Origin of the sequence: Microvirga pudoricolor, from assembly GCF_016892705.1 — a bacterium.
GTDB lineage: Bacteria > Pseudomonadota > Alphaproteobacteria > Rhizobiales > Beijerinckiaceae > Microvirga > Microvirga pudoricolor.
Genome location: NZ_JAFEMB010000001.1, coordinates 614562 through 845247, shown reverse-complemented (window position 1 = coordinate 845247; position 230686 = coordinate 614562). Strand labels below are relative to the sequence as shown.

The window sequence follows — 230686 nt, the reverse complement described above, 5'->3', positions numbered from 1 at the left end:
TGGCGATCTCCGAGGAGTTCGGCGGACTTGAGCTCAATCTCTCGGAGGAGGTGCAGATCGCCTTTCGCCTCGGCGGGACCTCGCCTGCATTCCGCTCGGTGATTGGCACCAACAACGGCATCGGATCGCAGGGCATCGTCATCGACGGAACGCCAGAGCAGAAAGCCTATTATCTGCCGCGCCTCGCGAGCGGTGAGCTGATCGGATCCTTCTGCTTGACCGAACCGGAAGCAGGGTCGGATGCCGGATCGCTTCGCACGTCTGCAAAGCGAGACGGCGACTCGTTTCTCATCACGGGCACCAAGCGCTTCATCACGAACGCGCCGCAGGCCGGCGTCTTTACCGTATTCGCGCGAACCGATCAGGACAGCAAGACCGCTTCGGGCGTCACGGCCTTCATCGTTGATGCTGGTCTGCCCGGCATAACGCTGGGCAAAAAAGACCATAAGATGGGTCAGCAGGGTGCTCATACCTGCGACGTCATCTTCGACAATGTTCGGGTTCCGGCAACGGCGATCATCGGCGGCGAGCGCAACTTGGGCAAGGGGTTCGCCACTGCGATGAAAGTGCTCGACCGAGGCCGCCTGACCATCGCGGCGGTTTGTGTGGGAATCGCCGAGCGGCTGATTGCGGACAGCTTGGCCTACGCAATGGAGCGGAAGCAGTTCGGACAGCCCATCGCGGAGTTTCAACTCGTCCAGGCCATGCTGGCCGACATGCGCACCGAGTGCTTTGCCGCGCAGTGCATGGTGGAGGAGACCGCTCGTCGCTTCGACGATGGAAAGACGATCGCCACGGAAGCGGCCTGCTGCAAGATGTTCGCCTCCGAAATGGTGGGCCGTGTTGCCGACAAGGCCGTGCAGATCCATGGCGGAGCCGGGTATGTCGCGGATTACGGGATAGAGCGGTTCTACCGCGATGTGCGCCTTTTCCGGATCTATGAAGGCACCACGCAGATCCAGCAACTCGTCATCGCGCGCAACATGACGCGCGAGGCTCGGCGGCACTCCGCCGCGAACTGATCGGACTCGGGAAGGCTCGTCATGGTTTCTGTAGAGATTGAGCGCAGGGATGAGGTATCCATCATTTGGATGGACAACCCCCCAGTCAACGCATTGGGCGCTGCGCTGCGTGCAGCCATTCTTCATGCCGTCGAGGCTGCCGTCCAGGACGAGGCGGTGATCGGAATGGTCCTTGCCTCGCGCCACGCCATATTCAGCGCCGGCGCCGACATCAAGGAATTTAACCAAACGCCGGTCAGCCCGTCGCTGCGCGAACTGATCGACGCCATGGACGCTTCTCCCAAGCCGATCGTGGCGGCGATCAACGGTGTTTGCTTCGGCGGCGGGCTCGAACTGGCGCTCGCCTGCGACGCCAGGATCGTTACCTCCACGGCGCGCCTCGCGCTGCCGGAGGTCAAGCTCGGTCTGCTGCCAGGGGCGGGCGGAACCCAGCGCCTGCCAAGGCTCATGAATCCTGCCGATGCCCTGAAGCTTATGGCGACCGGCGCTCCCGCGACGGGAGACCAGGCCGTAACAAGCGGGTTGGCCGATGCCCTCGCGGCTGCCGAGCGGCTGCTGGCCGAAGCCACCGCCAAGGCAAGCTTGCTCGCAAAGAGAACCGTTCGCCAGCGCCTTCGCGACACCGCTGCCGATCAGGGAACGCGAGACGCTTTCGAAAAAGCGGCGGCGACGCTGCTGAAAGCGCATCCGGGGGAGCCTCAGATCGAAGCCCTGATCGAAGCGGTCAGAGGAAGCTACGAGGTTCCTTTCGATGAGGGTATGCGGCAGGAGCGCCGGTCTTTCGAACGATTGCTGGTGGACGATCGTTCGAAGTCTCTCCGGCATGCATTCTTTGCCGAGCGCGAGAGCGGTCAGCTCCCTGGAGATATCGGGTCGCCCGACGTGATCGATGTCAAGACGGTTGGCGTGATCGGCGGTGGCACGATGGGAAGCGGGATCGCCATGGCGTTTGCCGCCAACGGGTTTCCCGTCACTCTCATCGAGACCGATGAGCCCTCGGCACAGCGGGCATACGACCGGATCGCATCCAGCTTGTCGAACTCGGTGCGCAGAGGGAGCCTCTCCGAGACGGCGCGATCCGAAAACCTTGCCCGAATCAAAACCGCCGTCGACTACGCGGAGCTGAGCGCCGCCGATCTCGTCATCGAGGCCGCGTTCGAGGAAATGGACGTCAAGCGCCAGATTTTCGGAAGACTTGCGGACGTCGTGAAGCCGAGCGCGATTCTAGCCACCAACACGTCGTACCTGGACGTGGACGCAATCGCAGAGGCGGGTGGAGATGCCGGGCGTGTGATCGGCATGCACTTCTTCAGTCCCGCCAACATCATGAAGCTGGTCGAGGTGGTACGTGGTCGGAAGACTTCCGCCAGCACGATCGCCACAGTCGTCAAGGTCGCGCAGAAGCTCGGAAAGCTGCCCGTAGTGGTTGGCAACTGCCATGGATTTGTCGGCAATCGGATCCTCGCCCGCCGCAGCGAGCAGTTGGATCGGTTGCTGCTGGAAGGGGCGACTCCCGAGGACGTCGATCGCGCCTTCACCGCATTCGGCTCGAAACTCGGGCCGTGCACCATGGGAGACCTCGCCGGCCTCGACATCAGTTGGCGGATGCGCCGAGCGACGGGTCGGACCGCGCCCGTGGCCGACGCGCTGGTTGAGGCCGGCCGCCTCGGCCAGAAGACGGGCCGGGGATATTATCGATACGCCGAGGATGGGCGCACGCCGATCTCAGACCTCGAGGTGACCACGCTCATCGAGGCGGTATCGAAGAAGCAAGGCGTCAAGCGTCGCACTATCGATCAGGAGGAGATCATCGATCGCCTGATTCTGCCGATGATCAATGAGGGCGCGCGCATCATCGAAGAGGGGGTCGCGGCACGGCCGGGCGACATCGACGTGATCTGGATCCACGGCTACGGTTTTCCTCGCTGGCGGGGAGGTCCCATGTTCTATGCGCAGACCCGAGGCTATCCGAATGTGGTCGCCCGCCTGAAGGAACTCGCCACTCTGACCGGCGACGAGTCCCTCCGTCCGGAGCCTTTGCTGGAACATCTCGCCACGGACGGAAAATCCGTCGCACCACAATAAAACCCGTACGACTGACGAGCGGATATTACTCATGAATGAAGCTGTTATCGTTGCAACCGCCCGCACGCCGATCGGGAGGGCCCAGCGCGGAGCCTTCAACGACACCGCTGGTGTCGACTTGGTGGCGCCCCTTCTGCCCGAGATTCTCAGCCGAGGTGGCGTTGCGGCCGGCGACGTCGAAGAGGTCGTTCTGGGCTGCGGCTATCCCGAGGGAGCGACCGGCGGTAACGTCGCGCGCGCGGCTGCGCTTCGCGCCGGACTGCCCGAGACTTCCGCAGGCCTCATGGTCAGCCGCTTCTGCGCATCGGGCCTTGAGGCGGTAGCATACGCTGCACGCCGCATCAAACTCGACGGAGTTCCCATTTCCATCGCAGGAGGCGTCGAGTCCATCAGTCTCGTCGGCCCTAATGCGAACAAGAGCCGGCTGCGCAACGAATGGCTCGAGCAGAATATCCCGGGCATCTACATGCCAATGATCGAGACCGCCGACAATGTCGCCGCGCGCTATGGGATTTCCCGTGGAAGACAGGATGAGTATGCTCTTGAAAGCCAGCGTCGTACGGCATCCGCGCAGCAGGCCGGTCTCTTCGCCGAGGAAATCGTCCCGACGCGCGCCATCAAGCTTGTGACGGACAAGGCAACCGGCAGTATCACGAAAGAGGACGTGACGCTGACGCAGGATGAAGGAAACAGGCCGGACACGACGCTCGGCGGTCTCTCCAAGCTCAACCCGGTTCGGGAAGGGCATTTCATTACCGCCGGCAACGCAAGTCAGCTTTCGGATGGAGCTTCCCTGAACCTGCTCATGTCGTCGGCCGAAGCTGAGCGGCGGGGTCTGGAAGTCCTGGGGATCTTTCGTGGCTTCGCTTCGGCGGGGTGCGCGCCGGATGAGATGGGCATCGGACCCGTCTTCGCCGTTCCTCGCCTGCTGGAGCGGAATGGAATTCGGATCGAGGATGTCGATCTTTGGGAGCTCAACGAAGCCTTTGCCAGCCAAGTCCTGTATTGCCAGGACCGTCTCGGCATTCCCTCGGAGAAACTCAACGTCAATGGCGGCGCGATCTCGATCGGGCACCCGTTCGGCATGAGCGGATCACGCATGGTTGGCCATGTCGTTCTCGAAGGTCGCCGCCGCAAGGCGAAATTCGGGGTTGTCACGATGTGCGTTGCAGGCGGCATGGGTTGCGCCGCGCTGATCGAGTTTCCCTGATCGTACAAGAGAGAAAAGTCATGCGCGCAGTGAAGTGCAAACAATATGGTCCTGCGGAAACGCTCGTGGTCGAGGAATTCGATCTTCCGCCCCCTGGTCCTGGCCATGCACGGGTGCGGATCGAAGCCGCAGGCGTCAACTTTCCAGACACGCTCATGGTTCAAGGAAAGTATCAGGTCAAGCCCGAATTGCCGTTCGTTCCGGGCGCGGAGCTTGCCGGCATCGTCGAGGCCGTGGGCGACGGTGTCGAGGACCTTCAACCTGGCATGCCGGTGATCGGCATGGTCGGGCAAGGCGCGTTCGCGGATGTCGCCAATGTCAGGACGACGCGACTCATGCATCGCCCTGATACGATGCCGGCTGTCACGGCGGCAGGGTTCTCGATGACCTACGGCACAAGCATGCACGCTCTCAAGCAGCGTGCTCATCTCCAGCCGGGTGAGACCTTGCTGGTCCTCGGGGCCAGCGGCGGCGTTGGCTTGGCCGCCGTGGAACTGGGCAAGGCCATGGGCGCAACGGTCATCGCCGCGGCGAGCAGTGCCGAGAAGCTCGACGTCGCTCGCAAGGCCGGCGCAGACCACGTGGTGAACTATTCGACGGAATCGCTCAAGGAGCGCGTCAAGGAGTTGACCGGTGGCAAAGGCGTCGATGTGGTTTATGACCCGGTTGGCGGCGACCTCCTGGAGGAGGCGGTTCGCGCTACGGCCTGGGAAGGCCGCGTCCTGATCGTCGGCTTCGCATCCGGCACGATTCCGAAAATCCCGGCCAATCTGATGCTGCTCAAGGGATGCTCCCTCGTCGGTGTCTTCTTCGGCACCTTTCGAGACCGGGACCCCGAGTTGAACAGCCGGAACTTCGCCGAAATGTTCCGCTGGTACGAAGAGGGTAAGCTCAAGCCGCTGATCAGCAGTACGTTGGACTTGGCCGAGGTTGCCGAAGCATTCAATATCCTGACCAGTCGGGGCGCGATCGGGAAGGTTGTGCTCACGACATGACCGGCCCTCTGTCATCGACCTATCGCGATGTCGGGCTCTTCGGGCTTCTGGGACTGGAGCTGACGCATTCCCAAGATGGAAGCGTGAGGGGCAGGCTCATTATCGATCCGCGACACCGCAACAGAGCCGGCTATGTGCATGGGGGCGTGTTCTGCACCATGATCGACTTTGCCGCATGTGCCGCTGGGCTCCATAGCGACCCAGGCGAGGCCGCGCGTTACGCTGTCACGTTGTCCCTGACGACCCAGTTCACCAAGGCGGTCGCCGATGGTGTCCTGCAGGTCGAGGGCCGCATCGTTTCCGCGAGTCGAAAGACCTACACGGCTGAGGCTCAGGTTTTTGACGACAGTGGCGTGATCGCCGCTCATGGTATCGGAACGTTTCAGTGGCGACCGGGCAGCGAACCGCACTCGCAGATGCAAGCATGAATGATGATGGATGGTGCCGAAATGTTTGAACTCCGGGAAGACCTGAAGCCCCTGATGAGTGAGCTGACGCGCTTCATGACGGATCATATCTATCCAAATGAAGAGGTGTATGAAAAGCAGTTGCGATCGCAAGCACGGCTGTGGTCGGAACCGCAAGTCATGAAGGATCTCAAAACCCTGGCCAAAAAGCAGGGGCTCTGGAATCTCTTCCTGCCCGCTCATGAGCATGGAGGTAAGCTCAGCAACCTGGACTACGCGCATTTCTGCGAGGTTATGGGACGCTCCTCGATCGCCTCGGAGGTCTTCAACTGCTCCGCCCCCGACACCGGTAACATGGAGACGCTCATTCTCTATGGGACCGACGAGCAGAAGAAGAGGTGGCTCGAGCCTCTCCTAGAGGGCGAGATCCGCTCCTGCTTCTCGATGACAGAGCCCGCGGTTGCCTCCTCCGACGCCACGAACATCCAGACCGAGTTCCGTCGAGACGGTGATCATTACGTAATCAATGGACGGAAATGGTGGAGCACAGGGGCGAACGACGAACGTTGCAGAATTGCGATTGTCATGGGGCGTACGGACCCCGCGGCGCCTAAGCATATGCAGCAATCGATGGTTCTCGTCCCGCTCGACACCCCGGGCGTGACCGTGGAGCGTCCGCTGATGGTATTCGGATACGATGATGCGCCGCATGGTCATGCGGAGATCAGCTTCAGCGACGTTCGCGTTCCTGTTTCCAACATCCTTCTCGGCGAGGGGAGGGGGTTCGAGATCGCTCAGGGGCGTTTAGGACCTGGCCGTATCCACCATTGCATGAGGGCCATCGGCTTAGCGGAGAGAGCCCTTGAGACGATGTGCCGTCGTGTCTCCTCGCGCACGGCGTTCGGCCGGCCCTTGGCAGATCAGGGGCATTTGCGCCAGCTCATTGCCATGTCGCGATGCGAGATCGAGACCGCGCGTCTGCTGACCTTGAAGGCCGCCCATATGATGGACACGGTCGGCAACAAGCAGGCACGTCGTGAGATCGCGATGATCAAGGTGGTTGCTCCAGCGATGGCCTGTAACGTCATCGACAGAGCCATTCAGGCGCATGGGGCGGCGGGCGTGTCGCAGGACACGTTCCTGGCGTTCGCTTACGCGAAGGCCCGCACGCTGAGGATTGTCGACGGTCCGGACGAAGTGCACCGGGAAACAATCGCCAAACTTGAGTTGAAAGCTTACCGCTAGGGGAGAGGGAGCCATGTTCGACATAAGCGGCAAAGTAGCCCTGATTACCGGTGCATCACGCGGCATCGGCAAGGCAACAGCTCTCCAGCTTGCCAAAAGCGGCGCGAAGGTCGTCGTCTCGAGTCGTAAGCAAGCAGCCTGCGACGAGGTTGTACGTGAAATTCGAGCGCTCGGCGGGGAAGCGATCGCCATGGCCTGTCATGTCGGCGATCAAACTCAGCTCAAGGAACTTGTTCTCTTTACGGAGGAAAACTGGGGTCGGATCGATGTGCTCGTTTGCAACGCAGCGACGAATCCAGTCTATGGGCCGATCGGTAATCTGTCGGACGAGGCCTTTGCCAAAGTCATGACGGTCAATGTGCACAGCACGATCTGGCTCAGCAATTTGGTTCTTCCTGGAATGGCCCAGCGCGGCGGTGGATCCGTTATCATGATGTCATCCATTGCGGCGCTGCGTGGAACCGGCACAATCGGCGTCTACGGCATGTCGAAAGCCGCCGAGGCCGCATTGACGCGAAATCTCGCCGTTGAATGGGGCCCGAAGGGAATTCGCGTCAATGCTATCGCGCCGGGCGTGATCAACACCGACTTTGCTCGCGAGCTCATTAACGATCCTGTTCGGCGCGCGCAGATGGAGAGCCGGACCCCGCTGAGGCGGTTCGGCGAACCCGATGATATCGCCGGCATCGTGCATTTTCTGGCCAGTGACGCCTCGGCCTATGTCACAGGCCAGTTGATCGTTGCCGATGGTGGAGAAACGATCGGCTGAACGACCTACCGGCCGCTCCCGACGAGGGTTGATTCCTGTCTTAGATCTCGATGTTCGGGTCCCTGAGGCGGGTCATTTCCGATAGGACGGAGCCCTCAAGGCATGATGAAAGCGAGCTGGTTTCGCACATTGGTGGCGAGCGACTTCAGACGTGGGCCTACTTCCTCCTCAATCTGGTTCGGGCTCAACCGAAACATCGGAACCCGGCAATTCATGGCGAAGCACTCGCCATTCTTATCGCGAAGCAGCGGCACGCCGGCAGAATGGGTGCCTGGAATCCATTCCCCACGGGTCACCGAAAAGCCCTGACTCTTACAATTCGCCACGCCTTTCGCGAAGGACAGATTGTACTTGTCCCAGAGGTCGGGCCGAGTCTGCTTGATCTGCTGGAGCTTGAGTTCATACTCCTGATCCGTCAGCAGCGAGCACAGGGCATGACCGATGGCGGCCGGCACCAGGGGGCCGATCGTGCCGAGGTCGGGGGATGTCCAAATGTTCTCATTGACCCGTGATGTTTCGAGATAAACGAAGTTGGCGCCCTCGATCACCCCGATGGAAACGGTGCCACCCAGATCCTCCGCGAGCTTCTGCATGGAGGGGCGCGCGATGTGGAGGATCTTCAGATCCGCCAGCAGCGGATTCACGAGCATCAACGCTCCCCAGCTGAGCCGGAACTTGGACTTTTCTTGCTTGAGGTATCCAAGCTTCGTTAGGGTATAGGTCAGACGTGCCACCGTGGGGCGGTTAAGGCCCGTATGCGCAGCTATTTCGCCGTTGCTCAACACATTGCGGTCAGGACGGAATGCTTCGAGGACGGCCAGTCCTTTTGCCAGCGTCGTGGCAAAGCCGGCATCACGGTCGGTGTCTTCCAATTGCCGCTCCTTGTCTATCTTAGGGCCCTGAGACTCTGAGGCGGCAACAGCTGTGATCAGCCCAAGCCCGTCTAGCGCCTCATCCGTCACTCTTCGCAGCTGCAATAATTAATACATTCAAATTCGTATTGTCAACATAGTGGACATAATACATTTATTTTGACGATAATATTGACGTGATGTCGTGTGAGTGGTTTCCTTGACGTAGAGAAATGCGCCTCTGGTCACCAAAAGAGGCGCAACAAAGGGAGTTGATGAGAATGACTCGCGTGATCGACATGGAAATCGGGATGCCTGCCAGCGAGGCTAACCCGAATCTTGAGCGGATCGCACGAGGTCGTCCCGGGACACCGTTCCCCCAGCCCCTGGAGAGACCGGAGGGTTATGGTTTCGCCAATTACGGCAAAGTGTTCAAAGCCCGCAATCGCGACGAAGTGCCTGGACACAAGGGCGACGATGGAGGGCTTGATCGGCTCGTCGAGGACATGGACCGGGCGAACATCGCGTGTGGGTTGTTGGTCGGCGCGGAAAACAGCGCAACGGGCAAGATCCATGCCCGCTATCCAGGGCGCTTCTTCACCTTCGTGACATTCGACCCGACCGACGGAATGCGTGCCGTGCGGGAGTTCGAGAGACTGGTCAAGGAGGAGGGGGCTAACGGGCTACGCCTGTCTGCGCTCTACAATGGTGTGCCTGCAAACGACAGGCGCTATTACCCGCTTTACGCCAAGGCTGCGGAACTCGATGTTCCCGTGCGCATCTACACGGCGATGAACTACGCCAACGACCGCCCTTACGATCTCGGTCATCCGCGTTACCTCGACGACGTCGCCGTGGATTTTCCCGAGCTTCGTATCGTGGCGGGTCTTGCGGGATGGCCGTGGGTCAACGAGATGGTCGGGCTTCTGCGCCGTCACCCAAACCTCTATGTTGACACTGCTGCCCATCACCCGCGTTACTTTGCTCAGCCCGGCTCCGGTTGGGAACAGTTCCTGCAATTCGGAAACACTCTGTTGCAGGACAAAGTGATGGTCGGACTGTCGCGGTATCTTTTCGGGACTTCTTTCGAGACGCTAATCGAAGACTACAAAAACCTGCCACTTAAAGACAAGGTTATCGAAAAGTGGCTGTACGGGAACGCAGCTACCTTCCACCGTCTCTGACAGGGAGGGCAGCATCCGATGCTCCGCTATATCTTGCAGCGAGCCCTCTATGCCCTGCCGCTGATGCTCGTCATTATCGTCGTTATGTTTACGCTGCTTCACCTGATCCCGGGTGATCCGGTACAGGCCTTGGTCGGCGATTATCCAGTTCCGCCCGCCTACCGGCAAGCCATCGAAGAAAAGTATCGGCTGAACGATCCATTTTTGACGCAGGTATGGAACTATGTGACGGCAGTGGTGCAGGGAGATTTTGGCTACTCCTACCAGAACCAACGTCCGGTGTTGAGCTTGATCCTAGAGAGGGCTCCGCGCACAATCCTGTTAGCATCGGTCGGCTTTGCATTTGCCATCCCTCTCGGCATGGCGATCGGAGTTATCACTGGCACGACACGAAGCTCGACCACCGACAAGATTTGGACCACCTCAGCCCTGATCGCTTACGCGATTCCCACCTTTTGGCTTGGCCAGCTGCTCGTGATGTTCTTCGCGCTGCGCCTTGGATGGTTCCCAACGCAGGGGATCGGCCCGCTTGTGTCTCGCGCTCACGGCTTCGACTGGATCCTGGAACGGGGGCGCTACCTCGCTCTTCCTGCCTTGGCGTTCGCAATCCATGAAGGAATGCGCTTCGCGCGCATCATGAGAGCGAGTGTCATAGATACCTTGTCTCAGGGGTATATCATTACGGCGCGCTCGAAGGGCCTGACGAGAGGCCAGATCATCAGGAGGCACGTGCTGCGTAACTCGAGCCTGCCATTGGTGACGGTCGCAGGGTATGCATTCGGCTCGGCTCTCAGCGGAGCGGTGTTGCTGGAGACCGTGTTCACTTGGCCAGGTCTAGGACTCCTGATGGTCGACTCGATCCGACTGAGGGACAATCTGACTGTCGTCGGTGTCGTCATATTCTCAGCGGTCGCTGTCGTCCTCATGAATCTGCTGGTCGACATCCTCTACGCGATGCTCGATCCGCGGATTCGGACAGGGGGTTAATGGCGCTATGACAGATCAAACGTCTTTCACTGCCTCTGGCCGCCTCAAGTCCGTTTCCGATTGGGGGATCTCCCAGGTCGGGAACATGATGAGTACTCGCCATGGGGCGATCGGCTCAATCATCCTTCTGCTGCTCGCTTTCACAGCTATTGTCGCTCCGCTGATTGCACCGTACCACCCACTTCAGCAGACGGCTGCCAGCCTTGCACCACCGTCCGGAGATTTCTACTTCGGAACGGACAACATTGGACGCGACGTCTTCTCGCTCATTCTTTACGGCGCGCGCTCATCCCTCATGGTTGGATTTGGGGCGGCGCTCGCGGCTCTCTTGGTCGGCGGAACCATAGGCATCGTCGCTGGATATTTTCGTGGACCCGTCGAGATGGTTCTCATGCGGGTCATCGAGCTCTTCCAGACGCTTCCGGTAATCATGCTGGTGCTCTGTGCGGTCGCCTTGTTTGGATCAAACTTCTGGCTCCTGATCGCGGCTGTCGCTCTCGCCATCTGGCCGATGGAAGCACGTCTGGTCTATGGTCAGTATATAAAGCTGCGTGAGCGAGATTTCATTTCCGCCGCTAGAGTTGCCGATTTCTCGACGTCCCACATTATTTTTCGGGAGATCCTGCCCAACGCGGTTCAGCCAGTCATCGTACAGGTTGCACTAGACGCGAGTATTGCAATTCTGATCGAAGCTGGCCTTGGATTTCTTGGATTGTCGGATCCGTCGATGGTGAGTTGGGGGCAGTTGTTGTTCGTTGCCCAGGACTATATGGACACGGCTTGGTGGATGAGTGTCTTTCCCGGCGCAGCCATCTGCATTGCGATCATCGGCCTCAACCTGTTTGCTGATGGCCTCAACGAGATCGTCGATCCCCGTAGCGCACGTGGAATGGGGGGATTGCAATGACCGCCTCGCAGTCACGTCGTCCCGGCCTCACCGAGCGTCTCCTCGACGTTCACAATCTGAAGGTTCATTTCCAGGTCTCTGATCGGACCATACGTGCCGTCGATGGCGTCGACTTTCACGTGAGGCCAGCCGAGTGCGTTGGAATTGTCGGAGAGTCAGGATCAGGGAAAAGCACCTTGGTTCGCGCTGTCTCACGCCTGATGCCGAATCTGCGTATCAACGAGCTAAGCGGCGACCTCCGTTTCGAAGGGCGCCATATCCTTGAGATGAGCGAGCGAGATCTCCGGGCCTTGCGGCGATCACACGGTTTCTCGATGATCTTTCAGGACCCGCTCGGATACTTAAATCCGACACATCGTGTTGGTCGACAGATCGCCGAGGCCTTGTCTCCGCAAGGTAAGGGAAGACCCGACGGGCAGCGCGTTCACAGCCTGCTGCAAGAGGTTGGATTCTCGGACCCGAAAAGTGTTGCGCACAGCTTCCCTCATGAGCTTTCAGGCGGCATGCGCCAACGCGTTATGATCGCAATCGCGCTCGCCAGTGACCCGAAGCTGCTCTTTGCCGACGAGCCTACGACAGCGCTTGACGCAACCGTCCAGCTTCAAGTTCTGCAGACGCTCTACCGCATTCATAAGGAGCGAAACATGGCGGTTGTGATCATTACGCATGATCTCGGCGTCGTTGCAGAGCTCTGTGACAGAGTCTACGTTATGCAGACAGGGAAAGTGGTAGAGACAGCCGATACCGTCGATCTGTTCGAGAGACCGAAACACAGCTATTCAGCTCGACTGATAGAGCTGAGTGCGCACCGCGTTGATTTTAGGAGCGCTGCTCCATGAAGCCACAAATTCTTTCTCTAGAAGGCGTCAGTCAGATCTACGCCAGTCGGGGTAGCAAGGGCTGGCGCCGAGAATATGTACACGCCGTCGATGGTGTCGATCTTGATATTCGCGAAGGCGAAACACTCGCGATCGTCGGCGAGTCAGGATCAGGCAAGAGCACACTGGCGAAAATGTTGTTAATGCTCAACAACCCTACCAAAGGTAATGTCACCTACCGGGGTACCAGGCTCAAGTCTCTGGGTGCAGTGGAACGCAGTCAGTATCGGCGCCAAGTCCAAGCAGTCTTTCAAGATCCTGCGTCATCACTAAATCCTCGCATGACTGTCGAGCAGACCTTAAGTCATGTTGCCAATCGTCACAACATAGTTGCGAAAGCAGATTTGGGCCGCTTTCTCAAAGAGCAGCTTGCGGCCGTCGGACTCAACCCTCCAGAACAATATCTGGGCCGCTATCCTCACCAGCTCTCCGGAGGGCAGCAGCAGCGCATCGCTATTGCCCGCGCGATCATGCTTAAGCCGAAGATCATCATCGCCGATGAGCCGCTCTCAAGCCTTGACGTTTCGGTGCAAGCACAGATTCTTCAGCTATTGAGCGAGCTGCGCAAGACGACGAATGTCGGCTTCGTGATTATCAGTCATGATCTCGGTGCGATGCAGTCGATCGCAGATCGCACCGCCGTGATGTACAAGGGCAGAGTTGTGGAGATTGGGCGGGCGATCTATCAGTCGCCTGTCCATCCTTACACACGACTCCTTCTCGATGCGCGGTTGCTGCCCAACCCTCGTGGAAACAGGATCCGCTCGCCTGTGCCGAAGCAAGTTACGCCAACGGCGCTGTCAGCCTCTACAGGTGGCTGCCGATTCCTTCAGCGTTGTCCTTATGCGATCGAAGTTTGTGCCGCAGTCGATCCACAACTCCAGACTATGGATGGCGAAGCAACGCAAGTTGCCTGTCATCGCGCAAAGGAGCTCTCTGCAGCACTAACGCCAGCTTGATAAGCATTTTCAGAGCAAGAACGGGAGGAAGACAATGAAATCGATGCTTCGTCAAACGTTGACCATGTTCGAACTGCGCAAAGCCTCACTTTTACTCGCATGCGTGATCGGCGCTCATGCACCCATTGTCATGGCGGACGACGGCAAGCCCGTGCCCGGTGGCACGGTGATTGCAGCGCTGAACTCGACAACCATCCCAACGCTCAACACGCAGCTTACTTCATCCGTTCCGGCCCTCTTCGCAGCTGATGTATGGGCTGATGGGCTGATGACGTACGACAAGGAAGGAAATCGCCTCCCTCGCCTGGCGACGCGTTGGGAGACCAGCCCGGATGGAAAGACCTACACATTCACGCTGAGAGACGGCGTCAACTGGTCGGACGGCAAACCTTTCACTGCCGAGGATGTCGTCTTTACGCTGAAGACGTTCGGAAAGTTCAATACCTATCTGACCAAGCTCATTCCTCTTGTTGAAGAGGCTTCGGCTCCGAATGCGACCACCTTTGTCCTCAAGTTGAAACAGCCGCTCACCGCAACGCTGGACCTCTTCGACAAGGAGGTTTTTCCTCTCATGCCGAAGCATATTTACGATGGCCAGGACGTCGCCACGCATCCCGCCAACCTTGCACCAGTCGGCTTGGGGCCTTTTAAGTTCAAGAGCTGGGCCAGCGGACAGTCGATCACCTTCGTTCGCAACGAACATTACTGGGAGAAGCCTAAACCGTACCTTGACTCAGTCGTTTTCGCGCTCATTCCCAATCCGCAGCAACGGATGAACGCGCTGGTGGGCGGGGAGGTCAATTGGTTTCGGCCGGAGGTCGCGCAGGTTCGCTCAACTCAGGAGGCGTCCAAGAAGGGCAAGTTCAAGGTTGTGCAGATTGTCAACAATGCTCCCGAGACGGCAGTTGTCGATCTGAATCTGACCCGAGAGCCAATGAAGAACGTCAAGGTCCGTCAGGCGTTATTCCATGCCATCGACCGCGAGCGCATCGTTCAGGACGTTTATCAGGGGCTGGCTGCAACGGCAAAGAATGCGATCCCGACCCAATTCAAGGATCTGCATGACACATCGGTCAACTACGATACGCTCTATGCTTACGATCCTGTCAAAGCTGAGAAGATGCTGGACGAGGCAGGCTATCCTTTGAAGGACGGCAAGCGTTTCACGATTGAACTGACCGTGATTGCCAAAGCTCCTTATGATGCAGTTGCACAGATCGTGCAGTCGCAATGGGCCAAGATCGGCGTCGATGTAAAGCTCAGTGCCCTGGATCAACAGATTTGGACGAACAAGGTTTACACTCAGCGCGACTTCGATGCCTCGGTCATCTCTTTGACAGGCCGCACGAACCCCGTTCTTGGCGTCGATCGTAGTTTCGTTTGCAATGAAGGCAGCGTGCCATTCGCAAATCCGACTGGATATTGCAATCCGGAGTTCGATAAAGTCGCATTGGATGCTTCAGCTGCGCCGATCGGGCAGCAAAGACCTCTGTACAAAAAGTATGCAGAGATCGTCGCGCGCGACCTTAATCAGCTCGCTCTGACAGACTCGAAAGTATTCGAGGCTGTCAGCACCGATCTGAAAGGCCTCGATGCGCAGTTCAACTTTTCCTTCAACACGCATCCCAATTGGGCCGAGGCTTGGCTGCCTGCCGACAAGCAATGACGTGAGCCGGCTCACTTGAACAGCAAAGATGCCGTGCAGTCATCGACTGCGCGGCTGTCACCGAAAGAGGAATGATCACCTTGCATATCGATGTTACCTCCATGATGCGACCTCGTTCAGTCGCCGTTGTCGGCGCCTCGGCAAAGCGTGCTACGCAGGGCAATGTGGTCATCAGCAACCTGAAGGATTGGGGCTACAGGGGCACGATCCTGCCGGTCCACCCAGAAGCAAAGGAGATTGACGGATTGACCGCCGTCAATTCGGTGACATCACTTCCCTCGGACACCGACCTCGCCATCGTGGCGATCCCGGCGGCTCGCGTGCCAGCCATGCTGGAAGAGCTTGAGCAGAGCCCCGTTCGTTCGGCGATCGTGTTCACGAACGGATTTTCCGAGGAACAAGAGCGGTCCATCCGTCAGCTCGGCAGCTCTAGCAGGCTCATCGTGCATGGTCCAAATTGCATGGGCCTCGTCAATTTTACGGATTCGATTCCCCTTTACCCGTCGCGTCCGTCGAAGCGGCTGCGGGCAGGCAAAGTCGCGATTGTCGCGCAATCGGGATCTGCTGCAATTTCGGTGATGAATTCCACCGTCATCGGGCTGTCTAAAGTCGTCACGATGGGGAGCGAGTTTCAGGTGGCGGCTGCCGACTACATCCGCTGGCTCGCAGATGACGACGCCACAACGGCCATCGGCGTGATCGCAGAGTCGATCAAAGACCCCGTTGCGCTGGCCTATGCGGCGGAAACTGTTCATGCCGCTGGAAAGTCGCTTGTGGTTCTCAAGGTAGGCCGCACGGCGAGCGGGCTGGCAGCGACTCAGGCCCATACGGGAGCGCTTGTCAGCGACTGGGATGCCTATGAGGATTTCTTTTCCGCGACCAATATCGCAACAGTCGCCGATTATGATGAACTCATCGCGTCACTCGAGTGCGCTGCGGTCGCACGCAAGATGGTCGGAGGATCGTCCCTGGGGATTGTCGGCATCTCCGGTGGTCAGACGGCTCTTGCCTGCGATCTCGCGGAGGCGAGGGGTATTGGTGTTGCCTCCTTTGGAGAAGGTACGCAAGAGCGCCTTCTCAGAGCACTGCCGGGCGCCTCCGGACGAAACCCAATCGATTTCGGTGCAACGGTGAATGTTGAGGATCGCAATCCAGCGGATGCCATCGCAGCGGTTCTCGACGACGAAGAGGTTGGCGCAGTCGTCGCACTTCAAGACACGCAGGAAAGCCTGAATCCGGCGACCCTGCAGAACTACATGAATATTCTGAACGTCTATGCGCAAAGTGGCCGCGGCGCGAAGAAACCTTTCATTGTTGTCTCGCCGACCGCAGAGAATGTCGATCCGGGTGTTCGGGCTTTGCTTGCTGAGAATGGCATTCCTCTTTTACGGGGACTCACTCCAGGACTGCAAGCCGTTGGGCATCTCAACCTCGGCAAACCGGGTCCTGCAGAAGCGTGGGCTCAGGCTCGTCGCCCCGGTCGCGACTATTTCCATCCGCGTGCCGAGGAAATACGTCAGCGGCTGTCGAAGTGCTCCGGCGCCATGGATCCCACAGCCGCTTTCGACGTTCTGCGCGAGTATGACTTGCCGGTGGTGAAATCCATCGTTGTGGCGGACTCGCATGAGGCTGTCAGGCGCGCCAGCGAAGTCGGTTTCCCAATGGTCGTGAAGGTCGCGTCCAGTCATATCCAGCATCGTTCGGACATCGGGGGTGTGGTCCTCGATGTCGGTAGTGAGGACGCTTTGCGGTCTGCGATCGCAACGATCCAATCAAGTGTCTCCGTGGCAAAGCCTGACGCTAAGATTGATGGCTACGAGATGCAGGAACAGATCGTGTCGGGTATCGAAGCCCTGGCGGGTTTCACATCCGCGGCGCCGTTCGGCCAGCTGATCGTGCTCGGAAGCGGCGGTACGCTGGTGGAAATTACGGCTGATCGAGCTGTGAAGCTTGGCCCGCTCGGAAAGGACGAAGCCGCGGCGATGCTCAATGAGACGAAGCTCGCGAAAATTCTCGACGGCTATCGGAATCTGACGCCAAAGACGGACAAGTCTCAACTTGTCGACGTTGCGGTCAATCTGTCCCAGCTCGCAAGCGATCTGGACGGGATTATGCTGGCTTGCGATCTGAACCCGGTCGTGGTGCGAAAAGGAACCGGGGAAGTGAGGATTGTCGACGCTTTATGTATAACGGCTTAGGGCTCTGCATCCCGCCCTTCGGCTGAAGACCCTATGAGGTATTCGACCTCAGTCTCGAGCGAGGCTGAGGTCGAACATGTTTGAGATTGTCTCTCCACCACCCTCCGAGAGCGTCTTCTTGGCAATCTTCTCAGAGCTCGTCTTAGGAAGCGCAGAGTAATATTGTATATATCGCGGTACCTTGAATGACGCCAGACGTGTCCGGCAGTGCTGAGCGATGGCGTCCGGAGGCAAATCTTGCGTTGTCAGTCCGTTCTGAAGAACGATGCAAGCCTTCACTTCCTCGCCACGCTTGGCGTCGGGAACGCCGATCACCGCCACCTCCATCACCTGAGGGAGGGTGTAGATCGCGGATTCGACTTCCTGGGCGGCGATATTCTCGGAGCTGCGCTTGATCATCTCCTTGATGCGCCCGACGATGTAGAAGTAGCCGCGCTCATCCATCCGGGCGAGATCGCCCGTTCGGAACCATTTCCCCCAAAATGCGTGTGCTGTGGCTTCGGGATTCTTGTAATAGCCCTTGAAGATACCGGGTCCAGCGATCAGCAATTCGCCGGTCATCCCGACAGGGAGGGGGTTTCCCGCATCGTCCGCCACGGTGCACTCACGGAACGGAGCCGGTATTCCACACGATCCGGAGCCAAGCATGTCTTCCGCGTCGGCCGGCATATAGAGGCCTGCTCCAACTTCCGTCATACCAAAGGATTCCCGAACTGGAACGCCCAGCTTTTCTTCGAGAGGGCGATGCAGCTCTTTCTTCAGACCATAGAGAGACACATATTTGAGCTTGTGCTTCTGCTCATCGTCCGAGAGGGACAGGGTGGCGATGGGGTCGCCTATCCAGACCACATCGATATCGAACCGCGCGACACGGTCATAAAACTTGCTGATGCTCGGCGCCGGTGGAACGCAGATCGCGGCCGCCTGAAATGAGGCCGCCGAAAATCTGTAGTAAGGCGACATGTAGTAGAACGGCAACTCACACAAAATACGTTTGACCGGCGGCAGAAGAGACGCTTTGACTTTGCCCAGAGTCAGCCAGTAACGGTGCGTAAGAATGCATCCCTTCGGTCGACCTGTCGATCCGGACGTGTAGAGAATGCTGATCGGGTCGTCGAGAGAGACTTCTTCCTCCTCGACGAAGTCAGGGGATGCCTTGTTCAGCATCGTTCTCCAGTCGTCCTCTCCTTTCGTCCGCGGCCCTTCCACGTCTGAAACTATGACGCGGCCTTCTCCGACGAGGGTCGAGCCGATCGATGTCGCCTTCAGAGGCTTGAGACCATCGGCGGCAGCCAGCACGAGGGCCACGTTACCATCTGCTACCACATGCTCAAGTTCGTGAGGAGTGAGCTTCGGATTGACGGGGACGAGCACTGCTCCCACCTTCGCCAACCCGAGCCAAGCGACCAGGAAGTCGGGTCCATTCGGCAGCATCACGCCCACATGCTGCCCTTTTCGCACGCCGCAGGCTCGGAATGCATTCGCCGCCTTGCAGGCCATAGCTGAAAGCTGGCGATAGGTCAGGTTGGGGCCGTCTCCGTCGATGGTGATCCAGGCGAGGGCCTCTCCATGCGCTTCCGCGACGGACTGCAGATGGGCACCATAGTTTCGCGGAAGAGGCTCGGACTCGACCCTCGTGCGGAGCTCGGCTGGAGACTCGCCGGGTTGCAAGGCAGATAGCCTCATTTTTTGCGATCCTTCAGGTAGTTCGCCGTCACCCCCTCGGACTCGTTTGCCATCCATCCCATGCGGTAGAGATTCATGCCGAAATGATAGGCGTCTGCTTTGCTGAGGTCGGCTCCAAGTTCGAGGCCTTCCATTTCAAGGCGTAACGCAATCGACGAATTGAGTGCGATCTTGCCTGCCATCTCCTCTGCCGTGGCGATGAGTTGGTCGCTCGGCACGACCTTGTTCACGAGGTTCAGGCGATAGGCTTCGTCGGCTTCCATGAACTCTCCGGAGAGCGCCATCCAGTAAGCGGCGGTGAACGGCAGGTGCCTGGCAAGTCTTTTGGGCCCGCTTCCGCCGCCGGCGCCGAACTTGATCCCTGTGAGGCCGAACTTGACGCCCTCGCTCGCGACACGGACGTCACTGTGATAGAGGCAGTATGAGAAGGCGATCCCGAGGCAATATCCCTCGATGGCCGAGACGATCGGCTTGTAGCGACGATGCGCGCACACATCGTGCTCCCATCCCGGGCGCATGGGCTTCTCGCCCTCGTTCTGATGCAGGAAGAGATAAGCCGCGAGCTCCTCCTGGCGCGTCCGCGGCGGCTTGTGCATGCTCTTCAGGTCATCGCCAACCGAGAAACACTTGCCATCGGCTCCGTAGAACAAGCCGACCTTGATGTCAGGATCGATCTCGAATTCCTTGAGGCGATGATAGAACTCCTTATGAAACTCCGGCATCAGCACATTCATCGGTCCATGGTCGATGATGAAATGTGCGATATTGCCGTGTTTTTCGTAACGTAAAGACATCCGCGCTCTCCTAGAGAATCCGACGTATCCGAAAAGGCTTTGCCGCCATGCTTCTGGTGAAGCCGGGCCTGAGCAATCTGCACGGGTCGCTGCAAAGCGAAGCGCCGCCTGCCGGCGATCAAAAGCTTGTCGCCTGATTTATCGAAAAGCTAGCATGTAATTTTTTTCGGACGCAAGATCAAAATCAGGCCTTATAAGGCGATTTTAATCCGATTTGGCGCACCTAAGGAATTATTTGGAATTATAGGTATGTGCCTAAGATGCGAAGCAGATTATCGGTCCCGACATCCTCTTCGGATCGTCAGAACGCTTTTTACCGCTTTAAGCGAGTTCGGAAAGAAACCCTGTCAGGAGGGGCTTGGCATAAAGCTCGATGGCTTCGTCCGAGTGTGTTTCACGAACCCAAAGCGGCAGTTCGGTCGTGGCGTAGATCATCGCGCTCACCAAGTGCGAGCCAACGACGGGGTGAACCGGGCGGATCGATCCATCCGCAATTCCTCGGACGATGGGATAGACGAAGCGCTCAGAGAGTTTGTTGGTCGCGTCGATCATGTGTGCGCGATCCGTTGCCGGGAGGGCGCTCAGGGCGGTAGCGCGCAGGAGGGGCCCTCGTTCAGACAATTGATAGGCGACCAAATAGGTGATGGCGGATCCGAGTTCGTTCCAGCCTGTGGATTGAGAACGAGCCTCATTCTGGACATCGCTCAAGATCGCGAATGTCCGAGCGGCGCATTCAGAGAACAGGCCCTCCTTGCTCTCGTTGTAGTGGTAAAAAGCCCCCTTGGTGACCTGAAGGCGCATGGAGATCCTGTCGACCGATGCTCCTGAGAAGCCCAAGTCGTTGATCGTCTGTGTGGCGGCTCGCAGGAAAGCATCGCGCGAGGAGGTCGCATCCTCCTCGAAGGACCAGTTGACCGGTGCCAGGGCTACTGGCGGCCAGGACGCTTTCGGCGCGATGAATCCTCCGATCAGCACGTCGCAGAAATGCTGGGCGACCAGATCATAGTCGTTCGTTGCGTAGCGTCCGATCCAGATCCGCATCGAGTGAACAAGGGAGATGAGAAGATGCGCGCGCGCGTTGATCAGGCGACTGGGCTTCGGGTGATCTGCGGTGAGAAGTAGGGCCCGGACCTCCCGGAAAAGGTCATTATAAGCTGATGACACAACCTTTGATTGCGTTCCCTCCAGGGCGCGCAAATCGTAGACGCCAGCGAGCTTCTGGGCGCCTCCTTCCGCTTCACGGGCGAGCTGCCGGGCGAAGCCAGAGGCCAGGCCCCGGATCCGGGCCTCCGAAGACGTCTCGCGCCCTGCCTCGGCCACGATTGCCCGAATGACGCTGATCGTCTCGATGAAGCAGGCCGCAGCGAGGTCTTCCTTCTTGCGAAAGTAGTAGCAGATGCTGTTCGTGCTGAGGCCGACCGCCTGGCCAACGTCGGAAAGAGTGGTCCCGCGCAGGCCTTTCTCATTGAACAGCTGGACGGCCGCCGCCAGAATCGCCCGCCGGCGTTCTTCGGAGCGGCGCCTCGTGCGCGTCTGTCGGACGGCTGTGGTCGCAGCTGTCCGGGGGGACTGTTCCGGCGGCCGAGGGGCCGTCTCCTTCAATGCCGCCATATTTGGGCCCGCGCTAACTCTTCCGAGGAGGAGTGGGATGCATGCTGGACAGGCCGCCGTCAACCGCGAGGGCCTGACCGTTGACATAGCTTGAGCTGTCGCTGGCCAGGAAGAGCGCCATTTCGGCGATCTCGTCGGGGTGGCCTGCCCGGCGCAGAGGGTTCAGTTGTCCGATCTTGTCCGAGGTTCCGCGGCTCGCAGCGCGCTCGAAGATCGTGCGGGTCATGCCGGTCTCGATCAGGCCTGGACAGATGGCGTTGATTCGCAGCCCGGTGCCGCCGAGCGCGCTGGCGGCAGTCTGGACGAGGCTTATAACGCCCGCCTTGCTGGCGCTGTAGGCCGCACCCGCTGCGTTTGCCCGCAGGCCCGCGACCGAGGCGGTGCAGATAATTGATCCATGGCGCTGAGGTAGCATGGCGAGGGCAGCCTGTTGAACCAGTCGGAAGGTGCCGATCAAATTGGTCCGCAGCACGGCTTCCCACTCGCCCACGGTTTGATCGAGGAAGGCTTCGGCCCCGCCATTGATCCCCGCATTCGCGAAAGCGATGTCGATCCCGCCGAGGTGATCCCGTGCCATCGACACCATCCCGTCGATATCCTCCTCCACATCACAGTTCGCCAGATGGGGTGTTATCGCGCCGCCGGACCGATCGGATAACGCTCTGAGATTGTCCAGATCTCGGTCGACTGCGAGGACACGAGCGCCTTCGGCCGCGAAAAGCAATGCGGAGGAGCGGCCAATCCCGCTGGCTGCACCGGTGATGACCGCACGCTTCCCTTCCAATCGCCTCACTGCGCACTCCGTGGTGATCCGGCCATCGTCTCGGCGCACCTCAAGAGAGCGCATCGACTAATAGATGCCGGTCTTTCTAACTATGGTGTCAGAAATAGCATGACCCCGTCCCAAGGTCCAATCTATCGGCTATATTACCGGATTGATGACGAGAAAATAACATGCTAGCTTTTCTAAATAAGAAGTGCCCAAGGAATTTTGGAGGAGCGGCCTGACCGTTAGAGGGCGGTTAGGCTGATCGAGCCCGCGCGCCTCCGGTGCGAGGACGCTGAAGCCATGAAGAGCATTCGAGAGGGGACATCATGAAACAGACAATCCAGAACAGCGGTTTTTCCCGTCGGCATGTCCTGCGTATCGGCACCGCTGCGCTCGCGGCGCCTTTCATCCTCCGGCCGCAATCGGCTCGTTCGGCTCAATCCATCGTCGTCGCCAGCTATGGAGGCGGATGGGCCGAGGCGATGACCGAGGCATTCCACAAGCCGTTTACGAAGGAAACCGGGATTGAGGTGGTCGTTGCGGCCGGAACCGATCTCGCGAAGGCGCGGGCCCAGGTTCAAACGAAGAATGTCGAATGGGACGTCGTCGAACTCTCGAACGGGTGGCTGGCTACGGGAATGCGGGACGGCCTCTGGGAAAAGGTCGATACCGGCGTCGTCGACATGTCGGGGACCACGCCCGGTAGCCAGAATGAATTTGCCATCGGCCTTTGCCTTGTATCCGGCAGCTTCGCATGGCGCACCGACAAGGTCGGACCCGGTGGGCCTCCGAAAGATTGGGCCGGCTTCTGGGACGCGAAGGCCTATCCCGGACGCCGGGGATTGATGACCCGGGTGACCAGCACACTGGAATATGCGCTGATGGCCGACGGAGTCGACGCCAAGAAGCTCTACCCGCTCGATGTCGACAGGGCTTTCAAGTCCCTCGACAAGATCAAGCCCACCGTGACGAACTGGGTCAACGCAATGCCCCAGACCATCTCCCTCCTCCAAGCGAACGAGGTCGATTACGTGTCTTCGGCCGCCGGACGCGTCTTCCTCGCCCGACGCCAGGGAATTCCGCTGGCCTACGCCACCAATTGCGCCCTGGTCGACGTAACCCGGGTTGCGATCCTTAAGGGCACGAAGAAGCTCGACCTGGCCCAGAAGCATCTGGCCTTCCAGCTCAGGCCGGATCGCCAGGCCCATTTTGCAGAACTGACGAGCTACACGCCCACCAAAACCGAGGCCATCGCCAAGCTGTCGAAAGAGTTGCTTGAGCTGTCGCCGGACCTCAATGGCCCGAAAACGGCCATGAGCGATGAGATCTGGTGGTCGACCCGCTTCGACGAGCTGACACGGCGTTACAAGGAATGGCAGCTCAGCTGAATTCCGCGCGATCTCTCGTAGTCCTGTCCCGATAGCGAAGAGCCGTCATGTACGCACGAACCGGTCAGCAATCTGCCGCATTCTATGTGCTTCCCGCGCTGCTCTTCACGGCGGTCGTCTTCATCGCGCCTTTGGCGAGCGTCATCGGTCAAAGCTTCTGGAACGGTCAGTTCACGACACACAGCTATCAAAGCGTCATATCGAGCACGCTGTTCCAGAAAGTCTTCGTCAATACCCTCGTGATCAGCTTCAGCAGCACGTTCGTGGCGCTGCTGTTTGCTTACCCGATGGCCTATCACATGGCCAAGCAAACGCCGCGTCGCCGCGCCTTTCTGATGATGATCGTCCTCATCCCGTTCTGGACGAGCATTCTCGTTAAAAGCTACGCCTTGATGATCATTCTTGGGCGAAACGGCATTATCAACACGACCATCGAGTATTTTGGCATTCCGGCGCTCCCGCTGCTGTTCAATCGTTTCGGGGTCATCGTTGGTACAATCCATACACTGATCCCATTCATGATTTTCCCCATTCTCAACAGTCTGCTGGCACGAGATCCAGATCTCGGACGGGCTGCGCAGATTATGGGGGCGGGCAAACTGCGGATTTTCCTAAAGGTGACGTTGCCCTTGAGCATGCCTGGGGTGGCTGCCAGCTTTCTTCTGGCTGCCGTTCACACGTTCGGCTTCTATGTGACGGCATCGCTGCTCGGCGGCCGTGGCGACCTGATGATGGCCAACCTCGTCGATCTCTACACCCGCGAGATCCTGGACTGGAATATGGCCGCCACGATTGCAGTGCTGCTGTTCATTCTATGCGCGGTCTTCACTCTTCTGATGGGCCGGACCCGTGCGCTCTCGACATTGGCAGGCTAGAAAGATGAAAGAGACTGCTGCTTCCGCCAGCCACTCGACCTGGATCACACACTGTGCCAATGCGTGGGCTTGGTTCGGCTACGCCTTTCTTGTGCTGCCGACCCTCGTCATCATTCCCATGTCCTTCAACAGCACGGATGAGCTGGCGTTCCCACCTGATAGTTTCTCGCTCCGGCAATACGAGGCGTTCTTTCTGAAGGGCGATTGGCTCTCCTCGACGTTTCTCAGCTTCAAAATCGCGATTGCGACTGCGGTCTTGGCCGTCGTCATCGGAATAACGGCGGCCTACGGTCTTGCGCGCAGCAGCTTTCCGGGTCGCGGCGCCATCGTGCTGTTTCTCCTTAGTCCCATGCTCGTGCCGGTCGTCGTCGTTGCGCTTGGACTGTACTTATATTTCGCGACTTTAGGCTTCTCCGGAAGCGCATTGCCGATCATTGTCGGTCACACGCTCGTCGCGATACCATTCGTCATCATCACTGCAAGTTCGGCTTTGCGGCATATGGAGCGCAACATCGAATCTGCGGCGATGATCATGGGCGCTAGTCCATTTCAAGTCTTCCGCAAAGTAACGTTGCCTCTCTTGAGGTCCGGAATCATCGCCAGCGCTCTGTTCGCATTCCTCATCTCTTTCGATGAAGTCATCATCGCATACTTCGTCGGCCGCGCCGGATTCTCGACCTTGCCGGTCAAGATGTTTTCGACCATCCAATGGGAAATCTCGCCGGTCATCGCCGCAGTGGCGACTTTGCTGACTATTCTTTCAACCGGAATATGCATTCTGGTTACGATCATCATGGATAGAAAATGATGCAACGAGATGCCTTGATCGGGGAGCCGATGGTACGCCTCACAGGCGTGGCCAAGCGTTACGGTGGCGGCGTAATCGCACTCGACACACTCGATCTCGACGTCATGAAGGGCGAGTTTGTTGCGCTTCTCGGGCCAAGCGGCTCGGGAAAGACCACACTCCTCAATATCATCGCCGGAATGACGCCGCCCTCCCGGGGAAGCATTCACATCGCCGGCGACGACATGACCCATCTTCCGCCAAGCAAGCGAAACTTGGGCATGGTCTTCCAGAACTATGCGTTGCTTCCACACATGAGCGTCTACGAGAACGTGGCTTTTCCGCTTCGCGTCCGGAAGCTTGCAGAGAAGGACATCGTCAAGAAGGTCGAAGCCGTTCTGGACCTCGTACAACTTGGGCACGCAAAGAAGCGATTGCCCCGTGAGTTGTCTGGCGGACAGCAGCAGCGGGTGTCCCTGGCCCGGTGTATCGTCTACGACCCGAGTCTCATTCTGATGGATGAGCCCCTCGGTGCTCTCGACAAGAAGCTACGGGAGCAAATGCAGTCGGAGATCAAGCGCCTTCACAAGACTCTTGGCACCACGATTCTGTACGTGACACACGATCAGGAGGAGGCGCTGAGCATGGCTGACAGGATCGTTTTGTTCCATCAGGGACGCATCGTGCAGCAGGCCAGTCCTGCCGACCTGTATTTCAAACCACGCTCGGTTTTCGCTGCAAACTTTCTCGGAGCATCTAACATCCTGTCGACCACTGCTGTCGGAGATGGCATCGCTCAGCTGAAGAGCGGTGAGACGATCCGGATCGGCTCAGGAGCTGCGGTGATCAACAACGAGCCAGTCATGATTCTGGTTCGGCCCGAATGCTTGAGGATCGAGCGTTACGATGAAACTTCACATCTGTCGGCCGCCAACAGCGTTCCCGGGCAGATCGTCTCGTCCACTATCCTGGGGAACGTCACCAATCACCATGTGCTGATCGCCGACGGCCACACGGTGATGGCACAGGAGTTGACCCGACGTACCGCGCACGATTGGGTGCCCGGCGAGCAGGTCAAAGTCACATGGGCTGCCGCCGACACACGGGCTCTGGAGCCCGACGAGATGGATGTGCACTCCTAGTGGAAGCAAGTTGTTGGTCCAAGCCAAGTTGAACGTCGTGAGAGGTCTGCCATGTTCCAAGTGAATCCCATGCCCGAACAGATCGATGCCGATCTGCTTGCGCTGCTCCGCCAGGTTGACGCGGTCAAGATCGGACATTTCATCCGGGAAGGTGCGATGGATCCGGGGATGATCTCGCTCCTGCCCCGAGCGGTCGAAGTAGGAACTGCCGTGACGGTCAAGGCCCCCGGCGCCGACGGTACGATCATTCCACTGGCGGTCAGCCGACTACGTCCCGGTGACTTCCTGATCATCGACAGAGATGGAGACACGCGCCATGCCGCGTGGGGCGGAATGCTCGCATACGCTGCAAAAGTCGCGGGTGCCGTTGGCGTCGCCATCGACGGCGTCGCGTGCGACATTGCCAAACTGCGTGAGCATGGCCTCCCGACGTGGTACCGTGGTGCCAGCGCCCTGACGACACAGCGACTGGGGGAGGCCGGTGAACTCAACACTCGAGTGATGTGCGGAGGTGTCGCCGTCGATCCGGGCGATGTCGTCGTCGCTGACGAGAGCGGCGTCGTCGTTCTGAAGAGGGATGAGGCGGCATCCTTCGCCGAGAAAGCGCTCGCCGTCGTGCGTAGCGAACCCGGCACAAAGTCCCGCATCGATGCCGGCGAAAAGCTTGCTGACATGCGTGACACGCTGGGATTCATTCGCAGTCGCGGCTTTGAAGTCGCCTGACCGCCCTCGTCATTAGGCAAAGGAAGACACGTCATGAGCGTTCTCAAAGATATTCGCGTCCTTGACATATCACGGGTTCTGGCCGGTCCGAACGCAACCCAGATCCTCGCGGATTTCGGCGCTGAAGTCTGGAAGATCGAAGCTCTCTGGGGCGATGAAGCCAGAACATGGGGCAAGTCCAGCTTCGCGATGATCAATCGTGGAAAGAAGAGCATCGCCGTCAACCTCGCCGAGCCCCGAGGGCAGGACATCATTCGGGCCCTGGCGAAGAAGGCGGATGTGGCGGTCGAGAACTACAAGGTCGACAACCTGAAACGTTTCGGGATCGATCTCAAGAGTTTGATGACCCTGAACGAACGCTTGATCGCCGTTTCCGTGACGGGCTTTGGCCAGACCGGCCCGAACAGGGACGGGCTGGGCTACGACATGGTTCTTCAGGCGATGACTGGGCTGATGAGCCTCACAGGGGATCCTGATCGCCCACCGGCCCGTGTCGGCGTTGCGATTTACGACATCATGCTGGGCCTCAATGCGGCCATCGGCATCCTGGCGGCTCTTTATGAGCGGACGTCGAGCGGGAAGGGCCAGCATATCGACGTATCGCTCTTCGATGTCGGAATGTCGTCCTTGCTGGGTGTCGGCACGGCGTATCTCAACGAAGGACGCGTCGCGATGCGCCAGGGTAGCCTGCATCCGACCCACGTCCCCGTGCAGCCTTATCAGGCCTCAGACGGCCTCATTCTCGTAGCGGTGGGAACGGACGAGCAGTTTGCGCGTCTTTGCAGCGCCATCGGCCGCGAGAGCTTCTCGACCGATCCGCGCTTTCAGACCAATGCGGCCCGTATGACCAACCGGGTCATCTTGGAGGAGCTCTTGTCTGAGGTTCTTGGAACGAAGACGCGCCAGGAATGGCTCGACGTCTTCATGGCTGAGCGGGTGCCGGCCGGGCCGATCTATAATGTCGGCGAGGCACTCGAACATCCTCACTCGAAGGCGCGCAATGTGGTCTGGACGTTCGACGATGACGGGAAGCCGCTTCACGTCCTGGCCAATCCACTGCAACACATGAGCCGCACGCCGCCAAAGCCAACGTCGGGTGCACCTCGCCTGGGTGCGGATACCCTGTCCGTGCTCATGTCCCAAGTTGGCCTGACGGAGGAGGAGATTAACATCCTCGCCCGTGACAATGTTATCGGTGTGGCTCAAACCGAGGGTGTGCCGGCCGAAGCATCTCATGGGAGCGGCAGATGACGGGGCTGTCCAACCGGACCTTTGCTGTCCCTGCATGCGTGGCGATGGACGACTGCAGGGCACCAGGAGGTGGGCGGGAGGTTCTCCTATCCGAGGAGACCACCGGGCCAACCCAGAGGCCTGCCAACGGGATCTTCGCACGATGAATTTAGCAGGTGAACCTCTCGGGCAGTCGGCCGGCCCCATCGACGATGATGCGTTCAAGGGGACAAAACCGCTCCAAGAGGCCAATCCCTTCGATCTCGCTCGCCTCGATGAATGGCTTTCCGCGAATGTCGAACATTATCGCGGGCCGCTGAGTATCCGGCAGTTCAAGGGCGGCCAGTCCAATCCGACCTATCACATCACGAGTCCGAGCGGATCCCTTGTCCTGCGACGCAAGCCGTTTGGTGCGTTGCTGCCCTCGGCTCACGCGGTCGACAGGGAGTTTCGGGTTATTGCCGCGCTCCATCGGGCCGGGTTCCCCGTTCCCACGCCATACGCCTTGTGTCTCGATGGAGATATCATCGGAACGACGTTCTACGTCATGGAGATGATGCAGGGCGACATTTACTGGAATGCCCTTCTCCCCGGATTGTCCCCCGAGAAGCGCCGCAGGATATTCGAGTCCCAGGTCGAAACACTGGCGCAGCTTCATAACGTCGACTATGCCGCGCTTGGTCTGAACGACTATGCTCGACCCGGAAATTACTTCGAAAGGCAGGTCGTCCGGTGGACAAAGCAGTATCGCTCGTCCGAGACCGAACACATACCGGAGGTCGAGGATCTGATCGCCTGGCTGCCTCACTCCTTGCCCGCGCAGGAGCGAGTCTCGATCGTGCATGGCGACTATCGCCTGGACAACGCCGTGTTCGGGAGCGACGATCGCATCAAGGCCGTCCTCGATTGGGAGCTGTCGACCCTCGGGGACCCGCTCGCTGACTTTACGTACTTTTTGATGCAATGGGCGATGCCACCGGATGGACGGAGCGGTTTGGCAGGAGCTGACTTGAAGTCTCTCGGCATCCCTGACATCGATGAGGTCATCTCACTCTATTGCGGATTGACCGGCAGATCGGATGTGCCGGACCTCAATTGGTATTTCGCTTACAATCTCTTTCGCCTTGTCGGAATCCTTCAGGGGATCGCCGGGCGTGTTCGTGACGGCACCGCATCCAGCGAGAAGGCCCGCGAAATGGCTGCGCGGACTCGCCCGCTCGCGGTGCGAGCGTGGAACTTCGCACAAAAGGCTGGGGCGAAACGATGAGCGGGTATCGCCTGGCCCCCTTGGTCCGTATGCGTGACCAAGCCAGCCCGATGGACACTTTCTATCAAATGGACTGTGAGGATTGATGGGACAGGAGCACCGCCACCGGAAAGATGAGGCGCAGTCACTTTCGTCACCTCAGAAAGCGATCGGAACGAATAGCGCACGCGGCGTCCCGATCGTTTTCCGGAATGTCACGAAGCGCTTCGGCTCTTTCACGGCCCTCGATGGTTTCAGCATGGCCATCGAGGAAGGGGAGTTTCTCACGATCCTGGGCGAGTCGGGCTCAGGCAAGTCGACGATCCTGAATGCGTTGGCGGGGTTCATTCCGATTGACGACGGAGAAATATCGATCAACGGAAAGGCTGTTCATACCCTCCCACCGGAGCAGCGGGGCGTCGGGATGGTCTTTCAGAACTATTCGCTCTTTCCACACATGGACGTTGCGGACAACGTCGCCTTTCCTTTGCGCATGAGAGGTGTCCCGAAGCAGGAAGCTCGCAAGCGTGGCGAAGAGGCGCTCGGTATCGTCAGATTGAGTGGTCTCGGGCACAGGTTTCCCCGCGAGTTGTCCGGCGGGCAGCAGCAGCGCGTCGCGGTCGCCAGGGCGATTTCCTTTCACCCGCGCGTCCTTCTGATGGATGAGCCGCTGGGGGCGCTCGATCTCAAGTTGAGGGAGGCGCTTCAGTTCGAAATCAAGCAGATCCAGCGAAGCCTTGGATGCACGGTGGTGTATGTCACGCACGATCAGCGCGAAGCGATGGCGATGTCGGATCGCATTATGGTCCTGCGGAGCGGACGCATCGAACAACTCGGATCCAGCGCAGATCTCTACGATCGACCACGAACGAAGTTCGTGGCTGACTTCATCGGGCAGACCAACATCGTTCCTGCGGTACGGTCCGGCCGCCAGGTGGTTCTCGACCATCTCGGCCTTACCATCACGCCACCCGCGATTCCTGAAGGCGTTGCGCCCCTGTTCCTGAACCTGAGGCCGGAAAAGCTGATGGCAAAACGGGCAGACGGACAGGAGGTCGAGTTCCCGGCCCAAGTCCAGGAGACGGTGTTCCTCGGTGACATGATCTCCGTGAGCGCCGTTACACCCAGCGGAATCTCCATCTACTTCCGCCAGCCTCGTCAAGCTGGCTTCAGTTTGAATCCAGGCGATGCAATCTGGCTGAGCTTCGACCCGTCAGATGCCGTTCTTGTCGTCGACGGTTCACCATAAGAATTGGACACAATAACCAGAGGAGAAAACCACCATGCGTCAATCGGCTCAGTATCTGCGGTTTGCGAGTGCGTTCTTTGCAAGTCTCCTGGCATCTTCGGCGATCGCTCAGGAAAAGGTGGTCATCGCCAATTACGGCGGCATGGTCGCCGACTTTTACAACAAGTACTGCGCGGCGCCACTCAAGGAGCGCCATGGCATCGTCTTGGAGCAGGTTGCCATCAGCGATCCACTGGGACAGTTGAAAGTCCAGCAAGCCACAGGCAGCAACCTCTGGGACATGTTCCCGGCGGAGGGCGAGATTCTCATCACGGCGACCAACAACGGATGGCTCGAACCGATCGACTGGTCTGTCGTCGATCCGGACAATGAAATGCCGGCTGTCGGGCGACACAAATACGGTGTCGCCGGCCGCGTGTATTCGATGATCCTCGCCTATCGTACGGATAAGGTTCCGGCCGGCAAAGTTGTCGATGGCTGGAAGACGTTCTGGGACGTCAAGAACTTCCCCGGACCCCGGGCCATGCGTGACACCCCCTTGGAAAACCTCGAATTCGCGCTCATCGCCGATGGTGTGCCACTCGATCAGATCTACAATGTCCTCAAGACTCCGGAGGGCGTCGATCGAGCGTTCGCAAAGTTGAGCGAGATCAAACCCGACATCGCCGTGTTTTGGACGAGCGGTCAGCAGCCCGCGCAACTGCTCGCGAGCGGAGAGGTTTATTACACGAATACCTGGAACGGCCGGGTCGTCCAGATGAAAAGCGAGAAGGTGCCGGTCGATATCTCATGGAGCGGCGGCTCCCTGAATATTCCCTTCTACTCCATCCCGAAGGGCGCGAAGAATCCTAGTGGCGTCATGAAGTTTTTCAACGTCTGTTTCATGGATCTCGGGATCCAGAAGATCGGTGCAGAAGTGACCGGGTATCCCTCATTGTCACCGAAACTGCCGGCCCTCCTGAGCGAGAAGATCCGTGAGGATCTGCCGACTTCCGAGAAGAACATGAAGCAGCAATTCGCGTTCGACCTCGAGTTCTGGGCGAAGAACAGACCGGCGCTCCAGCGGCGTTGGGATGCTTGGCGCCTGAAGTAAAGTTTGGTGAAGCCAGAGGCAATGCATCCATGACAAATCGAGCACGAACAACCGCATTGCTTCTGGCGGCGCCCGTGGCGCTCACGACCTTCGCTTTCATTCTACCGATGGTCGAGGTGATCCGCTGGAGTCTCTTTGACGGCCAGGGTTTTACGAGCGAGCACATCACGACTGCGGTGACCGACGAGCTTTTCGTCCAGGTGCTCTGGCAGACGATCGTTCTATCCGCGCAGGTTGCCGCGCTCTGTGTCATCATCGGGTACCCGGTCGCCTACTATCTCTCCATGATGAGCGGCCCTCTCCAGCGATTGTGCGTCCTCCTCATCACGTTCCCCCTGTGGGTCAGCGTCCTTGTCCGAACTTACGCCTGGATCGTCGTACTCGGCCGCGAGGGCCTGCTGAACCTTATGCTTGTCGAATTGGGCGTCGTTGGCGAGCCCTTGAAGCTCATCTTCACGCGAGGCGCCGTGCTGGTGGCTTCGATCCAAGTCCTGCTTCCGCTTGCCGTTCTCATCATGTATGGGGCCATGAGCCAAATCAATCGCAACCTCATCCGGGCGGCACGTGTTCTCGGCGCACCGCCGTCTGCTGCGTTTCGGATGATTTTTCTCCCTCTCAGCATGAACGGCGTCATCTCCTCGTCAGTCCTGATCTTCATTCTGTCTCTCGGATTCTATGTAACGCCGGCTCTTGTGGGCGGTCCGAGGGACATCATGATCTCGAACGTCATCGCCCAGCAGATCAACCAGACCCTGGATTGGGGCTTGGGCGCAGCATTGGGCATCGTGCTCCTCGCTGCCGGACTGCTGGTGGCGGGGCTGACCTATCTGGTCCTTGGCAGGTTCGCCGCTACGGCCAATGACGGGGGTATCCGCTCATGAAAGGTACATTGTGGGATACGCTGGGCCGCTCGCTCCTGCCGTTTTATTTCTTGCTCGTCTTGGCTTATCTCGTCGTTCCCCTGTTGATCGTCGTTCCGCTGTCATTCAGCGACACGACATATCTCGTGTTCCCTCCCAGGGGGTTCTCCTGGCGCTGGTATGCTGAGATCTTCCTGAACCCCGCTTGGTTGAAGGCCTTTCAGACGAGCCTGCTGCTGGGCGTCATCACGGCCGTGGGAGCGACGGGACTCGGAACCTTGGCGGCGATGGCGATCGTCCGCTTCTCTCGCAAGACAAGCTTCACGATCGGCGGAGCGTTTCTCGTGCCTCAGATCGTGCCCGCGGTGATCACCGCTCTGGGAGCCTTTCTGCTGCTCCATGCGCTTGGTCTCTTGGGGACCTTCACAGGCCTCGTCATCATGCATGTCATGATGGCCCTCCCGCTCGTCGTCGTGACGATGACGGCTGCTCTGCGGCAGCTCGGGGAGAGTTTGAACCTCGCTGCTCGGGTACTCGGCGCGACGCCTCTGAAGGCCTTTTGGTATGTAACCTTTCCGGCGGTGGCGCCTTCGCTGGCGATCAGCGCCATCTTCGCGTTTTTCATCTCGTTCGACGAGCTGATCGTAACGTTGTTCATCAGCGGAAGCCATGTGACGATGCCCGTACGGATATGGGCGGATGTAAAGCAGGAACTCACTCCAGTGGTACCGGCGGCCGCGACATTGCTCACGGTCCTCGTCGCGGTACTGGTCATCCCGATAGAATTGTACCGGCAGAGAGCAAGCATTCGGAACAGGGTCTGACGGTCTCGTTACCGGCTCCTACGTACTGGCCGTTGCGATCCGCCTCCATGCGCCGTACCTCATCGCTACAACGGCCCAAGTGCCGGCCGCCACGGCTGTGCTGACCGTACAGCCACGCTCGCCTCCCGGCGGGAACCGCTGCGCCTTATGGCTGCACGCCACACCCGGCCGTTACGAAACGGTGATGGCGGACTGAGAGTGCCAGCTTGGCCGGTCGAAGCGATTGCGTCGGAATGAATCCGAATCCGTCATGCCCCTGCTTGGACGAATCGCGAAGCCATGGCAGGGCAAAGGCTCAGAGGTTCCGCCAAAATGAGCAAACAGTAATTTACTGTGATTGAGTGGCGGAGAGGGGGGCCGTTTCGTTAAAATCCTAATAGGTCCGCTAGTGTCCAAAAAGCTAGGCGCAGCAAGGAAGCCTGGTTTGTAAGTTGTCCAGCACGAGTCATTGCAATGCTACTACATCTCACATATGATGTGGGTACGAATGTGGGGTGTTTGAGTTAGGCGGACACTACGATGAAAGGTAGAGGCAGGCACCCGGAAAAGGCGCTCAGCGCCATGTGAGTTCGCAACCTCAACAAGCCCGGGCGCTATACGGATGGTAACGGACTCTATCTCGTTGTCGATCCCTCAGGCGCTAAGCGATGGCTCTTGCGAACCGTCGTCCACGGAAAGTGGCGGGACATTGGGTTAGGTGGGTTGGCCCTTGTGTCCTTGGCGGAAGCTCGCGAGAAAGCCCTATCGTACCGGAAGCTTGCACGAGAGGGTGGTGATCCACTCGCTGAGAGAAAGAAGCAGAGGCGCGAGATTCCGACCTTTGCCAAGGCTGCCGAGCAGGTCCACGCCGAGCACAAGGCCAGCTGGAAGAACAAGAAGCATGGCGATCAGTGGATCAATACCCTCAACGACTATGTCATCCCTCACTTTGGGAACACGAGGATCGATCAGGTTCAGACGCCAGATGTCCTGAAAGCCTTAGCTCCGATCTGGCTGACCAAGCCGGAAACAGCGCGCCGAATACGCCAAAGAATCAAGACTATGCTGGACTGGGCAAAAGCATCAGGATATCGGACGGGCGACAATCCGGTCGAGGGCGTCGAGCGAGGGCTTCCGAAGCAGAATGGCCGGGACAGCCACCACGATGCGATGCCCTATGACAAGGTCCCAGCCTTCATCAAAGCCCTCCGAAAGTCAGATTCCAGCGAGATTACAAAGCTGGCTTTCGAGTTTCTGATCCTGACTGCCATGCGCACGAGCGAGGTGCTATAGGCACGTTGGAGTGAATTCGACTCTGATCAGTCCCTTTGGACGGTCCCAGCCGAACGGATGAAGGCGGGGCGGATTCACCGCGTCCCGCTCAGCGACCGCTGTGTTGAGATCCTAGAGCAAGCAAAGGTCTTGGGATCGGAGAGCGAGTACGTCCTTCCTGGCCGTTCACTTGTTCGAGAGCGGAAAGGCGTTCGTGCCCTTCGTCAACCGGACGCTCTATGCACAGCTGGCGGCGATGGGCGGGGAAGTGCCCGAGATCGATCCGGCCGAAATCGAAGCCGCGCTCAATGCCGATGCGGCCAAGAAGAGCAAAGGTGCGGGCAAGGCGGCGATGCCCGAGGGGCTGAAGGCGAATGCTGAGGCATGGGACTATCTCGCGGTCGGCAGCATCGTGCTTGCCAACGAGACGCCGAGGGAAGGCTGGTACGAAGCCATCGTCAAGGAGGTGAAAGCCGAAGGACTGGATCTGCTCGCATGGCGCGACTGGCCCCATGAAGCTGCGTTCGTGCGCAAGGCCCCGCATATTGCCTTGCCGCATCCGGCCAGCAGCAAGTAACCCGAAAACGAGCCCTCAGGGCAGAACAGCCGCGCCCTGAGGGTTGCCTGCCGTCAGCCCTCGAATGTCGCCCTGCGGCCCTGCCAACGGCCTCAATTCCATGCTTTGCGCATCGGGCGGGCCCTACACCCTCAAACCGACATCGGAAAACACACCATGGCTCAGACCACCAGCCCAACGGACACCCACGTTCGCGACCTCAACGATAAAGTTCGCCAACATCGCATCGGTGGACGGGTTGTCCTGACACGCGGCCTTGCCGCCCTCAATCCCGCCCTCATCGCGAAGATCGACCGAGCGGTGCGAGCCTTCGATGCCCCCACGCCCGATAACGATCCCTATAATGAGCACGACTTCGGCTCACTCACCGTCGAGGGCTATGTGGTGATGTTCAAGATCGACGCCTACGACCTCGACCTGCAATATGCCTCCCCCGATCCAAGAGACCCTGACGTCATCTGCCGGGTCCTGACCCTCATGCTCGCCGAGGAATATTGAGACGCATAAGGCTGGATGGGCCTCATAATGGTATTTTGTTTCAATCTCAGGTAAGCTATGCCACGATGCCTTGCCACCTTGACTGCACCGGATCCTCCTAGATGTCCAAGAAAGCCCCAAACGCCCTTGATCAAGCCATTGGGGCCCAGGTGCGCATCCGTCGCCTTCAGGTGAGCATGAGCCAGGAGAAACTGGCCGATGCACTCGGGCTTACCTTCCAGCAGGTGCAGAAGTACGAGAAAGGCACCAACCGCATCAGCGTCAGCCGTCTCGACAGTATCGCCAAGGCCCTTGGTGTCGATCTCGCCTTCTTCTTCGAGAGCGCACAGCATCCGGTCGGGACAGGGCCCGCCTATCCGACCGACCGGGACAGCGTTGAGCTAGTGGCGCTGTTCAACCGGATCCCGAACAGGACAATGCGCAAGGCCATCCTGGCCATGGCGCGCGCCGCCTGTGAGGAGATCGATCAATCCTCACCGTAGCCGAGTTCCTCGATCAGGCTGTCGCCTGCGCTGATGAAGGTTTGGAGGCTAGGCAGCCTCCGCAGGTCGGCTTCCTGGATCTGCCCCTTGAGAGTATGAAGCTGGGCGGCGACCTGGAGCAGGCTCAGCGTCAGCCGCTCCTCCCGTCCCAGGGAGGAAGCCGGGTCGGACGCCGTCGCAGCCGATGGTTGGGTTGTCTTCGGATGCTTGGCCACTTCAGCCCGCCATGCGATAGTGCGAAGCCTGGGTCTTGGGCTGGTGATAAGAGGGGGATGCAAGACCAGGGGTAAGGACGGGTACGGCGTTCGCCGCTCGATGTTGGCTCTGGACGCGAAGCCCGCGCTCGACGGCGACGGCGGGACGTTCACGACCCAAGACGCGATCAACAACATTCCCCGCGAATATACGGCGCGGTACGGGCGCATCGTCGCCGATCTCGCCGGGGGCTCCGCCGTCGAGGTCGAGGCCGCTCTCACGGACGGCGCGGCGCTCGTCGAGCGACTTAAGGGCTCGAACGACCCGCAGAACATCCGCGCGGCGGATTTCCTCGAAGGGACGATGGACGCCGTCCGGATCAAACGCGGCTCCGCTCCCGACGCGGCCTACAACGAGATGCGGGATAGCCTCTCGAACGCCTGGAATACGGGAGACGAGCGGCACAAGGCCGCCGACGCCGACACCGCTTACGACGCGATGCGCGATCACCTCTCGACCGCCTGGAGGCACTGACCGATGAGCAACCTTTACGACCGCATCGCGAAAATGCTCGATAAGCCGCAGGGCTCCGCCGCGATCCGCTCCCTTCTCGACGACGCGAAGGGCGAGCGCGACCGCCAGGAGACGACGGCGGTACGAAACGACGGGACCGCTCTCAATCCCCGCACCCCGCGCGGCGAGATGGAGAAGGCCCGGAAGGATCGGGACGAGGCCCGCGAGGAAGTGAAGCGCCTGGAGGCCTGTATCGAAGCGCTGAACGCGGCTCACGCGGAAGCCGTCGAGGCCGAGAAGGCGGACGAGGCCGTGGCGACCTACAACGCCGTGAAGGCCGAGCGGGACGCGCTGGCGAAGGATCTGGAGCAATATCCGGCCCTGTCCGCGCCGACATTCGCGGCGGAAGAGGTCCGGAGATAGGCCACGGCGGGGATCAAAGGCTTACGGGACATAGGTTTGAGCGCCTTTTATGTTTCTCAATCTTCGGAATTGAGAGCGCTTTTGTCACTAAGAAAGTCCCCAACCGGAGCTTATGATGTGTAATATCGTTAGGCTTAGTTCGGAAATCAAGCGATATTCAAACGGGCGATGACGAAAGGTTATCCCATGACAGCTTCGATACCCAAGGCCGGACCGACCCGCGACGATTTCTCGGCGGCGGACGCGGCCTTCGCCAGCGAGGTCCGCGAGCTTTACCATCGCGCCATCGACGGCCACGAAGACGACGAGACCGCCTCCCCGGAGGCCCGCCGAATGGCCGCCGCGCTCCTAGCGATCCATTGCCGCCTCGGGCGCGTCCTGGCTTCCGACAGCACAGACGGGAAGGTTCAGTCCGTGGACGCCGGGATCGTAGAGGCCCTGTCGCTGATCAGCGCGATTATCGAGCGGAAGAACCATCCCGTTTGGCGGCTCCTGCGGGGCTCGTCGAAGGGGCGGGCGCGGGGCAACCCGTCGACGGACGCCTACACGGAGCTTTCGACGGCTTACGTCTTCGGCGCGATCCGGGCGCTGCAGGACGCAGAGCGGGTCAACGAGACGGAGGCCTGTCGGATCTTCTGGGGTCTCCTGTCCGACGGTCGCGGACCTGAAACGGAGCGTCGACACGATCCGGGGGCGGGTCCAGCGCTTCGACGCCGATCCCGCGAGTCCGTTACACGAGACGGCGGAGGGGTGGCGCGCCGCGCTCCGAGACGGGGGCGGCGACCGTCGCGCGATAATCTCGGCGACGGAAGGCGCTATCGTCTCGATCAAGCGCATTCCCCGGCTTAAGGAGGTCGCTCGCTGGCGTCCGGTCAACTTTCCAGCGACCTTCGCCGAGGCCATCGAAGATATGGCGCAGAGGGCTTCGGAATAATGCACTCGATCCGTTCTATCATGAGACAACAACGGGAGGCCTGCTGGCCTTGGGCGATGTTTTCGGCCCATGATGCTGACAAGAAGCTGATTAGCTGTAGTGTCGGAGCCGTGAACAATTTAGGCCCAAGGATCGTTCCAGGCCGGAGAATTGGGAGTTATGGATGCCTTTGACCTTGGAACTCCTGTCGAATTTCGGCGTGCAACCTATCAAACTGGGGAATGACCTCGGCGATCCTTACAAGTGCCTGTCTTACTGGATCTAGTCCATCCTCGACGCTGCCACTCTCATACGCCTGAGCAAGTCGTGTCGGGTCAATCCTAACTGGAAGAAAGAACGAGCCTGCGTCGGCCTCAAACTTGAAGCCCTTCGCGGTGAAGCCACTTGCTCTCTCACGTATGAAAGACTTCCATTTGGCTTTCTTTCCCCTAATCCCAAACTCACCATCGGTGATGTGCCAGCGGAAACCGAGTTCCCCAGAACCTACATTACATAGACGGGTGAGATACCAATGATCCTCGGTTAGCGCGTCCGAGAGATCATCATTCTCACCACCCCAAAAGCCGAACCATGCGTGTGCGTCATCTTCTTGCTTCTTCCCTGCACCTTTCGTTGGGGATCTTACTGCGATGGAAGTAGCTTGAGGGCCCCAATGCGGTGGAGCAAACCAAGTTTGCTCGTCAATAAAATCATACTGCCCGATCCAATTTGCCTTAGAAGCCCAATCCTCAATCAATTTGTCAATGGCATCGAATACGGTCTTCTCAACGTCATGACGGAGAAGCTTCGATGCATCTTCAAATAACCGCAGATTGCGGATTAGAAGTGCGCCCGTTTGTTCTTTTGACATCCTACTTCCTATGCCTAGTTGAACTTGGAAAAATGCTGGGCAAGTTGCCGAAGTATCTCACGCAAAACTCGATTTCCATCCGTTGCGGGATTGTCGCGTAGATAACTGGAAATGCATGCGCTTACGTCGCGCCACGTAAGCGCCACAACGCGATCATGCTCGGATAGCTCTAGCCCAGCGAGTGACCTGCAGAGAAATAGGACGCCGAAGCTGCGCCCGTTCGAAGCCTCCTCTGCTAGACGTCGGTATCGAGCCACTTGCTCAGGACGCTCAGAGGCGTTGATTTTGACCTCGACAAACAGGATGAAATTCGGTCCGCTTATGTCTATGTCAATGCGGCTTTCTGAGTTGCCAAGCGGGTATGTCTCAAGAAAAGTGTTGTACCCCATATCGAGATCGCTCGGTTGCGGGAAGCCTAATGGTAAACGATCACTGATAACGTTCAGCAGAGACTTCAAGAATAGGTCTCCTTGCCCGTGCGTTTCTGAGCGATCTAGAAGCCAAGCTAGGATAGCCGAATTTCTAAGCTCTTCTTGTCCAACCCCAGCTATTCGCCAAACATCCAGGAATGCACCATTGATCTTAGCTGTGTTAAGCGGACCCTGTAGTACACCTAAAAACTGCTCCAAGCTGTTGTGATCGACAGATATCAACACCGGTTGGGACGAGGATGAACTGTAAAGTGTTGCTTCCAAGCTTTCGAAGAAGGTCGCCAACCCATCCGCGAAGGATGTTGGGGCCATCGAAAGTCTCAGTTCAGCGAAAAAATTATGCAGATCTAGCGGCGTCAGAGTGCTTTGCATCATAGCGTCCTAAAGCCGAACACACATAGTCACACTTCGTATCAGCGTAAGCGCCGCGCAGCTAGTTCTACTCACGTCTAAGCTTGTCGACAGGCAAGAGGCTCTGGTCGAGCCAAGCACTCTCACAGTTTTACAAATTTCCCCTAGGAGTAGGTGTTAATGGACGGTTGATAAAGCGTAGCCTCCGGATAATATCGGAAATCAAGCTGTCTGGAGTGGGAAATTTGCAAGATCTTCTTGAAACGATCCGTGGGCGGCTGGAAAGGAGGCAGTACTCGTCAGAGACCGCAGTTCGCGAAACGATTGTCCTTCCAGTATTACAATCGCTGGGTTGGGATATCTTCGACCCAGACCATGTGCTTCGAGAGTTCACCCTAGGCACGAGGCGGGTAGACTACGCATTGTCGGCAACTCCGCCGCGCCGAGATATCTTTATTGAAGTCAAAGCAGTGGGTCAAACCACCGGTGCGGACCGGCAGCTTTTTGAGTATGCATTCCACGAGGGTATTCCGTTTGCAGTTTTAACTGATGGACAGGAGTGGAGTTTCTTCCTTCCCGGTCAACAGGGAAGTTACGATGAAAGACGGGTTCAAAAGCTTGATCTTCTAGAACGTAATCCATCTGAGGCTGCTCTATTGATGGCCCGCTACCTCGATTTTCGGCGAGTGAAGTCTGGCGAGGCGCTACAGGATGCCCAAACTGATTATCGTACCGTTTCGAGCAGAAAGACCGCTCTAGATCGTCTTCCTGATGCGTGGGCCGCGCTTTGTGCTGAACCCGACCCTTTACTCCTAGATTTGATCAGCGAGAAGACTGAGGCAATTTGCGGGTTTCGCCCAAAGCCTGAAGATGTTGAGGAGTTCGTTCTCAGCAATCTTACGAACGGATCAAAGGTGCGCTCGCGTCTCGAAGTGAAGCGTCCAACAAGGACTGCAGAAGCTGGTGTATCCTCAACCCAACACCTCGCGCGACCGACACCTTCGGTGCCCAGCGCTCCAGTGTCGGAGCGACATATCATATATACTGTGTTTGGGGAGAGACGAGAGGCAAGAACCGCTATCGATGCGCTAGTTGAAATCCTGCGTGCATTGTCTGCGCGGCAGCCAGACTTCGTTGATCGGCTTTCTCAAATAGCACCTTCCCGGACGCGGAACCATATCGCACGCTCACCCGAACAGGTGTATCCAGCCCGTCCGGAACTAAGCGATCTCACAACCGAGTTTGTCCCTGGGTGGTGGCTCGGCACAAACATTGCCAATCGAGATAAGTTGACCCTTTTGCGGAAAGCCTGTGAGGTCACTGGAATTACCCTTGGGCGAGATATCGAAATTCACTTGCCCAACGCCAACTAAAGTCCGGAACATGGCAGTCAGCTGTCGGATCTCAACCTCGGTTCTTGCGGATGGACGTATCAAAAGGTTAACGACTATAGTGCTTATCTCCAATCTTCAGTTGCCTCCATTTAACCCATTGGACGCCAGCGCATGACTAAAAACACACCACCATCTATCTCAGATGCTCTGATCTTCGTTGATGCGAACATTTATCTCGACTGCTACCAAAGGCGATACGACAACTATCGAAAGCTGATCGGCGATCTTTCGCCGCTTGCAAGCAGCATTCTTTTCACATCCGCGGTTGATCACGAGTTCCGGCGCAATCGTGTTGGAGCCTACATCAAAGAGAACAAGGTAGAACGTGGAAAGACCAATATCCCGATATTCTCTCCTCACCACGAAGTAACCGGTGACAATCAGGAAGCTAAGGCGATTAGGCAGAAGAAGGAGCAAATTGAAAAGCAAACGAAAGAGTTGCTTAAGAGCGTTTCGGAAGTGCACCTGAAAAATATCCGCGCAATTGAGCAAGGGACCGATGACGTCTCCCAAGCTATAGCGCCACTAAGAGCCAATCTTCAGACTGCGACGGACGAGCAGCTTCAGCGCGCGCGCCTCAGAAAAGAGTTGGGCAATCCGCCAGGCAAAAAAGGCGACCCACTAGGTGACCAAATATCTTGGGAGCAGCTACTCGATCTGGCTCCCAATAAGCGTTCTGTGTGGATTGTGACTAACGATAATGATTATATTGAGCGCGCCGAAAAGGAAATTTTTCTAGGGCCATTCCTGTATGATGAGCTGCGGGAGCGCGCGCCTGAAATTGAAGTTTTTTGCTTCAGTAACTTGGCAGATTTTTTCACAAAGCTCAAACAAGTTGGGCTGACGCCCGTTGCCTCGTCTATCCCAGAAGAGCGTATCAAAATTGCTAAGGAAGAGTATGTTGCCAATACAGCTATACAAAGTACGAGTTTCTCGTCGGGGCCTGCGACTGTCCTGATCACCAGTCCGACGGGGATCAGATGCCATGGTTCAGAAGACGGCGAACACGACTTCGCTACGGGGCTCGTTGCTAAGCCGTCGGCGTACGGTGGTTTGACCTACTGGGCGACTTGCCAGAAATGCGGTTTTCAAATGGATACCGGCGAGGCGTATGAGGACTAAAGTATCATCTGCATCGTCTCTGCACTTCGAGGATGCAGAGCGTAGGCGAACGAGTTTTTGACATGGACGGCGTCCTTCAGAGTGTATGCGGTGGCGTCGCACTAGGGAGTCAATCGTCTGACTGCAGGGTTTCGTCACCGAGGAACTGGCGCTGCCACGCCATTTCGTCATCTGAGGGATCATACTGGAATTGATTTTGTGCGATCTTCTTCCAGTATCGAGGCTCCGGAACATCGTCGTAAAACACTAGTTCTGTGACCACATATATCAACCAAGCATGTACTCTCATATTTGAAAGGATGAAATCTAGAGGCTCCTCGTCCTTCGTGTACCGCTTCGTCGGTTCAAGACCGGAGTGAGCCCTATTGATGTGAACGAAGTGGTTGCTCAGTATACCATACAAATGCCCGAAGGGTGGAAATGCTTTTCTTGCGGCAGAGACGCTCTTTGTGGGATCAAGTTTACCGTCGTGAAACCTGGCAAGCGCGCCTGGCTCCATAGCGATATGCAAGGTGGTAGCTAACGCCTCTACAATTCCGCGAGCAATTGCGCCGTAAGGTCTTCTATAGCCATGGCGTGCGACCTCGATGCTAGCCAGGAACGTGGAAAGCGCGCTATTTAACAGTCCCGCACAGGTTGATCGGAAATCCTCTGCCTCGAACCTCAAGTGATGCCACATCAAACCGACAGCATCGGCTATTACAGAGCTGATTTCGCGGAGGTCGTTCTCAGCAATTCTGTCGAACGACTTGGCAATATGTGGGCCGTCGCGATGTATTTGGTTGATCACAATGTCCTTCGTGACGAACACCGCACGCCTGTTCCCATGATCAATCCGGACCGACGCTAAATTATTGAGTGGCGGGTGTGGATGGTTTTTCCCATGGCAGTGTTTGAACTTTTTGCCACTTCCACATGGGCACGATGAGTTCCTGCCGGGACGCCTTGTCGTTTGTGGTGGCATATAGTTGGCCTGTGCTGCGCACGCTTACAAAAGCGCCAAGACGACATTGTTCACGAGATCCGTCACGACGTCATCGGCCTGCGATTGTGTCACCATGACTTGAGATGGATGCGCAGCGATGTTCCTGCGTTTTAACTTCTCTCTCAAGATCTCGATGATGTTCTTAGATACTAAGGATGCCGTCTGGCAAACCTCGATCACGTCGGCCTCCTTCAAATCCTCGAAATGCTCCTGGGCGCTGACCGTAAGACCCTGTTTCTTTGGAAAGCGTTTCGGGATCGCCAAGTTGAAATCACTCAGACGCTGCGGCTCTCTCAGGATCCACCGTACCAAGTGATCAAACGTGAGGTTCCACGTCATCACAATGCAGGCTCTGTAAGCCTCGACGCGGTAGCATTTCATCGCCTCAATGAGGAAGGTTCTCTCTGCCAGGTCGGGGACCTTCGCTGGCAAATTGGAGAGGAGCTGGCTTACGTGGATTACTGTGTGGTGCACACCATACTTTGCATCCAAGTCGGAGCGCGCAGCGCGTGCGAGCTTGTAGCCGCGCCCTTCCTTCAGAAGGTCTGCCGGTTTCGAGGCCGCCATTCTTGGGAGGTAAACGGACGGATCTGGAGGGGTTAGGTGAAGCTGTCTAAAGCAGCTTCTTATGGCTTCATTATCGAATATCGCCTTGCCTCTATGAGTATGAAGATGCCATCCAAACAGCTTGATCTTCTCTCGTGGTGGCAGGGCATCAAAGCCTTCAACCTGTAAAATAAAATCAGTTAGCTCCATCCGTCGCCGCCGTTGATCAAATTCTCAACCTCAGCAAGGCCAAGGTGGTTAATCATATAGTGGCCTCGCTCTGGGGTTGTGAAATATTGTTCTCCCTTGAGGTCCCGGAGCGGCTGAGCGAAGTCGGCAATGCCAGTTGGCCACTTGAGAGCGCGGTAGCAGGTATAGACATGATCGACAGTGATGGTGTCGACGTCACGATGCTCTTTGAACCATGCAGCGATCAGAAGAAATCGCTTGGCGTGGCTTTTCGGGCTTGCCTTTTGAGCGAATGTGGCAAGGGAGACATCTGATGTCAGGTCGAGATCAAGGACCTGAGGTGTCGCTGCGGGCTTGCGCGGCCCACGCTGCTTCGCAGCGCGCGGAGCCTCTTCTGCCTGCGCTTCGTCCTCAACTTCTACCTCGCCTTCGATCTCGGGTGGCTCCTGATGGGCTATCGCTCTTGTCCCGTTGGGCGCGGTGATCCGCTGGGCCGGGGCCGCCGGACCGCGAAGGGCGTTCTGAATCGCCTGCGTGATTTGGCCAACATCTCCATCGGCAATTTCCGCCTCAACCATAATGAAGCGGATCCGGGAGGTGCCTCCCGCTTTTCCTGACGATCCCTTGGCCATTAAACACACTCACGATTTGCATTTGTGATCGGGGAGCCCGGTCCTGATAGGAAAAGTTCCACTAAGCCGAAGTTCGGTGCAAGGCGATTGTTGCCCTTCCGTTCTTCCATTCACAAAATCTTATCGCGGGAAGGAGAGTTCCACCGTGATCTAGCTAAGAGCGTGGACATTCACTCTCTAGTAGAACAGAAGGCCGGTTTCGCGAGAAAGACCCCTGAAACGACCCCTCCACCGATCCTTCCAGGCCGAGGCGAGCCAAGCTCTAGCCTCTAAGCCCTTGAAAAGAATGGTGCTGCCAGAGAGGATTGAACTCTCGACCTCTCCCTTACCAAGGGAGTGCTCTACCACTGAGCTACGGCAGCGCGAGTTGGAACGCATCCCCACGGTCGCGCAACGGGATGGGGGATAACTCCTCGCTAAGGAAATTCAGCTGCTGTCGTACAGTTTTCCATCCGGGGGTCGAGCCGTAGGTTAGCGCTTTGGAAGTACTAAAAACCCAAGATGTTTCAGCTGCTTAACTGAAAGTAGTGGCGGAGGGAGCGGGATTCGAACCCGCGATACGGTTTCCCGTATACACACTTTCCAGGCGTGCGCCTTCAACCACTCGGCCACCCCTCCTGCTCGATCCCTTTAAAGCCTGGCTTTGGGACCTATAACCAGCCTAGAGGGCTGGCTGGACGGTCCCGGCCGCTTCAAGCGGTTCGGAAGCGGTCGTGTATCGCTAAATGTGGGCTGAAGGCAAGCGCATCTTAAGACATTTTGTGGTTTCAAGTGACAAGCCGCCTTCCGGGACATTATGCTCGGCGGCTCAGACAGCGAGGTCTTGACGTGAGAGGGTTGGCGCGCCTGGTGGGGTTGCTTCTGGTGGCGGCAGGATTCATTGGCCTTGTGGTCGATGGGACGCGCTCCATCGTCAATGAAACCCTGGCCTTCAGTTCGCTGCGGTCTCTCTGGGAGACGGTCTCCCCAGCCAGCCTCGGCCATCTCCAGGCCGCCGTGACGCAGCATGTGCACCCGATGCTGTGGGACCCTGTTCTGACCGAGTTCCTCCTTCTTCCGGCCTCTATCGCAGGCTTGATCCTGGGCCTCGTGTTTCTGTGGCTAGGCCAGAAGCCTCTGGAGCCGATCGGTTATCTGGCAAGCCATTGAGGCCCCGGGGCACACCTAAAAATTGGCCGGAAGTCCTCCTATATAAGGGAAAACCTATAAGGATTTTCCCATGTTTGGCTTTCGCAAGCGCACCGACCTGCCCGCGGCCGCAGAGGCCCTGCCGGGCCGGCCCACCCCCATTCCGACCGCCGAGCGCCATTTCGTCAACGGCCGGCCCCTCATGGGCCCCTATCCTGACGGCATCAAGATCGCCTTGTTCGGCCTTGGCTGCTTCTGGGGGGCGGAACGGAAGTTCTGGCAGCTGGACAAGGGCATCTGGGCCACGGCAGTCGGCTATGCGGGCGGCACCACTCCGAACCCGACCTATGAGGAGGTTTGCTCCGGACTGACGGGCCAGAACGAAGTCGTGCTCGTGGCCTACGATCCTCAGGAAATCAGCTACGAGGACCTGCTCAAGACCTTCTGGGAGAGCCACGACCCGACCCAAGGCATGCGCCAGGGCAACGATGTGGGCACCCAGTACCGGTCTGGCATCTACGTCTTCGATGAGGGGCAGAAGAAGGCCGCCGAGGCGTCCAAGGCGACCTATGGCGAGGCCTTGAAGGCAAGGGGCTACGGGCCGATCACCACCGAAATTGTGGAGGCTGGACCATTCTACTTCGCCGAGGATTACCATCAGCAGTACCTGGCCAAGAATCCCAGCGGTTACTGCGGCCTTGGCGGGACCGGCGTCTCCTGTCCTATCGGGGTGGGCGTCGCGGCTTAGGGCCGACTGCTACCTGAGGCTACGTCTGTGGAGCCGCCCGACACTCTCGGGCGGCGTCTTGCGTCAGGGAGCCACGAGAACGCTGCGGCACTCGGCGGGGAGCTGCGCCAGCGTGAGGGGCGGCCGGGGAGGGCCGGGCCTTGGGTTCATCACCTCCGGCTTGAACCAATAAGCCAGATCGGCGCCGCATCCGTCGCCGGGCGGCGGTGGGTCCTGATCCGAGCAGCCCACCGCGCCGCTCGGGCAGGCAAGCCGGATGTGGAAATGGTAGTTGTGTCCATAGGTCGGCCGGATCTTGGTCAGCCACGACCTGTCCGCGCCCGCGTCCCGGCAGAGCGCCTTCTTGATTGCCGGGTTGACGAAGACACGCGCGACGCTGCGCTCGGACGCCACAGCCTTCAGAAGGGCCTGATGTTGGGGTGTCCAGACACGCGGATCCACGTCGAGCCAGTCGGCCCGGACCACATTGGTGGCGGACATCTCCTCGCGCTCGAGGCGGGACAGGCGTCTCTCGGGCATGGGAGTCAGCCAGATGTCGGCGTCGAGGCCGATCTGATGGGACGCGTGGCCGGTGATCATCGGGCCGCCTCGAGGTTGGGCGATGTCGCCGACGAGGAGGCCGGGCCAGCCATTGACCTGCGGCACCCTCCGGGACAAGCGCTCCAGGTAGGCGATGAGTTGGGGATGCCCCCAGTTGCGGTTGCGGGACAGGCGCATGACCTGCCAGGTCTCGCCGTCGATCGGCAGGGCCGTCGCTCCCGCAACGCACCCCCGGGCGTAGCCGCCGATGGAGCGGGCAGACAGATTGGCCGGAGCCTGCTGGCGTCCGAAAAGCTCCTTGGCGGCGAGAGCGGGGTCGTTGGGGTTGGCCAGGGGCGGCAGCGGGCGCGGATTGAGGCTTCCCTTGTCCTGCGCCAGGGCTGGCGCGCCCAACAGCAGAACGGCGACGGCGATGCTGCGAATCATCATCATGAGCGGAGGCTAAGGTGCTTTGACGGGATCCGGCAATCCGGCCACCCGTCCATCAATGGGGACGGAGACCGGAAGGCACCTCGGCGCCTCCCGGCTACACTCGACCGTGATCAGTGCCGAACCTGGGGGGGCCGCACGGAGGCGTCGCGTCCCGCCAGGTGGCCAGGGCCGTAGGAGCGCTTGTCGTGCCCGTTGCCGTTCTTGCGCACGACCGGTTGGAAGCGGCGCAGGGGCTGACGCCTCCGCGGGGCGGACGAGGCGCCAATGGGCAACAGGAGCGCCGCAACCGCAGCCCCGACTCCCGCCAGGATCGCAGCCGTCGCCAGGGGATGGATCTGTGCGGCGAGCAGGACGCTGGTCTTGCGGGTCATGGTGTCGAGGGAGGAATGCGTGTCGCCATCCTCGCGGGGCTGGTAGAGGTTGTCCCGCATGCCGGCGCGCTCGGGCTGCCGCGTCGTCTGCGCCCCGTAGCCCATCATCTCCATGGTCTTGTCCGTGAGACGCGGCGCGACCTTGCCCATGGCGCCGATCACCCAGCCGCCGAACCCGATGGTGAGCTCGCGCCGGCGGTTTTCCGACGCGAAGACGATGGCCTTGGCGACGAGATCGGGGTCATAGGCAGGCGGCGGAACCTTGGCGTTGTCGCCAAGATAGTTCCGGGCATGCTCCACATAGGGCGTGTCGATGGAGGACGGCTTGATCAGAGTCACCCAGATCGGCGCTCCTTCCTGCTCCAGCTCCATGCGCAGCCCGTCCGTGAAGCCTTTCACGGCATGCTTTGCGGCGGAATACTGAGTTTGAAGCAGGATGGCCCGCTCGGACAGAACGCTGCCCACATTGACGATGGTGCCGCCGCGCGCCCGCAGGTGCCGGGCCGCGATGAGGGAGCCATAAACCACGCCCCAGTAATTGACCTCGAAGAGCTGGCGCTGGTCTGGGATCGGGATCTCGTCGAGGGTGCCGTAGAGCGCCACGGCCGCATCGTTGACCCAGGTATCGTAACCTCCGAAGGTCTCGATGGCCTTGCGGGACACGGCCTCCAGTTCCTCGCGCTTGCTGGCATCGGCCGCGACCGGGACGGCGTGAACGCCCTGCTCCTCAAGTTCCTCGGCGATCTTGCGCAAAGCGTCCTCGTTTCGGGCTACGAGAACCAAGCCCTTCACGCCTCGGGCCGCGAAGAGGCGCGCCGTCGCGAGCCCGATTCCGCTCGAAGCGCCGGTGATGACGACAACCTGTTCCCCAACCGGTTTCTGGCGGACAGTCATAGGAGTCTCCTTGTCACGAAATGCCGGGTCAACGTCGCGACGAAGAACGCGGTTCCGAAGGCGCCCTCATGGTCTGGGGCTTTCGGGCCCGGCTCCGCGCCTCGCCGGAGCTGAGCCGGAACACCCCTTTTCGCCAAGCGTTGCTTGGTCATCCCCACGGATAAGGAGACACGTCATGCAGACGACATCAGGCACCGATACCCGGGAGACCCACGCGCTTATCGCCAGCGACAAGGTCGAGGGAACCCCCGTCCGCCGGACCGATGGCGACAAGATCGGAACCATCGAGCGGGTGATGATCGACAAGAGATCGGGCAAGGTCGCTTACGCGGTCATGAGCTTCGGTGGCTTCATGGGCCTCGGCGAGGAGTACTACACCCTTCCATGGGGCACCCTGAAATACAACACCGGTCTGGACGCCTACGAGCTCAACATGACCGAGGACCAGCTCCGCGGGGCGCCCCGCCGCACGGCCGAGGGGCATGATGCCTCCTACGATCGTGAATGGGAGGAACACGTTCACCGCTATTACAACGCCACGCCCTATTGGGGCGAGTCGGATCCCCTGAGCACAGGCCGCTGAGGCAGTCGCCCGAAACGAAAATCGCCCGGCGGAGGCCGGGCGATTTTTTGTGCGCCGATGCGCCGGAAGGCAGCAGGAGCCGTCTTCCGGGCGCATGAAGGGGCACGGGTGGTCTTAACGCTTCGTCGACTTCGTCGAGCCCGGTCCCTTGCGCGAACGGCTCGTCGTGGCCTTGGAGCTCACCTTGCCGGACTTCTTCGTCGCGGAGGTGCGGCTTGACGCAGCGGCAGCGCGCTTGGTCGTGCTCTTGGAGGCCGTGCTCCTCGAGGCCGTGCTCTTGGCGGCCGTGCGAGGCTTGGCCGCCGTCTTGGCGGCGCCGCGAGCGGACGACCGCGAAGCCGTCGACTTGGTGGAGCGGCCCGTCGACTTCGTGGCACCGCGAGCGGGCGAACGCGAGGTCTTGGCGGCCGTCGCCTTCTGGCTCGAGCTGCGCGAGGTGGACTTCGCCGCCGTCTTGCGAGCGGTGCTCTTGGCCGCCGTCTTGCGGGCGCTGCTGGTCGTACCGGTCTTGCGAGCGGTGCTTTTCACAGCGCTCTTGACCGCGCTCTTCGCGGACCGGGTGGCCGACTTCACCGCGCTCTTGGCCGCCGTCGCGCGTCCGCCGGCCTTGCCGGCTGCCGACTTCGTCGAACGGCCAGCGCTCTTCGTGGAGCCACGTGCGGACGACTTGGCCGCCGTGCGGGTCGTGCCGCTCTTGGCGGCCGTTCCGCGCTTCGCAGCGGTCGAACGGGACGAGCTGCCCGTCGATTTGGCGGCCGACTTGCGGGCCGTGGTCCCAGTGCTCTTGCTGGTGCTCTTGCCGGTGCTTTTGGCAGCCGACTTCTTGGCACTGGTCGTGGAGCCGCTCTTGCGAGCGGACGTGGTCTTCGATGCTGCAGCTTTTCCACCAGTCGAGCTGCGGCGGGCGCCGCTCTTCTTGGATCGAGACGTGGGGCGCATTGCGTCCACGGCACCCGTGATAAGCTGGGTCAGCGGGTTTGACTTGTCGTCTGTCGGCATAGCCGCCTCCTTCAAGGGCCTTCGCGTGCAACCGTCACGCTTGCAAGGCAACGTCGTTATACCAAGGGGGTTCCGATTAACGGAAAGTGTAGAAAGTAGAACGGGCACAATTCCTGTGGATACTTTTTGGTGATTACGTGCTCGAACCACCGGACCAGTGTCGTTCAGGCAGGATTGCGCTGCTGCGTTCGAACGCATTTTCTCAGACCCATCAACGACATGACGGGAACGGATGCGATTGAAGTGTCGACCCCTAATTCGTAATCCGATCAAAGACTTGCATGTAAATCAAAGTGTTCGGAAGCATTGCATTCCAACACGTGCGCCGCGCTCTGGCGTCATGATCGGTGGCCTGTCGACGGTGCGTGGCAGCGGCGCTCGAGAGCGCTGTTGAAGGTGCCTCCGGCCGTGCGCGAAAAATGGAGTCGCGAACACAAAAATATTCGCCGAGGACTTCGCGAAAGTGCTGCGCGGGGAGAATCAACCGGCAGCACGCGCGCTGTGCGGATGCGCGCCATGGCGGATTCCCCCTCGAAATGAGCAGGGCTGACCATCGCGCCAGATGGGGTGCTCGCACTTCACGCAGCGTGTCTGCTGGGTTAATCGGAGATGGTCGTCACGCAGGTTGAACCGCCGTGTCCCAACGCAATGTCCTCGCGGCTGTCCTCTGGATGGCCGGCGCACTTCTGTCATTCTCGGCCACGGCCGTGGCAGTCCGTTCGCTTTCGGCGGGTTTCTCGGTGTTCGAGATCCTGTCGATGCGCAACGGGTCGGCCGTGCTCATGCTGTTGGGCATGGCCGTTCTGAGGCCGGCTCTCCGGCCGGGTCTCCGCGCGCGCCGGCTGCCGCTGCACCTGGTGCGAAACGCCGTCCATTTCATCAGCACGGATGCGTGGGCCTACAGCCTCACCCTGCTGCCATTGGCGACGGTCTTCGCTATCGAGTTCACGACGCCCGCATGGGTCGCCCTTCTGGCGATTCCGCTGCTGAAGGAGCGGATGACGCGGGGCCGCCTCGTCGCAGTGCTCGCCGGCACGGTGGGCGTGCTGATCATCCTGCGTCCCGGGGCCGCGACGCTCCAGGCCGCGAGCTTCCTGGTGCTGTCCGTGGCATTCGCGTTCGCGCTGGTCGCCATCATCACCAAGAAACTGACCGCCACCGAGAGCACCTTCTCGATCCTCTTCTACATGAACCTGATGCAGCTCCCGATGAACCTGGCGGGCGTCAGAAGCCTTTTCTGGCAACGCCTCGACACCATCCATCTCCTGCCGGTGGCCGGCGTCTGCCTCTGCGGCCTGCTCTCGCATTACTGCCTGACCAACGCCTACCGGTATGGCGACGCCAGCATGGTGGTTCCCCTGGATTTTCTGCGCATTCCGCTGATTGCCCTCGTGGGCTGGTGGCTGTACCAGGAGACCCTCGATCCCTTCGTCTTCATCGGAAGCGCCGTCATCGTCTCGGGGCTGGTCTACAGCCTCCGCCAGGAGACCAAAACGCCATGAGCTGGTCGCCCCAGCAGGATGCCGCCCTCAAGGCCGTGGCCGACTGGCTGCGGCGCGGTGACAAGCCCGTCTTCCGGCTGTTCGGCTATGCCGGAACTGGCAAGACGACGCTCGCCCGCCATGTCGCGGAAGGCGTCGACGGCGATGTGGCTTTTGGGGCGTATACGGGCAAGGCGGCGCTTGTGCTGCGCCACAAGGGCTGCACGGAAGCGTCCACAATTCATTCCATGATCTACCGCTCCCGCGAGTCTGACGAGGGCGGGCCGCAATTCGTCATCAACCGCCAGGCTCCCGCCGCGAAGGCCGACCTCATCGTCATCGACGAATGCTCGATGGTTGACGAGGAGCTCGGGCGTGATCTGCTCTCCTTCGGCCAGCCCGTCCTGGTGCTGGGCGATCCGGCGCAATTGCCGCCGGTCAAGGGCGGTGGCTTCTTCACCGAAGCCGAGCCCGACGTGATGCTGACGGAAGTGCACCGGCAGGCGCGGGACAACCCCATCGTGCACATGTCCATGCAGGTGAGGGAGGGCGGCCGGCTCGATCTCGGCACCTTCGGGGACAGCCGCGTCATCCGCCGCCGCGAGATCGATGCCGGTCAGGTGATGAAAGCGGATCAGGTTCTGGTCGGGCTGAACAAGACCCGGCGTCTCTACAACACCCGCCTGCGCGAGCTGAACGGCTACCGCAATCCCATGCCGGCGGCGGGCGAGAAACTCGTGTGCCTGCGCAACGACAAGACCAAGGGATTGCTCAATGGCGGCACTTGGACCATTCAGGCCCTGCGCGGCATCCGCAACGACTTCATTCGCATGGATGTGCAACCCGACGACGAGGTGCGCCGCAAGACCGTGGACGTGTCCGTCCACAAGGCCTTCTTCGAGGGAGGCGACGAGGATCTGCCCTTCATCCTTCGGCGGGAATCCGACGAGTTCACCTACGGCTACGCCCTGACGGTTCACAAGGCTCAGGGTTCCCAATGGGACAACCTTGTCCTCTTCGACGAATCCTACGCCTTCCGGGAGCATCGCAGCCGCTGGCTCTATACCGGCCTCACCCGCGCCGCGGAGGCCGTCACGGTGGTGGTCTGACCGCTTTCGACCGGTGAGAGCGATCCCGGAGACGCTTCCTGCGGCCCGGCCTGTTGACACCCGGAGCCGAACGCCTATCCATCAGGACAGGACATCCAGCAATCTCCCGGTCCGGGACGGCAAAGGCGGGGACCTTTGAAGGATACCCTGAGACACCAGGCCTCCGGCGAGGATGCGGCACCGTCCGCGTCGTCGCCGTCCATGGCCGAACTCACCGCTCGTCTCGACGAGATGCGGGAGGCGCTCGCGGCCCGCGACGCGTTCCTGGCGGTGGCCGCCCATGAGCTGCGCAATCCCATGACGCCCATCCTGGCCCACGCCCAGCGCCTGCGGCGGCTGGCCTCGCAGGCCGAGAACCCGGGCGACCTGGCAGGCGGGCTGGAGCGGCTGGAAAAGCTCATCGAGCATTACGTGCGTCGGGCGACCGTGCTGCTCGACGTCTCACGCATCACCATGGGCAAGCTGCGCCTCAGCCCGGAGCCTTTCGACCTTGCGGAGCTGGCCCGCCATACGGTGGACGCGCTCAGCCCTGCGGCCCATTACGTGGGTTCCACGATCGCCATCGAGGCGCCGCCCGAGCTGCCGTGCCGCCTCGATCGTCTCGCAGCCGAGCAGATCCTCGACAACCTGATCTCGAATGCCGTGAAGTATGGCGCCGGGAGCCCCATCGAGGTTCGCGTGGCGTGCGACGGCCATTGGGCGAAGCTTCAGGTCGCGGACCGTGGCATCGGCATCTCGGAGGTTGACCAGCAGCGGATCTTCAACCGTTTCGAACGCGCCGTGGCGATGGGTTCGAAGGCGGGCGGATTCGGGGTCGGGCTGTGGGTGGTCGGCCAGCTCGTGGACGCTCTGGGCGGCCGTGTCGAGGTTGACAGCCAGCCGGGTTCCGGCACCACTTTCACCGTCCGGTTGCCCGTGGGCACGGCGGGAGCACCTCATGCATAACGATGGATCTGACCGTGAGTGATCGACGCATCGAGAAAATGTCGACCTCCATCCCGGGGCTCGACACCATCCTCCATGGCGGGCTTCCCCGCGGAGGCATCTACATCGTTCAGGGAATGCCAGGCTCGGGAAAGACCATCCTGGGCAACCAGCTCTGCTTCAGCCACGCGGCGGGCGGTGGAAAGGCGCTCTACGTCACGCTTCTGGCCGAGACCCATGGCCGCATGCTGTCCCATATCAGCCAGCTCGGCTTTTTCGACGAGGCCAAGATCCCGGACGGCGTCTCCTACCTGAGCGCATTTCGGATCCTCGAGACCGAAGGCCTGAAGGGCCTCACCGATGCGCTGCGCCGGGAGATCCGGGCGCGCCGCGTCGACCTCCTTATTCTCGACGGATTGGTCTCGGCGGAAGAAACCGCGGGAACGCCCAGGGAGTTCAAGAAGTTCATCAACGAACTCCAGATCCAAGCCGACCTTGCCGATTGTACCATGGTCCTTTTGACGAGTGCCGCCGCAGACCAGAGCTTCGCTTCCGCGGAGCACACGATGGTCGATGGCCTGATCGAGATCCAGCGGCAGATGCGAGGCCGCCGGTCGGAGCGGCTCCTCCAGGTTCACAAGCTGCGCGGCAGCGATTTCGTCTCGGGACTCCACGCCTTCCAGGTCACGGATGACGGGGTCATCGTCCATCCGCGCATCGAAGCCCTGCTGACCGATGCCAGCGCGGTGGGCACCGGCGGCGGCCCCCGCGTTCTCACCGGGGTGCCCACCCTCGACAAGATGCTGGGTGGCGGATTGAGCTTGCGGTCCACGACCCTCGTGCTCGGCTCGGCCGGGACCGGCAAGTCGACCCTGGGCCTGCATTTCCTCGGCGCGGAGGACGAGCCCGGCCTCTACCTGAGCTTCAACGAAACCCCGCCCGAGCTCATGATGAAGGCCAAGACCCTAGGGTTGCCGGTCGCGGGCATGATGGAATCGGGGCGAACCGAGGTGCTGTGGCAGCAGGCCACCGATGGGGTCTTCGACGAGGTCGCAACACAGCTCCTGCACCGGGTTCACGCGGGCAAGATCCGCCGGGTCTTCATCGACGGCCTCGACGATTTCGGCGGCATGACAGGAGATCCGGAGCGGACCCGGCCTGTTCTGACGGCCTTGTCCAACCGCCTCTCGGTTCTCGGGGCGACCACGATCGCGACCTCGGAAATCGATCTCAGCGGTGTTCTCCCGGCGCAGCCGCTGGCCGGCCTGTTCGTGCGCGGGCTCTCGCCCTTCGCCGAGAACATCGTGGTGATGCGCTACGCCGCCCTGGATGCCGACCTGCATCGCCTCATCGCGGTGCTCAAGGCCCGTGAGAGCGCCATCGATTTGCGCTTCCGGCACTTCACCATCGAGCCGGACGGCATACGGATCGACATCGATTCGGAGCGGGCTCGCCTGACGCTGACGGAGATCGCCAGGCGGCATAGCGGATACCGCGAGGCTTCCGACCTCCTGCGGCCTCCGACCGCCACACCCCTGGCGACAGGAGACGGATCGTGAAGACCGTTCTCGTCATCGATGACGAATGGGCCATCGCAGAGGTCCTGGAGGCCCTTCTCGGAGACGAGGGCTACCGCGTGATCGTCGCGCATGACGGGCGCCACGGGATCGAGCGGGCGGCCGAGTGGCCTCCGGACGTGATCATGCTCGACTTCATGATGCCGATCATGGACGGACCCGCAACGCTCATCGCCCTCAAAGCCAACCCGGCCACGGCGTCCATTCCCGTCATCCTCATGAGCTCCCTGCCGGAGGACACGGTGGCGGAGCGCAGCAATGGCTACACGGCCTTCCTTCGCAAACCTTTCCGCATCATGACGGTTCTCGACGCCGTCGATGCCGCCCTGAACTCCCATTCCTGACCACGCGACGGGGGTTTCTGGAACCCTGTGGCCCCTGCGGACTTTATGCCTCAAGCTGAACCGTTGTTTGGGGAGAGTTTGACGTCATGTTGAAGTGGGCCTTGATATTCCTCGTCGTATCTCTTGTGGCGGGCGCCCTCGGTTTCACGGGAATTGCCTCCGGCGCGAGAAGCATCGCCAAGATCCTGTTCGCGGTCTTCATCCTGATCTTCCTGGTTCTCGTTCTGCTGGCATGGTCCGCCGGCGAGATGATCTTCTGACCGGTCGAACCCGGACCCAAGAGATCCCATGCGTCTCCCGCATGGGATCTCTGCATTTTGATGGCTTCAGGTAAGCCACTGTTTTCGCAGAGATAACTTTATCCGCAAGGCTTCACCCGTTCTTGACGGGCAAGTTTGTGTCGTGAAAAGAGCCCTCAGCTTCACAGAGCAAGGGCAATACCATGAAACGCCGCAATTTTCTGCAAGCCAGCGCGGTCGGTGCCGCTGGCGCCGTAGCCATGCCGGCCATCGCGCAATCCGCTCCCGAGGTCCGCTGGCGCTTGACGTCGGGCTTTCCAAAATCCCTCGACACCCTTTTCGGCGGGGGTGAGCTTCTGGCAAAGTACGTGTCCGAGGCCACGGACGGCAAATTCCAGATCCAGACCTTCGCGGCCGGCGAGATCGTCGCGACGCCCCAGGCGGCCGATGCGGTGTCGTCCGGCACCGTCGAGATGGCCCATACCTGCTCGTACTACTACGTGGGCAAGGATCCGACCTTCGCCATCGGAACCACGCTTCCGTTCGGAATGAACTCGCGCCAGACCAATGCATGGCTCTATCATGGCAACGGCAACGCGCTCCTGAACGAGTTCTACGAGGGCTATAACCTCTTCGCGCTCCCGGCCGGCAATACCGGCGCCCAGATGGGCGGGTGGTTCCGCAAGGAGATCAAGACCGTCCAAGACCTGCAGGGCCTGAAGATGCGCATTGCGGGGCTTGCGGGGCAAATCCTGGCGAAGCTCGGCGTCGTCCCGCAGCAGATCGCGGGCGGCGACCTGTACCCATCCCTCGAGCGCGGCACCATCGACGCGGCCGAATGGGTCGCTCCCTACGACGACGAGAAGCTCGGCCTCAACAAGGTCGCGCCGTTCTATTACTATCCAGGCTTCTGGGAGGGTGGTCCCGCCATTCACTTTTTCATCAACAAGGAGAAGTGGGAAGCCCTGCCGAAAGCCTATCAGGCGGCCATGACGGCCGCGGCCGGCTATTGCAACGTGGACACGCAGGCCAAGTACGACGCCAAGAACCCGCCGGCCCTGCGCAGCCTGATCGGCGCCGGGGCTCAGCTGCGTCCGTTTTCTCAGGAGATCATGGAGGCCGGCTACAAGGCCGCCAACGACATCTACGACGAGCTTTCGGCCTCCAACCCGAAGTTCAAGAAGATCTACGACAGCTACAAGGCGTTCCGGGGCGAGGAATACCTTTGGTTCCAAGTCGCCGAGTATGCGTACGACAATTTCATGATCCGCGCCCGGGCGCGGGGCTGAGCTCTAAGGTCTGTCCATGCGGAAAGGGCGCTCCTCGGAGCGCCCTTTTTGGTCGTCTCAGCGGCTCGCGTCGGCGCTGCTGCCGGCCGACAGCTTGGTGGCCATCAGGCCGATCGTGCGCGCATAGACCTGAGACTTGTTCCAGCCTCGGATCGCCTCGAAATTCGGCTCGCCCATTTCCCATCCGGCGCCGCGAACCCAGCCATGGCCTTTGAGGAAATTCGCCGTGGAGGCAAGCACGTCCGTGGGGCTGTGCAGCAGGTCGGCGCGCCCATCGCCGTCGAAATCGACCGCATAGCGCACGTAGGATGTGGGCATGAACTGGGTTTGGCCCATCTCGCCGGCCCATGCGCCACGCATCTCGCCCGGTGTGAGGTCGCCGTGCGCCACGATGCGAAGCGCATCGAAGAGCTGGCCGGTGAAGAACTCCGTGCGGCGGCAATCGAAGGCCAGGGTGGCAACGGAGCGGATCACCGGCAGGTTGCCCCTCACCACGCCGTAATCCGTCTCGAGGCCCCATATCGCGATGAGGACCGGTCCCGGGACCCCGTAGCGCTGCTCGATCTGTGCCAGGGTCGAGGCATACTTCTTCAGCATGTTCTGGCCGATCCGCAGGCGCCCGGCCGTGATGCGGTTGGCGGCGAATTGCTCGAAGCTCTGCTTGAACACGCCCTGTCCGCGATCCTTCTTGATAACGCCCTGGTCGAAGGTGACGCCGTCGAGGGCTGTCTTGACGGCCGGGGCCGGAATGCCCTGCTGGACGGCCTCCCGCTCGATGTCGCCGAGCCACTTCTCGAAGCCCGCCGGATCGCGGCAGGTCGCAGCCGAAGCGTTGCCGGCCATGAAAAGTCCAGCCACGAGCGCCGAAAGGCGTGTCCATGCCGGCATCAGATCCTCCTGAATTACGCTTGTACCTGGGGCGAGTTAGGGCCGCGGCGAATGAACTCAAGTGTTAAGGTTAATCAATCGTTGCAACCGGAAGCGCCACAAAAGCGTTGCTTTGCGGCGTCAGGGAGGCGAACTCTCGGCTGTTGGAGTATGGTCATGCGGTTTTCACGACGCGCGATGGGCCTGTGGGTGCCTCCGATGGTTCTGGCCTGCGGGCTTGCCCTGTCGTCGGGCCTCATGCCCTCCTGGGCAAACACGCTGCCGGTCGGGCAGGGGAGCGAGCCCGTACGAGCTCGCTTCGACCCGGCCGTGAATGAAACCCGATTGTTCGCCCAGGTCACGCCGCGCCTTTGCGTCTCCATGGGCGTGCCGGGTGAGTGGCGGCTCGGGTTCGCAGACGGCAGGGCGGCCCTCGTCTCGGTGGCGGACGAGGCGGAACTTGCCCTGGCGATCCGCTCGGCCCGCGACCTTCAGCACCTCCCGCAATCGGACCTGCCGAGCCGTGACGCAGCCCTCCTGCAAAGCGATTACGAGAGCATGTTGGGGCGCCCCGCCCAGGCTGTCTCCTTGGACATGTTCACCTCGGGGGTCATGCGCTGGACCGCAACCTGGATCGACGGCCAGTTGCCGACCGCGTCCCGCGCCCTGACGGTCGAGACGTTCATCGTCCCCCTCTCCGACGAGTGGCTCGTGGAACTTTCTCTCGACAACGTGGAGGCGCGAGACGCGTACCAGGCCCTCGCACGTCAGGCGCTCGCCAGCCTGGACACCCACGCGCAATGCGGCCCCTGAGCGGATCGGCCACTCTGGCGGCCGGTCGGGTCACGCTCCATCTTTCGAGCATTCCTTTTCCCGCATGGAGCGCCCGTTGGGCCGTCACTCACGCCGATCCGATCCGTCTGAGCCCCAGACTCTCGGACCCGTACTCTGCCCTCTCTGCGACAGGGTGATTCCTGGCCACGCCCGTTCGAGCCGTCATCATCTGACCCCGAAGCTGAAGGGCGGCACCCACCAGGGCACGGTCCGTTTGCATCAGATCTGCCACAGCGCCATTCACGCCCGCTTTAGCGAAGCCGAAATTGCCCGTCGCTTGAACGACATGGAAAGCCTGCGCGAGGATCCTGAGATGCAGCGCTTCCTTGCCTGGGTGCGTACCAAGCCAGACGATTTCCATGCCCGTACGCGCCGAACACGGTCGCGTTCGTCCTCACGCGCGGATCGGTGATCCGTTCGGCGACGAGCAAGCCACCGCAGTCCTGGTTCACGCAGACCAGTCCCCACCGGTGGACATGTCATCATCATGGAACTTGCAAGCAAGGCCGCGACCGAGATTGCACGGGGCGGCCCATCCGAGGAGGTTACGGATCTCGTGTTGGTCCTGTTCTTGATCCGCTTGTGTCTTATGACAGGACCGCCCGTGTGGATCGGCGGCGGTCTGTTGATCCTCAGCTAGAGTTCCGAGGCGTGATCTTCATGAAGAAAGGGCCGGTTCTCTCGAACCGGCCCTGATGCTTCAGCGGGATGCCTTGTAGAGCTTGGTGGCGATCTCGAACATTTCCTCCGGCGCATAATCCGGCGTGAAGGCCGAGGGCACACCGGTCAACTGGTGGATCTTGCCGCCTTCCGGCATCCCCTCCACGATCTCGAGCTCGCCCGGCGGGTCCGTGGGAAGCGCCATCTCGCCATTGCCCCAGATGCCAGCCATCTCCCGGTAATCGTCCGGGCTGAATGTGTACAGGCGGCGATGCGAGCCCTCCTCCAGGTATTTCTGGCATTCCGGGATATTGCCCAGCGGGATGTTGGGGGTCGGGAGCATCTTCTCGATATCGACACCCGTCACTTTCTTGAGAGCCAGCGCATAGGCATGCGCATGCACGGAGCCGCGCACCAGAAGGTAGCCGCAGACCTCGCGGCCGGTCGGATCGGTCAGGGTCTCGTAGACGCGCAGCTTGTGAAGCCGCGCACCGCATTCAAGATGGAAGTTATGCAGGAGATCCAGGATGACGTTGCCGGTGGTGGTGATGAAGTCGTTGTTCCAGGACTGGCCGTTGCTGTTCACCGGCATGGCACCGCCGCCGCCCGACAGGAAGGCCGCCGCGAGACGAATGTCCTTCATGTCCTCGAATGGCGCATCGGAGATATCGCCGCCATCGGCTTCATCCCCATCATTGTCGGGACCGTTGTTCAGCATGGCGACGCCATTGCTGACGAGTTCCACATGTCCCAGTTCCTCGGCCGTGATGGCGGCCACCAGGCTATAGAAGGGCCGCAGCTTGCTCTTGGAGCGGAAGTTGAAGCTCTGGAACATGTAGTTCCCGAGCGTGGACATCTCTCCGTACTTCCCGCCGAGAAGTTCCTGAAGAGCGGCAGCCGCGTTCGGGTCCTGTCGTTTGGGCGCAGGCAAATCCACTTGCAGCTTGTCGACGCGCAAGAACATGGTCTCTCTCCGTTCGTTTAGGGCACCGGCCCCCAACGGATCCCGGATAGGGATGTTCCTAAAGCAAAGGTTGTATTTGTCCGACGGCCTAACGTGCGCCCCCATGCGCGGGCGCCAGCTCGACACCGACCGGAACGGCAGGCTCGGGCTTGAAAGCTTCCTTCTCGTCTTCTGGCGCGGCGGCCCGCTGGCGGATGCGGTAAGCACCCCAGGCGGCCATGACGGCCTGGGCCCCGATGGCCACATAGGCGAGGCCGACGAGCCCGAACTCGCTCATGGCGAGCCCGGAAACGATGGGGCCGGTCGCCGAGCCCGCGCCCTGCAGGATCAACAAGCCGCCCGACGCCGCCACGAATTCGCCGGGCTTCACCATGTCGTTCACGTGAGCCGTTACGATGCTGTATGTGGGAATGATGCTTCCACCGAAGATCGCCACGCAAATATAAAGCACCCAATCCGGCGCTTGGCTCGGAATGACGTTCACGAGCACCACGAGAATGATTGCCGCCACTGCCGCCGTGCCGATGATGACGAGACGCCGGTCCATGCGGTCGGACAGCCAGCCTAGGGGCCACGTCATGGCGAAACCGCCAAGGGTGCCGCAGGCCATAAAGATCGCGATGCCGGCGGTGTTCAGCCCATGGCCTTGCGCGAAGACCGGCCCGAGCGCGAAGAACGACGCCGTGGTGATGCCGCACAAGAATGCAGCCAGGACCCCGAAAGGTGACTGCCGATGAAGCCGTCGGAGGTCGATCTTGGCCTCGCCTGTGGCTTGGTTCGGCGCGGAAGCGCGTGACAGGGCGATCGGCACGAGAGCCAGCGCGATAATCATCGACACGATGCAGAAAAGCTGAAACCCTGACGGGCTTCCGGCTGGGAGGAGCAATTGCCCGCCGATGCCAGCGATCAGGCCTGTCATTCCGTAAAGGCTCAGGATCTGCCCGCGCGTGGACGACGTCGCCGAGGAGTTGAGCCAACTCTCCGCCACCATGAACAACCCGGCAAAGCAGAAGCCTGTGATCGCGCGGGCCACGAGCCACACGGTGGGTTCGATCACCAGCAGGTGCAGGAGCCCCGCCGAGGCTGCGACGGCCGCCAAAGCCGCGAACGTGCGGGTATGGCCCACCCGCTCGATCACCTTACCGGCCCAGAGGGAGCCCAGCACGATCCCGGCCCAAAAGGCCGCGCCCACCGCGCCGATTTGGGTGGGCGTGAAATACTCGATGGCACCCCGCACGCTGAGCAAGGTGCCCTGGAGCGTATTGCCCATCTGCATGAGCCCATAGGCCAGGAGGAGCGCCACGATGGTGGGCAGGACGGAACGCAGGCTTGAGGGGGAAGAGCTAGAGGGCAACGGCCATCTCCATTGAGGCACCCAGGGTGCCGGTTCGGATTTGCGGTGCCGGGCATGGCAGCGTGTATGCGCGCCACGAAGCCCGAGACCGGATGGCCCCGTGGGTTCAGGCGCGGCGCGTGGATGATGGCATGCCCTGTCCGGGAGCAACGTTGGGAGCCGGACCCGGTTCCGCTGCATTGCAGCAAAGGCTCGAATCCTAACCCCCTCCGCCGGCCTTCGATTTATCCCACCCGCCTACTTCCCCCGGGCTCCCGAACCCACTACATAGGCAAGGCGGGGCTGCGGGGTCCGTTAGGAGACATTTCCCCGGGGCCTTATCGATCCCAACGGGAGCTGTACCTGACCCGGTCCGTGGACCGGGACAAACGGCGCCCACCTACTTTGTAGGTTCCCGGGATCGCTTTTCCGACGACTTTTGCGGCTCCGCGCTTCATGACATCGACATCGCTTCCTGAAACAAAAGACCGTCTCCGGCAGGAGCTGCTCGTCCGCCGGGACGCCCTGCCAAAGGCGTTCCGGGTCGAGGCCGCCGGACGTATCGCCGAAGCGGCCCTGGCTCTTCCTGAACTCAGGCATGTCACACCGGTCGGCGGCTACTGGACCATTCGCAGTGAGGTCAATGCCCGCCCACTCCTGGAGGCGCTGATCGGTCGCGGCCAGGATGTGGCCCTGTCGCAGATCATTCACCCGCATCTGAGCTGGCGCCTCTGGCGCCCTGACGACCCGCTGATCAAGGGCGGCTTCGGCGTGCGCGAGCCCGGCCCCGACGCGCCCGAGGTTTTTCCCAAGGCCCTGATCGTGCCCCTGGTGGCCTTTGACCGCCGGGGCGGGCGTATCGGCTACGGCAAGGGGCATTTCGACCGGGCCATCGCGGCGCTGGAGGCCCAGCACCCGATCCTCACCGTGGGGCTTGCCTATTCGGCCCAGGAAATCGATGAAGTCCCTGTCGAGCCCCACGACCGTCTGCTCGATATCATCGTCACGGAAGCCGGGCCGATCCGGACCGCTCAAGCTTAGGACCCCGTCATGCGTCTCCTCTTCCTCGGCGATATCGTCGGGCGGTCCGGCCGCAACGCCGTGATCGAGCGTCTGCCGGGCCTGCGGGAGCGTTGGAGTCTCGATTGCGTGGTCATCAACGGCGAGAACTCCGCCGGGGGCTTCGGCATCAACGAGGCGATCTGCGACGAGATCCTGAACGCGGGTGCCGACGCGGTGACGCTGGGCAACCATTCCTGGGACCAGCGCGAGACCCTGGTCTTCATCGAGCGTCAGCCACGCCTGCTGCGGCCCGTGAACTATCCGCCCGGAACGCCGGGCCGGGGCGCGAACCTCATCGACACCCGCTCGGGCCATCGGGTGCTGGTCATCAACGTGATGGGCCGCCTCTACATGGACCCGCTGGACGATCCCTTCGCGGCGGTGGACCGGGAGGTCGAGGCCTGCCCGTTGGCTCAGGTCGCGGACGCCATCATCGTGGACGTCCACGCCGAGGCGACCAGCGAGAAGGAGGCGATGGGCCATCATCTCGACGGACGGGCGAGCCTCGTGGTCGGGACCCACACCCACGTCCCCACGGCCGACCATCGCGTTTTGCAGGGTGGCACCGCCTACATGACGGATGCGGGCATGTGCGGCGACTACGATTCGGTGCTCGGCATGCAGAAGGACGAGTCGATCCGGCGTTTTCTCCAGAAGACGCCCGGCCCCCGCATGGAGCCGGCCACCGGGGAGGGGACCCTGTCGGGGATCGCGGTGGAGACGGACGACCGGACAGGTCTCGCGGTTCGGGTCGCGGCCGTGCGGCTGGGACCCCATTTGGAGGAAACTTGGCCGCGCTTCTGGGGTTAACGCTGGGGCAACGCGGCTTGGCAGACGGCCCGGCCCTTGGCGTAAGGCAAAGCATACCCATCTGTCGGGGAACGGAGAGATCGGGTGGACGCGCAGCATCAGCACAAGGCCCAGGGGGACAATGCCCAAGGGGAGAATGCCTCACGGGACAGGGTCGAGACGACCAGGGGCGAGGCCGTGCATGACACGACCCAGCATCAGAGCGTGTCGGCGGTTCTCCGTGGCGTGGTCGACCAGGCCGAGGGCGACACGATCAGTGTCGGGCGCATCATCGAGGCCTTGGGCGAGCGTGCCTTCGGTCTCGTGCTGATCCTGTTCAGCCTGCCCAATTCCGTTCCGGCGGTGCCGCCCGGCGTCGCGGGCGTCTTCGGGACGCCGGTGCTGCTGTTCGGGATTCAGATGCTGCTCGGCCACAAGCGGCCCTGGCTGCCCAAATCCTTCATGCGCCGGGAAATCTCCCTCGAGAAGTTCAAGAAGCTCATCGACGTGGCCGAGCCCAAGCTGCAATGGGTCGAGCGCTTCTGCAAACCCCGGCTGACCCAGCTCTTCGGGGTGGTGGGCGACCGGGCGGTTGGCCTCTTCGCCATCCTGGTGGCGATCTGCGTGCTGATCCCGTTTCCGGGCACCAACATCCCGCCCTCGGCCGCCCTGGTGATCGTCGCGATCGCGGTGATCGAGGAGGACGGCTATCTGCTGATCCTGGGCTCGATCATCGGCATCGCCGGCATGATCTACACGGCCACGGTTCTGGGCGCGTCGTACCATCTCATCCGGGCAGGCCTGTCGAGCTGGTTTGGGATCTGAAGGACCGGCCTCTCCGAAACAGGGGCTTTGCCTCCGGGGCCTCGCGCCTTATAAGCCACCTCATCGTCAACATCCGTGGCCTGACGGGCGCTTGAACCAGAGCCGCCCTCGGCCGCATCGCGGAGGCCCCCATGGCCGGACATTCACAGTTCAAGAACATCATGCACCGAAAGGGGAAGGTGGATGCCGTCCGCTCGAAGGTGTTCTCCAAGCTCGCCCGCGAAATCACCGTGGCGGCCAAGATGGGCCTGCCGGACCCCAACATGAACCCGCGCCTGCGCGCCGCGATCCTCGCCGCCCGCGCCGAGAACATGCCCAAGGACAACATCCAGCGCGCCATCAACAAGGCTGTCGGCGGCGAGGGCGAGAACTACGACGAGATCCGCTATGAGGGCTACGGCCCCGGGGGCGCCGCGATCATCGTCGAGGCCATGACGGACAACCGCAACCGCACCGCGTCGGACATCCGGTCCTATTTCACCAAGAGCGGCGGCAACCTCGCCGAGACCGGGGCGGTCTCGTTCATGTTCGACCGGGTGGGCTTCGTGGCCTTCGGTCCCGAGGTCGGCGACGCGGATGCGGTCCTGGAGGCCGCCATCGATGCGGGTGCCGAGGACGTGGTGTCCACCGAGGACGGCCATGAGATCTATTGCGAGCAGACCGCGCTGAACGAGGTCACCAAGGCGCTCGAGGAAAAGTTCGGCGAACCGAAGGCCTCCAAGCTCGTCTGGAAGCCCCAAACCCCGGTGGCCGTGGACGACGAGGCCGGCGAAAAGCTCATGAAGCTCATGGAAACCCTCGAAGAGCACGACGACGTCCAGAACGTCTACGGCAATTTCGAGCTGTCGGAAGCCTTGATGCAGAAGATGGCGGAGTGATGGGTTTTCCCTCTCCCCTCCGCGGGAGAGGGTGGCGAACGAAGTGAGCCGGGAGAGGGGGCGTAGGGGTTATAAACGCTGCCCCTCTCCCGACCCTCGCTGATGCGAGGGCCACCCTCTCCCGCAAAGGGGAGAGGGCTAAAAGTTGAGCCAGACCATCCGCATTCTCGGCCTCGATCCCGGCCTGCGCAACACGGGCTGGGGTGTCATCACGGTAGAGGGCACGAAGCTGTCCTTCGTGGCCTGCGGGGTCGTGACCTCTGACGGCGACCTCGAACTGGCCCTTCGGCTGAAGCAGCTCCACGACCGGCTGACGGACGTCGTTCGCACCTGGACACCCGACGAGGTGTCCGTGGAGGAGACCTTCGTCAACAAGGATGCCCAGGCGACCCTCAAGCTCGGCCAGGCCCGCGCCATGTCGCTGCTCGTCCCGGCCCTCCATGGCTTGCCCGTGGCCGAATACGGTGCCAACCAGGTCAAGAAGACCGTGGTGGGGGCAGGCCATGCGGACAAGATCCAGGTTCAGGCCATGGTGAAGATCCTGCTGCCCAAGGCCGACTTCAAAAAGGCCGATGCGGCGGACGCGCTCGCCATCGCCATCGCCCATGCCCACCACCGCAAGTCCCGCGCTTTGGCGGCAAGTCTTTAGGGTGTTACACAAGGACCACTGTCATTCCCGCGAAGGCGGGAATCCATAAACACCAAGCCTTTAGAAGGATGCGGGCGATTTTTGTCGCGCTCTTCTACCGTATGTTGCGGTTATGGATCCCCGCCTTCGCGGGGATGACGATTGAGGGAATGAGAACGTGATCGGCAAACTCAAGGGCCTCATCGATTCCTACGGCGACGACTTCGTCATCGTCGATGTGGGGGGCGTCGGCTACGTGGTGCATTGCTCCACCCGCACTCTCCAGAATCTGCCCTCCGTCGGCGAAGCCGCGACGCTCTCCATCGAGACCCATGTGCGCGAGGACATGATCCGCCTGTTCGGCTTCCGGTCGGACCAGGAGCGGGAATGGTTCCGGCTGCTGCAATCGGTCCAGGGCGTGGGCGCCAAGGTGGCGCTGGGCATCCTGTCGGTGCTCGATCCCGGCATGCTCGCCACCGCCATCGCGACGGGTGACAAGGCCTCGGTGGCCCGCGGTCCCGGTGTCGGCCCCAAGCTCGCTGCCCGCATCGTGGCCGAACTCAAGGACAAGGCCCCGGCCTTCGGCCACGTGGACCCGGCCCTGATCCGCCTGTCGGATGCCCTGGACGACCGCAACGCCCCGGCGCCGGTCTCGGATGCCGTCTCGGCCCTCGTCAATCTCGGCTACCCCCAGATCCAGGCCTCCGCCGCCGTTGCGGCCGCCCTGAAACAGGCGGGCGACGAGGCCGAGGCCAAGACGCTGATCCGGCTAGGCCTGAGGGAGCTGGCGCGGTAGCATGTCGTGTTCCTGATATGTTCATTGCATTCAGGGTGCTTCATTTTGTATGTTCCGAGGAAAATGTTGGGCCAGTAGAACAGGCCTCATCCTGAGGAGCCGCGAAAGCGGCGTCTCGAAGGAGGATTCAGAGAGCGCTGGAACCATCCTTCGAGACAAATGGCTTTCGCCATTCCCTCAGGATGAGGTCGGTGACTGTGCTACACATAGCCAAACCCCTGCAAGGTAAGCCTCCTTGACCGATTCCCGCCGCCTGATGACCCCTGAAAAGCGTGAGGACGACACCGATACGTCCCTGCGGCCGCTGGCGCTCGACGATTTCACGGGCCAGAAGGCCGCTCGCGCCAATCTCCAGGTGTTCATCAACGCCGCCAAGGCGCGGGGCGACGCCCTCGACCACGTGCTCTTCGTCGGCCCGCCGGGGCTGGGCAAGACGACGCTGGCCCAGATCGTGGCCCGGGAACTCGGCGTGAACTTCCGCTCGACCTCCGGTCCGGTCATCGCCAAGGCGGGAGACCTTGCGGCCCAGCTCACCAACCTCGAAGAGCGCGACGTGCTCTTTATCGACGAGATCCACCGCCTCAATCCGGCCGTGGAGGAAATCCTCTATCCGGCCATGGAGGATTACCAGCTCGACCTCATCATCGGCGAGGGGCCGGCCGCCCGCTCCGTGAAGATCGAGCTGCCGAAATTCACGCTGGTGGGCGCCACCACCCGGGCGGGCCTGCTCACCACGCCGCTCCGCGACCGCTTCGGCATCCCGATCCGGCTCGAATTCTACACCGTGGAGGAGCTGGAGCTGATCGTGAAGCGCGGGGCGCGGGTGCTCGGCATCGGCATGAGCCCGGAGGGCGCCAACGAGGTCGCCCGCCGTTCGCGCGGCACGCCCCGCATCGCGGGCCGCCTGCTGCGCCGGGTGCGCGATTTCGCCATCGTGGAAGGCGCCCAGACGGTCAGTCGGGAGCTCGCCGACCGGTCGCTGCGGCTTCTGGACGTCGACCCCATCGGCCTCGACCTGATGGACCGCAAGTACTTGACCATGATCGCGAATTCCTTCGGGGGCGGTCCGGTGGGCATCGAGACCATCGCGGCGGCCCTGTCCGAGCCCCGCGACGCCATCGAGGAGATCATCGAGCCCTATTTGATCCAGAAGGGATTCGTGCAGCGCACCCCGCGCGGCCGAATTCTCACGCCCCACGCCTTCAGGCATCTGGGATTGCCGGAGCCGACCCGGGACAATGCGGCCCAGTTCGGGCTGTTCGGCGGGGATGACGATGAGTGAGCGGGACGCCCACACCTCCCCCTCGAGGGGGGAGGTCGGCCCGGAGGGCCGGGAGGGGGTGGGAAACGCCAACCTCGGCCACGTCGCGGCGCCACCCCACCCCGGAGCGCTCGAGCGCTCCGACCCTCCCCCTCCAGGGGAGGGTGTGCCGGCGTCCTGGCCCCATCTCTCCGGCGCCCTGCGCGGCGACACCCACATTCTGCCGGTCCGGGTCTATTACGAGGACACGGATTTTTCCGGCATCGTCTACCATGCGAACTACCTGCGCTTTCTCGAGCGGGGCCGGACGGATTTCCTGAGGCTTGCCGGATGCGACCAGTCGGCGCTGCATGCGGACGGGCAGGGGATCGTGTTCGCCGTGCGGCGGATGACCCTCGACTTCCTCCGGCCCGCCCGGATGGACGACGTGCTCACGGTTGAGACCCGGACCGCCGAGGTGCGGGGCGCATCCCTGTCCATCGCCCAGCGCATCCTGCGGGGCGAGGACCTGATCGTGACGGCGGATGTGCGGGTGGCGGCCATCGCGGGCGGCCGGGCGGCCCGGATTCCGGAGAGCCTGCGCCGAATTCTGCAGCCTGGGACCCCGGCTTAAACCAAGCCTTAACCTTACGCGGTGCTTAACTTTTCCGGAGGGGACCGATCCGGTGCGGTTGCCCGTGCGCCCTTAATTTGGACAGATTCCCGGGCGAACGAGCAACGATAGCACACGATCTCCAACGAATGCGGCGGGCTGCGCAAAGCGGCCCAGGAAGAGGACGCGAGAATGAATCCGGCTGATGTGGCTCAAGCCGTCCCCGTGGCGCACGACATGTCGCTCTTCGGGCTGTTCTGGCAGGCCCACTTCGTGGTCAAGCTGGTGATGCTGGGCCTGATCGGCGCCTCGATCTGGTGCTGGGCCATCATCATCGACAAGTCGCTCCTCTACGCCCGCACCAAGCGGTCCATGGACAAGTTCGAGGAAGTGTTCTGGTCCGGCCAGTCCCTGGAGGAGCTTTACCGTTCGGTCCAGGGGCGCACGCCCACGGGGCTGGGAGCCGTCTTCGCCGCCGCCATGCGCGAATGGAAGCGCTCCTTCGAGGGCTCGGGCCGCTCGTTCCAGAGCCTCGGCCAGCGCATCGACAAGGTCCTCGACGTGACGATCCAGCGCGAGGTCGAGCGTTTGGATTCCAAGCTCACGGTCCTGGCCTCCATCGGCTCGGCGGGCCCCTATATCGGCCTGTTCGGCACCGTCATCGGCATCATGAACTCGTTCACGTCCATCGCGACCTCCAACAATACCAGCCTCGCCGTGGTGGCGCCGGGCATCGCCGAGGCCCTCTTCGCCACCGCCATCGGCCTCTTCGCGGCCATTCCGGCGGTGTTGGCCTACAACAAGCTCCAGGCGCAGGTGGGCCAGCTCCAGTCGCGGCTGGAAGGCTTCGCGGACGAGTTCTCGGCCATCCTGTCGCGCCAGATCGACGAGCGCCTCGCCCACCAGGCGCACGCTCCGGCGCACGCGGCTTAAAGGGGAGCGGGCGCGATGGCCATGGCAGCGGGTTCGGCCCAAGGCGGACGGCGCAGGCGGCGGGTGCGGCGCGGCGGCGCCATGAACGAGATCAACATGACGCCGTTCATCGACGTCATGCTGGTGCTCCTCATCATCTTCATGGTGGCGGCCCCCCTCATGACCACGGGCGTGCCCCTCGACCTGCCGCAGACCAAGGCGGCGCAGCTCAACGTGGATTCGAAGCCCGTGATGCTATCCGTGAAGGCCAACGGCCAGGTGTACCTCGCCGAGGACCCGCTGGCCGACGAGGCCATCGTGGGCAAACTCGCGGAAGTGTCCAAGAACGGCTTCGACGAGCGCATCTTCGTGCGGGCCGACAAGGCCGTAGAATACGGGCGCGTGGCGACCGTCATGTCGTTGGTGTCATCGTCCGGTTACAAGCGCGTGGCTCTCGTGACGGAGCCCGAGAAGCGGTGACGGAAGCATTGGGGCAACATCCGTGGCGTTGAAGCTCACATTCAAGCCCTCGGAACCGGGCGTCTGGGTCTCGGGCGCGGCTCACGTGGCCGTGCTGGGGGCTGCCCTGTTCTCGCTGTCGGCCGCGCCCTTCCCGGACGCGCAGGAAGGCATTCCGGTGGAGATGATCACCGAGAACCAGCTCTCCCAGATCACCAAGGGCGAGAAGACCGCCGCCGCCGTGCAGGAGACCCCGAAGCCCCGCGTCGACCGAGTGGCCGAGAAGCAGGAGCTGAAGGATCCGGGCGAGGACAAGGCCGACATGCCGACCCCGCCGACCCGGCCCGCCGACATGAAGACGGCCGAGAAGGAGGTCGAAGCCGCCTCCGCACCTCCGCCGCCGCCGCCACCCCCGCCGCAGGATCGGGCCGCCGTCGAGAAGGCCGCCGAAGAAAAGCGTCTCGCCGAGCAGGCCGAGGCCGAGGCCATCGAGCAGGCCCGCGCCGAGGCAAAGGTGAAAGCCGAAGCCCAGGCCAAGGCGCTCGCGGAGGCGAAAGCCAAGGCGGAGGCCGACGCGAAGGCCAAAGCCGTGGCGGAAGCCCAGGCCAAGGCGAAGATGGAAGCCGAAGCGAAAGCCAAGGCCGAAGCCGAGGCCAAGAAGGTCGCCGAGGCCAAGGCCAAGGCGGAGGCCGAAGCCAAGGCCCGCAAGGAGGCCGAGGCCGCCAAGAAGCTTGATTTCGGCGACATCAAGCAGCTCCTCGCCAACAAGACGGAACGCAAATCGTCCGGCGCGACCGGTGCGGAGGTCAACAAGACCGCCTCCCTCGGCACCGCGACGGGCACGTCCGCCAAGCTCAGCCCGAGCATGCGCGACGGCCTGATCGGCCTGCTGCAAGACCGGATCCGCGAATGCTACAACGCGCCGGTCGCGGCCAGCGCCGGCAACGGGACGCCGCCGGTTCTCGACATCCGCCTCAACCAGGACGGAACGCTGTCGGCGGAGCCGGTGGTTCTCAAGGCCGGATCAACCGCCACCGACCGCGCCGTCGCGGATGCCGCGCTGCGTGCCGTCCGGCGCTGCGCGCCCTACCGTGTTCCCGCCCAATTCGTTCCCTACTACGCGGATTGGAAAATCCTGAACGTCCAGTTCGATCTCTCCTGATTGGATGACCCTTCGAGATAATATGTCCATGATTGCACGCCTTCTGCCACGCCTGCTCGTCGCGCTTGCCATGGCCCTGCCCATGGCGGCCCTCGCGCCGGCCGCTCACGCTCAGCTCAGCTTCCGGGTCGGTCCCGGCGGCCAGTTCCAGCCCATGCCCATCGCGGTCGCGGATTTCTCCGGCGAGGGCGATATCGGCCAGCAGGTCTCCGGCATCATCACCAAGAACCTCCAGCGCTCGGGCTATTTCTCGCCGCTCGAGAAGTCCCGTTTCCCCGAGCGTCCGTCTTTTGACGCCGCCCCGCGCTTCGAGGCGTGGCGGGCGGCGGGCGCGCAGGCGCTCGTGACGGGCCGGGTCTCCCGCGATCCGTCGGGCCGCATGAAGGCCGAGTTCCGGCTCTGGGACGTGGAGACGGGCCAGCAGCTCACGGGCCAGCAATACGTCACGGACCCGAATTTCTGGCGCCGCATCGGCCACATCATCTCGGATGCGGTCTACACCAAGGTCACGGGCTTCGGCGGGTTCTTCGACACCCGCATCGTGTTCGTGGACGAATCCGGCTCCAAGGAGAACCGCCGCAAGCGCCTCGCCATCATGGACCAGGACGGCGCCAACGTGCGCTACCTGACGCAAGGCGACAACCTCGTGGTGACGCCGCGCTATTCTCCAGCCTCCCAGGACATCACCTACATGTCCCAGGCCGATGGCCAGCAGCCTCGTGTCCAGGTCATCAACCTGGAGACCGGCTCGCGCCAGATCGTGGGCAACTTCCCGGACATGACCTCCTCGCCGCGCTTCTCGCCGGACGGCCGTCAGATCGTCATGAGCCTGCAGCAGGGCGGCAACGCCAACATCTTCCTGATGAATCTCGGCTCCAACGCCACCACGCGGATCACCTCCACGGGCGCCATCGACACCTCGCCGTCCTTCTCGCCGGACGGGCGCGAGATCGTGTTCGAGAGCGACCGGGGCGGCAAGCAGCAGATCTACGTGATGGGCGTGGACGGCTCGAACCAGCGCCGCATCTCCTTCGGGGACGGCTCCTATTCCCAGCCGGCCTGGTCGCCGCGGGGTGACTTCATCGCCTTCACCAAGCAGCGCGCGGGCGGCTTTGCCATCGGAATCATGAAGCCGGACGGCTCGGGCGAGCGCATCCTCACGGAAGGTTTCCACAACGAGGGACCGACCTGGGCGCCCAACGGCCAGTACATCCTGTTCTTCCGGGATCCGGGCGGGCAGGGCGGCGGCAAGCTCTACATGGTGGACATCACCGGTCGCGTGGAGCAGCCCGTCCCGACGCCGTCCTACGCCTCGGACCCGACCTGGTCGCCGCTCCTGAGCGAGACCCGGCAGTAAGGTCATCGGCCCATGGCCGACGAAAGGGCGCCTTCGGCGCCCTTTCGTTGGATCAGACGCGGGACGCGGCCGTGGGGCCTGCGCTGTCCTTGCGGCCCTTGAGCTTGAAGGCCAGCACCAGGAGCCCGATGCCGAACACCATGGCGTAGGCGCCGAGCCACCAGGTGAGAACCACCGCGCCGACGAGAGGCGCGATCAGAAGCGCGAGGCCGAACAGCAGCGAGACGACGCCGCTGAAGATGAGCCAGCCCTTGCCGTAGGTGGCATCGAGCTTGAAGGCCGCCACGATCATCAGGACGCCGGTGATCAGGGACCAGAACGCCATCAGGGTCACGAAGAACACGAGCGTCAGGCCGGGCCACATGAAGGCGATGACGCCCACCAAGATGTTCACGACGCCTTCCAGCACGAGCAGGCCCCAGCGCTGATGCGCCTGAGCGGCCCGGATGCCCGCCACGATGCCGAACACCCCGTCCACCAGCATGTAGGCCGAGAAGAAGAGAACGAAGGACAGGAGCGTGGCGCCTGGCACGAAGAAGGCGATGAGAGCGAATACGATGGCGAAGAGGCCGCGCAGGGCGACGGCCCACCAGTTCTGGGCCAGGAGCTCGCTCATGGCCGCCGTGCGGTCGAGTCCCGGAAAGGGTGAGGTAGGTCCGCTCGCCATGATGTGCCTCCGTTATCCTATCTGAATGGATAGGGAAACTTATCAAGACACGGGCTCGGCGGTCGAGGTCCTATTCGGCCGGAGAGGCTTCATCCCCCGAAACTTCACGCTCGGAAGCCCGGCCCAGGCGCCGCTTGAGGTAGAGTTTGCGCCTGCGGAGCCGCACGCGGCGCTTGAGGCGAAAGGCCCGCACCAGGAGGGCGAGCCCCATCCAGACCAGGAAGATCACGATCGGTGAGACGACCAGCACCGGAAAAACCGTGACGGCGGCGGCCAGCGCCAGCATCACGGCCCCGATGGTGGCGACGCTGCTGGCCTCGGTGGCGGTTAGCGACCGGGAGCCGCCGATGGCGTGGCCAACGCTGTTGCTGAGCGCGAGCGCACCCGCCGCCAGCCGCCGCACGCCGCCCTTCTTACGGGACGGGAAGCGGCGCGAGCGCAGGTTCCGGGCCCGCCGCCGCTGCGTCTGCCAGCCGGGTACGATCTCCGTGGCGTTGGCGAGGTCCTCCAGGTACATGGCTTCCATGGCCTCGCCGAAGGCCTTGTCTTCCACGACCACGTCGAGTTCCCAGTTCGTGGCCCAACTGGCGAGGTTGAGGTTGGTGGAGCCCACCCGGGCCCATCGGGCATCCGCCACCGCCGTCTTGGCGTGGAGCATGGGGCCATTCCACTCGAACACCCGGATGCCGGCCTCGATAAGGGAGCGGTAGCCCGCCCGAACCACGGGCTGTAGCATTGCGACGTCGCTCGATCCCGGCACCAGCAGGCGCACGTCGACGCCATCGCGGGCCGCCTCGCCCAAGGCCTGAACGTAGGAGGTCGTCGCCACGAAGTAGGCGTCGGTGATCCATAGGGTCTTCTGGGCCATGGCGGCCACGAACTGATCGAACCGGTAGGTGCGGAACATGCCGGGCTGCCCGCAGATGACCCGCGCGGCCGTCTCGCCGGCCGCCGGGATGGTGTCGGCATCCGCCAGTTCGCCCCGGTCGAAGGCCGGGCCCGCGATGGCCCAACTGTCGAAGAACGCGGCATCGAGGTCGGCCACGATGGGCCCCTCGAGGGACAGACCGGTGTCGCGCCAGGGTTCGGACCCGTTCACGCTCTGCCAAGCATTGGACACGCACAGGCCCGCCACGAATCCGATCCGACCATCCACCGTGATGACCTTGCGGTGGTCGCGGCGGATCCAGAACGGGTCCGTGAGCCTCGGCGGGTTGAAGACCCGCACCTCCACGCCGGCCCGGCGCAGGCGCTTCCAGAAGCGGGGCAGGGCACGCCAGGACGAGCCCAGCCAGTCGTACAGGACCCGCACCTTGACGCCGGCCTGGGCCCGCTCGATTAGCGCGTCCGCGAAGGTGCGGCCGGTCTCGTCATCGGCGATGATGAAGTTCTCGAAATGGATCACCCGCTCGGCCGACCGGATGGCATCGAGCCAGGCCGGATAGTTGCAATCCCCATTGCGCAGGAGCGCGACGGCATTGCCCTGGCGCAGGTGGCTGTCCGCGATCCGCGCGAAAGCCCGCTCCAGCCGCGGGTCCCGCGGAGGGCCTGGCAGGGACGGGTCCCGGGGGGCAAGCTGAGCGGTTGTATCCATGGGCTGATAACGCGCGAGAAGGGGATTCGGTCTCGCCGTGCGGCGGTTGCCCACAGCCTCGGACGAGAGCCTGTAGATGTGGTAGCGACGCCCGCCGGACAAGCGCTTGGGCTCTTCCTGCCTGAAGGGGTACCTAAGAGATCCTGGGCACGGATCGCAAGCAACGAAAAAGGCGCGGCCTCGCGACCGCGCCTTCGGTGGAAAAATCGAGAAAATATCAGGCTGCGGCGCGTGTTACGGCGTCGACAACCTCGTCGACCACCTGCACGACGAGGTCCCGGTCGTCGCCTTCGCCCATCACCCGGATCACGGGCTCGGTGCCCGAGGGCCGGATGACGAGGCGGCCACTCTTGCCCAGGCGCTCGCGGGCGGACTCGATGGCGGTGGCGACCGAGTCCTGCTGGAGGGGCTGGCCCGCCTTGTAGCGGACGTTCTTGAGGATCTGCGGCAGCGGCTCGAAGCGGTGGCAGACCTCCGACACGGGCTTGCCGAGGCGCTTGACCACGGCGAGAAGCTGGAGCGCCGCCACGAGGCCGTCCCCGGTCGTCGTGTGGTCCGACATGATGATGTGGCCGGATTGCTCTCCGCCGAGGTTGAAGCCGTGGGCGCGCATGTGCTCCAGCACGTAGCGGTCTCCCACGGCGGTGCGCACGAGGTTGAGCCCGAGGCCTCCGAGATAGCGCTCGAGGCCGAGATTCGACATGATCGTGGCCACGATGCCGGGCTGCGCCAGCAGACCCTCGTCCTTCCAGAAGCTCGCCACCACGGCCATGAGCTGGTCGCCGTCGACCATTTGGCCCTTCTCGTCCACGATTAGGACACGGTCCGCGTCTCCGTCGAGGGCGATGCCGATATCGGCCCGCAGCTCGCGCACCTTGGTGGCCAGGGCCTCCGGGGCCGTGGAGCCGACCCCGTCGTTGATGTTGAAGCCGTTAGGCTCGACACCGAGAGAAATGACCTCGGCGCCCAGCTCCCAGAGGGCCTCGGGTGCGACCTTGTAGCCGGCCCCGTTGGCGCAATCGACCACGACGCGCATCCCCTCGAGATCCACCTGGCGGGGCAGGGTGCGCTTGGCGAACTCGATGTAGCGGGCCTGGACGCTCTCGACGCGCTTGGCGCGGCCGAGCCGTGCGGAGGTCGCGAGGCGGGAGGACAGGTCGGCGGCCAGCAGGGCCTCGATCTCTTGCTCGACCTCGTCCGAGAGCTTGAAGCCGTCGGGGCCGAAGATCTTGATGCCGTTATCCTCGTAAGGGTTGTGCGAGGCCGAAATCATGACCCCGAGGTCGCACCGCATGGAGCGGGTCAGCATGGCGACGGCGGGTGTCGGGATCGGCCCTGTGAGGAGCACGTCCATGCCCACGGAGTTGAAGCCCGCCTGGAGCGCGGTCTCGATCATGTAGCCCGACAGGCGCGTGTCCTTTCCGATCACGACCCGATGGCGGTAGTCGCCGCGCTGGAACATGAGGCCGGCCGCCTGGCCCACCTTCAGGGCGAGCTCCGGGGTGATGACTCCATTGGCGCGGCCGCGAATGCCGTCTGTCCCAAAGTACTTGCGCACGGGTGTGGTCTCCGAAATCGGTAGCGCCGGGGCGCTTACAGGCTTTCTCAAAGCAACCTCCACAGCTCAGGTCAAGATTCCGGGGTCTGTTCGGGTCATCACAAGTGATGAGCGAATGTTACAATCAAAGATGTAACGCATTCGCTAACGGCGAAAACTGGCCGTTGGCAAGAAAAACGCCCGCCGGAGGGGCGGGCGTTGGATCTTTAGGGGTGGAGTCCAGCCGGATCAGGCCTGCGGTTGAGGCTCCATGCCGCCGTCCGACTCGCGGGGACGGGTGCGTCCAGCGGACGGAACCGGCGAGCCACGGCTCGGGGTGGTCGGCTCACCGGAATCGCGGACCGGAGGCTGGCCGTCGAGGAGCTTCTTGATTTCGTCGCCCGAAAGGGTCTCGTATTCCAGAAGGCCGCGAGCCAGTGCTTCCAGCTCGTGCTCCTTCTCGGTCAGGATGCGGCGGGCATCCTCGAGGCCGGCCTCGACAAGACGACGGACCTCCGAGTCGATCTTCTGCGCCGTCGCCTCCGAAACGTTCTGCTGGCGTCCCATCTGCATGCCGAGGAAGACCTCGTCCTGGTTCTCGCCATAGGCGACGGTGCCGAGTTCGGGCGAGAAGCCCCACTTGGTGACCATCATCCGAGCGAGGCGGGTGGCCTGCTCGATGTCGGACTGAGCGCCGGACGTGACCTTCTCCTTGCCGAAGATCATCTCCTCGGCGATGCGGCCGCCCATCATGATGGCGAGCCGGGAGGTCATCTGCTCGAAGCTCATGGAGAGCTTGTCACGCTCCGGCAGCTGCATGACCATGCCGAGCGCCCTGCCACGGGGGATGATCGTGGCCTTGTGGACCGGATCGGTGGCCGGAACGTTGAGGGCGACCACCGCGTGGCCGGCCTCGTGATAGGCCGTCAGGCGCTTCTCGTCGTCGGTCATGACCAGGGTGCGGCGCTCGGCACCCATCATGACCTTGTCCTTGGCATCCTCGAACTCATGCATCGTGACGATGCGCTTGCCGCGCCGGGCCGCCAAGAGAGCGGCCTCGTTGACGAGGTTCATGAGGTCCGCGCCCGAGAAGCCGGGGGTGCCGCGGGCAATGACCTTGAGGTCCACGTCGGGTGCCAGCGGGACCTTGCGAACGTGGACGCGCAGGATCTTCTCGCGGCCCGTCACGTCCGGGTTCGGCACGACGATCTGGCGGTCGAAGCGGCCGGGACGCAGCAGCGCGGGGTCGAGCACGTCGGGCCGGTTGGTGGCCGCGATGATGATCACGCCCTCGTTGGCCTCGAAGCCATCCATCTCCACCAGGAGCTGGTTGAGGGTCTGCTCGCGCTCGTCGTTGCCGCCGCCGAGGCCGGCGCCGCGATGGCGGCCGACCGCGTCGATTTCGTCGATGAAGATGATGCAGGGCGCGTTCTTCTTGGCCTGCTCGAACATGTCGCGCACGCGGGATGCACCCACGCCTACGAACATCTCCACGAAGTCGGAGCCCGAGATGGTGAAGAACGGAACGTTCGCCTCGCCCGCGACGGCGCGCGCCGTCAGGGTCTTACCGGTGCCCGGAGGGCCGACGAGCAGCACACCGCGGGGAATGCGACCGCCGAGACGCTGGAACTTCTGCGGGTCGCGCAGGAATTCCACGACCTCCTGAAGGTCTTCCTTGGCTTCGTCGATACCAGCCACGTCGTCGAAGGTCACGCGGCCGTGGGCCTCGGTCAGCAGCTTGGCCTTGGACTTGCCGAAGCCCATGGCCCGGCCGGCCCCGTTCTGCATCTGGCGCGACAGGAACACCCAGGCGCCGATGAAGAGCGCGATGGGCAGGATGTTCATAAGCACCGCAATGAACCACGGGGTCGAGTCCGATTGCGGGCGGGCGGTGATCTGCACGCCCTTCTGCTGCAGCTTCGAGACCAGCATGGGGTCGTTGGGCGCATAGGTCGTGAAGTTGCGGCCGTCCGTATAGGTGCCGCTGATCTCCGGCCCGGAGATGATCACGTTGGAGACGCGGCCCTGATCGGCATCGGCCAGGAGCTGGCTGTAGGCGATATCGCTGCCGCCGCTCCGGTGGCCGGGGCTTTGGAAGAGGGTCACGAGCGCCAGCACCAGGAGGAAGATGACAACCCACAAGGCGAAGTTGCGGAAATTCGGATTCATCGGATCAGATCTGCCCCAGGGGGAGAGGGTACGGGAGAGGAATTCTCCCATACGGTTGGGATCAATGTAGGCACGGTTCCATCCCTTGCCAAGGGAATGAGGCACCTATGGGGCATGAACTCATCCCCTTGGATAAGAGATATCCCTAACGGCCGCGCCGGCGCGGGGGTTCGGCCGTGATGGCGAGCCGCCCTGCGGCGTTGAGGGACAGTATCGCGCCCGCCACCGTCAGGCGCAGGGCCTCGCCCCGTTCCAGGGCGCCGCGCAGGCGCTCGAGGCAGGTTTCCAGGCGCCCGAGCCGCCGGTGGTCGGGGGAGGGCAGGGCGCGCGCGAGAGCGAGATCCAGAACCCGCAACGCGATGTCGTAAGGCTCGCGGATCAGGCAAGCGGCCTCGAAGACTAGTGCCCCAGGTGCCCCAACGTCGGCCATCCGGTTCGGGGGCGCGGGGTCCTGAGACCGCGCCAGGGCATCTTGAAAGCCTTGCTCCAATGCTTGTTTCGCCTTCGCCCGCAGCGCTGCGTCGGCGCGCGCCGCACGGGTGGCAAATCCGGCCAGGCGTTCGGCCGTCAGACCTTCGCGGGCGAGCGCCGGCATGAGGGCGCGCCAGCGCACCCGTTCGAACCGAGGGTTGGCGTTGGACGGATCGGCGACGGAGGCCCAGCCATGATCGGCGCAGAGTGCCAGGAGAGCGGACTTGCGCAGGCCTAGCAGCGGACGGGCATGCCGGATCCCGTCGACCCTGCGCTCCGCGTGCATGCCGGACAACCCCGCTAGGCCCGAGCCGTGCGCCAAGCGCATGAGCACGGTTTCGGCTTGGTCATCGAGAGTGTGCGCCGTGACCAGGTGGGAGGCTCCGCAGGCCCGGGCATGCCGGGTCAGGAGCGCGTAGCGGGCCTCGCGGGCGGCGGCCTGCAGCCCCGTTCCCGGCTTGTCCCCCTCCCAGGCGAGAACCCGATGGGGCAAGCCCAGCCGCGCGGCCTCCCGCCCGACCCAGGCGGCCTCCTCGGCGGCCTCCGGGCGCAGGCCATGATCGACCGTGGCGACGAGGACCGGGGGATAGCCGAGGGCGGTCCAGCGGGACAGGAGGTGCATCAGCGCCATGGAGTCCGGGCCCCCAGAGACGGCGGCCAGAACGGCGGAAGCGGACGAGAGCGGGGCGAAGAGGCCTTGCAGCCATTCGGCGGTGAGGGTGGGGGCGCTCATGCGGGAGCCTTCAAAAAGGCTCGACCGGATCAGACGCCGCCGCTCACGAGCATTTGGCCCGCTGCTGCTCGCGGGCGGAGCCCTGGCGAACGCTGGCGGAGGCCTGGGGATATTTGCGGTCGAGCTCGACGAAGACCGCGCAGGCGCGGTCGCGGGCCCCGATGGCATTGAGCGAGACGCCGAGCTTCAGGAGGGCGTCGGGGGCCTTGGCGGAGCTCGGGTAGTCGGCCGAGACGTTCAGGAACTGCTCGGCGGCCTCGCGATGGCGGCCGCGCTGGAGATAGCTCTCGCCGAGCCAGTACGAGGCTTCCGGCACCATCCGGTCGCGGGGATTGGACTGGAGGAAGCGGCGAAAGCCCATCTCGGCCTGCTCGTATTGCCGCTGGGTGTAGGACGCATAGGCGGCGTCGAAATCCGAGCGCGGATCGCCGCTGCTCGTGGCCGCGACGCTCGGGCCGGGCCGCGCGGGCGCCACCGAAGCCGTGCGGCCCGTGCCGCCGATATCGAGCGGGGCGCTGCCCGGAGGGGCGTCGTCCCCCTCGATCAGGTCGCCGATCCCCGCCAGCCGGCCGCCGGGCAGCGCCATGGGCCGGCCGATCTCGGAGGTGTCGAGGGGGGCGGAGGGGGCCGCGGAACCGAGCTGGCGCGGCGCGCCGGGAGCTTCGGGCTCCGTGCCCGGATCGAAGGCGTCGCTGCGCTTTTGGGGCTGGGGCTGGGCCGGACGGGCCGGGGTGGCCGTGGGGGGCGCCGACGGGCGGGAGCCACCCCGGTTCTCCTGGAAGCGGTACTCCACGTCCTCCTGGAACCGGCGCAGCTGATCCTTCAGCTGGCGGTTTTCGAACTGGAGCTGCTCCATCTGGCCGGACAGCTGGCGGATCTGGCTCTCCAGGCGGCTGAGGCGCACGATGGCGTCGGCCGCGTCCTGGGCCAGGGCCGGAACGGAAATGGACGCAAGGGCAAGGGCGGCGATGAGGGCTGCGAGTGAACGGCGAAACATCATGGATACCGGAAGGATACGGCCTCGAACGGCCTGCCGATAACACAAAAGCGCCGCCACGGCGATAATGTGGCGGCGCTTCGCGCTTCAAACCCTTTTGATCGGCGGAGGCTTAGGACCCCGCGCCGCCCAGCACCGTCACGGCGCGGCGGTTCTGCGACCAGCACGAGATGTCGTTGCACACCGCGACCGGACGCTCCTTGCCGTACGACACGGTGCGCAGGTTGCCGGCCGGAACGCCGCGGGACACGAGGTAATCGCGCACGTTCTGGGCGCGGCGGGCCGAGAGCGAGAAGTTGTACTCGCGGGTGCCGCGCTCGTCCGCATGGCCCTCCACCAGGACCGTGTAAGTCGGATAGCGGGCCAGCCACTGCGCCTGCTTGTCCAGGGTCGCGACGGCGGTGGGGTTCAGGTCGGTCTGGTCGGTCTCGAAGAACACGCGGTCGCCGACATTCACGACGAAGTCCTGCGCGCTGCCCGGCGTGGCCGCGCCACCGGCGCCGAATCCGCCGGCGGAACCGTCCGCCGTACCATCTTTGTTGGACGAACAGGCCGCCGCCCCGAGGGCGAGGACGATCGCAGCGGCGAACTTGACGGCTCGCAACGTCATCATTGGCAATACTCCTTACACAAACGTCTGCCGAACGTTGTGTTTCTTATAGGTAGCGATGGTTAAAGGAGGGTTCCGTCAACCTTGATGAAACCTTGCGAAACAGGGTGAATCGCAGGCAGGTGCTGAAACCTGCGCTTATGGTTAATCGAGCCTGAATACGGCAAAGGTCGGGCATCGGGAGCCTGCTTGCCGTTGAGATCAAAGGCTTTTCCGTGACGGTTCTTTGGTATGGCGCGTGCCGCCCAGCGATCGCCCGCGCGGGCCGGAATCGGCCGCCGGGGGCGCATGCAATCATGCGCCCCCGTGGGTCCGGTTCGGTCGCTAGATCAGGATAAAGTCGCCCCCCGACAGCCCGAGGCCGGTCTGAAGCTGGGCGAACTTGACCGCCGCCATGGATCCCGTGCCATCGCGGTCATAGAAGAGGGCGCCGGTGTTGGGATTGTAGATAATCCGGTCCTCGCTGTCCTCCGCCTGGAAGCCGGTCTCGAATTGGTCCTCGCTCAGGCCGCGCGAATCCCCGGTGCAGCCCAGGAAGACGTTGCGCGCGAGCGCGATCTTGTCGTTCATGCCGGTCTGCTTGGTCTCGAAGAACGGGATGGTGTCGACGTTGAAGGCGCTCAGGCCCGTGGTGAACTGGAAGATCGTCCCGTAGGATTTGTAGTACGATTCCAGCATGTCGGATCCAGCACCCCCGTCCAGGGTCTGGTTGTTGCCGTCCACCACCAGGGTATTGGAGAACTCGTTACCCTGGATCTTGAGGTTGGCATAGGCCGTGGCGATGATCGTCTCGAGGTGCTGGCCCGGCTGCAGGGTGAACGACGCGGTCGTGAAGACGGTGTCGCCGTCGCCGATCGTCCAGTCGATCACCTGGTCCTGGGCATTGTCGACATAGAAGCGGTCGTCGGCCGTGTTGCCCTGGAGGTAATCGATGCCCGAGCCGCCCATCAGCATCGTCGACATGCCCGGCGTGGCGTAGATCTTGTCGTTACCGACGCCTCCATCGAGCACATACGTGCCGGAAGGCGAGTTGGCGATGCCGTTGCCGCCGATCAGCGTGTCGTCAAACCTGGATCCGGTCACGCCCTCGATCTCAGCCAGGATGTCTCCGGCGGCGTCGCCGTAATATCCCTTGCCGCTGCGCAGGTCGACGTGAACGCCTGTCGAGGAGGCGTTGTAGTAGACGATGTCGTGACCGCTGCCTCCGACGATGTAATCGGCCCCCTTGTATCCCCAGAAGCCGTCGTTCCCGCCAAATCCGTACATGATGTCGTCGCCGGCCGTGCCGAGGAGTTGGTCGGCGGTCTCGGAACCGAGGAAGATTCTGTCCCAGTCCGACCAGGGTGCTCTCGATGATGAAGTTGAAGCCATTTTGGTCATATCTCTTCTAGAAGTTGTCCTAGAGATGTGGTCCTATTTGCCACGTTACAACAAAACATTACGAGAAGAGTTGTTCCTCAGGTCTGCGAAACGGACGGTTTCCTCTGCGGATCGTGGTCAAGCTTTTCAGGCTGGCCGTCCGCTCAAGCCAAGACTGTTTGCAAATCATTAACGTTAAGAGCCATTTAACCAGTCTGGCTCATGCTGGCTCGCATGATGGGCCCACGATGGCCGCGATGATTTGGAGACCGCGTCCATGCGTTCGACCCTGCTTACCCTGGCCGCCTTGGCGTCGAGTCTCTGCGCCGCGCCCCCGGCTGTCGCGGCCGACCTGCCGCCGGCGCCCGTCCTGGACGATATCCCCGATCCCGTCGAGTCGGGGTGGTATCTGCGCGGGGATATCGGGGCGGTGTCGAACGCGGTCTCGTCCCGGCCGCGTGATCCCGGCTTCGAAGACGTTCCGCCGCTTCTCCGCTCCAAGCTGGAGCGCGGCGCCGTGATCGGCGGCGGCGCGGGTTATCGGTTCTCGCCGTTCCTGCGCGCCGACGTCACCGTGGATCACAGGTTCGAGAGCGCTTTCCGGTCGACGCGTTTCGGCTTCGGGGCGGGCTCGGCCTTCGATCGCGCGGACGCGTCCGCCACGGCAGTGCTGGCCAATGCCTATCTCGACTTGGCGCTCCTGCCCGGCATCACGCCCTATATCGGCGCGGGGCTGGGGTTCAGCCACACCAGAATCGGCGGGGGCGAGCGCTGGATCGCCGAGCCGGAGGGTGCCCTGGCCGGCGCGGCCTCGCTGGGCGGCGGTTCGGACACCCGCTTCGCCTGGGCGGCCATGACGGGCGTGGCTCTCGAACTAACGTCGAACCTGACCGTGGACCTCGGCTATCGCTATATCGATCTCGGCAAGAACGGAACGCGATTCGACGGGTTCGGCGTGCCCCTGTCCGGTGGCCGCTTCCATGCTCACGACGTCCGGATCGGAGCGCGCTACCTGTTCAACTGAGCGGGGCTGGAACGGCATGAAGACGCTTTGGGCGAAACCCTGGCTGAGGCTCTCGGCGACAACGCAGCAGCATCTGCACCGAGGCGTCGACGTCACGCTGGGCGGCCTGATGCTGCTCGGCGCCCTGGCCCATGTCTACGGCTCCTTCACGGCCTACCCATTGGGCTCCGAGGTGCTGGTCTGGTCCCTGTCGGCGGGGGGATTGGCGCTCCTGCTCGCCGCTCTCAACCTGCTGCGGGCCATGCGACCGGAGGACCGGACGCTCGCCTGGATCTGTGCGGGGGGATGCGTCCTCTGGGCCCTCCTGGCCGTCCTCTTCGGGCTGTCGATCGGCCACGTTCTCGACGCCCGCGTGATCTTTCACGCCGTGGTCGCCGCGGCTCTGGCGGATCTCAGCGTCCGGATGGCGTTGGGGAAGGACGAACCTTCCGCCGCCGGGCCGGAGGCGCAACCGGTTCCCATGCCCGCGCCGGACCCGCTTCCCGCGCCACCGCGATCCGTCGACGTGCCTCCGCCGCTGCCGGTCGCCAGGCTGCGCGTGGTCAATGGAAGCGCCTCCGCCGAGAGGGTGTGAGAGCCGGATAGGCCTCCTTCGCGGTTGTCCCAGGGCTCGCCACGGGTCTCGGCGCTCGACAGGGGCGGCCGGACCCGATCCGTCCGCGATGGAGGGGCACCGCCCCAACGAGGAAGGCCCAGCGCTCCGGCCGTCCCCCGTCGCTGAGGCATCTCGACCCCTCCAAGGGAAAGGCCCGGGAGAGTGGCGGTACCCTTACTCTGCCGGGTGAGCCGGCGGCACCGCCTCGCCATGCGGGCGCCGGGACGCCTGTTCCTCCTGGCCGCGCAGCTTGTCGAGCATCTCGCTCACGTAAGTAGCAGGCTTGGTGAAGCCGCCGAGCAGCAGGTAGATGGCCGGAATCACCAGTACCGTCAGCAAGGTCGAGAGCGTCACGCCGCCCACGATCACGGTGCCGATGGCGTTGCGGGCCTCCGCGCCCGCGCCGCTCGAGAGCGCCAAGGGCACGGCGCCGCCGATCATGGCGATGGAGGTCATCAGGATCGGGCGCAGGCGCATCACGGACGCCTCGATCACCGCCTCGCGCACGGAATAGCCGCGCTCGCGCAGCTGGTTCGAGAACTCCACAATCAGGATGCCGTTCTTGGTCATCAGGCCGATGAGCAGGATCATGCCGATCTGGCTGTAGATGTTGAGCGTCTGCCCCGTGAGCCACAGGGCCAGGAGTCCGCCGGTGAGCGCCAGGGGCACGGTCAGCATGATGATGAACGGGTTGATCCAGCTCTCGAACTGCGCCGCCAGGACCAGGAACACCACGAGGAGCGCCATGCCGAAGGTGACGTAGATCGCGTTCGAGGATTCGCGGAAATCCTTGGACTGGCCCGTATAGCCGATGCGGGCCTCGGCGGGGAGTTCCGTGCGGACGATGTTCTCCAGGGTGGCCAGGCCTTCGCCGATGGACACGCCGGGGCGCAGGGCCGACTGGATCGTGATCGAGCGCATGCGGTCGAAGCGGTTCAGCGTCTGGGGCGAGGCCGACTCCGTCAGGGTCACGAAGGAGGAGAGCGGCACGAGCTCGCCGTTGGCGGCCCGGATGAAGGTGTTGGTCAGGTCGTTGGGGCTCGCGCGATCCTCGGCGCGGCCACGCATGATGACGGAGTATTCCTCGCCGCGATTGACGAAGGTGGAGATCTCCGACTCGCCGAACATCAGCTCGAGCGTGCGGCCGATATCCTCGATGGAGATGCCCAGATCGGCGGCGCGTTGACGGTCGATCTGGACGCGCACATTCGGCTGCGATTCCCGGTAATTGGAATCGAGGTTCAGGAACATGCCCGTGGCCTGGGCCTTCTGCATCACGGTATCGCGCCAGTCCCGCAGGGTGTCATAGTCCGGCCCGCCGAGCACGAACTGGATCTGCTGATTGAGGCCGCGCTGGCCGAGCGAGGGTGGGTTGATCGGGAAGGCGCGGGCGCCCGGCAGGTTCGAGACCTTGCCGTAGAGCTGCAGCACCAGGTCCTGCTGCTTCATCTCGCGCTTGTCCCAGGGGGCCAGGCGCACGATGATCATACCCGCATTGACGGGGGAGGGGCGGGCGAAGCCCGGCGCGACCTGGCTCGTCATGGAGGTCACGACGCCGTTGTCGAGGTAGGGCTGCAGCTCGCGCTCGACCTCCTTCACCCGGTCGCGGGTGTAATCGAGGCTCGCGCCCTCGGGGGCATCGATGCGGATGATGATCGCGCCACGGTCCTCGGTGGGCGAGAACTCCTTCGGGATCGCCTGAAACAGGTTGTAGGCGCACAGCGATACCACGGCGCCCACGGCCAGGATGATGAGCGGCCCCTTGAGGGCGCGGGTCAGCAGCCAGCGATAGCCGTCGTTCATCTTGGTGAAGAGCGGCTCCGTCATGACCTGGATGCGGCCATGGGCCGGCACCATCAGCTTCGAGCACATCATCGGCGTGAGGGTTCGGGCCACGACGCCGGAGAAGAAGATCGAGGCCGCGAGCGTGATGGCGAATTCGCGGAACAGCTTGCCCGTGTTGCCCGGCATGAAGGCGAGCGGCACGAACACGGCCATGAGCGTCGCCGTGGTGGCGATAACCGCGAAGCCGATCTCGCGCGCGCCGTCGAAGGACGCGAGCAGGGGTGCCTGTCCCTCCTCGATGCGACGGTGCACGTTCTCGATTTCCACGATGGCGTCGTCCACCACGATGCCGATGGCGAGCACGATGGCGAGCAGCGTCAGCACGTTGATGGAGGCGTTGAAGTAGCTCATCACCATGAAGGCCGCGATGATCGACACCGGGATCGCCACCATGGCCACGATGGTGGACCGCCAATCACGCAGGAAGAGCAGGATCACCAGGATCACGAGGGCGATGCCTTCGATGAGCGTATGCAGCACGCCGTCGATGGAGGCGCGGATGAACTGGCTTTCGTCGTAGGAGACCTCCGCCTTGGTACCGGGCGGCAGCGACGATTTCAGCTGCTCCAGCTCGGCGCGCACGCCGTCGGCCACCGCCAGGGTGTTGGCGGTGGACTGGCGCACGATGCCCAGGCCGATGGCAGTCTTGCCCGACTCATAGAACTCGAAGCGGTTGTCCTCAGGGCCGACCTCGACGCGGGCGACCTCGCCCAGGCGCACCAGGTATCCGTTCTTGTTCGAGACGATGACCTGCTCGAAGTCCTTCGGGGTCGACAGGCGTGAATCCGTCTTCACGGTGAACTCGCGCTGGCTCGACTCCACGCGCCCGCCCGGCAACTCCACATTCTGGCGCTTGATGGCGGTTTCCAGGTCCTGCACGGTCAGGCCGCGCGCCGCCAGGGCCGCCCGGTCGACCCACAGGCGCATGGCGTAGCGCCGCTCGCCCGCCAGGTACACATTGGCGACGCCTTCCACGGTGGAGAGACGGTCGACATAGACGCGCTTCAGGAAGTCGCTGAGCTCCAGGGCGTCGAGGGAGGACGAGGTGACGCCCACCCACATGATCGCGGAGGCGTTGTCGTCGACCTTGCGCACCACGGGGGAGTCCACGCCGTCGGGCAGGCGCCCGGCCACCCGAGAGACCGCGTCGCGCACGTCGGAGGCCGCGTCCTCGGGGCTGCGCGACACGTCGAACTCGATGTTGACCGAGGAGCGCTCGTCCTGGCTCTGCGAGGTGATCTGGCTGATGCCCTCGATGCCCGCGATGGCGCCTTCGATCACCTCCGTGACCCGGTTCTCGATCACCTCATTGGCGGCGCCCCGATAGATGGTCGACACCGACACGACGGGCCGGTCGACGCTCGGGTATTCCCGCACCGGCATGTTGATGAGCGCGCCCAGGCCGCCGACGATCAGCAGCAGGCTGACCACGATGGAGAAAACGGGGCGGCGGATGAAGAGGTCGGAGACCTGCATGGCTATGGTCCAAGTGCATCAGGAGAGCAAATCGCGCAGTATACGCCGGCGTGCTCTCCTCCCCCTTGTGGGGAGGAGTTGGAGGTGGGGGTGTCGGCTCCGGACCCATTAAGGCTTGGCGCTCACACCCCCACCCTAGCCCTCCCCACAAGGGGGAGGGGATAGCGTGGGAGTCTGTGAGCGCGGCCATCTACTTCCGCTCGGCCGCCGCCGCCGGGGTGATGGCCCCCGGCAGGTTCAGCGAGGAGCGGGACGGGGTGTCCCGGTTGGCCGTGGGGGGCGCCGCATCCTTGGGGGCGGGGGTGCCGACGGGACGCGGCACTACCTCGATGCCGGCGCGCACTCGCTGGACGCCCAGCACCACGATGGTCTCGCCCGCCTTCAGGCCGTCCAGGACCTCGACCTTGCCGCCCTGGCGCTGGCCGATGGTGATGACGCGGCGCTCGATCTTGTTGTCCTTCACCGGATAGATGATCTGGCGCAGGCCTTCGCTGACCACCGCCTCCTCCGGCACCACGATGGCATCGTCCTTGTTGGTCACCTCGAGCGCCACGGACAGGAACATGCCCGGCCGCAGGGCCTCGTCCGGGTTGTCGAAATCCGCCGTCAGGCGGACCGTGCGGGTGACGGGATCGATGCGCGGATCGATGGTGGAGACCTGGCCCTTGAAGGTGCGGCCCTGGTAGGCCACGGCCTTGGCGTTCACCACCTGGCCGGGCTGGAGGCGGGCCAGAAGGTTTTCCGGAACCGAGAAATCGAGGCGGACCTTGGAGAGGTCGTCGAGGGACGTGATGCGGGTGCCGGGCGAGATATAGGCGCCGAGCGACACCGAGCGGGTGCCGACCCGACCCGCGAAAGGCGCCCGTATGGTCAGGTCCTCCAGCCGGGCCTCGGCGGCCTTGCGCTGGGCCTGGGCCGACGCGATGGAGCCTTCCAGGGACTTCGCCTGGGCGGTCAGATCCTCCACCTGGGCGCCGGTTCCGGCTCCGGTGCGGCTCAGCGCGACGGCGCGCTCCAGCTTGATCTGCACCTCGTTGCGCAGGGCCACGGCCCGGTTGGCCTCGGCGGCGGCCTGTTCGATCTCGGCTTTTCGCTCGGCGGCGTCGAGCTGAACCAGCACGTCGCCGGCCTTGACCTTCTGGCCTTCCTGGAAGCCGATCTCGTTGATGATGCCTGCCATCTTGGCCGTCACCGTGATGGATTCGTAGGCACGGATCGTGCCCACCGCCTCGCGGGTCTCGACGATGCGGCCCGTCTTGACCGTATCGACCTCGACGGCCGGCGGGCCGGAGGGGCCGCGCCCGCGGGCCGGGCCCGTGGCCGCCTGCCCGGTGGGAGCCGGGAAATAGGAGCCGACAACCGGCGCTTTCGCGAGGTAGCCTTCCTTGTAGGCATACCAGCCGCCAAATCCTGCCGCGCCCAGCACGGCAATGACGGCGAGCTGTCCGGATGCACGCATGCTCGCTCCTTAAAAGGTCCCAAACAATTCGATGAGGCGGACCTAGCATATAATATGCCAGTTGAGGGTTTAGTACCGCAGAAGACACGCGGATGTGTATTACGATTTCGTAATCTCATCCCTTATCGCTTTCCTGTCCGGCTCCGCTTGACCGCGACACTGTCCTCCGTCATACCCGTCGGCGGGACACCTCCCCCCACCGGGAGGCGCCCATCTGTAAGGATGGATCACATGACGAATACGCCTGCCGTGCGCCCTTCCGCGCCGTTTTTCTCGTCCGGCCCCTGCGCCAAGCGCCCCGGATGGAGCCTCCAGAACCTCAAAACCGAATCCCTGGGCCGCTCGCACCGCGCGAAGCTCGGCAAGGCGCGCCTGAAGCTCGCCATCGACCTGACCCGCGAGGTGCTCGAGGTCCCGGCCGATTACCGCATCGGCATCGTGCCCGCCTCCGATACCGGCGCCGTCGAGATGGTGCTGTGGTCCATGCTCGGCGCCCGGCCGGTGGATATGCTGGCCTGGGAGAGCTTCGGCGAGGGCTGGGTCACGGACGTGGTCAAGCAGCTCAAGCTGGCGGATGCCCGCGTGATCAAGGCCCCCTATGGCGAGCTGCCCGACCTGACCCAGGTCGACACCCGAACCCGCGACGTGGTCTTCACCTGGAACGGCACCACCTCCGGCGTGCGCGTGCCGAACGCGGACTGGATCGCGGCTGACCGTGAGGGCCTGACGATCTGCGACGCCACCTCGGCGGCCTTCGCGCAGACGATGGATTTCTCGAAACTCGATGTCGTCACCTTCTCCTGGCAGAAAGTGCTCGGCGGCGAGGCGGCCCACGGCATGCTGATCCTGTCGCCCCGCGCGGTGGAGCGGCTCGAGACCTACAAGCCGGCCTGGCCGCTGCCGAAGATCTTCCGCATGACGAGCAACGGCAAGCTCATCGAGGGCATCTTCCAGGGTGAGACCATCAACACCCCGTCCATGCTCTGCGTCGAGGATTACATCGACGCGCTCGAATGGGCGAAGTCGATCGGCGGCCTGAACGCCCTCACGGCCAAGGCCGATTCCAACGCCCGGGTGATCACGGACTGGGTCGCCCGCACGCCCTGGATCGCCAACCTCGCTCAGAAAGAGAATGAGGCGTCCAACACCAGCGTCTGCCTCGTGGTGGCCGATCCCGACGTGGTCGCCAAGGGTCCGGACGCGGTGGCGGCGGTGGCCAAGGGCATCGTGGCGGCGCTCGAGAAGGAGAACGTGGCCCTCGACATCGGTGCCTATCGCGACGCGCCTCCCGGCCTGCGCATCTGGTGCGGCGCCACGGTCGAGCGATCCGATCTCGAGGCCCTGACGCCCTGGCTCGACTGGGCCTTCGCGCAGGAAAAGGCCAAGCTCGCGAAAGCGGCTTAAGCACTCAACCCTCTCCCCGAAGCGGGAGAGGGTGGTCGGCAAAGCCGACCGGGAGAGGGGGCGGTACTCGGTAAAGCGCCCCTCTCGCAACCATCCATTTCACATATCCCCTCTCCCGACCTGCTTCGCAGGCCACCCTCTCCCGCGGAGGGGAGAGGGACAAAGAGGTGACCCATGCCCGCTCCCCGCGTTCTCATTTCCGACGCCCTGTCGCCCGCCGCCGTTCAGATCTTCAAGGATCGCGGCGTCGAGGTCGATTTCCAGCCCGATCTCGGCAAGGACAAGGACAAGCTCGCTGCCATCATCGGCAATTATGACGGCCTCGCGATTCGGTCCGCCACCAAGGTGACGGCCAAGATGCTCGATCAGGCCAAGAACCTGAAGGTGATCGGCCGCGCCGGCATCGGCGTCGACAATGTCGAGATTCCCGCCGCCACCGCGAAGGGCATCATCGTGATGAACACGCCCTTCGGGAACTCCATTACCACCGCCGAGCACGCCATCGCCATGATGTTCGCGCTCGCCCGCCAGATCCCCCAGGCCGACGCGTCGACCCAAGCCGGCAAGTGGGAGAAGAACCGGTTCATGGGCGTGGAGCTCACGGGCAAGACGCTCGGCGTCATCGGGTGCGGCAATATCGGGTCCATCGTGGCCGAGCGCGGCATCGGGTTGCGCATGCGCGTCATCGCCTACGACCCCTTCCTGTCGCCGGAGCGCGCGATCGAACTCGGCGTCGAGAAGGTCGAGCTCGACGACCTGCTGCGCCGAGCCGACGTGATCACGCTTCACGTGCCAATGACGGAGAAGACCAAGAACATCCTGTCGGCCGAGAATATCGCCAAGACTAAGAAGGGCGTGCGGATCATCAACTGCGCTCGCGGCGGCCTCGTGGACGAGGCGGCCCTGCGGTCGGCGCTCGATTCCGGCCATGTTGCGGGGGCGGCTTTCGACGTCTTCACCCAGGAGCCCGCGACCGAGAACCCGCTCTTCGGCCATCCCAACGTGGTGTGCACGCCGCACCTGGGCGCCTCGACGTCGGAGGCGCAGGAGAACGTGGCCCTGCAGGTGGCCGAGCAGATGTCCGACTACCTGCTCCAGGGCGCGATCCAGAACGCCGTGAACTTCCCGTCCATCACGGCCGAGGAAGCCCCGCGCCTGAAGCCCTTCGTGGCGCTGGCCGAGAAGCTCGGCTCGTTCCTGGGCCAGCTCACGGAAGCCCCGATCAAGGGCATCCGCATTGAGTACGAGGGCGACGTGGCTGACATGAACACCCGCGCGCTCACCTCGGCGGCCGTGACCGGCGTGCTGCGGCCGTTCCTGCAGGACATCAACATGGTGTCGGCACCCGTCGTGGCGCGCGAGCGCGGCATCACGGTGGAGGAGGTCAAGCGCGAGAACGCCGCGCGGGACTACGAGAGCTTCATCCGCATCGTGGTGGACGCGGAGGACACCGCGCGCCACGCCGGCGGCACCGTGTTCCAGGACGGCAAGCCCCGCGTGACGGAGATCCGCGACATCGCCGTGGACGCCGAGTTCGCGCCGCAGATGATCTACATCCGCAACGACGACAAGCCCGGCTTCATCGGCCGTTTCGGCACGCTCCTGGGCGAATCCGGCGTCAACGTCGCCACCTTCGCGCTCGGCCGCGATACCCCCGGCGGGGATGCGATCTGCTTTGTGTCGGTGGATGAACCCGTCTCCGACGAGCTCCTGCGCAAGATCGAGGAGATTCCCCAGGTCAAGCGCGCCCGGTCGGTGCGGTTCTGACAGTCTCCAGGACAAAAGCGGCGGAACAGGGCGTCCTCGCGGGCGCCCTTTTCATGTCACGCCCGCCGCTCCGACAGCCAGATGCCGCCGAGCACCAGGAAGAGCCCCAGCGCGTGGTAGAGCGCGAAGGGCTCGCCCAGGAGCAGAACCGCCAGGAGGGCACCGAAGACCGGCACGAGATTGACGAACAGGCCCGCGCGGGCCGGGCCGATGAGCTCCACGCCGCGGATGAAGAAGATCTGGGCCAGGAGCGAGGGCAGGAGCGCCACGTAGAGCATGATGAGCCAGCCCCTGGGGGTCGGCCATTGCACGGTCCCTTGGGCGAATTCGAGCGCCACCAGCGGCAGCGAGGTCAGGAAGGCCACCACGGCCAGGGCCGTGAAGAACACCAGGCCGGGCAGGGCGGGGCGCCGCCGCAGGCCGAGCGTATAGCCGGCATAGAACAGGCAGGCGACCAGCATCCACACGTCGCCGATATTGAGCGCGAGGGTGCGCAGGATCTCCCAATCGGCCTTCACGGAGACCAGGACGACGCCCACGATGGTCACGGCCATGCCCAGCACCTGCAGGGGCAGAACGCGGGCCTTGAAGAACAGCACGGTGCCCAGGAGCACGAGCACCGGGATCGCGCCCTGGAAGATGGTGAGGTTCACGGCGCTGGTATGATGGGCGGCGGCGTAGAACAGGGCGTTGAAGGCCGTGAACCCGAAGGCGCCCATGAGGACCACGAAGAGCCAGCGAGCCCGGACCGTCGGCCATTCCGCCCACACGCGCCGTCCCACCAGGGGCAGCAGCACCGACACCACGATCACCCAACGCAGGCAGGTGAGCATCATGGGCGAGACCTGCCCGACCGCGAGCCGCCCCGCGATGGCGTTGCCGCCCCACATGAGGGCCGTGAGGGTGAGGAGCAGGTAGGCCTGCCCGTAGGCGGCTTTCCAGAGAGAGCGGAACATCGTCAGGAAACCGCGGATCGCATGGGCTTTGACCCTCAAAGCGCTTGCCGCCATGCGCGGTTCGGGTAAACCGGCGCCCGAAGGAGGCAGAGGACGGTCATGGGCTTACGGTTTCTGGTGGTCGAGGGCAATACGCGCCATGCAAGGCAGGCCCACAAGGCGAGCTATGGACTTACACAGGGGGAATCCTATGCGGCCGTCCTGCAGGAGATCGAACCGGCGAGCCTGTGCGACATCGCCCTTCCGGCCGACGAGGGCGCGAACCTGCCGGACCCCTCGGGCCTTCAATCCTACGACGGCATCGTCCTGACAGGCTCCTACCTGAACATCTACGACAGGACGCCGGAAATCCTGAGGCAGATAGACCTCATGCGGGCCGCGTATGCGTCCCGGACACCGGTCTTCGGCTCCTGCTGGGGCCTGCAGGTCGGCGCGGTCGCGGCCGGGGGCGACGTGCAGCGCAACCCGCTCGGGCGCGAGATGGTGTTCGCCCGCCGCCTCACCCCCACGGAGGCCGGGTGGGGGCATGCGATGCTGGCAGGGCGTCCCGCTGCCTTCGACGCGCCCGCCATCCACCTGGATCTCGTGACGGCCCTGCCGGGGGATTGCACCGTTCTGGCCACCAACGCCATGGCGGGCGTGCAAGCCGCCGAGATCCGGCAGGACGGAGGCGTGTTCTGGGGCGTCCAATATCACCCCGAGTTCAGCCTCGGCGAGATGGCGGCGATCCTGGGCCGGCGCGGCCCCACCCTCCTGGAGGAGGGCTTCTGCCGCTCGCCGGAGGACGCGGCCGCCTTCATCGCGGACCTCCAGGCCCTCCACGACGATCCGGCCCGCTTCGACCTCGCCTGGCGCTACGGCCTCGATGCCGAGATCCTCGACCCGGCCCGCCGCACGCGGGAGATCCGCAATTTCATCGAGGCCCGCGTGAAGCCGGAGAAAAGCGCGCGGGGCCGTGCCTGACAATAGGCCCGGGCCGCCTCCCATACTCTTTACGAAAAAAGGCCGGGCGCGATGCCCGGCCTTTTCGTTGGATGACGTGCCGTCTCAGATGAAGACGAAGTCGTTGAGATGCAGGGTGCTCTTGTTGACGCCGCTCAGGGTGAGGCTGAACTCGCCCTTGGCGATGACCGTGCCGCCGCCGGACTGATAGGCCGTGCTCATGAGAGCCGCGTAATCGGCGAACACGCTCTTGTAGACGATGATCTTCTCGTAATCGTCAGGCCCGGCGGCAAAGTCCGCGATGGTGGTCTTGGCCCAGGGCCGGATGTGGTAGGTGTCCCGGCCCCAGCCGCCGATCAGCACCGAACCGACCCCGTCGCCGATGAGGATGTCGTCGCCGTAGCCCCCGTCGAGGGTGTCGGCTCCGGCCGCCGCGCCCGCATCCATGTCGAGGTAATCGTTGCCGTCGCCGCCGCGCAGGTAATCGTTGCCCGTGCCGCCGATGATCGTGTCGTTGCCTTCCTCGCCCCAGAGCGAGTCGTTGCCGGCATCGCCCTTGACGCTGTCGTCGTTCAGACCCGCCCAAACCACATCGCTGCCGTTGCCGCCAGAGATGACGTCGTTGCCGCTCTCGCCGTTGAGGAAATCGTCCCCGTCCTCGCCGAAGATGGTATCGTTGTCGGCGCCGCCGTTGACGCTGTCATTGCCGATGCCCGCGCAAACGCCGTCGTTGCCGGCGCCGCCTTCGATCACGTCGTTGCCCTCTTCGCCAGCAATCCAGTCGTCTCCGCTGCCGCCGTCGAGCCGGTCGTTTCCTGTTCCGCCCCACAGCTCATCGTTGCCAGCATCGCCGTAGAGGACATCGTTGGCGCTGTCGCCCTTGAGGAGATCGTTGTCGGAGCCGCCGTAAAGACGATCATGCCCCTGTCCGCCATTCAATGTGTCGTTGCCTCCGCCGCCAAACAGATAGTCCGTTTCGCTTGAGCCAAGTGCTAATTGTGCATCATGGCCAAGCAGAACCATGTTGATGCGAATTTCGCGGCCAGCTTGGGTCAAGCTGAGCTGAGTGGTAAGGGTCGAGTTCGCTTCAACATCGTAATCGGGGACATCGCCGCCATTAGATTTCCAGCCAGGCCAGTTTGGATCTGCAAGCTTTCGAATACCGTTTTGATCAATGTAAACGCCGCCGTCTCGTTCATTAGGGAAGCGATCTGGAAACAGACTGTATTCCAAGTCCTTGATAAGCTGAACGGCAAAGCCGCCGGTGCCATATACTGCATCCCAGCGGTTTTTCTCCGCTTCATTCTCTGTCTTTGGGCCGAATTTAATATCAAACCAATGATCTGATTTTAATTTAGTTTCGACGATGGTACCGAAAGGCGTTTCAAAAATACACGTTAGAGTACCATCTTCGTTGTCGAAGACCGTGTAGGTTGATGAGGAATCTGATTCGTCGACCCCTACGAAATGACCCCCTGCCTCGCCTCCACTTGCACTATTTCCAGATGTGGAGCCTGAAGTATTGCCATACGTAACGCCGCTACCGACCTGATTGCCCTGTTGTGATCCACCATATGTGACCGGCGTTTGACCACCATATGTATTCTCTAACCAGCCCAACTCAGCTTCCAGCGTCATAGTCTCGTCCTCGTTCAACCTGAGGGCTCGTCAGCGCCGTAGATGCAGCATGCTTAAAGCCACGCTTGCGATGAATGCGTGTTCAGATCCGTGTTCCAACTCTCCAGACGGGGAGGGTTTAGGCTTAAACGATCGAAATTGCGGAAGTCGTAGATGGCGCTGGTTGCACGGAGGACCGTTCATGCAAGGACCAATGTTCGTGACGCTGGGAGAGATTTTCGTTGCGTCATGGGTGCTGACGTTGCGGCAGACCGGACGACGGGAGACGCGTGATTCTGTTTAGGGGCTTCCGTCCGGAAGGGTCACACATCGGCCGAAGGTTACCTTCAGTGTGGAACTGGCACGAGCGGGGACAGCAAACCGCTGCTTTCGTTGGAGGAGGGGCAGGTCAGCGCCGGATTGAGGGAGCGGCCAGCCTCGACCCGCCACAGGTCGGATAGGCCCTCACTCCCGCCCGATCCCGAGCCGTTTGCAGATCCGGTCGACCAGCATGCCGTCTCGCAAGGGCACCCCCTTGCGCGCGTCATGATCCGTGAAGCCCATCCGGCTGCGAAAGGCAAGGCGCTCCCCTGTCATTCCCAGCGGCCGCAGGCCGGGACGGGGATCCACGACCGGCTGCGTCGCCCCGGTTTCCTCTCCGTTCCGGCCGGGAACGACAACAGGGAGCGCGAACGTCACCGGAGGTTGGAGGATGACGATCAGCGGCGCGCCCGGCCGGAAATGACAGGAGGCATCGCCCGCCCATGAAGCCGCCAGCGCCCCTCCGGGTCGCGGGTCGCGTCGTACGGGGCCGGGCCGTGGCACCGCGCGGAACGGTGCAAGATCGCGACGGTGATGTCCCGGATCAGGCGGGTTACGCACCAGACCATGCCGAAGATGGTGGCCGCCAGGGCGAGGATGCAGAGCGCCTGGATCGGATCGGACGCATTCTGGAACTTGGCAAGGGCATCGGCCCAGACGCTGTAGGACGGCTCCATAGATCTAGCTCCCAAAGGCAAGCGACCACCAGCCAGGCTGGTGGTCGGGGAGTAGTAAGACCGCCGCAAGACGGCCGCATTGGCCTTTAGGCTTGCGCCCTGGACATGCGCCAACACCTCCCCGGCCATAAGGCGGGAGAGGCATCGTTGCGGTCGATGCCGACCGCTTGCGGAGAGGCTTACTAGACCCCGGAGCCGGGTCCGCCCAGCTCCGGTTCCGACGTAACATGCAAACAGGGCGGTCGGTCAATGGGATGCGGGGCGATGATCTGCTCCCATGGCCGGCTTCGGGCAAACCCGTTGCTGCAGGATCTCCCGGTTTTGCGAACCGAAACCCGCTTTCGCCTTGACCTTCGGGTCTCAATCCATCATGAGGCGCTGCAAGGTTTTACCCCAACCCTGGCCTTGCGCCGGGGTTTTTTATTGTGAGGATCGAGCGATGGCGAACGTGGTTGTCGTGGGCGCCCAGTGGGGCGACGAGGGCAAGGGCAAGATCGTCGACTGGCTGTCCGAGCAGGCCGACGTGGTGGTGCGCTTCCAGGGCGGCCACAATGCGGGCCATACCCTCGTCATCGGCGACACGGTCTACAAGCTCTCGCTCCTGCCCTCCGGCGTGGTGCGCCCCAACAAGCTCTCCGTCATCGGCAACGGCGTCGTGCTCGATCCGCACGCGCTCGCCGGCGAGGTCGAGCGCCTCTCCGAACAGGGCGTGACCATCACCCGCGATAACCTGCGCGTGGCCGAGAACGCCACCCTGATCCTGTCGATCCACCGGGAACTCGATGCGCTTCGCGAGAGCGGCAGCGCCGGCACCAAGATCGGCACCACCAAGCGCGGCATCGGCCCTGCTTACGAGGACAAGGCCGGCCGCCGCGCCATCCGCCTCATGGATCTGGCCGATCTCACCACCCTTCGCGACAAGATCGACCGGCTGCTCACCCACCACAACGCCCTGCGGCGCGGCTTCGGCCTCGACGAGTTCAAGCCGGAGGCGATCTACGAGGAGCTGTCCTCCGTCGCCCCGAAGGTGCTGCCCTACATGGACGCGGTGTGGCGCCTCCTCGACGAGGAGCGCCGCGCTGGCAAGCGCATCCTGTTCGAGGGCGCTCAAGGTGCGCTGCTGGACGTGGACCACGGCACCTACCCGTTCGTCACCTCCTCCAACACGGTGGCCGGACAGGCGGCGACCGGCTCCGGCCTCGGGCCCGGCGCGGTGGGCTACGTGCTCGGCATCGCCAAGGCCTACACGACCCGCGTGGGCGAGGGACCGTTCCCGACGGAGCTGTTCGACGAGGTCGGCGAGCTGATCGGCCAGAAGGGCAAGGAGTTCGGCGTGGTCACGGGGCGTAAGCGCCGCTGCGGCTGGTTCGACGCCACCCTCGTGCGGCAAACCGTCCGCACCTCCGGCATCGACGGCATCGCGCTCACCAAGCTCGACATCCTCGACGGGTTCGAGACCATCAAGATCGGCGTGGGCTACCGGCTGGACGGCGAGACCATCGACTACTTCCCGGCAAGCCAGGGGGCTCAAGCCCGCGTGGAGCCGATCTACGAGGAGATGGAAGGCTGGACCGGCTCCACCGCAGGCGCACGGTCCTGGGCAGATCTTCCGGCCCAGGCGATCAAGTACGTGCGCCGGGTCGAGGAGCTCATCGGCGCCCCGGTGGCGGTGCTCTCCACCTCGCCGGAGCGTGACGATACAATCCTCATGAAGAACCCGTTTGAGGGTTGACGCGGAAGCGCCAGCGGGTCATCCCAAAGACAAATGGCTGATTATCACCCCCTGATTGCCCGCGCGGTCGAAGGTTTGTCCGACCGCTCGCCCGATATGCGGCGCGCCGTTTACGAGCGCGCCCGTACGGCTTTGCTTGGACAATTGCGCTCCCTCGATCCGCCCCTGTCCGAGGCCGACATCGAGCGTGAGAGCCGGTCCCTCGACGATGCCATCCGCCGCGTCGAGGAGGGCTACGCAACGGCACCTGAGCCGTTTCCGCTGCCCGATTTCGCGGAGTTGCCCGCCCTGAAGGAAGCGGTGCTTCCGCCCGCTCGCGTCACCGAGCCGACAACGGCACCGGTGGAGCCGATCGAAAACGCTCCCGTCGCCGATGCGCCGTCCGATGCCCGGCCGCGCGTCGATACCCGTGCACCGGTTCGCGGCTCGGCCGGACGCGGCCGCACCATGATGCTCGGTGCGGTCCTGGCCCTTGTGATCGCGGCCATTGCGGTTTTTGCCTGGTTCTTGCGCGACACGCCCGAGAACATGGCCGCGCAGGCGCCGGTCGCCCAGGCGCCGCAGGCCGTTCCGGCGCCGGAGAACGGCAAGTTCGACGGGCGGGTCGGCGGCGCGCAGTCTCCCGCGCCGGCCGCTCCGGCCCGGGCCGATGTAGGGGTCGCGCAACGCGCGGTCTTCTACGAGGAGGACCCGAACAATCCCCAAGTCCCGAAAGCCATCACGGGCCGTGTGGTCTGGCGCCTCGAGACCATCAATGCCGGCCAGGGCCAGCCCTTGGAGACGGCGGTGCGCGGCATGATCGAGATCCCGGATGCGGGCATCAACTTGAACCTGCTCCTGCGGCGCAATCTCGACGCAACTCTTCCGGCTTCGCATACGGTCGAGCTGAACTTCACCACCCGGACAGGCGATGCCGGTCGCGTGGTGCGGGATGTCGGATTGCTGCAGTTCAAGAACGAAGAGAACGCGCGCGGCACCCCGGTGGCCGGGCTGCCGGTTCCCGTGCGGGAGAACTTCTTCCTGATCGGTCTGTCGAACCTGGCGGGCGACGTCGAGCGCAATGTGGAACTGTTCGTCCGCCGCAACTGGATCGACCTGCCGCTGCGCCTCTCCGATGGCAAGCGCGCGATCCTGAGCTTCGAGAAGGGCGCTTCGGGTGAGCAGGTGATGAACGACGCCTTCCGGCAATGGCAGTAGGAGCGCGCCGACCCATTTCAAGAAAAGCCGCGGCATCGACCGCGGCTTTTTCGTTTCGGGACCGTGGTGGTCCTAGAGCGCAGCCTCGGCCGGATCCTCGATCTTGGCCAGGTTCTGCTTCACGGCATCCTGGATCTTTTCGAAGGCCCGCACCTCGATCTGGCGCACTCGCTCACGGGACACGCCGAACTCCGTGGAAAGATCCTCGAGCGTCATCGGGTCGTCCGACAGGCGACGCGCCTCGAAGATGCGCCGTTCCCGCGGGTTGAGGACTGTCAGGGCGCTGCGCAGGGCCGAGAGCCGGTTCTGCCCCTCTTCCTCCGCGACGAGCACTTGCTCCTGGCTGGCGCTGTTGTCGACGAGCCAATCCTGCCATTCGCCTTCGCCTTCCTCGCGCAAGGGGGCGTTAAGGGACGAGTCGCCGCCGAGGCGCCGGTTCATCTCGATCACATCCTGCTCGTTCACGCCGAGCTGGGTGGCGATCTGCTTGACCTGATCGGGACGCAGGTCGCCCTCGTCCAGGGCCGAGATGCGGCTCTTGGCTTTGCGCAGGTTGAAGAAGAGCTTCTTCTGGTTCGCGGTGGTGCCCATCTTCACGAGGGACCAGGAGCGCAGGATGTACTCTTGAATCGCGGCCTTGATCCACCACATGGCATATGTGGCAAGGCGGAAGCCCTTGTCGGGTTCGAAGCGCTTGACGGCCTGCATGAGGCCGACATTGCCCTCGGACACCACCTCGCCGATCGGCAGCCCGTAGCCGCGATAGCCCATCGCGATCTTGGCCACGAGGCGCAGGTGGGACGTCACGAGCCTATGGGCGGCGTCGCGGTCTCCATGCTCGCGCCAACGCTTGGCGAGCATGTATTCTTCGCTGGGTTCCAGCATCGGGAACTTGCGAATCTCGTCGAGATAGCGCGATAGGCCCCCTTCGTTGGCAAGCACGGGAAGCGCTGAAGCCATAGTCTTATTCCTCCTTTGGCCCCCTCTGCTTGAGGCAAGCCTGAAGCGGCCTCCTCAACGGCCAACCGCCCACTCAGTATAAACAGGCTAAACTTGACCGAATAGAGGCGTTTTGAATGTCGAGTCGGCTTGATAACGCGGTGGGCTGCGACCGGTGCCGCCTTGGCTGGAAGAATGCGTCCGATTGACGCCCATCAGGAGCGCAGGGCGTCCAGCAGACCTTGCAGATCGGCCGGAAGAGGGCTCTCGAAGAGCAGGAAATCGCCGGAGCGTGGGTGCTGGAACCCCAGCACGGCCGCATGCAAGGCCTGCCGCCCGAGGCGGCTGAGGGCATCCTGCTGCAAAGGCGAGAGCCGGTTGGCCTTCGTCTTGAAGCCGGAACCGTACACGCTGTCGCCCAAGAGCGGGTGGCCGATATGGGCCATGTGCACACGGATCTGGTGTGTTCGCCCGGTCTCCAACTCGCACCGGACGAGGCTCGCCATGGGCTGTCCATGGGGCAGCTCCTCCTCCAGCGCGTAATGCGTGATGGCATAGCGCCCCTTGTCATGGGGCACGACCACGATCTTCTCGCGGTTGTGGACGCCTCGCGCCAGGGCGGCCTCCACGGTTCCGTGACGCCGCTCGGGCACTCCCCAGACCAGGGCAGCGTAAGCCCGCTCCAGGGGGCCTGTACGACCGTGGTCGGCGAACTGCTCCGCCAGGCCCTGATGGGCCCTGTCGTTCTTGGCGACCACGAGGAGGCCGGAGGTATCCTTGTCGAGACGATGGACGATGCCGGGACGCCGCACGCCCCCGATCCCCGACAGGCTCTCGCCGCAATGGGCGATGAGGGCGTTGACCAGTGTGCCGGATGCATGGCCCGCCGCCGGATGCACCACGAGGCCGGCGGGCTTGTCGATGACGATCAGATCCTCGTCCTCGTAGACCACCGCCAGCGCCATCGCCTCGCCCTGGGGCTCGGCCGGTGCGGGTGGCGGCTCGTGCAGGACGAGCCTCGCTCCCGCTCCGGCCTTGCGGCCGGGATCCATGACCGCCGCGCCGTCCAGCAGCACCCGCCCGTCCCGGATCAAGGCCTGCAGGCGGCTGCGGGACAGATCCGACCAGGCTGCCGCCAGCAGCTTGTCCAGCCGCTCCGGCGGCGAACCCTCCGGAACCGTCCACTCACGCTGGGTGGTGCCATCCTCATATTCTTGATCTGACATGACCTGATTTTTGATGTTAGGGCTTGATGATAACGAAAAGGCTGGTTATACGACCGGCCTCCACCTTGCTAGCTCCCTTCGTCTAGCGGTCTAGGACGTCGCCCTCTCACGGCGAAAACAGGGGTTCGAGTCCCCTAGGGAGCGCCAAAGGTCTTCTAAGCCATTGTAAGCCAAAAAGAACCTTCCTCGTAAGGGGTTAGGTATGCCGCCCTGGTACGTTTTCGTGGTACTATGTGGTGGTACGTGGCAATGGCGATTACCTACATGCAGCGGCGGCGATCTGGCATTTATGAATTTCGGCGAATGCTGCCTCGGTCGCTGGCTGGAAAGCCGGTCCCGGCCTACGCGCGGGAAGCCCTTGCCGAACTCACTAATCTCAAGACAGGCCGCTTTAAGCGGGAGCTTACGGTTTCTCTCCAGACCACCGACCTCCGCGAGGGCAAGAAACGCGACCTCCGGGAGGGCGTAAGAGTTGCCGAATTGTTTGCGCTCGCTGAAAGGCTGATCGCGCACGGCCCTCAAGCGACCGGAGGGCTGGACCTAGAGGACCTTCAAGCCAGCGTGATGGCCGAGCTTCTTGCCGCCGATGAAGAGGCCCGCGAGGAAGGCGACGATAGACGGCGCTTGCAAACAGCGGAGGAGCGCTCGCAGTGGCCGGACCTAATCGGGGTCTCAGGGCCTCAAGCCAAGGGAATGGAAGAAGACCACTTTGGTGCCTATGGCGAGGCGCTAGAGGAGCTTGAGGCCGACTACCGCAAGGCTCAAGCGCGGCGAGACCCAAAGATCGTGGACCCGGAACTCAGGACCTACCTGAAGAAGCACGGCATTCCGGTTGACCCGTCCGCCTCTTGGTATCGTGATGCCGGGCTCGCGGTGCTTCAAGCTCACGTGAAGGCGTATGGCCTCATGCGCGAACGGCAAGGCGGTGATGAGGTGCCGACGCCGAAGCTTGCCTCAGACAAAGGCCCGAAGCTCTCTGAAGCCTATGAGGCTTGGAAGGCGGGGAGCCCAGCACGGGGGTCTAAGAAGCCGGGAGCCAACACGGTGCGTGAAGCGGACCACGCGGTGCGCCGCTTCAAGGAAATGCATGGCGACATGCGGCTTGCGGCGATCACTAGAGAAAGGGCTCGCGAGTTCCGGGATGCATTAGCCCGAGTGCCTACGCGGTTGCCTGCGAAGCTGAAGGCCTTGCCTATTCGGGAGGTGCTGAAGACCCCGTCAGTTGCAAAGCTGCCGCCTCCCCACAGCGGCACAATCAATAAGTCTCTCTCGCTCTTGTCTGCCATTGTCTCGAACGCCGAGCGCGAGGGCCACCTGGACGCAGCGCCCGGCTTCGTGAACCCTTTCGGCAAGGGCTTGAAGCTGGCCGTTGATGATCGGGATGCCGACACGCGGGAACCCTTCACAGTGGCGGACCTCAAGGCCATCTTCAGCACACCAGTGTATAGCGCGGGGCAGCGGCCCGAGGGTGGGGGCGGAGAGGCGGCTTACTGGCTTCCGCTCATTGCTCTCCTCACAGGAGCCCGCCAAGGCGAACTCGCGCAACTCCGTATCGGAGACCTCAAGCCAGACCCGGAGTCCGGCATCTGGCACTTCGACATCGGGACAGAGGGTGGCCGTTCGATCAAGACCGCAAGTTCCCGCCGCAAGGTCCCTGTGCACCCGGAGTTGGAAAGGCTGGGTCTCCTTCGGTACCGCCAAGCCCTCTTGGACCGTGGGGCAGGGCTTCAGGATTCCCTATGGCCGGACATCAAGTCAGACAGCCAGGGGCGGAGAGCAGGGCCGTGGTCTAAGTGGTTCAACCGGTACCTTCGGGACAAGGCCGGGGTCGATGATGCGGGCAAGGTGTTCCACTCCTTCCGGCACACCTTCAAGCGAATGGCCAGGGATGCGGGTCTCTCGGAGGAGATGCACGATGCTCTCACGGGACATACGGGCGGCGGGGTAGGGCGGAGCTACGGGGGTGGCTTTGGGTTGAGAGCCATGGCGGAGTCTTTAGAGAGGCTTGAGGTACCTGAGGTGGTTCAAAACCTCAGCATGTAACCTACTATGCCACGTCACTGACTGTTAACAATCTAGTCGAGTTCAAAGTATTCGCGATTGGGCTCTTTTCGGATTTTGCTAAAGTCAGTGCTCACGAGCCGGTGATGCTCGGCATCGTATGACACAGACCCTAGAATACAGGCTGCGGCAACATTTGGATGGTCGTTGAGAAGCTTTCGATAATTTGTTTTTACCCACCTCAAGGCCATCAATTGCAACGGGTAAAACTCTCTTCCATAGCCTTTGCGGCGGTCGGGTAGCGTGAGGCCTAGAACGTTCAGGCAGTAGCCGAGAATGCGAGCCCCCTTGAAATTTGGAGTCACGCTCATGCGCACAATCTCTTCATACATTAGGCGTTGAAGTCTGAGACGAATAATCTCCGCAGCCTTCGTTTTTCGTAATCCGAAAATTTGTCCCCACGTTGAGTTGTGTTGGACAGTCCAAGCTGCCCAGGCGGGCGATGAAACGTCTGAGGCCGCAAGCACGATCTCAAAAATCAGGCCAGCTAGCTTGTCAAATATGTCTTGTTGCCGAAGCTGATCTTTATCCCGCTTTGCGCCTGTCAGCTTCACCGGCTTCTTTGCATAGTTCTCAGCCAGCTCAATGGCTTTTTCCACGAATGATACGACAGCCTTCAAGCGACCGTACGCATCTGATGTTAGATAATCCTGTGAGTCATTTAAAGAACTCAGTCCATAAAGTGCGTGATCCATACTGCTGAGTAATCTTGCCAGTGCGTAAGAGTGTGGGTGCGAAAGTCCCCTAGTTGCCTTGAGGTTGCTCTCTAGAAAGGCCAGCGCTGCTCGCGAGTATGCTTCCATCTGCCTAGCGGTAAATCCGGAGATAGAAACGAAGTCCATATCGAGAGGAGAAGCACCATCGGCAGCGCACTTTTCGACAAATTCATAATTACCGAAAATGGTATTACTCACAGGTCTGGTGTAGCCTAGAAGTCCGGAGTAAAAACTGCCATTCTCCTGGTAAAAAGATGAGGATTCATTTCGTATAAACTCCTGTCCAATATTGCGACAAAACTGATAGATCGGCAGATGGCGGTTACGATACTTATGCGCCTCCTCAAAGAAGACAAAAGCTAGGGTTGGAACCTTCTCAACGACCACGCGGCAAAAGCGTATGTCTCCGATAAGCAGCAGTAGGTTTATGGCGCACTGCTGTTGGATAGTCGCTTTGCTTGAGTCGTGCTCACGATCCGGATATTTTGCAGCACATGCTACGATCCATCTTGCAGAGTCACGAAGCTCTTCAGCAATGACTTGAAGTCGCTCAGGATTGCCCTCGTGAATAAAATGGTAGTTCACTGCCAAGAATTGCTCGGCATTGGAACTACGGAATCTTTGCGGTCGAATGAGCGCTACTGCCATGACTTTGAACACGAACGCTAGAAATACGAATCCGAGAATGGCCTTAAGGTTGTTGGCATTGTTGAGAAACTTGGGAATGGGCAAGCCATTCTGAAACCAAACATCGATCACCAAGATTGAGAAACCGATGCCGAGGCCAACCCAAAAGCCGGTTATTCTGAGATTCAGCCGCGTCACTGATAGGCGGTATCTAAATCGAAAGTCAGACGCCGACAGAACCACCAAGAGCAAGGCTAGTGCCGCCAGATACTCGGCAAAGCTAAAGATATTACCTGAGATGGGAGGTGTCGCGGGAGTAAGCCGAAGCCAGTCCCAACCTGCCCATGTTAAAATTGGCTCGAAGTAGGCCCTTAAGGCGTCCATCATTTACCTGCTACCCTCCGTCTGGGCTGCCTTAGGTCAAATAATATGTGCAAGCCACATGGCCTCGGGGATACCTAAGGTGCTGGGGGCTCAGTAAGTATATGAGCAATACGACGTTGGGAGCCGAAGCCAGACCCATCGACTACACAAACCAGCTACTCACTACCCATGCCGTCTCAGGTGCACTGGATAAGCGTGAGGGGAGGGCATCTCGCAAGAGCAACTTCAGCATTCGGCAGGATCGATCACGCCTACCTCCATACGACGTCAGTTCTAGAAGGGGATATCGTCATCCAGGTCTGAGAACCTCGAAGGCGGATGCTTCTGGGTGTCTGGCGGCGGGAGGCGACGCTGCTTAGGCCCCTCGATGGCCTCACGGCGGCGCGGGCGCGGGAGTGCACCAGTTTGCTCCTCAATCTTTACACCAAACATAGCGGCAATCAGGCGGGTCCACTTCCAGGCTGGCTCAAGCTCCTCGATTGCATCCCCGACTGTGGTTGCTGTGGAAACGACAAGTTCTGAGAAAGTCTGAAGAGTCGTACGATCTCGGTCAATAGCCTTTAGGAACTCGTTGATCTTATCGTACAGAGCCTCCTTTTTTGCGGTGGGGAGGTTGCTCTCGTCGATCACCGCTTTGATTTGCTCAACGTAGTGACGAACCTTTTCCTTCTCGGGTGCGCTTAAGACCACTGTGTAAGCGCGATGCCCATGCGCTTGTGCGATTTTGATTTTCACTGCGTAGTGGTCAACCGCTGTTATAAAGTCTTGATAGAACGATTCCACATCGCGATCACGATGGGAGGGGACCTTGTATTCTTCGAGGATCGCAAGTCCAAGGGCGTCGGCTGATGCTAATACGTGGTTGATATACTCTATCAAAAGTGAGTTATAGACCCCAGTCGGAAATTGGTCTCCGAGTCCGGCGATGTTATGCTTTAGTTGAGTCCGATATTTCCGCTCAAGTCGAACGAAAGCTAACTCGGGGTCACCTGAATCGTCTGCATACTCCGCTTCATCCAGCATCGCGAACGAACCCACGCACGAACAAGAACTAGAGCTAATTATCGTGGAGACCTCGCACAAGACCTCTTTACCCCAGTGCCCACAGGGAACATGAGGTAGGCATGTGGTCTTCACTGTCCTCTCCCCTCCGCCTTGATGACCTCAGGTCAAACGTCCTGCCCACCCCGTGTAACCTCGGGGCTACCTGAGGTGGCGGTGTCTGGTTAGGTCTATGGGTAACTTGGGGTCTCGCCTCTAAGTCAGACCCCTCGACGACTCAAACCAGCCCCCCCCCGTCACCCATGCCACCCAAGGTACCTGAGGTAAGCGTGAGGGGAGCGCATGAGGTCTTCGAGGTGGTGGCGTGTGGTGGGCCGCCCGCGCTCTACCTCTAGGCTTAGCGCAAGCCTCCTCAAGCACGGAGACCCCTTGCAGTGGACCTGGAGTGGCCGTGCTGTCATCTGTTAGTTTCCTTCATCGCCAGCTACCCATCCCGCCTGGCATTGAGTTTAACCTCATGCCCCCCTACGGCGAAGGGTGCTCCGCCTCCCCCTGGTTGACTTGAGGTCTGGGCTCCAAGTCAGACCCTCGGACTACTCAAGGGAAGCCCACCCCGCCTAGGCCGCCCGAGGTGCATGAGGGGAGCTTAAGGGGGAGAGCATCGGGTCTACTGGGTGATGGGGAGACGAGTAGGAGAGTGCAAAGAGTAGGGAGCTTGAAGGGAGGCCTCAAGGTGTCCAAGGCGGGGGAGAGAAAACCTCCACTACTGACTTAGAGGATATACTCTTAGCATTAGCGGAGGCGTAAGAAGCCAAGCTGTTGTAAACATTAGCTAAAGGTGGTCTTCAGCTTCGCGCGAACTCCTCCTGTCAATTGGCTGAAAGCCTCCGCCATAACCTCCTCCGCAACGCCAGCCTCAGAGCTTGCAACAAGCACACTATCGTGGAGGGGAAGTGCGGTGATGCCCTTCGCGTAGAGCCTGAGCAAGGCCTCGATTAGCATTTCGCTCTCAAGCAGCATGAGCTTGAAGCCCAGCCCAGTGCCGAACAGATGGGCGATGGAGCCGTGACGTTCCTTAATGGTGGCAATGGCCGCTTTGAGCTTCGTCCCCGGTGGAAAGTCGCTAGACAGACCCATTGGCCAATTCCGTAGCGGGGTGGCCGAGAGCAAGAGAGCATTGCTTAAACGCTTCCACCCTTCCCGGTGAGACCCGTTGCCGGTGATGTCGTACAGGTCACCCTCGGGTGGGAGGAGGTTCGCCTCTAAGTATGCCAAGGTCATGAAGAGTTGGCCGTAGTCCACGTTGGCGATGCGCTCACCTTCAGGACACAACGGGGTCCCGATCCTAAGCAGCCTACCGCGATCCTCTCGCTTCATGGTCTCCCAAAAGGCATCGTAGAGCCGCCCGCCTTGGAGCCAGCTTCCGTTATTGAAGATTCGCCGCACGGTCCTTCGTGCGGGGTCTACCGGAAGACCATCCTTGGTCTCACCGAACTGCCCGGCATCAGGCACAATGATGATAGGCGCGGATCGGAGGTAGGCATTGATTTGCTGGACCTGTTTCCTCCGCCTTCGGGTCAACGGGGTGTCCTCGTACTCAATGGCTTCCGCAATGTCGGTCTTCGCAGTCTTCTTGCCCTTGAGCACGATGACCTCATGGTCCTCCACCCGCGTGAAGTCATCCCATCGCAGACCACCGGGCGGGAGCCATTCGGCAAGCTCACGGGCAGGGAACACAGTGGAACGCTGGGCCACTCCACCCTTGAGCTTAAAGCCCCGCCTACCGTTATCGATGAGGTGCACACCTGGGTGGGCCATGAGGCCCAGTGCATCGAGAAAGTGTTGTCCGTAAACCGGCGAATGGTACCGGCTCGTGGACCACATCACAGCGCTGCTCCGGGGCACTGCCAGCGCTCGATCCCCACCCACCATGAGCACGGTGGCCAAGTTGCAGAAAAGGCACTCTAGGGCGAGCCTAAAGCTTATCCGGTCGGTGTCCTTTCGAGCGCGGCGGCGGAGCCCCAGGTCTCGCTCACGGGCTTCAAGGTGGTCTACAAGCCTTCCTGTGGCGGTCTTGAGTTCCGAGGACGCGGCCCGGCGTTGGGGATCGAAGGGGAGGGCTTGAGGTTGGAGAGGCCCCCGAAGGGACCCCTCCTTGTTAGAATGTTCTGACCAACCCGCCACAGCGCTATCTGTCGCGTGAGAGGTCATCGCTTCAGCATATCCCGCCGCCACCTAGGCACCCAGCCGGGCAACTGCGATGGATGCAGCCCATAGCGCTCTGCCTTAAGCGCTCGCACGGCCTGCACCGCGCCATCACCAAGACCCGCGCAGACCTCCTCAAGCTCCGCCCCCATGACTCGCAGGATGCGGCCCGACGACTTCGGGTAAGTATGGAAGGCATAAGGGACGCTTGACCCATCGGGCATTGGCCACTGTCCCCGCTGGTGGCTTCCCGACGCTAAGCGGTGTGCCAGTTTCGCGGTCTGGACCAATCTGTAGACTGTGACCCTATGGCTGTCCGCATCGTCAAGGATGTTCGCGGCTACGGCAAGGTAGATGGCGAGAAGGCGCTCAGGCGGGACAGCGGCCTCCCGGAGTCTAGCAAAAGCAATTTTTGCGCGAACCGTGGCAGGGAGGCGTTTGATGCGGCTCGCGGGCTCTACCCTACCTGAGCCTTCGAGAAGCCCCTCCAGGCCCATGAGAGCGTGCCTAACGAGGGCGTCTTCATTGTGCTTCTTGAGCCAACTTGCGGCGGCCTTGAGGTAGGGCTTCAGGTCCTTCGCAGGGATCGTGGGAGCCCATGCACTGCCGAACCGTGCTTGTCGCTGGACGTGATAGCGACAGAGCGTGTCGGCTAGTCCAACCCCCGCTGCGGCCATCGTAGGTCTTCCGCAATTCAGGATCGTACAGCGGGGCATCGCCTCTATGTTCGCAATGCGGGCCTGTATCTCTGCTTTGCGCTTCTGAGACTGTGCTGCCGGGAGCATCAGATGTCCCAATCGCCGAAGCTGTGGCCAATATTTCGGGTCGCTTGTCCAGCAGCGTCTTTTGTCTCGTCAAGGAGCCTCTCGCTCCGATCTGAGTTTGGTCGTCCGGCGCTTACTGTCAAATTACGTGCCTCAAGTACGCCATCCAGCGCCTCTCGCTCGATCCGATATGCAAGAGGTTTCCCTTTGCCGTTCGACCTTCTGTAGTTGTTCTGCTTTCTGATAGAACGATCCTCATTTAGCCCGTCGTAAAAGAAGCTTAAGTTCGAGTAGAAGTGGGCCACTGCGCCTTCCGGAAGGTGCTTTGCGGCCTCCCGTGCTGCGATCAGGATCGCCCTCGTATGATAGTCACGCACTGTCATTGTCCCGCCGGACCAACCGGACTTGAAGATCTCCCATGAGCGTGTGCGTATCGTCCATGCATGGCAGGACTTAGGTTCCGCGAAGTGCGGGCCGCCATCCTTGTCAGTTGTCGCCACCCAAACGAAATATTCTGCCGTTGGGTGTTCTTGGCATTTATCCATATGCGCTCCACCACCGCGCTACTGCGCAGTGCTTAGTTAAGTTGAGCCTGGAAATGTCACACCATGAAGCTGACGCTGAGACGCGCAGCAACGTGGCGAGAAGCCTCGCAAGCGGATTGTTTTGGAAGCGCAAGCCCGAGCTGTCGGACTTTTGACCGAGCTACGACCCTCGCCGAAGCATGGGTTCGAGACGGATCATCATTTGCAAGATCTGTTTACCTGATTTCCGTCTTCGACTCAAGGGACTACGCGGCTCTCGCATCGATCTATGGATTGGCAGGAGCGGATCGGTCAGCTACAAAAATCTCGGAGCACAGACGCGGTGCTCTGGGGCGTGGAAACCCCAAGCCAAGCGGTAAGGTGCCGACCGGAACGGTGCCGATCCTCGATCTTTTGGTCGGGGAGCCTGTGGCGTATGTCCAGGTTCTCCGAACTAAAGGTCACAGGGACCGGCCTTGGCTAGGTTTTCCAACTCCCCGACTAGGGATCAGGAGGCTTGCTTGCGGGGAGCGTACCGCAGGCGACTGCCTTTGGAGGGAGTTTGAGATGTCAGGTCGGACCTTGCTCATCGCTGTCGGGTTAGTAGCGGTCGCATCATCGGTGAGCTACTTTGCGGCGGCACAAGGCCTTGAGACGAACAGCCGGTATCAGGTTGCGGCAGCACCGGGCGGGGCGTGGCGGATAGATGCACTGACGGGAAACGTTTCGGTCTGCCGTCTCGTAACCTTCCGCAGGGCACCTTTATGCAGCCCTTGGGGTGCCGATGCTATAGCCCCTTCACAGTCAGCGCCGGGCAATTCGTCAACAAGCAGACCAATGGACGACAAGGAGTTTCAGGAGTTGCTCGAAAGTGCGACTGAAGCCGCAAAGCAAGCACAATAGGCCCTGACCTATAAAGCCCGCTCTTGTGACCCATTGAGGATTTTGTAAACCGCTCCGCGCGAGCACCCTGTCTCTCTCGCTATCGCTGTAGCGCCGACCCCCGTAGCTGCTAAAGCCTTTACCTGGGCATGTAGTTCTGTCCTAACAGGACGACCTCTATAGACCCCGTCCTTTTTGGCCTTCTCGATGCCTGCCTTCTGGCGTTCAAGGATGAACTGACGCTCCATCTTGGCGACCATGCCGAGGACCGTAAGGACTATCTCTCCGGTCTCGCCTCGGGTCGTCACGAAGGGCTCAAGCACTGTGAGGTATGCGCCCTTCTGCTTCACCTCGTGTACGATGTTGAGCACATCCCGAGTATCCCGGCCTAAGCGGTCAAGGCGAACCACCATTAGTTCGTCTCCAGGCCTGAGAAAGGCGAGGATGGTCTCAAGCTCAGTGCGCCCCTCACGGCTCGCCCCTGATGCCTTTTCTTCCCGAATGATGCCGCAGCCCTCCGCCTTGAGGCGATCAACTTGAGCGGCAGTGTCTTGGTCAGCCGTAGAAACTCTGGCGTATCCAATCTTACTCATAGCTCTATCCCCCAATGTTCACTTTGGGTCTAAGATCTTGAGTATAAGTGTCAACTAAATGCCCGTGTCAACCCTAAGTGAACACACTTTTACGCGGCCCTAGACGTTCACTATGGGTGCACCCAAAGTTGACGATAATTGTTTACATCAAAACTCTGAGGGTTACAGGTGGCGGATATTGTCCCCATGCGCAGCATCTTCGGGAATGAGCAAAGTGTCACCGCCCAAACAGAACTCTGGGCCGCCAGCCTCAACAAGACAAGCTGAATGGCTTTTCTCCAAGAGGCGACATTCGCCGCATTCGCCGCTTACCCTTGCGGACTAACAGTGTCGTCCTGTCGCGCGAACCGATGCCCTGGACATTGCGTTGGCCATGAAGCACCAACATCAGGGGACGGACCATGAAGTTTCACATTGTTGCCGCCAAGGATCAGACCCAGGCGGTTCACCTCACAGCGGACAACCCGATAGAGGCGATCAGGAAGGCGGATGAGCTTAAGGAGCAGGGAGCGAACGGCGTCACAATCATTGACCCGGACGGCCATCTCTACACCATCGCGGGCCTAAGGCTGATCGTCAGGTAGTTGGAAGCCTCTCGCCTATCTCGGCATGGGGCCTGGGGCGGCTACCTTGCCGCAAACCAAAGTCGCCTTGGCCTGCCTCAAAGCTCCCGCTAACGTTGTGGCTGCTTTAGGCGGATGGCGATGACAGCGGTAGTGGACCTCTTCGTATGCACCCTTATTGGGGTCGCAGTGATCTTCCTAGCGGGTGTCGCGCTTCGTAGGCATTTGGGCTCAAGGTGGTCTCTCCTGGAGCGGCCGCAAGAACTCAAAGCCGAGCCTCAGGTACGTATTATTGTTCCTGAGGTTCCACGCCCCTTCATCCCGATGCCTGAAGCCCTAACCACCCGAGAAGAGATGGTGGCGTGGCTCACTGAAGACCTCCCCAAGCTTGTGCGGGAGAAACAAACGCCGGGGTCTCGGTAAACAAGTCTTAACCTTTCGGTCGCCCTCCAGTGCCTTAGCTGCTATCTTAGGATGCGCTCCCAAGCTGGCTAGGATGGGTCTATGTCGCTGGAAGACCTGAAGGCTATCCTTGTGCCCATATGCGTTGCCACCGTGCTGAGCGTCTTCAGCATTGTCCTAACTGCTGTCGTCGGGTTGGCTTGGATATAGACCAGGGCTTCACGAGCAAATCCTAAGGCCACGCTGGGACTATTCTCTCGTCTCTACGTTATCGGCTACTCACCGACGCGAGAGACCCCATGCTGCCCGAGGAAGTCAAAGCCATCGTCATCCCGCTTAGTGCCGCCGCAGGGGTGAGCACCCTTAGTATACTGGTCGCGGTGGCCATCGGGTTGGCTTGAGGCTGGCCTGAGGTCTGTTGTCCCGCGTGGCCAAAAGGTGGGGTGGGGGTACGGGGGGAAACTCTGATCCGCTGTGTCTACGGGGTACCTCTCACATGCGAGACCCCTAATTTTAGTTGGGGACTACCTCAGGGTGTTCTCGGAGGAATGCTCGCACTCAACCCATGTCAGGTAGGATGTTGTCAGGGGCAAGCCTACCGTGGGGTTAGGGATGACGTGGGTTCCAGGGGAAGAGTTGCTTATCAAATTTTGGGATAGCATCGACAAACTCGGAACCGGCATGCTCAGCCCTACCCAGATACGTCGCGAGGGCAAGGCGCGGGCCGAGGTTCGCCGTCACGAGGCTCTAAGTGATGCCCAAACACGGCTTGATGTGGAAGACCTCTTGGCGGGTCGGCGCGTATTGACAGATAGCGGGAAGCTCGTTGCCGCATACACACCGCCTGCACGACCCCTACCATCCCCGTCTGGGAGCGCCTCCGGTGACGCCCCAAATCCGCCCGCGCCGACCACTCAGGCCAGTTCTCCGCACCATGTCATGCCAATTGAAGACACCGTTGGCTTAGTGCGGTGGGCGCGGATGGGTGAAGACCTCAAAGCGGCAACTCAGCTAATGAACCTCCGAAGCGTGGTACGGATGGCTGAGGACGAACTAGACAGTGGCACCAACACTTCGACTAGCGAACCCAAATCGGAAGCCAGCGAGGACTGGATTTTCCAGTGGAGAGAAGGTGCCGAGCGAACAAGCAGTGAGGATATGCAGCGCCTTTGGGCTCGTCTCCTGGCGGGAGAGGTAAAGCAGAGCGGATCATTCTCACTCCGAACTCTCTCATTCGTCAGAACACTCGACCAATACGACGCTCAATTGATAGCTCGGTTAGCCCCATTTAGCATTCAGGGGGGGTGGATTGCGAAATACGAGGCTATATTGGGCGCGGCGGGACTGGGATTCAGGGAATTGCAGCACCTAGAAGACCTTGGCCTTATCATTGGTATTGGCGGTATTGGAATGAGGTGGCGGACTGATGTTACTCCGCCTGGGCCAAGCTTATACGTCTTCCACGATAATCAGGCTATCAGGTACGAATCGGATAGCGGGACAGTCCGGGTTGAGCAGCCGTCAATGCCGCTTACACGATTAGGCCAAGAGGTTCTAAAACTTGGGTCATTCACTGCACCTGCTGCCTACATTCAAGCTCTAGCTGATGACCTAAAGCAGAAGGGGCTTCGTGTTTCCCGATCCGTCGTGGAGCCTACGGGTGATGGTGCCTTTTTCATCGTTAGTACGAGCCCGCTGTAAAAAATTTAGGGACGTTTCGGCACTGCTGTGGCCTAAAGCCCTGGGTACCTCAGCCTCTCAATGGCCTTCCTCTTGGTCTCCAGCGAGGCCCCGACCGAGTAAAGCCCGTAGGTCATCCTGCGCTTATCGTGCCCCACGATGTCAGCCGCGATGTTCTCGGAGACCCCGCGTTCTCAAGGATGGTGGTGACGGTCTTGCGGATAGAGTAGAAGACGTTCGCCTCGACATTAGTGCAAGAGCATGGTACGCATCTCAAGATTGGATGGCGGCAACCTTAAAACTTATCAATGACTTAAGAGATATTCCTGCGTTTCCCCTAGGGAGCGCCAACAAGGCCGCTGAGACCATACCCCTGAAATATGTCGGCTTAACAAGCGCTTGAATCCCGGCGCGGGCTGCAGGGCAGGTGCGCCTTGAGCGTGGCTTGGCCGGGAACCGGGCGATCGATGGCCTGGGGCTCCCTTCATGCCGACGATATCGCCCCGCGCAGACTTGGGCTCGAATTCGTCAAGGCTCAGCGACGAGTGCTTGACGCTACCAAGGCGGATTGAAGGTAGGCGGCATGAAAGCCGAGCCGAATGCGGTGACCGAAGCCAAATGTCTAATGAAGCTCCTGGCCGGCGCCCATAGGGATCCCTCTGCCCACCGACGTCGCCAATTCCTGGCGCTGGGCGTGCAGCGATGCGATGGCCCTGTTGCCTCCTTAGGCTGAGGCGTTCAGCAACCCTCGTCCCCTGCGAACCCTACCTCCCGCCGACCGTTGCAACGTCAAGGAAGTCCAAGCTCCAACTGATCCCAGTCCTGTCGGGAGACAAAAAGCATCTGCGTGCAGGTGGGCGTGGCGCGAGCACAATCTCAGGAACACCGATCTCGACATCTCACGCAATGCGCTCGTGGTACCTACAGGCATGCCTGGTTCAGGGAAGTCATCGCGTGGACGAGATCACGGTCTTCCACCCACCATCGCCCTACAGCAGTGGCACCTCATTCAGGCTCTTGCGCATGCATTATTTTGGGGGGAGATCATCTCAGCGGTCAGACAACCCCCGATGCTGACTCCATCTCTGCCACACTCCCGAGGTTGCTTGCTCCCGATGCCATGGCCTCGGCCGGGTCTATGAGGTCACCGAGCAGCCCATGGTTTCTGGCTCCTCTCTGCCATCCGGGAATGGGCTGTCGCAGCATGGCTCACGGCATCGCATGGCCGGAATCTCCGCAACATCGCGATGACGCTCTGCTTTGACGTGGAAACCCTCAGCGCGAGCTGCCGGGGAGAGTTCGAAACCGGCTTCACCTCACCGATGTGCAACCGACCGCGCCGGTCTATCCGAGCTGCACACTGCACAATCTCGCTTGTGCACTGAAGCGCAGGGAAGAGCCCACACACCGGGCATCTATAGCCAAACAGCCTGTTTATCTGAATCGCGCGCTCGTCAGTGCCGTGTGCTCACCGGGTCGCATTGAGAGAGTGCCGCCAGAGCCCCTTGTTCGCTTGATCGATGTTCAAGTGCCGTCGTAAGTGAGATCACCGCATCGCCAGGACATGGATCGGGCCAGTCAGCTTAACGACTCTGTCGCGAACCGCACGATCGACTCTATTCTGACTGGGTTTCTCGAGACTGACGGAGATCTCGCTGACAGGTGTCCGACCGGCACCGACGAGGGCAGTGCCTATCGTGACAGCCGCAAGAACGACACCTCCCACAGGGTGAATCTACGCGCACGAGTCATGCGCGCTTGGTTGGCCGCGTCATAGCTCCTCGACCGGCTGTCGAAACGGCGGATTGGAGAATGGCCGATCGAGTTTTTGGTCAGGCAAACCCCAATGATAAACGAGCAGTCCATTTGGTGCGGCGCTAATCAGTAAAGTTTCGCGATTTCGGGAGACCTAGCTCCCGTCTGGCAGATGTGGGGCAAATTGTCCGTGGCGTGAGCGGTGAAGATATCATGTGAATACATGCCTTTGAGGAGTGCTCATATCCTCACGAATCTACATTCAATCCATTTAGGTAGGTTATAGGATTTCGACAATTTAAGCTTGACCTATCGAATCCATGAGACTAGGTCGGCGATAAGAATTCGCACCAACACGACAGAATAGGAAGAATATCAAATGATACGAATTTGGCAAATCAAAAATTTTATCCTCAACTATCCATGCATAGTCTGAGTGTAATGGACTTATTTTCAGAGCAATAATTCAGCCTTCCATCTTAGTTTGTTGTGCCGGACAAATTATAAACATAACAACTATTAGGAATAAAGGTAAATCACACGTAAAATATAGTATCGTTGAATTAATTCTGTAAGAAAATCTATCCACACGGCGCTGTCCAGCGCCTTTATGAAACCCCCGAAAACTCAGTCTCGGCAAAGGAGAGCATTGTAGTGCTTGACGTCAACAATTCGGCCTATGCATCAGCTTCAGCGACGACAGCCAAGTCGGTCTATTACGTCTCCCCCACGGGCAAGGACAGCAACAACGGTTCGGAGCTCGCTCCCTTTGCGACACTTCAAGCTGCCGCCAACGTAGCCTCGCCCGGTACGACGGTTTATGTCGCGCCCGGCACGTACAAAGGTCACGTCTTCAGCACAGCAAGCGGTACAGACAGCGCTCGCATTCGCTACGTCTCGACGGCGCCAAACAAGGCGATCATCAAGGTCGACAATGTCAAGGCCGAAGCTATTTGGAAGAACACGGGATCGTATGTCGACATTGAAGGTTTTGAGATCATCGGAACCGACAACGCGACTATAGGCATCCACAACAATGCCTCGCACGTACGGGTACTCGGAAACAAAATTCATGACATCCGTGACCTCACTGGCTCAAGCAACGGAGGTGCGGGCATCCTGATGGATGGCTATAAGAATGTTGATAACGATGTCATCGGCAACGAAATTTATAACATCGGCTTTGGACCTGTTTCAGGAAACCCGTACTTCCATGCTCTGTACCTTTCAGACAGCGGAGGTGTCGTTCAAGACAACATTATCCATGACAATCGCGGGCGCGCGATCCAGACCAATCACGGATCCAGCAACAAGGACATCGTCCATAATACCCTCACAAACAATTTCGATGGCATTCTAATCGCCAACTATGACGGCGCCGTCAAAGTGCCTGCTGCCGGCTTCTATGTAGCGGACAACGTTATTATCGGCAGCCGGAATTGGGCAATCATCGAGGATGGGAACACGGGGGCGAATGTTTACAAGAACAATATGCTCTTCGGAAACAACAACGAGACTTACAACAGCGGGCTGTATCTCAACAAAGTCAGCACAGCGACAGGCACGACAATCATGGACCAGGCGCAAGCCATTTCCTTGAGCCAAGCCGCCATTAAGACAGGTGCTGTTAGTCCCGAGGGGGCAACGCCTTCTCTTTCCGAACCCACTCCCTCGGCGAGCACTTCCAAAAACCTCAAGATCACTGGAACGGAAGCCGTCGACAGACTTCAGGCGACCGATCTTAGTACGAAGATCTATGCTAAAGGGGGAAATGACATCCTCAGAGGCGGCGCCGGGCATGACCTGCTTGACGGCGGCGCAGGTCGGGACAAGCTCTTCGGCGGTCCAGGCCATGACACATTCTACTTTGCCTCGGCAAAAGATGCGCATCGCGATATCATACAGGACTTCGTGCAAGGTGAAGATCGAATCCATCTGTCGAAAATCGATGCGATAGCAGGTGGAACGAAGAACGAAGCGTTCAGCTTCATCGGCAAGCACGGTTTCACCACAGCGGGCCAATTGCACTTCACCCAAGATAAGACCAAGGGCGTTACTTACATCGAAGGCAACATCAATTCCGACCCTGCAGCAGACTTCAAGATCCAAGTTAAGGGTCTTCACACTTTCGGAGCTGCAGATTTTATCCTTTGAACGGCGGACCATGGGGACCCAGCGCGACGTCCTTTGGCTAAGCTCGTCGGCTTGCCTCGGTTGGTCTGAGTTCCTTGAAAGGATATAGGGTAAGCAAGCAACACATCGTGGCTGTTGAATGCCAAGCCATCCTCGTCGGAACGATTGATCCAAGGTTCTTGCGATGTCGAAGACGGCTGCTGTTCTTGCTGAACTCGATCTACCAGACAATGTGAACAAAGTGGGCGCCCTCTGCGCCCACTTTCCATCCTACCCATCTCGCAAATGTCTCTCGTGGATATAATCCGTCTGCTCTAGCGATTGGACGATCAGATCGCGACAGTCGCAGATGTTGGGAGATGGAGGACTCGCTTTCAACTTTAAATATACTTCTTGCAGATGTGCTGCTTGGAGGGCGTGTCCTTGTCGGAACGAGTTGGCCTGAATAAGTCGCTCGGTGATGAGCTGTGTGCTCAAGCTGAGTCATAATCTATGATACTTCCAGCATTGTTCACTATCCACCGGAGTATCAAAAGGACCGCTCCGACTTGCTGAGCTTCAAATTGGGGTCAGCCTAAAATTCGCATAATATAATTTGCGGTGGATCGATCAGCGTTAAGACATTCTACAATCACAAAGGTCATGGCTCCCACGTCTGACCAAAGCTTGACGGCTCTGTCAAAAAAGACGCAACATCGGGCTAGCTGAGAATTTATGATGACTTCGTTCTGCAAATGCCCGGAGCCTGTCTAACGAGCAGCGGCTACTCGAACCAAGCTGACAGTTGCCAACCATGTAGCGAGATTCGTCATGAACGTTGGACAGTTTCTGCTTTCTGGTGCATCGCAACGCACAATAAATGTTGTCAATAATATCTATCGCTCGATCCTTTACAAAGGCGCTTCGATCGTCGCCACGTTGCTCCTTGTTCCTCTTTCCCTCCGTTACCTCGATAAAGAACAATATGGAATTTGGGTTACGCTAACTTCGCTCACGGGTTGGCTTACGTTCTTCGACATCGGGATCGGCAATGGCCTACGAAACAGGTTAGCCGAGGCTTTGACGCGAAATCAGCTCGTCGAAGCTCGTGAACTCGTTAGCACCGCCTACGCCTTCGTGGGCGCGTTGATGGCGCTGCTTTGGGTTGTTTTTCTGATGGCATCATCATTCATCAACTGGCCGAAAATATTCGGGGTGAACGATGTGGGAGAGCGAGAGCTTCGCCTCGCATGTATGGTAGTCGTCAGCCTCTTCTTCGCGCAGATCATTTTGTCGTTGATCAACTCGGTTTTGAATGCCCATCAGAAGAACAGCCGGACGGGCCTGATCGTTCTCATCATAAACCTCTCTTCTTTATGTGGAGTCTACATACTCGTTCTAACTGCCCAAACGTCTTTTTTGCTTTTCTGCGTTGTTCAAAGTGCAGTAACTGCTTTGACATATCTTACTATCAACTTATACTACTACTATAACGACTTTCCAGATATCGCTCCGTCGATCCCGTATGTGAATTTAAGTAAATTAAAATCAATTATGAGTCTCGGTGCGCAGTTTTTCATTATGCAGATGGCTACTGTTATCCTCTACCAAACGAATAACATACTGATTGCGCGCTGGTTCGGGCCAAGCGCGGTCACGGACTACAATATTTCTTACCGTTATTTCAATGTTATATCCATGGCGTTCAGCATCATTGCAGCTCCCCTATGGTCTTCATTCACCGAGGCTCACACTCAAAAAGATTATATTTGGATTCAAACTACTGTTAGGCGAATGATTGTCCTATGGATAATGATGCAAGCTTGCATTTTGATAATGGTTATGAATGCAAACTGGATTTATAGAGCTTGGACAGGTGACGTTACCGATATTTCTTTTAGCTTATCCGTCGCCAATGCCATCTATGTAAGCCTCTACGCCTGGAATACCGTCTTCATCACCCTTCTGAACGGCGTGGGAAGGATCAGGTTGCAGTTCTTGCTGACTCTGGTCGTTCTCGCGGTCTTCTTCCCACTTACGTATGGACTCGCTATTGTGGCAGGCAAAGGCGTAGTCGGCATCGTGTGGGCCAATTGTCTGTGTATGGCCGTTTTCTCAATCCAGGCGCCTCTTCAATGCATGAGGCTTATCAAAACAGGCATCTCGAAAAGTTAGCGTCACCAGATTTGTGGTGGATCATGGCGTTCACGCGCATTCAGTATGGATTAGTTTATGGCTTGATCGCAGTGACGGGGATCGAGTTCTTTTATCGTTCTCAGGAATTCGTCGCGCTGCTTTTCGTATTTTCCGTTCTGTGCGCCATGATTTATGGCATCACGCTGCGAGTTCGCCCACTACGACTTATCTTAGCGTTCTTTGCACTGGAGATGGCTCAAGCCCTATATTTCGATAATCTCGTTGTAGGATCGCTGATAACCCTCATCGTTAAGTTATCGACAGTCTATGTTATCGTTCAAATTTGTGGGAAGAGCTTTCCCCGTTATTATGTAAATGTCATGTACGTAATAGCATCGATTGCGCTACCTATTTATTTCCTGACGTTTATCCCTTCGGTGGAGAGCTTTCTGATTCAGGACCTCGCTATTATCTTCTTTAGGCCCGTGTTCTCGGTAGGCGAAAGTCTTTATGAACACAACCCCAACATCATTATCTACACCTTCAATCCATTTGCGAGGGGGGCAGTGCTTCGTAATTCCGGACCGTTTTGGGAGCCCGGAGGCTTTGCGGTGTTCCTGAATTTTGCTCTGATTTTTAATATCGCTCGCCAGAGAAAACTTCTGGAACGCAAAAATATTGTATTCGTCGTGTCGGTCGTCAGCACATTTTCTACAGCAGGTTATATATCCCTGTTTATTATCATCGTCGGATATCTCATGACGAATGATGCGATAACGGCGGTTCTGAGGGTATGCTGTGCGCTCGCATTGCTGCTTTGCGCAACGCTAGCTTACAGCGACATCGGTTTCTTGGGAGATAAAATCGATCAGAATATAAGTCTGACGAAGGAAGATAATACGTCACGCTTTGGTAGCGCGTATTTTGACGTCTTGGACACTGTTAAGAGTCCATGGATCGGATTCGGGCGTTTGGCTGAGAACCGGTTCGGCGAATTAGCAAAAGCGTTGGATCCCTCTATTCACCGCAACAATGGCGTCACGTACTTAGCTGTGACCTACGGTATTCCGGCCGCTATCGCTTACTTCGCCATTCTGTTCAAATTTCTCCTCCGCTACTGCCGAGCGGCCGGAATCTCGTCGTGGTTTGCGGTTTACGCTTTTGCCGCCATACTGTCCGCAGGTTTCTCGCAAGTCATTTTCGACCGAGCTTTACCGCTTTCGTTTCTGTTCCTAGCAGACTGTTTTCGTTTTCAGGAAGTGAGGCATCCGCCGCTATCGGCGGTTAGATCCGCGAAGTCGTAGAAAGTGAGCATCGATGGAAAGCATCGCTGTCATAATCCCGACGTTCAACAGGCGATCCTGTCTGGTCTCGCTCCTGATCCAATTAGAGGCGCAGCATCCAATTGATGCTCACCTCTCCGTCGTCGTCGTGGTTGATGGATCAACAGACGGCACCGCTGAGATATTGGCCTCTCGCTTCCCGAACGTTCATTGCGTCATGGGTGACGGCGACTGGTGGTTCACACGGTGCGCCAACCGCGGGATCCAGTACGCAGAAGCCGCGTTCGATCCCGATGCGTTTCTAATTCTGAACGACGATAGCCAGATTGAGAAAGATTATCTTCTGAAGCTTATCAGTTCCGTGAGATCGCTCGGCGAGCCGGCTCTGGTCGGCAGCATGTCCCTCGCCGATACCGAACCTCCAAGGGTTACCTTCTCAGGAAACGCCCACTTGGCACGTTGGAGACTAAAGCTGACAAGCTATCTGCCTCACTTTTGTGTTTTCGACCCTCAAGCCATGACGGGGCTGCATCCGACGTATGGCTTGGTCGGGCGGGGCATGTTCATACCAAAAGAAGTCGTCCGTGACGTCGGATACATGGACGAGATCACCTTTCCTCAATATGGGTCTGACGACGATTATGCGTTGACTGCGCTTCAGCGGGGATTCCCAGTCTATGTTTCGTGGGACGCTTGGGTGGCGACCAGTGAAAAGCTTACATCAGAAGGAACCGCACATCGTCAGCAAACATTCCGAGTGTTTCTTCGAAGTTTCTTCAACAGACACTCGGTCAACTCTCTCAAGAAACACATTGCATTCTACCGACGCCACGGTATCGCGCCTCTATGGCCTTTAGCCGTCGCCCTTTTTATTGCTGGTACATGTCGTGCATACTTCTGGAAGTACCGGCACTTGAGTGTGTAACGCGTTCTCTACCTCAGTAAGGCATGGCAGCCGGACCGGCAGGTGCTAGCGGAGATCGGATGGCCATGGCCGCTTGATGAAAGCAAACGCAACCATGTGCGGAATCGTCGGCATCATACATACCAGTCGGCAAGCTCGGCCATTAGCCGAGCATGTACGCCGGATGTCTGATGTCATCGCGCATCGCGGTCCTGATGATGAAGGCTACCTGCTCGCGCATGCGCAGCAGATATCGATATTTGGCGGTGCCCATTCCTCTCAAAGAGGGCATGTCCCCACTTACTACCCCAACATGTCGGTCACGTCCGCCTCAAGCCTCCCAGCGACGCTGGCATTCGGCTTCCGGCGACTGGCGATTATCGATCTGTCGCCGTTTGGCCACCAGCCGATGAGTTACAAGGAGCGGTACTGGATCGTGTTCAACGGGGAGATCTACAATTATCTTGAGATAAAGCAGGAGTTGGAGGCTGCTGGACATATCTTCCAGTCCCAGTCGGACACTGAAGTCATTTTGGCAGCCTACGATCATTGGGGCGCAGACTGCCTTGGGCGCTTCAATGGAATGTGGGCTTTGGTCATCTACGACAGGGAGCGGGATACAGTTTTCATCAGTCGCGATCGAATGGGCATCAAGCCGTTATATTACTATAATCGCGGAGGCATCTTCGTTTTTGGCTCTGAAATTAAGTCCATCTTGGCTCACCCGGACGTCCTGACCGCGCCAAACGACAGATACATCGAGACTTTTCTCCGGGAAGGGGTGAAGGAGTTTCAGGATGAAACAGCGTTCACCAACGTTTTTCGGTTCACGCGTGCGTCGTACTGGCACGGTAGCATATCGCAGATCTCTCCAGGCCAGTTGAAGGCGACAACATTCTGGAGCGTCGGAGTCAATACATCCACTGAGCGCTTTGAGCCACAAAGAGCCTCGCAGTACGCGGTGCAGTATCGAGCTCTGCTCCAGGATGCCGTTCGGTTGCGCCTTCGATCCGATGTGCCAGTCGGGACCGCATTCTCCGGAGGGCTGGATAGCTCATCGATTGTCCACTTTATTCACGAGCTCCAACGAAAGCAGCCAACAGGGCAGAAGCTGAAAGTGTTCTCGACGGTCTATCCAAGCGAAGGAACTCGTGGATGCGATGAGAGTGAACACATCAATCTGATGGCGGCGCGGTACCGTTTGGACGCTCACTCTGTTGAGCCACAAGCAGCACAAGTACCTGAAAAAATGCAGAACATGGTGTGGGCCATGGAAAACCCACAAGAGAGTACGCTGATGTCGTACATGTTCACGTACGAGCTGGCCCGCAGGAACGGAGTGACCGTTACACTTGATGGGCAGGGTGCCGACGAACTCCAAGGCGGCTATCGATATTATCTAATCAATCACTTGGCAAACCTGCCTGCGAAATCACTTTGGCATGAGTACAAATCTCTCTCGACAATGCCAGGTGCACGTCATTACGCTCATATGGGGATTGTCGCCAAGCTTCTGAACCTCTTCGGATTAAAAAAGACCTGTCGCTGGGCACTCAGAGTGATGGGGAAAACGTCCGACCCATTCGCTTGCGTCAACGAGCGGCTCCACCATGATTATTTCAACCACATGGTGACGCTCTTGCATTACGGAGATCACAGCTCGATGGCGCACTCCGTGGAGGTTCGCTATCCGTTCTTGGACTATCGACTTGCAGAGTTCTGGCACAGTATCCCCAGTTCATACAAGATCCGCGCAGGGTGGACCAAGTACATGGCACGAGGCGCTATGGATGGGCTATTGCCGGACGAAATTACTTGGCGAAGAGATAAGATGGGCTGGGAAATCCCACAGGATTACTGGTTCCGTGGCGAGTTGAAGGAATGGCTTTGCAGAACGGTGGAGAACTCGCCGTATCTCCATTCACGGGGGCTTGGGCGAGATATCCGTCAGCAAGTGGATCACTCCTACACCGATCATAAGCGAATGAAGAGCATGCTACGCCAGTTAAATCTGGCTTTGTGGCATAGAACATTCTTTCAAAATCGGCCCACTCTCGCAGGCGACCTTACGTTTGTTGTCATCTCGCCTGTGCGGAATGAAGGCTCCTACATAGAGGCGACACTGCAATCCGTCATTGAGCAAACGGTTAAACCGTCGATGTGGATCATCGTCGACGACCATTCCACCGATCAAACGGCAAACATACTGGCTCGCTACGCAGCTCAACACAGTTGGATCAAGATAGTGCTCGGCCCGGAGTTGCAGCCTAAAGACTACAGTTCCAGAGTCGTGGAGTTGTTCAATTTCGGGCTCTCGCAGGTGCACATACCGTGCGACATAGTGGTCAAACTTGATGGAGACGTGAGTTTCGACACGACATTTTTTGCCAATATAGTCAGTGAGTTTCTACACAATGACCGACTCGGCATAGCGTCTGGTCATCTGACCACCAATGGGATCCGAGAGAAGGCCCAAACGGCGGTTGGCAACACCCGAGGTGCCACAAAATTCTACAGAGCCGCATGCCTGAGCGACATTGGAGGCGTTTTCCCGCACACTAGTTGGGATACGATCGATAATGCAGCAGCACGCGCTAAAGGCTGGGAAACCCGTATGCTGCCATTCGAGTTCGAGCACTTGAAGCCCGAGGGAGGTCGGGTTGGCTCCGCACTGTATAATCACTATCGCACAGGCCTCTCTAACGGCAGAGTACCGTATGTTGGCCTCTATTTCATCGCAAAGGCACTCTCAAAATCCCTAACGCGTCCGCTCCTTCTTGGCCCAGTCGCACAAGTGCTTGGCTACATTCAGACACGGTTTCTGCAGAAAGAAAGGCCTTTCCCTGAATTTGTGACGCAGCAAATTCGGAAGGAACAGAAGACTTATTTACTTTGGAGGTTGACAGGCAGGCGCACCAATTACCCGATTACCGTTGGGGACGTCGGATAGTCATGTGCGGGATTTCAGGCATCTTTAACCTATCCGGAGAGCCTGTTCATAGGCCTGAGGTCGAAGCTATGATGCAGCGACAGCGGCATCGTGGTCCAGATGATGTCGGAACCTTCATAGAGGATAACATCGGCCTTGGCTTCGTGCGTCTAAGTATATTGGACCTTACTAGCGCTGGCCACCAGCCTATGATCTCCGATGATGGGCGATACGTCTTGATTTTCAATGGTGAGATTTACAACTACCTTGAGATCAAAAAAGAACTCTCTTACACGTACGAATTCCAAACGCGGTCGGACACGGAGGTATTGCTAAAAGCGTATTGTCATTGGGGCGATGACTGTTTGCGGCGGTTCAATGGCATGTTTGCCTTCGCGATATATGATCGGAGAACCAAAACCCTGTTTGCTGCACGTGACCGGTTTGGCGTCAAACCTTTCTACTATTATCTAACACATGACACATTTGTCTTTGCGAGCGAGATACCGCCGATTTTCGAGCATGTCCGAAGGCTCGGGAAATCACTTCAGCCAGATGACCAAGTCCTTTATGACTATCTAATGCATTCCCGAACAGATGTGGATGAAAACACTTTCGTAAAGCAGATCAAGAAGCTCAAACACGGGCAATGCGTCACTGTCGTGCGAAATGAAGCCAAGGTGAAATGCTGGTATCAGCTTCAGGATCATCTCGTTGAGGGCTGGAGTGGCCCGGAAGAGTATTATGATACGCTCAAATCGGCAATAGCCCTGCGCTTGCGCAGTGATGTGCCGGTGGGTATCTGCCTCAGTGGAGGTCTGGACTCGTCATCCATCGCTTCAATGTTGATCAACGGCCTGCATAAGAGCGACTACTACGCCTTCTCCGCCATCTACGGCGATGGTCGCACGGGGGATGAACGCTCCTTCATTCAAGAATATGAATCCCAGCTTGAGAACTTGGTATACGTCTTACCAACTGAGGAGACGTTGCTGACAGATTTTGATGACTTGATGCGCTGTCACTTCGAGCCCTTTGGAGGGCTTAGCATCTATTCGCAGTTCAAGGTCATGAAAGATGCATCAAGCCATCTGAACGTTTTAATGGATGGCCAAGGCGCCGATGAGCAATTGGGCGGATACCCATATTTTTTCGGCAGCTTCTTCCGTGAGCTTCTATCGACCGGACAGATCCTGAGACTGCTGCATGAGGCTAAGACTTACTACAAACATCATCGCTCGTTCCAAGCGCTCGCGTACCTTGGATACTACATGGTCCCCAGCAAGGTTAAGTCGGCGATTTCTTATCGTGCTGCTCAGGGAGTCAGCTCTAGTTTTCATCAAAAGCATGCCCGAGACACGCAGATCCCGCAAAAGTTATATGACCCAAAGTCGCTAAAAGAATCGCTGCTTCAGCACTTCGAGAGTAAGCTTGAGCATAATCTGAAGTGGAACGATTTGAATAGCATGTACTTCTCCGTCGAGTTGCGTGAACCTTTCCTCGACTACAGATTGGTCGAGAAGACACTGGCGTCCCCGGCCGAGTTCCAAATTCGACACGGGACTACGAAATGGATCCTTCGTGAGGCGATGCGTGATTGCTTGCCGGAGCGCATCCGTACCCGCCAGGACAAAATAGGTTTTGAAAATCCTGCGAACGACTGGATGCGATCGCCTTTGTTTCAGCGGAAAGCCGACGAGGCACTCGCAAGTGTGGCGTTCACCCAGTCAGGATACTTCGATGTGGAGACCTGCCGTGAACGGCTGAAACTACATAGACAGGGAAGTCTCCATATCGCGCGCGACATATGGAAATGGATTGAGGTCGCAAACTTTCTGAAAAAGTTTACTCCGACCGAAAGCACCGTGAAGGATCGGGAGGTATCTGCGCCATGAGTAGGTATCAGATTTGTCAGGAGGGAATCTGGGACACCTCAGTGCCAGGCATTATGTTCGACGAGCGCGGTGTGTCGAACTATGCCAGAATTCAGAAGAATCTAGCGGCCGGCTTTCCAAGAGGTCAGGAGGGGTCGGCTCTCTGGCAACAAATCGTCTCTCAGATCAAACATCGCAAACCCGCTCGGGCGCGCTATGATTGTGTAATCGGTGTGAGTGGGGGCACAGACAGCTCTTACTTGTTGCATATTGCCAGAGAGTACGGTCTCAATCCGCTGGCTGTGAACCTGGATAACGGCTGGAACTCCGATGTCGCCGTCAAAAATCTCAAGAAAGTCGTTTCCTCCTTGAATATCGACCTGGAGACCTACGTCGTCGATTATGACGAGATAAGGTCGATACTGCGCTCCTATATGATGGCGGGATTGCCCTGGATCGATGCACCGACTGACCTCGCCATCAAGTCGATCCTCTACAAAGTCGCTGATCAAGAAAACCTGAGATATGTATTGATTGGAAGTGATTTTCGTTCGGAGGGCAAGCAGCCGTCGGAGTGGACTTACACCGATCTCAAACAGTTGAAATTCGTGCATGAGCAGCATGGCGAAATCTCACTCAAAAGCTATCCGACAATGAGACTCTGGGACTTCCTGTATCTGGGCTACTGCAAGAAGATCAGGATCATATCGCCGTTCAACTACATTGAATATCAGAAGAGAGATGCCCAGGCGCTGTTGGAGCAACTCTATGGATGGGAGTACTATGGTGGCCATCACCATGAAAACGTATTCACAAAGTTCGCCATCGCGTACTGGCTGCCCGGAAAATTCAATATCGATAAGCGTCGTATTACATTATCGGCACAGGTCCTCAGCGGCGAAATATCCCGTGATAACGCGCTTCAGGCAATCTCTCAGCCTCCCTACGATCTCGATAGGATGGAGCAAGATAAAGAATACGTTCTGAAGAAACTCGCTTTGACGTCTTCTGCGTTTGATAGAATCTGGAACGCGCAAAACCATACGTTCACCGACTATCCATCTTACTATCCTCTCATGAAACAAATGCTTCATCTAGCAACCCCAATCCTTCAACGTGTATTTGCTGTGAAGCCGAAAATATTGTATGAAATAGAGGAGCGCGCTGGTTGATTCACTAGCATGAGGCATGTAGCAGGATGCCAAACGTGGTGATTGTCGATTACGGGATGGGTAATCTACGATCCGTCCTTAACAGATTGCAGCAGACTGGCGTGAGTTGCTGCCTTAGCGCAAACTCCAGCGTGATAGGAAGAGCGGACGCTCTAGTGCTGCCGGGAGTTGGTCATTTCGGCAAGGCCATGGAGCGGCTTAGGCGACAGGGTCTTCTCAATCTCTTGAACGACCGCGTCCTCGGTGATCGCGTTCCCATCATGGGAATATGCCTAGGCATGCAATTGCTCACTGACTCTAGCGAAGAGGGAAACGCAGCTGGCTTGGGTTGGATAAAGGGAAAAGTCTGCCGTCTCCAGCCGACAAATGCGACGTTGAAAGTACCTCATATCGGGTGGAACAACGTGCAGGCATCTCGGCTACATCCAATACTCGAGGGGTTGTCATCGCAGGAGTTATTTTACTTTGTTCATTCCTACCATGTTGAACTCGCCAATGAGGATCACATACTTCATACCAGCCACTATGGACATCCTTTCGTCTCTGCGCTGCAGAAGGACAACATCGTAGGGTTTCAATACCATCCGGAGAAAAGTCAGGACGCTGGCTTAGTGCTGTTCAGGAACTTTGCAAATCTGGTCAAAGATCTTGCTCATGTTTAGGCCTCGGGTTGTCCCATGCTTGCTTTTGAAGCACAAGGGCCTCGTGAAGAGCGTGCAATTCGCTCAGCATCGATATCTCGGCGATCCCATCAACGCTGTGCGCCTGTTCAACGATCTCCGAGCAGACGAACTGATCTTCTTCGACATTCAAGCGAGTGTCGAAGGACGCTCAATCGACCCCGTCCTTGTGCAAATGATCGGGGATGAAACCAGGATGCCCTTTACAGTTGGAGGCGGTATCCGGTCCCTGAGGGCGATCGAAGAGCTCATCAGGGCGGGAGCCGAACGTGTCTGTATCAATTCTTTTTTATTGAGGCATCCAGAGTTCATTCAGGAGGCTGCTGATGAGTTTGGATCCTCAACAATCGTGGCCTGCATTGATGTCACGCGATCATGGTGGGGCACGTATCGTGTCTATGATCACACTCAACGCCGCTCTACGACTCTCGATCCACTGGTGTTGGCGCAAAAGCTTGCGGAGTGTGGTGTGGGCGAAATCGTCGTTCAGTCCGTGTCACACGATGGCATGATGAGCGGTTACGCACTCGACATAGTTCGTACTATTGCTTCTTCGGTCAAGGTTCCAGTCTTAGCTCTGGGAGGGTGTGGTTCTTTCGAAGATATTTGCCGGGTTGTGACCGAGGGAAAAGCGTCAGCTGCAGCTGCAGGCAGTCTCTTCGTTTATCACGGTCCCCGGCGAGCGGTCCTCATCAATTTTCCGGCGCAATCAGAACTGCGTCAGCTTCTCCGTCCAACGTGATCCGATGAGAAAGATCCTTCTCGACATCGGGCATCCTGGGCATGTCCATTACTTCCGCAACGCTATTAGCATATTGGAACAGCGTGGGAATAAAGTAGCAGTCGTAGCACGAGACAAGGAGGTGACTCTAAGATTACTCGATGCTTACAGAATTCCTTATACATCGCGGGGTGCCGGCGGGAGGAGCTTGACGGCAAAGCTGCTCTATATGCCAAGGGCGGATCACACTGTCATGAAAGTCGCGCAAGCTTTCAATCCTGATCTTTTTTTGAGTTTCGCATCTCCCTATGCAGCTCACATTTCTCGGTTGATGGGAAAACCTCATATCGCTTTTGACGACACTGAGCATGCAAAGTTGGGTCAGTTCGTTTACCGGCCCTTTACAGAACTAGTTGTTACTCCGCAGGCCTATCGTCAACGGTTCGGGAAAAAGCAAATCACATTCGACAGCTTCATCGAACTCTGTCATCTAGCGCCAGCATATTTCAAGCCCGATCCAAGCATACTTGCAGAACTGCATCTTACGCCGGAGGACCGCTACATCCTACTTCGCTTCGTCTCCTGGGACGCGAACCACGACGTTGGCCAAAAAGGGTTGACAAGACAACAGAAGCTGCAGCTGGTCGATAACCTGAAACCGTACGGCCGAATTTTCATCTCTTCAGAAGGGACGCTGCCAGCTGAGTTGGAGCCATACCGGCTCAAGCTGCCGCCAGAGAAGTTGCATCACTTTCTAGCATATTCCAGCCTATACATTGGCGAAGGCAGCACGACAGCTAGTGAATGTGCTCTGCTCGGCGTCCCGAACATCCTGGTAAACAGCTTATTGGCGCCGGCCACCCGTCCAGGTGTGCATGTGGAGTTGGAAAGATACGGGGTGCAAGAGCTATTGGTTTCCTACCAAGGACTGCTTGATAAAGCGATGGCTCTCCTTCAGCGAGAAACGTCTGCCGAATGGCGAAAACGCCGGCTTCGCATACTAGACGAGAAAATTGATGTCACTGCACTTATGGTGTGGTTGCTCGAAGGATACCCCACAAGCCGTGACTGGTTGCAGAAGGATCCTGCATATCAGTATCAATTCAAAATTGATACTGGAGTGACGTGACATGGCCCGCGAGATTATGATCACCGGTTCGACTGCGTCAGGGCTGGCAGTCCTTAATATGCAAGCTTGCTCGTTGGCCGCGTAAAATTCGCTGTACACTTGGAGTCGTTGGCAAAAGACGTTGTTCCTTCGACCATACGTCACTGCCATGGCGGCTACTCACCCATAGCTCGTAAATCAGGGAGTCAGAAATGCGACGACATGGCTTACATAACTCTCACACTTTGCAATGCATAGTCTTCAGAACTGCTGGATCTATCGCTTGTGAGATCAAACTCGGGTTGTATCAGCTTTGTTGAGTACAGCGCCGACCAAGCGCGCATGAACGGCTTGGCTTGAGGCTAGGGTCTCCTCAATGAGGTCCGCCGACGTTTGCCCCCACTCAATAACGAGCAAGAACTGGTCGACAAAGTTGCTTACAGCACTGGAATCAGCTGCGTGTTTTAGGGCAGGAAGATCAAGGATCACATATTTATAGCGCGCTCTAAGTTCCATAAGAAGCTGTCCCATCGCAGCCGATGACAGCAGTCCAACAGATTCAACAGACGGGAGAAGCGAGCCACTCGGCAAGAAGTCTACTCCGATGAGCGGGTCGCTCCATAGGACATCATCAATTGATCTCTGTCTGCGAAGCAGCTGAACAAGACCCTCGACCGATCCTGAAGAGAGCTGCTGTGTCAGAGACGGATGTCGAAAGTTCGCATCAATGAGGAGAACTCGGTTTTCCTGACCTCCAACAAGATGCGCAAAATTCGCCGCAACTGTCGACTTGCCTTCACTTTCTAGCGTTGACACGATACCTATACTGAAGCCTCTTACAGTATCAGTGTCGACTGCCACTTTTATCCTGCGAATTGCCTCCGCGAAAGAGGAAGACGGCTCATAAATGGCGTATCGCTCAAGGCTCATCTCACTAGATAGGGTCCGAGAAATTGGGTCGGACCGCTTAACGGCTATGTCTCTACGTTTCCGTTTGATAGTTACATGTGGAACGACGCCAATGCAGTCGGTACCTAAAGTCTTTTGCACTTGGCGTGCTGTCGTGAGACTGCGATCGAGTTGTCGTTTCACGTATGCAATCGCAACACCAGAAAGAAGGCCGAAGGTCAATGCTGCTGCGAAGACGATCTCGGTCTTTGGTTGGGACTGTTCGCCTGCTCGGGCCGGTGTGATGACACGAGCCCTCGGTCTAGGGAAGGATTGCTGCTGAGTGGAGTCGGAAAATCTTTGGAGAAGGGAGTCGTATGACCTCCGGTAGGACTGCGCCGAGCTTTCCAACATGCGCAATGTGACGCCTGCTTGTTTCCCAGAAGCTGCAATGCTTAATAGTCGATCCAAATTTGCTTCAACAGTGTCCTGGCGCGCTTTAGCAAGCTCGTAGTCGCTCCGATAGGCTTTGCGGATGCGCTCCAGTTCCTCATGGGCTGCCATGCGCAATCGCTCTATTTCCCGTCGCAGATCCATGACAGCGGAGTGCTCTGAACCATATCGCGCGGTGAGTTCGGACTCCTGTTGAACTGCGTAAAGATACTGCTCACGAAGTTTTGTGATCACAGGTATCGTTGGGCCACCGGGAGCTTCCAACAATGCAGGGCTAGCTATATCGTCTGTATCGAGAGACAAAATGCGGTCAAGGCGGGCTTTCGATTCGGCAACTTGTTCACGAGCTTGGACGAGCTGCTTATTGACGTCGCTTAATTGTTGTTGGGCGATGGTGCGTCCTTCGCCAGCATCAAGCAGATTATGATCTGCGATGTAATTCTGAACCGCTCGATCAGCTTCGACGACTTTCTTGCTCAGCTCATCAAGTTGCGTCTGAAGCCAATCACTCGCCTGCTTTGTAGCGTCGAAATTCCACTTCAACTGGTCTTGTATAAATGCGTCTGCAAATGTATTTGCTATGAGAGCTGCCTTGGCGTCATTAGAGGAACGAATTGAAATTTCCAGCACATATGTTCGTGCAATCCGTTGAACACTCAGTTTGCTATCGAGCGCTGCAAGGGCCTGCAGAATGCGCTCGTCCCGGGTGCGAACAGGTGAGGAGCTGCTGGAAGAATTAAAATTCAGCCGGACAAGCTTCGACAGTAGGGAAGGGTGCAACGGCGCAAATTCAGGGTCCGCCCACAATTTCAGTTTCTCAATTACGGAAAGTCTTACAGCCTCCGATCTGATAACTTCAACATTGCTGTCGACAACCGTTGCATCTAGCGGAAGCTCGGAAACAATCGCCTGCTGGGAAAATGGTTGCACTTGCCGGTCGTCTATTAAAATGCGTGCGGTCGCTATAAACTGTGGAGGCCTTAAAGCCAAATAGCAGCCCGCGATTCCAAGAGATGCGAGCAAGGTTGCAATCATAAGCCGCCAGTGCAGCCGAACATAGTCGAACAGAAATCTTAAGTTTAACTCCGATCCATCGGGATGTTCGTGTCCTCTTCCAACAACGTCCATACCTTGAAGCGGGTTCGATTTTAACATTACAGCCTCAGTCTAACGACGGCGAATGATCGAAGCGTTGCTAAGTCAAGAAGAAGCTAATGCATTCTTCTCAATCATCACATGTTGACAAATAATATCCTAAATAATGCTATGTGTCTTCCGACTTAAAAACAGAAAATCAGCATTAATGGTCGGCTGTACTCGCCCTAAACCCGGCAACCTAAAAGGAACTAAGCGCGACAAACATAGTGAGTATGATAGTGGTAACAGCGGTTCCAAGGAAACGTCCTTAGATATGATCATCCTTTTATGGTGCGACAGCCTACATTGTTTTCAGGTTAATCTCAAGCATATACACTATGCCATGAGTGACTGTGTCTAGCATCTGTAGTAACTTAGCATTTGTGAGATATATCTAAGTGGTCCTAACGTATTATGGTTCAACATGGTCGGAAGATCTGGGCGATGTTTTGATCGAGGCTGATATAGGAGACAGGCGGTCAACTCTGAGACGTTGGTGCGCGTCGTTTAGCCCCAAAAGTAGACTATGTGGTACAGCTACTGGCTGTGAGTAGAAAAGAACCACCGTGTTGTGTTTTGTATCTTTCCAGGCAATCCTGCGCAGCCTTTAAGTCGGGCAGGATAGGATCTCTTAGATATGAATACGGTTTCATTCGATAGGAGATCGAATTCAGGCACTGCCAGAAAGCGCGAAAGCTGTCGCTGTCTCGGGCCACACAAAGTCCTATGTCGGTGACGTCATTCAATCGATCAACCATCTTTAGAGTGTTTGGCCTAATCGTTGCATTAGGGATAGTGATCGGATCAGTTCTTCCCGGCGCAGTCCTTGTCTCATTCCGCCTTGTAAACTCGCAGCTGGAGCATTTTGTCGGGTATATGCTATTAAGTGCACTTGCTGGGTTAATTGGTCCAGGCAAGAAAACGCTGACTCTGACTGCAGTCCTATTAACGATGATGGCGGGCGGACTCGAACTTATACAGATTTTGGTTCCGGGACGAATACCGAGCTTCCTGGATTTTCTAGCAAGCGCGGGTGGCGCATGGGCGGGCACATTCCTATCGGCATATTCTCATCTACTTTTTCGCGCAGTTGGGAAGCTAGGAAACCCTGTCAGACCGACGCGAGAGGATGTTCCGTCCGCAGATAGTGATCTATAACTTGAATGTTGAACATCGTCCTATCTGTCTATTGGCGCGTGGAGGCACCGTCGGTCGCTCAATACGGCGAACCTATGCTGTTACTGTTGTAATTCCGACAAAACCTCCTTCCGAACTGTATTTGTCCTCAACCTAATCCAGTGGTTACCAGACGGATTTGCCTTCGCTTCAGTCAACTTGCAATGAGGTGAGTAATGGGCGAGAGGTCATCTTACTCTGTAAGAGACTTGTGTTCGAGATCAAAAAGCCGCGAGTGATCCCTGTTTGTAATGTATATCTTTGCATTAGAAAACGATCATCCATACATTGATAGTTATGACGCGCTTTATGCCACACAGTGTGCCTCAAAAGGCCGGAGGAGTTGGGGGCGAATGTTATGTACACTCCTGAGACGTCTCGAAGTAGCACTCTGACTCGATTGGCACGTATGCTGCGCAGTAAGCCAGTTATGCGGCAGATGATACAAACATCTGGGATTCGTGAACTCATCCTAGGGTCCTTGTCCTTGACCCGTGATTTATCGGCGTGCGGCACTGGTGAACTCAGAACTATTTGCTACCATCACGTAAGGCAGCACGAGATGCGTGACCTAGGTAGGCAATTGGACTATCTTAAGAATTACGGGGAGTTCATTGACGTCGATGCGGCCGTGCACCTTATGAAGAACGATCGATTTGAAGGTCGTTACTTCCTTGTTACGTTTGACGATGGCTATCGTGACACTGTGCAGAATGCGCTTCCAGTATTAGTCGAGAAAGCTGTACCGGCGGTCATGTTTGTCATCTCGGGCTACTTGACCGGTGAGCTGCACGAGCTTCGTGCAGATGTGAATGGAAAATTCTTGGATCGGCAAGGTTGTTTGCGCTGGACAGAGGCCGGTATGGCCATAGGCTCCCATACACATACGCACCGCAGACTCGCGGAGTTATCAGAAGACGAGGTGCTACGCGAACTTGTTCATTCACGTTCGGTGTTAAGCGATTTGTTGGGGACTTTCGTGACTCATTTTGCTTGTCCTTGGGGGAGTCCGGGCGACGACTTTCACGCTCATAGAGACCCAATGCTCGCAGCCCAGGCAGGATTTTCATCCTTCTTCACAACCGTACGCGGTCCCGCTAGAGCGGCGGGCGATGTGTTTAATATGCCTCGGGACGTCATTGAGCCCACTTGGAGCAATTGGCAACTGAAGTACTTCTTCGGGCGGTGATCTGCCGAGTGCTGTACAGGGCTTGTCAACCTGACCTTGCGTAACCTGAATGTCGACAAATCAACCTGTCGCGTACAAGTTCGAACTCAAGCAGCGAACATGGCGAGCCTAAGCAGCAGGAAGCCACTCAAAAGAGACGATGTTTGTCTCATAATCAGAGGTCTTGATCGCACGTCGAGATCGGATGAGCCCGCTATTGGCCGCTTCATCATAAGACAGCCTGTCCAAATACCCGACTACGTACCTACCGGATCCACTCGTCCGCTCCCACGCGCGATGTAGCATGTGCTTCTGCAGATACCATGCAGCCCCGGTGTTGCACTTCTGGCAGCCTCCAGCCATGTAATAGGTAAGTTCACCAAACTCATAACCACAGAAGCCTGCAAGTGGTGTGCTATGTCCTGTCACAAGACCGGTCAGAAAATGTTCAGGAGATGATAACATATCAAGGAGGGTGCATTTCAGGGTGCTAATAGCCTCGAAGCTAAGTCCCTTTCTGGCATGCATGTGTGCGCGTAACCGATTAATAGCAAGCAAATCCGGGAGACTGCGAAGACCATTATGGACTGACATCTTCAGATCGGCGCTCTCCCCGGCTTTGGCATTGCGACGTGTATTATTGCTAGTGCTTGACCAGTAGTCGTTCCAAGTTGACCATTGAGAGAATTCGACGACTTGCACCGCTATAGGCCTGTTTTCGACGATACGAACGCCAGGGAGACTTTGGATCTCATGTTCTCGGCTTTGTTCGAAGTTGAACTCCCAGCCGTAGCGATAATAACCTGGACCTAGATGTGAAATGAGAGCTTGTATACTGGGGGTCCAGAGAGCTTCGTAGCCTGGCCTGAGCGACAATCGATCGAGAAAAATCCGCTCCTGTCCGCTGATGTCAAGAGCACATTGTCCAATCTTAAGACCAGCCTGGCGCAACTCGAATAACCTGACCTTACGACCTCGAAGGCCAGATCGGACCGCCCAGCCGCGAAGCCAACTGAACGCTGATCGGAATGATGCTCTACATTCCTTCGAAAACGCGTCCCACTCGGCAGCTCTGAGAGAGGTCAAAACGAGAGGTACGACGGTGACGGAAGCTGCGCTCTTTCGCAACGCGGCAAGACTGTGGTGAGGCTGCTTGAGCGGGTAATCCCAGGTATCCATTGCAGCTCTTGCTCCGCTTTCGTCAGAACGTTATTAAGCCGGCGTTGGAAACATCTGGACTCATTGCAAGTATGCTGTTCCAGGGAGGTGATCTTACGCGAAACTCGTATGACAGCAAGTCAATCTGTTCACAGCCAAGAATGAAGGGATAAGACCGATCGACTTCCCCCTGGGACAACGTCTGAATTGAGCGGATCCCTGCTAGATTCATTTCGACAGCGGTGACCCGAAACGAGAGGGCATTGTAACTACTACCGTGTCTCCTGGAAAAATCTCGGTTTCCTCATTTGCATCAATGCGCTCAAACCCGGTTGTGACTTTTCGTACGACCGTTATGTGGGGTTGAACAGCGATGTTCATGGTGTTCTGTAGCTGTTGAGAGCCGGAACTGGCGTATAGTAGTTTCGCGTCGACACTCCCGAGTCGAGTCTTGATGGACGTCAGTCGAATGATGGCCTCCTGAAGTTCTCTGGAGAGTGTAACACTTCGGCCGACCTCGAGCTCGCTGAGCTTGCGAACGAGTTCCTCTCGCTCCTTCTGCAGTTGCCCGAGCCGCTCGGTAGTCTGGAGGTTCTGTGTCTGTGCCATGAGGGTATACCGGCGCTCCTCGGCAACACGGGTGATCGGGATCACGCCCTTCTCGTATGAGCCTTGGACCCGTTGGAGCTCTGCCAATGCTAGCTGGGCACCCTCCTGTGTCTTCCCGAGCTGCTCTTGAACAAGCTTGATCTGTTCGTCTGACTGCTGGACCTGTGCCGCTAGAGAATTCTTCTCACGAGCAAAGGTCGTTTGATTTGTGCCGAACTTCTGCTCCTCGAAGCGAAGGATTTGGTCTCTCACATCCGTTTCGATTGGTAGCTTCTTGAGCTCATCCCTATCTACGGCGAATTCTGGTGCCTCTCTCATCTCAGTTTCCACCCGCCAAGCCTGAACCTGAGCTTGTGTATACTCGGTCCAGAGGTTTCTGTATTCGGCCTTCAGATCGGCTGTCTGAGGAGTCGACAACTGGTCGGCGAGAAGACGCCGCTGGCTGAAGCCGCCACACACGGCCACGGCTTGTCTCACTGTAAGTCCGATCCGATAGGACTGTTCGCCGGGACGCTCTACATCGCCGCTGACATAAATTGGCCTGTAGTCGGCAATTTCGAGGTTTACTTCATTCGGATCAATCACCAGAATGTCGAGCCCTTGTGGTGTTTTGCGCCGCAAGGATTTTGTTGGGATGAGTGACTTGACCTCTGCCCGAAGCTCTGTGAGCGATAACCCTGACGCCTTCATCTGACCGATAAGCGGTAATGAAACTTCCCCATTTGGGTCGACGCGCGAACGCTGCCTCAGCTCCGGAAGACCAACTGCCGAGAATTCGATGACATCACCGGGGGCTAAAAGGTACTCGGCCTTGGCCGGACCCGCAAGTGCTGGGTACAAGCCTATCAGAAGGGCGAATATGTATTTCAGGTGTCCCTGTTTTTGGAACATTCGCTGCTCGCTCCTTTGGGCCTACACTTGCGGTGCTGGCCGCCAAGAGTAGATGGCGGCCACGCAGAATCCGACGATACAACAGCCAGAAGAATTTGATCCGCACAACAGCTGGAGGATCTTGAGGCGGAGTTAAACAGTTTGGCTGCCTGGAAGACTCGCAATGGAAAGAGATGGCATAGGCACAGCGAGCCTGATGAGAAACGAGGCCGCTTCCATAAAAACGCTGACTGCGCGATCAGATCGAGCAACGTCTTCCTCCGCACTTTCTACGCGGCACTATGCGAACTGAGCCAAATGCGCAGTTGGAACTGCACATGACTCACGCCTTAACGACCAGCCCCTTTTGAATGGCGACTTTCGCGCAAACGTTCCTGGTATCAACTATAAGCTTCGCGTTGCTTGCGATGAACTGATAGTCCACACTGTCGTGGTCGGTAGCAATAAGGATTGCGTCATAGTCGCCTAATCTGCTTGCGTCGAGTGGCACAGAGGTTCTGCCTGCCAGGTCGGCGTGCTCCCTTGTCATGGGAATGATGGGAATTTGGGCGTCATGATAGTCGACTCTAGCGCCTCGTCTTTCAATAAGCTCGATGAGCTTGAGGGACGGACTTTCGCGCATGTCACCCACGTTCTTCTTGTAGGCGATGCCGAGAACCAAGACCTTCGCATTGCGGATTGTCTTACCAGAGTCGTCGATAGCCTCTGCGAGCCGGTCGACCACGAGATACGGCATCCTGGAATTGATCTCACCGGCCAACTCGATGAAGCGTGTTGTAATGTCGTACTCGCGTGCCTTGGATGTGAGATAGAAGGGATCGATGGGAATGCAGTGGCCGCCGAGGCCCGGGCCCGGATAGAACGGCATGAAGCCGAAGGGCTTGGTCTTGGCGGCGTCGATCACCTCCCAGACGTCGATGCCCATGGCGGCGTAGACGACCTTGAGCTCGTTCACGAGGGCGATGTTCACGGCCCGGAAGATGTTCTCGGTCAGCTTCACGGCCTCGGCGGTGGCGGTGGACGAGACCGGCACGGTCTTCACCACGAGCCCTGCATAGAGCGCGTCGGCGAGAGCCAGGGCGTCGGGTCCGTCGCCTCCCACCACCTTGGGGATGGTCGAGGTGCCGAAATCCGGATTGCCGGGATCCTCGCGCTCGGGCGAGAAGGCCAGGAAGAAGTCGCGCCCGCTCTTGAGCCCCGTGGCCTCCAGGATGGGTTTGAGGACCTCGTCCGTGGTGCCCGGATAGGTCGTGGACTCCAGGACCACGAGCTGACCCCGCCGCAAGTGTCGTGCAATCTCTCTCCCAGAGCTTTCCACGTAGGACAGGTCCGGCTCGCGATGCTTCGTCAGGGGCGTCGGAACGCAGATCAGCAGCGCGTCGGGCTCGCCGAGGCGCCGAAAATCGTCTGTTGCGAGGAGATGATGCTGTTCTATTGCGTCTGCCACCGCTGCGGATGAAATGTGGTTTATGTAACTTTCGCCTCGGTTCAAACAATCAACGTACATCGCGTTTATATCAAAACCCAGCACGTCAAAACCTGCTCTTGCGGCGGTTAACGCGAGAGGAAGTCCTACATAACCCAGGCCGATAATTCCGACAGTTGCCTGCCGTGTCCGGAAAAGCGAAAGTAGATCGATGGAGTCTAATGGTGCATGTTTGATTACATCGAGATGATCCGCATACATTTCGTGCCTCCAAACGCGCGCGAAGTTGATCGATTGACCACGGCAGACGTCATTTACTGTAGGCTCGTTTCCATAGGATATTGTAGGCTATTTGACACAGATACTTGGCATCCGTGAGGTAGGGTGCCTGGTTATAGGATTTCAGATATCGTAGCTCAGACTCGACAATTGCTTCGAAATCTTTCGGTAAGTCGGCATAATAAGGAGGGATCAGCCCAGGCTTGTAATTCATACGTAGGGTCCGAGCTTCTTGCGGGTACAGACTAAAATACTGCATGCTCAAAGGCCGAACCCCGACGAGTTTGATGTCGCCTTTCAAGAGATTCAGCAGCATGGGTATCTCATCGAGCCAATATTTTCGCATGAAGCGACCCGGTGAGATGATTCGGAAATCGTGTTTGAATTTTCCTCCAACATCTAGTCCATGATTCCGATGCATATATTCTTGTAGATACTCAGAGTACGGGTGCATCGTCCGAAGCTTATAGACGCAGATCACTCGGCCAAACTGACCGACGCGATTCATCTTGAAGAGCACACCTTTGGATGGCGCAGGTCTTTCAATGAATGTCGCTGTCTCACGTTGGGCGATGATAAAGAATTGCCCTGCAGATTCAAACGTTGCTTTAAGGGCGTATCCAGCATGAACGACTCTGCCCAAAGCTTCAGCGCGTGATAGAACCCGATGGTTAGGCCAAAGAAAGCGGTAGAATGCGCGTGTTAGGCCAAGCCTTGGTATAACCCGATGCAGCAAGTAATCGAGGATCCACAGCAGACGTTCCGAGCCAGTTGGATTGGACCCAAACAGTCTACTGGAGCGCTGATCCGCGCTTTCTAAATGACAGATCACGTACCCGCCGGTTGCAATGATAAAGAAGGCTGCGCGCATGAAGCCGGTGATGTCCGGTACTTCGTTTAAAGGTGGTCCGATGAGCACGGAGTCGAATTGGATTGCCGCTTCGCGCGAATGGGCCTCCGTAACGGCTTCGAGCAAAGCTGTGCTGTTGCTAGCCTGTCCAGTAAATCGTTCGATCTCGTTAAATGCGGCCCTCGTGTAGCCATATCTTGAGAGTGATGAGGACTCTTCCGCAGCTAGTGCCGGTTCGCCAGCCGGGACGTAATCTGGACATGCAGCTGAAGAGACGTCCATCATGACTTCCTCCCAAGACCGCTCATATTCAGTGTCGCGGCTTGTCACAGCTAAGTCGGCGTCTTAATGTCGCGTAATAGAGCAAGCGCAGTTGGCCAGAGCAAGCACTGTAATTGGGAGAAAATGGCGTACCCCTATCGAGATGATGCGCTTCATAGAAGAACATACCAAGTTATCAACACCTTGTAATGATCGAAACCTTATCCCATAATTTACCGTAGATCATCAGATGTGCGTCGGACCGTTTTCGAAGCGGCTGTGGACGTTGATAATAAGAATGGGTGCTTGTGAGTTACTGAGTACTGAAGTGGCGGCGACCAGGCTCGCTGTCCTTAAGCTATGCCGAGTGCGATCTGGCAGCCAAGTATAGACCAGTAGATGTACCTTTCTACGATTGGCAAGACAGTTGAAGGCGCCTGACCATGAGCGACTCTGTAGGGGTAGCAGTCGTTGGATGCGGATACTGGGGCAAAAACCTCGTCCGAAATTTCGCCGAGCTTGGTGTACTCGAAGCTCTAGTTGACGAAAACAAACCAGCCGTTTTGGATCTTACTGCGAAGTATGGCGGACGTGCACTTGCGTTCGAGGAAGCTCTCGTCGATCCCAAGGTGCAAGCTGTTGCAATAGCAGCCCCAGCATCTATGCATCATGCACTCGCGAAGCGAGCACTAGAGGCTGGCAAGCATGTGTTTGTCGAGAAGCCGCTTTCCCTTGAGGTGGCTGATGCGAAAGAGCTTTGCGCTTTAGCTGAACGCTTCAAACTTCGCCTGATGGTTGGTCACCTGTTGCAGTACCACCCCGCTTTTCTTGAGCTGATCAACCTTGTGCGGGATGGCAGACTAGGACGAGTTCAGTATCTCTATTCGAACCGCTTGAATCTAGGAAAGGTCCGACGCGAGGAGGACATTCTCTGGTCCTTTGCACCTCACGACATTTCCATGATACTCTCGATCATTGGAAGTGAGCCGGCCGAAGTCCTGGCCTCCGGTGGGTATTACCTGCACGACACGATCGCAGATGTAACTACCACCCATCTCGTATTTCCAGGTGGTGAGCGGGCACACGTTTTTGTTTCCTGGCTTCATCCCTTTAAAGATCAAAAGCTCGTAGTGGTTGGCTCTGACGCTATGGTTGTTTTCGATGACGGAGAAGACTGGGATCGCAAACTGCTGTTCTATCCGCACAAGGTTGAATGGCGAGATCGAATGCCCGTTGTAAAAAAAGCGAATGCAGTCCCAATCGCTGTGTCGCAAGATGAGCCTCTCAAAAGTGAGTGTCAGCATTTCATCGACTGCGTTCTGCACGAGCGGACTCCACGCACAGATGGACGGGAAGGCGTTCGGGTTCTCTCGGTGCTTGCGCGTGCGGCAGAAGCTCTGCGGCGTGCTCGCGCCGGTGAAGAGCCAGCAAGAGCTAGACGTCATCATCCGTCGCGAGTTGAGCCTTCTCATCCTGGAGTGACGATTCACGAGTCCGCTTATGTCGACGATAATGTAGAGATTGGGGAAGGATCAAAGATCTGGCACTTCAGTCATGTTCTCGGAGAGGTGACGCTCGGTAAGAACGTCAATATCGGTCAGAACGTCATGATTGGGCCCAGAGTCACGATTGGTGACAACGTAAAAATTCAGAATAACGTATCGCTGTATGAAGGAGTGACTCTCGAAGAGAGTGTGTTCTGTGGACCATCATGCGTTTTTACGAATGTAAAAAACCCACGCTCAGCGATTGCGCGCAAGTCTGAGTATCTTCCAACGCTCGTGAAGCGGGGCGCTTCGATTGGCGCGAACGCGACAATTGTTTGTGGTCATACGATTGGCGAGTACGCCTTCGTTGCCGCAGGTGCTGTAATCGCTGCTGATGTTCCGGCATTCGCGATCTTTGCAGGTGTGCCCGCGAAGCGTGTCGGTTGGATGAGTCACGCCGGGGTTCGTCTCGGGCCTGATCTGATTTGCCCACAAACGGGTCGCCGTTATCGCGAAGTCGACGTAAATCAACTTGAGGAGATCGCGGATGACGGATTTGATCACGTTCATTGACCTAGCTTCTCAGCGTCAGCGCCTAGGCACCGCGATCGATGACGCTGTCCTAAGGGTCATCAACCGCGGCGCCTACATTATGGGTCCAGAGGTTTCAGCCTTGGAGACAGATCTTTCGGCGTTTTGCAACGCGAAGCATGTGGTGTCGTGTGCTAATGGAACTGATGCTCTCAGCTTGGTGCTGATGGCTATGGGGACAATGCCCGGGGATGCCGTGTTCTGCCCTACATTTACCTTTGCGGCAACAGCCGAGGTCGTAGCCCGTACCGGAGCGACACCCATCTTTGTCGACGCCTGCGAAGGCACATTTAATCTTGATGTAAGCAGCCTCGAAGTCGGTATACGCACGGCACGGGGCCTGGGCCTGAATCCGATCGGCGTTATTCCCGTAGACCTTTTCGGCCAACCTGCTGACTACGATGCTATCGAGGCTGTCTGTCAACGGGAAGGTTTATGGCTACTATGCGACGCTGCTCAGAGCTTCGGCGCGGCTTATAGGGGACGAAAGGTGGGGACCATAGGTCTCGCTACTGCAACAAGCTTCTTTCCCGCTAAACCTTTAGGCTGCTACGGCGACGGAGGTGCAGTCTTCACCAATGATGACTCGCTTGCAGAAGTCATGCGTTCGATCCGCGTTCATGGCCAAGGTCAAGACAAATATGACAATATACGCATTGGGATGAATGGTCGTCTCGATACTGTTCAGGCAGCAGTTCTTATTGAAAAGCTCAAGATATTTTCGAGTGAAATTGACGCTCGTGATCGCGTGGCGACGTACTACAGTGCGGGTTTGCGAGACATTGTATCTGTGCCTGTAATACAGAGTGGGTGTACGTCTGCTTGGGCGCAATATACACTGCGTCTCAATGGCCTTGATCGCAACCAGTTTCAATGTGATCTGAAAGCATTGGGAATTCCCTCGGCGATCTACTACCCGAAGCCATTACACCGGCAGACTGCCTACAAGGACTATCCCATAGCAGGAAACGGGCTACCGGTCTCGGAACAGTTGGCGAAGGATGTTGTCAGCCTACCCATGCATCCATACCTCACAGAAGTCATGTTGGATCGCATCGTACGCGGGGTGAAGAGCGCCTTGAGGCAGCAGCGAAGCATGAGTGCATTGAACGTGGCTGGCAAACGGTCTGCAGTATCCGTCTAGCCTGCAACTAAGGATGCTCGTAGATTCCGAGGTCTATACCAAACTCCAAGGGCCGCTCGGTTCCATCGAAGTCATAACGGGCCGCATTCTCTCGAGTGCCGGAGTCAAGGCCTGGGCTTCCATATTGCAAACGGTAATTGCCACTACCGTCCATCTGGAAGTCTACAAAGTTCGGATCCGCTCGCATGGTGCCTGTCTGAGTGCTTCCATGGGCCGTGTTAAGATGGATACCGTTCGTGTATTGCTCGTTGTTGTTGCGATAGAGCAGATTGTTTACATATCGATTCCTTTCGGCACCGGTATCCTCCAGAATCGCCCAATTGCGACTGTAGAGAATGATATTATTGGCGACGAAAAAGCCTGAAGCAGGGATAGTAACATCGGGATCCCAGTTCGCGATGGCAATCCCGTCGTAGTTATCGAAGATGAGATTGTTGGTTATGATTTTACTATGGGCACCATGATTGGTTTGTATTCCGCGGCCACGATTCCCATATAGAAGGTTGTTCTGAACTAAGCCACCATTGTCAGAGAGATAGACCGCGTGGAAGTAAGTGTCTGAACAATTTCCCAACCCAATGCGATAGACCTCATTCCCAAGTATGTCGTTGTCTTCGGTCGTGTGGCCATCAAGCAGGAGTCCGGCGCCACCATTGTTGGAGCACGTTAGGTCGCGGAAATCGTGCACTTTGTTTCCGACAATGCGTACATTGGATCCAGCGCTGTGGATCCCGATTGTGGCTCCATCAGTCCCGACAATGTCGAAGCCCTCGATGTCGACATATGATCCAACGTTTTTCCAGACAGCTTCAGCGGCGACAACGGCAACTTGAATGACAGTGGTGTGGCGCGCTCTGGCGGCGTAACGGATGCGTGCGTCGGTGGAACCGCTGTTTTTACTGAAGATGTGGTCTCTATAAATGCCGGCTCCCACGAGAACCGTGGTGCCCGGGGAGGCTACATCGGCGGCGCGTTGGATCGTCGCGAATGGGGCTTCTTCTGTACCGGTGTTGTTGTCATTGCCGGAGCTTGAGACGTAAAAAATTCTGGATGAGGCTAAGCCGGCACTGTAATTTTGCGCCTGGCTTGGTGCTGCAGGTATGAGCCCGCAGAGGCTAGCACAGACGATCATTCTAGCGGAGAGGTTGGCGAGCTCTGCAAATTGGATCGAACGCTTGGCCATAGACCCATTCCCGTTCATGTCCTTGCTGAGGATCCAGGTGAGCGACCGTTTGCTGATGGAGCTAAGGCTCTCTGGTCCAACGGCGAACGCTCGTCACTCAACGATCATACCTTAGTCTCCGCCTTTGTTAAATATGCAAGTGCTTCGAAGCTGTCGTCGCAGAGCGTGGAAGCGTCTATGGCGGCGTCCTCGATCTACAAAGAATCCACCTAATTCATACCATAGTATGGCGTCTCTTTTAGACTGCATCGAATTCTTGCTGAGGTCGCAGTTTCAGATCCCGTTCATCGCTCCACCACCGAATCCTTCGCTACGGCAAGCGACGGCAGGTACCAAAGCTTGTGGTGTGGCTCAGCCCTTTGGCATATCGACGATCGATGTCACCCTTTGGGAAGGACGAACTCCATGCCATTCTTTCGGCCGACCTCAAGCAAACGTGGCACATCCGGCGCGGGCAGGGGGGAGGGCAGGTCCTTTGTCCCACGTGGCATAGGCTCTCCGGCCTGCGAGAAAAAGTTGACGTGAAGGGTTCCTGGCGCGTTCATGATCAGCAGCCGACCTGGTGCCTCACTGATGTTGCGAAAGGTGTGGACCTCGCCATTTGGGACCCGAACAAAATCACCCCCTTGGGCAATCCTTGTCTCTGTTCCGACGCCGAACTCGAACGTACCGTCGAGGACGTAGAACGCTTCGTCATCGGCGGCATGCCGGTTTGGAGGAGGGCCTGCCCCAGGAGCTACGAGCGCTTCGACGAGGCAGTAGCCGGCCTCCGGCTCGCGGACGAGAAAGCGGACGAGGCTGCCAGCGACAAGATAAGTATCGGTCTGAGGGTCGGACATGAATGATTTTTCCTTTTTCCAGCTTGTGGTCGAGCCGTGGTGGGTGAGTCAAAGGACGTCAAGCGGGTACAAGGCCGTGACGAAGCATGATGTCTTGCACTCTGCCAAGGTCTGGTTTCCCTGGCGCGTTGACGGCTTCTGCTAACTCCGCAAAGTAATCACGTCCAATCGTACCTGGTGTGATCATGACGAGCGTGCGGGCGATCCCATCGCTCAGGTTTTGATGATGGTGCACCCTTGCACGTGGAATGAAGATCACATCGCCTGGACCTATGTCTCGGGTTGTACTGTCAACGGTGACATTGAGCGTGCCTTCCAACCCGTAGAGGATCTCATCGGCTTCCTGATGATAGTGAGGAGCCGGTACCCGAGCGCGCGGAGGGACGACGAATTCGAATACTGTCGCACCGGGTTCGCACAACCGAAAGTGCAGCTTCAGCTCCCCAATCTGCACGATATCCTGCTGAGCCGCTTCCACTTCCAATCCCCATGATGTAAAGTAGCTTTACGTTTTTATGTAAAATGACTTTACGGATATGTCAATGCACAAAAAGAATCCACCGCTGTTGAGCAAGCGGAAGCTTCCGCCGCCCTCGTTTGGCGCTCTCATGCGCATGACGTGGCAGCATGTGCGACAGCAGTTGCTGAAAGCCATTCACGAGGCAGGCTTCCCCGAGTTCCAGGACGCGCACTTCGCGGTATTCTCATTTCCGCTTCCGGATGGGGTCAGGCCGTCTGAGATAGCACGGCAGAAGAACACGTCGCGTCAAGCGATCAACTACCTCCTCGTGCAGCTGGAAGGGCTCGGGTATGTCGAACGCAGAACAGTTAGCGAAGGCGATGCAGATCGGCGTCTGGTCTACATGACCGACCAAGGATACCAAATTGCGGACGCAATCCATGCGTGTTTGCAACGGCTACACGGAGAATGGTCGATGGAAGTGGGTGAAGAGCGCTTCGAGGTGTTTGTTGATGTCCTCAAGCAACTCGCCGCCAAGGCTCACGAAAAGGATATCAAGGAGAGATAGCGTCCTTCTCGGATTTGCAGCCATCTCACGGATGATGCCATCTCCGACAGATATATGTGAGACCGGAGGCCGGGGATGAATGCTCGCAGAGCGCTGCGTCGTCGAAGACGGCCGCATGGAGCAAAACCCTGCTGCGGTAGAGCCACCACCTAGTCGTCGGACCCCTCATTCAGACCTGAAAGAGTTGGTTGAGATGCGGTGTGCGAGATGTCTCATGTCATGTCTCGATCTCAAGACCTGAACCGGTCAATAGAGTAGGGCCGCGGGTCAGTGAACGTTTCCTCACCCGACATCATTTCGGCCATCAGACGTCCCGTGACCGGCCCTAGCGTGAGACCATGATGATTGTGGCCAAAGGCACACCATAGACCTGTATGCTTCGACGCAGTGCCGATCACCGGACGCATGTCAGGCAGGCAGGGGCGAGCGCCCATCCAAGGCTCCGGGTCAACTCGGTCTTCCAGAGGAAAGATCTCACGTGCGAGCGGCTCGGTCCCATCCAATTGCAGGGGCGATGGTGCCGCGTCGCGAGCCGCGAATTCGACGCCTGTGGTCAAACGGATCCCGACTGTCATTGGCGCCAGAAGAAAGCCGCCGTCGACGTCGACAATCGGATGGTTGAGGACAGCGCCCGCCGTCGGTCGAAGGTGAACATGGTAACCTCGCTTGACTGCGAGTGGTACGCGGTAACCGAGCGGGCGAAGAACGGTGTCGGACCATGGTCCAAGTGCAACGACGACATCAGGAGCGACAACCAAGCCTTTCCGACTCTGGACCTTCCAGCGGGTACCATCCTGTTGAAGAGTGTGGGCATCGCCGTTCAGAACACGACCGCCACGGTGCACGAACAGGCCGGCGTATCCTTTCACGAGCGCGCCTGGGTCAGGAACTGTCGCCGAGTCCCTCCAATGTACGCCGCCGATGAGAATATCCGATAGGTGGGGCTCACGCTGCCGGAGCGCCGCGCCGTCAAGGATGTCGACGCTCAGCCCATATGGCTCGAGAGCTGCCGCACCTTCCACGGCCTGATTGAACGATCTGTGGTCCCGGAATACCTCTATCCAGCCTGTTCGGCGCAACTGCCCGAGGAGCCCGGCTTGAGTCATGAGGAACTCATGCTCCAAGACGGACCGCTCGATGAGAGGCAGCATGTCGGCAGCTGCCCTTTCCAATAACGCCGGCGCGGATTCACGCCAGAATTGCCACAGCCAAGGGAGGATATTCGGAAGGAAACGCCAGTCGGAGCGGACATCTGCGGAGCGGTTCATCGCGTAGCGAAGAACGGTCTTGATGTCGCGAGGAAATCCGTAGGGGATAACGCTCGAACGTTCGATCAGCCCGGCATTTCCGAAGCTCGTTTCCTCACCGACACCGCGCCGGTCGATCAGAATGACATCGCGCCCTCGCATCTGAAGGTGCAGGGCCGTGGAGACGCCCACGATGCCGGCCCCCAAGACGATAGCATCGGCACGGATGATAGGATGCGACTGTGTCATCGACTGCAGAACCTTTGAGCCTGGTCGATGGCTTTCATGGTCCATCCTCAGGTCCCTCATCGCAAGATACCTGAACCGGAACGATCTGTTTCTTTCGTCGGACAGCCCAGGATTCGCCGCACACTTTCAGTCTCAAGCCACCGCGACAGAAGCGGCGCGCTCTATCGAACCTCGACGCTGGCGGATCATGTGAAGCAAGAATGCGGCGGGTCAAGGTCACCTCTTCCTTTCGGCAAGCCTTGCAGTCCCGCGAGAACGAACGAAGATTTCGGGGTTATACGGGGTATCCGGATCAAGCGGATACACTGGCCTCGGCACGCGCGAGAAAGTGAATTTGGTAAGGTCCGGAGAGGCTAGCGCTCCACTGTCGCATACCAGAACGCGACCTGCAATCGGCTCAAACGCGGCGCGGAAATGCTGCATGGATTTGACACCGACAATCTTTTTGGCACGAGGGTCAATCCCGAACGCGAGGAACTGCTGCAGATCATGACACTGGTGTGGCTCCGTGGCGATGACGACCTGAACCCGTCCAACTTCGATCACTGCCGTCGGACCGAAGGACATGTGGACACCTGCATACATAGGGCCGTCACAGACGTAGTCGCCATCGTATACGCTCAGTATAATGCCGGTGAGTTCGAGAGGCTCTCCGCCAAGCGATGGATTCGCTTTGCCGCCAAGGCGGATCGATACCGTATCACCGGCCTTCCTGCTCTGCAGCTGTGAGGCAACCTCTGGGTCAACGATCGGGCAGAAGCAGGCATCGGCATCCGCGTCGATGAGGGCCCGCAGCAGGCTCGTTCCATCGCCATATCCTCCCGCTCCGGGATTGTCGGCATAATCCGCTATGATGACTGGTCGATCATCGTCCGAGAGGGCGGAAGCCACTGCCTGCCCGGGGGACAGGAAACGGTTGACGAGATCCCGACGCATCTCCCACATGGCCCTCGCCAACTCTTCGGCATACACCCGGTGGGGCTCCGGATCTCCCGAATAGGTGACTGTGATGGTCGGGCCGATCTCATCGATGTCAGCATACGGAAAGGCTCCGTTGACGCTCACCGCCAGGACATCGGGTTCTTTCTCATAAGCACGTGCCCGCTCCATCAGGGCGACAAGGGGGCCTATATCGGTCCTGCCGCCATTGGCGTCTTCAAGCATGGGGGGGCGCACGAAGAGAGTGTGGGGTTCGATCTCGCCGGCCATGGCTTGATGCAGCAACTCGCCCGCCTGTTGCCCCGCCAAGCGCATGTCAATATGAGGATATGTCTTGTAAGATACGAGAATGTCGGCCAATTCACACATCCGTCTTGTGACATTGGCGTGCAGGTCCAAAGTTGCCGCGATGGGAATGTCCGAGCCGGCAATAGCCCGAATGCGTTCGAGCATGTCGCCTTCGCCGTCGCCAGAACGTGTCGTGACCATGGCACCGTGGAAAGCGAGCAGAATTCCGTCGAGTCGTTGCCGCTCTCTCCGGACTGCTTCTTCGACGACATTCATGATCTGGTCAAAAGCCTCTGCGGTGACGCAGCCCGCCGGATTAGCATGAGCGCTGATAACATGGATAAGTTCCCAGTTCCTCTCACGTGCAACATCGAGAAAGCCGGCGACCTCGGTATTGGTCCCATCCAGCGCCTCCAGAGCTTCATTGCCGTGGAGTAGAATGACGTCGGCGAAGCGGTCAAGGGATGTCAGACGGACGCTGAATGAATTCGACTCGTGCATGACCTGCGCCGAGAGAACACGAAAGGACATGGTCCGACTCCAAAATTCGAGCAGGCGAGTGAGCAGATTTTTGTGAGGTGACGACGCCCATGTGCCAGGCCGTCGTCCATCGGGACAGCATCCCCCGCTCAGGTGAAGGAGCGGGGGATTGGCAATGGATGCCTGTTATTGTGCGGCAAGATCCCGTTTGAACCACTTCTGGGACAGTCGCGAGATGGTGCCATCAGCGAGAGCCGCGGCAATGGCGTCGTCGAGCATGGCTTTCAGATCTTGATCAGATTTGCGCAAGCCTGCTGCGACGCCGCGACCCATGAAGCCTCCGGTGAAGCCGGGTCCAGCAATGACGAAATTCTCGAAACCCGGTTTGCTCAAAGTCGTGTCGAGACTCGTCGTGGCCGCGGCGATTGCATCGACGCGCCCAGCGGCGAGGTCGAGGTCATGTTGCTCTGTGGTTTTGTATTCGCGGATCTCCACACCTGGGAACAAGCGCTCCATCATAATGGCAAGCGTCGTCGAACCCTGAACGCCAACAACCTTTCCCTTGAGAAGAGGCTTGATCTCGTCAGCTGCCTTCTGGGCCGCTGCTGCGTGGACACCGATATCGAATATCTGGTTGTTTGGCACTTTTGCCAGCGGGGAGTCTTTTGGAACAAGGAATGCGCCTGGAGTGCGAGCATAGGGTCGCGAGAAATCGATGGTCTCCAGCCGCTTATCCGTGATCTGCATCCCGGCCATGATAGCGTCGTATTTTCCCGCATTGAGCGCCGGGATGATACCATCCCAGTCCTGAGCGACGATCTCGCACTTCACTTTCATCCGCGGGCACAGCTCCGCAACCAAGTCAATCTCGAAGCCTTCGAGCTTGCCGCCAGCGCCGGTGAAGTTCCACGGCGCGTAGGCTCCCTCTGTGGCGATCCTCACGACGTCCCATCTTTTCGCCTGTGCGAAGGCTCCACCTGTTGCCGCGAGAAGCCCTAAAGCCACGATGCCGAATATTTGCCGATGCTTCACCAAGCCACTCCATGTTGCGAGCTTCCCAATCCCACGGGGGCTGAGGAGCCTCTCCGCCATGTGCTCATGATCTTGCTCTAGACAGAAAGGCTCACGCAAACGAGAATGTCTCCGGCTTGACTGTGAGAAAATCTAACCATGGTGACGCGCCGGCTCCCTCCTCTCAACGCATTGCGCGCCTTTGAGGCAGCTGCTCGCCGACGCTCGATCTCCCGGGCGGCGGAGGAGCTCGGGGTGACGCACGGAGCCGTGAGCCATCAGGTTCGTACCCTGGAGGAGTTCGTTGGAACGGATCTCCTGGAGCGGGCGGGAAACCGCTTCAAGCTCACGGTAGCGGGAGAGCAACTTCTGAGTCCGTTGAGTTCTGGTTTCGACCTTCTCACAGCAGCCGTCATCAGCTTGGATCAGCCGAGCGTTCGAGGCGACGTTACGATAAGCGCGCCTCCCGCCCTGACATGCCTATGGCTGGTCAAAACGGTCGGCAGTCTTCTGAAGCAGTATCCCGATCTGCGGCTGCACCTGCGCCCTTCGAACAGCCCAAAGGAAGTCATCGCCTCCGATGTCGACCTGTGCATCCGCTATGGCGATGGGATCTGGCCCGGCCGGCGCAGCGAAAGGCTAGCCGACACCGAACTGTTTCCGGTCTGCTGCGCGGCGTTTCGAACGAGCAGAGACCTTGGGCAGCTTGCCGATGCACCCCTCCTGTGTGCCGCAAACGGCCATGAATGGGACCTCTGGCTCGGAACCGTCCCGCAAGGCGGTGTTCTCATGGGAGGGCGCCACTATCTCGGAAATCACCTGGCTATGATTGAGGCGGCGGTTGGAGGTGTTGGGCTTGCAATGGGAGACAGCGTAACCTGTCGACGTTACTTGGAGGCCGGAATTCTTGTACGGCCTTTCGCCGAGAGCGTCCGGGCCCCAGACTCGTTTTTCCTGATCGATGCCGGTGATCATGAGAGGCGCCCGGCCGTGACGGCCGTACGGCGATGGATCCTTGAGAGTTTCAGTCGCGGAGCGTCGTGAACTCGTTGAACACTGCATGAAATCATGGGAGATGCCTGTTCTTGGGACAGGAGGGGTTGACCCTTGGCGCGGGCCACGCTTTGGAGCATCCTATGGTCCGGCAGCGTGCCTGCCTGTATGAGAGATGAGGAACCCAATGGCCAGAGCCACTACGAAGTCCGCCGCTGCCAAGACTGCCCCCAAAAAGACTGCCCCCAAAAAGGCCGCCGCCAAGACGGCGATGCGGACCTCGACCGCCAAAGCGACAAAGGCAGCCCAGGGCAAGGCGGCCTCAAGCAAGGCGGCTTCAGGCAAGGCGGCCGCCAAGGGAGCCCTTGCGAAGGTGCCTGCAAAGCCCGCACGCGGCGCCTCCAAGGCGACAGCGGCTGGGGCTGTGCTGACGCTACGCCATATCGCGGAAGAGATCGCCCTTGGGCACGAGTTGGCCAAGCGCCAAGCCAATGAGCTCATGGCGCAGGTCGTCGAGATCATCACCCGGCGTCTGAAGAAGGGCGACAAGATCCGCCTCTCGGGTCTGGGGATCCTGCAGGTGAAGAAGCGGGCCGCCCGCATGGGCCGCAATCCGGCCACCGGCGAGGCGATCAAGATCAAAGCCTCCAAGAAGATCGCTTTCCGCCCTGCCAAGGAACTCAAGGACAGCATCTGACAAAGGTACAGGGCACGACGTCGAGAAAGCGATCAAGGCGGCATCGCCAGGGCATATAGCTTGCCCTTGCCAGCGATCCTGGAGCTTGTCCCCGCATCAGGTTCAATCGAACGCGAACCAATCTGCAAGGGGCTCGAACGAGCCTTCGTCCGCACCGAGCGTCCTTAGACATATCCATTCCCATCGTTGTGCCGGAGCCCATACATCAGGCTCCGGCAATCGTTGAATGGACGTAAGGAGGGTCTACGGATATCGCGGAGCGGTTGCGTCTCATGTGACGACCTAGTGTTTCGGCCACATCGAAGCCTGTCGCGGCCCAAAAGTCGGCTTCGAAACTTCAATGAACGCCAAGTGCCTCGAACTCAGCCCGCTGGTGAGAATTCAGTGCCGCAGCGGACGTCGCCGGAGTGCCTAGTGACCCGGGAAAACTCTCACTCCGATCCTTGAGCCCAGCAACGTGGCTTTCGCTCAGCCCCGCTCGAGACGATACACATACAGGGTTTGGCCGTGGGCCGACGTCATCTCTAACGCACAGCATCAGCGCGACGTGCCTGGAGACGAACAAGATGACGTGAGTGCCGGTCGAAGAATGTTCCTGCCTGTAGACTTTCGTATAGGCACCCATGACCGCAATTGACGCCCATGATCGTTTAGGATCATAAATGATCATGTTCGATCAAAGAGGCCCATGTGAAGAGCGAGGCGGACCAGTTTTCAGATTTGGACGGCACAGCTCTCCAGGCCTCGGCACCGGAGCGTCAAGCTCGCATGCTCGAACATCTCCGATCCGAATTGTTCGTTGATGTTCAGGTTCTTAGGGAGAAACTGGGAGTATCGATAGCGACGATCCGGCGGGATCTGACCGAGCTTGAGAGCAGAGGCTTGCTCAAGCGGACCCATGGCGGAGCGGTCGTAATCAATCAGGTTACGCGCGATAATATAACGCCGGTGCGTGAAATTACCCACGCACCGGAGAAACAGCGGATCGGCACGGCGGCCGCTTCCATGGTCGTGGAAGGCGATGCCGTCATGATCGACAGCGGAACCACATCGCTCCAAGTCGCGCGGAGGCTGGCTGCCAACGCGTCGCTGACATTCGTGACCAACGGCAGCGACACGATCTCCACGCTGGTGTCTGGCGGTGCGAAGAACGTTCATGTGATCGGTGGCCAGTACATCGACATCAACCGCTCCTTCAGCGGCACGATGGCCGCCGACATGGTTCGCCGGTTCAGCGTCGACAAAGCCATTCTCAGCGTGTCGGCGATCGATCTCAACCGGGGGTTGATCTGCACCTTGAGCCCGGAGATCGGTTGCGTCCAACAAGCTATGATCGAAATCGCTCAGACAGTCATCGTGGTGGCCGACCATTCGAAATTCGGACGGTCTGCCCTGTCGGCGATCGCCCCGCTCGATCGGGTCGACTACATCGTGACGAACGAGGAAACGCAGGAGAACTTGCGGCCTCTCCCCGAGAAAATCAGAAAAAAGTTCGTATTCGCCTGACGTTACGTCAGCGCTGGGAGAAAACCGTTGCCCGGGATCGAAGTTGACAGGCTTGTCAAGGAATGGAGCGGCACACGGGCCGTCGACCAGGTCAGTTTCAAAACCGGCGAGGCGGAGTTCGTGGCTCTGTTGGGCCCATCCGGTTGTGGAAAATCAACGACGCTGAGGCTGATCGCAGGCTTGGAGAGCGCCAACAGCGGCCGGATCATGATCGCCGGCAAGGATGTGACGGAGTCTCCTGCGTCCAAGCGCAACCTTTCGATGGTCTTCCAGTCCTATGCTCTATTCCCCCATATGAGTGTTGCGGAGAACATTGTTTTCGGTCTCTCCATCCGGGGTGTTGCCAAAGCCGATCAGAACAAGCGCTTGGCGGCTATCGCCAAACTCCTGAGCCTGTCCCACCTCCTCGACCGAAAGCCCAGCCAGCTTTCGGGAGGGCAACAACAGCGTGTGGCACTCGGGCGAGCCCTCATTGCCGAAACGCCGGTCTGCCTGCTCGACGAACCGCTCTCGAACTTGGACGCCCAGCTTCGCTCCGAGATGCGTACCGAAATCCGGTCGCTCCAGCGCCGCTTAGGTCTGACCATGCTTTTTGTGACCCATGATCAGACTGAGGCCATGAGTATGGCCGACCGGATCATTCTGATGCGCAATGGAAAGGTTGAGCAAAGCGGCGAGCCGCATGAACTCTATGAGCGACCCGCCTCGACCTTCGTCGCTCGGTTTATCGGCACTCCTCCCATGAATGTCGTGGAACTCACATCAAGCTTTCAGGCGGCGGAGGTTGGTCAAAATGCGCCGATCTCCTCTTCGTCGCCGGTGCTGATGGGTATCCGACCCGAAGATATCCAGTTCTCGGACAGCGGATTGCGGGCTGTGGTTGAGAGTTCCGAATACTTCGGAGCGGACTCGGTGACCCTTTGTCAGGCGGGAGACCAGAAGCTGCTCGTAAGAACGCCAGGTCGGCCGAAGTTGGAGGCCGGCGCCGCTGTCCACTTACGCTGGGCTGCTACATCCGCCCATTACTTCGACGCAGAGAGCGGATTGCGATGCGACCCGCCCCGAAAGGAACTCAGACTGCAACAGGCCTGAGACGATAACGAAAGCAGGAGGAGAGGATGCGCTACACAAGACGGGCAATTGGAACGGGACTGGCGGCGGCCATCTCGCTCTTGGCGTTTTCGACCGGCATGGCTATGGCCAAGACCAAAGTGACGTTCTTCTACCCGGTCCAGGTCGGAGGCCCACTAACGCAGGTCATCGATGGGTACGTGGCGAAGTTCGAGGCCGCCAACCCCGATATCGACGTCGAACCGGTCTATTCCGGCAACTATCTCGACACGACCACCAAGGCGCTCACCGCCGCCAAGAGCGGCACGCCGCCAACCGTGGCCGTCCTGCTCGCCACTGACATCTACACCCTCATCGATGAGGAAGTCGTCGAGCCACTGGATGGCTACATCAAGACGGACGCGGACAAAGCCTGGGTTGCGGGCTTCATGCCGGCCTTTTTGAAAAGCGCGCAGGTCGAAGGAAAGCTCTGGTCGGCGCCCTTCCAGCGTTCGACGGCCGTGCTTTACTGGAACAAGAAAGCGTTCGCCGAAGCGGGCCTCGATCCGGAGAAGTATCCAACGACCTGGGACGAGATGGTGCGCTACGGTCAGGCCGTCACGAAGAAGGATGCATCGGGTCAGGCAACCCGTTGGGGAGTGGGCATCCCCGGCAACGTCGGCTCCTCCCAATGGCTGTTCGGTGCTCTCGTCGCCCAGAACGGAGGAAAGCTCTTCAAGGAAGACGGCACCGAAACTTATCTGACCGACCCCAAGGTCGTCGAGGCTCTTCAGTTCTGGGTGGATCTCAGCAAGAAGTACGGAATCCATCCGCCCGGAATCCAGGAATGGGGCACCACGCCGTCGGATTTCCTGGAAGGACGGATCGCAATGATCTGGACGACGACCGGGAACCTCTCCAACATCCGCAAGAACGCGAAGTTCGACTTCGGTGTCGCACCATATCCCGGGAAGGTCGCTCCTGCTTCCGTTCTGGGGGGCGGCAATCTGTACATCTTCTCGAAGGCCAGTCAGGCCGAGAAGGATGCCGCGTTCAAGTTCATCAAGTATATCACCTCGGACGATGTGCAGGCCGACTGGGCCATTCAGACCGGATACGTCGCACCGCGTGACGGATCCTGGGCGACGGCAGCGATGAAGGCCTACGTGACGGACCTTCCTGCGGCGGATGTCGCCCGCAAGCAGATTCCGGTCTCCGTGCCTGAATTCTCGACCTACGAGAATGCACGAACCACGAAGATCCTCAACGATGCCCTCGCGGCTGCCCTGACGGGAACCAAGACGTCCGAGAAGGCTCTCGCGGATGCCCAGGCGGATATCGACCGTATCCTTCGGCCTTATCGTCAGAAGTAGTCGTCATAGCTCCCTCGGGATGGGCAGAGAAGGAAACTGGCGATGAAAGCATCGCGCAACGCGATCTATGGGGGGCTGCTGCTTTTGCCGGCGGCAATCCTCCTATGGACCTTCACGTTCCAACCCATTCTGACGACGATCTACCACAGCTTGTTCTCAACCCCCCGGGGACGGAGGCCGGCGGTCTTCATCGGTCTTGACCATTATGAGACCATGATTGCCGACCCCGTCTTCTGGAGGGCCGTCTCTAACAACCTCGTCTATGCCCTGACGACGGTCCCGCTCTCCATGGGACTTGCCTTGGCGATGGCCCTGCTCATCAACGCCAAGATCAGAGGCCAAGCGCTCGTTCGCATGGCATATTTCACGCCAACGGTTTTACCGATGGTGGCGATTGCCAATATCTGGCTCTTCTTCTACGCGCCGGATTATGGCCTGATCGACCAACTTCTTCGACCCTTCGGACTGTCGGGCAACAACTGGCTCGGCAATCCCGAGACGGCGCTTCCCGCCCTGATCGTCATCACGATCTGGAAAGAGGCCGGCTTCTTCATGATCTTTTATCTGGCCGCGCTCCAGCAGATCTCTCCATCGCTTCTCGAGGCTGCGGACCTCGAAGGGGCAAGCCCGTGGCAACGCTTCCGGAGAGTCGTCTTCCCGCTTCTGATGCCCACAACCCTGTTCGTTTCCATCAACGCCGTCATCGGAGCATTCCGCCTCGTCGATCATGTGGTTGCCATGACGAAGGGTGGGCCCGACAACGCCACAACGCTTCTTTTGTTCTACATCTACCAGGTGGGCTTCAGTTTCTGGGACACTGGATATGCGGCGGCCCTGACGGTTGTACTGCTCGCCGTCCTGATGCTCATCGCGCTGTACCAATTCGGGTATGCCGACAAGAGGATCCATTACAGATGAGTACGATCAGGCATGGCAGTGGGTTCGCGGTGCTGACCAACATCTCAGCATGGGTTCTGGCCATACTTTGGGTTTCACCTTTGATCTATGCGCTTTGGACCGCGTTTCATCCAGCCGCATATGCCGCGCGATTCGACCTTGGAGCGCCGTGGACTTTGGAAAATTTCGAGCGTGTCTGGCACGCCGCCCCATTTGCCACTTACTTCCTCAATACGTTCCTCCTGGTCACCCTGATCCTGGTCTGCCAGCTCGTCATATGCACGTTGGCAGCTTATGCCTTCACGGCGTTCCCATTTCGGGGATCGAATGTCCTCTTCATGATCGTCCTACTGCAGCTCATGATCATGCCAGAGGTCTTGCTGGTCGAGAACTATAAAACTCTCGGACAACTGGGACTCCTCGATACCATTCTCGGTATGGGCATGCCGTATCTCGCGTCGGCCTTCGGAATCTTCCTGCTCCGTCAGACCTTCAAGAGCATTCCAAAGGAGTTCGAGGAGGCGGCCCGCTTGGAAGGAGCGAACCCTTTCCAGATTTTGATGCGGATATTCATGCCGGTCGCCAAACCGACATACATCGCCTATGGCCTCGTCACGGTGAGCTATCACTGGAACAACTTTCTGTGGCCTTTGGTCGTGACCAATTCAGTCGACACACGCCCGATTACAGTCGGCTTGCAAGTGTTCGCCACTGTGGAACAAGGTGTCGACTGGAGCCTTGTCACCGCTGCCACGCTGCTGTCGGTTGCTCCTCTCCTCATCGCGTTTCTGCTGTTTCAGAGACAGTTCGTTCAAAGCTTCATGCGAGCCGGCATCCGTTAGCCTGACTCTTCTGGGATCATTCATGCTCATCGCACACATCTCCGATTTTCATGTCTTCTCTCGGGCGCCCGAAACGTCACTGGTGCGCCCAGATGCCGCCGGTGCGGCGAGAAAAGTTGTCGCGGACATCGCGGCTTTTCGACCCCGGATCGATGCTGTCATGCTCACGGGTGATCTGACCGACGGCGGATCGACGGAAGACTACGCGCTACTGCGCGACATCCTGAGTCCTCTATCGATGCCGGTCTTCGTCGTGCCGGGTAACCATGACAAACGCCCCACGCTGAGGGCCGCCTTTGCGGGTTCGATTCCTTTCGACGACGCTGAATTCCTACATTACGAGGCCGAAGTCGGCGGTCTCAGGATTCTGGCCCTGGACACCTTCGTCGAGGGCGCGGTCGAGGGTCGTTTATGCCGGAGGCGCCTGGAGTGGATCGAAGAGCGTCTCGCCAGGCATGATCGCAGCCCGCTGACGATCATCATGCACCACCCGCCATTTCCCACGGGGATCACGGAGTTGGACCATATGGGCTTGGTCGAAGGGGCAGATGAATTCGGCCGCTTCGTCGCGGCGCAGGCAGGACCTGTGCGCATTCTATGTGGCCATGTCCATCGACCTGTTCATGGCGTCTGGAACAACGCCTTTGTCGCCATCGCCGGGAGCCCGGCATTCCAAATCGAGCTTGAACTCGATCCCGCTGCTCCTGAGCCTGGTCCTCTTGAGGAGCCTTACGCCTACTTCATTCATCACCTTGGCGAAGGCGGCGAATTTTCTGTCCACACTCGATATGTCCGGATCTGACCCATGAGCCATTCTTCCTCTGAAATCTCGAATGCGATCGAGAACGTTGCCCGACGGGCGGGAGAGATCGCGCTCAGACATTTTCACGACCTCGGCAACGTCCCGGTGGAGTCGAAAGGCCATCTCGATCTGGTCACGGCAGCGGACCAAGAGGTCGAACGGTTCATCGTGGGCGAGTTGAGACGACTCTTCCCCGAAGATGGCATCGTTGGCGAGGAGGGAAGCAGCGTCTCCTCCAAGAACGGGCGCGTCTGGGTGTTCGATCCGATCGACGGAACATTCAATTTCGTGCGTGGGGGGGATCAGTGGGCGGTGTCCATTGGGCTTTTCCACGATGGAGCGCCGGAATTCGGTGTAATCCACGCTCCTGTTCGCCAGCAGACATACTTGGGAGGGCCTCACTATCGTCCGACATTGAATGGAGAGAGGTTGGAACCGCTCCGGCCATTGAATGCCGCTCGTGCATCGTCCGGGGTCGGCTTTCATCCCATCGTGCCGGTCGATGATCGCCTCGAAGTGCTTCGCTTCCTGATCAGCGACGCTGGCATGACGTTCCGTTGCTGCGGCGCTGCCACGATTTCGTTGATGGAAATCGTCTCGGGACAGGTCGACGGGTACGTCGGAATCGGAGAATCGCCATGGGACGTCATGGCGGCGCTTGCGATCCTCGCTCCGCTCGGAGGCGTGAGCACAATCGACTGGTCGAAGGCCTCGATGTCCTCAAAGCTCAAATTCGCTTGCGGGGGACCTGGATTTCTCCATGCCGTCGAGCCGATCGTCCCAATGGGCACGACATTTCCTCATCCGGAGCGATAGGGCTCCGGGACGTGGGGCGCGACGGCGTCCGGGCTCATCGGCTCGTCAAGGACATCGCCGCATCGCCATAGCGCTTGCCGGCGAATTTCTCGGGTGCCAGCAACTCACCGAGCGTCTCAATCTCTTCCCTCGAAAGTACGAGATCCGCAGCAGCGACGTTCTGCTCGAGATGCGCGATCTTCCGGGCTCCGGGGATGGGGACGATGAAATCCCCCTGACTCAGGACCCAGGCAAGCGCGAGCTGCGCAGCCGTAAGCCCCTTGCCCCTCGCCATCTCCTCCAGCACTTTCACCAGGGACGCATTGGCTGCCATGTTCTCGGGGGTGAAGCGCGGAAGCGTGCGCCGGAAATCCTCGGGTCCGAAATCATCTGACTTTTGGATCTTGCCGGTCAGGAACCCGCGGCCGAGCGGACTGAAGGGCACGAACCCGATGCCAAGTTCGCGGCAGGTGTTGAAGATGTCGCCCTCCGGGTCGCGGGTCCAGAGAGAATATTCACTCTGAAGAGCGGTAATCGGATGAACGGCGTGGGCCCGGCGGATCGGATCGGCGCCTGCTTCGGACAAACCGAGCGCACGCACTTTTCCTTCCTTCACAAGGTCCGCCATGGCGCCGACCGTCTCCTCGATCGGCACCTGCGGATCGATCCGATGCTGGTAGAGCAGGTCGATCACCTCCACGCCGAGCCGCTTCAGCGATGCCTCCGCCACTTCGCGAACGTGCTCGGGCCGGCTATCGAGGCCGGACATGGCACTCGCGCCCTTCCGGCTTTCGTCGATCCTGAATCCGAACTTGGTGGCGATCACCACCTTGTCGCGGTAGGGTTTCAAGGCCTTGCCGACCAGTTCCTCATTCTCGAACGGGCCGTAGACTTCTGCGGTATCGAAGAGGGTGACACCGAGTTCGACAGCCCGGTGAAGCGTTCGGATGGATTCCTTCTCATCCTGGCCACCATAGGCGTGACTCATGCCCATGCAGCCGAGCCCGACTGCTGAAACGTGGAGGTCAGGCCCGAGTTTGCGAGACTTCATCGGTGTTTCCTTGTGTCGGCCCATCGTAGGAAAGACGACGATTCGAGGCCATATCGGATGTTGAGGACGGTCCCAAAAGAGGGCGGGTAATGCAAAACCCATCCGTTTTCCGCCATGAACTCTCTTGCCGCCATGAACTCCCTTGTCGGATTCCACTTTACGCCAGCGAGGCCTTTTTCGTTCCAGGTTCGCTTGGCGTGGATGCCGCATTCGTGGGTTCGGCGAGGGACAGGGTCGTGGCGGCCAGCATGATGGTCATGCCCAGCACCTCACTCCAGCCGAAGGGCTCGTTTGCGTAAAGGATGCCGACAGAGACGGCGATGATCGGGCTGATGAAGGAGTAGAGGCCGGCCCGGAAGGGTCCCCAATCCCTGACGAGCCAGAGGAAAATCGAAAAAGCCACCAGCGACCCGCCGATGACCAGCACACCGAGACCCAGAAGCGCGCGACCGTCGGCAAGCGCGGCGAAGCGGGCAGGCTCGTAGCCTTCCACCAGAAGGGAAATCGGGATGAGGCCGACTGCACCGATCAGGCTTTCCCAAAATGCCAGGGCGACGGGATGGAGCGATTGCGTGAGGGGACGGCTGATGACCGAACCCCAAGCATAGGACACGGTGCCGACCGCGACCGCGCCCAAACCTATGGCCGCCGTCCAGCCGTCCTGGGCGGCCCCGGCCCGGTTCATGAAGAGAAGCACCAAACCCATGACGCCGAGTGCGATCGAGCCGATGCGCCGCCTCGTGATCCGTTCTTGGCCGTAGGCAGCCCCGATGATGACGAGAAAGATGGGCAGGAGAGCCAGATTGACAGTGGCGGATATGCCGGTCGGGGCTCGCGCGACTCCCCAGAACAGGAAACTGTAGCAACCCGTCGTAATCAATAGGGCTGCGGCGCTCACCCGGCCCCAATCCCGGGTGCGTAGCGAGATGCCCCGTGCCAGCGCCAGCGCCAGAAAGCAGCCACTCGCCAAGGTGAAACGCACGGCCGCGAGAAAGATTGGCGGAACGGCTTCCGATGCGAGTTTCATCGGAAGCCATGTCAGGCCCCAAATGAGCGCCATGAGGGCAAAGGCCGCGAGGCGGCTCATGCGTGGGGCTCACCTGGAATCATCGGATGCTCTGAAGAAGCCTCTCATCCGCGCATCTTGGCAGCAAAACCGGCCGCCAGCTAGATAAGGTTCCACAAGTCGGCGTTCTGCTTCAGAGCCTCCAGCGCCGGGTTAGGAGCTGGAGCAGGCGCCCCGTCGGTGTAGACGATCCTGCCGCCGACCTTCACCTCGATCCGCTCCACCCGCGTGACGCTGAGGTCGAGGGACGAGAAGACGTAGGTGCTGCCGGGCGCGTTATCGATCACGTCGCCGAAGCCGCGAAGCTCCGCCTTGAAATTGGCCGAGTCGAACTGCCGTTTTGACACCGTGAGCTGCAGGGTGTCGATGCCGGAATTGCCGTTGATCATGTCGAAGCCGTTGCCGAGACCGTCATTGGTGAACAGGAAGGTGTCGTGGCCCGCTCCACCCAGGATGGTATCGCCGCCGGCCCCGCCGATGATGAGATCGCTGCCAGCCTCGCCGATGATCGTATCCGCGCCGTTGTTGCCGGCGATGAAGTCCGAGCCTGACTTGCCGCGGATAAAATCGTCGCCGCCGCCGCCGGACAGCAGGTCATTGCCGGATCCGCCTCCGACCGTGTCGTTGCCGGCTCCTCCAAACAGCGCATCATCGCCCCCCAGCCCGGAGACAAGGTCGGCGCCACGGCCCGATAGAACGAGATCCACACCGTTGGAACCATTCACGGCGTCGCCCGCATTGCCGCGCAGTACGACCTGGTCGGCCTTCAGCGTCGCCTCGGCAAACGCCGCGATGATCTTGTGGACCGTTTCGGTCGGGTGTAGCGGATCGAAGAAGGCGACTTGGCTGGCGCTCGCCTGCGACGTCACGCCGGTCGAGACCAGATTGTCTCCCACCTTCGTATAGAGCGGGGTCTCAAGAACCTTCAGGCCGAACGTTTCCCGGTCGACACGGATCTCGGCCTCGAGCCGGTTGAGGTCAACGAGAGTCGCGCCGATAAGCGAAGAGGCTTGGGTCACGACCGAGGCAATACCCTGGTTCGTGGCCGCGATGAGATCGTCCGAGGCCTCGCGCTGGGCGGGGGTCAGGGAGCGGCTGGCGGGAGCGTCGGTGATGTTGGGAAGCGTGAAGAGGATGACATGGCCGACGCCCGCCCGTGCGAGATCCGACACGGCCTCGCTGATGCTGCCGACGATCCGGTTGACCAGATCGGCACCTTGCGCGGGTGTGGCCGGACGCTCGTTCAGGAAGTCGTTGCTGCCGATGAGGATGGACGCCGCCGTGCCAAGCGCGACGCTGCCGCCGCCGCCGAAGAACGGGTTGCCGCCCGGCAGATAGGCGTCCACCTGAGCCGACAGGTTGATGAGCTTCTGAGCCGGGTTGTCTCCCGATTCCGTCGAAGCCTCCGCGCCGCCGAGCGCGACGTTGTCAGCCACGATGCCCAACTTCCGGGACAGGACTTCGGCATAGGTCGGCCCGTTGGAAAAGCGTCCGTCAAAATAGGGCGGGTCGGGGCGGACGGGCTCGGGAAGGTTGCCGTCATCCGTCAGGCTGTCCCCAAAGAAGGCGAGACGTTGGAAATCGATTGCCATGAGACACTCCGCTCAAGGCAGCAACCTGCCCACATGGCAGGGCTTGCTGCACAAACCTATGGCCTACCTTGTCTTTACGTAAGGGAAGTCAACGGCGCGGAAGCTGAGGAGGGCGAGCAGTCGAAAAGATATTTTTTGGAACCATATGGGCTCAGCTTAAAGACTATGCAATTCGTCCGTCCCCATGAGGGTCAAACCCAGGTTCTTCGGACAAGCTTAGCCTTTACTGAGATCAGTATATCTTGCATTTCGCTCAAAGATGAGCCTGATATACGATGTATAGAAGCCCCACAATAACGATTGTGATTGGAATATATTCGAATAGTTTGCTTGGTGTTGAGGGTGAGAATCCGCTGTCTTTGTCCATAGTAAATGCAGCGATGCTGCCCCCTAATGTGTTATCGTCTATCGTTGGATGACATTTTTAACTTAAGGGAAGTTTCGAAGCAATGCTGTCTATTTTGTGGCGAAACCTATAATTGTACTTTGCTCTATAAGTACGTATTGTAGGCCGCAAGGGCGAGCATGCCCAAGGCCGCCAGCAGGCCGATCCACCGGAACACTTCGGCAGCGCGCCCTTGGGAAAGATCGCTTCTGGCTTCGAGCTGGAAGTCGGGCATGCGGGCTCCCTCCGCTGGTCCGCACCAGATGCTTAGTCCCAAGTCCCCGTCGTGAGAAGCAAGACCCCCGTGGGTCATCCCGCGCGGAGCGCAACGCTCAAGCGCTTGACGGCAAGGGTGGGTGTCCTATCGGGAAGGCCCCTCACATCCCCATGCGAATGTGAGGGGCCAACCGGGAGCGGAGGCCAGGGATGTCGTGGCCCCCACATGAACAATCAGCGACGGACCCGCCGCGTTCCCGGCTGCGACAAAACGTAATAGCATGGCGCAGGAAGCTTGTGCGATTATCTGGTCTGTCGACCGGCACGACAAAAGAAAAAGCCCCTCACGTGGTCGTGGGAGGGGCTTTCCAGTTGAAAGGTCATGGGGGCAGTTAGACCTTCCTGCCTACAACGGCGCGGGCTCGCGGCGGTTCCGGCCGATGGTGAGATTTTCAAGCCTTGTCATCGACCTCGGTCTCGGGGCGATCCGAGCCGCTGGCGACCTCGCTGTGCCATTGGCCCCTGGCATCCTGATACTCTATGCCTTCTGTCTCGCCCGGCACCTCCTGCTCGGCCGCCGCGCGCTTGGCGGCTTCGAGCGCTTCGTCGTGGCTGGGAAACGGCTCGGAGAAGACGTCGCCGAGCTTATAGGCCCAGCCTCCATCATGCTCGACGATTCGATACTGCACCTCAGCCATGGCGGATCTCCTGAATGGTTTCGCTTCGATGGATTGGGGCTGAACGACGGATCGGGCCACAGGGTTCCTGGGAGAACGAAGGCCATGGTCGAGGCTGCTGCCATCCACTAAGCTCCGCTCGACACCGAAAGGATCATCATGAAGGCGCGCATCAAGTTTATCGACGGCATGGCATTTCTGGGCGAGTCGGGCAGCGGTCACTCCGTCGTGATGGACGGGGCGCCGGAATATGGAGGGCGCAACATCGGGATCCGTCCGATGGAGATGCTGCTCATCGGCCTCGGCGGCTGCACCGCTTTCGACGTTGTACAAATCCTGCGACGGGGGCGCGAGCAGGTGACGGATTGCGAAATCGACGTGACGAGCGAGAGAGCGGCCACGGATCCAAAGGTCTTCACGTCGATCCATCTCAAATACCGGGTGACGGGCCGCGACCTCGCACCCGCCAAGGTGGAGCGCGCGATCGAACTGTCGAAGGAGAAATACTGCTCCGCCTCGATCATGCTCGGGGCCACGGCCACGATCACCCACGAGTGGAGCGTCGTGCAGGAAGGCGAAGCGCTGGAGAACGCCGGCGCATGACCGAGCCGTTGATCCAGGCGGAAAGTTTGAGGGCGCGTTTAAGCGATCCCATGACCTTCGTGCTCGATCTGCGAACGCCGTCAGCCTTCGAAGCCGGGCATGTTCCAGGTGCCGTGAACAGCGGTTACGAGAGCGAAGGCTGGCGCATCCAGGCCGCGGGCGGGCAGGGAATGCTCCCAGGGCCCGAGCATCTGTCGGCGCTGTTCGGTCGCCTGGGGATGAGGCCCGAGCATCATGTCGTCCTCGTGACGGCGGGCGAGGGGGCCTCGGACCTGGCGGCGGCGGCGCGGGTCTACTGGACCTTGAAGATCGCCCGGCATCGCGGCGTTTCCGTATTAGACGGCGGCTTTCGCGCCTGGTCCGAGGACGCATCGCGGCCAGTCGAGACCGGACCGTCCGAGCCACGGCCGGCAATCCGCTACCCGGTCGGCTATGACGAGAGCCTGCGCAGCGATCTCGAGGCCACAATGCGCGCCCTGGAGCAGGGTGTGGTCTTCGTCGACGCGCGCGCGCGGGCCCATTACGAGGGTCGCGACCGCGCCGGCAGCGTGAAGGCCGCAGGCCACATCCCCGGCGCCTTATCCTACGATTATGCGCACAACGTCGATCGCACGACAGCGCGTCTTCTCTCTATCGAAAAGTTGGCCGAGCGCTTCGCAGCCCTGGGCGACGGACCCGTCATCAGCTATTGCAATACCGGGCATACGGCCGCCTTGAACTGGTTCGTGCTCTCCGAAGTCCTGGGCCGCCCCCACGTGCGCCTGTTCGACGGGTCCATGTCGCAATGGACGCAGGATCCCAAGAGGCCCGTGGAGACCGGGCCGGCCGGCCCGAACGCTCTCACGTGAGCGTGGTCGTGCGGCCGGTCCGTCAGATCATGCCGCCATCCGTCACGATGTCCGACACGAGGCCCTGCCGGAGGGCTTTGGCGGTCTGCGACAGGGATACGTCCTGACGGTGCCGCGGACGCCGGCTCTCGATGCGGTGTTCGGCCACGATCCGCCCGGGCGAGCCCGACAGCACGATGACGCGGTCCGCCAGGTAAGCGGCTTCGTCGATGTCGTGAGTGACGAAGAGGATCGTCTTGCCCGTGGCCTGCCAAATCCGCACGAGTTCGTCCTGCAAGCTCTCGCGGGTGATGGCGTCGAGCGCTGAGAAAGGTTCGTCCATCAACAACACCTCCGGCTCGACCGCGAGAGCTCGGGCCAGCGAGACGCGCTGGCGCTGGCCTCCGGACAACTCATGCGGCCAACGCTGCGCCAGATGGCCCAGCCCGACGAAGTCGAGCGCGGCCTTGGCCTTGGCGTGGCGCTCGGCGCGAGGGGTATGGCGATGCTCGAGCCCGAAGGCTGCGTTCGACATCACGCGACGCCAGGGCAGCAGGCGCGAATCCTGAAAAACGAAGGCCACAGGGCGGCGATCCGGGTTCTTGGCGATGATCCGCGCGGTCCCTGAGCTGGGCTTCGCCAACCCCGTCAGCACGCGCAGCAGCGTGGATTTCCCGACGCCCGACGGCCCGACGATGGCCAGGAACTCGCCGCGCCTGACGTCGAGGGACAGGCGGTCCAGGACCGTCGTCACGTCCCCGTTCCTCTCGAAAGCGAGCGAGAGGTCCCGGATCTCGATCACGCTTTCCATCGAAGAAGCCACCCTTGGAGCGCCACGAACGCGGTATCGAGCAGACCGTAGAGCGCCGCCATGGTCAGCATGTAGACCACCACCACGTCGGTGGCGAGCAGGCTGGAGGCCTGCATCATGCGCTGCCCGAGGCCGGAGACCCCGAAGATCTCGGCAGCCACCACAGCCATCCAGGCTTGGCCCAATGCGGTACGCAAGCCCACTAGAATGCCCGGCGTTGCAGCGGGGAGCAAAATTTTCTGCAAGCGCTGCAGTCCCGAATGAAAGCCGAAGGCATCGGCGACTTCCACAAGATCCCTGTCGACAGCGCGCACCGCCCCGTGTGCTGCGAAGTAGACGATCCAGAAGACGCCGATGGCGATGATGAACACGGCAGCCGACGTGCTGACGCCGAACCAGATAATGGCGAACGGCACCCAGGCGAGGCCGGGGATCGGCCGCAACACGCGCACGATCCAGGCCGTGAAGCTCTCGGCATCCCGATACATGCCCGTAACGATCCCAAGCGCGACGCCTAGGCCCGCTCCGACGCTGAGGCCCGTCACGTAGTGGCTGAGGGAGCTGGCAACGGCGCTCGTCCATGCGCCGCTCGCAACCTCCTTGAGGAACGCGCGCGGGATGGCGCTCGGGCCCGGCAGCATGGCCGGGTTGACGAGTCCCAGGCGTGGAACGGCCTCCCACAATCCCAAGAAGACGAGGAGGCCGATGAGCGAGAGAAGCAGGGAGCGCATCAATCAGGCTTAGTTGGTTTTGCTGGCCTGTTCAAAGAAGCGCGTATCGAAGAGGCCTTCGAAGGGCAGCTCCTTGTCCAAGGAGCCGAGCTTGACCTGATAGGCCTGCATGGCGCGGGCGGGCTCCACGATGGCGCGCGGGTCGATGAGAAACTTCGTGGCAGGCGAGGCGAGTGCCTGGCGGATCGTGGCCGAGTCCACGATGCCCTTCCCGAGGGCGGCCTCGATGGGCGGAACCGCCTTGTCGGGGGTTTTTGCAAGAAGGTCGGCGGACTTCACAAGGCCGGTGACCAATGCCTGCACGGCGGCTGGATTCTTCTCCAGGAAGGCGCCTGAGACGGCCACCACGGTGCCGGGTTGGCCCGGGAACATCTCGTCGCCAAGAGCCACGAGCTTGATGCCGGGGTTGCGCCCGGTCACGATGGTCACGGCGGGCTCGCGGATCGTCGCGCCTTCGACGGCGCCCGCCAGGACGGCCTGCTGGGTGGCATCGATCCCCATGGGCACGATCTCCACGTCGGCCTTGTCCGCCTTGGCCTGCTCCCAAAGCCAGTATTGCAGGGTCGTGTTGGGAACCGAGCCCGCCGGCTGCGTCGCGAGCCGGGCGGGCTTACCCTCCGCGGCGCGGTAGGCCTTGAAGGCCGCCGCATGGGATGTCCCGGGGGTAAAATACTGGGCGAGTTTCGGCGAGGCGACGAAAACGTTCTCGGCGGTCGCGGTCGCCGCCACGACCCGCACGTCGATTCCCTTGGATCGCGCCACCGCGAGCGGCGCGACGCCCGCCACATAGATGTCGATGGTGCCGGAGGCCAGCGCCTGGATCATGTTCGGGCCCGACTCGAAGGTCGTGACGGACAGCTCCAAGCCCCCATCCTTCAGCCATCCCTCGTTCTGGGCAACGAAGAGCGGCGCCGTTCCGATGACCGGGATCACGCCGACCCGCGCCGGAATGGACGCCTTCTGGGCATAGGTGGGTGTACCGGCGGCGAGGGCTACGGCCAGTAGGCCCGCCACATTCAAAAAGCTGCGACGCTTCATTCGTATCATCTCCAAAAACAGCAGCGCTGGCCAAGCGAGAAACAGACGCTCTTGACACCATAAGGAAATAATTTTCTACCTATTGGCAAGGCTTGGCTTCGATAAAGAAAAATATTCGCATTTAATTGAGAATGGCGAATAAGAAAATCTCCCACGGAAGGTTCTGACGCAAATGGATTCTATCGACAGAAAGATCCTCCGAGCCCTGCAGGACGATGCCAACATCTCGATCGCCGAACTCGCGGACCGGGTCGGGCTCTCGCAAACCCCATGCTGGAAACGGATTCAGCGTCTCGAAGCCCAAGGGGTGATCTCGAAGCGGGTCGCACTCGTGACGCCCGAGAAGATCGGTCTCGGCCTCACCGTCTTCGTCTCCGTGGAGACCTCGGACCATTCGGGCGAGTGGCTGGAACGCTTCGCCGAATTCGTCGCCGCGATGCCTGAGGTGATGGAATTCTACCGCATGGCGGGGGACGTGGATTACATGCTGCGGGTCGTCGTGGCCGACATGGCCGCCTATGACGGGTTCTACAAACGGCTGATCGGCACGATCCCGCTGAAGAACGTCACGTCCCGCTTCGCCATGCAGCGGATCAAGTCGACAACCGCCTATGCGATTGCGGAGAGCGCGTAAGATCGACCGTCACACGGCCCCGAGTGCCTGTTCCAGGTCGGCCAGGAGGTCGGCCTGGTGTTCCAGCCCGACGGAAAGGCGGACAAGGCCATCCGGGATACCCATCTCGGCGCGCAACTCGGGGGCGAAGCGCTGGTGCGTGGTGGTGGCCGGATGGGTCACGAGGCTCTTGGCGTCGCCGAGATTGTTCGAGATGCGGATCAGCTCCAGGGCGTTCATGAAACGGAAGGCCTCGGCCTTGCCGCCCTTCACCACGAGGGCGATCAGGGTTGAGCCGCCCGTCATTTGCCGGGCGATGATGTCGGCCTGGGGGTGATCCTTGCGGCCCGGGTAGGTGAGGTAGGCCAATTTCGGATGGTCCGCCAAGGCATCCGCCAGATGGCCCGCCGTCCGCGTCTGGCGCTCGACCCTCAGAGGAAGTGTCTCGAGGCTCTTGAGCATGATCCAGGCGTTGAAGGGCGAGATCGACGGGCCCGTCATCCGCAGGAACGGCTGGACCTTGGTCTCGATGAACTCGGTCGAGGACAGGATGATGCCGCCGAGACACCGGCCCTGGCCGTCGATGTGCTTGGTGGCCGAATAGACCACGCAATCGGCTCCCAGCGCGATGGGCTTTTGGAAGAGGGGCGTGGCGAACACGTTGTCGACGGTGAGCGTCGCGCCCGCCGCGTGGGCGATTTCGGCCACCGCCGCGATGTCGATGATCTCGAGGCTGGGGTTGGACGGCGTCTCCAGCAGGAAAGCCTTGGTCTCGGGCCGGACGGCCGCGCGCCATTCATCGAGCTTGGTGCCATCCACCAGCGTGCAACCGACCCCGAAGCTCGGCAAAAAGTCCTCCACCACCCAGCGGCAGGAGCCGAAGAGCGCGCGGGCCGCCACCACATGGTCGCCTGCCTTCACCTGGCTCACCATGGCGGCCGTGACCGCCGCCATGCCGGTGGCGGTGGCGCGCGCCGCCTCGGCGCCTTCGAAGGACGCCATCCGGTCCTCGAACATCGCGATCGTGGGGTTGGAATAGCGCGTATAGCTAAAGCCCGGCTCCTCGTTGCGGAAGCGCGCCTCGGCGTTCTCGGCGGTGTCGTAGACGAAGCCCTGGGTCAGGAAGAGGGCCTCGGAGGTTTCGCCGAAGGGGGAGCGCAGGATGCCGTCATGAACGAGGCGGGTCTCGAGGTGGTGGTCGGCCATAGAATATTGTTCTCGTATCGTCCGGTAAAAAGAACAATAGTTTTGAAGAAAGGACAACCCGTTTTTTGCAGGGGGACGGCCGGTTTTTCCAACCGGCCGCTTCTGACCGACACGATCACGAATCTCAATTGCCGATGGCGACCCCCTCGCGGCGGCTGTCGGCGCCTCCGACGAAGCCGGTGGGCGTCCTGACGATGGCGTGGATCCCGGAATTCTGCTCGATGAGCTTGACCTCGTGGCCCTTGGCCTCGAGAGCGGCCTTCCAGCCCTCCGCTTCCGTACCGGCCTCGAGTTCCGTCGGACCGTTGCGGCTGCCCATATTGGGCAGGTCGGCGGCCACCTGGGGATCGAGCTTCCAGTCGAGGATGCCCACGAGGGTCTTGGCCACGTAGTTGATGATGAGGCTGCCGCCCGGCGATCCGACCACCGCGTAGAGACCGCCCGCTTCATCGAACACCATGGTGGGCGCCATGGAGCTACGCGGGCGCTTGCCGGGCTCGACCCGGTTCGCCACGGGCTTGCCGTCCTCCACGGGCGTGAAGCTGAAGTCGGTCAGCTCGTTGTTGAGCAGGAAGCCGCCCTTGGTCATCAGGCGGGATCCGAAGCCATCCTCGATGGTGGTCGTCATGGAGACCGCGTTGCCGTTGCGGTCCACGATGGAGATGTGGCTCGTGCCCTTCTCGATCCCGTCGGACGGCGCCCACAGGAAGGTCTTCTGGAACGGCGGATCGCCCGCCTTGGCCTTGCCCATGGAGGCGTCGGGCTTCACGAGGGCGGCCCGGCCCTTCAGGTAGTCCCGGTCGACCAAGCCCCGCACCGGCACCGACACGAAGGCCGGATCGGCGACGAAGAGGGCCCGGTCCGCGAAGGCGAGGCGGCCGGCTTCCGCCATCCAATGGGCGGCGTCGGGCCCCGGCTTCAGGGCTGCCATGTCCTGCGTTTCCAGAATGCCGAGGATTTGCTGGACGGCGATCTGGCCCGAACTCGGAGGTCCCATGCCGCAAACCTTGTAGGTCCGATAGGCGCCGCAGACCGGATCCCGCTCCTGCACCCTGTACGACGCGAGATCCTGCAGGGTCATGTCGCCCGGATTGGCGGTGTAGCCCGTCACGGTGGACACGATGTCTTCCGCGACCGCGCCCTCATAGAAGGCGCTCGAACCCTTGTCGGCGATGGCGCGCAAGGTCCTGGCGAAGTCCGGGCTCTTGAGCACGGTGCCCACCGCCTTCGGCTTGCCGTCCTGGTCGTAGTACTGGGCGCGGGCGAGCGGGTCGTTCTGCAGGAACTTTTCCTGCGTCAGAAGACCATTGAGGCGCGGCGAGATCGTGAAACCGTCGTCCGCCAGGCGGATCGCGGGTTCGATCACCTGTTGCCACGGTAGCTTGCCCCAGCGCTGGTGGGCCATCTCCAGGAGCTTCAGCGTCCCAGGGACTCCGACGGATCGGCCGCCCACCACGGCGTCGTAGAATTTCATGGGCTTGCCGTCCGGGCCGAGAAAGCGCTCCGGCGTCGCGGCGGCGGGCGCCGTCTCCCGCCCGTCCAAGGTGGTGAGATTCTGGCCGTCCCAGAACAGCATGAAGGCGCCGCCGCCGATGCCGGAGCTTTGAGGCTCCACGAGGTTCAGGACGAGCTGGACCGCGATGGCGGCGTCCGCCGCGCTCCCCCCGGCCGCGAGGATCTCGCGACCCGCCTGCGCCGCGAGGGGGTTGGCGGCCGCCACCATGTCCCGTGCGGCCATCCCCGGTCCTTTCGCCGTTCGTCCCGTCTGCGCTTCGGGCGCGGGCGCCAGCATGACCTGAGCGAGGCCAGGGCCTGCCTGCAGCGTGAGGGCCGCGAGGGCGAGCCCCGCCGGGGCAAAACCACGCGGGGCAAGAAATTTTTGAATGGTCGAACGATCCCGAGCGCTCATCGTGCGTTCCCTTGTCTCTGGTCCGGCAGGGCTGTCGGATCTGAACCAAGCCTATCAAATCGCACGAATGCCGCCACCACCTATGGCAACCCGGGGGTTGTCATCGGGACGTTATGGATGTGTTATAGGAAAACACAAATCCGCCAAGGTGTTGCGTCAGGATGTGATTCGACTGCGAGAGGCTATCGGAGGAGGATGACGATGCGTTCCTACAACCTGTTTCGCAGCAACGAGACCGACGGCCTTGTCTGCGCCGTTCCCGAGGATCGCACCGTCCCCCATTTCGTCAGCGAGCCGTTCTGGGTGTTCGAGGGCAGGGTCGACAACACGCGCGGTCTCCCGCTGGGTTTCGACGACAAGGCCGCGGCCGCGGGTGTGCGCTTCAACGGCTACTACCTGTATTCGAATTTTCGGAGCGGCGAAGGTGCCCGCCTGCGCGCGAATCTGAACCGGAGCTGAGCTTCGACGTGTTCCACCGCATGACGCGAGGATCATCGCCGCCATCTTGACGATTGCGGCTGGGGCTCGATCGTGGCATGCCGTTCGCGCCTCCTGGCAGGTCGAATTACCCTCCCGTCCTCTGTCCCCTGTTTGGCCGTGAGCTCTGCTTTTTCTCTCATCTGGGCCGTGACGGCGGCGACGACGGCGCTGCAACTCGCCAATGGTTTGCTCCAGGCGCTGCTGCCGCTGCGCATGCAGGCCGAGGGCCTGTCGATCTCGGCCATCGGCCTCGTGGCAGCGGCCTATGGCTTGGGCTTTTCCACCGGCTGCGTGATCGCCCCGATCTTCATCCGCCATGTGGGCTACATCCGCGCCTTCGCGAGCCTCGCCGCCCTGGCGGCGGTGGTTGTGCTCGCGATGTCCCAGGCACACGCGACCTGGGCCTGGGTGGCGCTGCGCGCCTTGACGGGCATCATCCTCGCCTGCGTCTTCACGGGCACGGACAGCTGGATCAGCGCACGGGCGACGTCCAGCCACCGGGGCAGGGTGCTGTCGTTCTATACGATCTGCACCAAGGTCACGCTGATGCTGGCTCCGCTCGGGGTAGCCTTGGGGGACGTTCGCGGGGACGGGCTGTTCATGCTCGTGGGAGCGATCTTCTGCCTGTCGCTCCTGCCGATTGCGGCCACCAGCACCGAGGAGCCGCCCGCGCCCCGCAGCGTGAACATCCGCATCCGGGGCCTCTTCGCCGTTGCGCCGTCGGCCATCGTGGCCACGTTCGTGATCGGCCTCGTCAATGGGCCGGTCATGGCGATCACGCCGGTGTTCGGCACGAGCATCGGCCTCAACCTGGATCAGGCGGCGGCACTCCTCTTCGCGCTCCAGGCCGGGAGCCTCCTGCTGCAATGGCCCTTGGGCTGGGCGTCCGACCGCTTCGACCGCCGCCTCGTCATCGCTGGCCTCGCGGGAGGCGCGGGCCTGCTGTCGCTTCTGATCCTCTGGACCAGCAGCTTCGCGGCTCCGTCCGTCATCATCGTGAGCTTCGCCCTTTGGGGCGGGCTGGCTCTTTGCATCTATTCGGTCTGCGTGGCCCATGCCTGCGACCTCGTGGAGCCGGACCAGATCATCTCCACCATCAGCAGCCTTCTGTTCGCCTGGGCGGCCGGGGTGACGATCGGCCCGCTCATCGCGGCCGCCGCCATGGAGCGGCTCGGGCCGGGCGGGCTTTTCATGTACACGGCGCTGGTGATGCTGGCGCTGACCGCCTTCATCGTCGCCCGCATGGTCATCCAGACCAGGCCGGCCACGAAGGGCGGCTTCGTGGATATCGCCCCTGTCAGCCCCGCGACGTCTTCCATGAGCCCGCGGGCGGACAAGCCGAGCGATCCGGGCGAAGCCCCCAAGGAGGCGAAGGAAGGCGTCAGCGCCTAGGGTATCCTTCCGATGGGCGCCCGCAGGTTGGGCGCTAGACGGGTGAGGGCGCTAGAGCTGCACGTCCGCGTCCACGACGACCACTGACGTGACGTCCTCGTATCGGCCGAGGCGCTTGTCGATCATGCCGTCGATCTTCTCGTAGACTTCCGCTACGGAAAGCTGGCGGGTCTTCTTGCCGGCTTTCACGAAGAACAGGGACCGGTTGGCCTTCGCGGCGGCCGGGAAGGTGTTCGGCGCGCTCTGCTTGGGCTTGCCGTCCACGAGCTGGATGAACTTGCTGGCGCTGTTCACACCGAAAAAGTGGGCGAAGTAGAACTCGGAGCGGCTGATCTTGCGGCCGACGCGGCTCTCGATGATGGCGCGGTCGCGCTTCATCATCTCGGCCGCCATGAGGGCGGACAGGTAAGGGTTCTTGCGCAGGCCGAGGATATGATCGCGCATGGTCTCGTCCTCGACCGTGTAGCCCCCGGCGGCGTCGATCTTGATGGCGTCGGCTTCCGTGGTCAGGCCGTGCTGGGCGCCGAATTCGTGGACGATGTCGAGCCAGGTGCTGGACAGGAACTGAAACAGGCCGACAGCCGAGGAGGTCCCGGCCTTCACGTCCACGACGAAGCTCGATTCCTTGTCGGCCAGCGCCATCATATAGACCGGATCGACGCCTGTGGCCGTGGAAGCGCGCAGGATCGTGTCCACGATCCAGCGCGGCACCCGCCGACCGTCGAACTGGATCCAGTTGATCGACTCGAACGCGGCGCGCTCGGCTTCCACCGAAATCTCCGAGCGCCCATCGGGCGACATCTCGCGCCCGGACAGGATGATCTGGGCCTGAAGGTCCTCGATCTCCACGGGGGCTTCGGGCTCGAAGGCCGCAAGAGGATCGGGAATCGGATCGGGAGCCGGAGCGACGGGCGCTGCCTGGAGCCCAGCGGCGGGGGCCGGCAGGCTTGCGGTCCGGATCGCGTCGTCCTGGGCCTCCGCCACCAGGATGGGGGCGGGCGCGACGGCGGCGTTAACACGGATTTGCTGGCGCGGGGTGATCACGTCGCTGAGATCGATCCCGGCCGGGATGGGGAGCGCGATCCGGGGCTCCGGAGGCTTGACCGGCGCCACCACGATCGGCTCGGCCTGCGGAGTCGCGGCCGGGGCGGTGGCCGTCGTGGCGCTGGCGACGGTCAGGCACGCGCCGATCCCGAGGGTCTTGGTCAGGCGGCGGAAGCAGACCTTCTTCGGGGCCGGCTCGCGAGAGCCCTGGGGCTGGAGCCAGACGATATCGTCGGTTTGGCTGGATTCGGCAGGCGATAGGCACGCGTCGAGAGACGCCGTCGAATCGACAGTCATACGGGAAAGCCCCCAGTTGGAGCCGCGCTTCCGCTCTGGGCGGGTGGCGGTCGTTTTGTTCAAGATCCAGGGGCGGTGTTGCCTCCGGATATGACCAGAATGGGTCAGCTTGGCCGTGACGGGCCGAAAAGGTATCGGGGTGCGACCACCCGCCGCCCGTTGACGTAAACAGGCCAAGCTTCCGGAATCCGGGGCATTTCAGGCTTTGCGGCGGGCGCGTCCTGCGTCATGGAAGACCGAAACCGAAGCGGATCCGTACTCTTAGCCCTGCCCATGATGACCTTCGTCGCCAGCTTGTCGGTCACGCTCCTCGCCATCGCGGCGGAGGCCGCGTTCGGCTATCCGAAGCGGCTGTTCGGATGGATCGGGCATCCGGTCACATGGATCGGCGGCCTGATCGGGCGGCTCGACACCGCCCTGAATCGACCTGAGCGGGAGGCGGCGGCCCGGCGACGGCGCGGCGTGGTGGCCCTGGCCATCGTCCTGATGGCGGCGGTCGGAACGGCTCTTCTGGGTCAGGCCGCGCTCGTCGGATGGCTCGGCGCCTGGGCGATCGTGCCCCTGGGTCTCGCGGCCGGCAGCCTGATCGCCCAGCGGAGCCTGCACGAGCACGTGGCGGCGGTGGCCGCCGGTCTCGACAGGAGCTTGGCGGACGGTCGGGCTGCGGTCTCGCAGATCGTGGGGCGCGACCCGCAATCCCTGGACGAGGGCGCTGTATCCCGGGCCGCTATCGAGAGCCTGGCGGAAAACTTTTCGGACGGCATCGTGGCGCCGGTCCTCTTCACGGCGCTGGGGGGGCTGCCCGGCGGGGTCTTCTACAAGGCCGTCAACACGGCCGACAGCATGATCGGCCACCGGACCCCCCGCCACGAAGCCTATGGCTGGTCGGCGGCGCGTCTCGACGACGTCGTGAACCTGCCGGCCTCCCGCCTCTCCGCTCTTCTCATCGTGGCGGCCGCTCTGCTCCTGCCGGGGTGCCGGGCCGGTGACGCCCTCCGGGCCGTGCGGCGGGACGCCCGCCATCACCGTTCTCCCAACGCGGGCTGGCCCGAATCCGCCGTGGCGGGGGCCCTCGGCCTGAGGCTCGCGGGACCGCGCACCTATGCCGGCGTCCCGGTTCACGATCACTGGATGGGCGACGGGCGCCCCGATGCGGGACCTGGAGACATTCGGCGGGCGCTGCGGCTGTACCGGACGGCCTGCCTCCTCCAGGCGGCCCTCGTCGCCGCTCTCCTGCTGGTCGTCTGGGCGCTTACCCGAGGGAGCCCATGAGACGCCGGTTTCCGGTCCCGGCAATCGTTGCCGCTCTCGCTATGGTCCTGGCCGGCGCGCTGGCCGCCGGGCCGGCGACGGCGCAGGATCGTCCCCGTCGCATCGTGTCCCTCAACCTCTGCGCCGACCAGCTGCTCCTGGCCCTGGCCGACCGGGATGCGATCGCGTCCCTGAGCCCGCTCTCCACCGATCCGTCCCTGTCCTTTCTGGCGCGCCGCGTCGCGGGCCTGGACGTGAACGGCGGCAAAGGCGAGACGATCCTGTTCAGCGGAGCCGACCTCGTGCTCGCGGGCAGCTTCGGCCAGGGGGCCCGCACGGCTCTCCTGCGCCGCCAGGGTCTGGAGGTCTTGGCTCTTGAGCCCTGGCGCAGCATCGAGCATGGCCGAGGTCAGATCCGGGCCCTGGCGGCCCGCCTCGGCCATCCCAGCCGGGGCGAGGCCCTGATCTCCTCCATAGACGCGGCGCTGGCGCGCACGAAGGACATCGTGCCCGGCGCGCCCTCCATTCTGATCTATTACCGGCGCGGCTACGTGCCGGCCGCGGATTCGCTCACCGGCGAGCTGCTGCGACACATGGGGTTCAGGCTGCATCAGGACGCCCTCGGATTGCCACGGGGCGGGGTCACGCGCCTGGAGACGGTCGTCCGGACACCGCCGGATTACATGCTCGTGGACGAGGCGTCCGGGCGGGCGATGGACAACGGCTCGGCCCTGCTGGTTCACCCCGCCCTGGCCGAGGCCGTTCCTCCCGAACGCCGCCTCGCGATCCCCGGCAACCTGACGATCTGCGGCGGGCCGTCGATCCCCGAGGCGCTGGAGGCCCTGGCCCGGGAGGCGAGGGCGAAAGTCCGCTAGGCCTCTGGACCGCCCCGAGCGATCCGCAGGAGGCCCTCGATATCGAGATGCCGGCCGAGATGCGCCGCCAGATCGTCGAGCGTTCGGTCGACCGCATCCTCATAGCGCAGCGACCGGAAAGAAGCCGTGGGCTTCACTTCATTCAGAAAGGCCGCCCGGAACGCGTCGGACGAGAACAGGCCATGGAGATAGGTGCCGACGATCCGACCGTCGGGGGATGCCGCGCCCTCGGGCTGGCCGTCCCGGACGAACGGAGCGCGCCGTGTATCCTCGCCGTCGGTTCGCCCGAGATGGATCTCGTAAGCCGCCACGGGCAGGCCGCTCGCGCCATGCCGGGCCGAGACGGGCCGCACGGTCTTGTCCCGCGACAGGACCGTCTCCACGGCGAGCAAACCCAGTCCCTCCATGGCTCCGGCCGGACCTTCGATGCCGTCGGGATCGGCGATCCGGCGCCCCAGCATCTGGTAGCCGCCGCACAGCCCCAGCACCCTCCCGCCGCGCCGGACATGGGCTTTGATGTCGATGTCCCAGCCCTGCGCCTTCAGGAAGGCGAGGTCCGCCATCGTGGATTTCGAGCCCGGCAGGATGATGAGATCGGCATCCCCGGGCAGGGCCGTGCCGCCCGGCACCATGGCGAGCGCGATGGCCGGATCGAGCTTCAGGGGGTCGAGGTCGTCGAAATTGGCGATCCGGGGCAGGATCGGAACCGCCACCTTCAAGGCCGCGCCGTCGTTGGCCTTCGAGGCGATGTCCAGGGCGTCCTCGGCCGGAAGCCGATGCGCGTCGCCGAACCAGGGAGCGATTCCGAGCGACGGCCAGCCCGTCAGGCCCGTGATGGTGTCGAGGCCCTCGCGGAACAGCGCCGGGTCACCCCGAAACTTATTGACCAGGAAGCCCCACACCATCGCCCGGTCCCCGGGCGACAGGACCGCATGGGTTCCGACCAGGCTCGCGATCACGCCGCCCCGGTCGATGTCGCCCGCCAGGACCACGGGAACGCCCGCCGCGGTGGCGAACCCCATATTGGCGATGTCGCCGCCCCGCAGATTGGTCTCCGCGGGGCTGCCCGCGCCCTCGACCACGATCAGGTCGGCTCCTTGCCCGAGCCGGGCGAAGCTGTCGAGCACATAGGGCATCAGGGAGGCGCGTTCGCGATAGGCGCGCGCGTCGAGCTGCCCATGGCGCTTGCCCTGGACGATGACCTGCGAGCGCCGGTCGCTTTCGGGCTTCAGGAGAACCGGGTTCATGTGAACGCTGGCATCCACCCGCGCGGCGCGGGCCTGGAGGGCTTGGGCCCGGCCGATCTCGCCGCCTTCCACGGCGGCGGCGTTGTTGGACATGTTCTGTGGCTTGAACGGCCTCACCTTCAGGCCGCGATCCGCGAAAAGGCGGCACAGGCCCGCCACCAGAAGCGACTTGCCCACGTTCGACCCCGTGCCCTGGATCATGACGGCCGCCGTCCGGGGCATCAGGCCAGAGCCATGTCGAGGGCAGGAGAGGGCTTGAGCAGGACCGGGCAGCCGGCCGCCACGAACACCACCCGGTCGCAAACCTGCGCGAGGTCCTGGTTCAGCCGGCCTTGAGCGTCCCGGAACGCCCGTCCCAGGGGCGTGTCCGGCACGAGGCCGTGCCCGACCTCGTTCGAGACCAGGATCAGCGGCCCCCGGGCGGCCCTCACGGCCCTCCGCAGGCCCCCGCCGGCTTCGCCCGGATCCCGGTCGGCCAGGAGGGTGTTCGACAGCCACAGGGTCAGGCAATCCACCAGAACGACGCGTCCCGGTCCCGTCTCCTGTGCGATCGCCTCGGCGAGGTCCAGGGGCGCCTCGCGGGTGCGCCAGCGGGCATCCCGGTCGGCCCGGTGCCGCGCGATCCGGTCGCGCATCTCGTCATCGAAGGCCTGGGCCGTGGCGATATAGACCTTTTCGCCTTCATTGGCCTCGGCGGCGTCCTGGGCGAAGCGGCTCTTGCCCGAGCGCGCGCCGCCGAGGACGAGCAGGCGCCGGGGTGGGGCGGGGGGCGGGGACGGCATGATGGCAGGATCTTTGCGTTGGCAACGTCGGGCGGGCTACAGGGACAGCCGCTCGAGCGGCATCTCCATCCGGATCACGAGCCCGTCCGGGTTCCAGTCCCGCTCCAGGGACCCGCCGAGCTGGCCCGAGACCGTGCGTCCGGACAGCATGCTGCCGAAACCCTCGAAGGAGGGCTGCTCCGGTATCGGCGGCCCGCCGGTTTCCGCCCAGGTGATGCGTACCTGCTCGCCATCGAGGGCCCATGTGACCGCAAGCGCGCCGTTCTGCTCCGACAGGGAGCCGTACTTCGCCGCGTTGGTGGTCAGTTCGTGCAGGACGAGGGCGAGGCTTGTCAGAGCGTTGGGGCCGAGGCGGACATCGGCGCCTTCCAGGACGATGCGATGCTCGCCCTCCTGCCGGTACGGCGCCACGATGGCTTCCACGAGGCCGGCCAGCCAGCCCTGCGAGCCGCCCGCCGCAACCGGTGCCGGGCGTACGAGCTCGTGTGCCCGCGAGAGGGCTCCAAGGCGGCCCCTCAGCGCGGCGGCCATCTCCTTGGGGTCCCTGGCGGTGCGCGCCGTCATGGAGACGAGACCGCTGGCGATGGCGAAAAGGTTCTTCACCCGGTGGTTCAGCTCGCTCGTCAGGAGCTGGTGGGCCTCCTTGGTGGCCCGGCGCTCGGTGACGTCGCTGCACACCCCCGACAGGCGCAGGGCCCGGCGCTCCCCGCTCTCGGCGCGCTGGACCCGCCCGCTCGACCGGATCCAGCGGATGCCCCCGCCGGGCAGGGTGATCCGGTACTCGGCCGTGTAGCAATCGCCGGTCTCGGGGGACAGAACCGACGCGATATAGGCCCGCAGCGATTCCTGGTCTTCGGGATGAACCGAGGTGAAGGATTTCTCGAAAGGGACGCTTCTGAGGCCGTCCGGGGCCATGCCGAAAAGCGTGCAGGCCCTCTCGTCCCAGCTCACCATGCCGGTCTCGACATCGTAGTCCCAGGTGCCGAGGCCAGCCGCCTCCAGGGCGAGCCGGTGCTGATCGTCGAGACGGCGAAGGGCATCCTCCGCCCGCTTCTGGCCGCTGATATCCGTGCAGGTGCCGATCCACCGCACGACCCGGCCGCTCCCGTTCCGGACCGGCAGGGCCCGTCCCAGGAACCAGGCATACGCGCCGTCCGCACCCTTGATCCGGTACTCGTTTTCGTAAGGGGCACCCGCCGCCAAAGCCTCGGCGAAGAGCCTCTGGGCCTCTTCGCGATCCTCCGGATGGAAAGCCTGGGTCCATTCCCGGCCCAGGCTCTGCTCCGGGGACAGGCCGGTGAATTCGTACCATCGGCGGTTGAAATAGTCGTGCCGCCCTTCCGGATCTGCGGTCCAGACGAGCTGGGGCAGGCCATCGGCCAGCAGCGCGAACTGGATCTCGGTTTCCTTGAAGTCCACGGAGGCCCCACTTGGCACGGGCTGACGCCTTGTCGTCCAGGCCTCGTGCCGTCAAGCCTGGCGTTGGACGACCTTAACCTGTGACTTGCCTCAATCAAAGAGTGGTTCTCGGTGCCGGAAGGCGATAAGCAGCGCCCTGGCCCTGGCAACCGACGGCCGGAGCACTTAGATGCGGGGCAGTCCGATCCCGAAAAGCCTTTTCATTCCGAAGCCGATCATCTTGCGATTTCCATGAACCACATGCGTTCCAACTCGGCCTTCCAGGATGCAACGCCGTCCGAAGAACCCCACAAATCCCGGCGCCACGGACGGTTCGCCTGGATCGGGACGGCGGCCAGCCTCCTCCTGTTCGGCATTTCCCTGGTGGTGCTCTGGCATATCGTGTCGGACGTCGACTCGGCCGAACTGAAATCCGCCTTCACGGCCGCGAGCCTGCGCCAGATCGGCCTCGCCATCCTGCTGACGGCGATCAGCTACAGCCTGCTCACCTGCTACGATGCCCTGGCGCTGAGGCAGCTCAAGCTGGAGGTGCCCTACCGAACCACGGCCCTGGCGTCGTTCACGAGCTATGCGGTGAGCTTCACCCTGGGTTTCCCCCTGCTCACCGCCGGCACGGTCCGGTACTGGATCTACTCGTCGCGGGGGATCAAGCCTGGACGCGTCGCCAGCCTCACGGTGATCGCGGGCGTGACCTTCTGGCTCGGCATGGCCCTGGTGCTGGGCTGGAGCATGATCAGCCGGGCGGACGAGGTCGCGAGCCTCGTCTATTACACCAGCATCAAGCTCAACCAGCTCATCGGCCTCATCGCGGTGCTCCTGGTGGTCGGGTACCTGGCCTGGGTCTCCCTGAAGCGCCGCTCCGTGAGAATCCAGGGCTGGCGCCTGGAACTGCCGGGCTTCCGCCTTTCGGCCGCCCAGCTCCTGATCGGAGCGGCCGACGTGTGCGCGGGCGCGGGCGTCCTCTTCGTCCTGCTGCCGGGCACCCACAACCTCAGTTTCGAAACCTTCCTGGCGATCTATATCTTCGCCGTGATGCTCGGGGTGGCGAGCCACGCTCCGGGCGGGCTGGGCGTGTTCGAGGCCACGATCCTGCTGGCTCTGTCCAGCTACCCGCGCGAGCCGATCCTGGGGGCGCTGCTGCTCTACCGGCTGTGCTATTACCTCATTCCCTTCGTGCTGGCTCTCGCGTTCCTGGGCGCCTACGAGATCCTCAACCGCATCGGCGCGACGCGACAATCCCTGGAGCCGGACGACATCGAGCCGTCATCCGACTGACGGAAGGTAGCGATGACACCCCCGCCCGTTCCGTCTAGGAAGGGGACGCCACCGGATTGCCCATCGACCATGCCGATCCCCGCCGAGCCTTCACACCCGAACGGCCGAGCGGCCCGCCGCAGGGCGCGCGCCGCCGCCCTGCGCGGCGTGCTGATCGCAAGCGTGGTCATCGTCACATTCATGGGCCTTCGCGGGCAGGGCGACGCATGGCTGGTGCCGGCGGTCCTTCTCGCGGCCGGGGCGGCGCTGGTCGCCGAGGCCGTCGTCTCGGCCCGGCAGCGGGAGACCACCGCCCGCCTGGAGAGCCCGTCACGCCGGGCTGGGCTGGCCGAAAGCCTCCTGTCCCAGATTCCCGACCCGGTCATCCTGGTGGACGGCCGCTCCCTCGTGGTGGAAGCCAACGCGGCCGCCCGCGCCCTGCTGCCGGGGCTGAAACTCGCCCAACCCCTCTCGTTCGCGCTGCGAGCGCCCGACGTCCTCGACGCCATCGACAGGGTGCAGGCCAGCCAGACGCCGATGCGGATCGAATACACCGAGCGGGTGCCCACGGAGCGCGCCTTCGAGGTCCATGTCAGCCCGCTCGGGCCGGGCGTCGAGCTCCTGGAACTCCGCTCGGGGGTCGTGCTGTTCTTCCGGGACCTGACCTCGGCCCGCAGGCTCGAGCATATGCGCGTCGACTTCGTGGCCAATGCGAGCCATGAGCTGCGCACGCCCCTGGCCTCCCTGCTGGGTTTCATCGAGACGCTCCAGGGCCCGGCGAAGGACGATCCGAAGGCCCGCGAGCGGTTCCTGGAGGTCATGCGCGGGCAGGCGCGCCGGATGACCCGGCTGATCGACGATCTCCTGTCCCTGTCCCGCATCGAGATGCGGTTGCACCTCCCCCCGGCCTCGACCATCGACCTCAAGACCGTCGTCGTGCCGATGATCGAGACCCTGAAGCCTCTGGCCGCCGAGAACGGCGTGACGATCGCGGCCGATCTCGGGGCCGGGCCCTTCCAGGTACTTGGCGACCGGGACGAGCTGCTGCGCGTGGTGGAGAACCTGATCGAGAATGCCGTCAAATACGGCGACACCGGCAAGCGTGTCGATGTCTCGCTTTCCCGCGTCGACGCTCCGGACGGGAGAGGGGGCCAAGTCGTCCTGGAGGTTCGCGACCACGGCCCCGGCATCGCGCCGGAGCACCTGCCGCGCCTGACGGAGCGCTTCTACCGGGCCGACGCGGCCCAGAGCCGCCAGAAGGGCGGGACGGGGTTGGGGCTGGCCATCGTCAAGCACATCCTCAACCGCCACCGCGGACAGCTCGCGATCGAGAGCGAGCTCGGTCATGGCGCGGCGTTCAGGGTCGTGCTGCCGGAAGCGCCGGCACCGGAGACCTAACGCTCGATCATGTCGCGGATGCGCTTGGCGAGGACGTCGATGGCGAAGGGTTTCGTGATCATCTCCATGCCCGGTGCCAGGAAGCCCGACGCGATGGCGGCGTTCTCCGCGTAACCCGTGATGAACAGGACCTTCAGGCTCGGCCGCTTCTCCCGCGCCTTGTCGGCCAACTCCCGCCCGTTCAGTCCGGGCAGGCCCACATCGGTGACCAGCAGGTCGACACGCAGATCCGACTCGAGGGCCCGCAGGCCCGACGGGCCGTCGCTCGCCTCGATGGCCCGATAGCCGAGATCCTTCAGGATATCGACGACGAGGCCGCGCACGACGGGCTCGTCCTCCACGACGAGCACCACCTCACCGTCCTCGGCGCGGGGCATCGGCTCGGGGGCGGGGGCCGCTTCGCCCTCGACCTTGCCGCGATAGCGCGGCAGGTAGAGCCGGATCGTCGTGCCTTCTCCCAGCTCCGAGTAGATGCGGGCATGGCCTTCCGACTGCTTGGCGAAACCGTAGACCATGGACAGGCCAAGGCCCGTGCCCTGGCCGATGGGCTTCGTGGTGAAGAACGGATCGAACGCGCGGGCAATCACATCGGCGGACATGCCGGCTCCCGTGTCGGACACGCACAGGCATACGTACTGGCCGGGCGTCACGTCCCGCTGGGCCGCCGCGTAGACGTTGTCCAGATGGGCGTTCGCTGTCTCGATGATGAGCTTGCCGCCCTCCGGCATGGCGTCGCGGCCGTTGATGACCAGGTTGAGAAGGGCATTCTCGAGCTGGTTGGGGTCGCACAGGGTCAGCCACAGCCCACCCGAGGTCACCAGCTCGAGTGTGATCGTCTCTCCCAGGGATCGCCGCAGGAGGTCTTCCATGGAGGTGACGAGCTGGTTGACGTTGACGGGCTTGGGGTCGAGGGGCTGGCGGCGGGCGAAGGCGAGCAGGCGGTGGGTGAGCGCGGCCGCCCGGTTGGCGGAGGACACCGCCGCCTTGGCGTAGCGTTCCAGGGTGTCGTAGCGCCCTTGCGCCATGCGGGTCTGCATCAGGTCGAGCGAGCCGATGATGCCCGTGAGCAGGTTGTTGAAGTCGTGCGCGATCCCGCCCGTCAGCTGGCCCACAGCCTCCATCTTCTGGCTCTGCCGAAGCTGCTCCTCGAGCTGCTTGCGCAGGTCGATGTCGCGGCCGGCCGCGTAGTAGACACCCTCATCCGCGACGCCGGTCCAGTTGAACCAGCGATACTCGCCGCTCTTGAGCCTGATCCGCAGGTCGACCTCGATGGTGCCCACCCTCGGCAGCCGCTCGAACGCCGCCAGGACGGCCTCGGCGTCGTCGGGGTGGACGAGCGCCGTGTGGGGGATGCCCACGAGCTCCTCGGGCCGGTATCCGAGAACCTCGGTCCAGGCCGGATTGACGCTACGGTAGGTGCCGTCGGGTCCGACCACGCAGAACAGATCGCGCGAGACCCGCCAGACGGATTCCAGCTCCCGCGTGCGCTGCTCCACCTCGGCGGCCAGCATGTCCCGGGCGAGCCGGGCTTCGGTGATGTCGACGTTGCAGCCCACATAGCCCAGGAATTCGCCCGTCTCGTCGAAACGCGGCACGCCCTCGCATCGCAGCCACCGCAGCCGCTTGTACCGGTCCCAGACGCGAACCTCCGCCCGGAAGATCGCGCGGGCCTCGAAGGCCTCCCGGAAAGAGGCCGCGAAGGCGCTCTCGTCGTCGCCATGGACCATCTCGTGCCAGCCGCCCCGGGCGAGCTGCTCCGGCGACACGCCGAAATCGGTCTCGTACCGGCGGTTCGCGAAGGCGACCTTGCGGTTCGCGTCGCAGGCCCAGATGAGCGCCGGCGCGTGGTCGGCCATGTTGCGGAAGCGCCCTTCGCTTTCCACGAGAGCCAGTTCCGCCTGCTTGCGGTCGGTGACGTCGACCACGGCGCCCGGGAAGCGGACGGGCCGGCCCATCGCGTCGTAATGGCACTCACCGCGGGCGATGATCCAGCGGATCGTGCCGTCCTTGTGGAGAAGGCGGTACTCCTGTGAATAGGGCTCCCCGGTCCGGAGCGTATGCTCAATGGACTCGGTGATGCGGGGAATGTCGTCGGGGTGGACGCCGGCCAGATACTCCGAAAGCCTCGCGCCGCTTTCCGCCTTGGCGGGGTCGACGGAGTACATTTCGGCGAACTTCGCGTCCGAGTAAAACGTGTCGGTGGGAATGTGCCAGTCCCAGGTGCCCACCATGCCGGCGGCATTCAAGGCGTGGGACAGGCGCTCCTTGCTCACCCGCAGGGCGTTCTCGGCCTCCTTCCGGGCGGTGATGTCCTGGGACGCGCCGACGAGGCGGATCGGCTTGCCGGCCGGATCGCGCACGAACTCCGCCTGCCGGGCGATCCAGCGGATCCGACCCGTGGAGGGCTGGCGCACCCGGTACTCGGCATAGCTGTCCGCCGTGCCGACGGACCGCGAGATCTCGTTCGAGATGAGGTGCTTGTCCTCGGGCACGATCAGGCGCTCGATCTCGGAGGCCCGCACGGTCTCGACGAGGTCGATGCCATAGAGACGGCAGAATTCCGGGGTGACCGTCATGAGGTTGGTGGCCACCTCCAGCGCGAAGGTGCCGATTCCGCCGGCCTCCTGGGCCAGGCGCAGCTGTTCGCCCCGCTCGACGAGAGCCAGCTGGGCCCGGACCCGCTCGGAGGTCTCCACCACGATGGCGAAGACTCCGGCGGGCTTTTGGGACTCGTCCAGGATCGGGCTGTAATGCAGGTCCATCCAGACGTCTTCGGCATAGCCGTTCCGGTAGAGGACCAGGTGCTGGTCCCGGTAGGTGAGAGTCTCGCCCGCGAGGCAGACCCGCATGACATTGGCGTTGAAATCCGCCACCTCGGCCCAGCCCTCGAGCACCTTGGAGCCCAGAAGCCAAGGGTGGCGTCGTCCCGCGAACCCCGAATAGGGGTCGTTGTAGATCATGTAGCCTTCCGGCCCCCAGAGCATGACGATGGGCACGGGAGAGCGAAGGCAGATGTCGACGGAGGTCTTCAGGCTTTGGGGCCACCCGGAGATCGGCCCGAGGCTCGTGCCGGACCAGTCGAAGGTCCGGATGAGCTTGCCCGTCTCGCCGCCGCCGGCCGGGAACGAAGTCTCTTCCTCGCCGGGGTTATTGTCAGGAAGAGCCACGCCGATACCGCCTTCACGTCATTCCGGGGCCTAAAGGGTCAACCCGGTGTCACCGATCAACAATCTGGGGCGCGAACCCCTCAGACCAAGTCAAGGTTCCCGACAAAGGCGTCAGGACCTCGTCCGGGGGTGTCATCCAACTGTCATCAGCCTGTCGTAGACCCGACACGGGAAGGCTTTAGCGCTCCTTGGCATGCGGCACCCCTTCCCGGCAGCCACTTCCCCAGACGGGACGCTGCCCGCCGCAACAGGTCAACAGGGAGACGATCCGTGAAATTCAAATCCATTGCAGCATTAGCGGGCTTTGCCGCCGTGTCGTGCTCGCTGGCCGTGTCGGCCGCCGAGATCACCGGCGCCGGCGCGACCTTCCCGTTCCCGATCTACGCCCGCTGGGCGGAGACCTACAACAAGGAAACCCAGAACCGCCTGAACTATCAGTCGATCGGCTCGAGCGGCGGTATCCGCCAGATCCGGGCCAAGACGGTCGATTTCGGCGCCACCGACGCGCCCCTGAAGGGCGAAGAGCTCCAGAAGGACGGTCTCGTCCAGTTCCCGGTCGTCATGGGCGGCGTGGTTCCGGTCTACAACATCCAGGGCGTCGCTACCGGCCAGCTCAAGCTGACGGGCGAGGTTCTGGCCGACATCTTCAACGGCCGGATCACCAAGTGGAACGACGCCAAGATCGCCGGCGCGAACCCCGGCGTGAAGCTGACGGACGCGACCATCACCCCGGTCTACCGTTCGGACGGCTCTGGCACCACGAGCGTGTTCACCACCTACCTGTCCCAGGTCTCCGAGAGCTGGAAGAGCGGTCCGGGCGCGGGCGCGTCGGTCCAGTGGCCCATCGGTCAGGGCGGCAAGGGCAATGAGGGCGTCGCCGCCCTCGTGCAGCAGGTTCCGAACTCGATCGGCTACGTGGAATACGCCTACGCCAAGCAGAACAACATCCCGGTCTCCCAGCTCCAGAACAAGGCCGGCAAGTTCGTGTCGCCGGAGGCCAAGACGTTCCAGGCCGCCGCGGCCGGCGCGGATTGGAAGTCGGCTCCCGGTTACGGCATCTCGCTGACCAACCAGACGGGCGACGAAGCCTGGCCGATCACGGCTCCGACCTTCATCCTGGTCTACAAGAACTCCGACAAGCCGGAGCAGGTGACCGAGGCCCTGAAGTTCTTCGACTGGGCCTTCAACAAGGGTGATCAGGCCGCGCTCGACCTGGACTACGTGCCGCTCCCGGCTCAGGTGAAGACCATGGTGCGCTCCACCTGGCAGAACGAGCTGAAGGACAAGGCCGGCCAGCCTCTCCTGAAGAACCCGTCGTAAGCTTGATCTAGGAAAGGTCTCGGCGGATGGTTGCCGTCTCACAACAACAACTCGTCATGAGCATGGATACCTCCATTCGCCGAGCCCCCAAAAGCAGTTCCGACACCCTCTTCCGCCTCGCGAGCTTCGGATCGGCCCTTCTGGTGCTGATCGTGCTCGCGGGCATCATCGGGTCGATGATCTGGGGCGGATTGCCGGCCTTCCGGGAGTTCGGCCTCGGGTTCATCACCTCCTCGGTCTGGGATGTCCAGCGCGACCAGTACGGCGCCTGGGTGGCCATCGTGGGCACCCTGACCACCGCCTTCATCGCTCTGCTGATCGGCGTGCCGATCTCTCTCGGCATCGCTATCTTCCTCACGCAGCTCTGCCCACCCTGGCTCAAGCGGCCGGTGGCCACCACCATCGAGCTCCTGGCGGCCGTGCCGAGCATCATCTACGGCATGTGGGGCCTCTTCGTCTTCGCGCCGCTCTTTGCCAAATTCGTCCAGATCCCCGTCTCGCAAATCGTTGAAGGTCTGCCGATCTTCGGCACCATCCTGTATGCCCGCGTTCCCTCCGGCGTCGGCATCCTGACGGCGGGCATCATCCTGGCCATCATGATCATCCCGTTCATCGCCTCGGTGGCGCGGGACATCCTCGATCAGGTTCCGCCGATCCTGCGGGAGAGCGCCTACGGCATCGGCTGCACGACCTGGGAGGTCGTGCGCCACGTGCTCCTGCCGCAGGCCGGCGTCAGCATCATCGGCGCCATCATGCTGGGCCTCGGCCGCGCGCTCGGCGAGACCATGGCGGTGACCTTCGTGGTGGGCAACGCCAACCGCCTGTCGGCCTCCTTCTTCGATCCGGGCTCCACCATCGCGTCCCGCATCGCCAACGAGTTCAACGAGGCCATCGGCCTGCAGCTCAATGCCCTCATGGCGCTCGGCTGCATCCTGTTCCTCGTGACCTTCCTGGTGCTCGTCCTGGCGCGGCTGCTCATCGCCCGCGTCAAAGTGAACTGAGAGGTTCGTCATGGACACCGCCCTTCAAGCCTCTTCCACCGCTCCAGCCCCCTGGGGCCGCGTGCGGCGCAGTCGCTACGTCGCCGACAAGACGCTGCGGATCGTCTGCACGATCTTCACGGGCATCGGCGCCATCGCGCTGGGCTGGATCCTGCTGATGCTGCTCTACCAGGGCCTGACGGCCCTCTCGCCCGCCGTGTTCGCCAACACGACGCCCGGCCCCATGACCCAGGGCGGCGGCATCATCAACGCGATCACGGGCAGCCTCATCCTGACGTTCCTCGGGATCGTGGTGGCGACGCCGGTCGGGATCATGGCGGGAACGTATCTGGCCGAATACGGCAAGGGCTCCAAGCTCGCCAGCGTCATCCGCTTCGTGAACGACATCCTGCTGGCCGCCCCGTCGATCCTCATCGGCCTCTTCGTCTACACGCTGATGGTGCAGCCTATGGGCGGCTATTCGGGCTGGGCCGGAGGGGTGGCGCTGGCCATCATCGCCGTGCCGGTGATCGTGCGCACCACGGAGGACATGCTGCGTCTCGTGCCGGGCTCGCTTCGCGAGGCAGGCGTTGCGCTGGGCGCGCCCATGTCGGTGGTGATCCGCAGCATCAGCTGGCGGGCAGCCCGGTCCGGGATGGTGACGGGCGTGCTGCTCGCCACTGCCCGCATCGCCGGCGAGACCGCTCCCCTCCTGTTCACCGCGCTCAACAACAATTTCTGGTTCCGGGCCGACCTCATGGGCGGCGTCTCGAACCTGCCGGTCATGATCTACCAGTTCGCGCTGTCGCCCTACCAGAACTGGCGTGAGCTCGCCTGGGCCGGCGCTCTCGTCATCACCCTGTCGATCCTGGCGCTCTCCGTCGTGGCGCGCCTCCTGTTCAAGAAGGACTCCGTCCGATGAGCCCTGTCGCCGTCTCCACAAGCTCCGCCGTCGGAAAGTCGACCGCCAACGCGGCCGCTCCGATCCGCATCGCCGTGCGCAAGCTCGATTTCTACTACGGCGACTTCAAGGGCCTGAAGGACATCAACCTCAACTTCCACGACCGCCAGGTCACGGCGCTCATCGGCCCGTCCGGCTGCGGGAAGTCCACGTTGCTGCGCACCTTCAACCGAATCTACAGCCTCTATCCCGAGCAGCGCGCGGAGGGCGAGATCATCCTGGACGGCAAGAACGTCCTGTCTCCCTCCATCGACGTGAACGAGCTGCGCGCCCGGGTCGGCATGGTGTTCCAGAAGCCGACGCCCTTCCCGATGTCGATCTACGACAACGTGGCCTTCGGCATCCGCCTCTACGAGAAGCTGCCGCGCGCCGAACTCGACGTGCGCGTGGAGGAAGCCTTGCGCAAGGCGGCGCTCTGGGACGAGGTGAAGGACAAGCTCAAGCAATCCGGCATGGGCCTCTCGGGCGGCCAGCAGCAGCGTCTCTGCATCGCCCGCACCATCGCCCAGCGCCCGGAGGTCATCCTCTTCGACGAGCCGACTTCGGCCCTCGACCCGATCTCGACCGGCAAGATCGAGGAGTTGATCGAACAGCTGCGCTCCGAGTTCACCATCGTCATCGTCACGCACAACATGCAGCAAGCAGCGCGCATCTCCCAGTTCACGGCCTTCATGTATCTGGGAGAGCTCGTCGAGTTCGACGTCACGACGAAGATGTTCATGAACCCGTCGAAGAAGCAGACGCAGGACTACATCACGGGCCGGTTCGGCTAAAATCAAGGCGGGGAGAGTCTCATGGCCGAACATATCGTCAGCTCCTACGACACCGAGCTGCAGCACCTGCGGCGCCGGATTTCCGAAATGGGCGGCATCGCCGAGAAGATGCTCGTGGATGCCATGACGGGTCTGGTGCGGGGCGACCTGCCCCTGGCCCAGACCGTGATCGCGGCCGATCCGCGTCTCGACATGCTCCAGCGCGAGGTGGAAGAGAGCGCCATCCTCACCATCGCTCGCCGCCAGCCGCTGGCCGTGGACCTGCGCGAGACGATCTCGGCCATCCGCGTCTCCGGCGACGTGGAGCGCATCGGCGACCTCGCCAAGAACATCGCCAAGCGCACCGTGGCGATCGCGGGCCAGTTCCAGCCCCAGAAGATCGTCGTGGGCCTCCAGCACATGAACGATCTCGTGCTCGGCCAGCTCAAGGACGTCCTCGACGCCTATTCGCAGCAGGATACGGCCAAGGCCCTGGACGTGTGGCAGCGGGACGGCGCCATCGACGCCCTCTACACCTCGCTCTTCCGCGAGCTTTTGACCTACATGATGGAAGATCCGCGCAACATCTCGTTCTGCACGCACCTTCTGTTCTGCGCCAAGAACATCGAGCGCATCGGCGACCACACCACCAACATCGCCGAGACGGTTCATTACCTTGTCACGGGCGAAACCCTGGCGATCGACCGTCCGAAGAACGACACGTCCATCGACGCGACCCTCGATATCGGAGCTTGAGCGTGGGACCCACCGTCCTGATCGTCGAAGACGAGGAGCCGCTGACGCTGCTCCTGCGCTACAACCTGGAGTCCGAAGGGTACAACGTCGACAGCGTCGGGCGAGGGGACGAGGCCGAAATCCGCCTGCGGGAACAAGTGCCCGACCTGGTGCTCCTGGACTGGATGCTGCCGGGCCTGTCCGGCATCGAATTGTGCCGGCGCATCCGCGTCCGGCCCGAGACGGAGCGGCTGCCCGTTATCATGCTCACCGCCAGGGGTGAGGAGGGGGACCGCATCCGGGGCCTCTCGACCGGAGCCGACGACTACATCGTCAAGCCCTTCTCGGTGCCCGAGCTCCTGGCCCGGGTCCGGGCGCTCCTGCGCCGGACCAAGCCCGGCCATATCGCGAACCTGCTGACCGCGGGCGATATGGAACTCGACCGGGAAACCCACCGCATCCGGCGGGAGGGCCAGGAACTGCACCTGGGACCGACCGAGTTCAAGCTCCTGGAATTCCTGATGCAGAGCCCAGGCCGCGTGTTCAGCCGCGAGCACCTGCTCAACGCCGTCTGGGGCCACGACGTCTATATCGACGAGCGCACCGTGGACGTCCATGTGGGCCGCTTGCGCAAGGCTCTCAATATCCCGGGCAGGCCCGATCCGATCCGCACGGTGCGGGGCGCCGGCTATTCCTTCGACGAGACCTTTGCCCAGAAGGCGTGAGCCGCCATGGAGCGCCCACGCGACGAAAAAGGGCGCCAGCCTCGCGGCCAGCGCCCTTGAATGCGTGTCGAGGGGATCCCCTGCGCCGGTCCCCGGCCGGAGCCCTGCCGTCAGGCTCGCGCCAGCCTCCGGTCGCGCTTGCGGTCGGCGACCGGCTGGTAGGCGATGCGGGCGTGGTGTGTGCAATAGGGAATGCCCGGCGTGCAGCGGGCGCCGCAGAAGCGGAAATCGGCCTTGGTGGGGTCGCCCATGGGCCAGCGGCACATGGATTCCCGCAGGTCCATGATGGTCACCCGCTCGGACATCGGGATCGCGAGGTCGTCCTCCGTCGACAGGTCCGTCGCCACCGCCTCGACCGGCGGCTGGCGCTGGACGATCGGGGCCACGACCACGTTGCTCGGGGCTGCCGGTGCCATGGGGGCCGGAGCGCTCGGGGGCCGCGTCGCCTTGCGGGGGCGGGCCGGCGCCTGGGCGGCCGGAGCGGGTTTCGTCGTGGGGGTCTTGGCTCGGCCGGACAGCCCGAGGCGGTGGACCTTGCCGATCACCGCGTTGCGCGTCACGTTGCCGATCTCGGCTGCGATCTGGCTCGCGCTCAAGCCGTCGGCCCAGAGCTTCTTGAGAAGCTCGACCCGCTCGTCCGTCCAGGTTACGCCCGCATCTATCATCTTCTGTTCGCCTCCATCGGGGCGGCCGCACCCTGCCTTGAATCCCTGATGACCGCGGACAGTGGAATGTGTCCTGCCGCGTCAGAAGGGCTCGCTCCTGAGGGGAAAGCCGCCGCACGAATGCCGTACTCGACGGCTCTGAAGTTACTAGATGGGGGGACTCGGGCGCAAGAGTCCCCGTTCAGGGCCTGTCGTTTTCCCCAAGGAACTGTCCCGAGGGTCCCGGCTCCGTGATGGATCACTTCATTTCTCTTGAATTGACAGGGTCTTTCCTCTCATTAGAATCCACAGGGTGCCGCCCCGACTGGGCGGCGCTTTCTTTTTCAGGGCCCAGGGGCTGCGACCTTGGGTCCTCAAGGACCGGAGATGATCCCGTGACATCGCCCCTGCTGCCGACCTATGCGCGCGCCGAGCTTTCCTTCGAGAAGGGAGAGGGCCCCTGGCTCTTCGGCCGAGACGGCGAGCGATACCTGGATTTCGGCGCTGGCATCGCCGTGAACGCCCTCGGTCATGCTCATCCCCGGCTCGTGCAGGCGCTCACGGAGCAGGCTGGCAAGATCTGGCATACCTCCAACCTGTACCAGATCCCCGAAGGCGAACGCCTGGCTAACCGTCTGACGGAAAACACGTTTGCGGACGTGGTGTTCTTCACGAACTCGGGCGCGGAGGCCAACGAGGCCGCCATCAAGATGGCCCGCAAATACCATGCGGCCGGAGGCCATCCCGAGCGCTTCCGCGTCATCACCTTCGAGGGCGCGTTCCACGGCCGGACCCTGGCCACCATCGCGGCGGGCGGGCAGGCCAAGTACCTGGAGGGCTTCGGACCCAAGGTGGAGGGGTTCGATCAGGTCCCCTTCGACGACCTCGGGGCCCTCAAGGCCGCCATCGGACCGGAGACGGCCGCGATCATGATCGAGCCCATCCAGGGCGAGGGCGGCATCCGGCCGGTTCCCAACGCGTTCCTGCGGGAGCTGCGCGCCCTGTGCGACCAGCACGACCTGCTGCTCATCTTCGACGAGATCCAGACGGGCGTCGGCCGGACCGGCAAGCTCTTCGCCTATGAATGGACGGGCGTGGCGCCGGACATCATGGCGGTCGCCAAGGGCATCGGCGGCGGCTTCCCGATGGGCGCCTGCCTGGCCACGGCGGAGGCCGCCCGGGGCATGACGGTGGGCACCCACGGCACCACCTTCGGCGGCAACCCCCTGGCCATGGCGGTGGGCAACGCCGTCCTGGACGTCATCCTCGAGCCCGGCTTCCTGCAGCGTGTCGAAAAGGTGGGCCTTCTGCTGAAGCAGCGCCTCGCGGAGCTGAAGGACCGGCATCCGGCGGTCATCGCCGAGGTGCGGGGCCAGGGTCTCATGATGGGCCTGCGGACCCACGTTCCCAATACCGACTTCATCGCCGCCGCCCGCGCCCAGAAGATCATCCTGATCGGAGCCGGCGACAACGTCACCCGCCTCCTGCCGCCGCTGATCGTGTCCGACGAGGACATCACGGAGGCCTTCAACCGTCTCGACGCCGCCTGCACGGCGATGGAAGCCGATCTGAACGGAGTCGCTCACCGGGGAGCCGCCGAATGAGCCAGGCCCTCATGTCACAGGCCCCCATGCCCGAAGTCCGCCACTTCCTGGACCTGTCCGATATCTCGGGCGCGGAGATCCGCCACGTGCTCGCGCTCGGCTCCGCCATCAAGGCGCGCCGCCGCAAGGGCGAGCGGGCGAAGGACCGGCCCCTGGAGGGCAAGGTCCTGGCCATGGTGTTCGACAAGCCCTCCACGCGCACCCGTGTGTCCTTCGACGTGGGCATGCGCGAGCTCGGCGGCGAGACCCTCATGCTGACCGGCAAGGAGATGCAGCTCGGGCGCGGCGAGACCATCGCGGACACGGCCCGGGTCCTGTCCCGCTACGTGGACGCCATCATGATCCGCACCCTGGACCCGGCCATGGTAGCCGAAATGGCGGAGAACGCCTCGGTTCCGGTGATCAACGGCCTGACCAAGACGACCCATCCCTGCCAGATCATGGCCGACGTCATGACCTTCGAGGAGCATCGCGGTCCCATCAAGGGCCGGACGATCACCTGGACCGGAGACGCCAACAACGTCCTGGCGTCCTGGGTTCACGCCGCCGCGCGGCTGGATTTCAAGCTCAACATCGCATCGCCGCCGGAACTTGCTCCCCGCCCCGAGCTTTTGAAATGGGCCGAGAGCGAGGGAGCGGACATCACCGTGACGACCGATGCCTTTGAGGCCGCCGAAGGGGCGGCCGCCATCGTGACCGATTGCTGGGTCTCCATGGGCGACGAGGACGAATACCGCCGCCACAACCTCCTGACGCCCTACCAGGTCAACCGGAAGCTGATGGATGTGGCCGAAAAGGATGCGCTCTTCATGCATTGCCTGCCGGCCCACCGGGGCGAGGAGGTCACGGACGAGATTATGGACGGGCCGCAATCGGTGGTGTTCGACGAGGCCGAGAACCGCCTGCATGCCCAGAAGGGCATCCTGGCCTGGTGCCTGAGAGCGGAGGGCGCATGAGTTCCCCTTCCTTCGAGGGATCCGACGACGTCGTCCTGCCGTTTTCCGTCGAGCCCCTGGACATCCGAGGACGCATCGTCCGCCTCGGCCCTTCCATCGACACGATCCTGGCGCGGCACGGCTATCCCGACATCGTGTCCCGCGTGGTCGGAGAGGCCGCAGCCCTGACCGTGCTGCTCGGCTCCTCCCTCAAGTTCGAGGGCCGGTTCCAGCTCCAGACCAAGACCGACGGCGCCATCGACATGATCGTCGTGGACTACGACGCGCCCGATCGCCTGCGCGCCACCGCCCGTTTCGACAAGGACAGGCTCGAAGCCCTCGGCGGCGGGTCCCACAAGGCGGAGGAATTGCTCGGGTCGGGCTACCTCGCGATGACGATCGACCAGGGCTCCGACCGCAGCCGCTACCAGGGCGTCGTCGCCCTCGAGGGCCAGAGCTTCGAGGAGGCCGCCCACCAGTATTTCCGCCAATCCGAGCAGATCCCCACCCGGGTCCGCCTCGCGGTGGCGGAGCAATTCGAGGACGGCGGCCGCACCTATCGGGCCGGCGGCCTGATGATCCAGTTCCTGCCGAGCTCCCCGGAGCGGATGCGCCAGGCCGATCTCGATCCGGGCGACATTCCGGAAGGTCACCCCTCCAACGATCTCGCGACTCCGGGCGAGGACGACGCCTGGACCGAGGCCAAGGCGCTCGTGGAAACCGTGGAGGACCACGAGCTCATCGACCCTGCCGTCTCCAGCGAGCGGCTCCTCTATCGCCTGTTCCACGAGCGCGGGGTCAGGGTCTTCGAGCCGCAGGCCGTGCATGAGGAATGCCGCTGCTCCCAGACCCGCGTCATGGCCATGATGCGCCGCTTCTCGCCGGAGGATCGGCGGGACATGGTCGGCGACAACGGCCGGATCGGCATCACGTGTGAGTTCTGCTCACGTTTCTACGACCTCGACCCCGCCGATGTGGAGGCCGAGATCGCCAAGGCGGGTTCCGAGCAGGCCTAGGCCTCCGCGCACCGGGCGGCGAGGCGGCGCATGAAGGCGGCTCCCGCCTCGAGTTGCTCGAGGGCGATATATTCGTCCGGCTGGTGGGCCTGGTCGATGGAGCCCGGACCGCACACCACCGTGGGGATCCCGGCCGCCTGGAAGTGGCCCCCCTCGGTCGCGAATGGCACCGTCTGTGTGTGGTTGCGGCCTACGAGGCCCAAGGCCAGAACCTCCGCGTCAGAGCCGGGGTCCGGCGCCAGCCCCGGAACGTTCACCTCGAGCTGGGTCTCGATCCGTCCGAACTCGCCGAACCGATTCAAGCGCTTGAGAGCCACATCCCGGGCGAACCGTTCGAGGCGCAGCGGGATCTCCTCGATGTCCTGTCCTGGAACGCCCCGGAACTCCCATCGGAATTCGCAGGCTTTCGCCAGGATGTTCCGCGCGTTGCCGCCCGCGATCACGCCCACATGGACGGTGGTGTAGGGAGGGTCGAACCGCCCGGTCGGATCCCCGCGCTCCATCATCTCGTCGCCGATCCGGTTGAGCTCGCACACGAGCTCGGCCGCCGTCATGACGGCGCTCGCGCCGAGATAGGGCTTCGAGGAATGGGCTTCGAACCCGTGCACGGTGGTGGTGAAGGTCGAGATGCTCTTGTGGGCGTCCACCACCTCCAGCATCGTCGGCTCCCCCACGATGACGGCCTTGGGACGGGGCAGGTCCGCGCCCAGGCGCCGGATCGCGTCGACCACACCGAGACAGGTGGTCTCCTCGTCATAGGAGAGCATGATGTGGATCGGTGTCTTCAGGTTCGCGGCCAGGAATTCCGGCACGAGGGCAAGCGCCAGGGCATCGAACGCCTTCATGTCCACGGCGCCTCGGCCGTAGGCCCGCCCATTCTCGACGCGCAGGGTGAACGGGTCCGACGTCCAGGCCTGACCCGCGACCGGCACCACATCCGTATGACCGGAAAGGACCACGCCGCCTCTGTCCTGAGGCCCAATGGTGGCATAGAGCGTCGCCTTGTCGCCCTCGGTGTTGGGCACCCGGACGAACGGGATGTTCCAGCTCTGGAGATAGCCCTCCACGAAGGCGATCAGGGCCAGGTTGGACTTGGAGCTTTCAGTGTCGAAGGAAACGAGTTTCGCCAGCATTTCGAGCGGCGTCAGCCGCTGGCCGTTGGAAGGCATTCGGACCTCGGGAGGCAGGGATGGACGCGACAGGACTAAGCGTTCCAACCGGTCTTGGCAAACGGTGGAACTCCGTGATCGTCAATGCACCACCCGCCTGGCCAGGGGGCTGTCGAGCGAAAAGGCCGGGATTTCCACGTCGAAGGCTTCGCCGTCCGGCGTGACCATGAGATAGGTGCCCTGCATGGTGCCGCTCGGAGTGGAAAGCGGACAGCCGCTGGTATAGCTGAAGCTCTCGCCGGGCCCGAGAACCGGCTGCTTTCCGACGACGCCCGCCCCACGCACTTCCTGGAGGTGGCCGCGCTCGTCCACGATACGCCAGTAGCGGGACTTCAGCTGCACGCGCGTGAGGCCGAGATTGATGATCTCGACCGTGTAGGCGAAGAAGTAGCGCGCATCCCCGGGCGAGGATTCCTCGGGCATGAACCGGGGCACGACCGTGACGCTGATGCTGCGGGTGACAGCCTTGTACATCGTACGCCCTCCTGAGGCCTTGGTTAAGCCCGCGGCCCTTGCGCCGTCAATCCGCGGCGACCGATCCGCTGCCGCGGCGTGAGCCGGCAGAAGGGACGCCAGCCTGGGGAGAGCGGGGAGAACGCGGCGAAAGTCGTCCGCCTCGGCTTGGCCCTGGCCCGCCCCATACGCTAGGGAGAAGGTTCGAGTACCCTTGTTCGAGTACCCTTGGAAGCTATGATGGTTGCGTTGCGGGACGGGATCCAATCGGCTGATGCCATCGCGCGTCTGACGGAGGCGGGCATCATTCAGCCCGAGACGCCTTACGCGTCGGACCAGATCCAGCCCGCCAGCCTGGACCTCCGGCTCGGCAGACGCGCCTACCGGGTGCGGGCGAGTTTCCTGCCGGGCCCCAGCAACACGGTGCGAGATCGTTTGGCGCATCTCAGCTTCCATGAGATCGACCTGACCGCCGGCGCCATCCTGGAGACGGGGAGCGTCTATATCGCGGAGCTCCAGGAGAGCCTGGCCCTGCCGCCCGGCCTCTCGGCCGCCGCCAACCCCAAGAGTTCCACGGGACGCATCGACGTCTTCACCCGGGTCATCACCGACCGGTCGCAGGAATTCGATACGATCGGGGCAGGCTACCAGGGGCCGCTCTATGCCGAGATTTCGCCGCGGACCTTCCCGGTCCTCGTGCGCACGGGCACCCGCCTGTCGCAACTGCGCCTGCGAAAGGGCGCGGTGCGCCTGAGCGACGCCGAACTCCTGACGTTGCACAAGCAGGAGCGGGTCGTGACCTCCGCCGAGCCCTCGATTCAGGACGGCGTGGCCGTCAGCGTGGACCTGTCGGGTTTTGGGTCCGACCACCTCATCGGCTACCGGGCCAAGCGTCATACGGGTCTCGTGGACGTGGACAAGCCCGGCTCCTGCAAGGTCGCCGACTTCTGGGAGCCGCTCTACGCGGATGCCAGCCGGACGCTCATCCTCGATCCGGGGCAATTCTACATTCTGGCCTCCAAGGAGGCCGTGCACGTGCCGCCGGATTATGCGGCCGAGATGGTGCCGTTCGATCCCCTGGTGGGCGAGTTTCGGGTCCATTACGCAGGCTTCTTCGACCCCGGCTTCGGCCATGCCGGATCGGGCGGCGAGGGGGCCAGGGCCGTGCTCGAGGTCCGGTCCCGGGACGTGCCCTTCATCCTGGAGGACGGCCAGATCGTCGGCCGCCTGGTCTACGAGCGCATGGCCGAGCGGCCGCAGGTGCTCTACGGGGCGGGGGCCGGTTCCAATTATCAGGCTCAAGGACTGAAGCTGTCCAAGCACTTCCGCTGAGGGTGCCCCCCCAGAGGCTCAGCCGTGCGCCTTGAGGGGCCGCACGAGCCATGACACGGACACGAACGCTCCGAGCCACGAGCCGATGGCCGCGAACACCACGTAGATCGCGTGCTCGGTGTAGCTGATGACCGCATAAGCCGAGAGCAGGTACCAGACCGCGCTCCAATTGGCGGCCTGAATCCGCCGGCGCGCCTGGACGGCCGCATTGAAGAACACATAGGCCGCATCGGTGGTGGCCGTGGCCAGCAGCACCCCCAACGCGATCAGCGGATCGATTCCCAGAACCATGGCCGTCCTCCCGTTCGCAGGTTCTCCCTGGAGAACCGGATGGGTCCCGGCCCCCGCGCGTGAAGGGACAGCTTAGAAGACGAGGCGGATGCGCAAAAGGCGGTCGCCTGACGGGTCGCGCCCCGATCGGCGGAATTCGCCTGTTGCCGCATGAACCAGGGAGGGCCGGGCGAGTTATCACGGCTCGACCGGTGACAGGAGCAGGGCGGCCATGGACGAGAAGGATAACGGATCGATCTCGAGGCGCGGCCTCGTCGGCGGTGCGACGCTGGGGTTGGCCGCGATGGCGGCGGGCCCGACCGGGGCCCAAACCCCCGGCACCCCGACAGGAGGAGCAAAAGCTGTGGCGAAGTCAGACCCCACCATGAAACACCCCAAGCCCCCGTTCCGGTCCCAGACGCAGCCCTGGCCGGGTCTCGCCGGACAGATGGACCCGCGCCCCGATCACGGCGAGACGAGCTACAAGGGGTCCGGACGCCTGGCCGGGCGAAAGGCCCTGATCACCGGCGGGGATTCCGGGATGGGCCGCGCGGCGGCCATCGCCTATGCCCGCGAGGGGGCCGACGTCGCCATCAGCTATTACCCGACCGAGGAGCCCGACGCCCAGGAGGTGATCGAGCTGATCCGCCGGGAGGGCCGAAACGCCGTCGCCCTGCCGGGAGACATCCGGGACAAGGCCCTATGCGAGCGGATCGTGGCCGAGGCGGTGCGGCAGCTCGGCGGCCTCGACATCCTCGTGAACAACGCCAGCCGCCAGCAGCAACGGCCCTCTCTTCTCGACATCTCGTCGGAGGATTTCGACGCGACGATCAAGACGAACATCTACGCGATGTTCTGGCTCACCAAGGCGGCCTTGCCGCATCTGGAGCCGGGTTCGTCCATCATCCAGACCACCTCGGAGCAGGCCTACGATCCCTCCGAGAACTTGGTCGATTACGCCATGACCAAGGCTGCGATGATGAACTTCACCAAATCCCTGGCCAAACAGCTCGGCCCGAAGGGCATCCGGGTCAACGGGGTCGCGCCGGGTCCGATCTGGACCCCCCTCCAGGTCAGCGGAGGCGCCACCCAGGAGAAACTCCAGCAATTCGGCGGCGACACCCCCATGGGCCGCCCCGGGCAGCCCGTGGAACTGGCGTCGATCTACGTGCAGCTGGCCGCCGAGGACGCGAGCTACGCCACCGGGCAGGTCTATGGTGCGGCTGGCGGAGGTGGGCAGCCCTGAGCAAGGGCGTGCTTCGGGGGAGGCTGCGCTGGAAGCCCAGCCCGGTCTCCTGGCGATGTACTCTCGTAGATCGCAGGGCAGGGCGAGGGCGGACGGCCGCGCGCCCTTGCGAGGGGAGGCGTCTGCGCACTTGACGACCGCCCCCTCGGCCGTTGTACAACAGGGCCGACGCGGGTGTAGTTCAGAGGTAGAACGTCAGCTTCCCAAGCTGAATGTCGTGGGTTCGATTCCCATCGCCCGCTCCAACCAAACGACTGTCGGACGAAGCTTATCGCCATCCTTCCTTCGGTTTTCCCTCCCTTGTGCCCCATCCAGCCTGTTCAGGCATGCTTTCTCCGGACGGATGGGTGGGTCGAAAGAGGCTGCACTCCGCGGTTCAGGCATGGTCGCGCCGCGCTTACCCCATTCAGTCACTAGGATGCCGGCTGCCGGACTTTGGCGGGGGTGCCGTTAGCATCGGCTCATGTATCATCGGTGTCAGGACACCGCGGCGTATCCCGATACGTAGTTATCCTAAGTTCTGGCATCCTACCAAGCGTCGCAGCAGTCCTGCCACATTGTTGTATGGTGGGGGCAGAGGTCTGACGATGGGGAAGACACGGGCACGATGGCCCCTAGGGCAGGGTCAAATGGTCGACCGCTTCCGCGCGCTCGACTGGTCCCTGACACCGCTCGGCCCCATTCAGGCTTGGCCTCAAAGCCTCAGGACGGCCGTCGACATCATGCTGGCGAGCGTACAGCCCGTCCATATCGGCTGGGGTCCGGACCTGGTCTCGCTCTACAACGACGGTTACATCCCGATCCTTGGCAGCAAACACCCGGCCTGCCTGGGCCTGCCCTATCGTGATGTCCGGCCGGAAATCTGGGGCGACTTCCAACCGATAGCTGCCGCCGTGATGGCGGGCGAGTCCCGCATTTTCGTCGATCAACCTGTGACGCTCACCGACCGTCCCGGTCGTCCCGCGAGCTGGTTCACTTTCTCGTGGACGCCGCTTCGAACCGAAAGCGGAAGCGTTGGCGGCATTTACGGCGTCGCCACCGAGACCACCGAGCGTATCCTGGCCGAGCGAGCGTTGGAGGGAAACTTTAACGCCCTTTCCAAGTCGATCGACGAGGGTTTCTGCATCATCGAGATGCTCTTCGACGACCGGGGCCGTCCGTTCGACTATCGCTTCGTCGAGATGAACCCAATCTTTGAGAAGCAGGCTGGTTTCACCATCGCTCCGGGCCAGCGCATCAGCGAGATTGCGCCGGACCATGAGCAGGTCTGGTTCGACACCTATGGCCGCGTCGCGCTGACCGGCCAGCCTGAGCGCTTCGAACACTGGGCCGAAGCGTTCGGCGTATTCTACGATGTCTATGCCTTTCGCGTCGATGCGCCTGAGCAGCGGCGAGTCGCGGTGCTGTTCAGGGACATCACCGAGCGCCGGCGCACCGAGGCGGCGCTTCGCGAGAGCGAGGCGCGGCAACGGCTGCTGATCGACAGCTGGGCCCAGGCCGTGTGGGAAACCGATGGCTCAGGCGTCGTCATCGCCGACAGCCCGAGTTGGCGCGCCTATACGGGCCAAACTCTGGAAGAGTGGCTCGGCTACGGCTGGCTGAATGCTATTCATCCGGACGATCGGGCCTATGCCGAGCACCAGTGGCGGGAGGCTGTCGCAGCCCGCGGAAAGGTCGATGCCGAGTTCCGCCTTAGATCCCCCGGCGGCGGCTGGCGCTGGACCAACGTCCGCGCCGCTCCCGTACTCGACGCGCGTGGACGTGTCGAGAAATGGGCCGGGATGAACATCGACATCGACGCCCGCAAGCAAGCGGAAGCGGCATTGCGGGAGCGCGAAACGGATCTGGCGCGTGTTCAGCGGATCGGCGGCATCGACATTCGTATTGCGGGCGATATCACAAGCTTTCGCTCGCCGGAGTACCTGCGTCTGCACGGTCTGCCGGACGATGCGGTGAACGAGACGCACCAGGATTGGCTCAGAAGGGTCCACCCCGAGGACCGTGCGCGGGCCGAGGAAGCGTTGTTCACCGCGCTGAAGGGGACAGGCTCAACCTACGAGTCGGAATACCGGATCATTCGGCTGAGCGATGGCCATGTTCGCTGGATTCAGGCTCGCGCCGACATCGAGCGCGGCAGCGACGGCCAGCCTCTGCGCCTCGTGGGCGCCCATGTGGACGTCACGGCGCAGAAGGAGGTGCAACGACGCCTGCACGAGAGCGAAGAGCGTCAGAGTTTCCTTCTCGATCTCAGCGACGCGATGAGGGCGCAGGACGGCTCGCGCGAGGTTGGCGAGGTCGCGGTGCGAATGCTGGCCGAGCATATGGCGTGCATCGCTGTTACTTCTGCGAGCTGGCTCCCTCGGAGGACCGGGCGACCGTTCTGGTGGAGGATCGCGCGAGCGGCCTTCCTCCCATTGTGGGTGACTATAAATTCTCCAACTGGCCGGAATTGGTGCGGCGCGTTGGAGACTCGATGGCTTTCGGCGATGTCCAGGGAGAGCCCAGTCTCTCGGCACAAGACAAGGCTGCATTCGCCGCCATGGAAATGGGTGCGTTTTTGACGGTCGTCCTCAAAAAGGGAGACGATGCGATCTTCTGGGGTCTGACCGTTACGATGCGGGAGCCCCGCCAATGGTCGGAGGACGACAAGCACCTGTTGAGCGCGGTTGCCGAAAAAATCCGGTCGTCCGTCGAGCGGGCGCGCACCGAGCAAGCCCTGCGCGAGAGCGAGGAGCGGCTCCGGCAATTTGCCACCCACTCCACACATATCCTGTGGACCCTCGATTTGGACACAAAGGAGCTGACCCGGCTCGGCTCTCGTTCGCGCCAAACATGGCCATCCGAGCTTCCACCTCCGGCGAATCTGGCCGAATGGCTTGCGGCCGTGCATCCGGAGGACCGCGGACGCGTCCAAGGCGCCTTGGACAAAGCCAGTCTCGGGGATGCCTCCACCGAGGAATACCGCGTCGTTCAATTCAATAGTCAGATTCGCTGGCTTAAGGACACGTTCTTTCCAGTGCCCGACACCCGAGGCCGTATCCGTCAGGTGGGCGGCATCGCGCAGGACATCACACAGAGCAGCGGATCCTTCGTGTACGTCATCGACGGAGACGACACATCCTCCGTGAGTTTGGTTGGAATCCTGGGCCGGGCCGGCTACGACGTGCGCGCTTTCACATCCAGCGCCAGCTTCATGGCGGCGGCTCCCGCGATCGCGCCCGGCTGCGTGGTGTGCGACATCCGCCAGCCGAGTTCCGGGGGCTTGATGGTGCCGCGGGAAATCAAGGCGCTCCGGGCCGACCTGCCTGTGGTTGTCGTCGGCCAACCCGACGGCGATACGCTCCTGGGGGTCAAAGCCATGAAGGCGGGGGCCTCGGACTTCGTGCCGGCGCCTTATAAGGCGCGGGATATCCTCCTGGCGGTCGCCAGCGTGGCCGGGCAGGCGAGGGCCTCTGAAGCCAAGGATCCGGAGACGAAGATGGCCAAGATCCAGGTTCAGTCCCTGCCGGAGCGGGAGATGGAGGTCCTCAGGGGCCTCTTGGCGGGCGGCACCAACAAGGTGATTGCCCAGGACCTGAACCTGAGCCCGCGAACCGTGGAAATCTATCGGGCGCGGGTGATGCAGAGGCTTAACGTGAACAGCCTGCCCGAGCTGGTGCTGGTGGCGGCCAAGGCCGGATTGCAGCCTGGATCGAGGATGGAGGATCAGTCTGATCGAGCGGACTAAAGCCTTCCCGCTTGTCTGATGCCTATCTCGGATGGATGGCCCGTGGTGCGGTCCCGCGGTCGTATCGCCACCTGTCCCATGGGGGATCTACGTAGGGAATCCACTCTTAATTGTGCTCGACCCCATGAGACATAGCTTGACGGAGAAGAACTGACACGGACCCTCTGCCTGGAGCTGTCTTGACCCTTCACCCTGCAACTCAGCGGCTCTCGTCCCTATTATGACCGATCGAACCCGGAAAAGGCGCCTCGCAGGTCATGTGTCCGCACGCGATATGGCGACCGCCATCCTGGCTTTCATACAATCCGACGAGAGCCGCTTCAGCGCCTTCCTGGCCTATAGCGGGCTCGCTTCGGAGACCGTTGGTCCTGGCGACGTGTCGGACTCGCTCGTCATGTGCATCCTGCAATATGTCATAGACGACCCGCAGATCCGGTGGGCCTGTAAGGATGCGGGAGTGTTCGGTGCTCGCGCCCGGAAGAGCCGAAGACGGCGTCCTGCACGCCTCCATTGAAAGTCGATGATGCGCCCATCCTGGGGCGAAGACATGAAGTTCCAGCAATGACGTCAGCCGTCTCGCCTGCCGTGCGATAAGGCCTAGGCAGTAATACGAATAGTTATTGGCGCATCGACCAAATCTATCTTATGTTAATCTTCTTTTACATGGCTTTTATAGTGTCCTATCCTTATTCTCTCCCGAACAAATGCCTGACTGGGGCTAAGGTCGACCCGCTCGATTCAATGGGGGACCACGCCAAATGGCGCAAGTACAGCTCACGCCGACCTATATCGGTCAGTTCAGGGAAACCGGGATCTACCGGATCGACCTCTCCCAGAGCGGGCTCAGCGAAATCCGCTCCATCACTATCTATGACGACAATGTGATTTCCGGCGGCACGGGTGGCGCATCCGGGTTCGACCTCGATTATCTGCGCCTCTCGAAGGCCCCGACGACCGTCGCGTCGACCGCTGCCGGCTTTTCCGGCGAAGACGCTTTCGATTTCACGAGCGGCGGTGTGTTCTTCGAGGCCGGATACGTCCAGCCTTGGATGCGCGGCGATCTCCCGATCTGGAATGTCGGCACCCTGTTCGGGACGACCTCCGGACATGTCTACGATCCCGGTCTCTCCACGCTCGACGTGCTGGACGGCACCCGCAATGCCGAGAGCGGTTCGATCTCTCTTGGAGAGGGAGGGCAGATCACGTTCCTGCTCAAGTATGACGTCACCACGGCGGGCAAGTATCTCTATTTCGGGGATAGCGGCGGCGGCAATGACGGCGTGCGCGTTTCGGTGTCCGCAGCGGCACCCAGCCCGATCTCGCCAGCGGATCCGAGCAACCCGCCGCAGCCCGACGAAGCTCCGCGCGGGGTACACCTCATTGGCAGCAACCGGGCGGACAGCATCATGCTGGGCCAGGGTGTGAACAGCCATCTCGGGGCCGGCAACGATACGATCGAAGGCCGTGGCGGCAACGACAAGCTGGGGGGTGCCGGAGGCGACGACTGGCTCTACGGCCAAGGCGGCCATGACCGGCTCTACGGTGGAGACGGAAACGACCGCCTCTATGGCGGTGCCGGGAACGACACCCTGTATGGTGGACCGGGCGACGACATTCTGTTCGGCGGCTCCGGCCGGGATGTTCTCGTCGGGGGTTCGGGCCGCGACGCCTTCGTGTTCAACACCAAGCCGGGCGCGGGCAACATCGACCGCATCCGCGACTTCAACGTCAAGGACGACGCGGTCTGGCTCGACAACGCCGTGTACAAGGCCCTGGGCAAGAAGGGCACGCTCGACGACCCGCATCAGATCAAGAAGCAGGCGTTCTGGACCGGCGAGGCCGCCCATGATGCGAGCGACCGCATCATCTACGACAAGAAGACCGGCGCGCTCTACTACGACGCCGACGGGACGGGCGCGGCCGAGCAGGTCCAGATCGCCCAGCTCTCGAAGAACCTGAAGCTGACCTACAAGGACTTCTTCGTCGTCTGAGGGACGAGGGCGGGGAACTGGCAGGTTCCTCGCCCGCCCGTCGGATCCGCAGCCGTGCCCCCCACGGGCCGCCCCGAGGCCCTCCGCGGCCGACGCGCGAATTCCGGGCTCCATAACGTTCTTGCATTCCGGCTACGGGTCCCGTAGAGGTTGCGCAATAATGTTATAGGGTTCCCTAATGCGACGCGCCTCTCTGCCCAGTATTCAAGTTGCCCTGCTGGCGAAGGGGATTGAATTTCCCGGGACCGAAGGCCCGGACGAGCCGACGGCGACCGAACGCGACGACACCCTGAACGGCGCGGGCGGCGATGACATCCTTTTCGGCGCGGACGGGAACGACGTCCTGAACGGCGGCACAGGCGACGACCGTCTCAGCGGCGGGAGCGGCAACGATACCCTGGACGGCGGGCCGGGCGAGGACCGGCTAGTCGGAGGCCCGGGGGACGATGTCTACTACATCCGCCACACGGGCTCGACCATCGTGGAGCTCGCCGGGCCGACCGGTGGCAACGACAAGGTGGTGGTCTTCCTGCCGGTTTTCCGGCTCCCGGACCTCATGTCCATCGAGGTCATCGAGGCCGCCGGCGACCTGACCACGGGCTACAGCCTCGAGGGCAACAGCTACGGCAACACCATCCTGGGGAGCGTGGGGCCCGACAAGCTCGACGGCGCGGGCGGCAACGACAGCCTGATCGGCGGGGCCGGGAACGATACGCTGATCGGCGGCGAGGGTGCCGACACGATGGCGGGCGGCCTGGGCGACGACGAGTACTGGGTCGATCAAGCCGGCGACGTCATCCGCGACGAGGGCGGCGTCGACACCATCCTGACCTCGGTGTCGTTCTCCCTCTCCGGCGTCTCCGGCATCGAGAACCTGACCGCCTCCGGGAGCACCGGGCTGGCGCTCACGGGCGATGCGGGCGCCAACGTGCTCACCGGCTCCATCGGGGCCGACACCCTCGACGGTGGGGGCGGGGGCGACCGCCTCCTCGGCGGCCTCGGGAACGACACCTATCATGTCCGCAGCCCGTTCGACGGGATCGTCGACACGGGCGGCAGCGACACGGTGATCGCGTCCATCGACTATACCCTCGCGGACGGGCTCGAGAACCTGACCGCCGCAAGGGACGTGGCGCCTCTGGTGCTGAAAGGCAATGCCGGCCGCAACGTGATCACCGGCAACGATGGCCGCAACACCCTCCATGGCGGCCTTGGACAGGACGAGCTCACCGGCGGGGGCGGCCGGGACGTGTTCGTGTTCAGCACGCGAGTGGCCAAGAAGAACAACCAGGAGGTCGATTTCATCACCGACTTCAACGTCAGGGCCGATTCGATCCACCTGGAGAACAAGATCTTCAAGGGCCTCGGCCGCAAGGGCAGCGAGAAGAAGCCCGCGCTCCTGTCCAAGGACGCGTTCTGGATCGGAAAGACGGGCGCGCACGATGCGACCGACCGCGTCATCTACGACAACAAGCGCGGCATTCTCTGGTATGACGCGGACGGCACCGGGCCGCAGGCGCCGATCCAGATCGCCCTCATGAGCAAGAAGCTCAAGATGACCTACAAGGACTTCTTCGTGGTCTGAGTTCGGCGCGGGGCGGTATCGGGCCCGTCGCGCGGACCGCTCCCGGACGAGCGCCGGCGCTCGCCATGGACGTCAGCCTCGTTCTCAGGGTGACGGAGCGGCCTCTTTCAGGCTCCCGCTCCAGGCCGGACCGGGCGCGAGCGCTCGGCGGCCTCACTGACCGCGCGAGACGCGGCGGAGGCCAAGCCCGACACGGCGCGGGGAGGGCACGGGCCTGATGCCCGGCCGCCCGGTCCTTCGCTCGACGGCTGTGTCAGGCAATGTCGCAAGAGACGCTAAGGCCGTGGTCGGACGGCCTCGCCCAAGCCTCTGGCGATCTTGCAACGCCGCAAGGGCATCTTTGGCAAAATCGGCCTCTCTCCTGCGCTCTTCCCAAAAGACACATGGCGATGCGAAACAGCCGTTCGCGGATCTGATCGCGATCGCAACTTTATGACAGAAGAGCGCGACAGACCTGGAAGATATTCCGATACCGCAACTTTTGGTATATGAAGTAAATAGTAAATAACCAAGAGATGTATCATCGGATGGTTAATGGGTCGCACGAGGACATCGCGCGTGTAAACGGGCTCAGGCGCTAAGGTCAGACGCGCTTCCTCAAAGGCAACGCCCAGCCTTGCAGCCTCGGCTCTTGGTTGTCCAGCAGACGAGAATGTCGCGCCCGCTCCTCTCTATTCGAGGAGTTGTATCGAACAAAGCCGCTTTGCATAAGCGGGACCGTGAAGCCCTTACGGAACCCTCTTGCGGATACGGTCATGGTGATCGACCTCCGCTACGGCAGGTTAAGAATTTTCCGATCGGCACAACTATAAGGTTGCGTAGGGAAACGCTTAATTATTCTTAAGCTTCCACTTGAAAAGCGTTACCGTGTATATAATGATATGAAATAACCTAGCGTTTGCTGGGACAGCACGAAGGGACTGCGTCATGACCTCCACCTCCGCTCTCGGCCCAAGCCTCGAGACCCGCATCCGCGCGCAGGTGAGCGCCGACCAATTGCTGGTCTTGGCCGGCGGCGACGTCCTCGCCACATGGATCGACGCCTCCGACGCCGGCGGCCGCCTCATGAGCCTGATCTTCGACCCGCAGGGCGAGGCGCGGGGCAAGCCCGCCGCCCTGAGCGGAGACGACGACGTCGCGTCGGCGCGCCTCGTGCGCCTGGACGACGGCCGTTTCGCGGCCCTGTGGAGCGCGGAGGAGAGCCAGGGCCGCTGGAGCCTCAGTGCGCGGCTGCTCGACGGGGGAGGACATGTGTCGGCGGATGCGGTGAAGGTGGAGAGCGGGGCTTCGCCATATGACCGTATGGACGCAAGCGGCGATGCCCAAAGGTTGTTGATCGAGTATGGGACGAAGGGTCAAGGCAATGCCAAAACGCTGCGCTCAGATGTTGACGGAGTCCAGACTGCCTCAACAAATTCTGCTGTAAATGATATCGCAAAGCATCGCCCAGTCGAAGTAGATCATGCGTTGACTCGGCCGCTTGATGCCCACGCTGAAGACAAAGAGCTCGACATCGGTCAACAAGCTCAAGCCTCAGGTGTCACTCTCAACACCTTCTCCGAGGCCGATCTATGGACGGGTTATGGACTACAGACTCATCGTAGGGATGAGCAGAGCGTATCGATAAGCTTGAAGGACGGTACAATACTGACATCGTCTGACACTTATTTATATGTTCCATATAACTACGGCACCAATACGAAGGAAGGGTGGTACTATGGCTTTCAAGCATATTCTTTCCGCCCAGATGGCTCCGGCTTCAGGGGGTTCAAGTCAGGTCTCATACTAGAAGATTTTGACTTTAAAGGTCTCAGAACGACGGATCTAAGTGGCGGCAAAATCGGCTTCACGTGGCTGCAGAAGTCGAAAACCAGCGACAATTACGATACTTACTTCACGATGTACGACTATTTTGGGGCGCGACAATTCGAGCCCGGAAAAGTCGCATCTGATAGTGCTAAATTTGCAAAAAACGCAAGTATCACAAGCTTAAAGACTGGCGGATTCGCTATCGCCACATGGGCTAGCGATCTCAACAGCAACAACCCGTCCAACAGAGATTATCAATACATTGATGTCTATGACAGTCTTGGCAATCATACAAAATCTTTCACCTCGACCGCCAAAGTACTGTACAGTACAACGCGAGCACTCTCTGGTCTAGAAAACGGTAAGCTCGTTGCGGCCTACTCGACTTATGACGGTTCGTCCGGGTCAGGGAAAATTATCGCCAAGGTTTTGTCGCCGGATGGCGCATCCAATGATAAGGAACTTGTGCTATCAACCGGCCACGGCTCCTATGTCCCCGTCCAGGTCGGCTCGTGGACGAGCAATGAGTTCGTCGTAGCTTGGCGGCATAACATTACCGGAACGCCCAGTTGGAAGTATAAGATTTACGACGCGGATTTGAACATAGTCGGCGTCGAATTTAATATCGATATAAACGCGGAGCAATTGTCTTTCTCAACGCTCAACGACGCAGGCAAGACAATCGTCGTAGCTTATGTCATTGGCAAGAATGTTTGGACAAGACATTACACTCGTGACGGAGTTGTAATTAGCGAGAATTATGTCGGTGGCGTTGGTGACCAAAAGCAAGTTGGATCGGTTTCGGTTACGGGCTTGGATGATGGCCGCTATAGCGTAGACTGGAATTGGTTCGGTACAAAGGGCCAGAAGGCGGAGGACGACAACGAAGGTGATGCTTATACGCAGATTTTCGATCCCCGCCCCCACAATTATAACTGGACACAGGACCCTTCGGATCCGTTCAAGGATAAGCAATGGACTGGTACGCACTCCGACGACACACTTGACGCTGGTGACGGCAACGACACCCTCTTCGGAGGGCAGGGCTCCGACATCCTCATGGGTGGCGAGGGCGACGACCGCTACTTCGGCGGCGGTGGACTTGGTGCTGACACTGGCATCGATAGGGTCAGCTACGCTAATTCGAAGGAAGGCATCATCATCAACCTGTATGATGCCTCAAAAAGCACAGGCTTCGCCAAGAACGATCTCTACACCGAGATCGAAGTCCTCGTCGGCACCAACTTCAACGACACGATCTACGTCAAGGCGCATCCCTCGATAACATCGATTGAGGCCGGCGGTGGCGCGGACTTCGTCGAGGGCTCCGACACGTCCCCCGACAATGTCAGAGGCAATGGCGGCAATGACGTCCTCATGGGGATGAGCGGCGATGATCTCCTGATCGGTGGCGACGACATTCCTGCCAGCGGAGACACAGACGCGGATGTGCTGTTTGGCGGCCGGGGAGATGACCGACTGTTCGGTGTGCATGGCAACGACACTCTTCACGGCGGCCAAGGCCGCGACCAACTCAACGGCGGCACGGGCTTCGACATCGCGAGCTACGCAAATCCCGAGGACAACCAGGGCGTCACGGCTTTCCTGGATCGAAATGTCGAGGGCAGCCGTCCGAACACCGGCGAAGCCGACGGCGACACCTACGACTCCATCGAGGGGCTGATCGGCACGATCTACGCCGATATTCTCGGCGGCTTGAACACTGCTGACGACAAGCTTGAGGGCGATGGAGGAAACGATACGCTCTATGGGGGTGGCGGCAACGACACGCTCGATGGCGGCGACGGAGAAGACTCGCTCGTTGGCGGGATTGGTGACGATGTCTACATCGTCAATTATACGACGGACAAAATCAAAGAAGGCGTAGGTGAAGGCTTGGATTGGGCCTACCTGGTCGGTGCAGGCTTCGGAACCCAGTACGACCTCGCGACCAACGGCGCCAATGTCGAGAACATGAAGGCCTATGACAGCACTCTCAGCATCACGCTGAGAGGTAACGGCATCGCCAATCATATCATCGGCAACATCCACGCCAATCTTTTGGACGGCAACGACGGTAACGATACCCTCGACGGCGGCGGCAGCGCGGTGGATGCGGCCGACGACATGCATGGCGGGCTCGGAAACGACATCTACATCGTCAGGCGCTCGGGCGACCGGGTCAATGAAATTTCCGACGCGGCCGCCGGGACGGCGGACCAGGTGCAGGCCCACGTCTCCTACTCCCTCGCTCCGAACTCCGGCATCGAGCTGCTGAAGGCGGCCGTCGACACGGGAATTGCCCTCACGGGCAATAATCTCACGCAGACCATCGAAGGCGGCGGCGGCGCCGACACCCTGCAAGGCGGAAGCGCGTCCAATGGGCCCGACACCTTGAAGGGCGGCGCGGGCAACGATGTCTACATCATCGACGGCTACAGCGAGAAACTGGTCGAGGACGCGGGCGGCGGCAAGGACACGGTCCGCATCGTCAGCAACCTGCGGTCCTACCTGTTGCTGGACAACTTCGAAGACCTCGACGCGTTCTCTGCAACGGAGGAAATTTCTCTGCTCGGCAACAGCGCCGACAACGTCATCACGGGGAACAACAAGAACAATACCTTGGACGGCGGAAGCGCCGGCCGGGATCTGCTCTACGGCATGGACGGCGATGACGTCTACATCATCACCCGGCAAACCCAGCTTGCCGTCGAGACCGACAAAAACGGTGCGGAGACCAGAGGCCAGGATAAGGTCAAGCTCCAGGGAACGTTCTTCGGAACGGTCGACAAGACCTACACGATCACCGCCGGCATCGAGACGCTGGACGGCTCCGCCATCGCGGGCGACATGGCGCTGCGCGGAAGCTCGTCGAGCAACTACATCATCGGAAGCTCGGCGAAACAGACGCTCGGCGACGTTTTCACCTCCCCGGACGCGTCCGGCGGAGCCGACACGCTCAGTGGCGGCAACGGCGACGATACCTATTATGTTGACGCCGACGACATCATCATCGAGAAGGAGACAGCCGCCATCGGCGGGCATGACATCGCCTATTTCCACAATATGGAGCTGGGCCGCAACGCGTATACACTTCGCCCGGTCTCCGATACGGTCACCGGCGGATCCGTCGAGGAGCTCATTGCGTCACGCAAGACCCTGGCCACTGGCGCGGTCGCCGTGAAATTCACCGGCAATGGCGTCTCGCAGCGCCTGGTCGCCACGGATTTGGAAGACACGCTCTCCGGCGGCCTGAATGCGTCCGGCTTGGCCGGCGACACCCTCGACGGCGGCAAGGGCAACGACATCTACTATGTGTCGAACGCCAACGACGTGGTGGTCGAAGCTGTTGGAGGGGGGGAAGACACCGTCTACTTCTCGACCCAGAGCTACACGGCTCAGGACGGCGTCGAGATCGAGCATCTCCAGGCCGACACCACGGCTGCGCCGGATATCGGGTTCACGATCACCGGCAACACCTACACCAAGACCATCGTCGGTGGGGCCTATGACGACTACATCGCCACCGGTACCGGCACGAGAGCCATGGAACTGATCGGCGGCGCCGGACACGACACCTACCAGATCGACAACGCCAATGCCGTGATCAACGATGTGGAAGGCGATAACAGGGTCGTCACGTCCGTGAGCTACACCCTCGCATCGACCGCCAAGGTCCACCACATGCGGACCACGAAGAACGATGGCGTCACCCTCGTGGGCAACGCCTTCAACACCACGATCATCGGTGGCAACGGTGTGGACAGGCTCGACGGCGGCGGCGGTACCGACACCCTGGTCGGCGGCGACGGCAGCGACTTCTACGTCGTGCACTCCAATGGCACGGTCGTCACCGAGGCGATGGGGTCTGCCGCGGGTGTCAACGACGTTGTCGAGGTGAAAGCAGCTTGGTATCACGTGGCCGACGGCGTCGGCATCGAGGCGATGTGGGTCGGCGACGACTACACCTCGGGCGAGAAGGAAGACGGCGAGAAGAAGGGAGCCTTCCTGATCGGCAATCTGGGCGTTAGAACCCTGATTGGCCACGACTTCGCCGACACGCTCCATGGCGGATCGGCAACCGAGACCCACACCCTCGAAGGCGGTCACGGAAACGACGTCTACTACATCGTGAACAAGGGTGACGTCGTCCGCGGCGAGATCTCAGGCACCACCAACATCAGCTCGGCCGACACCGCCTACCTGTATCGCGGCCTATACGCCAGCCCCGCAGAGCTCGCGGCAGCCGAGACCGCCTACAAGAACGCCGGCATCGAGATCATCAAGTTCATCGACGGCCCCCCCCCCGGAACAATCCCAGACGACCCGACGGACATTCCCGACGGATCGGGCGAGGAGCCTGGTGGTGGCGGCAACAATGCTCCAACGGACTTGGAGTTGTCGGACAATATCGTACGCGAGCTTTCGAACCCGAACACGCCCATCGGCGATTTAACTGCGCGGGATTTGGATAACGACGCGTTGACCTATATGATTGTGAAATCAGATGGTTCGCTCACGGCCGATGATGGAGTGTTCAAGATCGTATCCACATCCGGTAGCGGAAGCAGACTTGTTGTCTCTAACGGTGTCAAGATCGACTTTGAGCAAGCCGGCTCGATCCCGCTCAAGATTCAGGTGTCGGATGGCACAAACGCAATAACGAGAGAGTTTGCCATCAGTGTTAAGGATCTCGGCGCGGAAAGCACCGGCGGTTCAAACTTTGACGATATCATCAAGGGCGGAACCGGCAACGATACGCTTGGTGGCGGTGGAGGAAATGACAAGCTGTATGGAGGCTTTGGCCGGGATGTGCTTACCGGCGGCGCTGGGAATGATCACTTCTACTTCGATACGACTCCGGCTCTCAAACACCGTGACACGATCAAGGATTTCTCGCAGACCTCTGACAATCGCGATCTTATCGTGTTCAAGGCGTCACTGTTTAATCTAGGGTCAGTTCCGTCCACCTCGCCTGAAGGCATTCAAATGAGGGCGGCTTCGTACTTCGAAGGCAAAGTCACTGACGTCGATGCTGGCACGAGGCGCATCATTTACGATCCGTCTCTCGGTAAAATTTATTATGATCGAGATGGCAGCGCGAACGGAGCATCGAGTGCGCCTGCCATCGAAATCATCTCCTTCGATAGTCAGAAGCCTGCTCACATGAGTATAGCGGACTTCTGGATCATTGCTTAATCGGTCCCGCAGCCACCGTGCTTGAACACGGTGGCTGCGTCAGATCGCTCACCGATAATAAGGTCAGTGTGCGGGCCGGCTCAGAGGTGTCCCGCTCGCCATCAAAGAATTGCCTGTTGGAACTTGCATGTCAGCAGGCGTTAGCCTGTGCGGCATTCGCGAACGCAAGCAGGTCGTGACGGCTTTGCCACAGCGGGGAAATCCATGCTGCTCAAATGCAAAGCTGCACAATCAGTGAATACGAAAGGATATTGCATTACATTTATGTTACAGATATGTTTGCGTCCTTAGGGGCAGTTTCGACCGATTTTCCCTTTCTTCACTCAAGAAATAGAGATTTTTCATGGGCCTTTATAACCTTAATCTGGAACAGATTAACTCGTCATATGTGGTGTCTTCAGGGGATCCGCGCAGAGTCGATGTGCCGGAGAACACTGAGGCAAATGTTCGCCTTGCGAAGATATATGGTTTCCCCGCTACTGCCGACCTGTCTGCCATCAATCTCGTGCCGTACTATGGAGACAATAACGTAGGCGATGATAAGGGTAATCGCGGCCCTACAGTCGAGGGTAAGTATAAGATTGAGAAAGTTCAGGTAGGAGCTACATACGAGTTTTACCTAACAACAAATTTAGGTGGAGCAGAGTACTCGAATGTTGAAGATAATAAATACGAATTTGCCAATCAGGTCTATTTCACTCAGACGGTTGGTGGGCACGATTACGTAGCGTATTTTACCATCAATATCACGGACGTGGCAGAGGATCCGACGCTTAACATCTTCAGGGCTGACGGGACCACAAACATTGATCCGGGGAACGGCACACCGTTCGAAAAAATACAGATCAATGAGAATGCTAGCGTCAGCGATAAAGTCGCGGTCATCAAGATCTTCGATGACGAGGACGTTGCTGACAATGGCGACGTAAGCCAGACAAAATTCTCTATCGTATCTGGAAATGCCGATAACGCCTTCAAAGTCTTCGCTAATCCCGCGACAGGTGTTTATGAGATCCAGGTCAACAATCCTGCGGCGCTACAGGTTACGACGACAACAGATCGCCAGCTCACAGTTAGGGTGACCGATACCAGCGGTAAAGAAGTCGACAAAACCTTCACCATCACGGTCAAAGATGTAGCCGGAAATGAAGAGCCTGATAACATTCGTCTAACGACTGGAGGCACGGCAGTATCGCTTGAGGAGAACAAGGGTGCAGGGCAGATCGTAGGTAAGGTTACGGCTGACGATGACGGCCCAGCTTCGGATCTCAGGTACTTTATTGCTTCAAACTCCAATTTTGAAATCGATGCCGTCTCCGGCGAGATTTCTGTCAAGGATGGTGCTGTGCTCAATTTCGAGGGCACAAGGACGTTTACGCTAGCCGTAACGGTCAAGGACCTCGCCAACGGGACAGGTGCACTTTCAGCCACTCAGAATTTCACCTTCACGCTCACGGACGTCAACGAGAAGGCAACAGTAGCAATCGGCAGCAACAACACCATCACTGCCGGGACAACACGCGCGAACGCGGTTGTTGTTGCTACGACTATAACCGACCCTGACACGACGCCTGCCTACTCTGGAAACGTGTTGAAGTTCCAGCTGACTGACGGGAGCTTGGTCGATACGGCTTACGATGGCCTTTTCGCCTTCAATGCTCAGGGCCAGATCATCGTAACCAGGGATGTCGTCGCCACGGACGTTGGCAACAAGACCTTCAAGGTCGTGGCCGTCGACGATTCAGATACAGCTTTGCGATCCTCCGCCGTCGATCACGCGGTCACCATCTTCGCAGCCGGAACCTCGAATACTCCTCCCTCAACGCCAAAGCTCGATAACGGCATAGCTGTGACGGTTAACGAGGGCGTCTCATTCTCCGGTACGCTTTCGGCGACCGATAATGAAACAACGGTAGGCATGACCTATGAGTTCGACACGACCCAAGCGGGTGGTGGCGATGCCAATGACATGTTCATCATCGACGGTAACCAGCTCAAGCTAGCGCCTGGAAAAGTTCTCAACTACGAAGCACTTGGTGTCGGGGCAAAATACTTCACCGTCTATGTGAAGGCCAGAGACGGCAACGGAGCCTACAGCATATCGTCTCAGGCCTTCACCATCAACGTCGCTGACGTGAATGAGAAGGCTACTGGCATCAACTTTGGAGAGGTTGCAGTCGTCCAAGTGGGCCTCACGCGGACGGGCAATTCGATCGTGAAAGCAACAGCGGTCGATCCCGATACGACGCCCGCGTACATGAACAACGGCTATAAGTTCCTTCTTTCTGACAACGTGACGTACTCGGACACGGATGACAGCGGCTTGTTCACCATCAATGAAACGTCTGGCCAGATTACGGCCAAGCGTGATGCGGTTGCAGGCGATGTTGGCAACAAGACGCTCAAGATCGTCGCGGTCGATGGTACATTGAGATCCGACCCTATCACGAAGACAATCGCCGTACTCCCGGTGAACACTCCGCCGTCGACGCCAAAGCTGAACAACGGCACCGTCGTCACAGTGAACGAGAATGTCGCGTTCGCCGGTACGCTTTCTGCGACCGACAATGAGACGACGGTGGGCATGACCTACGAGTTCGACACGACCGAGGCCGGTGGTGGCGATGCCAACGACATGTTCATCATCGAGGGTAACCAGCTCAAGCTCGCTCCCGGCAAGGTTCTGGATTATGAAGCCTTGCCTGCTGGCGCTAAGTTCTTCACGGTTTATGTGAAGGCAAAGGACAGCAGCGGCGCTTACAGCACATCGTCGCAGGCCTTCACCATCAACGTCGCTGACGTAAATGAAAATGTGATCGTCAACTCCGCCCCGACCGACATCACGCTGAGCAACTCGACGATCGCCGAGCTCTCCGCGAATGGGGCCGTGGTGGGGAACCTGGCGGCGGTGGATGTCAATGGGGGGGCGTTCAACTTCGAACTCCTCGACAACGCCGGCGGTCGCTTCTCGATCGACAACGTCACCAAGCAGATCAAGGTCACCAACGGCATCAAGCTCGATTTCGAGCAGGCTGCGATGCACAAGGTGACTGTGAAGGTGACCGACGCGGGTGGCCTGACCTTCCAGAAGGTTATGGAGATCAAGGTCTCGGACGTGAACCCGGAGATCACCGCCGGGTCCCAGGACAACGACGTGATCAAGGGCGGCGCTCTTGCCGACAAAATCGCCGGTGGCCTGGGCAACGACACCCTCTGGGGCGGGGCCGGCAAGGACACCTTGACGGGCGACACCGGCGTGGCGAAGGGGCCTCAGGGCAAGGACACGTTCGTGTTCAGCACCAAGTTCGCCAAGAACAACGTCGATAAGATCAAGGACTATAACGTCTCGAAGGACCAGATCTGGATCGACAACGCGCTGTTCACGGGCAAGGCCGCCAAGTCTCTCTTCAAGGCGACCAAGAAGGGAACGGAAACCTCGCCGAAGAAGCTGGCGGAGAAGTTCTTCGCGCAGGTCACTGTGAAGGGCGTCAAGGAAGGCACCTCGGCCGACCACAAACTGATCTTCAATAATGCTGACGGCAAGCTCTGGTACGATGCCGACGGCATGGGCGGGAAGGCCGCGGTTCAGATCGCGACCATCGATCCCATCAAGAAGGGCAAGAACACGATCGCGCACAACTTCACGCACAAAGAGTTCTTCATCATCTGAGGGACTGCAAACCTCTTGATCACCTTTGGAGCCCGGCAGTTTCGCTGCCGAGCTTCTTTCCGTTTGAAAGATCGAAGCGTCCAGCGCATGATCCAACTGAGGGCACTTCAGCCACCTATCGCGATTGGGTCGTCGCTCTCGAACTGTCGATGAGGCTCCAGACCGTCGCCGGGCAAATCCGCTCGCTCCCTGGATCACCGAAAGCCTGATCTCCGACAGCTTGTCGCCAGATGCCTGATCCCCAAGAGAATGATCGTCAGATGTCTTATCGTTTCGAGGACGATCGCCACGAGACCGATTGCACGGCGTCGATCTCCAGGCATCCCGATGCAGGGCATCCCAATCAAGGCGTCCGACTCAAGGCATCCCAGGCAAAATATCCCGACGTGAGGCATCGCACGCAAGGCACCCCAGGGGAGAAGCCTCACGCCACGCACCCTGACGCGAGGCGGCCGATGGGCGGTTCACCCTCGTCCAAGCCGTCCCAAAGCGTTGCCTTCCGGGGAGCGACCTCTTCGGGTCACCCCTTCGCCTCTCCCACGGTGTCGGCCATCGTGGCGCCCCGGTGTCCCAGGGGCTGGCGGTGGCCTTCCGTCGTGTCCTGAGCCGTCTGGTGCTCCATCTCGGCGTTGATCTCGGCGCCGAGCAGGATGATGATCGTCGAGATCCAGATCCAGGTCATGAAGCCGATCGCGGCGCCGAGCGAGCCGTAGGTCTCGTTGTAGGAGCCGAAGCTGGAGACGTACCAGGAGAACAGCATCGAGACGACAACCCAGAGCACGGCGGCCAGCACGCTGCCAGGCGTGATCCAGCGCCATTGCGGTTGGTCGCGGCTGGGGCCGTAGCGGTAGACCAGCGCGAGCGCGAACACGATTCCGAGAAGCAGGATGGGCCAGCGGGCCAGCCTCACGATCCACTCGGTCGCGTTGCCCAGGCCGACGAAGTCGAGGGCGATGGGCACCACCACCACGGCCCCGAGCGCGAAGAGCAGGAACAGGATCGCCCCGAACGTGAAGGCGAGGCTCACGGCGTTCAGCACGATGAAGCTGCGCTTGTCCTCCTCGTCGTAGACGATGTTGAGAGCCTCGAAGATCGCCTTCATGCCGGCATTGGCGCTCCAGAGGGACACGCCGAGGCCGAACAGGAAGGCGAAGCCGAGGCTGCCGCTGCCAGCGCTGGCGATCCGCTGCACCTGCTCGCCGATGATCTCCATGGCGCCGCCCGGCAGGAACCCCGCCATGGTGTTGAGATGGTCCTGAATCGTGACCGGATCGGCGAAGAGCCCATAGATTGACACGAGCGCGCCGATGGCCGGGAAGATGGCGAGCAGGGCATAGAAGGTCACGCCGGCCGCCACGGACGTCACGTGGTCCTGGTTGAACTCCTCATAGACCCGGTAGGCGATGTCCTTCCAGCCCCGCGCGGGGATCTCGGTCGGGCTCTCGGCATGGCGGCCCCGATCCGCTGCTGCCGGATCGGCCAGGGCCGCATCGGGATCGGCGTGGTTGTCGTCGGGGCGCGGGGGTGCACCAGGCTCCGCATGGACGCGGCGTTCGGCCCGGCGACGCTCGGCCAGGCGACGCTCGGCGAGGGGCGGGCGCGGGCGTCCGCCGGAGGTGACGAGGCGCACGAGCACCCATCCCGCGAGCAGGGCCCACGCGGTCGAGGCCATGGCGGTGGCCGATTCGCGGGGCTCCGGTTTTCCGATCTGGGCGGTCATGACCTCAACTACCTCTCACAGGGCCCGCAGGGGGTGCATCAGACGAATGGTCCTCGTCTAACCCTGGCCGTGTGCGGTAGTTCCGGCGATGCGCGCCGGGCCTGTGGATCCATGGACGCTCAGCGCCATAGGCCGAAGCGCTCCCATTCCTCCTCAGGGATCTCGTCGCCGATCTCGAAGGTGAGCGCCAGCGCCTTGAGATGGTCCGGGGCGAGTTCGCAGGCGAAGCTGAAGCGGAACCACCGGCCCTTGGACCGAAATGCGCCCCCGTCCCCGCTCACCGAATCGTCCGCGATGGCCGGGCGCGTCACCGCATCGACCATGACGCGGTCGACGCCCGGGTAATCCCTGTTGCCGCGCATGTCCCGCGCCATGCGGATGTCGCAGACCTGCATCATCCGGGTCTTGGGCTCGAGCCGCATCAGCCCCTTCTCGGCGCTGCCGGCCGCTTGCGCGGACGAGCCGAGGCCGGCGGCCAGGACGAACAGGAGCGTGTGACACAGACGTGCGCGAAGAAGGCGTGGGTGGATCGGGGGCATGGACTCGCGGGCTGGGGCGTTGGGCGGGATGGATCCTGCGGCCGAACGGCCGGGGAAGTGCGATGGAGGCATGGCTTTAGGCCGACCGCGCCTGAGGCCGAAGCGCTAAGTCGGGAGCCGCGATATGCGGTGAGGGAATGGCCCACCCATGATGTGGACACAATTTGCGTCCTGGCGCGTTTTCGTGGACCCTATCCGTCCCAGCCGGCGGTATCGGGCGAGAGGTGGACGCAACGTCATGAAGCAGGACCTGGATATGACCCTGCCCGAGACCGGATCCGAAAGGACCGGCCTAACCGCGCGCCTTCTCATCGGCGGCGCGGTTCTGTGCGTGGTGGCGTCGGGGTTGCTGCTGTGGGCGGCTCAGGGTCCCGTCGTCTTCAACGACATGGTGGTGTCGGCCCTCGCCTGGTGCTTCTGAAGCCGTCCGGTCCGTGAGGTGCGGGCATGGCCGTGGCTGGTCTTGTGCCAGTGGAACGGCGACAGCACCAGCTCGAAGAGCGCCCGCCACGCCGCCACGCTGACGAGGCCGTAATAGAGCGGCAGAAGCGGCACCCAGGGCAGGAGCCGCAGCAGCCTGCGGCGCTTGATCCCCAGGAGCGCCGGAGCCAGCATCCCGATCAGGCCGAGGACGAACAGTTCCAGGCTCAGAAGCTGCCAGAGGGTGAGCGCGCCTTCCGGGGTGGGAGCGTTCCAAGCATAGAGGCACAGGGCCGTGAAGATCGGATAGCCGAGGGCACTGGCGACCGTGCCGGCCGTGACCAGCACCGCGCCGGCGAAGCGCCAGAAGCCCAGTTCCCGCAGCGCGTGTCCGGGATGGCGGGAATGGCAGATGCAGGTTTGCATGAAGCCCTTCATCCATCGGGTTCGCTGTCGCATCCATTCGCCGAGCCTGGCCGGTGCCTCTTCGAGGGTCTGGGAGGGCAGATCCCCGACCCGGTAGCCCAGCCGCGCGAGACGGATGCCGAGATCCGCGTCCTCCGTCACGTTCCAGGCGTCCCAACCTCCGATGGCCCGCAGGGCTTCCATGCGAAAGTGATTCGACGTCCCGCCGAGGAGGACCGGCGCTCCGATCCCGATCAGTCCCGGATTGATGACGTCGAACAGGGACGCGTATTCGATGGTGAAAAGTCGGGTGAGGGCCGAATCCCCCGTATTGTCGATGCTGAGCCTCGCCTGCAGGCAGGCGACCTCGGGTGGGGACCGGGCAAAGAGGCTGGCGGCGAGCCGGAGCTGGTTCGGGTCCGGTACGTCCTCGGCGTCGTAGAGCACCACCAGGTCGCCCCACGCGAAAGGCAGGGCCAGATTGAGCGCGCGGGGCTTGGTCCGGGGCGCGCCCGGCGGCGCCACGAGAATGCTGACGAAACCGGGCAGGCGCATGGCCTCCAGGGCGGCGAGCGTGTCCGGGTCGTCGGCCTCCAGGACGAGTTTGATGTCGAGCTTGGCGGCCGGATAACGCAAAGCCGCCAGGGCGGCCACGAGCTGAGGCAGGATCGTCCGCTCGCGATAGAGCGCCACGATCACCGTGTAGACCGGCAGCCGCCCTTCATCCACGAAGGCCCGTCCGTCGGGCTCGACCCGGCTGGCCAGGAGAAGTGTCGCGAGGCGCAGGCAGACGGCGGAGAAGAACAGGCTCCCGGACAGGCCCGCCAGGATCCCGAGCCCCAGGCCCGTCTCGCCCACGACGGAAAAGGACGCGCCGAAGCTCAGGCCCGCGAGGGCGCCGATCTGCCAGGACGAGCTGCCGTCCCGCGACGAATGCGAGGGCGCTCGGTCGGGCAGGTCGTTGGCGGCCCGATAGGCCAGGACCGCGCCCTTTGCGCGAAGGGTCGCCTTCGCGAAACGATCCGGGGTGGTGAGCGCGAGCCCTGCGCCGGACGGCCGCAGGCGCCGGAGCACATCGATCTGCCGCCCGCGCGGGGCCACGACGAACCCACCTCCGGCAAGCGGCGCCAGACCGAGCCCGACGGCCTCCGTCGCGACCGTTGCCCCCGAGAGGCGAGGATCAATCAGGAAGGGGAGGCGAAGATCGCGGGCCAGGGCGCGGTAGAAGACGTCCGGCTCGACATGCCCGTTGGCCAGGAGCACCTGATCCGGCGAGACGTTCGCCAGCGCGGCCTGCGCCATCACGGCCCGGAGCAGGCGGGGCGGGACGCCGTGAGCCGCGAGGAAGCCGAGCTCGCCCGGGAGGACGCGTGGGTGCGATGGGCCGGCTTGACCGTGACGCGTCAACGGGGATAGCTCCCGCCGGGAAGTCGAGATGCAGGCACGAGGACCGTCGGTGGTTGGAATTGCGAATGTTATTATATTCGTGTCGCGCTTTGTGGGCCGGATCAAGTGGAATCTGATCCCGGCGGTTGCGCTTCTGGTCCTGCTGCCCGGGTCTGCGGTTGCGCAGGGGGTGGCGATCCCGAATTTCTGGGACCCGCGGGCCGCCATGGACAAGCCCGACCTCACGGGCTTCAGGCCTGTCCGGTTTCTGGTGGACGACGACTTCCCGCCCCTGGCCTTCGTGGGGCCCGACGGCAACCCGACCGGCTTCTCCATCGAGCTATCCCGGGCCTTGTGCGAGAAACTGGCTTTGACCTGCACGCTTCAGGTGCGCCGCTTCAACATGCTCCTCGATGCCCTGGCGGACCGCCAAGGGGATGTGGTGGCGGCCGGGTTTCCGATCTCGGCGGCCCTGCGGCAGCGCTTTCTCGTCACCAATCCCTACTTCAAGATCCCGGCCCGGTTCGCGGCCCGCAAGGACCGGCGACAGCCCGAGCCCACCGCGGGCGCCCTCGCGGGCAAGACCGTCGGGGTGCTCGGCGGCACGGCCCACGAGGCCTACCTCAAGGCCTTCCTGCCAGGGGCGACCCTCAAGGCCTTCGACACGCTTCCCAATGCCCAGGCGGCCCTGAAGGCCGGGGAGGTGGACTACCTGTTCGCGGACGGTCTCAACCTCTCGCTCTGGCTCGGAGGGGTCGAATCCGCCGATTGCTGCGCCTTTGTCGGCGGGCCCTACCTGGAGAGCCGGTTCTTCGGGGAGGGGATCGGCCTCGTCGTCCGCCAGGACGACGAGGTGCTGCGGCGAGCTCTCGATTACGGGCTGCAGCAGCTCTGGAAGGACGGCAAATACGCCGAGCTTTACCTGCGGTTCTTCCCGGTCAGCCCGTTCTGAGCCGGCCCGTGGCAAGGGCGGGCCGGGCTGCTTCGAAACGCGCGCAGGCCGTCTCCCCGAAGGGCATTCCCCTTTCGGGATCGATGCTCTAGATCTGGTCCCCCTGATGTGGAATCAGCTCATCGCTTTGTTTCACCGCCACTTTTGAAGGCGAACGGGATCCACCCCATAGAAACATCGCTCTCGTGTCCCGCGCTTTCCCAAGCCGCAATCACCAGCCGGAATCATGCCTCAGTCCCTCTCCATCGATCCAGCCCTCGTCGAAGCCGCCCAGACCGCCAATGCGTGGCCGTTCGAGGAGGCGCGCAAGCTCATCGAACGCCTGAGGAAGACCGGCAAGAAGGAAGTCCTGTTCGAGACCGGCTACGGACCCTCGGGCCTGCCGCATATCGGCACCTTCGGCGAGGTGGCCCGCACCACCATGGTGCGCAATGCCTTCCGGGTGCTGACCGGCGACACGGTCCCGACGAAGCTCTATGCCTTCTCCGACGACATGGACGGGTTGCGCAAAGTCCCCGACAACGTGCCGAACAAGGAGCTTCTGGCCCAGTCCCTCGGCAAGCCGCTGACCCAGGTGCCGGACCCCTTCGGCACCCATGAGAGCTTCGCGCACCACAACAACGCGAAGCTTCGCGAGTTCCTGGACGCTTTCGGCTTCGACTACGAGTTCCTGTCGGCTACCGAGTGCTACAGGTCCGGCCGCTTCGACCGGGCCCTGCTGACGGTGCTGGAACGGTACGACGCCGTCATGGCGATCATGCTGCCCTCGCTCCGGGAGGAGCGGCGCCAGACCTACTCGCCCTTCCTGCCGGTGCACCCGAAGACCGGGATCGTGATGCAGGTGCCGCTCGAGGAGCGCAATCTCGATGCGGGCACCATCGTGTGGCGGGATCCCGAGACCGGCGAGCGCTTCGAGACCCCGGTGACCGGCGGCCACGCCAAGCTGCAATGGAAGCCGGACTGGGCGATGCGCTGGGTCGCGCTGGGCGTCGATTACGAGATGGCCGGGAAGGACCTGATCGACAGCGTGAAGCTCTCGGGCGAGATCGCCAAGGCCCTGGGCGGCCTGCCGCCGGAGGGGTTCAACTACGAGCTGTTCCTCGACGAGAAAGGCCAGAAGATCTCCAAGTCGAAGGGCAACGGCCTCACCATCGAGGAATGGCTGGCCTACGGCACGCCCGATAGCCTCGGCCTGTTCATGTTCAACAAGCCGCGCGAGGCCAAGCGCCTGTATTTCGACGTCATCCCGCGCCAGGTGGACGACTACCTGACCTTCCTGGAGAAGTACCCGGCCCAGGATATGAAGATGCGCCTGTCGAACCCGGTCTGGCATCTGCACGGCGGCCATCCGCCCGCGGCGGAGCTCGTCTCGTCGCAAGGCAGCAATCATGGCGGAACGACGATCTCGTTCTCCATGCTGCTCAACCTCGTGGCGGTGGCCAATTCCGAGGAGCCCACCGTGCTCTGGGGCTTCATCCGCCGCTACGCGCCGGGGGTCTCGCCGGACACCCACCCGCGCCTCGACAGCCTCGTGAGGAACGCGATCCGCTATTTCACGGATTTCGTGAAGCCCCAGAAGGCCTACCGCCCCGCCGACGAGGTCGAAGCCGCGTCCCTGCGCCGCCTGAGCGACGTCCTGGCGGGTTTCGAGACGGGCGAGAAGGCCGTGACGGCGGAGGCCATCCAGGACGAGATCTACAATGTGGGCCGGGCCGAGCCCCGCTATCAGGACTTCAAGGCCAAGGGCGCCACGCCCGAACGGCCCGGCGTGTCCATCGAGTGGTTCAACACGATCTACCAGGTGCTGCTGGGCGAGGCGCGGGGTCCTCGCTTCGGCTCGTTCGTGGCGCTCTACGGCGTGGCGGAAACCCGCGCCCTGATCGATAAGGCCCTGTCAGGCGGGCTCGTGCGGGAGCATGAGGAGTTTCTGGCGAAGCGGAGCGCCGGGCGCGCGGCCTGACCTCAGAGCCGCGCCCACATCACGCGGGCGATCCACGCGATGTCGCCTGCCGGGACCGCCTGCTCGTCGGCGCCCGGCGACGCCGTCACGTCCACGGACTCGGCGCTGCGCCGCACGAACTCCCCCGCCAGAAGGCCGCCGCCGGTCCTGCGAATGACGACCCGGTCGCCCCGGCCCGGCGAGGCGGCGGGCGACACGATCAGCACATTGCCGTCCCGGTAGAGGGGCGCCAGATCGCCGCCGCGCACTTCAAGGGCGAAGGCTTGCTCGGACCCCAGATTCGGGAACGAAAAGGTCTGCCAGTCCGGGCCGGCTGGGGGCTGGCCGGGCTGAGGCAGCGTCACGTTTCCGGCCCGCTCGGTGCTGGTCATGGGGATCGACGGCGCTCCGGACGCGGAGGCCGGGTCCACCAGCCGCAGGAAGTCTTCCAGGCTGGCGCCCGTGGCCTGCAGGATCTTGGAGATCGACTCCGTGGACGGCCATCGGTCCCGGCCCTCAGGACTCGTTCGCTTGGACTTGTTGAAGCTCGTCGCATCGAGGCCTGCCTTGCGGGCCAGTCCGGATGCGGTCATGCCGTAGCGCGATGCCAGGGCATCGATGGCGGCCCAAACGCGGTCGTGAGACAACATGGCTATGAACCTTCAACGTTGCCGGACACATGGGAATAGAACCCGCACCCTAGGAAATTAAGGCCGTTTGCGATTGGCTTCAACGGCTTCGGACGAAAAGGTTTCCAAAAGGCTCGTGACGGCGACTTATCGTCCAATGACCGGTTGCTCCCGCGAAACTGCCCAGCTACTCACGAAGGATGACTCATATCTACAAGATCTGTTCCGTGGCCCTTTGGGGGGAGGCGGAGAAGGCGGGCGTATTCCGGGGCGCTCCGGTCGACCTCCAGGATGGGTTCGTACATTTCTCCACCGCCGCCCAGCTGGGCGAGACCGCCGACAAGCACTTTGCCGGGCAGACGGATCTCGTCCTCGCGGCGATCGAGGCGGAGGCCCTCGGGCCGGCGTTGAAATACGAGCCCTCGCGGGGCGGGGACCTGTTCCCGCACCTCTACGGCCCGTTGCCGCTCTCCGCCGTGCGATGGGTCAGGCCGCTCCCGGTCGGGCCTGACGGCCGCCACGTCCTGCCGGACCTCACCGCATGATCGGCGCCCTCTTCCCCCTCGCCAAGCCGCTTCTCCACGCGCTCGATCCGGAGACGGCCCACCAGATGACGATCCGGGGCCTGTCGTTGCTCCCGCCCGGGCCCGTCCCGGCGGACGATCCCCGCCTGGGGGTCGATCTGTTCGGGAAGCGCTTCACCAACCCGGTCGGGTTGGCGCCAGGCTTCGATAAACAGTGCGAGGTGCCGGATCAGCTCCTGGCCCTCGGCTTCGGGTTCGTGGAGCTGGGCGGTGTCGTGCCCAAGGCCCAGCCCGGCAACCCCCGGCCCCGGGTGTTCCGGCTGCCGCGGGACGGGGCCATCATCAACCGGTTCGGCCTGAACAGCGACGGCCTCGCGGCAGCACGCCGGCGTCTCGAGAGCCGCCGCGGCAGGCCCGGCACGGTCGGGGTGAACATCGGCGCCAACAAGGACTCGACGGATCGGATCGCCGATTACGTGCAATGCGTTCGCGAGCTATGCGGCCTGGCGGACTTCCTCACGATCAACGTGTCGTCACCCAACACGCCGGGCTTGCGCGATCTCCAGGGCGAGGCCTTTCTAGACGACCTCCTGGCCCGATGCATCGAGGCGCGGGACGGAGCCGATGCCGGGGCGTCGGCCCGGACGGCCATTTTCCTCAAGATCGCCCCCGACATCGCCCTGGACGGCCTGGACGCCATGCTGGCGACGGCCCTCAAGCGGCGCATCGATGCCGTGATCGTGTCCAACACCACCGTGGCCCGGCCCGCGAGCCTGCGGGAAACCGACCTCGCCCGGGAGACCGGCGGCCTGTCGGGAGCCCCGCTTTTCGGTCCCTCGACGCGGCTCCTGGCCGAAGCCTACTTGCGGGTGGGGCGGGACTTGCCCCTGATCGGGGTGGGCGGCATCGACTCGCCGCAGGCCGCCCTGACGAAGATCCGCGCGGGCGCGAGCCTGCTGCAGTTGTATTCGGCCTTGATCTATCAAGGCCCGGGCCTGATCCCTCGCATCAAGGCGGGTATTCTCGACGAGGTTGCCCGAACCGGCGCGAGCCTGGCCTCCCTGATCGGAAGCGAGGCCCAAGCCCTGGCGGGACGCTGACGCCCTCCGGGGGCTCGACCGAAAGATGATCCGGATCGCCCCCTCAATGGATCATTTGTATCGGTGAAACGCTTAACAACCGGAAGCTGTTGGGCTTAAGGTCGGCGCGGCAAACGGCGGGATCACCATTGGCATACACGGGACGGATCAAACCTCAGGCGTCGGGACCTGCCGATGCCGGCGCGTAGGGAGCGCAACAGCGTCGACACCCGCCAGGTCATCCTGGAATACAGCGTCGCGATCATTCTGGCCGCCGGCGTGGCCCTGCTCCAGTATGAGACGAATTTCCTGTCCCGGCTCTACGCCGTGACGTTCGCCTTTGCGGACTGGCACCTACCGGAGATCTTCCGCGCCGGAATGGCGGCCTGCCTCGTCTTCGCGGTTCTCGGGGTGCGCAGGGCGTACCGCCTTCGCCTGGAGATGCGACGGCGCATCGCCGC

Annotated in this window: 196 protein-coding genes, 4 tRNA genes, 1 other RNA gene and 2 pseudogenes (2 of these 203 only partly in view); 130 read left to right on the top strand and 73 right to left on the bottom strand. The window is 61.2% G+C overall.

Annotation, left to right across the window (positions count from 1 at the left end):
* The 7 genes in view from ILT42_RS03945 to ILT42_RS03915 are tightly spaced (at most 31 nt apart) and all read left to right on the top strand, a layout consistent with a single transcriptional unit that may run on beyond the window.
* On the top strand, nt 1-1022 hold the 3' portion of the coding sequence (locus tag ILT42_RS03945) for an acyl-CoA dehydrogenase family protein (RefSeq protein ID WP_204214006.1). It extends 154 nt beyond the left edge of the window; 1022 of the gene's 1176 nt are visible here — the last part of the coding sequence; its start codon lies off the left edge, out of view; its stop codon occupies nt 1020-1022.
* A gap of 21 nt (nt 1023-1043) precedes the next feature.
* Nucleotides 1044-3107 carry a 3-hydroxyacyl-CoA dehydrogenase NAD-binding domain-containing protein gene (locus ILT42_RS03940; protein ID WP_204214005.1) on the top strand — a complete coding sequence of 688 codons (2064 nt, stop codon included), beginning with the start codon at nt 1044-1046 and terminating at the stop codon, nt 3105-3107.
* A gap of 31 nt (nt 3108-3138) precedes the next feature.
* Nucleotides 3139-4317 carry an acetyl-CoA C-acyltransferase gene (locus ILT42_RS03935; protein ID WP_204214004.1) on the top strand — a complete coding sequence of 393 codons (1179 nt, stop codon included), beginning with the start codon at nt 3139-3141 and terminating at the stop codon, nt 4315-4317.
* On the top strand, nt 4290-5312 hold the full coding sequence (locus ILT42_RS03930) for an NADPH:quinone oxidoreductase family protein (protein ID WP_324617698.1): 1023 nt from the start codon (nt 4290-4292) through the stop codon (nt 5310-5312). The genes ILT42_RS03935 and ILT42_RS03930 overlap by 28 nt, the downstream gene beginning before the upstream one ends.
* Nucleotides 5309-5740, top strand: coding sequence for a PaaI family thioesterase (locus ILT42_RS03925; RefSeq protein WP_204214003.1), 432 nt, complete (start codon nt 5309-5311; stop codon nt 5738-5740). The genes ILT42_RS03930 and ILT42_RS03925 overlap by 4 nt, the downstream gene beginning before the upstream one ends.
* 21 nt (nt 5741-5761) lie before the next feature.
* A complete protein-coding gene (locus ILT42_RS03920; RefSeq protein WP_407664533.1) occupies nt 5762-6964 on the top strand; it encodes an acyl-CoA dehydrogenase family protein in 1203 nt (400 codons plus the stop codon).
* Nucleotides 6965-6977: 13 nt separating this feature from the next.
* Nucleotides 6978-7733 carry an SDR family NAD(P)-dependent oxidoreductase gene (locus ILT42_RS03915; RefSeq protein ID WP_204214001.1) on the top strand — a complete coding sequence of 252 codons (756 nt, stop codon included), beginning with the start codon at nt 6978-6980 and terminating at the stop codon, nt 7731-7733.
* A gap of 95 nt (nt 7734-7828) precedes the next feature.
* On the opposite strand, the gene ILT42_RS03910 is transcribed toward ILT42_RS03915, so the two are convergent.
* Nucleotides 7829-8605: an IclR family transcriptional regulator gene (locus ILT42_RS03910; RefSeq protein ID WP_204214000.1), complete on the bottom strand. Its 777-nt coding sequence runs from the start codon at nt 8603-8605 to the stop codon at nt 7829-7831.
* A gap of 260 nt (nt 8606-8865) precedes the next feature.
* Here ILT42_RS03910 and ILT42_RS03905 point away from each other — a divergent pair, with 260 nt between their 5' ends.
* The 7 genes from ILT42_RS03905 (at nt 8866) to ILT42_RS03875 (ending at nt 17363) form a co-directional block, all read left to right on the top strand.
* Nucleotides 8866-9768 carry an amidohydrolase family protein gene (locus tag ILT42_RS03905; RefSeq protein WP_204213999.1) on the top strand — a complete coding sequence of 301 codons (903 nt, stop codon included), beginning with the start codon at nt 8866-8868 and terminating at the stop codon, nt 9766-9768.
* Between the two features lie 18 nt (nt 9769-9786).
* Nucleotides 9787-10755 carry an ABC transporter permease gene (locus ILT42_RS03900; protein ID WP_204213998.1) on the top strand — a complete coding sequence of 323 codons (969 nt, stop codon included), beginning with the start codon at nt 9787-9789 and terminating at the stop codon, nt 10753-10755.
* 85 nt (nt 10756-10840) lie between these two features.
* Nucleotides 10841-11662: an ABC transporter permease gene (locus ILT42_RS03895; RefSeq protein ID WP_204213997.1), complete on the top strand. Its 822-nt coding sequence runs from the start codon at nt 10841-10843 to the stop codon at nt 11660-11662.
* Nucleotides 11659-12501: an ABC transporter ATP-binding protein gene (locus ILT42_RS03890; protein WP_204213996.1), complete on the top strand. Its 843-nt coding sequence runs from the start codon at nt 11659-11661 to the stop codon at nt 12499-12501. The genes ILT42_RS03895 and ILT42_RS03890 overlap by 4 nt, the downstream gene beginning before the upstream one ends.
* A complete protein-coding gene (locus ILT42_RS03885; RefSeq protein ID WP_204213995.1) occupies nt 12498-13499 on the top strand; it encodes an oligopeptide/dipeptide ABC transporter ATP-binding protein in 1002 nt (333 codons plus the stop codon). The genes ILT42_RS03890 and ILT42_RS03885 overlap by 4 nt, the downstream gene beginning before the upstream one ends.
* Before the next feature lie 34 nt (nt 13500-13533).
* Complete coding sequence (locus ILT42_RS03880; protein ID WP_204213994.1) at nt 13534-15165, top strand: ABC transporter substrate-binding protein; 1632 nt, start codon at nt 13534-13536, stop codon at nt 15163-15165.
* 71 nt (nt 15166-15236) lie between these two features.
* On the top strand, nt 15237-17363 hold the full coding sequence (locus ILT42_RS03875; protein WP_204213993.1) for an acetate--CoA ligase family protein: 2127 nt from the start codon (nt 15237-15239) through the stop codon (nt 17361-17363).
* Between the two features lie 48 nt (nt 17364-17411).
* Here ILT42_RS03875 and ILT42_RS03870 read toward each other — a convergent pair whose 3' ends face one another.
* The 4 genes from ILT42_RS03870 to ILT42_RS03855 all read right to left on the bottom strand — a co-directional run bounded on the left by ILT42_RS03870 (nt 17412) and on the right by ILT42_RS03855 (nt 22247).
* Entirely contained in the window at nt 17412-19049 is a 1638-nt protein-coding gene (locus ILT42_RS03870; protein WP_204213992.1) for a class I adenylate-forming enzyme family protein, read from the bottom strand.
* Nucleotides 19046-19843 carry an enoyl-CoA hydratase/isomerase family protein gene (locus ILT42_RS03865; protein WP_204213991.1) on the bottom strand — a complete coding sequence of 266 codons (798 nt, stop codon included), beginning with the start codon at nt 19841-19843 and terminating at the stop codon, nt 19046-19048. The genes ILT42_RS03870 and ILT42_RS03865 overlap by 4 nt, the downstream gene beginning before the upstream one ends.
* 321 nt (nt 19844-20164) lie before the next feature.
* Nucleotides 20165-21454, bottom strand: coding sequence for a TetR/AcrR family transcriptional regulator (locus ILT42_RS03860; RefSeq protein WP_204213990.1), 1290 nt, complete (start codon nt 21452-21454; stop codon nt 20165-20167).
* Between the two features lie 13 nt (nt 21455-21467).
* Entirely contained in the window at nt 21468-22247 is a 780-nt protein-coding gene (locus ILT42_RS03855) for an SDR family NAD(P)-dependent oxidoreductase (protein WP_324617697.1), read from the bottom strand.
* 302 nt (nt 22248-22549) lie between these two features.
* Here ILT42_RS03855 and ILT42_RS03850 point away from each other — a divergent pair, with 302 nt between their 5' ends.
* From ILT42_RS03850 to ILT42_RS03780, 16 genes and pseudogenes are all read left to right on the top strand, one after another.
* A complete protein-coding gene (locus tag ILT42_RS03850) occupies nt 22550-23611 on the top strand; it encodes an ABC transporter substrate-binding protein (protein ID WP_204213988.1) in 1062 nt (353 codons plus the stop codon).
* A gap of 47 nt (nt 23612-23658) precedes the next feature.
* A complete protein-coding gene (locus tag ILT42_RS03845; RefSeq protein WP_204213987.1) occupies nt 23659-24486 on the top strand; it encodes an ABC transporter permease in 828 nt (275 codons plus the stop codon).
* A 4-nt stretch (nt 24487-24490) separates the two neighbouring features.
* Nucleotides 24491-25294, top strand: a complete 804-nt coding sequence (locus tag ILT42_RS03840; protein WP_204213986.1) for an ABC transporter permease — start codon at nt 24491-24493, stop codon at nt 25292-25294.
* The gene (locus ILT42_RS03835; protein WP_204213985.1) at nt 25291-26415 is read left to right on the top strand and encodes an ABC transporter ATP-binding protein; all 1125 of its coding nucleotides are present in this window, start codon (nt 25291-25293) and stop codon (nt 26413-26415) included. Before ILT42_RS03840 ends, ILT42_RS03835 begins: the two co-directional genes overlap by 4 nt.
* Nucleotides 26416-26466: 51 nt before the next feature.
* Nucleotides 26467-27138 (top strand): RraA family protein, encoded by a 672-nt coding sequence (locus ILT42_RS03830; RefSeq protein ID WP_204213984.1) that lies wholly within the window; start codon nt 26467-26469, stop codon nt 27136-27138.
* Nucleotides 27139-27171: 33 nt separating this feature from the next.
* A complete protein-coding gene (locus tag ILT42_RS03825; protein WP_204213983.1) occupies nt 27172-28389 on the top strand; it encodes a CaiB/BaiF CoA transferase family protein in 1218 nt (405 codons plus the stop codon).
* Nucleotides 28390-28531: 142 nt separating this feature from the next.
* Nucleotides 28532-29635, top strand: coding sequence for a phosphotransferase family protein (locus tag ILT42_RS03820; protein ID WP_204213982.1), 1104 nt, complete (start codon nt 28532-28534; stop codon nt 29633-29635).
* 85 nt (nt 29636-29720) lie between these two features.
* Nucleotides 29721-30863 (top strand): ABC transporter ATP-binding protein, encoded by a 1143-nt coding sequence (locus ILT42_RS03815; RefSeq protein WP_204213981.1) that lies wholly within the window; start codon nt 29721-29723, stop codon nt 30861-30863.
* Between the two features lie 34 nt (nt 30864-30897).
* Nucleotides 30898-31956: an ABC transporter substrate-binding protein gene (locus tag ILT42_RS03810; RefSeq protein ID WP_204213980.1), complete on the top strand. Its 1059-nt coding sequence runs from the start codon at nt 30898-30900 to the stop codon at nt 31954-31956.
* A 29-nt stretch (nt 31957-31985) separates the two neighbouring features.
* The gene (locus ILT42_RS03805) at nt 31986-32837 is read left to right on the top strand and encodes an ABC transporter permease (RefSeq protein ID WP_204213979.1); all 852 of its coding nucleotides are present in this window, start codon (nt 31986-31988) and stop codon (nt 32835-32837) included.
* Entirely contained in the window at nt 32834-33640 is an 807-nt protein-coding gene (locus ILT42_RS03800; RefSeq protein ID WP_204213978.1) for an ABC transporter permease, read from the top strand. The genes ILT42_RS03805 and ILT42_RS03800 overlap by 4 nt, the downstream gene beginning before the upstream one ends.
* Before the next feature lie 594 nt (nt 33641-34234).
* Nucleotides 34235-34429 (top strand): annotated as a pseudogene (locus ILT42_RS23260) (Arm DNA-binding domain-containing protein); the annotation flags it as partial.
* 21 nt (nt 34430-34450) lie between these two features.
* Entirely contained in the window at nt 34451-34912 is a 462-nt protein-coding gene (locus ILT42_RS03795) for a tyrosine-type recombinase/integrase (RefSeq protein ID WP_407664532.1), read from the top strand.
* 193 nt (nt 34913-35105) lie between these two features.
* The gene (locus tag ILT42_RS03790) at nt 35106-35468 is read left to right on the top strand and encodes a hypothetical protein (RefSeq protein ID WP_204213977.1); all 363 of its coding nucleotides are present in this window, start codon (nt 35106-35108) and stop codon (nt 35466-35468) included.
* Between the two features lie 156 nt (nt 35469-35624).
* Nucleotides 35625-35966 (top strand): DUF3768 domain-containing protein, encoded by a 342-nt coding sequence (locus ILT42_RS03785; RefSeq protein WP_204213976.1) that lies wholly within the window; start codon nt 35625-35627, stop codon nt 35964-35966.
* A 101-nt stretch (nt 35967-36067) separates the two neighbouring features.
* Nucleotides 36068-36448: a helix-turn-helix domain-containing protein gene (locus ILT42_RS03780; RefSeq protein WP_204213975.1), complete on the top strand. Its 381-nt coding sequence runs from the start codon at nt 36068-36070 to the stop codon at nt 36446-36448.
* Here the strand turns inward: ILT42_RS03780 and ILT42_RS03775 are convergent.
* Entirely contained in the window at nt 36433-36663 is a 231-nt protein-coding gene (locus tag ILT42_RS03775) for a hypothetical protein (protein WP_204213974.1), read from the bottom strand. The genes ILT42_RS03780 and ILT42_RS03775 overlap by 16 nt on opposite strands.
* 100 nt (nt 36664-36763) lie before the next feature.
* Here ILT42_RS03775 and ILT42_RS03770 point away from each other — a divergent pair, with 100 nt between their 5' ends.
* From ILT42_RS03770 to ILT42_RS03760, 3 genes are all read left to right on the top strand, one after another.
* The gene (locus tag ILT42_RS03770; RefSeq protein WP_204213973.1) at nt 36764-37177 is read left to right on the top strand and encodes a hypothetical protein; all 414 of its coding nucleotides are present in this window, start codon (nt 36764-36766) and stop codon (nt 37175-37177) included.
* A 3-nt stretch (nt 37178-37180) separates the two neighbouring features.
* The gene (locus ILT42_RS03765) at nt 37181-37579 is read left to right on the top strand and encodes a hypothetical protein (RefSeq protein WP_204213972.1); all 399 of its coding nucleotides are present in this window, start codon (nt 37181-37183) and stop codon (nt 37577-37579) included.
* Nucleotides 37580-37765: 186 nt separating this feature from the next.
* Entirely contained in the window at nt 37766-38428 is a 663-nt protein-coding gene (locus ILT42_RS03760) for a hypothetical protein (protein ID WP_204213971.1), read from the top strand.
* A 242-nt stretch (nt 38429-38670) separates the two neighbouring features.
* Here ILT42_RS03760 and ILT42_RS03755 read toward each other — a convergent pair whose 3' ends face one another.
* Entirely contained in the window at nt 38671-39363 is a 693-nt protein-coding gene (locus ILT42_RS03755; RefSeq protein ID WP_204213970.1) for a hypothetical protein, read from the bottom strand.
* Between the two features lie 14 nt (nt 39364-39377).
* On the bottom strand, nt 39378-40106 hold the full coding sequence (locus tag ILT42_RS03750) for a PDDEXK-like family protein (RefSeq protein ID WP_229428455.1): 729 nt from the start codon (nt 40104-40106) through the stop codon (nt 39378-39380).
* Between the two features lie 284 nt (nt 40107-40390).
* On the opposite strand from ILT42_RS03750, the gene ILT42_RS03745 reads away from it, so the two are divergent.
* Both ILT42_RS03745 and ILT42_RS03740 read left to right on the top strand, forming a co-directional pair.
* Nucleotides 40391-41518, top strand: coding sequence for a hypothetical protein (locus tag ILT42_RS03745; RefSeq protein ID WP_204213968.1), 1128 nt, complete (start codon nt 40391-40393; stop codon nt 41516-41518).
* Between the two features lie 132 nt (nt 41519-41650).
* The gene (locus ILT42_RS03740) at nt 41651-42661 is read left to right on the top strand and encodes a PIN domain-containing protein (RefSeq protein WP_204213967.1); all 1011 of its coding nucleotides are present in this window, start codon (nt 41651-41653) and stop codon (nt 42659-42661) included.
* A 109-nt stretch (nt 42662-42770) separates the two neighbouring features.
* Here the strand turns inward: ILT42_RS03740 and ILT42_RS03735 are convergent, their stop codons facing one another.
* The 6 genes and pseudogenes from ILT42_RS03735 to ILT42_RS03715 form a co-directional block, all read right to left on the bottom strand.
* Nucleotides 42771-43472 (bottom strand): hypothetical protein, encoded by a 702-nt coding sequence (locus ILT42_RS03735; protein WP_229428339.1) that lies wholly within the window; start codon nt 43470-43472, stop codon nt 42771-42773.
* Between the two features lie 66 nt (nt 43473-43538).
* Nucleotides 43539-43625 (bottom strand): annotated as a pseudogene (locus ILT42_RS23255) (SEC-C metal-binding domain-containing protein); the annotation flags it as partial.
* Nucleotides 43626-43649: 24 nt separating this feature from the next.
* Nucleotides 43650-44402 carry a hypothetical protein gene (locus tag ILT42_RS03730; protein ID WP_204213965.1) on the bottom strand — a complete coding sequence of 251 codons (753 nt, stop codon included), beginning with the start codon at nt 44400-44402 and terminating at the stop codon, nt 43650-43652.
* Nucleotides 44393-45013, bottom strand: coding sequence for a hypothetical protein (locus ILT42_RS03725; RefSeq protein ID WP_204213964.1), 621 nt, complete (start codon nt 45011-45013; stop codon nt 44393-44395). The genes ILT42_RS03730 and ILT42_RS03725 overlap by 10 nt, the downstream gene beginning before the upstream one ends.
* Nucleotides 45014-45300: 287 nt before the next feature.
* Nucleotides 45301-45375, bottom strand: a tRNA-Thr gene (locus tag ILT42_RS03720).
* Nucleotides 45376-45541: 166 nt separating this feature from the next.
* A tRNA-Ser gene (locus ILT42_RS03715) sits at nt 45542-45631 on the bottom strand.
* 210 nt (nt 45632-45841) lie between these two features.
* On the opposite strand from ILT42_RS03715, the gene ILT42_RS03710 reads away from it, so the two are divergent.
* Both ILT42_RS03710 and msrA read left to right on the top strand, forming a co-directional pair.
* The gene (locus ILT42_RS03710) at nt 45842-46162 is read left to right on the top strand and encodes a hypothetical protein (RefSeq protein ID WP_204213963.1); all 321 of its coding nucleotides are present in this window, start codon (nt 45842-45844) and stop codon (nt 46160-46162) included.
* A gap of 70 nt (nt 46163-46232) precedes the next feature.
* Nucleotides 46233-46889, top strand: a complete 657-nt coding sequence (gene msrA / locus ILT42_RS03705; protein ID WP_204213962.1) for a peptide-methionine (S)-S-oxide reductase MsrA — start codon at nt 46233-46235, stop codon at nt 46887-46889.
* Between the two features lie 63 nt (nt 46890-46952).
* Here the strand turns inward: msrA and mepA are convergent, their stop codons facing one another.
* Both mepA and ILT42_RS03695 read right to left on the bottom strand, forming a co-directional pair.
* Nucleotides 46953-47858 (bottom strand): penicillin-insensitive murein endopeptidase, encoded by a 906-nt coding sequence (gene mepA, locus ILT42_RS03700; protein WP_229428454.1) that lies wholly within the window; start codon nt 47856-47858, stop codon nt 46953-46955.
* A 113-nt stretch (nt 47859-47971) separates the two neighbouring features.
* Complete coding sequence (locus ILT42_RS03695) at nt 47972-49126, bottom strand: SDR family oxidoreductase (RefSeq protein WP_204213960.1); 1155 nt, start codon at nt 49124-49126, stop codon at nt 47972-47974.
* Between the two features lie 175 nt (nt 49127-49301).
* Here ILT42_RS03695 and ILT42_RS03690 point away from each other — a divergent pair, with 175 nt between their 5' ends.
* From ILT42_RS03690 to ILT42_RS03650, 9 genes are all read left to right on the top strand, one after another.
* Nucleotides 49302-49709, top strand: a complete 408-nt coding sequence (locus tag ILT42_RS03690) for a PRC-barrel domain-containing protein (protein WP_204213959.1) — start codon at nt 49302-49304, stop codon at nt 49707-49709.
* A 148-nt stretch (nt 49710-49857) separates the two neighbouring features.
* Nucleotides 49858-50841 carry a hypothetical protein gene (locus tag ILT42_RS03685; RefSeq protein ID WP_204213958.1) on the top strand — a complete coding sequence of 328 codons (984 nt, stop codon included), beginning with the start codon at nt 49858-49860 and terminating at the stop codon, nt 50839-50841.
* 502 nt (nt 50842-51343) lie between these two features.
* The gene (locus ILT42_RS03680; RefSeq protein ID WP_204213957.1) at nt 51344-52210 is read left to right on the top strand and encodes a DMT family transporter; all 867 of its coding nucleotides are present in this window, start codon (nt 51344-51346) and stop codon (nt 52208-52210) included.
* Nucleotides 52207-53298 carry an ATP-dependent DNA helicase gene (locus tag ILT42_RS03675; RefSeq protein ID WP_204213956.1) on the top strand — a complete coding sequence of 364 codons (1092 nt, stop codon included), beginning with the start codon at nt 52207-52209 and terminating at the stop codon, nt 53296-53298. The genes ILT42_RS03680 and ILT42_RS03675 overlap by 4 nt, the downstream gene beginning before the upstream one ends.
* Before the next feature lie 135 nt (nt 53299-53433).
* Complete coding sequence (locus tag ILT42_RS03670) at nt 53434-54243, top strand: sensor histidine kinase (RefSeq protein ID WP_204213955.1); 810 nt, start codon at nt 53434-53436, stop codon at nt 54241-54243.
* Nucleotides 54244-54257: 14 nt separating this feature from the next.
* Nucleotides 54258-55781: an RAD55 family ATPase gene (locus ILT42_RS03665; protein WP_204213954.1), complete on the top strand. Its 1524-nt coding sequence runs from the start codon at nt 54258-54260 to the stop codon at nt 55779-55781.
* Nucleotides 55778-56143 (top strand): response regulator, encoded by a 366-nt coding sequence (locus ILT42_RS03660; protein WP_204213953.1) that lies wholly within the window; start codon nt 55778-55780, stop codon nt 56141-56143. The genes ILT42_RS03665 and ILT42_RS03660 overlap by 4 nt, the downstream gene beginning before the upstream one ends.
* A gap of 86 nt (nt 56144-56229) precedes the next feature.
* Nucleotides 56230-56403, top strand: coding sequence for a DUF1328 domain-containing protein (locus tag ILT42_RS03655; protein ID WP_204213952.1), 174 nt, complete (start codon nt 56230-56232; stop codon nt 56401-56403).
* A 182-nt stretch (nt 56404-56585) separates the two neighbouring features.
* Entirely contained in the window at nt 56586-57671 is a 1086-nt protein-coding gene (locus tag ILT42_RS03650) for a TRAP transporter substrate-binding protein (protein WP_204215112.1), read from the top strand.
* A gap of 57 nt (nt 57672-57728) precedes the next feature.
* Here ILT42_RS03650 and ILT42_RS03645 read toward each other — a convergent pair whose 3' ends face one another.
* Nucleotides 57729-58559 carry a lytic murein transglycosylase gene (locus ILT42_RS03645; RefSeq protein ID WP_204213951.1) on the bottom strand — a complete coding sequence of 277 codons (831 nt, stop codon included), beginning with the start codon at nt 58557-58559 and terminating at the stop codon, nt 57729-57731.
* A 156-nt stretch (nt 58560-58715) separates the two neighbouring features.
* Between ILT42_RS03645 and ILT42_RS03640 the strand changes: the two genes are divergently transcribed.
* Nucleotides 58716-59351 (top strand): hypothetical protein, encoded by a 636-nt coding sequence (locus ILT42_RS03640; RefSeq protein ID WP_204213950.1) that lies wholly within the window; start codon nt 58716-58718, stop codon nt 59349-59351.
* A 64-nt stretch (nt 59352-59415) separates the two neighbouring features.
* Nucleotides 59416-59784 carry a restriction endonuclease gene (locus tag ILT42_RS22780; RefSeq protein ID WP_229428338.1) on the top strand — a complete coding sequence of 123 codons (369 nt, stop codon included), beginning with the start codon at nt 59416-59418 and terminating at the stop codon, nt 59782-59784.
* 288 nt (nt 59785-60072) lie between these two features.
* Here the strand turns inward: ILT42_RS22780 and ILT42_RS03630 are convergent, their stop codons facing one another.
* Together ILT42_RS03630 and ILT42_RS03625 are read right to left on the bottom strand one after the other, a co-directional pair.
* Nucleotides 60073-60996: a manganese catalase family protein gene (locus tag ILT42_RS03630; protein WP_204213948.1), complete on the bottom strand. Its 924-nt coding sequence runs from the start codon at nt 60994-60996 to the stop codon at nt 60073-60075.
* An 88-nt stretch (nt 60997-61084) separates the two neighbouring features.
* Entirely contained in the window at nt 61085-62350 is a 1266-nt protein-coding gene (locus ILT42_RS03625) for an MFS transporter (protein WP_204213947.1), read from the bottom strand.
* Nucleotides 62351-62626: 276 nt separating this feature from the next.
* Between ILT42_RS03625 and ssrS the strand changes: the two genes are divergently transcribed.
* The 13 genes from ssrS (at nt 62627) to tolB (ending at nt 73050) form a co-directional block, all read left to right on the top strand.
* Nucleotides 62627-62781: non-coding RNA, 6S RNA (ssrS, locus tag ILT42_RS03620), on the top strand.
* Nucleotides 62782-62785: 4 nt separating this feature from the next.
* Complete coding sequence (locus ILT42_RS03615) at nt 62786-63370, top strand: 5-formyltetrahydrofolate cyclo-ligase (protein ID WP_204213946.1); 585 nt, start codon at nt 62786-62788, stop codon at nt 63368-63370.
* Between the two features lie 9 nt (nt 63371-63379).
* Nucleotides 63380-64201 carry a TIGR00282 family metallophosphoesterase gene (locus ILT42_RS03610; RefSeq protein WP_204213945.1) on the top strand — a complete coding sequence of 274 codons (822 nt, stop codon included), beginning with the start codon at nt 63380-63382 and terminating at the stop codon, nt 64199-64201.
* An 84-nt stretch (nt 64202-64285) separates the two neighbouring features.
* Nucleotides 64286-65005 (top strand): exopolysaccharide biosynthesis protein, encoded by a 720-nt coding sequence (locus ILT42_RS03605; protein ID WP_204213944.1) that lies wholly within the window; start codon nt 64286-64288, stop codon nt 65003-65005.
* Between the two features lie 131 nt (nt 65006-65136).
* Nucleotides 65137-65883 carry a YebC/PmpR family DNA-binding transcriptional regulator gene (locus tag ILT42_RS03600; RefSeq protein WP_204213943.1) on the top strand — a complete coding sequence of 249 codons (747 nt, stop codon included), beginning with the start codon at nt 65137-65139 and terminating at the stop codon, nt 65881-65883.
* Nucleotides 65884-66028: 145 nt separating this feature from the next.
* The gene (gene ruvC / locus ILT42_RS03595; protein ID WP_204213942.1) at nt 66029-66532 is read left to right on the top strand and encodes a crossover junction endodeoxyribonuclease RuvC; all 504 of its coding nucleotides are present in this window, start codon (nt 66029-66031) and stop codon (nt 66530-66532) included.
* Between the two features lie 157 nt (nt 66533-66689).
* Nucleotides 66690-67307 carry a Holliday junction branch migration protein RuvA gene (gene ruvA, locus ILT42_RS03590; protein WP_204213941.1) on the top strand — a complete coding sequence of 206 codons (618 nt, stop codon included), beginning with the start codon at nt 66690-66692 and terminating at the stop codon, nt 67305-67307.
* A 256-nt stretch (nt 67308-67563) separates the two neighbouring features.
* Nucleotides 67564-68589: a Holliday junction branch migration DNA helicase RuvB gene (gene ruvB, locus ILT42_RS03585; protein ID WP_204215111.1), complete on the top strand. Its 1026-nt coding sequence runs from the start codon at nt 67564-67566 to the stop codon at nt 68587-68589.
* 145 nt (nt 68590-68734) lie between these two features.
* On the top strand, nt 68735-69181 hold the full coding sequence (gene ybgC, locus ILT42_RS03580; protein ID WP_324617714.1) for a tol-pal system-associated acyl-CoA thioesterase: 447 nt from the start codon (nt 68735-68737) through the stop codon (nt 69179-69181).
* 171 nt (nt 69182-69352) lie between these two features.
* The gene (gene tolQ, locus ILT42_RS03575) at nt 69353-70093 is read left to right on the top strand and encodes a protein TolQ (RefSeq protein ID WP_204213939.1); all 741 of its coding nucleotides are present in this window, start codon (nt 69353-69355) and stop codon (nt 70091-70093) included.
* Nucleotides 70094-70108: 15 nt separating this feature from the next.
* Nucleotides 70109-70552, top strand: coding sequence for an ExbD/TolR family protein (locus ILT42_RS03570; protein WP_229428337.1), 444 nt, complete (start codon nt 70109-70111; stop codon nt 70550-70552).
* Between the two features lie 22 nt (nt 70553-70574).
* Complete coding sequence (tolA, locus tag ILT42_RS03565; protein WP_204213938.1) at nt 70575-71693, top strand: cell envelope integrity protein TolA; 1119 nt, start codon at nt 70575-70577, stop codon at nt 71691-71693.
* A gap of 28 nt (nt 71694-71721) precedes the next feature.
* On the top strand, nt 71722-73050 hold the full coding sequence (gene tolB, locus ILT42_RS03560; protein ID WP_229428448.1) for a Tol-Pal system beta propeller repeat protein TolB: 1329 nt from the start codon (nt 71722-71724) through the stop codon (nt 73048-73050).
* Between the two features lie 52 nt (nt 73051-73102).
* Here the strand turns inward: tolB and ILT42_RS03555 are convergent, their stop codons facing one another.
* The 8 genes from ILT42_RS03555 to ILT42_RS03520 form a co-directional block, all read right to left on the bottom strand.
* Complete coding sequence (locus ILT42_RS03555) at nt 73103-73717, bottom strand: HdeD family acid-resistance protein (RefSeq protein WP_204213936.1); 615 nt, start codon at nt 73715-73717, stop codon at nt 73103-73105.
* Nucleotides 73718-73787: 70 nt separating this feature from the next.
* Nucleotides 73788-75413, bottom strand: a complete 1626-nt coding sequence (locus ILT42_RS03550; RefSeq protein WP_204213935.1) for a phospholipase D-like domain-containing protein — start codon at nt 75411-75413, stop codon at nt 73788-73790.
* A gap of 115 nt (nt 75414-75528) precedes the next feature.
* Nucleotides 75529-76869 carry a phosphoglucosamine mutase gene (glmM, locus tag ILT42_RS03545; protein ID WP_204213934.1) on the bottom strand — a complete coding sequence of 447 codons (1341 nt, stop codon included), beginning with the start codon at nt 76867-76869 and terminating at the stop codon, nt 75529-75531.
* A gap of 228 nt (nt 76870-77097) precedes the next feature.
* On the bottom strand, nt 77098-79017 hold the full coding sequence (gene ftsH, locus ILT42_RS03540; protein ID WP_204213933.1) for an ATP-dependent zinc metalloprotease FtsH: 1920 nt from the start codon (nt 79015-79017) through the stop codon (nt 77098-77100).
* A 145-nt stretch (nt 79018-79162) separates the two neighbouring features.
* Nucleotides 79163-80221: a tRNA lysidine(34) synthetase TilS gene (tilS, locus tag ILT42_RS03535; RefSeq protein ID WP_204213932.1), complete on the bottom strand. Its 1059-nt coding sequence runs from the start codon at nt 80219-80221 to the stop codon at nt 79163-79165.
* Between the two features lie 43 nt (nt 80222-80264).
* Complete coding sequence (ybgF, locus tag ILT42_RS03530) at nt 80265-81218, bottom strand: tol-pal system protein YbgF (protein ID WP_204213931.1); 954 nt, start codon at nt 81216-81218, stop codon at nt 80265-80267.
* A 112-nt stretch (nt 81219-81330) separates the two neighbouring features.
* A complete protein-coding gene (gene pal, locus ILT42_RS03525) occupies nt 81331-81831 on the bottom strand; it encodes a peptidoglycan-associated lipoprotein Pal (RefSeq protein ID WP_204213930.1) in 501 nt (166 codons plus the stop codon).
* A gap of 321 nt (nt 81832-82152) precedes the next feature.
* Nucleotides 82153-83199: a calcium-binding protein gene (locus ILT42_RS03520; protein ID WP_204213929.1), complete on the bottom strand. Its 1047-nt coding sequence runs from the start codon at nt 83197-83199 to the stop codon at nt 82153-82155.
* A gap of 265 nt (nt 83200-83464) precedes the next feature.
* Here ILT42_RS03520 and ILT42_RS03515 point away from each other — a divergent pair, with 265 nt between their 5' ends.
* On the top strand, nt 83465-84211 hold the full coding sequence (locus ILT42_RS03515; protein WP_204213928.1) for an outer membrane protein: 747 nt from the start codon (nt 83465-83467) through the stop codon (nt 84209-84211).
* Nucleotides 84212-84227: 16 nt separating this feature from the next.
* Nucleotides 84228-84785 carry a hypothetical protein gene (locus ILT42_RS03510; protein WP_204213927.1) on the top strand — a complete coding sequence of 186 codons (558 nt, stop codon included), beginning with the start codon at nt 84228-84230 and terminating at the stop codon, nt 84783-84785.
* Between the two features lie 195 nt (nt 84786-84980).
* On the opposite strand, the gene ILT42_RS03505 is transcribed toward ILT42_RS03510, so the two are convergent.
* Both ILT42_RS03505 and ILT42_RS03500 read right to left on the bottom strand, forming a co-directional pair.
* On the bottom strand, nt 84981-88127 hold the full coding sequence (locus tag ILT42_RS03505; RefSeq protein ID WP_204213926.1) for an efflux RND transporter permease subunit: 3147 nt from the start codon (nt 88125-88127) through the stop codon (nt 84981-84983).
* A gap of 190 nt (nt 88128-88317) precedes the next feature.
* Nucleotides 88318-89586: an efflux RND transporter periplasmic adaptor subunit gene (locus ILT42_RS03500; protein ID WP_204213925.1), complete on the bottom strand. Its 1269-nt coding sequence runs from the start codon at nt 89584-89586 to the stop codon at nt 88318-88320.
* Nucleotides 89587-89817: 231 nt separating this feature from the next.
* Between ILT42_RS03500 and ILT42_RS03495 the strand changes: the two genes are divergently transcribed.
* Together ILT42_RS03495 and serA are read left to right on the top strand one after the other, a co-directional pair.
* Entirely contained in the window at nt 89818-90990 is a 1173-nt protein-coding gene (locus ILT42_RS03495; protein ID WP_204213924.1) for a phosphoserine transaminase, read from the top strand.
* Nucleotides 90991-91164: 174 nt separating this feature from the next.
* Nucleotides 91165-92757: a phosphoglycerate dehydrogenase gene (gene serA, locus ILT42_RS03490; RefSeq protein WP_204213923.1), complete on the top strand. Its 1593-nt coding sequence runs from the start codon at nt 91165-91167 to the stop codon at nt 92755-92757.
* 56 nt (nt 92758-92813) lie between these two features.
* Here the strand turns inward: serA and ILT42_RS03485 are convergent, their stop codons facing one another.
* Nucleotides 92814-93767, bottom strand: coding sequence for a DMT family transporter (locus tag ILT42_RS03485; RefSeq protein WP_204213922.1), 954 nt, complete (start codon nt 93765-93767; stop codon nt 92814-92816).
* Between the two features lie 45 nt (nt 93768-93812).
* Between ILT42_RS03485 and ILT42_RS03480 the strand changes: the two genes are divergently transcribed.
* Nucleotides 93813-94676, top strand: coding sequence for a type 1 glutamine amidotransferase (locus ILT42_RS03480; protein WP_204213921.1), 864 nt, complete (start codon nt 93813-93815; stop codon nt 94674-94676).
* A gap of 84 nt (nt 94677-94760) precedes the next feature.
* Here ILT42_RS03480 and ILT42_RS03475 read toward each other — a convergent pair whose 3' ends face one another.
* The 3 genes from ILT42_RS03475 to ILT42_RS03465 form a co-directional block, all read right to left on the bottom strand.
* The gene (locus tag ILT42_RS03475; RefSeq protein WP_204213920.1) at nt 94761-96293 is read right to left on the bottom strand and encodes a calcium-binding protein; all 1533 of its coding nucleotides are present in this window, start codon (nt 96291-96293) and stop codon (nt 94761-94763) included.
* Between the two features lie 444 nt (nt 96294-96737).
* Nucleotides 96738-96902: a hypothetical protein gene (locus tag ILT42_RS03470; RefSeq protein ID WP_204213919.1), complete on the bottom strand. Its 165-nt coding sequence runs from the start codon at nt 96900-96902 to the stop codon at nt 96738-96740.
* An 89-nt stretch (nt 96903-96991) separates the two neighbouring features.
* The gene (locus ILT42_RS03465) at nt 96992-97270 is read right to left on the bottom strand and encodes a hypothetical protein (protein WP_204213918.1); all 279 of its coding nucleotides are present in this window, start codon (nt 97268-97270) and stop codon (nt 96992-96994) included.
* Nucleotides 97271-97709: 439 nt separating this feature from the next.
* On the opposite strand from ILT42_RS03465, the gene ILT42_RS03460 reads away from it, so the two are divergent.
* Together ILT42_RS03460 and ILT42_RS03455 are read left to right on the top strand one after the other, a co-directional pair.
* Entirely contained in the window at nt 97710-99002 is a 1293-nt protein-coding gene (locus ILT42_RS03460; RefSeq protein ID WP_204213917.1) for an adenylosuccinate synthase, read from the top strand.
* Between the two features lie 33 nt (nt 99003-99035).
* Complete coding sequence (locus ILT42_RS03455; RefSeq protein ID WP_204213916.1) at nt 99036-100199, top strand: hypothetical protein; 1164 nt, start codon at nt 99036-99038, stop codon at nt 100197-100199.
* A 72-nt stretch (nt 100200-100271) separates the two neighbouring features.
* Here ILT42_RS03455 and rpoH read toward each other — a convergent pair whose 3' ends face one another.
* Together rpoH and ILT42_RS03445 are read right to left on the bottom strand one after the other, a co-directional pair.
* Nucleotides 100272-101159: an RNA polymerase sigma factor RpoH gene (rpoH, locus tag ILT42_RS03450; RefSeq protein WP_204213915.1), complete on the bottom strand. Its 888-nt coding sequence runs from the start codon at nt 101157-101159 to the stop codon at nt 100272-100274.
* 194 nt (nt 101160-101353) lie between these two features.
* Nucleotides 101354-102364: an RluA family pseudouridine synthase gene (locus ILT42_RS03445; RefSeq protein WP_204213914.1), complete on the bottom strand. Its 1011-nt coding sequence runs from the start codon at nt 102362-102364 to the stop codon at nt 101354-101356.
* A gap of 71 nt (nt 102365-102435) precedes the next feature.
* Here ILT42_RS03445 and ILT42_RS03440 point away from each other — a divergent pair.
* Nucleotides 102436-102511, top strand: a tRNA-Glu gene (locus ILT42_RS03440).
* Nucleotides 102512-102595: 84 nt separating this feature from the next.
* Complete coding sequence (locus tag ILT42_RS03435; RefSeq protein WP_324617696.1) at nt 102596-104407, top strand: site-specific integrase; 1812 nt, start codon at nt 102596-102598, stop codon at nt 104405-104407.
* A gap of 32 nt (nt 104408-104439) precedes the next feature.
* Here ILT42_RS03435 and ILT42_RS03430 read toward each other — a convergent pair whose 3' ends face one another.
* The 5 genes from ILT42_RS03430 to ILT42_RS03410 form a co-directional block, all read right to left on the bottom strand.
* The gene (locus ILT42_RS03430) at nt 104440-106155 is read right to left on the bottom strand and encodes a hypothetical protein (RefSeq protein ID WP_204213912.1); all 1716 of its coding nucleotides are present in this window, start codon (nt 106153-106155) and stop codon (nt 104440-104442) included.
* A 270-nt stretch (nt 106156-106425) separates the two neighbouring features.
* Nucleotides 106426-107175, bottom strand: coding sequence for a hypothetical protein (locus ILT42_RS03425; protein ID WP_204213911.1), 750 nt, complete (start codon nt 107173-107175; stop codon nt 106426-106428).
* Between the two features lie 807 nt (nt 107176-107982).
* The gene (locus ILT42_RS03420) at nt 107983-109365 is read right to left on the bottom strand and encodes a hypothetical protein (protein ID WP_204213910.1); all 1383 of its coding nucleotides are present in this window, start codon (nt 109363-109365) and stop codon (nt 107983-107985) included.
* A 778-nt stretch (nt 109366-110143) separates the two neighbouring features.
* Nucleotides 110144-110500 (bottom strand): hypothetical protein, encoded by a 357-nt coding sequence (locus tag ILT42_RS03415; protein WP_204213909.1) that lies wholly within the window; start codon nt 110498-110500, stop codon nt 110144-110146.
* 1058 nt (nt 110501-111558) lie between these two features.
* Complete coding sequence (locus ILT42_RS03410; RefSeq protein WP_204213908.1) at nt 111559-112122, bottom strand: recombinase family protein; 564 nt, start codon at nt 112120-112122, stop codon at nt 111559-111561.
* Nucleotides 112123-112523: 401 nt separating this feature from the next.
* Between ILT42_RS03410 and ILT42_RS03405 the strand changes: the two genes are divergently transcribed.
* From ILT42_RS03405 to ILT42_RS03350, 12 genes are all read left to right on the top strand, one after another.
* Nucleotides 112524-112706, top strand: a complete 183-nt coding sequence (locus ILT42_RS03405) for a hypothetical protein (protein WP_204213907.1) — start codon at nt 112524-112526, stop codon at nt 112704-112706.
* Nucleotides 112707-113699: 993 nt separating this feature from the next.
* On the top strand, nt 113700-114788 hold the full coding sequence (locus ILT42_RS23250; RefSeq protein WP_407664496.1) for a DUF2806 domain-containing protein: 1089 nt from the start codon (nt 113700-113702) through the stop codon (nt 114786-114788).
* Between the two features lie 2388 nt (nt 114789-117176).
* Complete coding sequence (locus ILT42_RS23185; protein WP_204213905.1) at nt 117177-118676, top strand: M10 family metallopeptidase C-terminal domain-containing protein; 1500 nt, start codon at nt 117177-117179, stop codon at nt 118674-118676.
* 789 nt (nt 118677-119465) lie between these two features.
* The gene (locus ILT42_RS03390; RefSeq protein ID WP_204213904.1) at nt 119466-120809 is read left to right on the top strand and encodes a lipopolysaccharide biosynthesis protein; all 1344 of its coding nucleotides are present in this window, start codon (nt 119466-119468) and stop codon (nt 120807-120809) included.
* Nucleotides 120810-120832: 23 nt separating this feature from the next.
* Nucleotides 120833-122074, top strand: a complete 1242-nt coding sequence (locus ILT42_RS03385; RefSeq protein WP_204213903.1) for a hypothetical protein — start codon at nt 120833-120835, stop codon at nt 122072-122074.
* Nucleotides 122075-122087: 13 nt separating this feature from the next.
* Nucleotides 122088-122978, top strand: coding sequence for a glycosyltransferase family 2 protein (locus ILT42_RS03380; protein WP_204213902.1), 891 nt, complete (start codon nt 122088-122090; stop codon nt 122976-122978).
* Between the two features lie 76 nt (nt 122979-123054).
* Nucleotides 123055-125907, top strand: coding sequence for an asparagine synthase (glutamine-hydrolyzing) (asnB, locus tag ILT42_RS03375; RefSeq protein WP_324617713.1), 2853 nt, complete (start codon nt 123055-123057; stop codon nt 125905-125907).
* Nucleotides 125908-125909: 2 nt separating this feature from the next.
* Nucleotides 125910-127781: an asparagine synthase (glutamine-hydrolyzing) gene (gene asnB, locus ILT42_RS03370; RefSeq protein WP_204213900.1), complete on the top strand. Its 1872-nt coding sequence runs from the start codon at nt 125910-125912 to the stop codon at nt 127779-127781.
* Nucleotides 127778-128932, top strand: a complete 1155-nt coding sequence (locus ILT42_RS03365; protein WP_204213899.1) for an adenine nucleotide alpha hydrolase family protein — start codon at nt 127778-127780, stop codon at nt 128930-128932. The genes asnB (ILT42_RS03370) and ILT42_RS03365 overlap by 4 nt, the downstream gene beginning before the upstream one ends.
* 35 nt (nt 128933-128967) lie before the next feature.
* Complete coding sequence (gene hisH, locus ILT42_RS03360) at nt 128968-129594, top strand: imidazole glycerol phosphate synthase subunit HisH (RefSeq protein ID WP_204213898.1); 627 nt, start codon at nt 128968-128970, stop codon at nt 129592-129594.
* Nucleotides 129587-130354, top strand: a complete 768-nt coding sequence (locus ILT42_RS03355) for an AglZ/HisF2 family acetamidino modification protein (RefSeq protein ID WP_229428335.1) — start codon at nt 129587-129589, stop codon at nt 130352-130354. The genes hisH and ILT42_RS03355 overlap by 8 nt, the downstream gene beginning before the upstream one ends.
* 4 nt (nt 130355-130358) lie before the next feature.
* A complete protein-coding gene (locus ILT42_RS03350) occupies nt 130359-131462 on the top strand; it encodes a DUF354 domain-containing protein (protein ID WP_204213896.1) in 1104 nt (367 codons plus the stop codon).
* Between the two features lie 270 nt (nt 131463-131732).
* On the opposite strand, the gene ILT42_RS03345 is transcribed toward ILT42_RS03350, so the two are convergent.
* Nucleotides 131733-133937 (bottom strand): Wzz/FepE/Etk N-terminal domain-containing protein, encoded by a 2205-nt coding sequence (locus tag ILT42_RS03345; RefSeq protein ID WP_204213895.1) that lies wholly within the window; start codon nt 133935-133937, stop codon nt 131733-131735.
* A 708-nt stretch (nt 133938-134645) separates the two neighbouring features.
* Between ILT42_RS03345 and ILT42_RS23245 the strand changes: the two genes are divergently transcribed.
* Both ILT42_RS23245 and ILT42_RS03335 read left to right on the top strand, forming a co-directional pair.
* On the top strand, nt 134646-135077 hold the full coding sequence (locus tag ILT42_RS23245; protein WP_204213894.1) for a VanZ family protein: 432 nt from the start codon (nt 134646-134648) through the stop codon (nt 135075-135077).
* 580 nt (nt 135078-135657) lie between these two features.
* Nucleotides 135658-136284, top strand: a complete 627-nt coding sequence (locus tag ILT42_RS03335; RefSeq protein ID WP_204213893.1) for a polysaccharide deacetylase family protein — start codon at nt 135658-135660, stop codon at nt 136282-136284.
* A gap of 1365 nt (nt 136285-137649) precedes the next feature.
* Here ILT42_RS03335 and ILT42_RS03330 read toward each other — a convergent pair.
* The 3 genes from ILT42_RS03330 to ILT42_RS03320 all read right to left on the bottom strand — a co-directional run bounded on the left by ILT42_RS03330 (nt 137650) and on the right by ILT42_RS03320 (nt 141761).
* Nucleotides 137650-138921 (bottom strand): polysaccharide biosynthesis/export family protein, encoded by a 1272-nt coding sequence (locus ILT42_RS03330; RefSeq protein WP_204213892.1) that lies wholly within the window; start codon nt 138919-138921, stop codon nt 137650-137652.
* 322 nt (nt 138922-139243) lie between these two features.
* Nucleotides 139244-140608 (bottom strand): nucleotide sugar dehydrogenase, encoded by a 1365-nt coding sequence (locus ILT42_RS03325; RefSeq protein ID WP_204213891.1) that lies wholly within the window; start codon nt 140606-140608, stop codon nt 139244-139246.
* Between the two features lie 49 nt (nt 140609-140657).
* Nucleotides 140658-141761 (bottom strand): sugar transferase, encoded by a 1104-nt coding sequence (locus ILT42_RS03320; RefSeq protein WP_204213890.1) that lies wholly within the window; start codon nt 141759-141761, stop codon nt 140658-140660.
* A gap of 419 nt (nt 141762-142180) precedes the next feature.
* Here ILT42_RS03320 and ILT42_RS23180 point away from each other — a divergent pair, with 419 nt between their 5' ends.
* Both ILT42_RS23180 and ILT42_RS03310 read left to right on the top strand, forming a co-directional pair.
* Nucleotides 142181-143797, top strand: a complete 1617-nt coding sequence (locus tag ILT42_RS23180; protein ID WP_204213889.1) for a Gfo/Idh/MocA family oxidoreductase — start codon at nt 142181-142183, stop codon at nt 143795-143797.
* Entirely contained in the window at nt 143772-144959 is a 1188-nt protein-coding gene (locus ILT42_RS03310) for a DegT/DnrJ/EryC1/StrS family aminotransferase (protein WP_324617695.1), read from the top strand. Before ILT42_RS23180 ends, ILT42_RS03310 begins: the two co-directional genes overlap by 26 nt.
* A 7-nt stretch (nt 144960-144966) precedes the next feature.
* Here the strand turns inward: ILT42_RS03310 and ILT42_RS03305 are convergent, their stop codons facing one another.
* The 3 genes from ILT42_RS03305 to ILT42_RS03295 form a co-directional block, all read right to left on the bottom strand.
* A complete protein-coding gene (locus ILT42_RS03305; RefSeq protein WP_204213888.1) occupies nt 144967-146142 on the bottom strand; it encodes a DUF1565 domain-containing protein in 1176 nt (391 codons plus the stop codon).
* 380 nt (nt 146143-146522) lie between these two features.
* The gene (locus ILT42_RS03300; protein WP_204213887.1) at nt 146523-146981 is read right to left on the bottom strand and encodes a cupin domain-containing protein; all 459 of its coding nucleotides are present in this window, start codon (nt 146979-146981) and stop codon (nt 146523-146525) included.
* Nucleotides 146982-147039: 58 nt separating this feature from the next.
* On the bottom strand, nt 147040-147459 hold the full coding sequence (locus tag ILT42_RS03295; RefSeq protein WP_204213886.1) for a cupin domain-containing protein: 420 nt from the start codon (nt 147457-147459) through the stop codon (nt 147040-147042).
* A gap of 64 nt (nt 147460-147523) precedes the next feature.
* On the opposite strand from ILT42_RS03295, the gene ILT42_RS03290 reads away from it, so the two are divergent.
* Nucleotides 147524-148009, top strand: coding sequence for a MarR family winged helix-turn-helix transcriptional regulator (locus tag ILT42_RS03290; RefSeq protein WP_204213885.1), 486 nt, complete (start codon nt 147524-147526; stop codon nt 148007-148009).
* 230 nt (nt 148010-148239) lie between these two features.
* On the opposite strand, the gene ILT42_RS03285 is transcribed toward ILT42_RS03290, so the two are convergent.
* The 3 genes from ILT42_RS03285 to ILT42_RS03275 all read right to left on the bottom strand — a co-directional run bounded on the left by ILT42_RS03285 (nt 148240) and on the right by ILT42_RS03275 (nt 152244).
* Nucleotides 148240-149505 (bottom strand): NAD(P)/FAD-dependent oxidoreductase, encoded by a 1266-nt coding sequence (locus ILT42_RS03285; RefSeq protein WP_229428445.1) that lies wholly within the window; start codon nt 149503-149505, stop codon nt 148240-148242.
* Nucleotides 149506-149721: 216 nt separating this feature from the next.
* On the bottom strand, nt 149722-151263 hold the full coding sequence (locus ILT42_RS03280; RefSeq protein WP_204213883.1) for a M81 family metallopeptidase: 1542 nt from the start codon (nt 151261-151263) through the stop codon (nt 149722-149724).
* Nucleotides 151264-151398: 135 nt separating this feature from the next.
* Nucleotides 151399-152244 (bottom strand): transporter substrate-binding domain-containing protein, encoded by an 846-nt coding sequence (locus tag ILT42_RS03275; protein WP_204213882.1) that lies wholly within the window; start codon nt 152242-152244, stop codon nt 151399-151401.
* A gap of 138 nt (nt 152245-152382) precedes the next feature.
* Here ILT42_RS03275 and ILT42_RS03270 point away from each other — a divergent pair, with 138 nt between their 5' ends.
* The 9 genes from ILT42_RS03270 to ILT42_RS03230 all read left to right on the top strand — a co-directional run bounded on the left by ILT42_RS03270 (nt 152383) and on the right by ILT42_RS03230 (nt 161199).
* On the top strand, nt 152383-153267 hold the full coding sequence (locus ILT42_RS03270; protein WP_204213881.1) for a LysR substrate-binding domain-containing protein: 885 nt from the start codon (nt 152383-152385) through the stop codon (nt 153265-153267).
* 136 nt (nt 153268-153403) lie between these two features.
* Complete coding sequence (locus ILT42_RS23175; RefSeq protein WP_324617694.1) at nt 153404-153913, top strand: HU family DNA-binding protein; 510 nt, start codon at nt 153404-153406, stop codon at nt 153911-153913.
* A gap of 690 nt (nt 153914-154603) precedes the next feature.
* Nucleotides 154604-155419: a DeoR/GlpR family DNA-binding transcription regulator gene (locus ILT42_RS03260; RefSeq protein ID WP_204213880.1), complete on the top strand. Its 816-nt coding sequence runs from the start codon at nt 154604-154606 to the stop codon at nt 155417-155419.
* Between the two features lie 27 nt (nt 155420-155446).
* Nucleotides 155447-156511: an ABC transporter ATP-binding protein gene (locus tag ILT42_RS03255; RefSeq protein WP_204213879.1), complete on the top strand. Its 1065-nt coding sequence runs from the start codon at nt 155447-155449 to the stop codon at nt 156509-156511.
* A 26-nt stretch (nt 156512-156537) separates the two neighbouring features.
* Nucleotides 156538-157842 carry an ABC transporter substrate-binding protein gene (locus ILT42_RS03250; protein ID WP_204213878.1) on the top strand — a complete coding sequence of 435 codons (1305 nt, stop codon included), beginning with the start codon at nt 156538-156540 and terminating at the stop codon, nt 157840-157842.
* 42 nt (nt 157843-157884) lie between these two features.
* A complete protein-coding gene (locus ILT42_RS03245; RefSeq protein WP_204213877.1) occupies nt 157885-158760 on the top strand; it encodes a carbohydrate ABC transporter permease in 876 nt (291 codons plus the stop codon).
* Nucleotides 158757-159581 carry a carbohydrate ABC transporter permease gene (locus tag ILT42_RS03240; RefSeq protein ID WP_204213876.1) on the top strand — a complete coding sequence of 275 codons (825 nt, stop codon included), beginning with the start codon at nt 158757-158759 and terminating at the stop codon, nt 159579-159581. The genes ILT42_RS03245 and ILT42_RS03240 overlap by 4 nt, the downstream gene beginning before the upstream one ends.
* 22 nt (nt 159582-159603) lie before the next feature.
* Entirely contained in the window at nt 159604-160383 is a 780-nt protein-coding gene (locus tag ILT42_RS03235) for a phosphodiesterase (protein ID WP_204213875.1), read from the top strand.
* Between the two features lie 3 nt (nt 160384-160386).
* Nucleotides 160387-161199, top strand: coding sequence for an inositol monophosphatase family protein (locus ILT42_RS03230; protein WP_204213874.1), 813 nt, complete (start codon nt 160387-160389; stop codon nt 161197-161199).
* A gap of 34 nt (nt 161200-161233) precedes the next feature.
* On the opposite strand, the gene ILT42_RS03225 is transcribed toward ILT42_RS03230, so the two are convergent.
* The 5 genes from ILT42_RS03225 to ILT42_RS03210 form a co-directional block, all read right to left on the bottom strand.
* A complete protein-coding gene (locus ILT42_RS03225; RefSeq protein ID WP_229428442.1) occupies nt 161234-162229 on the bottom strand; it encodes an aldo/keto reductase in 996 nt (331 codons plus the stop codon).
* A gap of 157 nt (nt 162230-162386) precedes the next feature.
* The gene (locus ILT42_RS03220; RefSeq protein ID WP_204213872.1) at nt 162387-163316 is read right to left on the bottom strand and encodes a DMT family transporter; all 930 of its coding nucleotides are present in this window, start codon (nt 163314-163316) and stop codon (nt 162387-162389) included.
* Between the two features lie 80 nt (nt 163317-163396).
* Nucleotides 163397-164887 (bottom strand): SGNH/GDSL hydrolase family protein, encoded by a 1491-nt coding sequence (locus tag ILT42_RS03215; protein WP_204213871.1) that lies wholly within the window; start codon nt 164885-164887, stop codon nt 163397-163399.
* Between the two features lie 491 nt (nt 164888-165378).
* Nucleotides 165379-165507, bottom strand: a complete 129-nt coding sequence (locus ILT42_RS23035) for a hypothetical protein (RefSeq protein WP_267874381.1) — start codon at nt 165505-165507, stop codon at nt 165379-165381.
* A gap of 433 nt (nt 165508-165940) precedes the next feature.
* On the bottom strand, nt 165941-166186 hold the full coding sequence (locus ILT42_RS03210; RefSeq protein WP_204213870.1) for a DUF2188 domain-containing protein: 246 nt from the start codon (nt 166184-166186) through the stop codon (nt 165941-165943).
* 138 nt (nt 166187-166324) lie between these two features.
* Between ILT42_RS03210 and ILT42_RS03205 the strand changes: the two genes are divergently transcribed.
* The gene (locus ILT42_RS03205) at nt 166325-166768 is read left to right on the top strand and encodes an OsmC family protein (RefSeq protein ID WP_204213869.1); all 444 of its coding nucleotides are present in this window, start codon (nt 166325-166327) and stop codon (nt 166766-166768) included.
* Nucleotides 166765-167616, top strand: a complete 852-nt coding sequence (locus tag ILT42_RS03200) for a sulfurtransferase (RefSeq protein WP_204213868.1) — start codon at nt 166765-166767, stop codon at nt 167614-167616. The genes ILT42_RS03205 and ILT42_RS03200 overlap by 4 nt, the downstream gene beginning before the upstream one ends.
* A gap of 22 nt (nt 167617-167638) precedes the next feature.
* Here ILT42_RS03200 and ILT42_RS03195 read toward each other — a convergent pair whose 3' ends face one another.
* From ILT42_RS03195 to ILT42_RS03185, 3 genes are read right to left on the bottom strand one after another with little or no spacing between them, the layout of a single operon-like run.
* A complete protein-coding gene (locus tag ILT42_RS03195; RefSeq protein WP_204213867.1) occupies nt 167639-168406 on the bottom strand; it encodes an ABC transporter ATP-binding protein in 768 nt (255 codons plus the stop codon).
* A complete protein-coding gene (locus tag ILT42_RS03190; protein ID WP_204213866.1) occupies nt 168394-169137 on the bottom strand; it encodes an ABC transporter permease in 744 nt (247 codons plus the stop codon). Before ILT42_RS03190 ends, ILT42_RS03195 begins: the two co-directional genes overlap by 13 nt.
* A 9-nt stretch (nt 169138-169146) precedes the next feature.
* Nucleotides 169147-170181: an ABC transporter substrate-binding protein gene (locus ILT42_RS03185; protein WP_324617712.1), complete on the bottom strand. Its 1035-nt coding sequence runs from the start codon at nt 170179-170181 to the stop codon at nt 169147-169149.
* A gap of 166 nt (nt 170182-170347) precedes the next feature.
* Between ILT42_RS03185 and ILT42_RS03180 the strand changes: the two genes are divergently transcribed.
* The gene (locus ILT42_RS03180; protein ID WP_204213864.1) at nt 170348-170809 is read left to right on the top strand and encodes an Lrp/AsnC family transcriptional regulator; all 462 of its coding nucleotides are present in this window, start codon (nt 170348-170350) and stop codon (nt 170807-170809) included.
* Nucleotides 170810-170818: 9 nt separating this feature from the next.
* Here ILT42_RS03180 and ILT42_RS03175 read toward each other — a convergent pair whose 3' ends face one another.
* Together ILT42_RS03175 and ggt are read right to left on the bottom strand one after the other, a co-directional pair.
* Nucleotides 170819-171994, bottom strand: coding sequence for an O-succinylhomoserine sulfhydrylase (locus ILT42_RS03175; RefSeq protein ID WP_204213863.1), 1176 nt, complete (start codon nt 171992-171994; stop codon nt 170819-170821).
* A gap of 124 nt (nt 171995-172118) precedes the next feature.
* Nucleotides 172119-173903 carry a gamma-glutamyltransferase gene (ggt, locus tag ILT42_RS03170; protein WP_204213862.1) on the bottom strand — a complete coding sequence of 595 codons (1785 nt, stop codon included), beginning with the start codon at nt 173901-173903 and terminating at the stop codon, nt 172119-172121.
* A 201-nt stretch (nt 173904-174104) separates the two neighbouring features.
* Here ggt and ILT42_RS03165 point away from each other — a divergent pair, with 201 nt between their 5' ends.
* Together ILT42_RS03165 and ILT42_RS03160 are read left to right on the top strand one after the other, a co-directional pair.
* Nucleotides 174105-174362: a hypothetical protein gene (locus ILT42_RS03165; protein ID WP_204213861.1), complete on the top strand. Its 258-nt coding sequence runs from the start codon at nt 174105-174107 to the stop codon at nt 174360-174362.
* 138 nt (nt 174363-174500) lie between these two features.
* Nucleotides 174501-175775: an MFS transporter gene (locus ILT42_RS03160; protein ID WP_204213860.1), complete on the top strand. Its 1275-nt coding sequence runs from the start codon at nt 174501-174503 to the stop codon at nt 175773-175775.
* A 51-nt stretch (nt 175776-175826) separates the two neighbouring features.
* Here ILT42_RS03160 and ILT42_RS03155 read toward each other — a convergent pair whose 3' ends face one another.
* The gene (locus tag ILT42_RS03155) at nt 175827-177116 is read right to left on the bottom strand and encodes a transglycosylase SLT domain-containing protein (RefSeq protein WP_204213859.1); all 1290 of its coding nucleotides are present in this window, start codon (nt 177114-177116) and stop codon (nt 175827-175829) included.
* Between the two features lie 276 nt (nt 177117-177392).
* On the opposite strand from ILT42_RS03155, the gene cbiB reads away from it, so the two are divergent.
* Together cbiB and ILT42_RS03145 are read left to right on the top strand one after the other, a co-directional pair.
* On the top strand, nt 177393-178388 hold the full coding sequence (cbiB, locus tag ILT42_RS03150; protein WP_229428440.1) for an adenosylcobinamide-phosphate synthase CbiB: 996 nt from the start codon (nt 177393-177395) through the stop codon (nt 178386-178388).
* Nucleotides 178385-179242, top strand: a complete 858-nt coding sequence (locus tag ILT42_RS03145) for an ABC transporter substrate-binding protein (protein ID WP_204213857.1) — start codon at nt 178385-178387, stop codon at nt 179240-179242. The genes cbiB and ILT42_RS03145 overlap by 4 nt, the downstream gene beginning before the upstream one ends.
* Here the strand turns inward: ILT42_RS03145 and ILT42_RS03140 are convergent.
* Genes ILT42_RS03140 through ILT42_RS23170 form a run of 3 tightly spaced genes read right to left on the bottom strand, consistent with a single transcriptional unit; the run spans nt 179239 to nt 182708 of the window.
* On the bottom strand, nt 179239-180711 hold the full coding sequence (locus ILT42_RS03140; protein WP_204213856.1) for a cobyric acid synthase: 1473 nt from the start codon (nt 180709-180711) through the stop codon (nt 179239-179241). The genes ILT42_RS03145 and ILT42_RS03140 overlap by 4 nt on opposite strands.
* Complete coding sequence (cobU, locus tag ILT42_RS03135; RefSeq protein ID WP_204213855.1) at nt 180711-181271, bottom strand: bifunctional adenosylcobinamide kinase/adenosylcobinamide-phosphate guanylyltransferase; 561 nt, start codon at nt 181269-181271, stop codon at nt 180711-180713. Before cobU ends, ILT42_RS03140 begins: the two co-directional genes overlap by 1 nt.
* A gap of 36 nt (nt 181272-181307) precedes the next feature.
* Nucleotides 181308-182708: a PAS domain-containing protein gene (locus tag ILT42_RS23170; RefSeq protein ID WP_204213854.1), complete on the bottom strand. Its 1401-nt coding sequence runs from the start codon at nt 182706-182708 to the stop codon at nt 181308-181310.
* Nucleotides 182709-182930: 222 nt separating this feature from the next.
* On the opposite strand from ILT42_RS23170, the gene ILT42_RS03125 reads away from it, so the two are divergent.
* Together ILT42_RS03125 and ILT42_RS03120 are read left to right on the top strand one after the other, a co-directional pair.
* Nucleotides 182931-183965 carry a lysylphosphatidylglycerol synthase domain-containing protein gene (locus ILT42_RS03125; protein ID WP_229428438.1) on the top strand — a complete coding sequence of 345 codons (1035 nt, stop codon included), beginning with the start codon at nt 182931-182933 and terminating at the stop codon, nt 183963-183965.
* A 69-nt stretch (nt 183966-184034) separates the two neighbouring features.
* Nucleotides 184035-185342, top strand: coding sequence for an ATP-binding protein (locus ILT42_RS03120; protein ID WP_204213852.1), 1308 nt, complete (start codon nt 184035-184037; stop codon nt 185340-185342).
* On the opposite strand, the gene ILT42_RS03115 is transcribed toward ILT42_RS03120, so the two are convergent.
* Nucleotides 185339-188509 (bottom strand): PAS domain-containing protein, encoded by a 3171-nt coding sequence (locus tag ILT42_RS03115; protein WP_204213851.1) that lies wholly within the window; start codon nt 188507-188509, stop codon nt 185339-185341. The genes ILT42_RS03120 and ILT42_RS03115 overlap by 4 nt on opposite strands.
* Before the next feature lie 270 nt (nt 188510-188779).
* On the opposite strand from ILT42_RS03115, the gene pstS reads away from it, so the two are divergent.
* Genes pstS through phoB form a run of 6 tightly spaced genes read left to right on the top strand, consistent with a single transcriptional unit; the run spans nt 188780 to nt 193982 of the window.
* Nucleotides 188780-189829 (top strand): phosphate ABC transporter substrate-binding protein PstS, encoded by a 1050-nt coding sequence (gene pstS, locus ILT42_RS03110; protein WP_204213850.1) that lies wholly within the window; start codon nt 188780-188782, stop codon nt 189827-189829.
* A 56-nt stretch (nt 189830-189885) separates the two neighbouring features.
* Nucleotides 189886-190830, top strand: coding sequence for a phosphate ABC transporter permease subunit PstC (gene pstC / locus ILT42_RS03105; RefSeq protein ID WP_204213849.1), 945 nt, complete (start codon nt 189886-189888; stop codon nt 190828-190830).
* A gap of 10 nt (nt 190831-190840) precedes the next feature.
* Entirely contained in the window at nt 190841-191731 is an 891-nt protein-coding gene (pstA, locus tag ILT42_RS03100; RefSeq protein WP_204213848.1) for a phosphate ABC transporter permease PstA, read from the top strand.
* Nucleotides 191728-192543: a phosphate ABC transporter ATP-binding protein PstB gene (pstB, locus tag ILT42_RS03095; RefSeq protein ID WP_204213847.1), complete on the top strand. Its 816-nt coding sequence runs from the start codon at nt 191728-191730 to the stop codon at nt 192541-192543. The genes pstA and pstB overlap by 4 nt, the downstream gene beginning before the upstream one ends.
* Before the next feature lie 21 nt (nt 192544-192564).
* Nucleotides 192565-193278, top strand: a complete 714-nt coding sequence (gene phoU, locus ILT42_RS03090) for a phosphate signaling complex protein PhoU (protein ID WP_204213846.1) — start codon at nt 192565-192567, stop codon at nt 193276-193278.
* Nucleotides 193279-193280: 2 nt separating this feature from the next.
* A complete protein-coding gene (gene phoB, locus ILT42_RS03085) occupies nt 193281-193982 on the top strand; it encodes a phosphate regulon transcriptional regulator PhoB (RefSeq protein WP_204213845.1) in 702 nt (233 codons plus the stop codon).
* Between the two features lie 110 nt (nt 193983-194092).
* On the opposite strand, the gene ILT42_RS03080 is transcribed toward phoB, so the two are convergent.
* Nucleotides 194093-194647, bottom strand: a complete 555-nt coding sequence (locus ILT42_RS03080; protein ID WP_204213844.1) for a GcrA family cell cycle regulator — start codon at nt 194645-194647, stop codon at nt 194093-194095.
* A gap of 374 nt (nt 194648-195021) precedes the next feature.
* Between ILT42_RS03080 and ILT42_RS03075 the strand changes: the two genes are divergently transcribed.
* The 3 genes from ILT42_RS03075 to ILT42_RS03065 are packed head-to-tail and all read left to right on the top strand — an operon-like array spanning nt 195022 to nt 198181.
* A complete protein-coding gene (locus ILT42_RS03075) occupies nt 195022-196230 on the top strand; it encodes an aspartate aminotransferase family protein (protein WP_324617693.1) in 1209 nt (402 codons plus the stop codon).
* Nucleotides 196227-197186 (top strand): ornithine carbamoyltransferase, encoded by a 960-nt coding sequence (gene argF, locus ILT42_RS03070; RefSeq protein WP_229428331.1) that lies wholly within the window; start codon nt 196227-196229, stop codon nt 197184-197186. Before ILT42_RS03075 ends, argF begins: the two co-directional genes overlap by 4 nt.
* The gene (locus ILT42_RS03065; protein ID WP_204213842.1) at nt 197183-198181 is read left to right on the top strand and encodes an Hsp33 family molecular chaperone; all 999 of its coding nucleotides are present in this window, start codon (nt 197183-197185) and stop codon (nt 198179-198181) included. The genes argF and ILT42_RS03065 overlap by 4 nt, the downstream gene beginning before the upstream one ends.
* Here the strand turns inward: ILT42_RS03065 and argE are convergent.
* Entirely contained in the window at nt 198178-199350 is a 1173-nt protein-coding gene (argE, locus tag ILT42_RS03060) for an acetylornithine deacetylase (protein WP_204213841.1), read from the bottom strand. The two genes, ILT42_RS03065 and argE, sit on opposite strands and share 4 nt — an antisense overlap.
* Before the next feature lie 81 nt (nt 199351-199431).
* On the bottom strand, nt 199432-199824 hold the full coding sequence (gene apaG, locus ILT42_RS03055) for a Co2+/Mg2+ efflux protein ApaG (RefSeq protein WP_204213840.1): 393 nt from the start codon (nt 199822-199824) through the stop codon (nt 199432-199434).
* Nucleotides 199825-200043: 219 nt separating this feature from the next.
* On the opposite strand from apaG, the gene ILT42_RS03050 reads away from it, so the two are divergent.
* Complete coding sequence (locus ILT42_RS03050; RefSeq protein ID WP_204213839.1) at nt 200044-201135, top strand: 2'-deoxycytidine 5'-triphosphate deaminase; 1092 nt, start codon at nt 200044-200046, stop codon at nt 201133-201135.
* Between the two features lie 18 nt (nt 201136-201153).
* Here ILT42_RS03050 and ILT42_RS03045 read toward each other — a convergent pair whose 3' ends face one another.
* A complete protein-coding gene (locus tag ILT42_RS03045; protein ID WP_204213838.1) occupies nt 201154-201426 on the bottom strand; it encodes a hypothetical protein in 273 nt (90 codons plus the stop codon).
* A 364-nt stretch (nt 201427-201790) separates the two neighbouring features.
* Here ILT42_RS03045 and ILT42_RS03040 point away from each other — a divergent pair, with 364 nt between their 5' ends.
* The 9 genes from ILT42_RS03040 (at nt 201791) to ILT42_RS03000 (ending at nt 220632) form a co-directional block, all read left to right on the top strand.
* On the top strand, nt 201791-202651 hold the full coding sequence (locus ILT42_RS03040; RefSeq protein WP_204215106.1) for an SDR family oxidoreductase: 861 nt from the start codon (nt 201791-201793) through the stop codon (nt 202649-202651).
* Between the two features lie 170 nt (nt 202652-202821).
* Nucleotides 202822-202896, top strand: a tRNA-Gly gene (locus ILT42_RS03035).
* A 384-nt stretch (nt 202897-203280) separates the two neighbouring features.
* Nucleotides 203281-205212: a PAS domain-containing protein gene (locus tag ILT42_RS03030; RefSeq protein WP_204213837.1), complete on the top strand. Its 1932-nt coding sequence runs from the start codon at nt 203281-203283 to the stop codon at nt 205210-205212.
* On the top strand, nt 205125-206378 hold the full coding sequence (locus tag ILT42_RS03025; RefSeq protein ID WP_204213836.1) for a LuxR C-terminal-related transcriptional regulator: 1254 nt from the start codon (nt 205125-205127) through the stop codon (nt 206376-206378). Before ILT42_RS03030 ends, ILT42_RS03025 begins: the two co-directional genes overlap by 88 nt.
* 259 nt (nt 206379-206637) lie before the next feature.
* A complete protein-coding gene (locus ILT42_RS03020) occupies nt 206638-206892 on the top strand; it encodes a DUF3572 family protein (RefSeq protein ID WP_204213835.1) in 255 nt (84 codons plus the stop codon).
* Between the two features lie 244 nt (nt 206893-207136).
* Nucleotides 207137-208369, top strand: coding sequence for a calcium-binding protein (locus ILT42_RS23165; protein ID WP_204213834.1), 1233 nt, complete (start codon nt 207137-207139; stop codon nt 208367-208369).
* 178 nt (nt 208370-208547) lie between these two features.
* Nucleotides 208548-209954, top strand: a complete 1407-nt coding sequence (locus ILT42_RS03010; protein WP_204213833.1) for a calcium-binding protein — start codon at nt 208548-208550, stop codon at nt 209952-209954.
* A 927-nt stretch (nt 209955-210881) separates the two neighbouring features.
* Nucleotides 210882-216962: a hypothetical protein gene (locus ILT42_RS23160; protein WP_204213832.1), complete on the top strand. Its 6081-nt coding sequence runs from the start codon at nt 210882-210884 to the stop codon at nt 216960-216962.
* A 343-nt stretch (nt 216963-217305) separates the two neighbouring features.
* Nucleotides 217306-220632 (top strand): cadherin domain-containing protein, encoded by a 3327-nt coding sequence (locus ILT42_RS03000; protein WP_204213831.1) that lies wholly within the window; start codon nt 217306-217308, stop codon nt 220630-220632.
* Nucleotides 220633-221152: 520 nt separating this feature from the next.
* Here the strand turns inward: ILT42_RS03000 and ILT42_RS02995 are convergent.
* Both ILT42_RS02995 and ILT42_RS02990 read right to left on the bottom strand, forming a co-directional pair.
* Nucleotides 221153-222352 carry a YihY/virulence factor BrkB family protein gene (locus ILT42_RS02995; RefSeq protein ID WP_204213830.1) on the bottom strand — a complete coding sequence of 400 codons (1200 nt, stop codon included), beginning with the start codon at nt 222350-222352 and terminating at the stop codon, nt 221153-221155.
* A 119-nt stretch (nt 222353-222471) separates the two neighbouring features.
* Complete coding sequence (locus ILT42_RS02990) at nt 222472-222963, bottom strand: DUF930 domain-containing protein (protein ID WP_204213829.1); 492 nt, start codon at nt 222961-222963, stop codon at nt 222472-222474.
* A gap of 76 nt (nt 222964-223039) precedes the next feature.
* Here ILT42_RS02990 and ILT42_RS02985 point away from each other — a divergent pair, with 76 nt between their 5' ends.
* Nucleotides 223040-223312 carry a hypothetical protein gene (locus tag ILT42_RS02985; protein ID WP_204213828.1) on the top strand — a complete coding sequence of 91 codons (273 nt, stop codon included), beginning with the start codon at nt 223040-223042 and terminating at the stop codon, nt 223310-223312.
* Here ILT42_RS02985 and ILT42_RS02980 read toward each other — a convergent pair.
* Nucleotides 223255-225123, bottom strand: a complete 1869-nt coding sequence (locus ILT42_RS02980; RefSeq protein ID WP_204213827.1) for a glycosyltransferase family 2 protein — start codon at nt 225121-225123, stop codon at nt 223255-223257. The genes ILT42_RS02985 and ILT42_RS02980 overlap by 58 nt on opposite strands.
* Before the next feature lie 79 nt (nt 225124-225202).
* Here ILT42_RS02980 and ILT42_RS02975 point away from each other — a divergent pair, with 79 nt between their 5' ends.
* Nucleotides 225203-226054 carry a transporter substrate-binding domain-containing protein gene (locus ILT42_RS02975; protein WP_204213826.1) on the top strand — a complete coding sequence of 284 codons (852 nt, stop codon included), beginning with the start codon at nt 225203-225205 and terminating at the stop codon, nt 226052-226054.
* A 226-nt stretch (nt 226055-226280) separates the two neighbouring features.
* Nucleotides 226281-228014 carry a lysine--tRNA ligase gene (locus tag ILT42_RS02970; RefSeq protein ID WP_204213825.1) on the top strand — a complete coding sequence of 578 codons (1734 nt, stop codon included), beginning with the start codon at nt 226281-226283 and terminating at the stop codon, nt 228012-228014.
* Between the two features lie 2 nt (nt 228015-228016).
* On the opposite strand, the gene ILT42_RS02965 is transcribed toward ILT42_RS02970, so the two are convergent.
* Nucleotides 228017-228643, bottom strand: coding sequence for a S24 family peptidase (locus ILT42_RS02965; protein WP_204213824.1), 627 nt, complete (start codon nt 228641-228643; stop codon nt 228017-228019).
* Nucleotides 228644-228822: 179 nt separating this feature from the next.
* Here ILT42_RS02965 and ILT42_RS02960 point away from each other — a divergent pair, with 179 nt between their 5' ends.
* The 3 genes from ILT42_RS02960 to ILT42_RS02950 all read left to right on the top strand — a co-directional run.
* Nucleotides 228823-229167, top strand: a complete 345-nt coding sequence (locus ILT42_RS02960) for a DUF952 domain-containing protein (protein WP_229428329.1) — start codon at nt 228823-228825, stop codon at nt 229165-229167.
* Complete coding sequence (locus tag ILT42_RS02955) at nt 229164-230246, top strand: quinone-dependent dihydroorotate dehydrogenase (RefSeq protein WP_204213822.1); 1083 nt, start codon at nt 229164-229166, stop codon at nt 230244-230246. Before ILT42_RS02960 ends, ILT42_RS02955 begins: the two co-directional genes overlap by 4 nt.
* Nucleotides 230247-230420: 174 nt before the next feature.
* Nucleotides 230421-230686: the 5' end (the start) of a putative bifunctional diguanylate cyclase/phosphodiesterase gene (locus ILT42_RS02950; RefSeq protein ID WP_204213821.1), read on the top strand. 1312 nt of this gene lie beyond the right edge of the window; only the first 266 of its 1578 coding nucleotides appear in the window; it begins with the start codon at nt 230421-230423; its stop codon lies beyond the right edge, outside the window.

Coding starts and splice junctions, on each gene's coding strand:
- ILT42_RS03940 (WP_204214005.1), top strand. CDS start 1,044: ATGGTTTCTGTAGAGATTGAGCGCAGGGATGAGGTATCCATCATTTGG.
- ILT42_RS03935 (WP_204214004.1), top strand. CDS start 3,139: ATGAATGAAGCTGTTATCGTTGCAACCGCCCGCACGCCGATCGGGAGG.
- ILT42_RS03925 (WP_204214003.1), top strand. CDS start 5,309: ATGACCGGCCCTCTGTCATCGACCTATCGCGATGTCGGGCTCTTCGGG.
- ILT42_RS03920 (WP_407664533.1), top strand. CDS start 5,762: ATGTTTGAACTCCGGGAAGACCTGAAGCCCCTGATGAGTGAGCTGACG.
- ILT42_RS03915 (WP_204214001.1), top strand. CDS start 6,978: ATGTTCGACATAAGCGGCAAAGTAGCCCTGATTACCGGTGCATCACGC.
- ILT42_RS03905 (WP_204213999.1), top strand. CDS start 8,866: ATGACTCGCGTGATCGACATGGAAATCGGGATGCCTGCCAGCGAGGCT.
- ILT42_RS03900 (WP_204213998.1), top strand. CDS start 9,787: ATGCTCCGCTATATCTTGCAGCGAGCCCTCTATGCCCTGCCGCTGATG.
- ILT42_RS03895 (WP_204213997.1), top strand. CDS start 10,841: ATGATGAGTACTCGCCATGGGGCGATCGGCTCAATCATCCTTCTGCTG.
- ILT42_RS03890 (WP_204213996.1), top strand. CDS start 11,659: ATGACCGCCTCGCAGTCACGTCGTCCCGGCCTCACCGAGCGTCTCCTC.
- ILT42_RS03885 (WP_204213995.1), top strand. CDS start 12,498: ATGAAGCCACAAATTCTTTCTCTAGAAGGCGTCAGTCAGATCTACGCC.
- ILT42_RS03880 (WP_204213994.1), top strand. CDS start 13,534: ATGAAATCGATGCTTCGTCAAACGTTGACCATGTTCGAACTGCGCAAA.
- ILT42_RS03875 (WP_204213993.1), top strand. CDS start 15,237: ATGATCACCTTGCATATCGATGTTACCTCCATGATGCGACCTCGTTCA.
- ILT42_RS03870 (WP_204213992.1), bottom strand. CDS start 19,049: ATGAGGCTATCTGCCTTGCAACCCGGCGAGTCTCCAGCCGAGCTCCGC.
- ILT42_RS03865 (WP_204213991.1), bottom strand. CDS start 19,843: ATGTCTTTACGTTACGAAAAACACGGCAATATCGCACATTTCATCATC.
- ILT42_RS03860 (WP_204213990.1), bottom strand. CDS start 21,454: ATGGCGGCATTGAAGGAGACGGCCCCTCGGCCGCCGGAACAGTCCCCC.
- ILT42_RS03850 (WP_204213988.1), top strand. CDS start 22,550: ATGAAACAGACAATCCAGAACAGCGGTTTTTCCCGTCGGCATGTCCTG.
- ILT42_RS03845 (WP_204213987.1), top strand. CDS start 23,659: ATGTACGCACGAACCGGTCAGCAATCTGCCGCATTCTATGTGCTTCCC.
- ILT42_RS03840 (WP_204213986.1), top strand. CDS start 24,491: ATGAAAGAGACTGCTGCTTCCGCCAGCCACTCGACCTGGATCACACAC.
- ILT42_RS03835 (WP_204213985.1), top strand. CDS start 25,291: ATGATGCAACGAGATGCCTTGATCGGGGAGCCGATGGTACGCCTCACA.
- ILT42_RS03830 (WP_204213984.1), top strand. CDS start 26,467: ATGTTCCAAGTGAATCCCATGCCCGAACAGATCGATGCCGATCTGCTT.
- ILT42_RS03825 (WP_204213983.1), top strand. CDS start 27,172: ATGAGCGTTCTCAAAGATATTCGCGTCCTTGACATATCACGGGTTCTG.
- ILT42_RS03820 (WP_204213982.1), top strand. CDS start 28,532: ATGAATTTAGCAGGTGAACCTCTCGGGCAGTCGGCCGGCCCCATCGAC.
- ILT42_RS03815 (WP_204213981.1), top strand. CDS start 29,721: ATGGGACAGGAGCACCGCCACCGGAAAGATGAGGCGCAGTCACTTTCG.
- ILT42_RS03810 (WP_204213980.1), top strand. CDS start 30,898: ATGCGTCAATCGGCTCAGTATCTGCGGTTTGCGAGTGCGTTCTTTGCA.
- ILT42_RS03805 (WP_204213979.1), top strand. CDS start 31,986: ATGACAAATCGAGCACGAACAACCGCATTGCTTCTGGCGGCGCCCGTG.
- ILT42_RS03800 (WP_204213978.1), top strand. CDS start 32,834: ATGAAAGGTACATTGTGGGATACGCTGGGCCGCTCGCTCCTGCCGTTT.
- ILT42_RS03785 (WP_204213976.1), top strand. CDS start 35,625: ATGGCTCAGACCACCAGCCCAACGGACACCCACGTTCGCGACCTCAAC.
- ILT42_RS03780 (WP_204213975.1), top strand. CDS start 36,068: ATGTCCAAGAAAGCCCCAAACGCCCTTGATCAAGCCATTGGGGCCCAG.
- ILT42_RS03770 (WP_204213973.1), top strand. CDS start 36,764: ATGTTGGCTCTGGACGCGAAGCCCGCGCTCGACGGCGACGGCGGGACG.
- ILT42_RS03765 (WP_204213972.1), top strand. CDS start 37,181: ATGAGCAACCTTTACGACCGCATCGCGAAAATGCTCGATAAGCCGCAG.
- ILT42_RS03760 (WP_204213971.1), top strand. CDS start 37,766: ATGACAGCTTCGATACCCAAGGCCGGACCGACCCGCGACGATTTCTCG.
- ILT42_RS03755 (WP_204213970.1), bottom strand. CDS start 39,363: ATGTCAAAAGAACAAACGGGCGCACTTCTAATCCGCAATCTGCGGTTA.
- ILT42_RS03750 (WP_229428455.1), bottom strand. CDS start 40,106: ATGGCCCCAACATCCTTCGCGGATGGGTTGGCGACCTTCTTCGAAAGC.
- ILT42_RS03740 (WP_204213967.1), top strand. CDS start 41,651: ATGACTAAAAACACACCACCATCTATCTCAGATGCTCTGATCTTCGTT.
- ILT42_RS03730 (WP_204213965.1), bottom strand. CDS start 44,402: ATGGAGCTAACTGATTTTATTTTACAGGTTGAAGGCTTTGATGCCCTG.
- ILT42_RS03725 (WP_204213964.1), bottom strand. CDS start 45,013: ATGGCCAAGGGATCGTCAGGAAAAGCGGGAGGCACCTCCCGGATCCGC.
- msrA (WP_204213962.1), top strand. CDS start 46,233: ATGTTTGGCTTTCGCAAGCGCACCGACCTGCCCGCGGCCGCAGAGGCC.
- mepA (WP_229428454.1), bottom strand. CDS start 47,858: ATGATGATTCGCAGCATCGCCGTCGCCGTTCTGCTGTTGGGCGCGCCA.
- ILT42_RS03695 (WP_204213960.1), bottom strand. CDS start 49,126: ATGACTGTCCGCCAGAAACCGGTTGGGGAACAGGTTGTCGTCATCACC.
- ILT42_RS03690 (WP_204213959.1), top strand. CDS start 49,302: ATGCAGACGACATCAGGCACCGATACCCGGGAGACCCACGCGCTTATC.
- ILT42_RS03675 (WP_204213956.1), top strand. CDS start 52,207: ATGAGCTGGTCGCCCCAGCAGGATGCCGCCCTCAAGGCCGTGGCCGAC.
- ILT42_RS03655 (WP_204213952.1), top strand. CDS start 56,230: ATGTTGAAGTGGGCCTTGATATTCCTCGTCGTATCTCTTGTGGCGGGC.
- ILT42_RS03650 (WP_204215112.1), top strand. CDS start 56,586: ATGAAACGCCGCAATTTTCTGCAAGCCAGCGCGGTCGGTGCCGCTGGC.
- ILT42_RS03645 (WP_204213951.1), bottom strand. CDS start 58,559: ATGCCGGCATGGACACGCCTTTCGGCGCTCGTGGCTGGACTTTTCATG.
- ILT42_RS03640 (WP_204213950.1), top strand. CDS start 58,716: ATGCGGTTTTCACGACGCGCGATGGGCCTGTGGGTGCCTCCGATGGTT.
- ILT42_RS22780 (WP_229428338.1), top strand. CDS start 59,416: ATGGAGCGCCCGTTGGGCCGTCACTCACGCCGATCCGATCCGTCTGAG.
- ILT42_RS03630 (WP_204213948.1), bottom strand. CDS start 60,996: ATGTTCTTGCGCGTCGACAAGCTGCAAGTGGATTTGCCTGCGCCCAAA.
- ILT42_RS03615 (WP_204213946.1), top strand. CDS start 62,786: ATGACATCGACATCGCTTCCTGAAACAAAAGACCGTCTCCGGCAGGAG.
- ILT42_RS03610 (WP_204213945.1), top strand. CDS start 63,380: ATGCGTCTCCTCTTCCTCGGCGATATCGTCGGGCGGTCCGGCCGCAAC.
- ILT42_RS03600 (WP_204213943.1), top strand. CDS start 65,137: ATGGCCGGACATTCACAGTTCAAGAACATCATGCACCGAAAGGGGAAG.
- ruvB (WP_204215111.1), top strand. CDS start 67,564: ATGACCCCTGAAAAGCGTGAGGACGACACCGATACGTCCCTGCGGCCG.
- tolQ (WP_204213939.1), top strand. CDS start 69,353: ATGAATCCGGCTGATGTGGCTCAAGCCGTCCCCGTGGCGCACGACATG.
- ILT42_RS03570 (WP_229428337.1), top strand. CDS start 70,109: ATGGCCATGGCAGCGGGTTCGGCCCAAGGCGGACGGCGCAGGCGGCGG.
- tolB (WP_229428448.1), top strand. CDS start 71,722: ATGATTGCACGCCTTCTGCCACGCCTGCTCGTCGCGCTTGCCATGGCC.
- ILT42_RS03555 (WP_204213936.1), bottom strand. CDS start 73,717: ATGGCGAGCGGACCTACCTCACCCTTTCCGGGACTCGACCGCACGGCG.
- ftsH (WP_204213933.1), bottom strand. CDS start 79,017: ATGAATCCGAATTTCCGCAACTTCGCCTTGTGGGTTGTCATCTTCCTC.
- tilS (WP_204213932.1), bottom strand. CDS start 80,221: ATGAGCGCCCCCACCCTCACCGCCGAATGGCTGCAAGGCCTCTTCGCC.
- ybgF (WP_204213931.1), bottom strand. CDS start 81,218: ATGTTTCGCCGTTCACTCGCAGCCCTCATCGCCGCCCTTGCCCTTGCG.
- pal (WP_204213930.1), bottom strand. CDS start 81,831: ATGATGACGTTGCGAGCCGTCAAGTTCGCCGCTGCGATCGTCCTCGCC.
- ILT42_RS03520 (WP_204213929.1), bottom strand. CDS start 83,199: ATGGCTTCAACTTCATCATCGAGAGCACCCTGGTCGGACTGGGACAGA.
- ILT42_RS03515 (WP_204213928.1), top strand. CDS start 83,465: ATGCGTTCGACCCTGCTTACCCTGGCCGCCTTGGCGTCGAGTCTCTGC.
- ILT42_RS03510 (WP_204213927.1), top strand. CDS start 84,228: ATGAAGACGCTTTGGGCGAAACCCTGGCTGAGGCTCTCGGCGACAACG.
- ILT42_RS03505 (WP_204213926.1), bottom strand. CDS start 88,127: ATGCAGGTCTCCGACCTCTTCATCCGCCGCCCCGTTTTCTCCATCGTG.
- ILT42_RS03500 (WP_204213925.1), bottom strand. CDS start 89,586: ATGCGTGCATCCGGACAGCTCGCCGTCATTGCCGTGCTGGGCGCGGCA.
- ILT42_RS03495 (WP_204213924.1), top strand. CDS start 89,818: ATGACGAATACGCCTGCCGTGCGCCCTTCCGCGCCGTTTTTCTCGTCC.
- serA (WP_204213923.1), top strand. CDS start 91,165: ATGCCCGCTCCCCGCGTTCTCATTTCCGACGCCCTGTCGCCCGCCGCC.
- ILT42_RS03485 (WP_204213922.1), bottom strand. CDS start 93,767: ATGGCGGCAAGCGCTTTGAGGGTCAAAGCCCATGCGATCCGCGGTTTC.
- ILT42_RS03480 (WP_204213921.1), top strand. CDS start 93,813: ATGGGCTTACGGTTTCTGGTGGTCGAGGGCAATACGCGCCATGCAAGG.
- ILT42_RS03475 (WP_204213920.1), bottom strand. CDS start 96,293: ATGACGCTGGAAGCTGAGTTGGGCTGGTTAGAGAATACATATGGTGGT.
- ILT42_RS03465 (WP_204213918.1), bottom strand. CDS start 97,270: ATGGAGCCGTCCTACAGCGTCTGGGCCGATGCCCTTGCCAAGTTCCAG.
- ILT42_RS03460 (WP_204213917.1), top strand. CDS start 97,710: ATGGCGAACGTGGTTGTCGTGGGCGCCCAGTGGGGCGACGAGGGCAAG.
- ILT42_RS03455 (WP_204213916.1), top strand. CDS start 99,036: ATGGCTGATTATCACCCCCTGATTGCCCGCGCGGTCGAAGGTTTGTCC.
- rpoH (WP_204213915.1), bottom strand. CDS start 101,159: ATGGCTTCAGCGCTTCCCGTGCTTGCCAACGAAGGGGGCCTATCGCGC.
- ILT42_RS03445 (WP_204213914.1), bottom strand. CDS start 102,364: ATGTCAGATCAAGAATATGAGGATGGCACCACCCAGCGTGAGTGGACG.
- ILT42_RS03435 (WP_324617696.1), top strand. CDS start 102,596: ATGTGGTGGTACGTGGCAATGGCGATTACCTACATGCAGCGGCGGCGA.
- ILT42_RS03430 (WP_204213912.1), bottom strand. CDS start 106,155: ATGATGGACGCCTTAAGGGCCTACTTCGAGCCAATTTTAACATGGGCA.
- ILT42_RS03425 (WP_204213911.1), bottom strand. CDS start 107,175: ATGCTGGATGAAGCGGAGTATGCAGACGATTCAGGTGACCCCGAGTTA.
- ILT42_RS03420 (WP_204213910.1), bottom strand. CDS start 109,365: ATGACCTCTCACGCGACAGATAGCGCTGTGGCGGGTTGGTCAGAACAT.
- ILT42_RS03410 (WP_204213908.1), bottom strand. CDS start 112,122: ATGAGTAAGATTGGATACGCCAGAGTTTCTACGGCTGACCAAGACACT.
- ILT42_RS03405 (WP_204213907.1), top strand. CDS start 112,524: ATGAAGTTTCACATTGTTGCCGCCAAGGATCAGACCCAGGCGGTTCAC.
- ILT42_RS23250 (WP_407664496.1), top strand. CDS start 113,700: ATGACGTGGGTTCCAGGGGAAGAGTTGCTTATCAAATTTTGGGATAGC.
- ILT42_RS03390 (WP_204213904.1), top strand. CDS start 119,466: ATGAACGTTGGACAGTTTCTGCTTTCTGGTGCATCGCAACGCACAATA.
- ILT42_RS03385 (WP_204213903.1), top strand. CDS start 120,833: ATGGCGTTCACGCGCATTCAGTATGGATTAGTTTATGGCTTGATCGCA.
- ILT42_RS03380 (WP_204213902.1), top strand. CDS start 122,088: ATGGAAAGCATCGCTGTCATAATCCCGACGTTCAACAGGCGATCCTGT.
- asnB (WP_324617713.1), top strand. CDS start 123,055: ATGAAAGCAAACGCAACCATGTGCGGAATCGTCGGCATCATACATACC.
- asnB (WP_204213900.1), top strand. CDS start 125,910: ATGTGCGGGATTTCAGGCATCTTTAACCTATCCGGAGAGCCTGTTCAT.
- ILT42_RS03365 (WP_204213899.1), top strand. CDS start 127,778: ATGAGTAGGTATCAGATTTGTCAGGAGGGAATCTGGGACACCTCAGTG.
- ILT42_RS03355 (WP_229428335.1), top strand. CDS start 129,587: ATGTTTAGGCCTCGGGTTGTCCCATGCTTGCTTTTGAAGCACAAGGGC.
- ILT42_RS03350 (WP_204213896.1), top strand. CDS start 130,359: ATGAGAAAGATCCTTCTCGACATCGGGCATCCTGGGCATGTCCATTAC.
- ILT42_RS03345 (WP_204213895.1), bottom strand. CDS start 133,937: ATGTTAAAATCGAACCCGCTTCAAGGTATGGACGTTGTTGGAAGAGGA.
- ILT42_RS23245 (WP_204213894.1), top strand. CDS start 134,646: ATGTCGGTGACGTCATTCAATCGATCAACCATCTTTAGAGTGTTTGGC.
- ILT42_RS03335 (WP_204213893.1), top strand. CDS start 135,658: ATGCGTGACCTAGGTAGGCAATTGGACTATCTTAAGAATTACGGGGAG.
- ILT42_RS03330 (WP_204213892.1), bottom strand. CDS start 138,921: ATGTTCCAAAAACAGGGACACCTGAAATACATATTCGCCCTTCTGATA.
- ILT42_RS03325 (WP_204213891.1), bottom strand. CDS start 140,608: ATGTATGCGGATCATCTCGATGTAATCAAACATGCACCATTAGACTCC.
- ILT42_RS03320 (WP_204213890.1), bottom strand. CDS start 141,761: ATGATGGACGTCTCTTCAGCTGCATGTCCAGATTACGTCCCGGCTGGC.
- ILT42_RS23180 (WP_204213889.1), top strand. CDS start 142,181: ATGAGCGACTCTGTAGGGGTAGCAGTCGTTGGATGCGGATACTGGGGC.
- ILT42_RS03310 (WP_324617695.1), top strand. CDS start 143,772: ATGACGGATTTGATCACGTTCATTGACCTAGCTTCTCAGCGTCAGCGC.
- ILT42_RS03305 (WP_204213888.1), bottom strand. CDS start 146,142: ATGGCCAAGCGTTCGATCCAATTTGCAGAGCTCGCCAACCTCTCCGCT.
- ILT42_RS03300 (WP_204213887.1), bottom strand. CDS start 146,981: ATGTCCGACCCTCAGACCGATACTTATCTTGTCGCTGGCAGCCTCGTC.
- ILT42_RS03290 (WP_204213885.1), top strand. CDS start 147,524: ATGCACAAAAAGAATCCACCGCTGTTGAGCAAGCGGAAGCTTCCGCCG.
- ILT42_RS03285 (WP_229428445.1), bottom strand. CDS start 149,505: ATGACACAGTCGCATCCTATCATCCGTGCCGATGCTATCGTCTTGGGG.
- ILT42_RS03280 (WP_204213883.1), bottom strand. CDS start 151,263: ATGTCCTTTCGTGTTCTCTCGGCGCAGGTCATGCACGAGTCGAATTCA.
- ILT42_RS03270 (WP_204213881.1), top strand. CDS start 152,383: ATGGTGACGCGCCGGCTCCCTCCTCTCAACGCATTGCGCGCCTTTGAG.
- ILT42_RS23175 (WP_324617694.1), top strand. CDS start 153,404: ATGGCCAGAGCCACTACGAAGTCCGCCGCTGCCAAGACTGCCCCCAAA.
- ILT42_RS03250 (WP_204213878.1), top strand. CDS start 156,538: ATGCGCTACACAAGACGGGCAATTGGAACGGGACTGGCGGCGGCCATC.
- ILT42_RS03245 (WP_204213877.1), top strand. CDS start 157,885: ATGAAAGCATCGCGCAACGCGATCTATGGGGGGCTGCTGCTTTTGCCG.
- ILT42_RS03240 (WP_204213876.1), top strand. CDS start 158,757: ATGAGTACGATCAGGCATGGCAGTGGGTTCGCGGTGCTGACCAACATC.
- ILT42_RS03235 (WP_204213875.1), top strand. CDS start 159,604: ATGCTCATCGCACACATCTCCGATTTTCATGTCTTCTCTCGGGCGCCC.
- ILT42_RS03230 (WP_204213874.1), top strand. CDS start 160,387: ATGAGCCATTCTTCCTCTGAAATCTCGAATGCGATCGAGAACGTTGCC.
- ILT42_RS03225 (WP_229428442.1), bottom strand. CDS start 162,229: ATGAAGTCTCGCAAACTCGGGCCTGACCTCCACGTTTCAGCAGTCGGG.
- ILT42_RS03220 (WP_204213872.1), bottom strand. CDS start 163,316: ATGAGCCGCCTCGCGGCCTTTGCCCTCATGGCGCTCATTTGGGGCCTG.
- ILT42_RS03215 (WP_204213871.1), bottom strand. CDS start 164,887: ATGGCAATCGATTTCCAACGTCTCGCCTTCTTTGGGGACAGCCTGACG.
- ILT42_RS23035 (WP_267874381.1), bottom strand. CDS start 165,507: ATGCCCGACTTCCAGCTCGAAGCCAGAAGCGATCTTTCCCAAGGGCGC.
- ILT42_RS03210 (WP_204213870.1), bottom strand. CDS start 166,186: ATGGCTGAGGTGCAGTATCGAATCGTCGAGCATGATGGAGGCTGGGCC.
- ILT42_RS03205 (WP_204213869.1), top strand. CDS start 166,325: ATGAAGGCGCGCATCAAGTTTATCGACGGCATGGCATTTCTGGGCGAG.
- ILT42_RS03200 (WP_204213868.1), top strand. CDS start 166,765: ATGACCGAGCCGTTGATCCAGGCGGAAAGTTTGAGGGCGCGTTTAAGC.
- ILT42_RS03195 (WP_204213867.1), bottom strand. CDS start 168,406: ATGGAAAGCGTGATCGAGATCCGGGACCTCTCGCTCGCTTTCGAGAGG.
- ILT42_RS03190 (WP_204213866.1), bottom strand. CDS start 169,137: ATGCGCTCCCTGCTTCTCTCGCTCATCGGCCTCCTCGTCTTCTTGGGA.
- ILT42_RS03180 (WP_204213864.1), top strand. CDS start 170,348: ATGGATTCTATCGACAGAAAGATCCTCCGAGCCCTGCAGGACGATGCC.
- ILT42_RS03175 (WP_204213863.1), bottom strand. CDS start 171,994: ATGGCCGACCACCACCTCGAGACCCGCCTCGTTCATGACGGCATCCTG.
- ggt (WP_204213862.1), bottom strand. CDS start 173,903: ATGAGCGCTCGGGATCGTTCGACCATTCAAAAATTTCTTGCCCCGCGT.
- ILT42_RS03165 (WP_204213861.1), top strand. CDS start 174,105: ATGCGTTCCTACAACCTGTTTCGCAGCAACGAGACCGACGGCCTTGTC.
- ILT42_RS03155 (WP_204213859.1), bottom strand. CDS start 177,116: ATGACTGTCGATTCGACGGCGTCTCTCGACGCGTGCCTATCGCCTGCC.
- cbiB (WP_229428440.1), top strand. CDS start 177,393: ATGACCTTCGTCGCCAGCTTGTCGGTCACGCTCCTCGCCATCGCGGCG.
- ILT42_RS03145 (WP_204213857.1), top strand. CDS start 178,385: ATGAGACGCCGGTTTCCGGTCCCGGCAATCGTTGCCGCTCTCGCTATG.
- ILT42_RS03140 (WP_204213856.1), bottom strand. CDS start 180,711: ATGCCCCGGACGGCGGCCGTCATGATCCAGGGCACGGGGTCGAACGTG.
- cobU (WP_204213855.1), bottom strand. CDS start 181,271: ATGCCGTCCCCGCCCCCCGCCCCACCCCGGCGCCTGCTCGTCCTCGGC.
- ILT42_RS03125 (WP_229428438.1), top strand. CDS start 182,931: ATGCGTTCCAACTCGGCCTTCCAGGATGCAACGCCGTCCGAAGAACCC.
- ILT42_RS03120 (WP_204213852.1), top strand. CDS start 184,035: ATGCCGATCCCCGCCGAGCCTTCACACCCGAACGGCCGAGCGGCCCGC.
- pstC (WP_204213849.1), top strand. CDS start 189,886: ATGAGCATGGATACCTCCATTCGCCGAGCCCCCAAAAGCAGTTCCGAC.
- pstA (WP_204213848.1), top strand. CDS start 190,841: ATGGACACCGCCCTTCAAGCCTCTTCCACCGCTCCAGCCCCCTGGGGC.
- pstB (WP_204213847.1), top strand. CDS start 191,728: ATGAGCCCTGTCGCCGTCTCCACAAGCTCCGCCGTCGGAAAGTCGACC.
- phoU (WP_204213846.1), top strand. CDS start 192,565: ATGGCCGAACATATCGTCAGCTCCTACGACACCGAGCTGCAGCACCTG.
- ILT42_RS03080 (WP_204213844.1), bottom strand. CDS start 194,647: ATGATAGATGCGGGCGTAACCTGGACGGACGAGCGGGTCGAGCTTCTC.
- argF (WP_229428331.1), top strand. CDS start 196,227: ATGAGCCAGGCCCTCATGTCACAGGCCCCCATGCCCGAAGTCCGCCAC.
- ILT42_RS03065 (WP_204213842.1), top strand. CDS start 197,183: ATGAGTTCCCCTTCCTTCGAGGGATCCGACGACGTCGTCCTGCCGTTT.
- argE (WP_204213841.1), bottom strand. CDS start 199,350: ATGCCTTCCAACGGCCAGCGGCTGACGCCGCTCGAAATGCTGGCGAAA.
- apaG (WP_204213840.1), bottom strand. CDS start 199,824: ATGTACAAGGCTGTCACCCGCAGCATCAGCGTCACGGTCGTGCCCCGG.
- ILT42_RS03050 (WP_204213839.1), top strand. CDS start 200,044: ATGGTTGCGTTGCGGGACGGGATCCAATCGGCTGATGCCATCGCGCGT.
- ILT42_RS03045 (WP_204213838.1), bottom strand. CDS start 201,426: ATGGTTCTGGGAATCGATCCGCTGATCGCGTTGGGGGTGCTGCTGGCC.
- ILT42_RS03040 (WP_204215106.1), top strand. CDS start 201,791: ATGAAACACCCCAAGCCCCCGTTCCGGTCCCAGACGCAGCCCTGGCCG.
- ILT42_RS03030 (WP_204213837.1), top strand. CDS start 203,281: ATGGTCGACCGCTTCCGCGCGCTCGACTGGTCCCTGACACCGCTCGGC.
- ILT42_RS03025 (WP_204213836.1), top strand. CDS start 205,125: ATGGCTTTCGGCGATGTCCAGGGAGAGCCCAGTCTCTCGGCACAAGAC.
- ILT42_RS23165 (WP_204213834.1), top strand. CDS start 207,137: ATGGCGCAAGTACAGCTCACGCCGACCTATATCGGTCAGTTCAGGGAA.
- ILT42_RS03010 (WP_204213833.1), top strand. CDS start 208,548: ATGCGACGCGCCTCTCTGCCCAGTATTCAAGTTGCCCTGCTGGCGAAG.
- ILT42_RS23160 (WP_204213832.1), top strand. CDS start 210,882: ATGACCTCCACCTCCGCTCTCGGCCCAAGCCTCGAGACCCGCATCCGC.
- ILT42_RS03000 (WP_204213831.1), top strand. CDS start 217,306: ATGGGCCTTTATAACCTTAATCTGGAACAGATTAACTCGTCATATGTG.
- ILT42_RS02995 (WP_204213830.1), bottom strand. CDS start 222,352: ATGACCGCCCAGATCGGAAAACCGGAGCCCCGCGAATCGGCCACCGCC.
- ILT42_RS02990 (WP_204213829.1), bottom strand. CDS start 222,963: ATGCCTCCATCGCACTTCCCCGGCCGTTCGGCCGCAGGATCCATCCCG.
- ILT42_RS02985 (WP_204213828.1), top strand. CDS start 223,040: ATGATGTGGACACAATTTGCGTCCTGGCGCGTTTTCGTGGACCCTATC.
- ILT42_RS02970 (WP_204213825.1), top strand. CDS start 226,281: ATGCCTCAGTCCCTCTCCATCGATCCAGCCCTCGTCGAAGCCGCCCAG.
- ILT42_RS02965 (WP_204213824.1), bottom strand. CDS start 228,643: ATGTTGTCTCACGACCGCGTTTGGGCCGCCATCGATGCCCTGGCATCG.
- ILT42_RS02960 (WP_229428329.1), top strand. CDS start 228,823: ATGACTCATATCTACAAGATCTGTTCCGTGGCCCTTTGGGGGGAGGCG.
- ILT42_RS02955 (WP_204213822.1), top strand. CDS start 229,164: ATGATCGGCGCCCTCTTCCCCCTCGCCAAGCCGCTTCTCCACGCGCTC.